Origin of the sequence: Chondromyces crocatus (assembly GCF_001189295.1) — a bacterium.
In the GTDB taxonomy this organism is placed as follows: domain Bacteria; phylum Myxococcota_A; class Polyangia; order Polyangiales; family Polyangiaceae; genus Chondromyces; species Chondromyces crocatus.
Genome location: NZ_CP012159.1, coordinates 807,402 through 1,038,087 on the forward strand (window position 1 = coordinate 807,402; position 230,686 = coordinate 1,038,087).

185 protein-coding genes, 3 tRNA genes and 1 pseudogene (2 of these 189 only partly in view) are annotated in these 230,686 nt (G+C 65.9%); 102 read left to right on the top strand and 87 right to left on the bottom strand.

Annotated elements, in window-relative coordinates; genetic code table 11:
- Window positions 1–486, bottom strand: partial view of a universal stress protein gene (locus CMC5_RS03065; RefSeq protein ID WP_245678260.1) — the 5' portion only. The gene continues 33 nt to the left of window position 1, outside the view; 486 of the gene's 519 nt are visible here — the first part of the coding sequence; it begins with the start codon at window positions 484–486; its stop codon lies off the left edge, out of view.
- A 214-nt stretch (window positions 487–700) separates the two neighbouring features.
- Here CMC5_RS03065 and purB point away from each other — a divergent pair, with 214 nt between their 5' ends.
- On the top strand, window positions 701–1,999 hold the full coding sequence (purB, locus tag CMC5_RS03070; RefSeq protein ID WP_050429004.1) for an adenylosuccinate lyase: 1,299 nt from the start codon (window positions 701–703) through the stop codon (window positions 1,997–1,999).
- 83 nt (window positions 2,000–2,082) lie between these two features.
- On the opposite strand, the gene CMC5_RS03075 is transcribed toward purB, so the two are convergent.
- The 11 genes from CMC5_RS03075 to CMC5_RS43930 all read right to left on the bottom strand — a co-directional run bounded on the left by CMC5_RS03075 (window position 2,083) and on the right by CMC5_RS43930 (window position 18,816).
- Complete coding sequence (locus CMC5_RS03075) at window positions 2,083–2,967, bottom strand: 5'-3' exonuclease (protein ID WP_050429005.1); 885 nt, start codon at window positions 2,965–2,967, stop codon at window positions 2,083–2,085.
- A 2-nt stretch (window positions 2,968–2,969) separates the two neighbouring features.
- On the bottom strand, window positions 2,970–6,338 hold the full coding sequence (locus CMC5_RS03080; RefSeq protein WP_169796440.1) for a M36 family metallopeptidase: 3,369 nt from the start codon (window positions 6,336–6,338) through the stop codon (window positions 2,970–2,972).
- 421 nt (window positions 6,339–6,759) lie between these two features.
- Window positions 6,760–8,028, bottom strand: coding sequence for an aKG-HExxH-type peptide beta-hydroxylase (locus tag CMC5_RS03085; protein WP_050429007.1), 1,269 nt, complete (start codon window positions 8,026–8,028; stop codon window positions 6,760–6,762).
- 12 nt (window positions 8,029–8,040) lie between these two features.
- The gene (gene larAH / locus CMC5_RS03090; RefSeq protein ID WP_050429008.1) at window positions 8,041–9,657 is read right to left on the bottom strand and encodes an NPN-dependent hydroxyacid isomerase, LarAH14/15/16 family; all 1,617 of its coding nucleotides are present in this window, start codon (window positions 9,655–9,657) and stop codon (window positions 8,041–8,043) included.
- 18 nt (window positions 9,658–9,675) lie between these two features.
- Window positions 9,676–10,338 carry an HAD family hydrolase gene (locus tag CMC5_RS03095; RefSeq protein WP_050429009.1) on the bottom strand — a complete coding sequence of 221 codons (663 nt, stop codon included), beginning with the start codon at window positions 10,336–10,338 and terminating at the stop codon, window positions 9,676–9,678.
- 184 nt (window positions 10,339–10,522) lie between these two features.
- Window positions 10,523–11,230, bottom strand: a complete 708-nt coding sequence (locus tag CMC5_RS03100) for a hypothetical protein (RefSeq protein WP_179955508.1) — start codon at window positions 11,228–11,230, stop codon at window positions 10,523–10,525.
- Window positions 11,231–11,239: 9 nt separating this feature from the next.
- Entirely contained in the window at window positions 11,240–12,076 is an 837-nt protein-coding gene (locus CMC5_RS03105; protein ID WP_082362196.1) for a crotonase/enoyl-CoA hydratase family protein, read from the bottom strand.
- Window positions 12,076–14,313 (bottom strand): hybrid sensor histidine kinase/response regulator, encoded by a 2,238-nt coding sequence (locus CMC5_RS03110; RefSeq protein WP_082362197.1) that lies wholly within the window; start codon window positions 14,311–14,313, stop codon window positions 12,076–12,078. Before CMC5_RS03110 ends, CMC5_RS03105 begins: the two co-directional genes overlap by 1 nt.
- Before the next feature lie 17 nt (window positions 14,314–14,330).
- Window positions 14,331–15,560, bottom strand: coding sequence for a Glu/Leu/Phe/Val dehydrogenase dimerization domain-containing protein (locus CMC5_RS03115; protein WP_050429012.1), 1,230 nt, complete (start codon window positions 15,558–15,560; stop codon window positions 14,331–14,333).
- Between the two features lie 1,062 nt (window positions 15,561–16,622).
- The gene (locus tag CMC5_RS03125) at window positions 16,623–17,768 is read right to left on the bottom strand and encodes a pyridoxal phosphate-dependent aminotransferase (protein ID WP_063796200.1); all 1,146 of its coding nucleotides are present in this window, start codon (window positions 17,766–17,768) and stop codon (window positions 16,623–16,625) included.
- A gap of 754 nt (window positions 17,769–18,522) precedes the next feature.
- A complete protein-coding gene (locus CMC5_RS43930) occupies window positions 18,523–18,816 on the bottom strand; it encodes a hypothetical protein (RefSeq protein ID WP_156338101.1) in 294 nt (97 codons plus the stop codon).
- Between the two features lie 52 nt (window positions 18,817–18,868).
- Here CMC5_RS43930 and CMC5_RS43935 point away from each other — a divergent pair, with 52 nt between their 5' ends.
- The 5 genes from CMC5_RS43935 to CMC5_RS03155 all read left to right on the top strand — a co-directional run bounded on the left by CMC5_RS43935 (window position 18,869) and on the right by CMC5_RS03155 (window position 23,844).
- On the top strand, window positions 18,869–19,318 hold the full coding sequence (locus tag CMC5_RS43935) for a hypothetical protein (protein ID WP_156338104.1): 450 nt from the start codon (window positions 18,869–18,871) through the stop codon (window positions 19,316–19,318).
- Between the two features lie 78 nt (window positions 19,319–19,396).
- Window positions 19,397–20,851, top strand: coding sequence for an MATE family efflux transporter (locus tag CMC5_RS03135; RefSeq protein ID WP_050429016.1), 1,455 nt, complete (start codon window positions 19,397–19,399; stop codon window positions 20,849–20,851).
- A 23-nt stretch (window positions 20,852–20,874) separates the two neighbouring features.
- Window positions 20,875–22,512: a thiamine pyrophosphate-binding protein gene (locus CMC5_RS03140; protein ID WP_050429017.1), complete on the top strand. Its 1,638-nt coding sequence runs from the start codon at window positions 20,875–20,877 to the stop codon at window positions 22,510–22,512.
- A 6-nt stretch (window positions 22,513–22,518) separates the two neighbouring features.
- The gene (locus tag CMC5_RS03145) at window positions 22,519–23,043 is read left to right on the top strand and encodes a M17 family peptidase N-terminal domain-containing protein (RefSeq protein WP_050429018.1); all 525 of its coding nucleotides are present in this window, start codon (window positions 22,519–22,521) and stop codon (window positions 23,041–23,043) included.
- Window positions 23,044–23,067: 24 nt separating this feature from the next.
- Complete coding sequence (locus CMC5_RS03155) at window positions 23,068–23,844, top strand: hypothetical protein (RefSeq protein ID WP_156338109.1); 777 nt, start codon at window positions 23,068–23,070, stop codon at window positions 23,842–23,844.
- Between the two features lies 1 nt (window position 23,845).
- Here the strand turns inward: CMC5_RS03155 and CMC5_RS03160 are convergent, their stop codons facing one another.
- The 21 genes from CMC5_RS03160 to CMC5_RS03260 form a co-directional block, all read right to left on the bottom strand.
- Window positions 23,846–25,663 (bottom strand): FHA domain-containing protein, encoded by a 1,818-nt coding sequence (locus CMC5_RS03160; RefSeq protein ID WP_156338111.1) that lies wholly within the window; start codon window positions 25,661–25,663, stop codon window positions 23,846–23,848.
- Between the two features lie 63 nt (window positions 25,664–25,726).
- Entirely contained in the window at window positions 25,727–26,557 is an 831-nt protein-coding gene (locus tag CMC5_RS03165; protein WP_050429022.1) for a tetratricopeptide repeat protein, read from the bottom strand.
- Window positions 26,557–28,134 carry a protein kinase domain-containing protein gene (locus CMC5_RS03170; RefSeq protein ID WP_169796443.1) on the bottom strand — a complete coding sequence of 526 codons (1,578 nt, stop codon included), beginning with the start codon at window positions 28,132–28,134 and terminating at the stop codon, window positions 26,557–26,559. Before CMC5_RS03170 ends, CMC5_RS03165 begins: the two co-directional genes overlap by 1 nt.
- Window positions 28,135–28,274: 140 nt before the next feature.
- On the bottom strand, window positions 28,275–29,408 hold the full coding sequence (locus tag CMC5_RS03175) for a TadA family conjugal transfer-associated ATPase (protein WP_050429024.1): 1,134 nt from the start codon (window positions 29,406–29,408) through the stop codon (window positions 28,275–28,277).
- 13 nt (window positions 29,409–29,421) lie between these two features.
- A complete protein-coding gene (locus CMC5_RS03180) occupies window positions 29,422–30,327 on the bottom strand; it encodes an FHA domain-containing protein (protein WP_050429025.1) in 906 nt (301 codons plus the stop codon).
- A 13-nt stretch (window positions 30,328–30,340) separates the two neighbouring features.
- Window positions 30,341–31,243, bottom strand: a complete 903-nt coding sequence (locus CMC5_RS03185; protein WP_050429026.1) for a type II secretion system F family protein — start codon at window positions 31,241–31,243, stop codon at window positions 30,341–30,343.
- Window positions 31,240–32,115, bottom strand: coding sequence for a type II secretion system F family protein (locus CMC5_RS03190; RefSeq protein ID WP_050429027.1), 876 nt, complete (start codon window positions 32,113–32,115; stop codon window positions 31,240–31,242). Before CMC5_RS03190 ends, CMC5_RS03185 begins: the two co-directional genes overlap by 4 nt.
- A gap of 22 nt (window positions 32,116–32,137) precedes the next feature.
- Window positions 32,138–34,567, bottom strand: a complete 2,430-nt coding sequence (locus tag CMC5_RS03195; protein WP_050429028.1) for a TadA family conjugal transfer-associated ATPase — start codon at window positions 34,565–34,567, stop codon at window positions 32,138–32,140.
- 6 nt (window positions 34,568–34,573) lie between these two features.
- The gene (locus tag CMC5_RS03200; protein WP_050429029.1) at window positions 34,574–35,989 is read right to left on the bottom strand and encodes a type II and III secretion system protein family protein; all 1,416 of its coding nucleotides are present in this window, start codon (window positions 35,987–35,989) and stop codon (window positions 34,574–34,576) included.
- Between the two features lie 2 nt (window positions 35,990–35,991).
- The gene (gene cpaB / locus CMC5_RS03205; RefSeq protein ID WP_050429030.1) at window positions 35,992–36,789 is read right to left on the bottom strand and encodes a Flp pilus assembly protein CpaB; all 798 of its coding nucleotides are present in this window, start codon (window positions 36,787–36,789) and stop codon (window positions 35,992–35,994) included.
- 116 nt (window positions 36,790–36,905) lie between these two features.
- Window positions 36,906–37,826 (bottom strand): hypothetical protein, encoded by a 921-nt coding sequence (locus tag CMC5_RS03210; protein WP_050429032.1) that lies wholly within the window; start codon window positions 37,824–37,826, stop codon window positions 36,906–36,908.
- Window positions 37,826–38,332: a hypothetical protein gene (locus tag CMC5_RS03215; protein WP_050429033.1), complete on the bottom strand. Its 507-nt coding sequence runs from the start codon at window positions 38,330–38,332 to the stop codon at window positions 37,826–37,828. Before CMC5_RS03215 ends, CMC5_RS03210 begins: the two co-directional genes overlap by 1 nt.
- Before the next feature lie 18 nt (window positions 38,333–38,350).
- Window positions 38,351–39,979 (bottom strand): TadE/TadG family type IV pilus assembly protein, encoded by a 1,629-nt coding sequence (locus CMC5_RS46360; RefSeq protein ID WP_050429034.1) that lies wholly within the window; start codon window positions 39,977–39,979, stop codon window positions 38,351–38,353.
- An 18-nt stretch (window positions 39,980–39,997) separates the two neighbouring features.
- Window positions 39,998–40,570, bottom strand: coding sequence for a TadE/TadG family type IV pilus assembly protein (locus CMC5_RS03225; RefSeq protein WP_050429035.1), 573 nt, complete (start codon window positions 40,568–40,570; stop codon window positions 39,998–40,000).
- Window positions 40,571–41,131 carry a prepilin peptidase gene (locus CMC5_RS03230; RefSeq protein ID WP_050429036.1) on the bottom strand — a complete coding sequence of 187 codons (561 nt, stop codon included), beginning with the start codon at window positions 41,129–41,131 and terminating at the stop codon, window positions 40,571–40,573.
- Between the two features lie 111 nt (window positions 41,132–41,242).
- Window positions 41,243–41,437: a Flp family type IVb pilin gene (locus CMC5_RS03235; RefSeq protein WP_050429037.1), complete on the bottom strand. Its 195-nt coding sequence runs from the start codon at window positions 41,435–41,437 to the stop codon at window positions 41,243–41,245.
- 87 nt (window positions 41,438–41,524) lie between these two features.
- On the bottom strand, window positions 41,525–41,719 hold the full coding sequence (locus CMC5_RS03240) for a hypothetical protein (RefSeq protein ID WP_050429038.1): 195 nt from the start codon (window positions 41,717–41,719) through the stop codon (window positions 41,525–41,527).
- A 188-nt stretch (window positions 41,720–41,907) separates the two neighbouring features.
- Entirely contained in the window at window positions 41,908–42,570 is a 663-nt protein-coding gene (locus CMC5_RS03245; RefSeq protein WP_050429039.1) for a hypothetical protein, read from the bottom strand.
- A gap of 65 nt (window positions 42,571–42,635) precedes the next feature.
- On the bottom strand, window positions 42,636–43,670 hold the full coding sequence (locus CMC5_RS03250; RefSeq protein ID WP_050429040.1) for a hypothetical protein: 1,035 nt from the start codon (window positions 43,668–43,670) through the stop codon (window positions 42,636–42,638).
- 187 nt (window positions 43,671–43,857) lie between these two features.
- Window positions 43,858–46,770, bottom strand: a complete 2,913-nt coding sequence (locus CMC5_RS03255; protein WP_169796444.1) for an ATP-binding protein — start codon at window positions 46,768–46,770, stop codon at window positions 43,858–43,860.
- A 353-nt stretch (window positions 46,771–47,123) separates the two neighbouring features.
- Window positions 47,124–47,534: a response regulator gene (locus CMC5_RS03260; protein WP_050429041.1), complete on the bottom strand. Its 411-nt coding sequence runs from the start codon at window positions 47,532–47,534 to the stop codon at window positions 47,124–47,126.
- Window positions 47,535–47,783: 249 nt separating this feature from the next.
- Between CMC5_RS03260 and CMC5_RS03265 the strand changes: the two genes are divergently transcribed.
- Window positions 47,784–48,446 (top strand): response regulator, encoded by a 663-nt coding sequence (locus CMC5_RS03265; protein WP_245678261.1) that lies wholly within the window; start codon window positions 47,784–47,786, stop codon window positions 48,444–48,446.
- A gap of 159 nt (window positions 48,447–48,605) precedes the next feature.
- Here the strand turns inward: CMC5_RS03265 and CMC5_RS03270 are convergent, their stop codons facing one another.
- A complete protein-coding gene (locus tag CMC5_RS03270; protein ID WP_050429043.1) occupies window positions 48,606–49,136 on the bottom strand; it encodes a pentapeptide repeat-containing protein in 531 nt (176 codons plus the stop codon).
- A 37-nt stretch (window positions 49,137–49,173) separates the two neighbouring features.
- On the opposite strand from CMC5_RS03270, the gene CMC5_RS03275 reads away from it, so the two are divergent.
- The 3 genes from CMC5_RS03275 to CMC5_RS03285 are packed head-to-tail and all read left to right on the top strand — an operon-like array spanning window position 49,174 to window position 51,319.
- Window positions 49,174–50,013 (top strand): alpha/beta fold hydrolase, encoded by an 840-nt coding sequence (locus CMC5_RS03275; protein ID WP_050429044.1) that lies wholly within the window; start codon window positions 49,174–49,176, stop codon window positions 50,011–50,013.
- 46 nt (window positions 50,014–50,059) lie between these two features.
- Window positions 50,060–50,848: an exodeoxyribonuclease III gene (gene xth / locus CMC5_RS03280; RefSeq protein ID WP_050429045.1), complete on the top strand. Its 789-nt coding sequence runs from the start codon at window positions 50,060–50,062 to the stop codon at window positions 50,846–50,848.
- A gap of 27 nt (window positions 50,849–50,875) precedes the next feature.
- Window positions 50,876–51,319: a hypothetical protein gene (locus CMC5_RS03285; protein ID WP_050429046.1), complete on the top strand. Its 444-nt coding sequence runs from the start codon at window positions 50,876–50,878 to the stop codon at window positions 51,317–51,319.
- 618 nt (window positions 51,320–51,937) lie between these two features.
- Here the strand turns inward: CMC5_RS03285 and CMC5_RS03290 are convergent.
- Together CMC5_RS03290 and CMC5_RS03295 are read right to left on the bottom strand one after the other, a co-directional pair.
- On the bottom strand, window positions 51,938–52,906 hold the full coding sequence (locus CMC5_RS03290; RefSeq protein ID WP_050429047.1) for a penicillin-insensitive murein endopeptidase: 969 nt from the start codon (window positions 52,904–52,906) through the stop codon (window positions 51,938–51,940).
- A 128-nt stretch (window positions 52,907–53,034) separates the two neighbouring features.
- On the bottom strand, window positions 53,035–53,643 hold the full coding sequence (locus CMC5_RS03295; RefSeq protein WP_156338116.1) for a hypothetical protein: 609 nt from the start codon (window positions 53,641–53,643) through the stop codon (window positions 53,035–53,037).
- Window positions 53,644–53,741: 98 nt separating this feature from the next.
- Here CMC5_RS03295 and CMC5_RS03300 point away from each other — a divergent pair.
- Together CMC5_RS03300 and CMC5_RS03305 are read left to right on the top strand one after the other, a co-directional pair.
- A tRNA-Arg gene (locus CMC5_RS03300) sits at window positions 53,742–53,815 on the top strand.
- A 65-nt stretch (window positions 53,816–53,880) separates the two neighbouring features.
- Window positions 53,881–53,953, top strand: a tRNA-Lys gene (locus CMC5_RS03305).
- A 255-nt stretch (window positions 53,954–54,208) separates the two neighbouring features.
- On the opposite strand, the gene CMC5_RS03310 is transcribed toward CMC5_RS03305, so the two are convergent.
- Window positions 54,209–54,658 (bottom strand): EF-hand domain-containing protein, encoded by a 450-nt coding sequence (locus CMC5_RS03310; RefSeq protein ID WP_342673929.1) that lies wholly within the window; start codon window positions 54,656–54,658, stop codon window positions 54,209–54,211.
- Between CMC5_RS03310 and CMC5_RS47200 the strand changes: the two genes are divergently transcribed.
- Entirely contained in the window at window positions 54,638–54,778 is a 141-nt protein-coding gene (locus tag CMC5_RS47200; RefSeq protein ID WP_245678634.1) for a hypothetical protein, read from the top strand. The genes CMC5_RS03310 and CMC5_RS47200 overlap by 21 nt on opposite strands.
- Window positions 54,779–55,037: 259 nt before the next feature.
- Here the strand turns inward: CMC5_RS47200 and CMC5_RS03315 are convergent, their stop codons facing one another.
- On the bottom strand, window positions 55,038–55,988 hold the full coding sequence (locus CMC5_RS03315; protein ID WP_156338119.1) for a hypothetical protein: 951 nt from the start codon (window positions 55,986–55,988) through the stop codon (window positions 55,038–55,040).
- Window positions 55,989–56,738: 750 nt separating this feature from the next.
- On the opposite strand from CMC5_RS03315, the gene CMC5_RS03325 reads away from it, so the two are divergent.
- The 3 genes from CMC5_RS03325 (at window position 56,739) to CMC5_RS43940 (ending at window position 60,440) form a co-directional block, all read left to right on the top strand.
- The gene (locus CMC5_RS03325) at window positions 56,739–58,091 is read left to right on the top strand and encodes a serine/threonine-protein kinase (protein ID WP_050429052.1); all 1,353 of its coding nucleotides are present in this window, start codon (window positions 56,739–56,741) and stop codon (window positions 58,089–58,091) included.
- A 67-nt stretch (window positions 58,092–58,158) separates the two neighbouring features.
- Window positions 58,159–59,235, top strand: coding sequence for a hypothetical protein (locus CMC5_RS03330; protein WP_050429053.1), 1,077 nt, complete (start codon window positions 58,159–58,161; stop codon window positions 59,233–59,235).
- A complete protein-coding gene (locus tag CMC5_RS43940; RefSeq protein WP_169796402.1) occupies window positions 59,235–60,440 on the top strand; it encodes a hypothetical protein in 1,206 nt (401 codons plus the stop codon). The genes CMC5_RS03330 and CMC5_RS43940 overlap by 1 nt, the downstream gene beginning before the upstream one ends.
- A 79-nt stretch (window positions 60,441–60,519) precedes the next feature.
- Here the strand turns inward: CMC5_RS43940 and CMC5_RS03335 are convergent, their stop codons facing one another.
- Entirely contained in the window at window positions 60,520–62,058 is a 1,539-nt protein-coding gene (locus CMC5_RS03335; protein ID WP_050429054.1) for an acyl-CoA synthetase, read from the bottom strand.
- A gap of 129 nt (window positions 62,059–62,187) precedes the next feature.
- On the opposite strand from CMC5_RS03335, the gene CMC5_RS03340 reads away from it, so the two are divergent.
- The 7 genes from CMC5_RS03340 (at window position 62,188) to CMC5_RS03370 (ending at window position 70,791) form a co-directional block, all read left to right on the top strand.
- Entirely contained in the window at window positions 62,188–62,895 is a 708-nt protein-coding gene (locus CMC5_RS03340; protein ID WP_082362199.1) for a helix-turn-helix domain-containing protein, read from the top strand.
- A gap of 215 nt (window positions 62,896–63,110) precedes the next feature.
- Entirely contained in the window at window positions 63,111–63,485 is a 375-nt protein-coding gene (locus CMC5_RS03345; protein WP_245678262.1) for a DUF2325 domain-containing protein, read from the top strand.
- Between the two features lie 140 nt (window positions 63,486–63,625).
- Window positions 63,626–64,348, top strand: a complete 723-nt coding sequence (locus CMC5_RS03350; protein ID WP_169796445.1) for a zf-TFIIB domain-containing protein — start codon at window positions 63,626–63,628, stop codon at window positions 64,346–64,348.
- A gap of 45 nt (window positions 64,349–64,393) precedes the next feature.
- Window positions 64,394–65,446, top strand: a complete 1,053-nt coding sequence (locus CMC5_RS03355) for an asparaginase (protein ID WP_156338125.1) — start codon at window positions 64,394–64,396, stop codon at window positions 65,444–65,446.
- Window positions 65,447–65,677: 231 nt separating this feature from the next.
- Window positions 65,678–67,405 carry a serine/threonine-protein kinase gene (locus CMC5_RS03360; RefSeq protein ID WP_050429058.1) on the top strand — a complete coding sequence of 576 codons (1,728 nt, stop codon included), beginning with the start codon at window positions 65,678–65,680 and terminating at the stop codon, window positions 67,403–67,405.
- 367 nt (window positions 67,406–67,772) lie between these two features.
- A complete protein-coding gene (locus CMC5_RS03365) occupies window positions 67,773–69,509 on the top strand; it encodes an OmpA family protein (protein WP_245678263.1) in 1,737 nt (578 codons plus the stop codon).
- Window positions 69,510–69,528: 19 nt separating this feature from the next.
- On the top strand, window positions 69,529–70,791 hold the full coding sequence (locus CMC5_RS03370) for a hypothetical protein (RefSeq protein WP_050429060.1): 1,263 nt from the start codon (window positions 69,529–69,531) through the stop codon (window positions 70,789–70,791).
- A 159-nt stretch (window positions 70,792–70,950) separates the two neighbouring features.
- On the opposite strand, the gene CMC5_RS03375 is transcribed toward CMC5_RS03370, so the two are convergent.
- Entirely contained in the window at window positions 70,951–72,636 is a 1,686-nt protein-coding gene (locus tag CMC5_RS03375) for a zinc-ribbon domain-containing protein (RefSeq protein WP_050429061.1), read from the bottom strand.
- Between the two features lie 174 nt (window positions 72,637–72,810).
- Complete coding sequence (locus CMC5_RS43945; RefSeq protein ID WP_156338128.1) at window positions 72,811–74,235, bottom strand: hypothetical protein; 1,425 nt, start codon at window positions 74,233–74,235, stop codon at window positions 72,811–72,813.
- A gap of 211 nt (window positions 74,236–74,446) precedes the next feature.
- Here CMC5_RS43945 and CMC5_RS41950 point away from each other — a divergent pair.
- A pseudogene (locus tag CMC5_RS41950) lies at window positions 74,447–75,201 on the top strand (IS5 family transposase).
- A 9-nt stretch (window positions 75,202–75,210) separates the two neighbouring features.
- Here CMC5_RS41950 and CMC5_RS03400 read toward each other — a convergent pair.
- From CMC5_RS03400 to CMC5_RS03410, 3 genes are all read right to left on the bottom strand, one after another.
- On the bottom strand, window positions 75,211–76,305 hold the full coding sequence (locus CMC5_RS03400; protein ID WP_063796471.1) for an AI-2E family transporter: 1,095 nt from the start codon (window positions 76,303–76,305) through the stop codon (window positions 75,211–75,213).
- 150 nt (window positions 76,306–76,455) lie between these two features.
- Window positions 76,456–77,835, bottom strand: a complete 1,380-nt coding sequence (locus CMC5_RS03405; protein ID WP_050429067.1) for a sigma-54-dependent transcriptional regulator — start codon at window positions 77,833–77,835, stop codon at window positions 76,456–76,458.
- A 10-nt stretch (window positions 77,836–77,845) separates the two neighbouring features.
- Complete coding sequence (locus CMC5_RS03410; RefSeq protein ID WP_050429068.1) at window positions 77,846–79,312, bottom strand: sensor histidine kinase; 1,467 nt, start codon at window positions 79,310–79,312, stop codon at window positions 77,846–77,848.
- A 269-nt stretch (window positions 79,313–79,581) separates the two neighbouring features.
- Between CMC5_RS03410 and CMC5_RS03415 the strand changes: the two genes are divergently transcribed.
- Both CMC5_RS03415 and CMC5_RS03420 read left to right on the top strand, forming a co-directional pair.
- Entirely contained in the window at window positions 79,582–80,037 is a 456-nt protein-coding gene (locus tag CMC5_RS03415) for a response regulator (protein ID WP_050429069.1), read from the top strand.
- Window positions 80,038–80,164: 127 nt separating this feature from the next.
- Complete coding sequence (locus tag CMC5_RS03420; protein WP_050429070.1) at window positions 80,165–80,857, top strand: PEGA domain-containing protein; 693 nt, start codon at window positions 80,165–80,167, stop codon at window positions 80,855–80,857.
- A gap of 90 nt (window positions 80,858–80,947) precedes the next feature.
- Here the strand turns inward: CMC5_RS03420 and CMC5_RS03425 are convergent, their stop codons facing one another.
- Window positions 80,948–82,003, bottom strand: a complete 1,056-nt coding sequence (locus tag CMC5_RS03425) for a tetratricopeptide repeat protein (RefSeq protein WP_156338134.1) — start codon at window positions 82,001–82,003, stop codon at window positions 80,948–80,950.
- Between the two features lie 364 nt (window positions 82,004–82,367).
- On the opposite strand from CMC5_RS03425, the gene CMC5_RS03430 reads away from it, so the two are divergent.
- The gene (locus CMC5_RS03430) at window positions 82,368–83,294 is read left to right on the top strand and encodes a DNA/RNA non-specific endonuclease (protein ID WP_050429072.1); all 927 of its coding nucleotides are present in this window, start codon (window positions 82,368–82,370) and stop codon (window positions 83,292–83,294) included.
- A 4-nt stretch (window positions 83,295–83,298) separates the two neighbouring features.
- Here CMC5_RS03430 and CMC5_RS03435 read toward each other — a convergent pair whose 3' ends face one another.
- The 3 genes from CMC5_RS03435 to CMC5_RS03445 form a co-directional block, all read right to left on the bottom strand.
- Window positions 83,299–83,691 (bottom strand): nuclease A inhibitor family protein, encoded by a 393-nt coding sequence (locus CMC5_RS03435; RefSeq protein WP_050429073.1) that lies wholly within the window; start codon window positions 83,689–83,691, stop codon window positions 83,299–83,301.
- A gap of 27 nt (window positions 83,692–83,718) precedes the next feature.
- The gene (locus CMC5_RS03440; RefSeq protein ID WP_050429074.1) at window positions 83,719–84,042 is read right to left on the bottom strand and encodes a hypothetical protein; all 324 of its coding nucleotides are present in this window, start codon (window positions 84,040–84,042) and stop codon (window positions 83,719–83,721) included.
- 71 nt (window positions 84,043–84,113) lie between these two features.
- Entirely contained in the window at window positions 84,114–85,733 is a 1,620-nt protein-coding gene (locus CMC5_RS03445; protein ID WP_050429075.1) for an AgmX/PglI C-terminal domain-containing protein, read from the bottom strand.
- Window positions 85,734–86,192: 459 nt separating this feature from the next.
- On the opposite strand from CMC5_RS03445, the gene CMC5_RS03450 reads away from it, so the two are divergent.
- The 3 genes from CMC5_RS03450 to CMC5_RS03460 all read left to right on the top strand — a co-directional run bounded on the left by CMC5_RS03450 (window position 86,193) and on the right by CMC5_RS03460 (window position 87,964).
- Window positions 86,193–86,738: a pyridoxamine 5'-phosphate oxidase family protein gene (locus CMC5_RS03450; RefSeq protein WP_082362202.1), complete on the top strand. Its 546-nt coding sequence runs from the start codon at window positions 86,193–86,195 to the stop codon at window positions 86,736–86,738.
- Between the two features lie 71 nt (window positions 86,739–86,809).
- Window positions 86,810–87,361: a thioredoxin domain-containing protein gene (locus tag CMC5_RS03455; protein ID WP_050429076.1), complete on the top strand. Its 552-nt coding sequence runs from the start codon at window positions 86,810–86,812 to the stop codon at window positions 87,359–87,361.
- Window positions 87,362–87,463: 102 nt separating this feature from the next.
- Complete coding sequence (locus CMC5_RS03460) at window positions 87,464–87,964, top strand: DUF6184 family natural product biosynthesis lipoprotein (RefSeq protein ID WP_156338137.1); 501 nt, start codon at window positions 87,464–87,466, stop codon at window positions 87,962–87,964.
- Window positions 87,965–88,068: 104 nt separating this feature from the next.
- On the opposite strand, the gene CMC5_RS03465 is transcribed toward CMC5_RS03460, so the two are convergent.
- The gene (locus CMC5_RS03465; RefSeq protein ID WP_050429078.1) at window positions 88,069–90,783 is read right to left on the bottom strand and encodes a phosphoenolpyruvate carboxylase; all 2,715 of its coding nucleotides are present in this window, start codon (window positions 90,781–90,783) and stop codon (window positions 88,069–88,071) included.
- A 93-nt stretch (window positions 90,784–90,876) separates the two neighbouring features.
- On the opposite strand from CMC5_RS03465, the gene CMC5_RS03470 reads away from it, so the two are divergent.
- Window positions 90,877–91,530, top strand: a complete 654-nt coding sequence (locus CMC5_RS03470) for an AMIN-like domain-containing (lipo)protein (RefSeq protein WP_050429079.1) — start codon at window positions 90,877–90,879, stop codon at window positions 91,528–91,530.
- 843 nt (window positions 91,531–92,373) lie between these two features.
- Here CMC5_RS03470 and CMC5_RS03480 read toward each other — a convergent pair.
- A complete protein-coding gene (locus CMC5_RS03480) occupies window positions 92,374–93,570 on the bottom strand; it encodes a LysM peptidoglycan-binding domain-containing protein (RefSeq protein WP_245678264.1) in 1,197 nt (398 codons plus the stop codon).
- Between the two features lie 877 nt (window positions 93,571–94,447).
- Here CMC5_RS03480 and recD2 point away from each other — a divergent pair.
- From recD2 to CMC5_RS03515, 7 genes are all read left to right on the top strand, one after another.
- Window positions 94,448–96,730: an SF1B family DNA helicase RecD2 gene (gene recD2, locus CMC5_RS03485; protein WP_245678265.1), complete on the top strand. Its 2,283-nt coding sequence runs from the start codon at window positions 94,448–94,450 to the stop codon at window positions 96,728–96,730.
- Window positions 96,731–97,083: 353 nt separating this feature from the next.
- Window positions 97,084–98,211 (top strand): tetratricopeptide repeat protein, encoded by a 1,128-nt coding sequence (locus CMC5_RS03490; RefSeq protein ID WP_050429082.1) that lies wholly within the window; start codon window positions 97,084–97,086, stop codon window positions 98,209–98,211.
- A gap of 63 nt (window positions 98,212–98,274) precedes the next feature.
- The gene (locus CMC5_RS03495) at window positions 98,275–99,603 is read left to right on the top strand and encodes a serine/threonine-protein kinase (RefSeq protein WP_156338140.1); all 1,329 of its coding nucleotides are present in this window, start codon (window positions 98,275–98,277) and stop codon (window positions 99,601–99,603) included.
- A gap of 3 nt (window positions 99,604–99,606) precedes the next feature.
- Window positions 99,607–100,362: a hydroxyacylglutathione hydrolase gene (gene gloB / locus CMC5_RS03500; protein WP_050429084.1), complete on the top strand. Its 756-nt coding sequence runs from the start codon at window positions 99,607–99,609 to the stop codon at window positions 100,360–100,362.
- Window positions 100,363–100,562: 200 nt separating this feature from the next.
- Window positions 100,563–102,305: a 1-acyl-sn-glycerol-3-phosphate acyltransferase gene (locus tag CMC5_RS03505; protein ID WP_050429085.1), complete on the top strand. Its 1,743-nt coding sequence runs from the start codon at window positions 100,563–100,565 to the stop codon at window positions 102,303–102,305.
- Window positions 102,302–103,249 carry an NAD(P)-binding domain-containing protein gene (locus CMC5_RS03510; protein ID WP_050429086.1) on the top strand — a complete coding sequence of 316 codons (948 nt, stop codon included), beginning with the start codon at window positions 102,302–102,304 and terminating at the stop codon, window positions 103,247–103,249. The genes CMC5_RS03505 and CMC5_RS03510 overlap by 4 nt, the downstream gene beginning before the upstream one ends.
- A gap of 83 nt (window positions 103,250–103,332) precedes the next feature.
- Window positions 103,333–103,992, top strand: coding sequence for an HAD family hydrolase (locus CMC5_RS03515; protein ID WP_050429087.1), 660 nt, complete (start codon window positions 103,333–103,335; stop codon window positions 103,990–103,992).
- Window positions 103,993–104,022: 30 nt separating this feature from the next.
- Here the strand turns inward: CMC5_RS03515 and CMC5_RS03520 are convergent, their stop codons facing one another.
- A complete protein-coding gene (locus CMC5_RS03520) occupies window positions 104,023–105,819 on the bottom strand; it encodes a right-handed parallel beta-helix repeat-containing protein (protein ID WP_050429088.1) in 1,797 nt (598 codons plus the stop codon).
- Window positions 105,820–105,864: 45 nt separating this feature from the next.
- Window positions 105,865–107,889: a TonB-dependent receptor domain-containing protein gene (locus tag CMC5_RS03525; protein WP_218920224.1), complete on the bottom strand. Its 2,025-nt coding sequence runs from the start codon at window positions 107,887–107,889 to the stop codon at window positions 105,865–105,867.
- Between the two features lie 118 nt (window positions 107,890–108,007).
- On the opposite strand from CMC5_RS03525, the gene CMC5_RS03530 reads away from it, so the two are divergent.
- From CMC5_RS03530 to CMC5_RS03550, 5 genes are all read left to right on the top strand, one after another.
- Window positions 108,008–108,571 (top strand): hypothetical protein, encoded by a 564-nt coding sequence (locus CMC5_RS03530; RefSeq protein ID WP_050429090.1) that lies wholly within the window; start codon window positions 108,008–108,010, stop codon window positions 108,569–108,571.
- A gap of 224 nt (window positions 108,572–108,795) precedes the next feature.
- Window positions 108,796–109,923, top strand: a complete 1,128-nt coding sequence (locus CMC5_RS03535; RefSeq protein WP_050429091.1) for a M50 family metallopeptidase — start codon at window positions 108,796–108,798, stop codon at window positions 109,921–109,923.
- A gap of 8 nt (window positions 109,924–109,931) precedes the next feature.
- Window positions 109,932–110,891 carry a hypothetical protein gene (locus tag CMC5_RS03540; RefSeq protein WP_245678266.1) on the top strand — a complete coding sequence of 320 codons (960 nt, stop codon included), beginning with the start codon at window positions 109,932–109,934 and terminating at the stop codon, window positions 110,889–110,891.
- A gap of 71 nt (window positions 110,892–110,962) precedes the next feature.
- Entirely contained in the window at window positions 110,963–112,033 is a 1,071-nt protein-coding gene (locus CMC5_RS03545) for a Leu/Phe/Val dehydrogenase (RefSeq protein ID WP_082362203.1), read from the top strand.
- Window positions 112,034–112,294: 261 nt separating this feature from the next.
- Window positions 112,295–112,948 (top strand): hypothetical protein, encoded by a 654-nt coding sequence (locus CMC5_RS03550; RefSeq protein WP_245678267.1) that lies wholly within the window; start codon window positions 112,295–112,297, stop codon window positions 112,946–112,948.
- Window positions 112,949–113,019: 71 nt separating this feature from the next.
- Here the strand turns inward: CMC5_RS03550 and CMC5_RS03555 are convergent, their stop codons facing one another.
- Complete coding sequence (locus tag CMC5_RS03555; RefSeq protein WP_050429095.1) at window positions 113,020–113,964, bottom strand: cyclic nucleotide-binding domain-containing protein; 945 nt, start codon at window positions 113,962–113,964, stop codon at window positions 113,020–113,022.
- Window positions 113,965–114,160: 196 nt separating this feature from the next.
- On the opposite strand from CMC5_RS03555, the gene CMC5_RS45635 reads away from it, so the two are divergent.
- On the top strand, window positions 114,161–114,628 hold the full coding sequence (locus CMC5_RS45635) for a hypothetical protein (RefSeq protein WP_169796447.1): 468 nt from the start codon (window positions 114,161–114,163) through the stop codon (window positions 114,626–114,628).
- Between the two features lie 1,486 nt (window positions 114,629–116,114).
- On the opposite strand, the gene CMC5_RS03565 is transcribed toward CMC5_RS45635, so the two are convergent.
- Entirely contained in the window at window positions 116,115–116,345 is a 231-nt protein-coding gene (locus CMC5_RS03565) for a hypothetical protein (protein ID WP_050429097.1), read from the bottom strand.
- 210 nt (window positions 116,346–116,555) lie between these two features.
- Entirely contained in the window at window positions 116,556–120,002 is a 3,447-nt protein-coding gene (locus tag CMC5_RS03570) for an FtsK/SpoIIIE family DNA translocase (protein ID WP_050429098.1), read from the bottom strand.
- Window positions 120,003–120,413: 411 nt separating this feature from the next.
- On the opposite strand from CMC5_RS03570, the gene CMC5_RS03575 reads away from it, so the two are divergent.
- Window positions 120,414–121,934: a hypothetical protein gene (locus CMC5_RS03575; protein ID WP_245678268.1), complete on the top strand. Its 1,521-nt coding sequence runs from the start codon at window positions 120,414–120,416 to the stop codon at window positions 121,932–121,934.
- A 275-nt stretch (window positions 121,935–122,209) separates the two neighbouring features.
- On the opposite strand, the gene CMC5_RS48315 is transcribed toward CMC5_RS03575, so the two are convergent.
- Window positions 122,210–122,872, bottom strand: coding sequence for a hypothetical protein (locus CMC5_RS48315; RefSeq protein WP_050429100.1), 663 nt, complete (start codon window positions 122,870–122,872; stop codon window positions 122,210–122,212).
- A gap of 38 nt (window positions 122,873–122,910) precedes the next feature.
- Here CMC5_RS48315 and CMC5_RS03585 point away from each other — a divergent pair, with 38 nt between their 5' ends.
- Genes CMC5_RS03585 through CMC5_RS03595 form a run of 3 tightly spaced genes read left to right on the top strand, consistent with a single transcriptional unit; the run spans window position 122,911 to window position 126,608 of the window.
- Window positions 122,911–123,321 carry an FHA domain-containing protein gene (locus CMC5_RS03585; RefSeq protein WP_156338148.1) on the top strand — a complete coding sequence of 137 codons (411 nt, stop codon included), beginning with the start codon at window positions 122,911–122,913 and terminating at the stop codon, window positions 123,319–123,321.
- Between the two features lie 13 nt (window positions 123,322–123,334).
- Window positions 123,335–124,765, top strand: a complete 1,431-nt coding sequence (locus CMC5_RS03590) for a L,D-transpeptidase (RefSeq protein WP_245678269.1) — start codon at window positions 123,335–123,337, stop codon at window positions 124,763–124,765.
- 4 nt (window positions 124,766–124,769) lie between these two features.
- The gene (locus tag CMC5_RS03595) at window positions 124,770–126,608 is read left to right on the top strand and encodes an ABC1 kinase family protein (RefSeq protein WP_050429103.1); all 1,839 of its coding nucleotides are present in this window, start codon (window positions 124,770–124,772) and stop codon (window positions 126,606–126,608) included.
- A gap of 74 nt (window positions 126,609–126,682) precedes the next feature.
- Here the strand turns inward: CMC5_RS03595 and CMC5_RS03600 are convergent, their stop codons facing one another.
- From CMC5_RS03600 to CMC5_RS03640, 9 genes are all read right to left on the bottom strand, one after another.
- Window positions 126,683–127,015, bottom strand: coding sequence for an ATP synthase F0 subunit C (locus tag CMC5_RS03600; protein ID WP_050429104.1), 333 nt, complete (start codon window positions 127,013–127,015; stop codon window positions 126,683–126,685).
- A gap of 157 nt (window positions 127,016–127,172) precedes the next feature.
- Window positions 127,173–127,943, bottom strand: coding sequence for a F0F1 ATP synthase subunit A (gene atpB, locus CMC5_RS03605; protein WP_050429105.1), 771 nt, complete (start codon window positions 127,941–127,943; stop codon window positions 127,173–127,175).
- A 276-nt stretch (window positions 127,944–128,219) separates the two neighbouring features.
- Entirely contained in the window at window positions 128,220–128,588 is a 369-nt protein-coding gene (locus tag CMC5_RS03610) for an ATP synthase subunit I (protein WP_169796448.1), read from the bottom strand.
- A gap of 89 nt (window positions 128,589–128,677) precedes the next feature.
- A complete protein-coding gene (locus tag CMC5_RS41955; RefSeq protein WP_082362207.1) occupies window positions 128,678–129,061 on the bottom strand; it encodes an AtpZ/AtpI family protein in 384 nt (127 codons plus the stop codon).
- A 78-nt stretch (window positions 129,062–129,139) separates the two neighbouring features.
- Window positions 129,140–129,784, bottom strand: a complete 645-nt coding sequence (gene rdgB / locus CMC5_RS03615; protein WP_050429107.1) for an RdgB/HAM1 family non-canonical purine NTP pyrophosphatase — start codon at window positions 129,782–129,784, stop codon at window positions 129,140–129,142.
- Complete coding sequence (gene rph / locus CMC5_RS03620) at window positions 129,781–130,554, bottom strand: ribonuclease PH (RefSeq protein WP_050429108.1); 774 nt, start codon at window positions 130,552–130,554, stop codon at window positions 129,781–129,783. Before rph ends, rdgB begins: the two co-directional genes overlap by 4 nt.
- 756 nt (window positions 130,555–131,310) lie before the next feature.
- Window positions 131,311–132,288: a murein hydrolase activator EnvC family protein gene (locus tag CMC5_RS03630; RefSeq protein WP_050429110.1), complete on the bottom strand. Its 978-nt coding sequence runs from the start codon at window positions 132,286–132,288 to the stop codon at window positions 131,311–131,313.
- Window positions 132,285–133,067 carry a cell division protein FtsX gene (locus CMC5_RS03635; protein ID WP_245678270.1) on the bottom strand — a complete coding sequence of 261 codons (783 nt, stop codon included), beginning with the start codon at window positions 133,065–133,067 and terminating at the stop codon, window positions 132,285–132,287. The genes CMC5_RS03630 and CMC5_RS03635 overlap by 4 nt, the downstream gene beginning before the upstream one ends.
- 125 nt (window positions 133,068–133,192) lie before the next feature.
- Window positions 133,193–133,945 (bottom strand): cell division ATP-binding protein FtsE, encoded by a 753-nt coding sequence (locus CMC5_RS03640; RefSeq protein ID WP_082363379.1) that lies wholly within the window; start codon window positions 133,943–133,945, stop codon window positions 133,193–133,195.
- 56 nt (window positions 133,946–134,001) lie between these two features.
- Between CMC5_RS03640 and CMC5_RS03645 the strand changes: the two genes are divergently transcribed.
- The 3 genes from CMC5_RS03645 (at window position 134,002) to CMC5_RS03655 (ending at window position 139,364) form a co-directional block, all read left to right on the top strand.
- Window positions 134,002–135,033 (top strand): methionyl-tRNA formyltransferase, encoded by a 1,032-nt coding sequence (locus tag CMC5_RS03645; protein WP_050429111.1) that lies wholly within the window; start codon window positions 134,002–134,004, stop codon window positions 135,031–135,033.
- Between the two features lie 66 nt (window positions 135,034–135,099).
- The gene (locus CMC5_RS03650) at window positions 135,100–136,338 is read left to right on the top strand and encodes a PilZ domain-containing protein (protein ID WP_082362208.1); all 1,239 of its coding nucleotides are present in this window, start codon (window positions 135,100–135,102) and stop codon (window positions 136,336–136,338) included.
- A gap of 266 nt (window positions 136,339–136,604) precedes the next feature.
- Window positions 136,605–139,364, top strand: coding sequence for a BamA/TamA family outer membrane protein (locus CMC5_RS03655; RefSeq protein ID WP_245678271.1), 2,760 nt, complete (start codon window positions 136,605–136,607; stop codon window positions 139,362–139,364).
- 3,014 nt (window positions 139,365–142,378) lie between these two features.
- Here the strand turns inward: CMC5_RS03655 and CMC5_RS49085 are convergent.
- Complete coding sequence (locus tag CMC5_RS49085) at window positions 142,379–142,507, bottom strand: transposase (protein WP_082362210.1); 129 nt, start codon at window positions 142,505–142,507, stop codon at window positions 142,379–142,381.
- A gap of 1,039 nt (window positions 142,508–143,546) precedes the next feature.
- Here CMC5_RS49085 and CMC5_RS41965 point away from each other — a divergent pair.
- Window positions 143,547–144,134, top strand: a complete 588-nt coding sequence (locus CMC5_RS41965) for a hypothetical protein (protein ID WP_082362211.1) — start codon at window positions 143,547–143,549, stop codon at window positions 144,132–144,134.
- 1,335 nt (window positions 144,135–145,469) lie between these two features.
- Here the strand turns inward: CMC5_RS41965 and CMC5_RS03665 are convergent.
- Complete coding sequence (locus CMC5_RS03665; protein WP_245678272.1) at window positions 145,470–146,570, bottom strand: PhoH family protein; 1,101 nt, start codon at window positions 146,568–146,570, stop codon at window positions 145,470–145,472.
- A gap of 461 nt (window positions 146,571–147,031) precedes the next feature.
- Here CMC5_RS03665 and CMC5_RS03670 point away from each other — a divergent pair, with 461 nt between their 5' ends.
- Window positions 147,032–148,456, top strand: a complete 1,425-nt coding sequence (locus CMC5_RS03670) for a porin (protein ID WP_050429116.1) — start codon at window positions 147,032–147,034, stop codon at window positions 148,454–148,456.
- Between the two features lie 51 nt (window positions 148,457–148,507).
- Window positions 148,508–149,779 (top strand): penicillin-binding transpeptidase domain-containing protein, encoded by a 1,272-nt coding sequence (locus CMC5_RS03675; RefSeq protein ID WP_050429117.1) that lies wholly within the window; start codon window positions 148,508–148,510, stop codon window positions 149,777–149,779.
- A 6-nt stretch (window positions 149,780–149,785) separates the two neighbouring features.
- Here CMC5_RS03675 and CMC5_RS03680 read toward each other — a convergent pair whose 3' ends face one another.
- On the bottom strand, window positions 149,786–150,313 hold the full coding sequence (locus CMC5_RS03680) for a thymidine kinase (RefSeq protein ID WP_050429118.1): 528 nt from the start codon (window positions 150,311–150,313) through the stop codon (window positions 149,786–149,788).
- A 418-nt stretch (window positions 150,314–150,731) separates the two neighbouring features.
- On the opposite strand from CMC5_RS03680, the gene CMC5_RS43950 reads away from it, so the two are divergent.
- Window positions 150,732–150,983, top strand: a complete 252-nt coding sequence (locus tag CMC5_RS43950) for a hypothetical protein (protein ID WP_156338151.1) — start codon at window positions 150,732–150,734, stop codon at window positions 150,981–150,983.
- 1,005 nt (window positions 150,984–151,988) lie between these two features.
- On the opposite strand, the gene CMC5_RS03685 is transcribed toward CMC5_RS43950, so the two are convergent.
- Both CMC5_RS03685 and CMC5_RS45640 read right to left on the bottom strand, forming a co-directional pair.
- Window positions 151,989–152,408, bottom strand: coding sequence for a hypothetical protein (locus CMC5_RS03685; RefSeq protein ID WP_050429119.1), 420 nt, complete (start codon window positions 152,406–152,408; stop codon window positions 151,989–151,991).
- A complete protein-coding gene (locus CMC5_RS45640; protein ID WP_169796403.1) occupies window positions 152,405–152,542 on the bottom strand; it encodes a hypothetical protein in 138 nt (45 codons plus the stop codon). Before CMC5_RS45640 ends, CMC5_RS03685 begins: the two co-directional genes overlap by 4 nt.
- A gap of 791 nt (window positions 152,543–153,333) precedes the next feature.
- On the opposite strand from CMC5_RS45640, the gene rplV reads away from it, so the two are divergent.
- The 23 genes from rplV to rplQ all read left to right on the top strand — a co-directional run bounded on the left by rplV (window position 153,334) and on the right by rplQ (window position 165,129).
- Window positions 153,334–153,672, top strand: coding sequence for a 50S ribosomal protein L22 (rplV, locus tag CMC5_RS03690; protein WP_050429120.1), 339 nt, complete (start codon window positions 153,334–153,336; stop codon window positions 153,670–153,672).
- Between the two features lie 14 nt (window positions 153,673–153,686).
- Window positions 153,687–154,379 carry a 30S ribosomal protein S3 gene (rpsC, locus tag CMC5_RS03695; RefSeq protein WP_050429121.1) on the top strand — a complete coding sequence of 231 codons (693 nt, stop codon included), beginning with the start codon at window positions 153,687–153,689 and terminating at the stop codon, window positions 154,377–154,379.
- A gap of 12 nt (window positions 154,380–154,391) precedes the next feature.
- Window positions 154,392–154,805, top strand: coding sequence for a 50S ribosomal protein L16 (gene rplP, locus CMC5_RS03700; RefSeq protein ID WP_050429122.1), 414 nt, complete (start codon window positions 154,392–154,394; stop codon window positions 154,803–154,805).
- A gap of 8 nt (window positions 154,806–154,813) precedes the next feature.
- The gene (gene rpmC / locus CMC5_RS03705; protein ID WP_050429123.1) at window positions 154,814–155,041 is read left to right on the top strand and encodes a 50S ribosomal protein L29; all 228 of its coding nucleotides are present in this window, start codon (window positions 154,814–154,816) and stop codon (window positions 155,039–155,041) included.
- Window positions 155,042–155,043: 2 nt separating this feature from the next.
- On the top strand, window positions 155,044–155,439 hold the full coding sequence (gene rpsQ / locus CMC5_RS49090; protein WP_082362214.1) for a 30S ribosomal protein S17: 396 nt from the start codon (window positions 155,044–155,046) through the stop codon (window positions 155,437–155,439).
- Between the two features lie 5 nt (window positions 155,440–155,444).
- Window positions 155,445–155,813 (top strand): 50S ribosomal protein L14, encoded by a 369-nt coding sequence (rplN, locus tag CMC5_RS03715; RefSeq protein WP_050429124.1) that lies wholly within the window; start codon window positions 155,445–155,447, stop codon window positions 155,811–155,813.
- Window positions 155,813–156,130: a 50S ribosomal protein L24 gene (rplX, locus tag CMC5_RS03720; RefSeq protein WP_050429125.1), complete on the top strand. Its 318-nt coding sequence runs from the start codon at window positions 155,813–155,815 to the stop codon at window positions 156,128–156,130. Before rplN ends, rplX begins: the two co-directional genes overlap by 1 nt.
- Before the next feature lie 177 nt (window positions 156,131–156,307).
- Window positions 156,308–156,862, top strand: coding sequence for a 50S ribosomal protein L5 (gene rplE / locus CMC5_RS03725; RefSeq protein WP_050435693.1), 555 nt, complete (start codon window positions 156,308–156,310; stop codon window positions 156,860–156,862).
- A 15-nt stretch (window positions 156,863–156,877) separates the two neighbouring features.
- Window positions 156,878–157,063 (top strand): type Z 30S ribosomal protein S14, encoded by a 186-nt coding sequence (locus tag CMC5_RS41980; RefSeq protein WP_082362215.1) that lies wholly within the window; start codon window positions 156,878–156,880, stop codon window positions 157,061–157,063.
- Window positions 157,064–157,067: 4 nt separating this feature from the next.
- The gene (gene rpsH / locus CMC5_RS03730) at window positions 157,068–157,463 is read left to right on the top strand and encodes a 30S ribosomal protein S8 (protein ID WP_050429126.1); all 396 of its coding nucleotides are present in this window, start codon (window positions 157,068–157,070) and stop codon (window positions 157,461–157,463) included.
- Window positions 157,463–158,071, top strand: coding sequence for a 50S ribosomal protein L6 (gene rplF / locus CMC5_RS03735; protein WP_050429127.1), 609 nt, complete (start codon window positions 157,463–157,465; stop codon window positions 158,069–158,071). The genes rpsH and rplF overlap by 1 nt, the downstream gene beginning before the upstream one ends.
- A 2-nt stretch (window positions 158,072–158,073) precedes the next feature.
- Window positions 158,074–158,436, top strand: coding sequence for a 50S ribosomal protein L18 (rplR, locus tag CMC5_RS03740; RefSeq protein ID WP_050429128.1), 363 nt, complete (start codon window positions 158,074–158,076; stop codon window positions 158,434–158,436).
- Between the two features lie 50 nt (window positions 158,437–158,486).
- Complete coding sequence (gene rpsE, locus CMC5_RS03745; RefSeq protein WP_050429129.1) at window positions 158,487–159,083, top strand: 30S ribosomal protein S5; 597 nt, start codon at window positions 158,487–158,489, stop codon at window positions 159,081–159,083.
- Window positions 159,080–159,277: a 50S ribosomal protein L30 gene (gene rpmD, locus CMC5_RS41985; protein ID WP_082362216.1), complete on the top strand. Its 198-nt coding sequence runs from the start codon at window positions 159,080–159,082 to the stop codon at window positions 159,275–159,277. The genes rpsE and rpmD overlap by 4 nt, the downstream gene beginning before the upstream one ends.
- 57 nt (window positions 159,278–159,334) lie before the next feature.
- Window positions 159,335–159,829, top strand: coding sequence for a 50S ribosomal protein L15 (gene rplO / locus CMC5_RS03750; RefSeq protein WP_050429130.1), 495 nt, complete (start codon window positions 159,335–159,337; stop codon window positions 159,827–159,829).
- A 46-nt stretch (window positions 159,830–159,875) separates the two neighbouring features.
- On the top strand, window positions 159,876–161,201 hold the full coding sequence (secY, locus tag CMC5_RS03755) for a preprotein translocase subunit SecY (protein WP_050429131.1): 1,326 nt from the start codon (window positions 159,876–159,878) through the stop codon (window positions 161,199–161,201).
- Between the two features lie 14 nt (window positions 161,202–161,215).
- Entirely contained in the window at window positions 161,216–161,881 is a 666-nt protein-coding gene (locus tag CMC5_RS41990; RefSeq protein ID WP_082363380.1) for an adenylate kinase, read from the top strand.
- Window positions 161,878–162,129 carry a translation initiation factor IF-1 gene (gene infA / locus CMC5_RS41995; RefSeq protein ID WP_081864786.1) on the top strand — a complete coding sequence of 84 codons (252 nt, stop codon included), beginning with the start codon at window positions 161,878–161,880 and terminating at the stop codon, window positions 162,127–162,129. The genes CMC5_RS41990 and infA overlap by 4 nt, the downstream gene beginning before the upstream one ends.
- Before the next feature lie 34 nt (window positions 162,130–162,163).
- Window positions 162,164–162,280 carry a 50S ribosomal protein L36 gene (gene rpmJ, locus CMC5_RS42000; RefSeq protein WP_012240549.1) on the top strand — a complete coding sequence of 39 codons (117 nt, stop codon included), beginning with the start codon at window positions 162,164–162,166 and terminating at the stop codon, window positions 162,278–162,280.
- 44 nt (window positions 162,281–162,324) lie between these two features.
- Window positions 162,325–162,693, top strand: coding sequence for a 30S ribosomal protein S13 (gene rpsM / locus CMC5_RS03765; protein ID WP_050429133.1), 369 nt, complete (start codon window positions 162,325–162,327; stop codon window positions 162,691–162,693).
- Between the two features lie 17 nt (window positions 162,694–162,710).
- The gene (rpsK, locus tag CMC5_RS03770) at window positions 162,711–163,112 is read left to right on the top strand and encodes a 30S ribosomal protein S11 (protein WP_050429134.1); all 402 of its coding nucleotides are present in this window, start codon (window positions 162,711–162,713) and stop codon (window positions 163,110–163,112) included.
- 443 nt (window positions 163,113–163,555) lie between these two features.
- Window positions 163,556–164,590: a DNA-directed RNA polymerase subunit alpha gene (locus CMC5_RS03775; RefSeq protein ID WP_156338155.1), complete on the top strand. Its 1,035-nt coding sequence runs from the start codon at window positions 163,556–163,558 to the stop codon at window positions 164,588–164,590.
- Between the two features lie 20 nt (window positions 164,591–164,610).
- Window positions 164,611–165,129: a 50S ribosomal protein L17 gene (rplQ, locus tag CMC5_RS42005; RefSeq protein WP_082362217.1), complete on the top strand. Its 519-nt coding sequence runs from the start codon at window positions 164,611–164,613 to the stop codon at window positions 165,127–165,129.
- A gap of 60 nt (window positions 165,130–165,189) precedes the next feature.
- On the opposite strand, the gene CMC5_RS43955 is transcribed toward rplQ, so the two are convergent.
- Both CMC5_RS43955 and CMC5_RS42010 read right to left on the bottom strand, forming a co-directional pair.
- Window positions 165,190–166,767: a HEAT repeat domain-containing protein gene (locus CMC5_RS43955; protein WP_156338157.1), complete on the bottom strand. Its 1,578-nt coding sequence runs from the start codon at window positions 166,765–166,767 to the stop codon at window positions 165,190–165,192.
- A gap of 142 nt (window positions 166,768–166,909) precedes the next feature.
- Window positions 166,910–167,188, bottom strand: a complete 279-nt coding sequence (locus CMC5_RS42010; protein WP_082362218.1) for an acylphosphatase — start codon at window positions 167,186–167,188, stop codon at window positions 166,910–166,912.
- 379 nt (window positions 167,189–167,567) lie between these two features.
- Here CMC5_RS42010 and rho point away from each other — a divergent pair, with 379 nt between their 5' ends.
- From rho to CMC5_RS03805, 6 genes are all read left to right on the top strand, one after another.
- A complete protein-coding gene (rho, locus tag CMC5_RS03780) occupies window positions 167,568–168,815 on the top strand; it encodes a transcription termination factor Rho (RefSeq protein ID WP_050429136.1) in 1,248 nt (415 codons plus the stop codon).
- Between the two features lie 154 nt (window positions 168,816–168,969).
- A complete protein-coding gene (locus CMC5_RS03785; protein ID WP_050429137.1) occupies window positions 168,970–171,003 on the top strand; it encodes a GAF domain-containing protein in 2,034 nt (677 codons plus the stop codon).
- Window positions 171,004–171,064: 61 nt separating this feature from the next.
- Complete coding sequence (locus CMC5_RS03790) at window positions 171,065–172,231, top strand: (Fe-S)-binding protein (protein ID WP_050429138.1); 1,167 nt, start codon at window positions 171,065–171,067, stop codon at window positions 172,229–172,231.
- Window positions 172,228–173,775, top strand: coding sequence for a sensor histidine kinase (locus CMC5_RS03795; RefSeq protein WP_050429139.1), 1,548 nt, complete (start codon window positions 172,228–172,230; stop codon window positions 173,773–173,775). The genes CMC5_RS03790 and CMC5_RS03795 overlap by 4 nt, the downstream gene beginning before the upstream one ends.
- 158 nt (window positions 173,776–173,933) lie before the next feature.
- Window positions 173,934–175,895 (top strand): acetate--CoA ligase, encoded by a 1,962-nt coding sequence (gene acs / locus CMC5_RS03800; protein WP_156338159.1) that lies wholly within the window; start codon window positions 173,934–173,936, stop codon window positions 175,893–175,895.
- Between the two features lie 73 nt (window positions 175,896–175,968).
- Window positions 175,969–177,657 (top strand): serine/threonine protein kinase, encoded by a 1,689-nt coding sequence (locus CMC5_RS03805; protein ID WP_050429141.1) that lies wholly within the window; start codon window positions 175,969–175,971, stop codon window positions 177,655–177,657.
- A gap of 125 nt (window positions 177,658–177,782) precedes the next feature.
- Here CMC5_RS03805 and CMC5_RS03810 read toward each other — a convergent pair whose 3' ends face one another.
- The 5 genes from CMC5_RS03810 to mutT all read right to left on the bottom strand — a co-directional run bounded on the left by CMC5_RS03810 (window position 177,783) and on the right by mutT (window position 184,089).
- Window positions 177,783–178,700, bottom strand: coding sequence for a hypothetical protein (locus tag CMC5_RS03810; protein ID WP_050429142.1), 918 nt, complete (start codon window positions 178,698–178,700; stop codon window positions 177,783–177,785).
- Window positions 178,697–179,770 carry a PEGA domain-containing protein gene (locus tag CMC5_RS03815; RefSeq protein ID WP_050429143.1) on the bottom strand — a complete coding sequence of 358 codons (1,074 nt, stop codon included), beginning with the start codon at window positions 179,768–179,770 and terminating at the stop codon, window positions 178,697–178,699. The genes CMC5_RS03810 and CMC5_RS03815 overlap by 4 nt, the downstream gene beginning before the upstream one ends.
- Before the next feature lie 2 nt (window positions 179,771–179,772).
- Window positions 179,773–181,488: a serine/threonine-protein kinase gene (locus tag CMC5_RS03820; RefSeq protein ID WP_050429144.1), complete on the bottom strand. Its 1,716-nt coding sequence runs from the start codon at window positions 181,486–181,488 to the stop codon at window positions 179,773–179,775.
- A gap of 213 nt (window positions 181,489–181,701) precedes the next feature.
- Window positions 181,702–183,552: a fatty acyl-AMP ligase gene (locus tag CMC5_RS03825; RefSeq protein WP_050429145.1), complete on the bottom strand. Its 1,851-nt coding sequence runs from the start codon at window positions 183,550–183,552 to the stop codon at window positions 181,702–181,704.
- Between the two features lie 84 nt (window positions 183,553–183,636).
- Window positions 183,637–184,089, bottom strand: a complete 453-nt coding sequence (gene mutT, locus CMC5_RS03830; RefSeq protein ID WP_050429146.1) for an 8-oxo-dGTP diphosphatase MutT — start codon at window positions 184,087–184,089, stop codon at window positions 183,637–183,639.
- Between the two features lie 58 nt (window positions 184,090–184,147).
- On the opposite strand from mutT, the gene CMC5_RS48320 reads away from it, so the two are divergent.
- Together CMC5_RS48320 and purM are read left to right on the top strand one after the other, a co-directional pair.
- A complete protein-coding gene (locus CMC5_RS48320; protein WP_281180824.1) occupies window positions 184,148–184,273 on the top strand; it encodes a hypothetical protein in 126 nt (41 codons plus the stop codon).
- A gap of 142 nt (window positions 184,274–184,415) precedes the next feature.
- Window positions 184,416–185,465 (top strand): phosphoribosylformylglycinamidine cyclo-ligase, encoded by a 1,050-nt coding sequence (gene purM, locus CMC5_RS03835; RefSeq protein ID WP_082363381.1) that lies wholly within the window; start codon window positions 184,416–184,418, stop codon window positions 185,463–185,465.
- Window positions 185,466–186,442: 977 nt separating this feature from the next.
- On the opposite strand, the gene CMC5_RS03845 is transcribed toward purM, so the two are convergent.
- Together CMC5_RS03845 and CMC5_RS03850 are read right to left on the bottom strand one after the other, a co-directional pair.
- On the bottom strand, window positions 186,443–188,293 hold the full coding sequence (locus CMC5_RS03845; RefSeq protein WP_218920225.1) for a tetratricopeptide repeat protein: 1,851 nt from the start codon (window positions 188,291–188,293) through the stop codon (window positions 186,443–186,445).
- Between the two features lie 269 nt (window positions 188,294–188,562).
- Window positions 188,563–189,486 carry a PhzF family phenazine biosynthesis protein gene (locus tag CMC5_RS03850; RefSeq protein WP_050429150.1) on the bottom strand — a complete coding sequence of 308 codons (924 nt, stop codon included), beginning with the start codon at window positions 189,484–189,486 and terminating at the stop codon, window positions 188,563–188,565.
- 399 nt (window positions 189,487–189,885) lie between these two features.
- Between CMC5_RS03850 and CMC5_RS03855 the strand changes: the two genes are divergently transcribed.
- On the top strand, window positions 189,886–191,949 hold the full coding sequence (locus tag CMC5_RS03855) for an FG-GAP repeat protein (RefSeq protein ID WP_050429151.1): 2,064 nt from the start codon (window positions 189,886–189,888) through the stop codon (window positions 191,947–191,949).
- A gap of 56 nt (window positions 191,950–192,005) precedes the next feature.
- Here CMC5_RS03855 and CMC5_RS03860 read toward each other — a convergent pair whose 3' ends face one another.
- The gene (locus tag CMC5_RS03860; protein WP_050429152.1) at window positions 192,006–195,380 is read right to left on the bottom strand and encodes a hypothetical protein; all 3,375 of its coding nucleotides are present in this window, start codon (window positions 195,378–195,380) and stop codon (window positions 192,006–192,008) included.
- Between the two features lie 177 nt (window positions 195,381–195,557).
- On the opposite strand from CMC5_RS03860, the gene CMC5_RS03865 reads away from it, so the two are divergent.
- Window positions 195,558–195,743: a hypothetical protein gene (locus CMC5_RS03865; protein ID WP_050429153.1), complete on the top strand. Its 186-nt coding sequence runs from the start codon at window positions 195,558–195,560 to the stop codon at window positions 195,741–195,743.
- Between the two features lie 15 nt (window positions 195,744–195,758).
- On the opposite strand, the gene CMC5_RS03870 is transcribed toward CMC5_RS03865, so the two are convergent.
- Window positions 195,759–196,895, bottom strand: a complete 1,137-nt coding sequence (locus tag CMC5_RS03870; RefSeq protein ID WP_050429155.1) for a hypothetical protein — start codon at window positions 196,893–196,895, stop codon at window positions 195,759–195,761.
- Window positions 196,896–197,048: 153 nt separating this feature from the next.
- Here CMC5_RS03870 and CMC5_RS03875 point away from each other — a divergent pair, with 153 nt between their 5' ends.
- Together CMC5_RS03875 and CMC5_RS03880 are read left to right on the top strand one after the other, a co-directional pair.
- Window positions 197,049–198,824 (top strand): AMP-dependent synthetase/ligase, encoded by a 1,776-nt coding sequence (locus CMC5_RS03875; RefSeq protein ID WP_050429156.1) that lies wholly within the window; start codon window positions 197,049–197,051, stop codon window positions 198,822–198,824.
- Between the two features lie 4 nt (window positions 198,825–198,828).
- Window positions 198,829–199,602: an HAD family hydrolase gene (locus CMC5_RS03880; protein ID WP_245678274.1), complete on the top strand. Its 774-nt coding sequence runs from the start codon at window positions 198,829–198,831 to the stop codon at window positions 199,600–199,602.
- Between the two features lie 55 nt (window positions 199,603–199,657).
- Here CMC5_RS03880 and CMC5_RS42015 read toward each other — a convergent pair whose 3' ends face one another.
- On the bottom strand, window positions 199,658–199,993 hold the full coding sequence (locus CMC5_RS42015) for a hypothetical protein (RefSeq protein ID WP_082362223.1): 336 nt from the start codon (window positions 199,991–199,993) through the stop codon (window positions 199,658–199,660).
- Window positions 199,994–200,158: 165 nt separating this feature from the next.
- On the opposite strand from CMC5_RS42015, the gene CMC5_RS03885 reads away from it, so the two are divergent.
- From CMC5_RS03885 to CMC5_RS03890, 3 genes are all read left to right on the top strand, one after another.
- On the top strand, window positions 200,159–202,117 hold the full coding sequence (locus tag CMC5_RS03885; protein ID WP_050429158.1) for a serine/threonine protein kinase: 1,959 nt from the start codon (window positions 200,159–200,161) through the stop codon (window positions 202,115–202,117).
- A gap of 377 nt (window positions 202,118–202,494) precedes the next feature.
- Window positions 202,495–202,635 carry a hypothetical protein gene (locus CMC5_RS43960; RefSeq protein WP_156338162.1) on the top strand — a complete coding sequence of 47 codons (141 nt, stop codon included), beginning with the start codon at window positions 202,495–202,497 and terminating at the stop codon, window positions 202,633–202,635.
- Window positions 202,636–202,649: 14 nt separating this feature from the next.
- Window positions 202,650–202,988, top strand: a complete 339-nt coding sequence (locus tag CMC5_RS03890; RefSeq protein ID WP_050429159.1) for a hypothetical protein — start codon at window positions 202,650–202,652, stop codon at window positions 202,986–202,988.
- 250 nt (window positions 202,989–203,238) lie between these two features.
- Here CMC5_RS03890 and CMC5_RS03895 read toward each other — a convergent pair whose 3' ends face one another.
- The 3 genes from CMC5_RS03895 to CMC5_RS03905 form a co-directional block, all read right to left on the bottom strand.
- Entirely contained in the window at window positions 203,239–203,649 is a 411-nt protein-coding gene (locus tag CMC5_RS03895; RefSeq protein WP_245678275.1) for a hypothetical protein, read from the bottom strand.
- Window positions 203,650–203,883: 234 nt separating this feature from the next.
- A complete protein-coding gene (locus CMC5_RS03900) occupies window positions 203,884–204,186 on the bottom strand; it encodes a YtxH domain-containing protein (protein WP_050429161.1) in 303 nt (100 codons plus the stop codon).
- A 180-nt stretch (window positions 204,187–204,366) separates the two neighbouring features.
- A complete protein-coding gene (locus tag CMC5_RS03905) occupies window positions 204,367–205,491 on the bottom strand; it encodes a hypothetical protein (protein ID WP_050435694.1) in 1,125 nt (374 codons plus the stop codon).
- A gap of 435 nt (window positions 205,492–205,926) precedes the next feature.
- On the opposite strand from CMC5_RS03905, the gene CMC5_RS03910 reads away from it, so the two are divergent.
- The 7 genes from CMC5_RS03910 to CMC5_RS03935 all read left to right on the top strand — a co-directional run bounded on the left by CMC5_RS03910 (window position 205,927) and on the right by CMC5_RS03935 (window position 222,107).
- Window positions 205,927–207,990 (top strand): zinc-ribbon domain-containing protein, encoded by a 2,064-nt coding sequence (locus CMC5_RS03910; protein WP_050429162.1) that lies wholly within the window; start codon window positions 205,927–205,929, stop codon window positions 207,988–207,990.
- 340 nt (window positions 207,991–208,330) lie between these two features.
- Complete coding sequence (locus CMC5_RS03915; protein WP_245678276.1) at window positions 208,331–209,908, top strand: S49 family peptidase; 1,578 nt, start codon at window positions 208,331–208,333, stop codon at window positions 209,906–209,908.
- A 1,686-nt stretch (window positions 209,909–211,594) separates the two neighbouring features.
- Window positions 211,595–218,086 (top strand): tetratricopeptide repeat protein, encoded by a 6,492-nt coding sequence (locus tag CMC5_RS03920; protein WP_218920226.1) that lies wholly within the window; start codon window positions 211,595–211,597, stop codon window positions 218,084–218,086.
- A gap of 120 nt (window positions 218,087–218,206) precedes the next feature.
- Window positions 218,207–218,935, top strand: a complete 729-nt coding sequence (locus tag CMC5_RS43965; protein ID WP_156338165.1) for a hypothetical protein — start codon at window positions 218,207–218,209, stop codon at window positions 218,933–218,935.
- Window positions 218,932–220,704, top strand: coding sequence for a carboxypeptidase-like regulatory domain-containing protein (locus CMC5_RS03925; RefSeq protein ID WP_156338166.1), 1,773 nt, complete (start codon window positions 218,932–218,934; stop codon window positions 220,702–220,704). The genes CMC5_RS43965 and CMC5_RS03925 overlap by 4 nt, the downstream gene beginning before the upstream one ends.
- 58 nt (window positions 220,705–220,762) lie before the next feature.
- Window positions 220,763–221,956, top strand: a complete 1,194-nt coding sequence (locus tag CMC5_RS03930; protein WP_169796450.1) for a sensor histidine kinase — start codon at window positions 220,763–220,765, stop codon at window positions 221,954–221,956.
- A gap of 67 nt (window positions 221,957–222,023) precedes the next feature.
- Window positions 222,024–222,107 (top strand) — tRNA-Leu (locus CMC5_RS03935).
- Here the strand turns inward: CMC5_RS03935 and CMC5_RS42020 are convergent.
- Window positions 222,089–223,600, bottom strand: a complete 1,512-nt coding sequence (locus CMC5_RS42020) for a helix-turn-helix domain-containing protein (RefSeq protein WP_082362227.1) — start codon at window positions 223,598–223,600, stop codon at window positions 222,089–222,091. The genes CMC5_RS03935 and CMC5_RS42020 overlap by 19 nt on opposite strands.
- 258 nt (window positions 223,601–223,858) lie before the next feature.
- On the opposite strand from CMC5_RS42020, the gene aceB reads away from it, so the two are divergent.
- Window positions 223,859–225,478, top strand: a complete 1,620-nt coding sequence (aceB, locus tag CMC5_RS03940) for a malate synthase A (RefSeq protein WP_050429167.1) — start codon at window positions 223,859–223,861, stop codon at window positions 225,476–225,478.
- Window positions 225,479–225,553: 75 nt separating this feature from the next.
- A complete protein-coding gene (aceA, locus tag CMC5_RS03945) occupies window positions 225,554–226,879 on the top strand; it encodes an isocitrate lyase (protein ID WP_082363383.1) in 1,326 nt (441 codons plus the stop codon).
- Here aceA and CMC5_RS03950 read toward each other — a convergent pair.
- Window positions 226,848–230,686 carry the 3' portion of a protein kinase domain-containing protein gene (locus CMC5_RS03950; protein WP_050429168.1) on the bottom strand. It continues 415 nt past the right edge of the window, so only the last 3,839 of its 4,254 coding nucleotides appear in the window; its start codon lies beyond the right edge, outside the window; it ends in the stop codon at window positions 226,848–226,850. The genes aceA and CMC5_RS03950 overlap by 32 nt on opposite strands.

A 230,686-nucleotide genomic window follows, 5' to 3' on the forward strand; every position in this document is an offset into this window, starting at 1 on the left:
CGTCTCCGCTTCCCAGGTGGCAGAGGGCGCCTCCTCCCCATCATGACGCTTCGGTCGAACCACCACGACCGGACAGGGCGCATTTCGCGCGATGCGCTCCGCCGTGCAGCCCCCGAGCAAACGCTGGAGGAGACTGGTCGGGTGCGTGCCGATCACGATCAGATCCGCGTCCAGCTCCTCGGCGAGCCCGACGATCGCACGGTCGGCCGGTCCCACGCGGAAGTGCATGGCCATCAACCGGGCTTGTCCGTTGGCCGACTGGTGCTGGAGCACGCGGAGGCTCGGCGTGGACAGGGGCGCGGTGGAGACGCTGTGCGTCGCAACGTCCCGTACGGCAGGCGCGACCCGTCGAGGGCCCACCACCACCGCGTGGATCTCGGTCTCACCCCGCATGTCGGCCAGATCGAAGGCGAAACGCCAGGCTCTGCCGCCGGGCTCCGACAGGTCCATGGCGACCACCACGATGTAGGGTCTGACACAGCGCACGCGCCGTCCGCTCGGCAAGGGCACGGAGTCGGCGCACAACCTGGAAGGTGGCGACGTCGAACTTGCTTCGTCCCGCATCGTTGTCTCAATTTTCTTGCGAGAGGGGCCAGCCGCAAGCCCACCCCGTTCGCACTCGGGTCGATCCCTGGACCGCGAGCGCTCTCACGAGGTCCTCGCTTGACAGGCCTGCCGCGTCCCCGCAGCGTCCCACGGCATGCTTTCGCGCTACACACCGCCCGAATTCGCGACCCTCTGGTCCAGCACGACGCGCTACACGACGTGGCTCGCCGTCGAGCTCGCCGCCTGCGAAGCCATGGAAGAGGCGGACCTCGTCCCGGGCGGCACGGCCAGCGCGATCCGTGCCCAGCAGCTCACGTTGCAGCCAGTGCGGATCGAGGAGATCGAGAAGACGGTCAAGCACGACGTCATCGCCTTCCTCACCCATGTCGAAGAGCTCGCCGGCCCTCAGGCGCGCTGGCTCCACCGGGGGATGACGTCGAGTGACGTCCTCGACACCAGCCTCGCCGTGCTGCTCGTCGAGGCTTCCAGGCTGCTCGAGGTCCGGCTCGAAGCGCTCTGCCAGGCGCTCTCGCGGCGCGCCGATGAACATCGCCACACGCCCATGCTCGGCCGCAGCCACGGAATCGCCGCCGAGCCGCTGACGTTCGGCATCGTCCTCGCCGGTCACCTGGCGGAGATGCGACGGTGCCTCGCGCGCCTGCGCGCAGCACGCGACGAGATCGCGGTCGGAAAGATCGCAGGGGCCGTGGGGACCTACGCGCATCTCGATCCGAGCATCGAGGAACGCGCGCTCGCGGCGCTGGGCCTCCGCCCCGAGACCGTCTCCACGCAGGTGGTGGCGCGTGATCGCCATGCCGCCTTCTTCTCGACGCTGGCGATCGTCGCTGCGGGGGTCGAGAGGTTCGCCACGAACGTCCGTCACTGGCAGCGGTCCGAGGTGGGAGAGGCCGAGGAGCGGTTCACGGTGGGGCAGAAGGGATCGAGTGCGATGCCACACAAGCGCAATCCCATCCTCAGCGAGAATCTGTGCGGTCTCTCCCGGCTCGTTCGCGCCGCCGTCGTCCCTGCGCTCGAGGACGTCGCGCTCTGGCACGAGCGGGACATCTCCCATTCCTCGGTCGAGCGCGCGATCGCGCCCGACGCCACCTCGCTGCTGGGGTTCATGCTTGAGCGGGCCACGAGCATCGTCGAAGGCCTGGTCGTCTACCCCGAGGCGATGCAGCGCAACCTGGACCGCGTGGGAGAGCTGTTCTTCAGCGAGGCCGTCATGCTGGCCCTGGTGAGCACCGGCCTGCCTCGACAGAGCGCCTACGAGCTGGTGCAGCGATCGGCCATGCGCGCCATCCATGGAGAGGGGCGCTTCCGTGATCTGCTCGGGGCCGATCCGGACGTGAGCCGCAGGCTGTCCAGCGATGCGCTGGGGCGCTGCTTCGATCTAGCGCACGCGCTCGCTCACGCGGACGCGATCATCGATCGGGCGCTGAAGACCTGAGCTGCGTTCTCCGCGCGGCTTGGTGGGCGGTGAACCGTCCAGGGGAAGGGGGAGGGCGGCCGCGTGTCACTCGGCTGGCTTCTTCAGTCGCCTTCGGCCCAGCGTGTGGGGCGCGTCCTCAACGTTCGAACCCCGAGCTCGTCGCACCACGCTTCGAACCGATGACGGGGCACGCCGCGGTGTCGCAGCGCATCGAGTTCCTCGCGGAGAGGAACATCGGTGACGAGGGTGGCCAGCCGACGGTAGAGCAGCGCGGCGTCGCGCTGCTCGGCGAGCGTCTTCGCAAGCCTCTCGGCGCCGCGCACGGAAGCAGGCCACTCCTTTGGGGAGGCGGGGATCCCTTCGAGATGGCCGAACGCCGACAGCAGCGCCGCCGCAGTCTTTTCTCCGATCCCGGGCACGCCCGGGATCCCATCCGCTTCGTCGCCGGTCAGGGCGAGGAAATCCGCGACCTGATCCGGCCTCACGCCGCGTGTCTGGCGCAGGGTGGACTCGTCGATCTCACGCTTCCGAGTGCGGTCGACCTGGACCACCCGGTGACCTTCGAGGCACTGCCCCAGGTCCTTGTCTGGCGTCAGGATCCTCACCTGCGTCACCGCCTCGCGGAACCGAGTCGCGGCCGTGGCGAGCGCGTCGTCCGCTTCGAAGCGGTCCATCGACCAGACGACGATACCGAGCGCGCGGACCGCGGATTCCACCTGATCGAACTGCGCGAGGAGCGCCGGGTCGACACCGTCGTCCGTCTTGTACCCCTGGAAGAGATCGTTGCGGAACGATCGGATGGGGTTGTCGAAGGCGACGGCGAGGTGCGTCACCGCCTCGGCTTCTTCGTGCAGGAGGGCGAGCAACGACGAGGCGACGCCCACCGTGGCCTTCACGTCCTGTCCATCCGGGGAACGGAGCGGCGGGCGCTTGGAGTAATGCGCTCGAAACAGCTCGTACGTGCCATCGATGAGGTGCAGGCGCATGGCTAGCTCCGTCGTTGCCTTCGCGTGCGGAGTGCGAGGCCGAGCGCGGCTGCGAGCGAGAGCAAGTAGGGCTTCGGATCGGAGCCCGTGTCACTCCCGATCACGCTGCAGCCGCAGCCGTCGGGGTTGACCACCAGGGGGTCTCCCGGGCCGCTGCCACCCGTCCCGGGCTCGCCGCTGGGGCCGCAGCTCCCGCCATCCTCCACGATCGTCGGGAAGGGGCTGTTGGTGATGCCAGAGAACGCGATGTCGTCGATCTGCCAGCCCTCATCACCCACGGCCTGGTCTGTGCCGATGCGGAAGCGAACCTGGACCGTCCGGCCAGCGAGCGTCGTCCCCAGATCGAACCGCATGTCGTTGTATTGAGGCCATGCAGGGCTCTCGTCGACGAACCCACGGCGGTTCGCGAGGGGGTTCCCGGACAGGTCCGTGATCCGGCCCGGGTAGCCTGGATCCGTGTACTGACCGAGGTCGCTCCAGGTCGCACCGCCGTCGGTGCTGAGTTCGATCACGGCGCCGTCCCACGCCGTCGACTCGCTGAACTCGAATTTGAACGCGTGCTTGAACGCGATCACGAAGGGCTGATCGGAGCTCACGATCAGGTCAGGTGACACGAGGCTGGTGTCCGAGATGGCACCGAAGTCGATGCCACGCCAGTGGTGGTTGCTGGCGCCTTCCTGCCGCTCGCGATACCAGACAGCGTCGACCGAGCCTTCTGGCGTCCAGGAGACGTCCTCGCTCTCGACGTCGTCGGTGCGGCTGCTGTTGGCAACCACGTCGTAGTGGACCTTGCGGAGCAGTGACTGCGAGCGCTGGGGGGCGCAGGTCTCGGCGCTCGTGAGCGTCACGTCCAGCAGCACGTCCTCGGGCGCCACGACGGTGCTGTCGAGCGCGATCTCGACAGTCGCCACGGCCGAGGAGAAGGGGGGAACGGTCGCGAACTGGGCGGTGGATCCGCTGGGGAAGCGGACGCCAGGGTGGATCGTCGAGAGGTCGACGCGCGCATCGGTGAGTTCGGCCACCCCCGTGTTCAGGATCTCGACGGTGACCCGCCCCGTCTCGTTCCGGTCGAGGATGCCGTCGTTGTCGCAGGACTCGATGCCGTCATCGAGGGTGATGGCATGAATGCTGAAATTCGGCCGGATGTCATAATCCTCCACCACGCCGTTGAGGTTGGAGGAGCCCTTCGAGGGAGAGACTGCGCACGTCCCGGCGCCGCGGCGGGCAAAGCCTCGGGCAAGGGCGACGAGGTCCGTCGTGTCGTTCGCTGCGGCAGCCGCGAGGATGGCGTCGCGCTGCTCCGTGAACGTCGGCTCCACGGGAGCCAGCTTCATCCCGGCGACGATGTAGTCGCCCATCCGTCGCTTGGCTTCGGCGAAGGGGTGGGCCTGCAGCAGGCCGACGTAGGCGTCGAACAGCATCGACGTCCAGACCTCTCCTGCGTTGTGGACCGAGGCGTTGCTCCCGAAGTTGAGGATCGGATGATTGCTCGGCAGTGGCTCCCCGTTGGCGATGTGGCGGAACGTGAGCCCGTTGAATCCGAAGTTGTGCGAGTACGGCGCGCGGCGAATCCCGAAGTAAGCGTCCTCGAGGGCAGCGGTCGCGTAGACCGCGAGAGGGAAGGCGCCGGAGACGTCGTGCTGCTCATCGAGAAGCATGTGGAGCGCCACGAAATCACCCCAGCCTTCGCTCTGGGCACCGCACTGCGTCGCTCCGCAGGCAACGAGCCGGTGATGGAGGTAGTGACCCCACTCGTGCGCGACGATGCTGTTGTCGATGGTGCCGTCCCGGGTCGGGGAGCCTTGCCGCGACAGGTTGACCGTCACCTGGCCAGCTTGCAGCGCCGACTTCAAGGCCGCGCCGTTCGCTTGCGAGACGCTGACCACCGGGATGTTCACGCTGGCGTCCCCGGACATAGCCATCGGCGGCCCGCCCTGCTCGTTGTTGGCGATGAGCACGGCCACCGCCCCGGCGTTCCGTGCGGCGATCGCCTTGCTCGTGAACGTACAGTTGCCCCGATCGATGAGCGCCACATTCCCTGCCACCTGAGCGGCGTTCACCAGCGCCGTGCAGGCGTCGGTCAGGGTGCCTGCCCCGTCATTCACCAGGACGAGGGGAGCGTTGATGTCGAAGGTCGACAGGCTGAACTCGGCCACCTCGTTGGGCAGGCTGGCGTTCAGGGGTTGAACCGACAGAGAGGCGGATCCCCCCGACGATCGCCACACATACATCTGCATGATGGGGCTGTCCCCTTCCGCAAAGGTCTGCATGTTGGCGTTGTCGGTGCCGCTGTAGTCCTGCGCTTCCGCGAGCAGGGCGTCACCTCCCAGGCCTCCGCGGCCATAGTTGTCGTTCTGCGCGTTCCCGGACGCCTCGTCGAACCCCGAGTCGTAGTACCAGTCGTGAAGGAAGTTGTTCACGAAGAAGAGCTGCGTGACCGAGGCCATGATCTGGTCCTGGTTCACACGTGGGTCCGCGTTCACGTCGTAGGTGCGGTCGAAGGTCCGAGGGGATGTGATCGTCGCCCGGACGTCGCCGGCGCTGTAGCCGTCAGGGCTGTTCAGATCAGCGTAGGCGTCGACGTTGTTTCCCGAGGTCGTGGTCGCGGTGAGCGAGAGCCAGGGATCGAAGGTACCGTCCGGGTTGGTGTTGAAGCCATTGGTGTTGATCAGGACGGGGGCGGTGAAGCTGGGCGTGGAGCCATCGGGTGAGCCGGTCGGATGCGGCATGAAGTCCGCATGAGGGCCGGCCAGCGGGGTGGGCTCGCTACTCTCCTTAGCCCAGACCCGATAATCGAAGGCCTTGAGCGTCAGGTTCTGTCGGTAGAGCAGCCGCCCATCGCCGGCGGCGATGACATAGGCGTAGGCGGCTGGCTCGCTGCCGCTGCCAGCATCGCCGACGACCTCCAGGAAGTAAGCCGCTTGCAAGCGATCCGGGAGAGGGAAATAGACCTCCTTCACGCGAGCCGGCCGCGACAGGCGCAAGCCCGTCGTGGAGACGGCGGCCTCGCTGAGGTCGAAGTAGCGGTAGTCGCCCTTGGTCCTCTTCGTGTCGACGACCTGCCCTTCCGCAATCCTGGCACCGAAGAGATCATGGAGCGCCACCGCGATGGCCTGCTCTGGCGAGAGCTTGGCGCTGGCGTCTCGGCTGTAGCCGCTGACGGCCGACGGGTGCAGGTTGCCAGAGATCGCCACGAGCGACAGATCCCGCTTGAGCAGCACGTCGAGTTCGTTCCGGTGGACCTCGATGCCGTCCACACGCTGACGGAACGTCACGATGATGCCGCCACGTCCGGTGTCATGAACGCGCTCCACCTGCACCGTGGCCAGGGCCGCGGGAGAGAGCCGGTAGAGGTCCGCGTGGCGTTTCAAGTGCGCGCGAGCCGCTCTGGCGGGGGGACCAGCTTGCGGTGTTCGCACTGTCGAGGTCTCTGCTGCTCCCCAGACGAAGGTGGGCAGGCCATTGCGAGGGTCTGTCGCCGTCACGATGGCGCGAACCGTCGGATCGTTCGGTGCACCTGCTCGGACCATCGATGCCTCGACGGGTCGCTGAAAGGAAGCATCGAAGTTGGGCTGGGGAACGGCGTGAGCCTGGGACGCGGCCAGCAGGGGGGCCGTGAGGGCCGCGAGGCGGAGGGATCGTCGCATCGGTGACTCCAGTCGGACAGACAAGAACCCTGGGCCCAGTGTTCGGGCGGAGTTGCGAGGATTGGGGGCGTCGCACGCTCCAGGGCAAGGAGAGACTAATCTTGCGCCATGGCCGAGGGAAGAAGGCCCTCGGCCATGCGCTGCGTCACGAATGTGCTGCCGCACGCCGTCCGAAATGTTCGTCCCAACGCTCGAGCTCTGCCAGCACGCCACGGCCTGTGATCGTGGGGCGGGCGTTGTCGAGCAGCACCTTCGTTCCTTCGCGGTTGATCGTCCGGATCTGCTCGTAGCGCGCCTCGAAAGCCTCCGGCCGAGCCAGGGGATCGCGCGACTGGATCATCTGCTCGTAGAGACGAGCGACCGGCACGAAGGCATGCACGGCGAGGAGCACGCCGTGGAGCGGGCGAGGATCAGGGCGAACCGGCGAGGTGTAGAGTGGGGAAAAGGCGTTCTCCAGCACCGCGTCCAGCTCGAAGAGCGCGTTGATCTTGTTGTGGGAGAATTCGTGGATCAGGGCCTCGGTGAGGGTCATCACGCTGGGGTGGAGCGACATGTAGATGGTCCCCAGCGACTCCTGAAACGAAGCAGACATGTGCCTCTCCTCGTCGTATCCGACGGGCACGATCTGGTGCAGGAAGAGCTCCATCTCCCGACGTAGCTCCGGCATGTACCGATCGATGATGTCGAGCGCCGCTCGCAAGCGCTCGCGCCAGCTCTGGATGGGTCGTCCTCCGAGGGACACGGCATTCCCTTCCTTGTCGGGGTGCGCCTCGTCCATGGCGACAGGGTTGTTGTCGGCCAGGGCGAGGACCAGCCCGCGCTCGAGGGGATGGTACGGCGCGGTGACGCGGACGCCCTTTGCGCTCAGCGCCTCGACCGAACCGCGAGCCCAGCCATCGAGGGGCAGGGAGAGCGGTTCGTGGGCGCCGAAGCCGACCTTCATCCTCCCGTTCTGGAAGAGCAGCTCCGTCGTGTCGGCAGGGAGTTCGACCGAGGCCTGCGCGAGCAAGGAGACGAGTTGTCGCGGTGGGTGCTGCATCCGCGCGCTTCGAGGCATGGCCTCTTGCGCTGCCAGCTCGAGGTACAGGAGGCCGAGCAGCTCCGACAAGGCGGCCTCCGCGCGCGCGGCCGGAAGGCGACCAGGCCGGAGGCAGCGAATGAGGGCGCCCGCCGTGGGTCGGCGGACTGCGCTCGCGACAGCGCCCGGATGCTGCGCCAGCGCCAGCCGAATCCACGGCTGAAAAGAGGAGAGATCGGCGCGAACCCCTGGTGAAAGAGAGAGGCCGCGCCCCACCTGAGGCAACTCGCCGAGGGAGCGTCGGATGGCGCGGGACAGGATGTCGCGCGCCGTGTGCGAGCCCGGCTCGGGAATCGTGAGATCTCGAGGCGGAGCGAGGGGGGGCGGCGGCGACATGCTGGGTGCGTTCTAGCCGCCGCTCGCCTCCGCGAGCGCCGGACGGCGCCCCAGGGACATCTCGGCCATCATGATCGGAGGCGCGTGCAAGCACATGATCTCCGGCTCTGCGGGAGCCGTCTGCTTCGCCATGCGCAGGGCCTCATCCATGGTTCGCGCCGTCTCCCATCCCAGCAGCTGCGGGATGTACTCGTTGTCGGCCCCCACCACGATGGTGCGTCCGAGGTGCTGTCGGCCGGCTTCGCCCCAGTACCACATGAAGAAGGGATGGGTCGGATGGTAGGCGTGACCGAACCGATACATCTCGAGGTAAGCGGGGTTCTGAGCGAACTTCTTCTCGTAGCGCTGGTGCAGTTCCATCGCGTCGCGCGTCTCGGGGAGCAGGCGGTGCACGAACTCGATGTAGGGCGCGTGGTGCTCGTTGTCGAAGAGGTCCGTGCAGGGGTGGAGGATGATCATCGTCCCCCCCTTTCTCACCATGGGGACGTTGCGGTAGAGATTGAAGAGATAGCCGCTGGCCATTACCTGGACGAGCAGCGGATTGAGGAATGAATTCACGTTGTACGGGCTGATGTACGGAATGCCCGTGACGAGGATGTCCGCCTGGCCGACGACGGGCACGCAGTACTGATCGAAGCTGCGCCGCAGCGTGTGCTCGTGGGCAGCCTCCGTCTCTCCAGCGAACACACCCGTCACACCATAGGGGGACGGCACGCGCTGGAAGATGGCCTGGCGCGCCGGCTGAGGAACCTTCGACAGCGTGAAGCGCAGGGCCCTCAAGGCGCTCCGCTCGTTGGGGGTGAGGTCGTCCTCGTTCTTGGCCAGGAACTCGAGGGGCCGATCGAACATCCGGTTGTTGATCGTCGTCTCGATGGTGAAGACGTTGACCTTCTTGTTGAGCAGCCTGCCCATGCGCACGACACTGGTATTCAATGCCGACGTCTTGGGATCCATGTAGGAGTGGCAATCGCGCATGACGCGGGGATTGTGGTGTGCGCGGAGGCTGCGGTATCCGCACAGACCCACGGCGACCGATTTGTGGCCGCCGTCCATGGGCACGAGGTTGAGATTCACATAGATGATGAGATCGCTCTCGGCGGCTCGCCGGTTGATCTCCACCTCCTCGCCTTCATCGGTGGTCCCGATGTACTTCATGTTGGCGAGGTTCTCGGCGTCGTGGTTGTAGAGCTTCTTCGGCCAGAAGGCGTTGAAGATCTTGTCGCCGACGATGTGCCGGACCTCCCAGTCCTTCATGCGGCGATGCACGCTCGTGGCGATGATGATCTCCACGTCGTCGACGCCGTAGTCGTTCAGGAGATCGAGCACGATGGTGATGACGCGCTCGCGGATGTCGGGGCGCTTCATCGGAGGCAGTGGCAGGGAGATGTCGTCGACCGCGATGGTCACCTTCATCCCTGGGCGGAGCTTCGCGTAGAGCGGCTCGGAGTTGTAGGGATGGTTGATCGCGTAGCGGATCGCCGCGTCCACGTTCTTGAGCGCCTCGAGGGGCGGCTTCGGATAGATGACGCGGGTGCCGGTCGGCAGGTCGACCTCGACGAGCTGATCGCCGGAGAAGAGCGTGCGCGGGGCGCTGCGGCTATCGAGGGTGACGACGCAAGGATGACTCATGGGATGAATGGCTCCGAATCAGGCGGCGAGATCGAGAATGGGCCAGTGGTAGGCTTGAGCCAGGAGCTTCAAGCGGCGGTCGGGGTTGACCGCTGCCGGGTAGCCGACGACAGACAGCATCGGGACGTCGGAGTAGCTGTCCGAGTAGGCGAAGCACTCGTCCAGGTTGTGTCCCTTGGCCCGCGCGTGCTCGCGGACGAGCCGAGCCTTCTCGGGGCCGGCGACCACAGGCCGGAGCAGCTTGCCGGTGGCGAAGAAGTCTTTGATCTCCAGCCGGTTGGCGATCACGTCGGTCGCGCCGAGGTGATCTCGGAGCCGGTTGGCGAGGAAATCCAGTGCGCCGGTGATGAGGACGACGTCGTGCCCCTTGTCGAGGCTGCATCGGACCAGGTCACGCGCTTTGGGGAGGATGGCTGGCTTCATCACCTTGTCGAAGGTCTCCTCCGCCAGGCACACCAACCTGTCCTCCGAGACGCCCTCGAACGACGTGAAAAGCATCTCATTGAACAGGCGTCGATCACGGGTCTCGGCCAGTACCATCCAGGGCGCCTTCACGATCGCTCGCCCGAGCTTCGCGACGCTGTGCAGCGGCGTTGGCTGGTTGAGCATGTAAAATAGCGTCGGGTGCACCAGGTTCGTCGTGATCAATGTGCCGTCCACATCGAAGTAGCTCGCCGGCATGGCAGGGAGATCCCCTTGGAGGCCGGTCGAGTCAAGGGTAAGGCGACGCGAATAGCTCTACGCGGTGTCTCCGCGCCCGTGATCCAGGGGCAGACGGCAGCGTCATCCGCTCAGCCGCTTCGTGCGTCTCGACGACATAGGACCGGCGCCCGCCTCAAGAGATCCAGCGACACCGGCGTCATGGTCATCTGGCTCGCAACAGGCTCACGACCACGCGCGCACGCGCATTCTGGAAGTAGGTGTCCAGCGCTTGGGCCAGCCGCTGGCTCACATACCAGCGCTTGAGCAGAGGCAAGACGTCACTGAACCGCTGATCTTTGAACGGCGTCGAGCCCGAGCGCAGCGCGGCTCGCAGCTCGTACTCGCTCGGTTCCAGCATGGGTGTGACCATTCGATCGAGGTAGAGGCTCGCACGCGCTTGCCGACGGAGGAAGGTGTCGAGCTCGTCCGAAGCGAACCCCTCTGCGCGCATCGCCGCCAGCAGTCGTTCTTTGCCTCGAACACGCTGAATGAGCGCCTCCCGGGCGGCCTCGGCGCGTGCCGCGATCTCTTCGGGCCGGGGGGAAGGATCCGTCGTCAAGCTCGCCAGCATCGTCTCGGCGATGTGCCGATCCATCGCAGCGCGGACGTGACGGTCCAGGAACGACGCTGCCTCCTGATCTGGATCCGCCAGCGCCTCGAGGCGAGCTTCGAAGGCCAGCTCGCGCGCGAAAATGAACTGTGGCCGGTCTTCGCCTCCCGTTTCAGGTGAATGCCAGCGAACCACCACCCGATCGACCATCACCGCTTTCGGGGCAGGCTTCGCGACCGGCTGCGCGAGCGAGGGCGTCGTCACCGCGGCGAACGTCATGCAGAGCCAGAGCAGCGCGGCCGCCCGTTTCCTTGCGCCCATGGGCCGAGGTTAGCCCACCGTCTCCCTGGGAGCACGAGGCGCGCGCTCGGGTCCGTCGAGCCATTGCGATACGGCTTTACGCCGCGGGGCTGCGCCGTGTCTCCCTTCCCCGGCACCGAAGGCGGACAACCCTTCGCGGAACTCTGGTTCGGCCAGGCTGGCGATGCCGTGCTGCAGCTCGTTTTCCAGTGCGTCCTCCAGCGTCATCCCCGCCTGTTCGTACGCGCTCAGCCGGTCCTCTCGTAGACATTGCTGCGGGAGCGCTGCGAGCTGTGTCGCGAGGTCCATTGCGGCGTTCAGCGCTTCGCCCCGCGGGACGACGCGGTTCACGAGCCCCATGCGAATCGCCTCCTCCGAGCCCACGGCGCGGCCCGTCAGAATCAGGTCGAGCGCGTGGCTCAGCCCGATGAGACGAGGCAATCGGACCGTCCCGCCGTCGATGAGTGGAACCCCGAACCGGCGACAGAACACGCCGAGGACGGCGTCCTCGGCGGCGACTCGCAGGTCACACCAGAGCGCGAGCTCCAGCCCGCCAGCCACTGCGTACCCTTCGATCGCGGCAATGACGGGTTTCGACAGCAGCATCCGTGTGGGCCCCAGCGGGCCGTCTCCTTCCGGCTCCACCCGGTTCCCGTGACCGGAAGCCAGCGCCTTCAGGTCAGCGCCTGCGCAAAACGTGTCGCCAGCGCCCGTGAAGACCGCGACCTTGGCCGCCGGGTCGGCGTCGAAGCGTCGGAAAGCGTCAGCGAGGGCGGCGGCGGTCGGGCCATCCACGGCATTGCGGACCTCCGGCCTGTCCAGTGTGACCAGGGCAATGGTGTCGGTGACGCGGTAATGAACGGTCATCAAGCAGATTCCTCGCTTGCTGTGCGCTCGTCGATGTCGTTGGCCTGGACTCGGCCAGGTTGCCTTCGGGCCGTGACGCTCGCGAGCGCCTCGAGCGCCTCTCGGATGCTGAATGGTTTGAGGAGGCAGCGGTGCGCCGTGAGTGCGAGGAAGCGGCGGGATTCTGCTGTGTAGGCACCCCCGGTCATGAAGACGAAGCGATTACAAAGCTCGGGCCGGATCGAGGTGAGCGCTTCGACGAGATCCATCCCCGTCATTCCAGTCATCATCAGGTCGCAGAGGATGGCGTCGAATGAATATCCCTCTCTCGCGATTTCCAAGGCGACGCGGCTGCTCGTCGCCGTCGTCACGTCATAGTAATCGCTGAGGGCCGTGTCGAGGGAGCGCACCAGGGCCGGTTCGTCATCCACGATCAGCAGGCGGGGACGTGCGATGCTGAGCAATGGTGTTGCAGGCGCTACGCGGAGGCTGGGCTCGCATGCGTTCGCGTCCCCGAGCGTCGGGGCATGTGATTCGACAGCGGCAGGCAAAACCACGCGGAAGGTGGAGCCTTCGCCTTCGATGGAGCGGGCGGTGAGCTCTCCACCGAGTTCACTCACGATGTGGCGGCAGATGGCGAGCCCCAGGCCGGTACCACGACCTGGTGGCTTGGTGGTGAAGAAGGGCTCGAAGATACGAGGTAGCGTGGCTTCGGGGATGCCACTGCCCGTATCGCTCACCTCGATGATGACCTTCCTGGCACCGTCCATCGACGTGCGGATCCGGATCTCATTGTGCTCGGGATCGCCTTCTTCGATCGCGTCGATGGCGTTGAGCAAGAGGTTGAGGAAGACCTGTCCGAGCCGGCTTTTGTTGCCCAGAACGAGCTGCGTGGAGCCATAGACACGCGTCAGATGAGCGCGTCTGCGCAGGTCGCTGGCGGCGAGCGCGGCTGCAGAGTCGACGATCTCGCGAACATCGACGGGTGAGGGATCGTTGCGCGTTCGCGCGAACATCTTGAGATCGCCGACGATGGCGCGCACCCTCGAGGAGCCTTCGATGGCATCGGTGATCGAGTTCTCGGCCTTGGTCAGTCGTCGATCGTTGATCTGAGACAGCTCACGCGCTGCGACTTCCAGGTTGAGCGCCATGTAGGCGAGCGGATTGTTGATCTCGTGTGCCACGCCGGCGGCGAGCGTCCCGAGGGATGCCATGCGCTCGGTGACGAGAAGCTGCTCTTGCATCCGGCGGCGCTCGCTGACGTCGCGGGCGACGACGAGGCGTGCAGGCGCGCCCTCGAAGAGGATCTCGCGCGCGGGGGCCGCCTCGATCGTCACGATCTCCCCGTCTCTTCTCAGGAAGCGCAGCTCGTCATGGGCGGCGAGCGCAGGAGAGTCGATCGGTCTGTGTGAGCGTGCGAGCATGCGCTCGCGATCGTCGGGATGCACGAAGTCGAGGCCGCTCTGACCGACCAGCTCGTCGACCTGCTCCGCGCCGAAGCACCTCGCCGCCGCCTGGTTGGCCCAGACCACGAGCCCGTCGCGATGAATGAGGACGAGGTCGGGGATGCTTTCGAGGACGCCCTGGAGATCCTGCTTGCTGCGAAGCAGCGCCACATGGGCCTCCTGAAGCTCCGCGCGCATGCGGGCCATCTCTTCCGTGAGGGCTCGAAGGCCGAGCAAGGCCCGCGAGCCGCGTCGGGCGCGCTCGAGCAGCGGCATCGGAGGAGGAGGCGTGATGGTGTACGTGGCGCGGTGGTCCTCGATGTGGGCCTCGACAGGAGCCCAGGGGAGGCCGAGCAGCGTGGGTGTGGCTGCCATGGCGCCGCGGCAGATGCGGAAGAAGCTACGGCCCGAGCGAAAACATGAGGGAAACTCCATCGCCAGGAGGAGCCGCCCGTCGGGCTCTCGGCAGAGCGTGGTCTGCATGTGAAGGAACGCGAGCGGCACGATCCAGCGGGCCGCGAGGTCGTAGACGTCGCGAGCGTCTGCGAGGAGGCCGGCCAGACGGCGTACGACATCGTGAGGAGGAGCCGTCAAAAGCCCGGCGCCGATACGGGCGGCTTGCTCGGGGCTCTGACAGATGGCCTCGAGTCGATCGCAGAGTGTCGCGAACGTATCCCAGTCGACGCGGCTCTTCGGATCGCTGAGCCTCTCCAGCGAGAAGCGTCGTCCGTGAAATAGTTGTTCTGAAGAGAACCCCTCCACGCGCGCCGCATCGAGCAACGCGCGTGTGACCTGACAAGACACTTCGTTCATTTCCCCCCCCTGTCACGCTAAGCGCCGCGCAGCTCTGTGGCTCGAGCGACTCGGTCGATCGCAACGATGAACGCCGCGGTCCGCATGTCGACCGAGTGCGCCTGGGCTACCTCCGCGAGCTTTGCGTAGGCGGGGCGCATGATCGTCTCGAGCTCTCGCCGTACACGCGCTTCATCCCAAGCAAACTGCTGAATGTTCTGGACCCACTCGAAGTAGCTCACGGTCACGCCCCCCGCGTTGGCATATATATCAGGAATGACGGTGATCCCTCGCCGATGAAGAATTTCGTCGGCATCCGGCGTGGTGGGGCCGTTGGCTCCCTCGACGATGAGTGAACACTGAACTTCACGAGCGACGACGGGGGTGATCACTCCGCCGAGCGCCGCGGGAATCAGCACATCACCGCGCTGAAGGACGAGCGCTTCCCGCTGCACGCTGGGGGCCTTCCAGCCCGCGAGCGAGCGATGAGTCGCCTGCCAGGCGAGCGCACCTGAAATGTCGAGTCCTGCCGGGTCGTAGTACGAGCCAGTGTGATCCCCGATACCCAATATTTTTCCGCCGGCGCCTGCGATGAGCCGGGCCGCGTTGTTGCCCACATTGCCGAAACCCTGAATGATGTAAGTCGCATCAGCGAGGGTTTTGCCTTGTGACTTGAGGTGCTCCTCTGTGGCGATCATGACACCGCGGCCGGTCGCCTCTTCACGTCCCACCGAGCCGAAAAGATCGACCGGCTTGCCCGTCACCACGCCGGGCCGGAAACCATGGAACTTGGAATACTCATCCATGATCCATGCCATCACCTGAGCGTTGGTGTTCACGTCGGGAGCCGGAATGTCGACCGTATCGCCGATGAGTTCGTGAATGCCGGCCGTGAATTTCCGGGTGAGCCGCTCGAGCTCCCCCCGAGAGAGGGTGGCCGGATCGACGGTGATTCCCCCCTTGGCCCCTCCGTAGGGGATGCCGACGACCGCCGTTTTCCAGGTCATGAGCGACGCGAGCGCCCGGACTTCGTCGATCTCCACTTCCGGATGGAAGCGAAGCCCGCCCTTGAAGGGGCCGCGTGCATTGTCATGCTGGACGCGGAATCCGGTAAACGTTCCGATCGTGCCATCATCCATGCGGATGTTGCACTCCACCCGGATCTCGCGGTGCGGCGTCTCGAGCTGCTTCTTCACCGCCTCCGAGAGCCCCAGGATTGAGGCTGCGCGCTCGAAGTAACGGTTCACATCGGCGAACGAGTTGGACATGCTCCCTCCGTTCCGAATCGTCCCGGAAGTGCGGTGGGTTCTGCTCCCTCCTTCCGATGCTTCCGGGACAGGGTCTGCGCAGGGTCGCATGCACCCCGCGGGAGCGAAAGCCCGACTCGGTCGAGGTCAGGCGCTTTCGGACCAGCGAGAGCGCCCAGGCGAGCGTCCTTGTGACGTAGCGCTCGAAATCTGTGGCGGAGGGCTCGGACGTGGGGGATCGCGCGGCGCTAGCGTCGAGCGTTCGCGTGGGGATGAGGAGCGTGTCGGGATGAAGCACGCACTCGAACAGGATGGGTCAGGCCGTTCTCGACGCGCGTCGACACCAGCTCACCGTTCCGACGAGCGCACTGACAGCGCCGAGCGTTGGCGTTGATTCTCATGAGGGATCTCCCCTCGCGCCCAGCAGGCACACTGCGGTCCCCGAGGAGAGTCCCGCAGGGCATGAGCACTCGTGTTGCCTGCTAAGCACGCGCTTGGGCCGCATCGCACAGCGCGGAGGAGAGGTGTCCCGCAAGCTCCTCCAGAGGCAGCTGTTCGGACTCGAGCACGACGAGGCGCGCACCTGCCTCATTGGCAAGCAGGATGAATCGATCCGGTTCGCGATCGTGCAGATGACTGGGTACGACGATCACTTGTGGTCTCAATGCAATGGCCGTCTTCCACGCGGATGCTGACTCGCAGGTGCGGACGAGGAGCCGTCTCCTCATGGCGACCTTGCGGCAGCGGCTCAGTAACAATGGAGAACAATCGAGTGCCATCACAATAGGGATCCGAAATACCCTATTGTAATCACTTTGTTTCGACATGGCGGCTACCCACTCCCATCTGGCGCGCCAGCGCCACCAATCTCCGGGATAACTGAAGCCGCGCTCCTGTGAAAGAGAAAATCCCGCAGCAGGATCGGTGTAAGCCGTGATGCGAATGTCACTCGACGTTGCACCTTGTGCGGCGACTTTCTCGACGACCTCACTTTGTATCGTTCCTGGCCCGCGAAAAGCGCGACGCAGGAGAGGCGTGGGTGGGGCAATGTGACCGCGAGACGGTGGTGGAGCGCAATTCCCCCTAGAGTGCGCGCAACCTCCGCGCTGCCTCTTCGAGAACGTGATCTTCCTTGGCGAAGCAGAACCTCACCAGGGTCTCTCCCACGGGATCTGCGAAGAACGACGTGCCTGGGACGGAGGCCACACCCGTGCGTTCGAGGAGCAAAAGGGCGGCGGACTTGGCATTGGGTGCGGCCAGCCGGCGGATGTCTGCGAGCACATAGTAGGCTCCTTTGGGCACATAAGGAGTGAGGCCAGATGCTTGCAAGGCATCGCACAGGATCGACCTCTTCCGCGCATAAGAGGTCGAAAGTTCGGTGTAATACCCATCCTGCATTCCCAGCCCCGCAATCAACCCATACTGAAGAGGCGTGGGGGCGCAGACGTACAGCAGGTCGTGGATAACTGTGATTCGCTGCGAAAGTTCCCGCGGCGCGCTGAGATAACCGAGTCTCCAGCCCGTGATGGCAAACGTTTTGGAGAAGCCCGATATCGTGACCGTGCGCTCTCGCGCGGTCCGACGGGTCGCGAGCGGGATGTGCTTCGCCTCATCGAAGATGATGTGCTCGTAGATCTCGTCCGTGATCGCGATGAGATCATGCGCCTCACAAAATTCAGCGATGGCATCCAGCTCTGCCGTCGACCACACCTTTCCACTCGGGTTCGATGGCGTGCAGACCACGATGCCCCGCGTTCGGGAGGTGATGGCCTGCTCGAGATCGGAGCGCTCGAAGGTCCAGTTCGGTGGTCGGGTCGGGACAAGGACAGGGGTCAGCCCAAACGCGATGACGGTATTGAGGTGGTAGCCATAATAGGGCTCGAAGAGGATGATTTCGTCTCCTGGGTCGAAGAGCGCGAGGAGCGTGGCGGCGAATGCTCCCGTTGCTCCGGACGTGACCACGACCTCGCTGGTGGGGTCGTAACTCAGGCCGTAGCACCGCTGTATTTTTGCGGCGATCTCGGCCCGCAGGGGGGCGATGCCCTCAGGGGCGGTGTAGATCACCTTGTTGTCCTGGATGGCGGCACGCGCCGCATCCGCAACGGGGGGCGGGGTGGGGAGATCGCAGATTCCCTGGCCGAGGTTGATGCCGGAGACCGCCTCGCAGGCCCGACTCATGGCGCGGATGTCCGAAATGACGAGGTTTGCCAAGCGTTTTCCGAGGCGCATGAACACTCCAGGGGGATGGTTGAGGACGACGCGCGGGACGAGTCCCGTTGATGCGTGAGCCGCCGCACCGGGCGAGTGAAAGGTGACGAGAGGTTGGTCACCTCAGGTTACCGCGATTGTGCGTCCGCCCCGGAAGGCGTAGTAACCTTCGGGTCGTGGGGACCGGATCGAGACAAGACCCGAGTTCGGCCGGAGCTGGAAGCGCGGGCGGTGTGCCCGAAGCCAGCAGACCGACACCGCTGCGGCCGCCGCCGCCCCAGGCCGACGACGAGCCGACACGGGCCATGGGGACCGACGAGCTCGATGCCCTCCTCGAGAGTGTGGGGCCCGGGGTAGCCGGTGCGACCGCTTCGCTCTCTGCGAAGGACATCAGCCGGTTGCTGGCGGCGAGGGCGGCAGGCTTCGGCAAGGGAGCGAAGGTGCCTCCACGGGAGGAACCTGGTCTCGCCTCCAACGAGGCGCCGACGAAGCCGCCGCCTCCAGGCGACGCAGCGCCGGTAGACCCTCTCGTCGAAGGGCTCGGAAACCCTCGGGTGCCAGCGGCACCTCCCGAGGCCACCCCGGAGAGCTTCGAGCAGGACTTTGCGCCAACGCCGATTCTCTCCTCGAGTGATCGTGACTCGCTGCCCACCTCGGTCATGCTGGTGCCGAGCCGAGCGCCCAGCGCTGGTCGCGTGGAGACCTTGGCTCCTGAAGCGCTGATCGAGGACGGCGATGCTGGACCCGAACCCCCTGCGCAGAGGGAGCAACGGGCTCACCTCGTCAGTCCGACGCCTGCGCCGCCCGCAGAGGTCCCCTTCAACACCTCCTCGGCGGTTCCGAGTTCCCCGAGCACGCCAGCTCCGTGGACGATTGCGGCGGCGGACAGCTCACCTTCGAACCCACGGCCCACGTCAAGCCCTCCCCTCGTTCCGCACGTCGCAAATGTTCTCCCAGACGAGGTGCCTCCTCCGTCGTCTCCGACGGCGCATGGATCCCAGACAGGCCTCATCGTTGCCATCGTGATGAGCATCATCACCATCATCGCGATCACGGCTTTCTTGCTCACCCGATCCTCCGAAGAGCGGAGTCCAGGGAGCGCCCCGGTTCCTCATGAATCCGTGGAAACACCCTCTCCACGCCAGGGGGATGTCGACGAGTCACCCCCCTCGACCTCCGAAGCGGCCGCTCGCGCGGCACTCTGGCAATTTGCCGAAGGCGTCCGAGGCTGTGCGCGCACGGTGATCGGTGAGCTCCCTGGGACGGCGCCTGCCATCCCGCCCAGCTTTTCTCAGCTCAAGGGAAGTGCGTATACGAGTGGGCCGAACGACTATCGGTCGCCGGTCTATGGCTGCACGAGTTTTCGTCAGAGCGAGCCTCAAGCCTTCCAGATCCAGTGGCAGGCGTTCAAAGGGGGCACCGAGGGGATGACGATTGCGTGGTTGGACACCAATGGCGATGGGGCCGCGGATCGATCGCTCGGTCTGAGTGTGAAGCTCATCAAGAAGGGCGAGATCGCTCTCGGTGAAGCGATTGAGGTGCTGGATCCGATCCCGCCCGTGGCTCGCTGAAGCGAGCTGCGGCGCCACGAGTCGCTACATTCTCTGACGATCATGGAACGCTCGTCGCTGCGGCAGCGTTCTCGAAGCATGAGCACGTCAGGAGCACCGACCCTGGATCGGCCGCTGGCGCGAGAGGAGAAAGCGGAGCAAGTGGGCCGACTTTTCGTGCCTGGGCGTCCCGGACCGGGCTCGGCGCGTCTGGAGGTCGCTCGACAGGTGTGGGCGCTGGCCTGGCCTGCCATCACCCACATGTTTCTGCTGACGCTGGTGTTCCTGGTGAACCGAGCCATGGTGGGTCGGCACTCCACCACGGCGCTTGCGGCGACCCAGATCTGCACGACCCTCACGTGGTCGATCATCTCCATGTGCAGCGCCACCTCGGCTGGGACCCTCGCGGTCGTCGCCAGGTCCATCGGGGCGCGCGATCGCGCCGGAGCCGTGGCGGCAGTGCGAGCCTCTCTCGTGTTTGCTGCCGCGCTCGGAGTCCTCGTGGCCGGGCCGCTGCTGTGGACGAAGGGAGCGATGCTGAGGCTGCTCTTTCCACAGGCCGACGCGGAGGTGATCGCTCAAGCGGATGATTACCTGCAGATCGTGCTCCCGGTGCTGCCGTTGGCATTCCTGGAGGCGGTCGCCGCGTCGGCGTTGCAGGGGGCAGGAGATACGAGAACGCCGCTGCTCGCGGCTTCTGCTGGGAACGTCGTCAACGTCATCCTGAGCGCGCTGCTTATCTTCGGCTGGTTCGGGTTGCCCGAGATGGGACTGCGTGGCGCTGCCGTCGGTACGGCGGCCACGATGGCGATCGAGGGGCTCCTGCTGATTGCCGTGCTCTCAGCAAGAGGCAGTCCGCTCCCGCTCTTCCGGCGTGAAGGGGTCGAGCACCGTCAGCGAGCCTTCAGGGATGCGTTGAACCGTGTCCTGCGGGTGTCCCTCCCCGCGTTCGCAGAGCGCGCGACCTACCAGGCCGGCTACACGGGATTCGTGGTGATGATCGGGCTGCTTGGCGCGGCCGCGATGGCTGCGAACCAGGCGCTGGTCAGCATCGAGTCGGTGTGCTTTCTGTCCGCCGAGGGGTTCGGGATCGCTGCAGGGGCCCTCGTCGCGCAGAAGCTCGGGGAGGGAAATCCGCGTGAGGCGGCCTCTGCGGGTCGCACCTCCGCAGGCCTCGCCATCGTGCTCCTCTCTGCGTTCGGCCTGGTCTTCGCCCTCGTCCCCAGGGCCCTCATCCAGCCGTTCACCCAGGATGAGGGGATCGTCGCGCTCGGGGCATCGTCGCTCTACATCGCTGCGGTGGCCCAGCCCTTCATGGCCTTCGCCATGGTGATCGGTACAGCACTTCGCGCTGCGGGGGCGACGAGAGCTGTCTTCGTCGTGACGCTCGTCTCCTCCCTGGTCGTACGCCTCGTGGTGACGTGGCTGCTCGCGATCAAGCTCGGATACGGTCTCGTCGGCGTCTGGGTGGGCAGTACGGCGGACTGGATGGTGCGGAGCGCGATGCTCGGAGCCATCTGGGCGCGCGGGCGGTGGCGAGAGATCTCCGTGTAGCTCGCTCCGTGGTATAGGAGGCCATGGCTCAGGTCCACGGCGGAAGGCTCGTTTCCAAGGCGCTCGCCCGGCACGGGGTGACGCACCTGTTCACCCTGTGCGGCGGTCACATCCAGGCCATCTATGATGGCTGCCTCGATGATGGCATCCGTGTCGTGGATGTCAGGCACGAGCAGACGGCTGGCCATGCAGCGGATGGCTACGCCCGAGCGACAGGCCGCCCTGGCGTCTGCGCCGTGACTGCAGGACCCGGGGTGACGGACGTCGTGACGGCCGTGGCCAACGCGCAGCGCGCTGGCATCCCGCTCGTGGTCATCGGTGGTGCTGGACCGAGACTGCTCGCCGACATGGGCTCGCTCCAGGACATGAACCACGTGGAGCTGATGCGCCCCATCACCAAGTGGAGCACGTCGGTCCCCTCGACGGATCGTATCCAGGAGTACGTGGACTCGGCGTTCCGTATTGCTCAGTCCAACGTCCCGGGCCCGGTGTTCCTCGAGATCCCGCTCGACCTGCTGATGAACTTTGCGGACGACGCCGCTCCGCCCACGGCTCCCACGGCCGAGGGGGGCATCTCGCCTGCGCGGCCTGGTGGTGACCCGGCCTCGATCCGGCGCGCAGCTGGTCTGCTGCGGGAGGCAGAGCGTCCGATGTTCATCGTGGGGACGCAGCTGCGCTGGTCGCCGAATCGCGACATCCTCGCGCGCTTCGCGGATGCCATCGAGGCGCCCTACTACCTCAATGGAATGGCGCGTGGCGCGCTCCCCTACGAGCACCCGCGGCTGATGACCCGCTCCCGACGCTTCGCCCTCTCGCAGGCCGATCTCTGTGTGGTTCTGGGGACGCCTTTCGATTTTCGTCTCGAGTACGGCCGCGCCATCAACCCGGGCGCCAAGGTGGTGCAGGTGGACCTCGACGGGAGCGAGGCTGGAAGGAACAGGCGCGTCGATGTCGCCATTCATGGCGACAGCGGCGTCGTGCTCGAGCAGCTCCTCGGCGAGCTGCCGGAGAAGCGCGCGGAGTCCTGGCTGGCTGCCGTCCGTGCCTCCGAAGACAAGTCTCGCGCCAAGATGCTCGCGGAGATCGAGAGCGCCGACAGCCCACCGAACCCCCTCCGTGTCTGCGCCGAGGTCGGGAAGAGGTTGAAGCGAGACGACATCGTGATCGGTGATGGTGGCGACTTCGTGGCCACTGCCGCGTACGTGCTGAAGCTCGAATGGCCGCAGATCTGGATGGACCCGGGTCCGCTGGGGACGCTCGGTGTGGGTCCTGGATATGCCATGGCGGCCAAGCTCGCTCGCCCCGACGCGAACGTGGTCATCATGTATGGCGATGGCTCGTTCGGCCTCCATGCGCTCGAATTCGAGGCGATGGTGAGGCAGAACATCCCGGTGATCGCCGTGATTGGAAACGACGCGGCCTGGATGCAGATCCGACGAGGGCAGGTGGATCTGTACGGTGAGACGCGAGCTCCTGCGACCAGCCTGGCCTACACGCGCTACGAGAAGGTCGTGGAAGCGGTCGGAGGGTTCGGCGCCTGGGTGGAACGGATCGAGGATCTCGGGCCAGCCCTCGACGAGGCGTTTCGGTGTGGCAAGCCCGCCTGCGTCAACGTGAAGATCGCGCGCAGCGATTTCCGCAAGGGCGCGATCAGCGTCTGAACCAGCGTGGAGCTCAGGTTCGTTTCCCCCGATCTCGCCAGCCTCGACATGCTCGACGCCGAGGTGCTGGCCTGCCCCGTCTGGGCAGACATCCGGCCTGCGCATGGAGTGGCCGGCCTCTGCGACTGGCGGCTCGGTGGTCGTATCTCGGAGCTCCAGCGGCGTGGGTTGGTGACGGGTGAGCTGGGTGAAGTCGTGATGCTTCCGGGCAAGCCGCGCATGAGCCTGGACAAGTTGATCCTGTTCGGCGCGGGGACGCGGGCTGCGTTCGACGAATCTGTCTTCGTGGCCATCGTCAACCGGATGCTCAGCACCCTGCGTTGCCTGGGGGCTCGCGTCGCGGTGGTGGAGCTGCCGGGGCGGCAAGACCGTCTGATTCGAGCCGAAGCAGCGACCGATGCGCTCCTCGACTGCGCCGAGCGAGAGCGGGAAGGTGAAGATCTCTGGATGCTGGTGGAGGGCGCAGAAGGAAAGCAGCAGATCGCGCAACACATGATCGAGCAACGCCGCCGCCTTCGACGGGCGCTCTAGTCTGCTCGCCTGACAGGTCCCGTCATGCACCGCTCCCCTTCAGGCTCGTTCTCCACCCCTCTCCCTTCGTCCTTCGTGCTGGGCTGCGCGGGGTTGATCGCTGCGAGCTTGTTGATCTTCGGCGCCGTGGGGATCCGCGCGCTCGCCTCATCCGAACCCGAGGCGGAAGCCGTCTCGGAGCCGAGCGAGACACCGGCGCTGACGACGAGCACGACGAGTGCGCCGCAGGTTGCCCCTTCTCCACCATCCGAAAGGAGCGCGGTGAGGGAAGTGAGAGCGAAGCTCCAGCGCGATCTGGAGACCGGGAAGTTCCCGGCCTTCGTTGCCGACGTCGAGGAGCTCCTCCAGCTCGACCCGGATGCTGGTGCGGATCGCAAGCTTCGGAGTGCCATCATCGATGTCCTGATGGTCATCACGGCAGGCCGGGGCGAACATGCCGATAGGCTCTTCGATCTCATCGAGAATCGAATGGGGACCCACGGGATCGATCTCCTGTACCAGCTCGTGATCGCCCATGGAGGTTCCCGCGCTTCGGTGCGAGCGGCGGCGCTCCTCGCCGATCCCGCGATCCGCGCGCGTGGAACGCCCGCCATGCGCGTCGCCTACGATCTACGCATGGCGTCTTGCGCGCAGAAGAGCCAGCATTTCTCGCGCGTTCGAGAGGACGGGGACACCCGAAGCTTGCAACAGCTGGAGCTGCTCAAAAACCCTTGTAGCCGCCGGAACACCTGCTGTTTGCATGCAAAGGACCCCGAGCTCCTGAGCGCGATCGACGCTCTGCGGACTCGAGCCCAGAACTGAGCTACCTCAGACCAGCCTTCACGCGCATGATCTCTGCGGCTTCGGCATACGCAGGCTTGTTCGGGTGCTCTTTCGCAAGCTTCTGGTAAAGCTCCGCCGCCCGACCATAAGCGCCTCCCGCGACGGCATCGGCCGCCAACCGCTGGAGTGTCTTGCTGGCTTCGGTTTTGGACGAAGAGTCTGCGGGCGCTGCGGTCGGTGACAGGAGCTTGGACGAGCCGGCGTTGCGTGCGACGGGGGTGTCCGTGTCAGGGCCCGACGATGGCGATGGTCCGGCTGCAGTGGGCGCCGGCGACGGAGGCTCTGCATCCACGACGGCGCTCGGCTGGGGCGCGTCTCCAGGTGGAGCCGCGTTCGTCGTCTTCGGCGCTCCGCCCGTCTGCGCTGCCGCTTGAGGTGATCTGGGTGGAGGCTGAAGGCCCAGCTCGTCGCCCAGGAACAGCACCACGGCTGCCGCCACGATGAGCGGCGACAGGAAGACCAGCGCTTTCTTGGGACCCGACAAGGCTTGCCAGGCGGACTTCTGGGCTGCCCGTTCTGCATCGCCAGCGGTGGTGCTCTGCTCCAAGCGTGCGCTCTGGGTGAGCATCGGCGAGGCGACCTGCTGGTAGGTCCCCGTCTGTCGCATCGCAGCGCCTTCCATCGCAGAAGGCGCGGTGCTCGGAGGCGCACCGAAAGAGCGAAGCGAAGGAGGCGCACCGAAGGAAGGCATGGGCGAGCTGCCAAGGACCTCGGTCCGCACCAGCCCACCAGAAAGGCTCATGGCGGCAGGCCCTCCTCCTTGCCCGAACATCCCTTGAGGAGGGTTGCTTTGGGACGAGATCAAAGAGGCGGCTCCAGACAGATGCGCAGCGCTGGGATAGTTGCTGCCTGAGGTCGTGAGTGGAGCTGCACCCGACAGGTGAGCGACGCTCGGATAGCCGTTTCCGGCGAAGCCGAGCGGAGCCGCGCCGGACATGTGCGCGGCGCTCGGGTAGTTGCTGCCCGAGGTAGTGAGCGGAGCCGCGCCGGACATGTGCGCGGCGCTCGGGTAGTTGCTGCCCGGGGTGGCGAGCGGAGCCGCGCCGGACATGTGCGCGGCGTTCGGGTAGTTGCTGCCCGAGGTGGTGAGCGGAGCCGCGCCGGACATGTACGCCGCGTTCGGGTAGTTGCTGCCCGACATCGACGGGTCGCCGAAGCGGCGACCTGCCATCGAGACTTCACGTCGCCGCTCGACGTTCTCGACAGGCTCGATCTTGGTCATCCCCGAGTCGTCGGTGCGCTTGGTGGTCGAGGGGCCGCCGTGCTCCTCGTGCGGTGGCGCCGCGCTCGGCTCAGCTGCTGGCCAGAAGGCCGGAGAGGGGGGAGGCAGAGGTGCAATCGCTGGCTCAGGCGCTCGCGAGCGCGAGATTTCCATCCCGCGCCGGACCATCTCGCTCACATCACCCCAGGCATTCTCCTGCGCTTGATCAGCGACCCGAGTCGCCACGTTGTCGTCGTCCTCGAGCAGCTGTGCGTGGTTCATGGATGCATAGCCCCCCGCTGACGGATCTGGTCCGAACCACAACCTGGCGCCTCCGAGCAGGACTTCGCTCGATGGGTCCAGGGGGGTCCAGACGCCGAGCACGGCCTGACCATTCACCATGGTCGGAGCGACCATGTCGACACTGCGCAGAAAGAGCTGAGCGCCATCGAAGTAGAACTCCGCGTGCTCGGCTGCGACCCCCGGGGCTGAAAGCATCCAGGCGCCGCTGGTGCCGACCAGCAGGGGGCCCATCGGTTCGCCTGGGATGATCCGCTGGCATTGCGGCTCTCCGGAGCCGATGCGGATCTCGATCATGTGTGCGCGGGACAGCTCCGCCATAGATGGGCGCGATCTCGCCGCAAATCTAGTGACGATCCATCACTGCGGCGGGGGACCGAGTGTATCGCGCACGCCATCTCCTTGCACCGGATTCAGCGGCGGTGGCTCGACACGCACCGGGCGACCCTCCTGTGCGGCTCCTCCTTCGCCGCCAAGAGGTGGTGCGGCGCCCAACGAGGAGGGCTGTTCTCGCAGCGTACGCATCGGGGAACCGGCGGAGATCCCTCGCTCATCACCACCCGAGCCCCCCGACCCGTCTTGACGGCCCTGACTGCCAGGCTGGAACGGCGTGATCACCTTCAGCAAGCCTCCTCGTGCCTCCTCCGCATGGGGGCCTCGTGGGTCGAGCCGCAGGTACTCCCGGAACTGTTCGTCTGCGCGCCCAGGATCCTGGAGCTCATCCCGGAACAGCACCCCCATCGCATAGCGGACCTCTGCGTAATCCGGCCGAGAGCGGGTGATCTGCTCCAGATGTTCGAGCGCCGCCACGGTGTCCCCCACACTGGCGTGCAGCGAGGCCACCACGAACCGAAGGTGGTGATCCTGGGGCGTCTTCGTCAGGTGAGGTTCGGCGTAGGTGAGCGCTGCGCGGAAGCGGTTCTCCGCAACGCACGCACGGATCAGGGCTGGCAAGACCCGATCGGCCGGAGCACCTGCCGTGAGGGCAGCGGACAGGTACTGCTCGGCGCGCGTGTAGTCTTGCGCATTTGCAAACGCGAGCCCTCGCTCGAGGAGCCGCTCCGGCTTCCCCGCCGCGTTGGCCTGTTTCACGTCTTCCGGCACCCGAGCGCCCTCGCCGGGAGTGGCCGCGCAGCCCAGCGCCGCGCTCATCGTGACGAACACGGCGATGGCCGTCGCGGCGAGACGCATCAGCGTGCAGAGGTGGTCGCGGTCGGTCCGATGGCAGCTGCCGGCGCCCAGCCGGACAGCATGGTGCCCTTGCTCGAATGCATGACCAGCGACCATCCACCTTCCTCTTTCAGCACCCGCACGATGCTCCCCTTGGCCACCTTGCCGACCGTGAACCCGTCCTTGTCTTTCAAGGTGAGGAGGGTCTTCGCAACCCCCCACCCCTCTCGGATGATCTCGGATGGCTTCGTCGTGGGCGCCGCCGCGACCTCGGATGGCTCCGCGGGCTTGGAAGTCACCATGGCGGCCGGTGGGGAGGCGAAGTTGTGATCGATGATCGGGTCCGACGTCGGTGGGGTCACTGCCTCGACGACATTCGACGAGGCGCTCCGAGCCGTCGGCTGGACCTGAACGACCGCCTCCACCGCGCCGTTCGTCTCCGGAGCGCCCTTGTGCTCTCGGCGTGCCGTGTGGATTCCCCAGGCGGCCAGGCCGACCACCGCCACCGCGCCGACCGCCTGGAGGAAGATCATCTGCGGATTTCGCTGGGGCGGAGGTGCAGTCCAGGCGCTGCGCGTCATCAACGTGGCTGCGCGCGGCTCCGTCGTCGCATGGGACAGAAGCGAAGGCGTGCTCTGCACCTCGCTCCCTTCCACCACCGTGGACACGGACGTCGGCAGCAACGTCATCGCGCCCGAGGGGACGCCAGCTGAAAATGTGGAGACTGCGCCTCCGGCGAAGGGCCGGAGCGCCGCCATCAGCGTCGGTACGTCCGGGAGCCGCCGCTCCCGATCCTTTTCCAGGCAGCGCGCCACGACCTCCTGGAGCGGGAGCGGGATGCTGGGGCGGAGCGTGGTGATCGGTGCTGGCGTGTGCATCGCGATCGCCATGCACAGCTCGGTCATCGAGTCCCCTTCGAAGGGACGCCGCCCGGTGAGCATGTAATAGAGGATCACGCCGAGCGACCAGATGTCGGTCCGCGTGTCCACGTTCTTCGAGCTCCGGAGCTGCTCCGGCGACGCATACTGTGGTGACCCCATCACCATGTTGGTCGCCGTCAGGGTGTGTTCGACATCGCTGCCCCCCTCGGTGTTCACCACCTTGGAGATGCCGAAATCGAGCACCTTGAGCAGGGGCGTCCCATTGGGGCGCTTGACGATGAACATGTTCCCCGGCTTCAGATCCCGATGGATGATACCGAGCTTGTGGGCCTCACCGATGGCGTCGCAGGCTTGCAGGAGGAACTCGACGGCCTCCTCGATGGGCAGCGGCGCCCGTGTCCTGATCACCCGGGAAAGCGGCGAGCCATCCAGGAACTCCATCACCATGTAGGGATCGCCCGAAGGCAGAGCCCCTACGTCGAGCACGCGCGCCACGTGCTCACTGCGCAGCGCCGCAGCCGCGCGTGCCTCGCGCAGGAACCGCTGCACGGGATCACTGCGCATCGCCGCGTTCGGATGCAAGAATTTCACCGCGACCGGCTGATTCAGGAGGAGGTGGCGTGCGATGACGACCACCCCCATCCCTCCAGCGCCGATGATCTTCTCGATCTGGTACTTGCCTGCGATGACCTCGCCTGCGCGCGGAAGCCCCTCCATCTCCACGAGATCGTCAGGTTTGGATTGAGGGCCGGCCATTCAGGCGCCAGTCTATCGAGTGACCCGCGTGGCGACAACCTGCCGACCCTTCAGGATATCGGCGGCATCGGGCTACCAGCGAAGGTCGATCGTCTCCGGACTCACCCAGCACCCTGGCTGCTGCCGTGCTGCTCGGCGGCTTTGTACACCCCTGGTGGAAGATCGGTGCCATGTGCCTGGAGCTGCGGCAAACAACGGGGCAAAGTCCCCGTGGGAACGAGCTGACTGAGCACCTCTCCCCTCGGCCCGATCCCTTGGTACGTGCGTACGAAGAGGTCCTGGGTGACGTAGCTCGAGCTGTCCAGATCGAAGCCCAGCACCTCGGTGATGTGCGTGATCTTGCGTGTGCCGTCCTGCAGCCTGGAGATCTGCGTCAAGATGTTCACACCGGACGCGAGCTGAAGGCGCAGCGCGACGAGAGGCATGTCGACATCGCTCATCATCGCCATCGTCTCCAGGCGGGTGAGGGTGTCGCGCGGGTAGGTCGCGTGGACCGTGGTCAGGCAGCCGCCGTGGCCGCTGGTCATGGCCTGGATCAAATCCAGTGCTTCTCCGCTACGGATCTCGCCGACCACGATCCGGTCCGGCCGGAGACGAAGGGTCGCCTTGAAGAGATCGCGAATCGACACCGCTCCCCGTCCCCTGGGATCGGGCGGGCGCGCTTCCAGCTGGACCACGTGTTCCCGTTGCAAGCTCAGCTCGCGGGAGTCTTCGATCACCACCACCCGCTCTCCCTCGGGGACGAACGAAGAGAGCGCATTGAGCATGCTGGTCTTGCCGCTGCCCGTGCCGCCAGCCACCACGATGTTGAGCTTGCTGGCGACGAGCGCCCGCAAGGTCAGCGCCGCTTCGGGCGTCATCGCGTCGAACTGGACGAGGCGCTCCACGGTCAGCTTCTCCTTCGAGAAGCGGCGGATGGAGACCGACGGACCATCGGGCGCTGCGGGTGGCAGCACGGCCTCGATACGAGAGCCGTCGGGGAGGCGCCCCTCCAGGATGGGGTGGAACTCGTCGATGTGCTTGCCCACGAACTGAGCCGCGTTCCGGAGGGCGGCCATCAGAGCTTCCTGGCTCTCGAACCGGGCTTCCGTCAGAAAGAGCAAGCCACGTCGCTCGACGTAGATCTGGCCTGGGCCATTGATCATGATGTCGCTGACCGACGGATCTTCGAGAAAGGGCCGGATCGGAGCAAAGAAGTGGAGGAGCGTCTCTTCGAAGACCTCGCGCGGGATCATGCAGGTACTCCGGCTAGCTCTTCTGGGGCGTGCCGCTGAGCCTGAGCTTGAGGCGACGATCCATGTTCGACAGCCAGACCACGTAGGGATCGTTCTTTCCCTGGAGCATCGCGAGCAGCACCTTCACCTCCCGCTGGGCGGTGCGCAGGTCCTTGACGTCGAGCGAGTGGACCAGGCGCATCTGGTGCGCCCGGTAGTCTTCATCGAGCTGCTTGCGGAGCTTGTCGGCTGCGGTCTGCATCTCGGCCGCCGCTCCGGCTTCCCCGGAGGTGCGGTAGCAGGCGGCAGCCTGCTGGAAGAGTGACACGGCGGCGACCCCGTCGCGCACATCGAAGGGGCTCCGCTCCCGCTTTCCTTGCGCCACGATGCGCCGGTTCTGCGCCATCCCGAGTGCTTGGTCCTTCTCCGTCTGCGGGCAGGCCGAACCGGCCTCCTCCCAGAGCGGCGGCGTCTTGTCGGGGCGGGCATCCATCACATCGTCCTTCGGGTCGTCGAGCAACACGAAGAGCGCGAGCGGGATGAGGAGCACCGCGAGCACGTACGTGAAGGGGCTGACGGGCTCGCTCTGCTTCTTCGTGACGCCGATCTGGTCCGCGATCTCGACGATGGAGACGGTGATCTCGCTCTGACCGATCTGGAGGAGCGCGTTCTGCTGGAGTGGCGCCTCGGTGAATGGCGCTCCGTTCAGCAGGGGAGGTGGCTGGAGCGAGCGCGCCTGCGCGTACACGTTGCCACCCAGGAAGGTGATGAGAACGTGCTCGCTCGCGGCGGTATCACCGGGGAGCCGGATCTCACAGTGCGCTCCGCTCCCGATGAGCACGCGATCCGAGTCGACGAGCAGCTGCTGAGGGCCACCGTCCGGGAGTTGTACCCGGAAGCTCAAGCCGGTGAGGGTCTGTGTTTGCTGGGTCTGAGTCATGGCGACACCCCGCTCACTGCTCCATGAGGGTCAGCACCATCGGACCCATGACGAGCATCATGATACACGCGAACAGCAGGAACAGCGGACCGATCATCTTCACCGCCGCCTTGGCTGCAGCCTCCTCGGCCCTGACCGAGCGCCTGAGACGCGACACGCCGGCCTGGATCTGCAGGACCTCCGCGACCGGATTGCCTCGCTCCTCGGCCTGGATCAGCGCTGCAACGAACTCGGTGACGGGACCCGTGGGCGCGCGGCTGCAGAAATCGCTCAGCACCTGCTTCCTGGTCCGGCCGAGCTGCATCTCCTGGAGGATACGCTTGAACTCGATGATGAGCGGGTCTTCCGGGTTCGACGACTTCTCGACGACCTGACGGATCGCACCTGGAAAATCCAGGCCAGCGCTCATCGCCAGCGCCATCAGATCGATCACGTACGGCAGCCCCTCGTTGATGAGCCGCAGCCGCCGCGCCGCTTCGCCAGACGTCTGAAAGTAGGGCAGCATCGCGCCGACCATGAAGCCCAGGAGTGCGGCCGCACCGATGCTGCCCTCCATCAGGATCCCCATGGCCACGCCGAACAGCGAGCCCAGGACGCCGCTGAGGAGGCTGAGCGAGAAGAACTCGTCCGGGGTGAGGCCGAGGTAATCGCCGGCAAGCGCGATCATCGCGTCGACACGAGTGCGCGTGGAGTCGCCCACCATGCCACTCACCCGGACGCCCAGCCAGCGCACCACGGGCTCGAGCGACGCCCAGCCCGGGTTCGAGTCGATCGCCCAGCGCCGCTTGAGACCGCGCATCCCGAGTCGAGAGGCGACCCGCGTGGGCGCGCTCGCGACCGCATACACCGCGACCGCCACCGCGACGGCGACGCAGAGCAGGAACAGGTAGCGAAAGACGATGTAGTTGAGGATCATACGTCGACGTTGACGACCTTGCGGGCGATGACCAGCGAGGCGAGCCAGCAGGCGCCCGCCGCCAGGATCACCAGGTATCCGACGATCGAGTTCGTCAGCGGAGCGAAGTAGTTCTGCTTCACGGCATCGAAGACCAGCACCAGCACGATGGGGAACACGGCCAGCAACGCGAGCTGCGCCTTCCCTTCCGCCGTCTTGGTGCGCACCACGGCCTCGAGCCGCGACATCTCGCGGAGCGCGGCGGCCGTCCCGTCCAGGATCTTCGGTAGGTTGCCACCGACCTGACGCCCGATGAGGAGCGCCGAGATGGCGGAGTCCACCGGGCGACTCCCGATGCGGCTCGCCATCAGCATCAGCGCCTGATCCAGTGTGCTGCCGACGCGCATCTCCTTCACCGCAAGCTCGACCTCTTGCTGGAGCGGAGGCCGGATGAGCTGCTGCACGGAGATGAACGCGTCGCCAAGGCTCGGCGTGGCCTTGAGTGCGTTGGCGATGGCGAGGATGAAGCCATCGAGCTGCTTCTCGATCTCCGCGACCCTCTGCCGTCGCAGCAGCTCGATGTACAGCGGCGGAACGACCGCCACGGACACCGGCAACCACCACAGCGGCAAGTCGACCAGGATCGCGAGCACGACCGACAAGAAGACGCCGACGCCTTGGCCGGCGGCGATGCGATCTCCGGGCGTGAAGATGAAGAGCACCTTCATCCTCCGCTCGAGGTACGCCACGTACCGTCTCCACAGCCGCCGAGGCAGCCCGTCGTCGTCGCTCACGAGCGCGTGGATCAGGATGAAGAGGCCCAGGAAGACCAGGCCGATCCCGGCCCACTTGAAGCCCGGGTGCGAGACCACCTCTTGGATCAGTGCGTCCATCCGCCCTCCTCGTGGGGACCGATCACAGGTACGGCTCCCCAGGTTTCACCAGACCGGCGACGATGAAGTCCTCCAGGAACGACGGCAGATACCCCGTCGCGCGATGCTCGCCGATGACCTTTCCGCCTGGCCCCGTCCCCGTCCTGACGAACTGGAAGATCGGCCGGATACCAATCGTCCCGTCGTCCTCGATCCCGGACACCTCCGAGATGTCGGCGATCTTGCGGCTTCCATCGGAGAAGCGGGTCTGCTGCACCACGAGGTGGATGCTTCCCGCGATCTGCTCCCGGATCGCGCGCGAGGGCAGGTCCAGACCGCCCATGAGGGCCAGCGTCTCGATGCGCGCCACCGCTTCCGGGGGCGAGTTGGAGTGGGTCGTGGTCAGCGACCCGTCGTGGCCCGTATTCATGGCCTGGAGCATGTCCAGCGCTTCGCCGCCACGGCACTCGCCGACCACGATCCGATCGGGCCGCATGCGCAGCGCGTTCCTGACCAGATCGCGGATCGTGTACTCACCGCGCCCTTCCATGTTCGCGGGCCGCGACTCCATCCCCACCACGTGAGGCTGCCCGAGCTGCAGCTCCGCGGCGTCCTCGATGGTCACGATCCGCTCGTCCGACGGGATTGCGCTGGAGAGCACATTGAGCAACGTCGTCTTGCCGCTGCCCGTACCTCCCGAGATGATCACGTTCTTTTTGACGACGACGCTCCGCTCCAAGAAGCGGGCCATCCGCTGTGTGAGCGCACCGAAGCCCACCAGCTTCTCCATCGTCAGCGGCACCTTCGAGAAGCGGCGGATGGTGATGCACGAGCCGCGGAGCGCCAGCGGTTTGATCACCGCGTTGACGCGCGACCCGTCTTTCAGGCGAGCATCCACGAGGGGTGACGACTCGTCGATGCGGCGCCCGAGGGGCGTCACGATGCGCTCGATCACCGCCCGCACCCGCTCGTCGTCCGTGAAGCGCGCGCCGGTGTGGACGATCTTGCCGCCCTGCTCCACGTAGATCGTCTGTGGATCGACCACCATGATCTCGCTGATGGTCGGATCCGACAGAAACCGCTCCAGCGGCCCGAGGCCGAGCGCCTCGTCGGCCAGCTCGCCCACGAGGGAATCCCGGTCGATGCTCGGATCGAGACGCGAAGACATCTGTCCCACGATGCGTCGGAGCGCCACGAGCACGCGGGGCCTCATCGATGGATCGTCGAGCTTTGCGGCGTCGAGCTTCGCCAGATCGAGGTTCTCCAGAAGCTTCGCGTGGATCTCTCGCCGGAGCGCCGCGTACTCGTCTGTCGGCCTCGCCCCCATCGGCGCGTGCGCCGGCGCGGACACGGTCTCCCCGGCGGGACCCGGGTGAGGTGGTCCTCCCGGCGCAGCGCCATGCGGCGCCGGTCCCTGCATCGCGTGCAGGGGCAGCCCCAGGTTCGACGGTGGTGCTGGGGGCGGTCCCGCGGGGTGCCCCATCGACGAGGAGGGCGCGGGCGGTGCGCCGTGTGGCGGCCCGTGCGGATGCATCGCCATCGGAGGCGGCGTTGGCGGCGCGCCATGAGGCGGTGGTGGCCCGTGCGGATGTGCGCCGAGCGGCGCTGGGCCTGGTGGCAGCCCGTGCTGTGCGGGCATGCCCATCGACGAGGGGGCGGGAGGCGGCCCGTGCGAGGGCATGCCCATCGACGAGGGCGCAGGAGGCGGCCCGTACGGTGGCAACCCCAGGTTCGATGGTGGAGGAGGAGGAGGGCCAAAGGGCGGCGCCGTCACCGGGCCGACATTGCCGGGCGACGGAACGCCCGCCGAGAACATCGGTGGCACCGGCGGCGGCGGCTCCGGGGGAGGGCCAAGCCCGGCCCCCAGGATCACGCGCTCTGCTGGAAACTGAGGGGGAGCGCTCGGCTTGACGACGCCGGCCTCATGGACACGCGCCGGTGGCGGAGGAGGCGGTCGAGGCGCCGGTACCGAGTGCAGCGCGGCCGGCTGCGCCGCTGGCCCTGCTGCATCCCCCAGCTCCATTTGCGTTGCGTCCCCCGTCGTCGAGTCCCCCTCGGCATCGGTTCGCTGAGGGAACGCTGCTGCCATGATGGGGTTGGCGGTGCTCGTCTCGAGTAGGTGCCCAGGCATCGGCGGTGGGCGCGGTACCGGCAGCGGCCCTGGCGCCCCGGCCGGAGAGGTGGGCCGGAAGAGAATCGTGTGCGTGCCGATGATCACCGGCGTCCAGTAAGGCGCTTCGGTTGCCTCCTTGCGGATCAGGCGCTCCCCGACGATCGTCCCGTTGCTCGATCGGTCTTCCAGCCAGAACCCTTCGGGGCGCAGCTCGACCACCGCGTGCACGCGCGAGACCCGATCGCCATCGAGGTAGAGCGTGCACTGCGAGTGCCGGCCGATGGCGATCTGGCCGTTCGTCGTCAGCAGCTCGCTGCGCTGCGCCCCCTCTTCCGTCTCGATGTACAGCTCGAGATCCATCGACTGCTACTTCTTTGCGGGAGCCGGCGGGCCGCTGCTCCCGTAAGCGGGCGGCGTCTTCGAGAAGGAGTTCACCGTAGCGATCCCACCCGAGTATTCCTCGTACTGATCCATCGCCGCCTTGACCATGTCGTACGACGCCCGCGGCACCGACTCGACCACGCTCGGGATGATGAACAGCGCCCCCTCCACCTCTTCCTGGTTGTCGGAGTGGCTGCCGAACAGCACGCCGAGCACAGGGATGCGGCTGAGGTACGGCATGCCGTTGATCTGGTGGCGCTGACCGGACGTGCGGATCCCCGAGACGACCAGCGACTCGCCGATCTTCAAGAACACCAGCGTGGACAGCTTCGACGTGTTCCTGCCCGGCAACGTGGTCCCGGCCGAGGGGATCAGATCCGACACCTCGGCCGCCAGCTTCACTTCGATCTTGCCCGAGCGCGGGTCGTAGCGGGGCTGTACGGTCACGTTCGTCCCGTACTTGATCTGCTGGATGTTGACCGCGAGCCCCGTCGCGATCTCCACGTTGACCTCACCACCGCTCTCGAACGTGGCCTCGTTCCCATTGGTGGTGATCACCGCCGACTGCTTGAGGACCTTGGCCCACCCACGGCTCGCGGCGAAGTCCAGCGCCGGCAGCGGATGGTTGATCACCCGCGCGTTCGCGACCGGCGCGCGCGTGACGAAGTCGAAGGAGAACGTCGACTGGATGGGCGTGCCACCGAAGCGGCTCGGCCAGTCGATGCCCACGCCGTAGGCGGAGGTCTGGTTGTACTGAACGAAGAAGAAGTCGACCCGGATGTTGAGGTTCCGATCGACTGCGCCTGTCCCCACCGTGACCAGCGACTCGACCTGACCCGGATACAGATCGGCGATCTGCTTGATGCGGTCCATGTCGGCCTGGTTCTGGACGCCGCCTTCGATGAACAGCCGCGTCCCGATCCGCCGCACCCGGATGCCGGTGTAGCCCTGGAGCAGCTGCTCCAGCTCGCTCTCCACCTCGTTCGGCGCCTGCGAGTAAACGCGGATCGTCCAGTTCGTCTGGCTCCCATCGTTCTTGATGAGCAGCAGCGACGTCGTGCCCGCCTTCTGCCCGGAGATGATGAACTTCTTGCCGTCGGGCGTGGTCTTGATCTCCGCGATCCCGCCCGTGCCTTCCGAGTACTGCTTCACGTCGGAGGCGGGCAGCGTCTTGCTCTCCCCGACACCGAGGCTGATGCTCTTCTCCTCGGCTCGCCCCTCACCGGGCCGTGCGCCGGCAGGGGCGCGCTGGGCCAGCGCTTCGGCCGGAAACGTGGCGAGCGCCATCGTCGCGGCCAGCGTCACCGACGCACAGAAACCAGCACCCAGCGTGGACCATCGCAGCATTGCCGAACTCCGTCCGACCCCCACACCAACGCCCAGCCGCTCTCGCGCGCTCATGATTATCTCTCCGCCTCGATCTTCACTGGCCCGACGGGAGCCGCCTTGCGCACACCCTGCGCCTGACCGCGTGCCTGGACATCGGCGAGCGCCGACGAGCTCATGTCGGAAATTCCTTCGGTCACCCGCACGTCGTCTGGATTGCGGAGCGCGACGCTGAGCTTGCCCTTCTCCGTGGCCAGCGACAGCAGCTGCGCTTCCTGCACCGTGAGACTCAAGCTCAAGAGCAACTCGCTCTTGTCCTTGCTGTTGGCTCGCTCCACCTGATCGATGGTCGTGTCGGTCCCCACCGCGAGGACCAGCACGTTCTGCAGCAGCACCACCGACGACGTCTGCTCCTTGTTCACTCCGGAGGGCACCGTTGCCACCACGTCGATGCGATCACCGGGCTGGATCAGCGCATAGCTCTTGTCGGCGCGGCTGCTCGCGCTCACCGTCACGGCGCGCATCCCGGGCTGCACCAGCGAGCTCAGGTTCCGCCGCTCCTCCATGGCGATTGCCAGGTCGGTCCACATGAGCGTCTGCTGCGCTTGCACGGTCTGCCCCATGCGCAGGCCCACGATCTTCTCGCGGTCTTTTGCGAGAATGGCGCGGTCCTCCACGTAGGCGCGTGGAACCGAGCGCGTCGCCAGCATGTCGTCCGTGATGAGCGAGCCTGCGGGGACGGGCTTGAGCGCGGTCAGGAGCTGTATCGATTCGCCCCCGCGCGCCTCGAGCTCGAATCGATGCAGGTACGCGGCCAAGATCAGCGCGCCCATGGCGGCGACGATCAGCGCGATGAGGAGTGCGCGTCGGTTCATCGGGGCGGCAGCGTACCTGATCCCGCTCGAAAATAGGCATGCCCTGGACGGCTTGCGCGCGGGCGCCGCTCGCCTCCTGCGCAGCGCGGCATGCCCTCAGGCGGACACCCGGCGCTTCAGCTGCCAGGCATCTGGATCAGCGAGACCATGGTGCGGTTGTTGTTCTCGCGCGGCAGCACATAGAGGTGCGTGCCCTTCCGCCCATAGACGCGCTGACCCGTCGCCATCTTGGCGGCCAGGATCTCCCAGCCGTCCTCGATCAGGTCACGATCGTACTGCGCCACGATGGCCTCTGCGGGGGCCGCAGCGTCGTAGATCCGTACGCTGTAGGCGACCCCCTCCGCTGTCGCGGTGAGCACCCTCACGGAGCGCATCGGCCGAGGAACGCCTGGCAGGTCACTCCCGGGCGTGTCGGCGCCTTCAGGCACCATGTCGAAGAGGTTGAACTTTCCATCGGTCCACGCCGTCACGACGTGGGTTCCCCCCTCCTCGGTCCGTTCGGCGAACACATAGCGGAGGTTGCCAAACGCGCTCAGATCTCCCGAGGCGACGAAGGCGTTCAGCGCCGACACCCGCGCACCCATGCCCGTGGAGCCCTCGGGCCGCATGAAGCAGGCGACCATTCCTCGCTTGCCATTGCTGTGCCTGATGACTCCGACGCTCGCGCGTGCACGCTGCAGCTCCGTGAGCTCCTTGCGCGTCTCCTCGGGCAACCCGGGCAACGCCTCAGCAAGCTCGAGGGGTGTCTCATCGCAGCGCGCCGCCACGCGATCGAGCACGTCCTCGTGGTCCACGGGCTGCACCGTGCTCGACACGAAGATCCGCTGGCCGTTGAGGAGCAACGGCGTGTGGTGTCCGACGTCTCCGAGCCGCCCCAGCTCGGAGCCGATCTCCAGGAACGACTCCTTCACGCTCCCGTAGGCCGAGCGCAGCGCCAGCCCTCCCGCGAGCGCGGTGACGCAGGAGCAGTAGACACCCAGCCTGACGAGCTTCTTGAGCCGCGGCTCTCGGCGCGGCGACTTGAGATCTCGGTTCATCACAGGGTGGCCTTCATCCCATCGGGGGCATAGAGGTTCCAGAGAAACTCCGCTGCTCCGTCGAAGTCTCCGGTGACGGGCTTCTCGTTGCAGATCAGCGTCGTCGTCGTCGTCGTCGTCGCGTTGCCGGAGCTCAGGAGCGCGGGTCGGTTCACGCCCCCCACCACCGTCTCCGTGAGGAACCCGAACCCATCTTCGCAGAGCGCGGCGCCAGGCGCGCCCGCAGCCTGCTTCAGATCGATGCCCTCGCTGAGCGGCATCTGGCGTCCCGTCCCCGCCTCATCACAGCCGATGAGCGAGTCTGCCCAGATGCGCTCCATGGAGAGCCGGTGCGTGGTGAGCTTGCTCCGGTACAGATCGCCGATGAACACCATCGAGACGAAGATGAGGATGAAGAAGGGGATGACCACCACCCCCTCGACCATGGCCGCGCCGCGCTGGCGCCGTCGCCGCGCTGCCAGCTGGATCGCCCCGGCTCTCGCCCGAACTCGCGTCTCGTTCGCCATGGGAAACCCTCTTGTCCTTCAGTTGCCGAAGTCGAACCCAGCGAGGTCCAGCCGCCACTTCAACACCTTTCCGAAGAGCCCTTGGTTGATGGGCTCCTGGTAAGCGTTCAGCGTCTCCGTGGGCACGTAGGTCCCGTTCTCGCCTGCCGGGAAGTCCGCACCGAGGATGTCGACGTCGACGACGCCTTTGTCGGGCTGCCGGATGTACCGAAGCCGAGCGCGCCAGCGCATGTTCCAGAGCACGTTGTGCTTGTACTCGTTCCAGGTCATGCCGCAGGCCGCGCCGCCGGGAGCCCAGCAACGATCTTGCACGCGCGCATCTTCCGTCTGGTCGTAATAGAACTCGGCCTGCGAGATGCCCCAGCCCTCGAACTCCGCGGCGGGCAGCGTCTCTTGCGGCGTGCCAGCGGCGATGAGCACACCCCTGTCGGTCTTGTGCAGCATCGACGTGTCGGCCGAGACCATGGCGTAGACCTGGAAGAAGTCGTTGCCGTTGACCCCTTGCGGCGTCATCTGCTTCGCGCTCTTCAGCTCGGGCTCGGGATCTTTGTCGAGGTGCTCCTCGGGTTTGACGTCGTCGATCTTCTCCTGGTTCTTCTTGTCCTTGATCTGCTGTTCGGTCAGGCCCTGCTCTTCGAGGCACGCCTCCATGTCGAAGGTCTCCGCCTCACCGCCGCTGCCACCGCTGCCACCGCTGCCACCACCACCGCCGCTGCCGTAACCCCGGCGTCCGCGTCGGCCTCCGCCGCGGCCTCCGCTGCCACCGCTGCCCCCCGAGCCTCCCCTGCCTTCGTCGAATTTCTTCTGCTCCTCGTCGCAGATGTTCTTCTCGTTGAACACCTTGAGGCTGTTGCCGGTGTACGTCGTGTCGCCACAGAACTCCGTGGGGAAGTCCTTGATGAGCGCATGCACCGACTTCCCGGCCTTCTTCAAGATGGGCAGGTACTCCGGCGGGATGAGCTGCATGACCATCTCCGGTCCGATGGCTGCACCGCGCGAGCACGTGTTCTCGTAGGGCTCGTCCATGATGGGCAAACCGAGCCGCGGCATCGTCGGCGCCATCGAAGCGCTCAGCGCGATGCCGGTCGTCATCGGCTTGTAACCAGTGGCCACGGTGGTGCTCTCGGTGGCGGCGACCCACGGCGTGAGCTGTGCAATGTCACGCTGGGCTCGGCTGAGACCGGCGAGGAGCTCGTCCCCCTTCTCGCCCTCCAGCTCCTCCAGAATGTAGACGAGGCGCTTGTACTGGTTGGCCGCGTCTTTGGCGATGTTGCAGCTGTTCTCCGGCAAGTCGGTGGCTGGCGACGCGCACATCCAGCTCGCAGCGTGATAGACCATGCCGATGATGTAGTTCAGCGTCTTCGCCACCACGATCAGCGCCACGGAGGCCGCGATGATCAGGTTCAGCATGGCGATCATGTTCATGCCGCGCGCGTGGAACACCGCCGCCGTATAGGCCACGGCGTCGGCGCCCGCGTTCACCCGCGAGCGGTAGACGGCCGCGTCCCCGATCCCGATGAGGTACCAGAGGCACCCCACCAGGAAGATCGACATGAACAGCCCCATGACGACCACCGCGCCGCGGCGGTCACCGGGAAGATCCGAGAGGCGCCGCGGCGCTGGTTCGAGGGAGCGATGGTGGAGCATGACGCGTTCTCCTCGGCCTCAATAAATGAAGTCGGCGCCCTGGTTGGGCATGCTGGCCTCGGCTTCGAGGGTCCGTTGCCCGTCAAAGCCGCACGCAATGGTCCGACCCACGGGGACCTTGCATCCGTAGGGGTACTGCACCCTCAGCCGGACCATGTCGTCGCGGCCGTAGTTGTTCTTGTCGAACGTGACGTTCGTCTGGTTGGCGTTGCCGAGTGACTTGAGCGGGCCACGCGCGTCGTCCAGCACCATCTCGCGCTTCTGCGCCGTGACCGTCCCCTGCAGCGCACCCCCGTAGTGTGCGGGATTGTCGTGCAGGATGACCGCCGCCGTGCGCGACGCTCGGATCGCGGAATGCTGAACGATGATGCTCGCCGTCTGGATGAACCCGAACTGCACGAGCGCGAGGAACATCGTGAACAGTGGAAAGAAGGCACCGAGAAACTCGACGTAGACCGCGCCGCGCCGGTCCTCGACGAGCGAGGGTTTCTTTTCGGACGTCGTCGCCTCCGGCCGAGGGGCCGTCGAAGTGAGGTGCGTCGAGGCGAGGTGTGTCGAGCGCTGCCACGGAGCGCGGAGCCAGCGAGCCATCTAGGGTGCCCTCCAGTTCATGAGCACGGCGCAGCAGGTGCCGAGGAAGATGGCTGGCCCGAAGCGCGTCAACGTCATCATCTCGGGAGACACCTCCCGACGAAGGTGGCGGGGGAGGATCGGGTTCAGCGCGAGCGCTGCCGTGTTCTTCAGCGTACGCAGCAGCTTGCCCTCGTAGGCGAGGTAGCCCAGCCCGATCAGCAGGCCGGCGAAGATGGCGTAGTACTCCGCCTCGATCCCCACGAGCGGACGGAGGATGGCGCCGACCGCGGCCAGGAGCTTCACGTCACCCCCGCCGAAGGCGCGCCCCTCGCTCACCCGGTAGAGGAGCACAGGGACCAGAGCACACAGCACGGCGCCGAGGATCGACGACCCTGCGCCCTCCATGGCCGCCTGGAAATCTCGACCGGCGAGCAGCGGCGCGATGAAGTGCAGACAAGGCGCCACGGCGAGCGGCCCGAGGGTCACCCAGTTCGGGATCTCCCCTGTGCGCCAGTCGTACCAGGCGGCGATCGCGGTGATCACGATCGCGGACGCCAGGAAGTGGTGCTGCCCGAGCATCCCTCGCCATCCCTCGCCAGCGCGCGTCGTCAGACCATGAAAAACCAGCAGGCCGGCCCACGAGGCCGGCCTGGTAGACAGCAGCGACCACCGAGATCGCCGCGCCGTTTCCTACATGCCCTGGCCGTTGATGGCGCCCACGGAGTTCGCCTGCTCGTTGATCTTGTCGGTCACCCGGTTGCCGAAGATCTTGTAACCAGCGAGCGCGATGAGGGCGACGACGCCGACGAGGACGATGTACTCGACCAGGTTCGCACCACGGGTGTCTTTGAGGAAGTTCCGGTTCACCAGCGTCATCTTGTCCATGATCAGTCTCCTCGATATTGCCAGGGGGGGCGCTGCGCCCGTTCTCCGAACACGTGCGCGAACGCGCGCACTCTCCTCACGCGCGACTCATGGAGCTGCGACCAAGCGACGCGTTACTTCGTAGCTTGCGACCAGACCCGGCCCCAGGGCGAACAGGGCGAACGCCATCCCGAGCCCTACGGTCCCGACCAGGACCAGGTACTCGGTGGAGACGGCGCCACGAACGTCCTTGCTGAGGCTCCGTAGCGTTGCCTTGTCGGCCTTCTTCGTGGGAGCGCTCATCTTACCTACGACCCAGGGTACGCCTTCGTGCGACGCCACCGCAATGCGTACCCTGGCCGCCTCTCAAAAATTCACCTTGGGAATCGCAAAGATCGACTCTGGTGGCACGGCCAACTGCGGTGCGGGGGCATTCCTGGAGTTTTGCTGCAATCATGCACTCGAGTCCGGATGCTCCATGGCTCGGTGCGTCAGTTGATCTTGACGGGCCCCACCGGCTTGCTGGGCGCGTAGCGCACCGCCTTGGGAGCGACCACGCGCTCGAACTTCTGATCGAACGTGAAGACATCGTTGCGCTGGCCGACCGCGAACGTTCGCGCAGGGCTCTGGGGCATCAGCTCCGTGCCTTGCTGCTTCGTGTCGATGGTGAGATCGAACTGCTCCCCTGGCTGGAGCTTGAGCAGCACGTGCGCCGCTCCGCTCTCGTCGGTGCGTGCCACCTCGCGCCCGAGAAAGGTGATGGGCGTGTTCGGTGCGCCGTCGGCCCGAACGGCCACCACCACGCTGCGCGTCGTCGGCGGACACGACGCGAAGTACTCGGGGTTCTTCGTCGGATCGGCCAGACGCCGGAGCATCACCTGGGTGGGCCGCTCGGGTGAGGTGTAGCCCTCGGGGCAGGCCACGATGATGTCGAACAGCTCCCCGTCCCGACCCCCCAGACGCAGCTTGCCGACCCCGTTCGTGTCGGTCTGCGCCACCTTCTGGCCATTGTAGATGAGGTCCGCCCCCGTGAGCGGTCGGCCCGGATCGCTTTCCACCCGGATCGCGATCACCTGAGGCGGTGGCGGCGGCGGATCCAGGGCCTTGCACGCGAGAGGGCTCAGGGCGAGCGCGAGCAGCACGAGGCGGCGCATCACCTCAGTATACCCGCCCCGCCACCGACCAGGGGGCTCTGCGAAGCAAGCCCCTTACCACCGTCTCAGCCCTCGACCGGGCGCGCTCCGCCTCGTTCCTCGGTCGTCACGCCGCAGAGCGTCGCCAGGAGCGCCACGGCCGGGCCTCTCGCCGGCAGCCACCGGCGCAGCTCGTGCGGTCCAGCCTCGTCGAGCACCCGCTCGAGCTCGGCTCGCGCTGCCGCCTCCTCACCGAGCGCCACCAGCGCATGCGCCCGTGTCACCCGGTAGCGTTGTCGGACCTGCGGAGGCTCCCCGCGCTCCCGGTCCTGCCGGCCCACGATGTCCAGCGCCCCTGCCGCATCCCCCGAGCGTACCAGCACCGCCGCCCGCGCCGCCCGCAGCGCTGGTCGAACGGCCTCCGGCACCTCCCCGTCCTGCGCCTCCTCCAGCGCCATCGCCGCGGCGGTGACATCGCCTGCGCAGAGCCACCAGAACGACAGGTTGCCGAGCATCAACGCCCGCATCGGCACTGGCATCCACGCCCGCGGTACGGCCGAAAGCGTCCGCGCCGCCTCCTCGAAGCGCTCCTCATGAGCCAGCGCGTACCCCACCACCTGGGCGGCATACGCGTGGAGCGCGCGCGGATCCCCGGGGTGTGCCGGCCCCTGGGTCGCCGTCGCGTCGAGCGTCCGCGCGCCCTCCCGCGTCTCGTCCAGGATCTCCGCGGCCCGCCGCAGCGCCTTCGGTCGTGTTGCCGCCTCGTCCGCCTCGTTCTCCAGCCGCTCCAGCTCGAACGCGAGCCGCTCCCGGCCGACCCCGCCCACGAACAGCAGCAACGCTGGCAGCCACGCGCCCAGATACCCGAGCACCCACGGGTGGACGCCCGCCGCCGCGGCGAGCCCCGCGAACCAGCCGAGGAACGCCGCGCCGAACGCGATCGCCAGCCGATCCCGACGGCGCAGCTCCCGCAACACCGCGCTCGTCGTCAGCAGCACCACCGCCGCCCCGATGCCTGCGGGCGCCACGCGGGAGGGAGGCCACTGCGACGCGAAGAGCGCCATCACGCCCGCGCCCACCAGCGCCACGACCACCGCCACCTGCAGGGGGCGTCCCTTCATGCAGCCTGTCCCGCCATGCTCGGCATGCCGGGCCGCAGCGTACCTCCACGCGCCGCCGGGGCGTCGAGGAATCCTGGCGTCTGGGCCGTCTGGGCCAACCGCGGGCCCAGCGCGTCGGCCCGAGCGCACCCCCGCTTCGCTCACCGCACTGGCGACGAGGGCCCGTGCGGACCCTCGCGCGCCGGCTTCAGCGACCGCGCAGCTCCATCATCGTGCGGTGGAACTGATCCAGCCGCTGATCCACGGCGTGGAACACCGTTCCGGCCGGGTAGAAGCCCTCGGCGTCGTGCTCGCCCGCGGGGGTGCCGGTGATCAGCGCCACGCCGTCCTCCACCGTGGCCACCTCGTACAGGTGGAACTTGCCTGCCTCGATGGCGGCGACGATGTCCTGTCGCAGCATCACCGCATCGCGGTTCGTCCTCGGGATCAAGGCCCCCTGGGTGCCGGTCAGGCCCTTGGCGGCGCACAGGTCGAAGAAGGCCTCGACCTTGTCGTTGATCCCACCCACCGGCTGGATGATCCCCTGCTGATCGATGCTGCCCGTGACCGCCAGCTCTTGCCGGATGGGGACGCCCGACAGCGCGGAGAGCAGCGCGAACAGCTCGCTCAGCGAGGCGCTATCACCCTCGATCGGCTCGTAAGTCTGCTCGAAGACGAGCGACGCGCCGAAGGACAGCGGGCGCCGGTGCGCGAAGCGCAGCGCGAGGTAGCCGGTGAGCACCAGGACGCCCTTGCTGTGGATGGGCCCGGACATCTCCACCTCGCGCGCGATGTTCACCGGTCCCTCGCGGCCCGGGTACACCACGGCGGTCACCCGGCAAGGCCGCCCGAAGGTCTGCGGCCCGTCCGAGAGGACCGAGATGGCGTTGACCTGGCCGACCTTGGTGCCCGTCGTGTCGATGCGGATCGTGCCGTCGGAGAGCAGCTTGTGCATCTGGTCGCGGAAGTGACCGCCGCGCCGCTGCGCCGCCTCCAGCGCCTCGTTCACCATCGCGCCATCGATGACCGCGAGCTGCCGCTGCTGCGCGCGGTAGGCGGCCTCGAGCGCTACCTCCGCGATGAGACCGATCTGCGCGCTGACGCGGGTCTGACTCTCGGCGAGCCGCCCTGCGTGGAAGAGCAAGCCAGAGACCGCGTCGGCCGTGAGGGGCGGCAGCCCCCGATCCCGCGCGAGGTCGGCGAGGAACGCGGGGTACGACTGGAGGGCCAGCTCGATGGGCAGCGTCGACTCGAAGCGCGCCTCCACCTTGAAGAGCTGGGAGAACTCGGGGTCGGCCTCGTGGAGCTCGTGGTAGAGGATGGGGCTCGTCACGAGGACGACCTTCAGATCGAGGGGAATCTGAGGGAGGAGAAGCTCCTCGGCCGTCCCGCGGAAGTACGAGGGGTTGTGCTCGGGGACGATGAACTTGCCCGCGAGCAAGCACGCCTTGAGCTGCTCGTAGAGGGCCTCGTTCTTGAGCAAGGCGCCCGCGGGCAAGACGAGGTAGCCGCCGTTGGCCTGGTGCAAGGCGCCCGCCACGGCGAAGCCGGGCTCCGGGGGGAAGCCCTCGTCGGGGGGGACGTGGGTGCGGCCGAAGAGGGCGGTGAGCGTGGGGTAGGGGACCTCGATGACCGGCGCGCCGCTGCCCGGCTTGTGCTCGGTGAGCTGGGTGGGCACGACGATGCCGCGCGCGAGCGAGGCGCCCTCGTCGTTGCGGCTCTCGTCGACGAGCAGGCGCAGCTCCTTGGACACCACGGTCTCGACGTCGGCGAGGAACGCGATGATGTCGGCGCGCCCCTGGAACCTGTCGTGTACGGGCTGAAAACAGCCCTTCACCCCCTCGGCGATGAGGTGCTTGATCACGCCGCGGAGTTCGACCTCGGCGTCGTCTTGCACCGCCGCGAGGCGCGCCTCGAAGTCCTCGACGAGGACGGCCACCTCATGAAGGGGCTCCCCGGCGTCGTCGCCACGGAGCGAGGGCGTGGGGCCGTCATCGTTCGCGTCGCCGCCCGGGCCTTCGTCGTCGGAGAGCCGCTCGTCCGGTCGCGAGTTCGTCGCCGATCTGGTGGGCAGCGGCGTGCGCGACGACGTGGGCCCATGGTCGAGGGCGGCGTCTTGCCCACCGTCAGGGGACCGCAAGGCGTCCAGGCCAGAGGGCGTCGAAGCCGAAGCGCTCGGCGCCAAAGGCGGGGCAGACGAAGCGCTCGAAGCCGAGAGAGGCGATGTGGACGACGAGTCTCCCTGGGGGGCGCGCGTGCTCGCTGGCGGGGGTGGCGGAGAGGATGATGCGTGGGTCGAGGCCACCGCGCCGTGAGGCGCAGACGGTGCGGCGTCGGGCGAGGTGAGGACCGTGGCGCCCGCGGAAGGCCCCTGGGGAGCTGCGGGTAGCGCGCTGCTCGAGGCAACGTGGCCGCCGGCTTCCGGCGCCTCGACGCGGCCGTCGCTCTCCTGGGCTTTGGCCCGAGGCGCGTCGAGGTTGGCGCTGGCGGCGAGGGCGGCGCTCAGCGTCGCGGATGCCGCGGCATCGAGGTGGCGATTGCTGCGGGGCCTTGCGGTCTCCGGCTCGCGCTCGAGCGGGGAGAGCTGCACTTCATCGCCGTTGCGCACCAGGTCGAAGCCGAGTGCGCGGGCCGAGCTCCTGAGCTGCTCCTCGAGCTTGCGCTCCTCGGCGCGCACCCGCCGCTGGATCTTGGCGCGCGCCTGCTTGAAGCGCTCCCCTTCGGTGGAGCCGCGCAACGCGTCGACGAGCTTGGCGTGGAGCTCTTCCATGGCCTCGACGAACGGCCGCCCCTCGCCCGGCGGGAGCGAGAGCACGGTGGGCTCGCTCGGGCGGTGGGGGTTGGGTAGCAGCAGGAGATCGTCGGGCGTGGGCCGGGTGCAGGCGATGCGCTTGGCGACGGCGCGGGCGCAGAAGGTCCGGCCCGTACCCGGAGCGCCGACGACGACGACATGAAAGCGCGGCTGACGGATGTCGAGCCCGAAGGCCAGGGCGGTGAGGGCGCGCTCCTGTGAAGGCATGCCCGCGGGAAGGGGGGTGACGTCCTCGGTGGTCTTGAAGGGGAACTGGGTGGGGTCCAGGATCTTGCGGCACTCGCTGGCGGGCAGCTCGCGGGCGGACATAGGGGGCGCACCATAGCGCCTTCCATGCCAAGCGCGCATCCCTGGACGAGTACAGACGATTCTCTGGATGAGGGCATCCGGTGGACCCTTCCGCGAGGGGGCTCTCCGGGCCGTGTCGGAGCGCACCAGGACGTGCCCGGGCCACGATGAGAGGAGGGTGACCGCGCCGTCATGTCGAGGACGCGGTGGCGGGTCATGAGGTGCGCGGCGAGGTGTGCAGCGCGGGGGCGTGGGGGCTCGTGCTCGGTTCCCCCAGGTTCGTCCCGGGTCCTTGGGCAAGCGGTCGGCGAGGAAAGCAGGGGAAGCGGCCATCGAGAGGGGGCCGAAAGGCCCCTGCTCCCGGGGACGCCGTCTCAGGGCGCGGGTCGCGCGAGCACGCTCTGCAGCGTGGAAAGCAAGCCGTCGAGGCTGCACGGCTTCGGGAGGACGGCGGCCGCCCGGGCGGCGGCTTGCCCGGGTTCGCGCACGCCCGAGAGCAGGACGACGGGCACGTCCAGGCCGGTGGCCTCGAGCGCGTCCAGCACCTCGTCACCGTTCATCTCGGGCATCACCATGTCGAGGAGCAACACGGACGGGCGTGCACCACTTCGCAACCGAGCCAGCGCCGCGAGCGGGTCGGTGAACGCTTCGACCTGGTAGCCTTCGAACGTCAGGACATCCAGGATCGACTCCACGACGGCCGTGTCGTCGTCGATGACGTAGACCAGCGGAGCGGGTTCGGCGCGTGCCTCATGGTGCGGGTTGGGCGACCCCTCGATCGTCATGGCGCCCGAAGCGTACAGGGATGCACGACGCTGCGCACGATGCGGCGCGACGTCGAACGATTGTCCAGAGAGCTGGAAAACCTCGTAGGAACCTGTCCAGCCACCGGTCCGCAGGTTTCTCTTGCGGGTCCTTGCCGGCCTGATACCCCTGTAGGGTCTCTCCCGTGATGGCCGCAGTCGCTTGACTTGCCCGCTGTCCGGGTATCGAATTGTGGCCGGAAGGACCTTCCGCCCTTCTCCCTGGTAAGTATGCCGGACACCTCCACCAGCAAGATCAACGTCTACCTGATCGACGATCACCCTGTCGTTCGAGAGGGATTTGCCCGAGCACTCGCCGACGAGCCGGACATGGCCGTCGTGGGGCAGTCGGGAACCGCGGCCGATGCGCTGCGTGAAACGGCGCAGTGCAGGCCTGATGTCGTGCTTGTGGATCTGAACATTCCGGATCGGGATGGAATCGAACTCCTCGGCGCGCTGCGGGCGCAGCTGCCGCAGGCGAAGCTCCTGGTGCTGAGCGGCTACGACGACGAGTTCCGGGTGGCGGAAGCCCTGCGGGCAGGAGCCCAGGGGTACCTGGTCAAGACGTCGAAGCTCGAAGAAGTGATCGAGGGGATTCGTCGCATCGCGACCGGAGGCGCCCCCCTCTCCCCCCGCATCGCAGGCGCCGTGGTGCGCGCCATGCGGAAGCCGGCCAGCGAGGGGACGGGCGGACTCGATGCGTTGACGCCGCGTGAGCGACAGGTGCTGCGGCTGCTCGCTGCAGGGGTGTCCACCCGCGAGACGGCGGCGCGCCTGACCATCAGCCCGAAGACGGTGGAAACGCACCGCGTCCGCATCTACGCGAAGCTCGGCTGCAAGAGCGCCGTCGAGCTGACCCGCATCGCGGTCCGGACGGGCCTCATCGAGGCCTGAGCCGCCCGAGCGCGCCGCGCTTCTCGTTCTCGCCCTTTCCCTTCTCACATCCACCCCACCTGGCGCGGCTGCGGAGCTCTCCGCAGCGCGGCGGTGGTGCGTTCGCCCGAGCGGTGGTGCGTTTGCCCGAGCGGTGGCTCTCCCAGGCGGCGACGGACGCTACTGCCGGCGCGCCTTCTCTGCCTTGAGGAGTTCGTCGACGCGAATCCCGTCGATGGTGAGCCCGTCCAGCGCGCACCCCGAGATCTGCACGCCACGGAGGTCTGAGTTCTCGATGCGCGCGTCGCTCAGGTTCACGTCGACCCAGCGGCTGCGTGAAGCGTCGACGTCGTTCAGTCGGCCCTCGGTGAGCCGGGCATCGTCGAGGACGGCCCCCGCCAGATCCAGATCGTGCAGCGTCGCTCCAGCGAAGGAGGCATCCTCGATGCGGGCGCTGGCGAAGTTCGCGTTCTTCAGCGTGGCCTTCTCGAACGTGACGTCGTCGAGCCGAGCTTCCGCGAAGCTCACATTGTGAATGCTGGCGTGCTCGAGCGTGACGTCGTCCAGCGCGGCGTGGGCCAGGCTGACGTTGTGCAGACGGGCTCGTTGCAGGTCGACGTCATCGAACTCGGCGCCGGTCAGCGTCGCGTCCACGAAGCGCTTGGGCTTGTCCTTGGCTGCCTTGTGCTGATCGTCCTGCTTCTTCGCCATGCGGTCATGCTACCCGTAGCGGGCCTCTGGAGGTTCCATGTCGACCACACCCGCCCCCCTTCATCACGCCCTGGTCACCGCGCCTTCCACTGAGCCGGACCAGTGGATGCTCGTCCTGCACGGCATCCTGGGGTCTGGCGCGAACTGGCGGACCTTCGCCCGGCGCGTCGTCGAGGAGCGCCCACACTGGGGGCTGATCCTGGTCGATCTGAGGGCCCACGGTCTGTCGCAAGATCCCGCGCCGCCGCACACTCTGGACGCTGCTGCCGCCGATCTGGACCACCTGGTGCATTCCCTGGGGCGCGACGTGCGCGGCGTGATGGGCCACTCGTTCGGCGGCAAGGTGGCGCTCGCCTACGTGGCGCGGCGGGCCCGGGCCGGGTCGACGCTGGAGCGCGCGTTCGTGCTCGATTCCGACCCTGGCGCGCGGGCGGTGGGCCAGCGGGACGCGAGCTCGCGGGAGGTGCTCGACGTGCTCATGGCGCTCCCTCAGCCGATCGCTTCGCGCGAAGCCTTTCTGGAGCAGGTTCAGGCAAAGGGGTTGAGCCGGGGGGTGGCCGACTGGCTGGCGATGAACGTGCGGCGTGCCGAGGACGGCTTCCGGCTGCGGCTCGATCTGCAGGTGATCGAGGCGCTGCTCGAGGACTACTTCACCCGGGACCTCTGGCCTGCGCTCGAGGACCCAGCGGGCGCCCGCGCGGTGCGTGTGGTGCTGGGGGGCCGCTCGACCTCGGTGCCCGTGGAGACCCGCGCGCGGCTCGAAGCGCTGGCCGCCCAGTCGCCGCGGGTGAGCGTGCGGGTGCTGCCCGAGGCGGGGCACTGGGTGCATGTCGACGACCCCGAGGGCCTGCTCACTGCGGTGTCCGAGCTGCTCTAGGAAAACCCTGGTTCCCTCGGAGGGGCTCGGCTAACGCCAGGGATCGATGCGTATCGCCTCCTGGAACGTGAACTCGGTGCGGAGCCGGCTGGATCAACTGCTGGGCTGGCTGGCGCGCGCGGCGCCCGATGTGGTCTGCCTGCAAGAGACGAAGTGCGAGGACGCGCAGTTCCCCGAGGCCGCGCTGGCCGAAGCGGGTTACCGGACGGCGATCTTCGGCCAGAAGACCTACAACGGCGTGGCGATCGTCGCGCGCTTCGGCCTGTCGATCGACGACGTGAAGCGGAACCTCGACGGCGACGCGGACGACGCGCAACGACGCCTGATCGCGGCGACCGTGGAGGGCGTGCGGATCATCAACGTCTACGTGCCCAACGGCCAGTCGGTGGGGACCCCCGCGTTCGCCTACAAGCTCGACTGGCTGGAGCGGCTGCGCAAGGAGGTGGCCGAGCGTCACGATCCTGGGCAAGATCTCCTGATCTGCGGCGACTTCAACGTGGCGCCCGAGCCGCTCGACGTGCACGACCCGAAGCGCTGGGAGGGCAAGGTCTTGTTCCACCCGGACGAGCGCGCCGCGCTGAAGCGGCTGATGGACTGGGGCCTCGCAGACGCGTTCCGGGAGAAGCACCCGGATCAGAAGCTCTTCAGCTGGTGGGACTACCGGATGGGGGGCTACCGGAAGAACCACGGCCTGCGCATCGATCTCGCGCTGCTGTCTCGCTCGCTGATGGACCGCTGCGTGGACGTCTCGATCGACACCCGCCCGCGAGAGCTGGAGCGGCCGTCGGATCACACGCCGGTGGTGGTCGAGCTGAAGGACGAGGGCGGGACCTGAGCGGTCTCGTGCGCGCGGAGTCCGCGAATGGCCAGAGTCGCGTACGAAGGGTTCACGATCGCGCTGCCGCCCGGCTGGGGTGAGATGGTGGAAGACGCGACGTTCGCCGACACCGCGGAGCTCCCGCCGGTCGCGTTCGGCGCTGAAGACGGTGTGGGGACGTTCCACGTGATGGTCCCGCTGCTCGAGGAGGAGGATGTGCCGCCTCCCGAGCCCGCAGCCCTCGAAGCGCTGGTGCGCGAATGGGGGGAGCGGCGCGGGATCGTCACGCCGCTGTCGACGCACGCGGGGCCCCATCCTCAAGGCGCGATCGCCGAGGGGTCGTTCCGGGTGGGGAACGAGCTGGTGGCCGTGTGGTTCGTCTCCGATGGCAGCTCGGTGGTGTGCGCGAGCTACGTCTGCGGGTGGGACGACCGTGAGGTGGAGCGGGTGGAGCGCTCCCAGGCGGCCGCGTCGTTGCGGTTGGACTGACGGAGCACACTCGGGGCGAGAGACAGCGGGTGGGGGGCTCCGTCGATGTGTCGCTCGGCGGGGAGCGGTCGGCGCTTCGGTTTCCCAGGGGGAACGACCAGCGGGACGAGTCAGTGCGCCGCGTTCCTGGGGTGAATGACCACCGGGGAAGGGCGGCGTGTCGCGTTCCTGCGGTGAATGAGGGGTGTGAACGGTCGGAGCGTCGGTTTCCTGGAGTGAACGACTGCGGGGAATGGCCCGAGTGTCGGTTTCCTGCGGTGAACGACCATGGGGAACGGTCGGAGCGTCGGTTTCCTGCGGTGAACGACCATGGGGAACGGTCGGACCGTCGATTTCCTGCGGTGAACGACTGCGGGGAACGGCCCGAGCGTCGGTTCCCTGTGGTGAACGACCATGGGGAACGGTCGGAGCGTCGGTTCCCTGCGGTGAACGACTGCGGGGAATGGTCGGACCGTCGATTTCCTGCGCTGGACGAGTACGAGGACGGATCGGAGCGTCGGTCTCCTGCACTCGGAGGCGACCACCGACGCGCAGGTTCCTCGTTGTGTAGGGCTTGCGTGCGATACGACGGGTCGCAGGCCTCGATGGCCCACCACGACCGACGCCGCGATGGATCTGTCAGTCGTAGACTTCGCTCGCAGCGGCTGACTCAGGGGAGCCTGGAGCCCCAGCCGCCGGAGAGCCCGCGCTCCGGACGAACGACTCCTCGATGCACGTGCCTCGCATCGTCTCCGGGCAGCCGATCCGGATGTGGAAGTGATCGTCGTGAGAGCTGTCCTTGGGGCTGATGAGCGTGGCGAGGGCACGGTCGAGCAGCTCCTTCGGAACCTTCTTGCGCGCGGCGTGCGCGAGGAGGCGGGTGCGGAGGCCGGACGAGACGATGAGATAGCGGATGTTGACGTTGCGGTCTTCGAGCAGCGCCTGGACGAGGGCCCAGTTGCGCGCATCGTCGAAGCGCGCCCAGCTCGGCGTCCCTCGTGACTCGCCAGCGCCGTCGAAGGCGACGAAGCGCTTGAGCTGGATGGGTTTGCCCCGGGAGTTGGTGGCATAGAAGCCGAGATCGGCGTCACGCCCCGTCTGGTGAGAGCGGTGCCCGTCGAGCTCCCCACCGCCTTGCTTGGAGAGGTCACCGACGAGGAGCACAGAGTGGCCGAACTTCTTGTTGACGCTGGTGGCCGCGCGCTGGAGCGCTTGCACGAGCTGAGGGACGCCCCACGTGCGGGCGCCCGGGCGGACCTCGAGGTGGCGCGTGGAGCGCAGGCGCTGACCTCCTTGAAGCTGGCCGCGGTTGGGCGCGCCGAGGGACATGGAGCCCTTCGGCTTCTTGTCGATGATCGTGCCCGTCTTGGCGCCTCTGCTGGACGCTTCGCCCTTGGCCTTCTGTTGCTGAGGAGGGCCGACCTTCTTTCCCGTCGAAGAAGACTCCGGCGCGGGTCGTCGCGGCGGCGTTCGCTGTTGCTCCTGGCTCTTCGCGTGAGGGCTCTGCGAGGGCGGAGCTGCGCTCGCTGCCGTGGTGGCGAGAAGCAAAAGCGTCGAGAGGGCCGGCGCGAGCGCGCGGGGAGGCCAAAGAGAGAGGCGCCGGAGCATGCGCGCTGGACGCTACCGCGAGCGGCGGTGGACCGATAGACGGTGCCGCGCGAGACATGGTTCGAGCCGAGCGCAGCCGATGCGAGGCGCGCTCGGCCCACTCGGCATGCGACCGATGGCGCAGCGGGTCAGATGGCGCGGCTGAGGGAGAAGTACGCCCCCTGGTCCACGCCCTTCTTGAACGCCTTGCCGACCACCACGCCCTTGGCGACGCGGCGCATGTAGTCCTTCATGTTCCCGTAGACCGCGGTGGAGAGGCCCGAGGTGTTCGGTTTGTAGGCCGGCCATCCGGCGGGCTCGCCAGGAGGGGGCTCGGTGTAGTCGAAGTACAGCTCATCCGGCGCAGGTGCCTCACCGCTGGGCGGCTGGACGATGAAGTACCCAGGCCCCGTCACGAAGGACATGGTCTGGTGGTTGTACCCGACCACCGCATTCCCCATCCGGGTGAACCGCTTCTGGAAGCGGGAGAACAGGGGCAAGGAGTTGCGCCCCTCGTAGATGACGACCCCGGTCTCCGAGGGCGGCACGAGGTCGTCGATGGAGCTGAGCGGGGAGCCTTCCATCGCATCGTAGAGGCGCCCGACCCACTTTCCGGTGACGGTGAGCGCCTCCTCCACGCGGGCCTGCGGAGAGAGCGCATCGAGAAAGCGGGTGATCTCTGCCGCGGAAGCCCGGTCGGCGAGAAGCTGTCGGAGAGAGGCCGTTCCGACGGCCGAAGTGGTGGCGGTGGCAGACATGAGCACGATCATACCGCATTTCGCTCCACGTCGTCTTGACAGGGCGGGGTCAGGCAGGTAGAAGCGTCCCCGCTCGCCCCCACTGGGGGTTGGCAGGAGCGCCCGTAGCTCAGCTGGATAGAGCGTCGGACTTCGAATCCGAATGTCGCCTGTTCGAATCAGGCCGGGCGTGCCGGGCTCGACGGACGGCAGAAAATCTGCGAGAGCTCCGGAAGCTGCTTTGACAACCTGAATTCTGGGCCATTAGCTCAATCGGTAGAGCAGTGGACTCTTAATCCATTGGCTGAAGGTTCAAGTCCTTCATGGCCCACCCAGATTGATTCGTGAAATCGACCGATCCGTGAGATTGGTCAGCTCCGCGCGAGAGCGTGACTGGAGCAAGCAACCAGAAGCCCGACGACCTCGAAATCGTCGGGCTTTCGGCTTTTTTTTGCTTCTGAAAGAGGGTCGTTCCCGGCCGCGGAGGATGAGCGTTCCTCTGGCCACCACTGCCGCTCGTGGCCAGGGCTCCTGGCTGCCGGCGCCTCGCTCGGACTTCCTGCGGAAGGAAGCCCGAGCGCCGAGGTCACGTGTCCAGCGATCCCAGCAGCCAGTGGGCGGGGGAGTCGGGCGACTCGTCGAAGTAGTAACCGCGGATGCTCTCGACCAGCTCGCTGGCGGTGATGAGCCCGTCTTTGTCCTTGTCGATGCGGTGGAACGCCGCCCGAGAGACATCCTCCGGCACGTTCATCAAGGAGCTCATCCAGCGGATCTCTTCCGAGGCGGTGAGCTTCCCATCGCCGTCCTGGTCCGCGATGGCCACGACCGCGTCGATGTAGGGGACATAGCCCTGATCGAACGACTCGGGGGTCTCGAGCAGGCCCGCGGCGAACGCGGCCTTGTACTCCTCCAGGCTGATGCTCTCGTCCGCGTCGCGATCCGCGACCTTCTTCAGGTGCTCCCACAGGCCCAGGCTGATCTCGATCAGCTTCTGGCGGGCGGGAGACTCCGGTCCGTGACCGAACTCCTCGGCCATGCGGGTGGCCGACGCCTCGAAGTCATGTCGTTGCAGGAAGCCATTGCCATCATGGTCGTGCGCGCGAAAGCGGCGCTCGAGCCGGCGTTCAAGGAAATTGGTGGTTTTGGTCACGTTTGAGCGATATCAGGGCTTCGAGGGAGGTGTCAATTGTCGAGCCTGCGCGACGACCGCCAGCGATGAGAGCGGTTTGGATGCTGGCATGATGCGCGATGGCGCCCACATGACGCAGCGCCGTGCGTGAATGCTGGCGCGATCGGAAGGCGCATACCGATGTGCCGGGGTGAAGTTCGCGAGCTGGAATCGCTCAAGCTGTTTCGACGGGACGAGTGGAGTGATGTCGGCCGTCTTCTTGCGGCGATGACGAAAGGTCTCGGCCCTATCTCCTGTAAACCGTTGCCGTCGTGGAGCCCGAGCCGTTGTCATTCCAACTGCTCGCGTTGCTCACTGAATAGGCACACATCCCGACGGTAAAAGACCCTTGATCGGAGATCTCGGCGCTCAGTGTCTGGATGATTCGTGAACCCGTCGGTACGCGTATCCCGTTGACGCCGACGGGTTCGATGGTGCTGATGTTACCGCCGCTGGTGGGCTGGTAACACATATTGAGATTCAATCCGAGTCCGCCATTGGCCTGTGAGCTTCCAAAGGCTTTGCTGGAGATGACGAGGGCCGACTGGCCCTGGCCGATGTTGACGGTGACCGTCGGTCCCACGAAGTTGGTTGTCGCGGTGGGATTGAGGCCGACGCCCCATGCTTTGGTCACGGCCACCACTCCGGAAGGTCCGGTGGGCCCAGCTGCCCCCGCGCTGCCGGTCGGTCCCGCGGGGCCGGTTCCCCCGGCCGGCCCCGTCGGCCCTGCGGGGCCGGCGCCGCCCGGGGGCCCTGCGGGACCTGCGCCACCTGCGCCACCCGTCGGTCCGGCGGGGCCTATACCTCCCGCCGGTCCCATGGGACCTGTGGCACCCGCGGGACCCTCCAGGCCTGCCCGATTGCCGACCCAGTTGCCATTTTGATCGATGACTTGGGTGGAACCGACGGTCACCGACGTGGGATGGATGTCACCAATGGCGTCATTGCAGACGAGCGCGTAGGGAATGCTGTTGATTTTCGCTCGTGGCGATAGCACCTCGCCGTCGATCGTGATCTGCAGGTAAAGCGCCTTGTCCGGGCCGGCATGATTGCGAAACAGGTCCTCGGACAGCGCGATGCTGTCCCCAAGGGCGACCGCATAGTAGCCATCATCGAAGGTGACGGACTGGGTCTCCGCCCAGACGGGAGGGGCCTGATCGTCCCCCGGTGACATCTGCGTGAAGAGCTCGAACTTCATGGGCAGGGGCTTGGGCCCCTCGGCGCCGATCGGGACCCCGTTCACATCGTAGAGGCGACCCTGGTGACCGATCGTGTGAGGGACGAGAGGCGCTGCAGATGCCACCCAGGCAACGCCCACCGCGCTGCTCATCAGAACCAGTGCTGCAACGCGAGGTAGGTTGGCTCTTTTCATCGGTGGTCCTCGTTCGCTCCGATCACGCCGCCATTCAGGCGAAACCTGTTGGAAGTCATCTGATTTTGGTTCTGGGTCGACTGGCCGACCGTGAAGATCAGTCGATAGCTGCTGCTCGTCGCGACCCCTGCGGCGGAAACCACCTCCGTGCCTGGAGGCCCGAAGCTCTGTGGCGGGCCCCCCGCCCCGCCGCCACCCGTACCACCCTCGCCGCCGCCGCCGCCGTTCCCGGCAGTGGTCGTGCTCGACGTCGAGGTGGGATCACTCCCGCACCCGAGCCATCCGGCTGATCCCGCGAGGAAGAGAAACGCGGAGACGCGTGCTAGCCGTCCCAACCGCTGACTCAAGTCAACCTCCAGCTCGTCGAAAAGAGCTTCCAGGCTACCCAGATTCAGCCGGGCCTCAACCTCGAAAACCCGGCGCTGCCTTGCCGTTGCCGGGTCGGGTCGCTTTCCCGACGGCAAGGTGAGCGCCGATCGCTTGGAAGCTTCGTGCTGAACCATGCTGATGGCGGTGGGTTGGACCGTTACTTTGGCAGGACGGATTTTGGAGTATGCTTCTCGACGGAGCCTCTGGATGTCTCTAGCCCTCGCAGACGGAACAATTTTCGCCGGGCGGTATCAGATCGTCCGGTGCATCGCCTCGGGTGCGATGGGCGCAGTCTACGAGGCCGCGCATCTTGAGACGGGGCGCCGCGTCGCCATCAAGGCGATGCTCCACCACATCGTCCAGAGTCAGGAGCTGCGGGAGCGCTTCAAGCTCGAGACCCGGGTCGCAGCGCAGATCGAGAGCGAGTTCATCGTCGACGTGTTCGATGCCGGCGTCGATGAACGAACGGGGCTCCCGTTCCTGGTGATGGAGTTGCTCCGAGGGGAGGAGCTGGGGCAGCGGCTCGCTCGAGCGACGCGCTTCACGCCTGCAGAGACGGTGACGTACCTCCACCAGACGGCGCTCGCGCTGGACCGCACACACCAGGCGGGCATCGTTCACCGTGATCTGAAGCCTGCGAACTTGTTCCTGACGCAGCGAGACGATGGGTCTCCCCGGATCAAGGTGCTCGACTTTGGCGTGGCGAAGGTGGTCGCCGACGGCGCTGCGCAGGCCGCGATGACCCGCAACCTGGGCACGCCCTTCTACATGTCCCCCGAGCAGTTCATGGGTGAGGCGCGCATCGGACCCGCATCGGACACCTATGCGCTCGGCATGATGGCGTACACCTTCCTCACGGGAGAACCCTACTGGGCGCCTGAACTCCGCAAGGATTCTAACATGTTCGCGTTCGTGAACATTGCGGTGCTCGGACCCAGAGAGCCTGCCAGTGTTCGCGCGCAGCGGCTGGGTGTCGCGTTGCCTGCAGGGTTCGACGCATGGTTCATGAAGGTCTGCGCGCCCAGCCCTCCGGATCGGTTCCCTGCGGCGACTGCCGCCACGGCGGCGCTGGCGCATCTCTGCGGCGTTCCGGCGCTGGGCAACGCCACGGGGGTGCTGGCGAACCTGTCACCCCAGGGACTGACGAACACGGCGGCCGAGATCGATGCGCCGTTCGCTCCACGCAAGGGGCCCCGCATCGCCGTAGCCTCCTTGGCGATCGGTGTCGTGGGGATCGTGGGCACCATCGTCTACACCCTTGCCGTCAAACGACCCGAATCCGACCCGATGCCAGCTCAAAGCACGGTTGGAGCGCTCCTGGAGCCAGGGGCGATGGACAGCGCTTCGGCGCCGGTGGCAAGCGCGCCACCCTCGCCGAGTGAGAGCCCGTCGGCTGAACCAGCCGACCCGCCCATCGATCTGGATGCGCCGGCATCTTCCGCTGCGGCCTCAGCGAGCGGGAGGTCGAAGCCTGCCGTCGTGACGCAACAACCGCCTTCAGGCCAGCCTCAGGTACCGTCGACCACAGGATCGAAGCCTTCCCTCTACGGTCAAGACTGAACAGCGCCGTCGTTCCTCGGCTTCGTGGTTCTCACCTGGCAACGACGACGGTAACCTGACGCCACGTATGGTGGCTTCTCGTTCTCTGACCGCGGCCTGGGTCGTCGGAGCGCTCTTGTTCGCTTCGCCAGCTCTTGCTGAAGATGTCGCTGCCGCAAAGGCGCTGTTCACCGAAGGGCTGGAGCAGATGCAAGCGGGTCTTTACGAGAAGGGCTGCCCTGCCCTCCGGGAGAGCTACCGGCTCGATCCTCGTATCGGGACGCTGTTCACCCTGGCGGAGTGCGAGGCCAAGTGGGGCCGCATCGCCACGGCTGTTGCTCATTACAGCAACTATCTCAACCAGGTCGCTGCCATGCCAGCGGGGCAGCGGCTCAAGCAACAGGCGCGTGAGAAGGTGGCGAAGCAGCAAAAAGATGCGCTGTCGCCCCAGGTGCCGGAGCTGACGCTGACGCTACCGTCCACGGCACCCGAAGGGACGGTCGTGAAGCGCAATGGTGTGATCATGGCCGCACCATCGCTCGGGGTCGCGCTGCCGGTCGATCCTGGTGAGCACGTCATCGAGACGCAAGCGCCGGGCGGAGAGGTCACCGAGAAGAAGATCTCGATCGAGCGCGGGAAGCAGATGACGGTGGACCTCGAGGTCGCGGAGCCCATGACTCAGCCCGAGCCAGGCGCGACGCAAGGGGCAGAGGGGCAGGGGGCGTCGAAGGGAGGGTTGTCAGGGGGGACCGAACCCTCCACACCACGTGGGCAGGGGCAACGGATCGCAGGCTATGTGGTCGGGGGGGTCGGGGTCGCTGCGCTGACTGTCGGGGGAATCATGGGAGGGCTGGCGCTGTCGAAGCGCGGGACCCTGAGCAGCGACTTTCGTTGCTTCAATAATCCCGAGAATCGTTGCGAGAACGGTGCGCAGGACACTCTCGACCAGGCGAAAGCATTCGGCTGGATCAGCACCGTCGGCTTCGGTGTCGGCTTGCTGGGGCTTGGTGTCGGAACCGTTCTGATTTTGACGGCGCCGTCGTCCGACGATGCCAGGAAATCGTCAGGCAAGGCCGAGCCCACGAGCAACAGCAAGTGGATGAAAGCGGGCGTTCTTTCTGCTGGGCCCAGTGGTGCCCTGTTCGGCGTGCAGGGAGGTTTTTGATGCTTGGCCATAATCGCGTGTCGTTGCTCATCGGTGCAACCTTTGCGGTCAGTACGGGCTGCACTTACCTGCTCGGCCTGGAGGACTTGAGCGTGGCCGGCACGGGTGGCGGGAGCAGTACGACGACGACCACGGGGACTGATCCGACGTCGGTCGGTGGAAACGGGGGCGGTGCCGGGGCGGGTGGAGATGTCTCGGTTGATTGTCCCGAGTGCAACGAATTCGTCTCGGTGCCCAATGGAGCGAGCAAGCTACTGGTTGCTGGAGACTTCCTCTACTGGTCGACGACGGATGGGAGCCTGCATGCGCAGAGAAAACGTCTCAGCGATACGCAACCGAATGAGCTGCAGGATATTCCTTGGTCGACAGAGTCTGGGGATCCGAACTTTGAACCGACTGAAGTAACAAGTGCTGGATTGGTGGTGACACAGCACCATCTATGGTGGGCTAGCCACGATCGCCTAGGTCGCGCGCTTCTGGACGATCAAGAAATGGAGATCGCGACTTTTAGAACAGCGAATATCGAGACGCCATCGCCGGAAGCGGATCCAGAGCGGAATAAGATTGCTGGCCAGGGTAACGATGTTTATTGGACTCAGGGGGCGAGTGCTATCTGGTCTATCAAAATGATTGCCGATCTCGGTGGAGGGGGAGTGAATGAAAGCGATGTCGTGGTTGATATCCAAAGCGAGGTCAGTGGATTGGCGCGTGCCGATTCGAAAACATTTTGGGCCGAGTACGCCAGTTGGTTCATCTATGCTGCGGACGAATTCCCGCCACCCGATCTATATGCCAATGTTGGCGGCGTAATGAAGCTGCTGACATCCCATGGTAATAGGATCTCTTGGATGAGTGTTGATGACAAGAAGATATGTGTGAGTGATCCGGGCGCCGCTTCGCCGACGGAGCGCTGTGATGGGGTGAATGCTAACGATATTATAAACCGAGTGGGAGATCTGGCGTCAGATGGGACATGTATCTACTGGACCATTCCTGACCTCGGAATGGTTTATTATGCTTTCGAAGACGACGGGAATGGGACATGGACTTCGATGAACTGGTCTGTTGGTTCTAGTGAAAGTGAAGAGCCAACCGCAAAACCAGAATCGCTAGCCGTGAGTGACACGCATGTGTTCTGGGTGCGTGAAGCCGCTGGCAAGGATCCGTCGATCAGGTCCAAAGCAAGGCCCGAAGAGTGCAAATAGTTGTAGCCGGAGAGTTGCTGAACGTCGGATCGGGCCATGAGCGCCGAATGTTTGATGCGCGGGCTCTGGATTTGTGCGTTCAGCGATACATCGTGTGCTCGAGTTGAAGCTGACGCCGATCTAGCTTACCTGCTGCCGTTCGAGGCAATTGGTTCTGAAACGTGACGAGTCGCGGGGTTTTATATTTTGCGAGTCGCTCTCGTGCGAATGAGAGGAGTGCTTCGGCTGTGATGGCGCCTCTCGGAACGACGACGGCATGACATGCCTCCCCCCAGTAGGGATCAGGGACGCCAATGACGGCGGCCTCAGAGACGGCTGGATGAGCGGCGAGAACGCTCTCCACCTCCGCAGGGTAGATGTTCTCCCCACCTGAGATGATCACGTCCTTGGCGCGTCCAACGATGCGTACGGCGCCCGTCCCATCGATCGTGGCGAGATCCCCCGTATGCAACCAGCCTTCGCGGATGGCATCAGCCGTTGCGCTTGCGTCGTCCCAGTAACCCGCGCAGACGTGAGGGCCTCGGACAAGTAGATCGCCGACACGAGCTGGGCCGCAGTCCTGACCCTCCTCGTCGATGATCCGGATGTCGATGCCTAGGAGTGGATACCCCACGGCACCCGGCTTCCGCTGGACCTCCTCGTCGGGAAGCCAGAAGGTGTTCGGTCCGGCTTCGGTCAAGCCATAGCCTGTCTTAAAGGACGGCACGCCACGGGCCCAGAACCGCTCGAAGACGGGAAGCGGGCACGGGGCGCCCCCACTGATGACGAGCTTCAAGCGCTCCAGGGGAGCGTCGCGCCAGCGCGGGTGCTCCTGCATGGCGAGGAACATCGTGGGGACGCCGAAGAACAAGGAGACGGGGTGGCGCGTGATCAGGTCGTAAACCTGGTCGACGTTGAACTCACGGCAGACGATCGAGGCGCCGCCCAGGTACACGAGCGGCGCGGTGAAGACATTGAGCCCGCCCGTGTGAAACAGCGGCGCGTTGAGGATTGCCAGGTCGTCGGGCGTCAGCCCCCAGCCCGTGATCGTGTTGAGGGCGTTCCAGGTGATGTTGCCGTGGGTGAGCACCGCGGCCTTGGGCAACCCGGTCGTTCCGCCGGTGGTGCAGAGCACCCAGGGATCCTCCGGGCCGAGGTCGACGGCGGGGGGAGGGGCTTCGGGACAGCGCTCTCGCTCGGCGAAGAGGAGATCCTCTGGCGCGCCACGCTGGGCCTCGGACAGAGCAACCCAGCGACGGATCGACGCGCTCTCCGCGCGATCCCGCAGCGCCTCGAGGAGCGGTAGCTCGTCCGGGCCGTAGGCCAGCAGCACGGGGCGGGTGCGCGCGACGAGGCCGGCCAGCTCGCTCGCGGTGAGCCGCCAGTTGAGGGGCTGGAAGATGGCGCCCAGCTTTCCGCAGGCGAACCACAGGTCCAGGATCTCGACGCAGTTCTTCGAGAGCACAGCGACGCGGTCGCCGCGGGTCACGCCCTCCTGGCGGAGCAGATGTGCGGTGCGATTCACTTGCCGGTTCCAGTCCCGGTAGGTGAGCCGCGCTTCGCCTCGGAGGGTGTCGACGAGCGCCAGGCGATTGGGAGAGAGTTGCGCGCGACGGCCGAGCCAGTCTCCGAAAATCATGCGCTGATGATAGCTTCTCCCCTCGTGAGAGACGTCGGGTCTGCGGATCTGCGGATCGATGACGTTGGGAGGGTGCGGTGGTCTTGACGCGCCCTTCGCCAGGACAGATCCGGGACAGATGGTGATCGGATGGTGAAGGACAGCAACAAGAAGCGCGGCGCCAAAGCGTCAGCGACTGCAGCACCACCCGTGCGGCTGGTGACGTCGCAGGGGGAAGCGGCGTCGGAAGAGGAGGCTCCTCGGCCGACGGAAGCGGCGCTCCCGAGCGAGCCGGGGCTGGATCTCACGCCGACGGTGGCGGCGAATCTGAAGCGGTTCCGGCAGGAGCGGGGGCTGTCGCTCGAGCGCCTGTCGCGCGCTTCGGGCGTGAGTCGGGCGATGCTCGGGCAGATCGAGCTGGGGCAGAGCACGCCGACGATCAATGTGCTCTGGAAGATTGCGCGGGCGCTCGGGGTGCCGTTCTCGGGGCTGATCAGCGAAGCGGCGACGCCGGGCACGGTCGTGATGCCGTCGTCGCGAGCGCGGGTGCTGCGCTCCCATGATGGCGGTTTCTCCTCACGGGCGCTGTTTCCGATGGATCGGCCGCGCAGCGTCGAGTTCTACGAGCTCCATCTGGCCCGTGGCGCGATCGAACTCGCCGATCCGCATCCGACGGGGACCACGGAGAACCTCGTCGTCCACGTGGGGACCGTGGAGATCGTGGTGGGCGCAGAGCGCAGGACGCTGGCCGCTGGCGACGCCATCCTGTTCGAGGCCGACGTGCCGCACAGCTACCGGAACGCGGGGGATGGGGAGGCGGTGATGTACCTGGTCATGACGTACGGCCCGCGGGCGTGACGGCCGGCTCGCCCCCGGGCATGCGCGGGGGCGCGCTGCTGGGCGCCGTGAGGAGCACGCTCAGGAGGCCGGGATGGGGACCTTCCGTCAGCCCTTCCGGGCGATGCGATGGTGAGGTGCAATCCGCTATCGTAGAGGCGCGTCCGACATTTTGTCGGAGTCACCTTGCGGCCGTCCGTTATAGTGGATATTAGATCTGCTGTGACACCTCCTGCATGAGGCTCTGGCCGACGATCCGGCCGGAAGGTGAGGGAGCTATGCGGATCGCATGGATCGGCGGGCTTGATCGCAATGAAGCACAGCTCAAGCGGATGGCGGCGCAGGCTGGTCATCGGCTGGATTTTCACAAGGGCGACACCAAGGGGCGTGGGGCGGATGACCTCCGCTCGATCGTCGAGCGTGCTGACCTGGTGATCGTGCTGACGGACGTCAACAGCCATGGCGGCGTGCAGCTCGCCCGACGGATCTGTCAGCGGCTGGGGCGAGCGGCGTTGATCGTCCGGCGCTGCGGCGCCGCCCAGTTCCAGAACCTGCTCGATGCGCTCGCTGCGCGTGAGCACCGTGATCTCGCAGCAGCTCTGGCGAGCTGACGTACTCCGCGCCGCGAGCGGGGCCGAGACGGACGCCGCTGCGAGCCTGGGGTGAGGGGAGCGCGGGCGAGGCGTCGAGGGTCGTCCCTTGGGCTTCCATGAGATCTGCGGTTCGCAGGTCCGGGGGTAGCATGGGGGCGATGGCTGCGGACTCCTTCTCCTGCCCACGCTGTGGGGCGCCCGTCGATGCGTCGGCGCGGCACTGCTCCTACTGCGCGGCGCCGATCGCTGTCGTGCGCTGTGCCGGCTGTTTCCATCTGAGCTCGATCCAGGCGGTCCACTGCGCTGGGTGCGGGCTCGAGCTGGGGCTGGAGCCGATCGCGCGCGCGGGGCAGCTGCCCTGTCCTGACTGCCAGCAGCCGCTCTCGGTGATCGAAGAAAACGTCGGGACGTTGCACGACTGCTCGCTGTGCGGGGGGCAGTTCGTGGAGCACGCGTTGCTGCGGGAACTGATCCAGCGGCGCGAGCTGTCCCACGTGCCGGGGGGGACGCCGTCGCTGCGGCGGTCGAGCTTGGAGCCGGTGCGATACCGTCCCTGTCCCGCCTGCGCCCAGCTGATGAACCGGAAGAACTTCGGCGAGTCGAGCGGGGTGATCGTGGACACCTGTCGAACGCACGGGACCTGGTTCGATCAAGGGGAGCTCCCGCGTGTCCTCGGGTTCATTGCCGCCGGGGGCTTGGCGCGGGCGAGGCAGAGACAGGCCGAGGAGCGAGCGCGGGCGCTGAAGGCGGAGATCTCCCTTCGCGTGGGCTCTCTCCGGGCGCTGAACAGCGATGCGAGCAGGCTGGCACCTCGCGTCGATCTGCCCCTGTTCGACGACATCCTCTCGTACTTCCTGGACTTGTTGCCCAGGTCGCGGTGAGCCACACGTGCCTGCCGTCGGGCCGGCGTACTATCCTCGCGCCCCGTGAGGCTGCTTCTTCTACATACCGGTGGCACGCTCATGATGCGCGGCGGCGACGGGGCCCCTTCGCGGCGAGCGGCATCGCTGGACGGCTCGGTCGAGGCGCACGAGGTCGGGCCGCTCGAACCCGATGTCTACACGCAGGATCTGCTCGCGGAGCTCCCCGTGCTTCGCAAGATCGCGGAGATCGAGGCGAGGATCCTGTTCAACCTGGACTCGGCCGACATGCAGCCGCGTCACTGGGTGGAGATCGGGCGAGCGGTGCACGCGGCGCTGCCTCGGTACGATGGGGTGGTCATCGTGCATGGGACCGACACGATGGGGTACACGGCGAGCGCGCTGGCCTTCTTGCTGCCAGGGCTCGATCGACCCGTGGTGCTGACCGGCTCGCAGCGGCCTCTGACGGATGTGCGCACCGACGCCCGCACGAACCTGGTCGACGCTTGTCTGATGGCGACGTCGGGGATCCCGGAGGTGGGGGTCGCCTTCGGGTCGAAGCTCCTTCGAGGATGCAGGGCGACCAAGGTGGATGCGTGGGGGATGAGCGCGTTCGGGTCGCCGAGCTGCGCGCCACTCGCCGAGCTGGGCGTCGGGGTGAACCTGGCGCCTCACACGCTGCCGTCACGCCCTCTGCAGGCGTTCGATGATCGGATCGAGCCGAGGGTGCTCGCTTTCCGGACGTTCCCTGGACTGGATCCACGGCTGGTGATGGGCGCGCTCGGGGCGGGGGTGAAAGGGCTCGTGGTCGAGGCGTTCGGGACAGGGAATCTGCCGATCAAGGAAAGCTCGCTCATTCCGGTCCTGGAGGCGGCGAGAGCGATCGATGTGCCGGTGGTGATCGTGAGTCAGTCTCCGCGCGGCGCGGTCGATCTCCACAGATATGCTGGAGGCGCTGCCGCTGCACGTGCGGGCGCGATCGGAGCGGGTGACATGACGCCCGAGGCCGCGCTGGCCAAGCTGATGATCACCCTGGGTCGTGTGGGGCAGGAGGGAGCCGTGCGCGCTGCGCGGGAGGCATTCTCCAGATCCTGGGCGGGGGAAGTGAGCGAGGTCTGACGATGGGAGCCGGTGAGATGGGCAGGCCGGGAGGGGCCCTGGGTCTGGTTCAGTCCAGGCGGTGAAACGCGGAAGGATGCTGTAATCTGGCCGTCAGCCTTCACTTGGCTGGAGCGGGCATCCGAGTAGTCCATAGGAACCGCACATCCGCTCAGCAGGAAGGCCGCAGAGTTGGTGCGGGCATACCGATCGAGTTAGGCCCTCGACGGCGCTCCTGTATCATGCGCCATCATGGAGCTCACCCCAGGCACAGTCATCGCCGGGCGCTACCGCATCGAGAACCGCGTCGGCGCTGGCGGCATGGGCGAGGTCTGGTCCGGCGAGCACATGTCGGTAGGGTCGCGGGTGGCCCTGAAGACGCTCCTTCCAGCGGCTGCGTGCAATCACGAGGTGGTCGCTCGATTTCGACGAGAGGCTTATTTCCTCGGGAGGATCCGCAGCGACCACGTGGCGCGTGTCGTCGACTTCGTCGCGGACGACGCCGTGGGCCTCGTGCTGGTGATGGAGTACATCGAGGGGGAGCCGCTCTCGAAGATCCTCCAGCAGAAGGCGCTCACCGTCGAGGAAGCGGTGGAGCTCGGCGTCGATATCGTGACGGCCCTGCGCGACCTGCACCAAGCGAAGGTCATTCACCGTGATCTGAAGCCCGGCAACATCATCATTCAGCGCCGCTACGATGGGCGTCCTCGGGCCGTGATCGTCGACTTCGGGGTGAGCCGAATCGTGAAGGGCAGTTCCGAAGACGAGGAGATGACCGGGATCACACGCGCCGACATGGCGGTGGGGACCATTGAGTACATGGCGCCCGAGCAGATCCTGAATTCGCGTGATGTGACGCCGGCGAGCGATCTGTATGCGGTCGGCGCGCTGCTGTTCCGGGCCGTCGCGGGTCATCACGTCTTTGGCGACCTGTACGACGTCGAGCTCGCGAAGACGAAGCTCACCAAGGACCCTCTGCCCCTCCAGACGGGGCGAGGTGACCAGGTGGCGAAGGGGCTGGAAGAGGTGGTCGGCAAGGCGCTCAAGCGCAAGCCGAAGGAGCGCTACGACAGCGCAGACCGGCTTCTCGGGGATATCCTCGCGATCCGTGACATGTCCCGCGTCGGTGTGCGGTCACCGAGCGAGCTCGATCTCGAGGCGACGACACACAGCGTGAAGGGGGCGATCGCGCCCTTCACCGACGTGACGGCGAGCCCCAGCATGACGAGGCCGCGCATGTCCTCGCCAGGGCTGCCGCCACCCTCCTCGCCGCCCTCGTCTCCGGGCCGAACGTCGTCTCCTGGTCGGGCTTCCTCTCCTTCGCTCGTGCCGAGCGAGCCGAGCGTCGCCATGCGCTCCACGCACCCGCCCAGTCGGGGGAGCCTGACCGGCGCGGTCGCTTCACCCGTCGAGCCGAGACGGAAAGGGATCCCCGTGGTCGCCACGGTGGCGCTCGTCCTGGTTGCTCTGGCGGGCGGGGCAGGTCTTGCGTTTGCGGTGCTGCAAGGGAAGGTGCCTGGCCTCCTTGGCCCTCGGGTCGAGGAGACCCGCTCAGTGACAGCGGCCTCGCCGGAAGCCGTCGAGCCTTCACCGACGCACCAAGACTTGCCGACACCACCTCCCGTTGCGACGGCCGCGCCGGCTCCGGAGGGGCAGGACATCGACCTCGATGCGCCTCCCGCTGCAGAATCTGCCGCGCAGGTTGCCCTCCCGGCTGCACCGAAGGCCATCGCGCAACCGAAGCCGAGCCCAAGCGCTGCGCCGGTGGACACCGCTGCTGCTCCGCTCAAGTCGAACGCGTCGCCCGCACCGTTCTCCGGTCTCGGGAAGGCGGCTTCGACGGCTCCGGCAGCGACGCCGCTGGAGGCTCCCGCGTCACCTCCGCTGAAGGTACCTGCTCCCGCAGCGTCGAGCCCGACTTCGGCGCCGGCGCCCTCCACGTCGGTGACCAGTCCTCCGATGTCGACGCCGACGTTCTGATGGCTGTCTCCACGTCGGTGACCAGTCCTCCGATGTCGACGCCGACGTTCTGATGGCTGTGGGTCAGCCCGACCGAGGGCTGCGTCGCTCGCAACGTCCTCGAAAGGTCAGGCGAATCTGACGTCGACGCTGGCGTCCCGAGGCGCGCCGTCGGGATGCTCGGCGTCGTGAGCGCGCGGCGTCCTCGTCCTGCGCGCTGAGTCGATGGCAGGTCCTGGCGACGAGCCAAAAAGAGGATGCCCGGTCGCAACCCTCTTCACGGGCGAACCGGGCCGAAGATACCTTGACAGGTGCCATGATTTTCCCGCGTAAGCAGGGAACTACTCGTTCCTGGTGTGCATTTTCCTTCCTCCTGGCGACCCTCGCGGTGAGCCCTCAAGTGCTTGCACAGCAAGCGAATGAAGGCTCGGCGCTCAGTCGCTTCGAACCGGCGCCTGCGGGCGACCGGATGTTCGGCGTCGCCTCGCCTTACACGGCCGGGGAGCTCACGCCGCATGTGATGGTCCTGGCAGACTACGCGCACAACCCGCTCGTTCTTCGGCGAGAGGCCGACGATGAAGTGGCCGGCGCGGTGATCGGGGATCAGCTCATCCTTCACCTCAACGCGTCGCTCGCGCTCTGGCGCCGTGTCACCGTGGACCTCAACGTGCCGCTGGCGGTGCTCCAGTCGGGGGACAACCCTTCGGCCGGTGGCATGGGCGCGGCCTCGCCGACCGGCGCCGCGCTCGGCGACCTTCGGCTCGGCGCACGTGTCGCGCTCCTGGGGGAGTATCATGATGCCTTCCAGCTCGCCGTTGGGGGACGTGTCTGGCTGCCGACAGGCTCACGCGATGCGTACCTCAGCGATGGGGCGATACGCGCAGCTCCTCAGTTGATCGTCGGCGGGCGCATCGACGCACTCGTCTGGTCTTTCGCAGCGAGCCCTCAGTTTCGGCCGACGCGGGTGGTGCCGGGTGGAGAGCAAGGCACCACGCTGCAGTGGGGAGGTGGCATCGGGTTTCTTCTGGCGGAGGGACGCCTCCAGGTCGGTCCGGAGCTGAGCATGGAGCTGGGGTTGGTCGAGCCGAGTGTTCGCTCCTTCAACAGCGAGCTTCTCCTCGGCGCGCGGTATCGGATCCTGCCAGATATCGAGGCAGGGCTCGGTGCAGGTCCGGGTCTGACGGGCGCTGCGGGTACGCCGGACTTCCGCGGCGTGGCCATGCTCGCCTGGACCTCGGAGCAACGAGGGCCACGTGATGGTGATGGGGATGGCGTCGCCGATGAGCGAGACGCATGCCCTGACGTGCCCGGTGTGCAGAGCGAGGACGCCTCGAAGAACGGGTGCCCTGCGCTGAAAGATCGCGATGGCGATGGCATCGGCGATGCGCAGGACGCCTGTCCCGACTTCCCGGGGGTGCAGAGCGAAGACGCCGCAAAGAACGGCTGCCCCAGCGACAAGGACGGTGATGGCATCGCCGACGAGCGGGACGCTTGTCCCGACGTGCCTGGCGTTCAGAGCGCGGATGCTGCGAAAAACGGGTGCCCGGGCGACAAGGACGGCGATGGCATTCCGGACGCCAAGGATGCCTGCCCAGAGATCCCAGGCCCGCCGGACGAAGATCCGCGAATGAATGGTTGTCCCAAGGATGATCGCGATAAGGACGGAATTCCGGACGCCATTGATATGTGCCCCAATGAGAAGGGGCTCCCGAGTGCCAACCTCGACGAGCATGGGTGCCCGAAGACGGTCCGGGTGACGACCGAGGAAGTGCGCCTCCTGCAGCAAATTCAGTTCGACTTCGATAGTGCAAGGATCAAGCCGATCAGCGATCCCATCCTCGATGACATCACCCAGGCGCTGAAGGACCATCCCGAAATTCTGCACGTCGAGGTGCAAGGACATACGGACGAGAGCGGCACGAAGGCGTACAATCGGTCCCTCTCCCAACGTCGGGCCGAAGCGGTGCGACAGGCCCTCATCAAGAGAAGCATCGACCCCGATCGGCTATCTGCAAAGGGGTATGGGCGGGACGTCCCGCTCAACAACAACGAGACGGAGGAGGGGCGGCAAACCAACCGCCGCGTTCAGTTCAAGATCGTCCAGACGACCACGAGGAAACCGTAGGTCGAGGAGGGCTCCCGAAATGAAGCGCTTCACTCTTGTTGGCATCCTGGGCACGGGTCTGCTGTGCGCTGCAGCGGGGGATGCTGCTGCTGCACCGAGCCTGCGCGTGATGGTCGATCAGGAAGGCGACTTCGCGCTGATCGGCAACACGCTGGGGCAGGACTGTCGAAGGAGCGTTCCGAAACCCGTGGTCGGAACGGTGGGCTCTTGCGGCGACGAGCAGGCGGTCCTCGACTCGGCGCCTGACGTGCTGTGGCGGGCCGATTCACCCGACCTGGGTCAGGCAGAGGCCAACGCCGAGATTTCCAGTGAGCAGGCCCGCACGGCAGCCATGCTGGTGTTGCCGGACGGCGCCGTCGTCACGCACGCGCTGCTTTACTGGAGCGCGCAGATCGAAGCGGGGGTCGACACCACCGCCATCTTCGATCGTGAAGATGCGTTTCACGAAGAGGTGACGGCGCTCGATAGCTGGGAGGTCACGATCAACCGTGACAAACCGGACGAGGCCCACATGTACCAGTCGGTCGCGGATGTGACCGCGCTGGTCAAGGCGCATGGTGCCGGTGCGTTCAGGGTGGGCGGGATCGACGTCATCGACATCCGCGGCCTCGACGATACGCGCACCTACGCCGGCTGGTGGATGGTGGTGCTCTACGAGGCGCCGGGGATGCCGCGGCGGAACCTCGCCGTGTTCGATGGCCTGGAGCGCGTGTCTCGGACCCACAACCAGACGTTCTCACTCGAGGGGCTGCGAATCCCGGAAGGGGGACTCGAAGCCAAGCTGGGGATCGTGGGGTACGAGGGCGACTACAACATCGGTGGAGACCGGCTGTACATCAACCCGTCGAGCGTCACACCCAATCCGAAGGAAGCGCTGGGCGACGAGATGAACCCAGCAGACAATTTTTTCAACGGCTCTCGAGGGTGGCTGGGTATGCCCGTCTCCGTGGAAGGAGATCTCCCGCAGCTCACGGGTGAGCCTCAGAGCATGCCCGGTGTGGACATCGATGTGGTGGACATCTCGTCTCGGGTCAAAGGTGGCGATACCGCGATCCGTGTGCTGGCGACCGCCGACGAGATCGATGGAGATGCAGAGCTCTACTTCATCGGCGGCCTCGTGACGTCGATCGCGCCAGGACCCGGGGGCTACCTCTCCGGTAGTGGGATGTTCGGCCCTTGTGCCGTGCGTGGCGTGGCGGGAGATGGCTGGGGAGGTGGGTGGCTCTTCGGCGTCGCCCTGGCAGGCCTCGTCTCCTGGCGCCGAACAGGTCGACGTCGATAGCGCATCCTCGCGCATGCCCTTCAGGCAGGGAGCGCAGCTGGATGAGATCCTGAGCCAGTCGCTCCGCCCAGCCTCCTTTCGCGGGGAGCATGAGCGGAGCGGAGGTTGAGCCCGCGCTCTTCAGCGCAGCCCAGCTTCCGCCCCGTGGTGTTGCGAAGGTCAGTTGATCGTGAACGACTTGGTCACGCTGACCGGAGCGCCGCTGAACGGGGGGACACGCGCGGCGCGGAAGGTCGCAGCCACACAGCCGCCGACCGGAGTTCCCGCATAAGGCGCCCCCTGCACCTGCGCTGAGGTCACGTTCCCGCTGGGCGCGAAGGTGACCTTCACCTTGCCCGTACCGGTTGGGCCGTCCGGCTTCTTGCACGACTTCGCCGCACCCGCCGCGCTGCCGAGCGCCGAGGTGGCGGCGCCGCGATTGAACTCGGCTCCATCTGCGGCGGCTGCCGGCGCCGCCGTCTTCTCGGGGGCCGCCTCGACCTTCTTCTCTTCCTTCTTCTCTTCCTTCTCAGGCGTCTTGCTCGTGGTCGCGGCGCTGCCCTGCGTCCCTCGCACCGTCCCGGCCTGGTTGCCCGCCGCGACGGCCGCAGGCTCTCCTGCTTTGTGGTCGTCGGTCGGTGCTGGTTCCGCCGTCTTGACCTCGGCGGGCGTCGGTTCCGCCGTCTTGGCCTCGGTGGGGGGTGGCTCTGCGGGCTTCGTGTCTGCCTGGGCCGACGGCTGCGGCGCATCGTTCGTCGCCACGGGTTGCGGAGGTGATGAGAACACGCCGAGTGCTGCTGCGGCGACGCCTCCAACCACCACCAGCGCCCCGACGGCGCCGACGATCAGGCCAACGGGCTTCTTCTTCTGCGGCATGTCGGGGATGCCGTAGGGTGAAACCCCTGGCGCCATTCCCATCGGCGGGGCGACGGAAGGGATGTGCTGTGGTGGCGGAGGCGGGGCCTCCACCACGGGCGCGAGGACGGGCGGAGGCGCGAGCATCGGGGAGCCGATGCCACCCCCGCCGAGGTTCATGATGTCGTCCAGTCCAGCGCGGGCGCCACCATTGCGAGCTGGCGGGGGACGGCTTCCCCCGACGGCCATGGGGCCAGGGCGCATGTCGAGCACCCCCTTCTCTTCCTGCGCCTTCACGGCCGTCTCGGCTGCCGTCAACGCGGAGAGCGAAAACAGCACCGAGTTTTCGTTCCGCGCGCCCGTCATCCGGTCCCCCCCAGGGGGAGGTGCCGAAGGAGCGACCTGGCCTCGGGTCTCCGCCTGCTCGCGTGCGCCGAACACGTCGACGCCGCCGCGAGCACCCGCTCTGCGGGCAGCGGCAGGAGCGGCAGCCCCAGCACCTGAAGGAGGCGCTGCCGCAGCCTGGGCTCCGAGCCCTGCGCTCGCCTGGGAGGCGCTGTCCATGACGACCGTACCCATCAAACCCAAGGGATCCTGGGCAGGTGCCGGCGCTTCGGACACCACCGCCCGCATCAGGTCGGGGACGCTCGAGAGTGGAATCCACTCCGTCATCCCGTCCTTCCACACGTACGTCTCGTGGTTGATGGTCCCTCGCGCGTACTCGGCGACGATCTGGTCCACGTTCAGAGAACGCTCGTCACCCTCGGCCACGTTCACCAGCCACTCGCCTGCGCTGGTCGGTGCCGCCGCGTGCGCGTGATTTTCGGCGAAGACCCGGGTCTCTGCACCGTCATCGCCATCGAGGGGCGGGAGCGCTGCGGGGTGCACAGCATCGCCTTGAACGACGATCGCCGAGCCGCACTTCTTGCACTTGATCTTGACCGTCTTGCCGACGACCTTGTCGTCGGCGATCGTGTACTTGGCCTGGCACGACTCACACGTGATCTTCATTTCGACGATGGCCCTTCCCGTTCGGGGGTGCGGGCATGGGTCCGACTACCACGCACGCGCTGCATTCTCGCGGTTTGGCTCTCGAAGAGAGAATAGCGGCTTCGAGCAAGAGCAATCAAGGCAGCCTTCTCTTGCGTCGCAAGAGCGCGCGTCCTCCGCTCCAGCCCGTACCGTTCAGTTGAGCGGCGCGAGCTGCGCCCCATCCTTCCCACAGAACATGGCTTCTCCTGGGTAGCGCTCGCCGCATATCGGGCAAACTTTCCCGCGCCGCCGCACGCTCGGCCCTGAGGGGATGCCATGCGGTCGGACGGCGGTCCGGGAGGGGTTCGAGGCGTCCGGCGCTGGAGAAGGAGGGGCGTTCGGCGCGAGCCCGTCGTCCTGGGTCGGCTCGTCGTCGGCCTCCACCGTCTCACGGTCCAGCTCGCCCTCGGTGTGGAGCGTCGATCGTCTCCTGCCGCGCCGGAGTACGATCAGGCCGGCGAAGCCGAGGCACGCGGCAATGGCGACCACGATGGCGATGAAGGCGCGCTTGCGTTCTCGCACCGAGCTGTCGCCTACCGCCGCGTTTCCGCCCAGGGTTCCGGTGGCGATCACGGCGACCGCGGGTTGCTCACTCTCTCCCGAGGGACCCAGGCCGCGGGTGGCGAGGAGGGCGTCGTAGTGCTCGGGGCGAACGACCTCGACGCGCACCGAGACCTCACGCCCAGCCACCACGGCGGACACCAAAAGCTCACCCTCCGGAGCGCCGATGGGGACCGTGAGCCTGCCCCCCGCATCCACGGTGCTGAACGCGGCCAGAGGCCCGGCGATGATCGACCAGCTTGGCTTCGCGTCGACGGCGCATCCCTTGCCGTCCATCACCGTGGCGCGGAACTGAAACCTCTCCCCCGGCCGCAACAGCTTGCGCGATGGGGTGACCTCGAGACGGGCTGGTTCCCCAGGATCGGTGCAGTCGTGTGGGCTTGCAGGAGCGGCGACACTTGACGCTGTGGCACCTGGAGCTGGTGCGGGGGGCGAGGCTGGAGAAGCCGTCGCGGCGCTGCTCGGTGGGGGGCTCGCGTCGACCGATGCTGATGCTGGTGGGCTGCTCTGCTCGCGGCGGAGCAACGAGTAGGAGCGAGAGCGTGTGACCGAGGCGGTGCACGTCGTGCTTTGCTGGTCGGCCTCGTACTGGGCCGTCTCGCTCATGCTGATCGAGGTGTCCGTTGCCTGGGTGGTGGTGACCACGGTGATGCGGCGCGGAGCGCCTGGCGCCGTCGTGCAGCGTGTGCGCCATGCTCGCCCGGCGCCCGAAGCGGAGTGGCTCGACCGAGAGAGCCGTGGTGTCTGCTCCCAGCAAGAGGTGGTGCTCCAGGACCTCCCCGCCCCCGAGATCAGAAGCTCGGCGCCCTGTTGCTGGATCTGGACCGTGCCTCCCGGTGCTCCATGGGAGGCCGGCTTCGGCCCGCAGTCCTCGCCCCATGACGAGGCGGCCCATTGCTCCGAAACGGCGCTCGCCGTCCACGTCCCGCTCAGAGACTGTGCCTCTTGCGAGAGCGCGGCCCTCGATGGCGAGACGATGAGCAGCAGGGTCATGCCGCCAAGCAGGTGTCGTCCCACGCCGTCAACGTAGCAACGACCAGGGCTCACGCGAAGCCGTGGCCTCCGTCGGTCTTCTCCGAGGAGGCCTCCCCGAGCATCGAGGTGCCCTGGCCGATCGGACTTCGGCCAGGAAGCCGCACTCGGCGCGTCGGGCTAGGGCCTGTCCCTAAATTTCCCCATCGTCAAAAACTTGGCCCACCTGCCCTGAGTGTGCTGAGGCAAGGCCACGATGGCAGTTCGACGGCAACTCAACGATCAGCAGTGGTTACGCATCGAGAGCTTCTTGGCGAGTGAGCGGGGTAGAGGGCGACCCGCACTCGACGACCGTCTCTTCGTGGATGCCGTTCTTTGGATCCTCCGCACGGGGGCCCCGTGGCGGGACCTGCCAACGGAATTCGGTCCCTGGCAAACCGTGTTCAACCGCTTCGACCGCTGGTCCAAAACCGGCAAGTGGCAACGGTTGTTCAAGGTGCTGCAGACAGACATCGACGACGAGTGGATCAGCATCGACTCGACGATCGTTCGCGCCCATCAGCACGCGGCGGGGGCAAAAGGGGGAGCCAGGGTCAGTGCATTGGGCGCTCTCGCGGAGGTCTGTCAACGAAGGTGCATTTGACCGTCGATGCCTTGGGTCTACCGCTGGACTTCATCATTACCGAAGGTCAACGTCACGACATCATCGCGGCTCCTGAACTCATCGCGCGCAGTGCGCCCCGCTGTCTCCTCGCGGACAAGGCCTACGACACCAACGACATTCGAGCCCAGCTGGACGCCCTGGGGGCCATCGCGGTCATCCCATCCAAGGTCAACCGCAAGCCACAGATCCCCCACGATCAGCACCTCTACAAGGAGCGTGCTGCCGTCGAGTGTACGTTCAACCTACTCAAGGGGGCGCGCCGACTCGCAACAAGGTACGAGAAGACGGTTCGCAACTACGCCGCGATAGTGACGCTGGCCTGCGTTCTCTGCTGGCTGCGAATTTAGGGACACGCCCTAGTCGAGCGGGCGTGTCGGTAGCACGGGCGCTCCGGGGATCGATCGGCGCGAGAGCGGCTCCGGCGGAACGGCGTCGTCCATCAGGGCAGCGATCCAGTGCCATTCGTGGCTGTTCTCGAGGACGATCTTCAAGATCATCGTGAGAGGGACCGAGAGCAGCATCCCCATGCCCCCCCACAACCATCCCCAGACCAGCAACGACAGGAACACGACCAGGGTGGACAGCCCGAGGCGTCGGCCCATCACCCGTGGCTCCACGATGTTCCCGAAGATCATGCAGATCACGGTGAAGCCGACCAGCACCACCATCGCGCGCCCCAGCCCGTACTGGATCAGCGCCAGGAGCACGGGGGGGACGCCCGCCACGATGGCCCCGATGTTCGGGATGAAGTGGAGCAAGAACGTGATCAGCCCCCACAGCAGCGCAAAGTCGACCCCGAGCATCCACAGCATCAACCAGACGAGAACACCCGCGGCCAGGCTGATGTAGGTCTTGATGACCACGTACTGATGGATCTCGGTGATGATCTTCGAGTAGCGACCGAGATCGGAGCTCGCCTCGCCGAGCGCCGCGCGGAGCTTTGCGGGGAGCACGACGCCCTCGAAGAGGAGGAACACCACCGTCAAGAAGACCAGGAACGTGTCCGAGAGCACGGAGGCGAGCTGCGCCACGGTACCCCCGACGAAGCCGATCGTCGCCGAGAGATCCATCAAACCGCGCACGCGGGACGCCGAGACCTCCACGCCGCGGTCTTCCAGGACGCTCGTCACCGACGTGACGAGCGCGTTGAAGCGCTCCTGGTAGCGAGGCATCTCCGCGACGAGGCTGTTCAGCGACCCGCCGACCACCCCTGCGAGCCCCGACAGGAACATCAGCACCAGCAGCATGACCAGGCCCACGGCCAGCACGTCCGGTACCCGTCGCCGCCGCAGCCAGTTCACCAGGGGCGTGGCCAGAATGGCGAGGAAGGCCGAGAAGGCGATGAGCACCAGCAGGCTCGAGGCCGCCTTCAGTCCGGCGAGGATCACCACCAGACATGCACCGCCGATGAGTAGTCTCAGCGGCGCGTGCCCCGCGTTCTCGCTACCCATGGAGGGAATGAGCATAGAGGCGCCGCAAGTATCACATCAAGATGCTCACCGCCCTGACGTTGCCATACGACGCAATGCAGCAGCCCGGGCGCCGGTGGCCTGCAAGCGGTGGCTTGCGGTTCGCCCCCCCCCCCGGGTGGGGCCCTTCGGTCAGCTGGGCTTCGGGTCTCCGGCGTGAGCCTCCCACCGGTCGAGCTTTCGGTGGAGCGTCTTCCGGTCCAGCCCCAGGATCCTCGCCGCCAGGGTCTTGTTTCCGCCGGCCGCCTCCAGCACGCGGAGAATGTAGCGACGCTCGACTTCTTCGAGGGGGACCAGCTCCGAGGGGTCGTCGCCGGCCACGATCACGTGGGAGGTCCGATGCTCACGCACCTTTTCCGGCAGATCTTCCACGGTGATCTCGCTGTAGCGCGTCAGTGCCACGGCGCGCTCGATGCAGTTCTGGATCTCGCGGACGTTGCCTGGCCAGGAGTAGGCGAGTAGCTTCTCGGCGGCGGCCTGCGACACGCCGGTGACCTCTTTGCCCGAGCGCGTTGCGAAGTCCTCGACGAAGCGTTGCGCGAGCAGCAGCACATCGCTGCCGCGCGCCCGAACAGGCGGAAGGGCCACGACGATCACGTTGATTCGATAGTAGAGATCTTCCCTGAAGCGACGCTCCTCGACGGCCGTATCGAGATCACGGTTCGTCGCGGTGATGAGCCGGACGTCGAACGAGATCTCTGCGCTCCCTCCGACGGGTCGCACCCGGCGCTCCTGGAGCGCTCGCAGCAGCTTGGGCTGAACGGAGAGCGGCATCTCACCGATCTCGTCCAGGAACAGCGTCCCACCGTTCGCCTCGGCAAACAGGCCAGGACGTGACGCGCGCGCGTCCGTGAAGGCGCCCTTCACGTGCCCGAAGAGCTCACTCTCCAGGAGGGCCTCCGGCACGGCAGCGCAGTTGATCGCGACGAAGGGACCGTCGGAGCGGCGACTGCGCGCGTGCAGCGCGCGCGCGACCACTTCCTTCCCCGTCCCGCTCTCGCCCGTGATCAGCACGGTCGCCTCCGAGTCCGAGATGCGGTCCAGGAGATCGTAGACGCGCTTCATCGCATCACTGCGGCCGATCAGCTCGCCGAACTGCTCGGAGCCGGCCACCGCGCGTCGAAGCCGCCGCACCTCCTCTTTCAGCGCGTGGTGACCGATGGCCCGCTCGAGCGTGAGCGCCAGCGCCTCGATCTCGACGGGCTTCGTGATGTAGTCGTAGGCCCCTGCGCGGATGGCCTCGACGGCCGTCTCGATGCTCCCGAACGCCGTGAGCAGGACGACGGGCACGTCAGGACGGGATTCGGCGGCTCGCTTGCACAGCGTGATCCCGTCCATTCCCCGCATGCTCAGATCGGTGAGGACGACATCGAAGTCCTCGGTCGAGAGCAGCTCGAGCGCCTCGACGGGAGAGCTGCGGCTGACGACCTCGATCCCGCGCGAGCGGAGGTCAGCCTCCAGCCATGCGCACATGGCCGCATCATCATCGACGATCAGCGCTCGTCTCGCCATGCCACCCTCGCTAGCGCGTCGGCTCTCCCGGCGCCAGGAACACCGTGAACGTGGACCCGCTGCCCACCTCGCTCTGCACGTCGATCCAGCCTCCGTGCTCCTGAACGATCCCGTAGGTCACGCTCAGACCGAGCCCGGTCCCCTCACCGATGTCCTTGGTGGTGAAGAACGGCTCGAAGATGCGTGGAAGGTTCTCCGTCGTGATGCCCTCGCCGGCATCCAACACCCGGACGGCGATGTACTCCCCAGCCGCCCCGCCGTGGTCGACTGGCGGTGTGGTCCTCGTGCGTTCGACCCGAACCGTCACCTCACCACCGCCCTTCATCGCCTGGATCCCGTTCACAATCAAGTTGGTCAACACCTGCTGGGTCTGACCCGGATCCACCTCGGCGCGGATTTCCTGGTCCCCACCGTCGAGACGCACGGTGATTTGCCGCTTGCGCGCGAGCGGCTCCAGAAGCGAGACCGTCTGCCGCGCGAGCTGCACCAGATCCACGGGCGCTTTCTGAGCGCCGCGGCGGCGCGCGAAGTCGAGCAGCTGACGGATGATCCTCGTCATCCTGTCGGACTGCTCGGCGATGATCCGCGCATTCTCCGCGGCCTCGTCCGGCGACATCCCTCGCGCGATCATCTTCGCCCTGCCACCCACCACGTTCAGAGGGGTGCCGAGCTCGTGGGCGATGCCCGAGGCGAGCTTGCCGACCGTGTTCAGCCGGTCTGCGTGCCTGAGCTGCTCCATGGCCGCGATGCGTGCCGACGTCTCCCGCTCGACCCGCGCCTGCGCCTCCGCCAGGTGCATGCACATCGCGTTGATCTCGTGCGCGATCTCTCCCAGCTCGTCCCGCTGCGACAGCAGGAGTGGACTGCCCAGATCGCCTGCGCCAATCCTTCGTGTCTTGTCCACCAGCCGTCTCGTGGGCCTGCCCACCAGCACACCGCCCAGCAGCATCGCCAGCATGCCGCTGAGAAGGGCGAGCGCCAGGATGGTCACCACCGTGTTCTCGACGCTCGCGCCGACATAGCGCTCTTCTTCTTCGAGCGACTCCGAGATCTCGATCGCCCCGATCTTCCCGAGCGGCGTGCTCACGGGGATGTACGTGTAAAACCGGCCTCCCTTGCCTCCTTCCCGCTTGAGGCGCACGACCTCGCTCCCCTCGATCAGGTCGGCGAGCTGCGCCTTTGGCAGAGAGGGGCTGTAGCGGCTGCCCTCCGGCTCTTCCGGCCAGACCCACCGGAACGTCAGACCGTCGTTGCGTGCGCTCGCTTCATCGAGGATGGCGAGCGCCTTGCTCTGACCATCTTGCTGCCAGACGCCGATGACCGCGGCTCGGAGAGCCAGGCCCATCATGTGTTCGTCTCTACGGATATCGGCTTCGAAGAGCGCTCGCTCCCGGCGCACGGAGAGATAGCCATACAGGCTGAGCACGGCGCACATGACCGCGACGAGAGCCAGGGTGAGCTTGATGGCGAGACGCATGTGAGCCCCGAAGATGCACCGTTCGTGCGAGCGAGACGGAACGGGAGGGCCATCCCGCGAGCGGCAGAACGCCCCGAAAAGCCGAAAGAGGGACAAAATGCCGCAGGGAGCCTATGGTGCCTCGCGACATTCACGCACTGTAGCTGAGCGCAGATCCACGGGCTCCGTGGGCACGCTCTCTGCAGTCTGGTTTATAGCAACCCCGCTCAAGCAAGCACGAGAACATCTGCCGCTGGTCACGAGGAGACCAGGCGGCGATCCTGGTCCTCATGAACAACAGCTCGAACCCCGTTCACCGCCCCCCAGCGCTACCTGCCGAGCCCTACGGGGCTGGGCGTCGCATCCTCGTCGCCGAGGACGACCACGAGATGCGCAGTCTTCTCGCGTTGACCCTGCGGAGTGACGGGTTCGAGGTCATCGAAGCAAGAAACGGTCTGGAGTTCATGGATCAGCTCACCCCCTGGATCGGGGGGGATCTGCAAAAAGCGCCGGTCGACGTCATCGTGTCGGACATCCAGATGCCGTGCCTGACGGGCCTCGACGTGCTGGCGGGTCTCTCGGCCATCCGGCACTGTCCCCCGGTGGTGCTCATGACGGCGTTTGGTGACGCTTCCACCCACAGCTCTGCGGCTTCCCTCGGAGCCGTCGCGGTGCTCGACAAGCCGTTCGAGCTGGACGAGCTGCGCGCCCTTCTCTACCGCGTCCTCAAGACGCAAGCGCATTGAGCCGCTGAATCCAGCGTGGCTACTCCGCGGCGAGCGGCTCGGCGTGCGGTCTCCGAAACCATCCGCAGACGCAGGCGTCTGCGCGGCGTACCATCGCTCCTCACGTCGGCTCGTCGTGAGGTCCGCCATGAGAGTCCGCGCTGCAATCTTCGCTACAGGCTACTGGTTCTTCGTGGCGCTCGCGTCCTCGCCTGCCTTGGCGGAAGAGCCGGCGCCAGCTGCCCCTCTCGTCGCTTCGACGACGGGCGAGCTTCGCGTCCAGGTCAACGCCTTGATCGCCGAGGTGTGGCTCGACGGGGAGCGGGCTGGTTACGCTGCGGCCACGACCCTCGTCATCCCGGTCTCGCCGGGGCCGCATGTGATCGAGGTGCGCGCGGCTGGATACGAGGCTGAGCGCCGTGAGATCACCATCGAGTCCGGTTCGGCGGTGGACCTCGACGTGAGCTTGACCCGGGCAGCGCCGCGCGCCCCCCTCACCCAGGAGCCTCCGTCCTCTGGGCCGACCCTGCCTGCGAGCCCCTCGCCGCGCGCGCAGCTCGCTGGCCGGGGCGTCACCCAGATCGCCATCCACGAGCCCGCGGCGCGTCAGGAGCCTCGCGGCAAGAGCGTCTCCTTCATCCTCGGAGGGCTCACCACGGCCACGATGCTTTCGGTCCTCGGCGCCATCTTCGTTCACATCCCCGACAGCCCGCCGCATCAGGCCATCGGGGCGGGAATGCTCATCGGTGGTGGAGCGCTCGCCGTCGGATCGACCCTGTATGCCGTCTGGCCGCAGGCGAGTCCCACCTCCGCGAGCCTCACCTGGAGGGGAGCTTTCTGAGCCTGAGCCGCGCGGCGTCCTCTCCAGATCCCTGCGCGCGTCCTCGCCGGCGCCGCGCTGCTCGATGAAGCGGGGCTCCCCATGGGCCGATCAAGGCGCCCCCTCGTCCGCATCCCACGCGTTCCCGGCCTGCGCCTGAGCCCAGCATCGCCGCGCTTGCTGCTCGTCGGCGGGGTTGAGCTGCAGCAGCCGTTCGAACACGCGCGCCGCCTCCGGGATTCTGCCAAGCCGCCATAGCGAGAGCCCCCACCCGTGGAGACAGCGCAAGAACGGCCGGTTCCCTTCGAGAGACCAGGGGAGCAGACCGGCGAAGTCCGGACCGAGGGCGAAGTCTCCGATCGCGACCCCGATCTCGTAGTGCAGCAGCGCGTGCTCCGGATAGCTCTGGAAGACGAGGTTCCCCAGGTGCGCGTGCGCGTCGAGGCACCTCAGATCGTGGGCCACCAGCGCCATCAGCGCGCGCAGCGCGCCCGTGAAGTCACCGCGCTGCTTGCGCTCGAGCGACTCCAGCACGAGGTCGCTCGCGTCGTCGCTCGCCTCGATCCTGGGAGGCACCTCTTGCATCTCCCAGGCAGTTCGAGGGGCCACCTCCAGCGCGTGGGTCGCTCGTGGCTTCTCCGACGCGGGTGACGACCGCTCCTCCGTCGCCAGCGGCCCGTGCGCCTGGAGGCCGAGTGGCGGGACCCCCAGCGCGGGCACGTCCACGCGTGCGCCCTGCACCTCGCCGGCTCCGTACACATGGCCGCGCTGCCGCCACTGCCGCACCAAGCTCAGCGTGACGACGTGGCCAGGCATCACATGCCAGAGCTCTCGCGCCCGAACGGTCAGCTCCTCACCCGTCGAGAGTACGCGGACGCGCATCGAGCGCGCCCCGCGCCGCAGCACCGCGGCCTCCAGGACGACGGCGGACCGCGGCTGTGCGCCCCGCGTCGGGCCTGAGGCGTCGGACATCACCGCAGTCGCTGCGGTCGCCTCGAGCTGTGGCTCGGCAGAAGGCTCCGGTCCGGCCGCTGCGGGGGGGGCCGGGGTGGCCCCTTGCGACTCGCGACGTGCCCGCAGGACGTGCTGACGCGCCTTGGTGAACGGCTCTCCTGTCCTCGCCATGCGCGCGCGGATGATCCGCTTCAGGTCGCGCTTCACGGTCATGGCCAGCTCCCATGCCGTGTGGCAGCAAGCCCTCACCTTGCTGCCACACGGCCGGAACGTGGTCAGACCGTATGGACCGGAGGAGACGCTCCCCTTCGCCCAGATGAGGACCTCGCGAGGGGAGGTCGAGCAGGGCATGGGCGACGGTATTCGCCGCGGCCGAAGCTGCTTCGGCACCACATCTCTTGTCAAGGTGAGGCATGCGAAAAACACCTCGGGTGCAGCCCCCCACGCATCTGATGAGGGAAGCTGAGGGCATTGCGTCGGTGCCTCGATTTTTTCCTGATGCGTCGGGCGCTCTGTCGCTCGGCGCTTGTGTGTCGCGCGATGCTTGATAGAGATCCCTGAGAGGCAACGACGCACGATGGCCCGGCGATCCAGGCGGCAACGGCCTAGAAAGGCGGGTGGCGGGAAGGTCAAAGCGCTGCTCGCGCTGATCCTCACGGCGCTCGGTGGCGCCGCCGTCACCTGCCATCCCGAGCTGTGGTCAGAGACGACCTCGGGATCGACGAGCGAGACGGCGGCGCCCGGGTCGACGGCCACGTCCACGCCTCGAGGGCCCCACCTGTCGCTCGGCGTGCCTGTTCTCGTCGCCCCTGGCAAGCGCGGCGGCGGTGACGACCACCTGATGACCAAGCCGCAGTACGCCCTCGCCTACAGCCGCACGCGGGGTGGACCGAGCTGGGTGAGCTGGCGCCTCGACGCGAGCTGGTTCGGAGAGGCGCCTCGGCACAAGGGGCGCTTCATGGTGGACGAGGGCCTCCCTGCCGGCTGGGAGCGCATCACGCACGACGACTACACCAACTCGGGCTTCGACCGGGGTCACATGGTCCGCTCCGAGGAGCGCACCCGCACGGTCGAGGACAACAAAGCGACGTTCCTGCTCACCAACATCCTGCCACAGCGCCATGAACTCAACGCAGGGCCGTGGCTGCGCTTCGAAGAGCGGTGCCAGGAGCTCGCACAGAAGGAAGGCCGGGCTGTCCATCTGGTCGCGGGAGGTCTGTACGCCGACCGTCCGGAGCTCCTGGGGAAGGGGGTGGCCGTCCCGAGCGCCTTCTACAAGATCGCGGTGGTTCTCGACAAAAACCAGTCGGCGAGCGATGTCGGACAGGCGACACGCGTCATCGCCGTCATCATGCCCAACAGCGCCACCATCCAGGGCGAGTCTTGGACGCGTTACCGGGTGACCGTCGATGAGATCGAGCGCCGCTCGGGCTACGACTTTCTCACCGCCGTCCGCGTCGAGCTTCAGGACCTCCTGGAGGCCCGCGTCGACACCGGCTCCTGACGGTTCAGGTCTCGACGAGCTTCGTCTGCAGCCCCAACCACGCGCCGTCGGCGTGTCGACCGAGCACCAGCACATCGATGTCCGTCGCGCCCACGCGGTACACCTTGCTCCCCTCCAGCTCATGCTGGAGCAGTCGCAGGAGCAGCTCGTAGGCGGGGCGCTGCTTCGCAGACGCACCCCCCTCTTCGGGCGTCACCAGCAGCGGCTCGAAGAAGGCCTCGACGCTCTCCACGGCGACGGGTGCGTCCGCGGGCGCCTCGACGAGCGTGTGGATCGACGCCGCGGAGGGCTCGGTGACGTCGAAGCGCCGCGCTACCAGCGGATGATCTTGCTCACTCGGGATCAGCAACCCTTCGGCGCCCTTCCGCAGGCACTCCAGCAGCTCTTCCGACGTCATGGATCGATCTTCCCCTGCTGGCGTGGCTCAGTTCAACATCTCGGCGCTCAGCCGGAACCAGAGTTCCCGTCGCCCGCCACAGGCGACGCACATCATCCGCGCCACGCGGAGTCGAGCGCCACGGATCGACTCCGCCGCGTGCTCTTCGAGCCGCAGCTCCCCTCGACACAGAGGACAGGGCTTTCCTCGTGCCGTCACCTCCACCTGAGAGGCCGACTCCAGCGGCAAGGGGCGCTCCGGTGATCCGCCGGGCTCCAGCCGCGCGAGCTTGTCCAGATCTTGCGTCAGCTTCACGGCTGCTCGCTCTCCAGCGCGGCGTGCCGAGCGCGTCGAGAGCTTCTTCTTGGCCATAGGTCGGCTCAGCATACCTCCGGTGAGTGGGCCGGACCCGACGGAACGCCGAGTCCGGCCCAGGCTGCGCGTCAGGTGCCCGGGCTGAATGCGATGGGGTAGGTCACCGTCACGATGCCGTTCTCGGGGCTGGGGAACGAGAGCCCATAGAAGGACCGCATCACGCAGGACACCACGCTCGCATCGGCGAGATCCGAGCCGGCGTTCTGCACGCTCGAGACGGCGCCGTCGCGGCCGATCACGAAGGCCACCGAGACGCGCCCCGCGAGGTTGGGGCTGGCCCGCAGCCCCGCCTCGTAGCAGTAGCGGAACCGACCGAAGTTCTGGCGCACCGTCCGCTGAATGACCTCGGCCGGCAGCCGCCCCGACACCGATGCCGTGCTGACCCGCACCACAGGCGAGGTCGCCTTGTGACCACCCGGAAGGCGCCCACCCGAGCGACCCCCGGGACCGAACGCCTGTCCGTCGCCGAGCCCGTTGCCGTTGCCGATCGTGCCCAGACGCCCGAGCCCGACGCCCAGACCAGACCCACCTCCCATCTCGCCGAGGCCCGTCAGACCGAGCCCGCCCATCCCCGCCGACTCGTGCAGGTTGGCACCCCACATGTTGCCCGAGGCGCTGAGCGCATCACGCCCCGAAGCCTCCAGCGCGCCCCAGGATGCGCTCACCCCGTTGGGATCCGACACCCCGCCTTGCAGCAACCCGATCATGCCGAAGGTCGACGCGCTCTCCAGCATCTGCGACCGCGAGATCATCGGCTCCGGGTTGTCCTTGGGCCCCGCCTGCCCGTACCGACCGTTCTTCGCGCTCGAGGTCTCGCTGCCCATCTTGCCGCTCTCCCCGGCGGCGGCGGTGCCCGTCCCGCCCTGCGTCTCGGTGGACGGGTCGGCGGTCTCCTTCGTCTGCTCCGACTCACGCTCGGCCATGGCGGTGATGGCCTGCTGCATGAGGTAGCGCTGGTCCTCTGACACCTCGCTCTCGCCAGCGAGCGCAAGGGGCGGCATGAACGCGGCCATCGCGCCGAGGAGCCCGAGGTGCGCGGTCAGCGACAGCGCCGCGAACGGCAAGCTGCGCTTGTCGAGCCGGATGCGCCCCGCCACGGTCTTGCCAGCGCGCCCCGTCGAGACCTCGATGGTCAGGTCACCCAGCTCCAGGCGCGCCTGCGCGCCGAGAGGCAGAGGGACGAGGTACGCTCCAGCGATCGCGGACGACGCGTTCGCTTGCCCTGACGCGATCACCTCGGCGACGTTCCGCCGGTCGCCCCCGACATGGACCGTCCCACCCGCGCCCGGGAGCAGCACCGCGAACACGGTGCCGCCCTCGACGACGACGACGGGAGCGCGCGTCGCACCGCCGAGTCGCTCGGGCGGCAACGAGAAATCCGTGCGCTGCCGCTCGTCGCCTTCACCGACGTAGAACGAGCGTGGCGGTGACAGGTGCGCCACGTGGAGCACGCTCTCTCCCCAGCGGATGGTGACCTCGACGGCCACGGCCGCGACCTCGACCTCATCGGCCGGGACCTCCGGTGCGCTCTTGACGAGCGCGTAGGTGTACGAGCCCTCGGGTGCATTGTCGGGCACCTCGGTCGAGGCTTCGACCGGCGTCGCGAAGGGGGAGCCACCGAACGGCGAACCCGAGAGGAAAGGGTTGGAGAAAGCCATGCCTTGAGCCAGCTTCGACGAGGTGTTCATGATCGTGACTCCTGCGGTAGTTGGACGGCGCGCACCGGCGATGTCTCGCTGATGTGCCCTCGGCTGCCCGGCGCTGCGTCTTCAGCGAAGCGCGCCCTCTCGGGGCGCCTGCGCTGGGTTCGCGGCCGTGCCGGGTGCCGCGTCCATGTCAGGGCTGACAGCGACACCAAGGCCGAGGTTCCAGAAAAATGATCAAGCATGTGCGGGGAGTCGACGATGCGGGGAATACCCTTCCCTGGAGGGATCCCGGGGAGCCGGTCGCTGGCAGCGGTGCGTCCCTGGGTGCCGGGACGGTTCCGCTCCCGTGGTGCGGGCGAACATGACCCGGGCCGTCCACGGCCAGTCGCCCCGATCGCGTCCAGCAGGGCATCGACCCGCCAGGATCAGGCCGGACCTCACCCCCTGCTCCGGCATTCCCGGTGCTCCCGTTTCCTGGTGGACATCCCCAGGTTGAGCCGCATGCACGACGCGAACGAGACCAAACGACCGCAGCATCCCCAGGACACCACCCAGGGGGGGACCCGGGGTTCCCTTCAGGAGCTCTATGAGCTGTTGAAGGAGTTCGACGTGGCCCTCCTTATCACCCAGACGCCGCAGGGCTTCCTGCGCGCGCGTCCCATGGCCATGCAGAACCCGGACGAGGTTCCGGATTGCGATCTCTGGTTCGTCACGAGCGACGAGACGCCGAAGGTGGGAGAGATCGAAAAGGAGCATCAGGTCGCCATCGCCTGCTACCGACCGCGCGATCGCGCCTACCTTTCCATCTCGGCCGTCGCGCGCGTCGAGCGGGACAACGAGACCATCAAGCGCCTGTGGAAGCCCGACTGGCAGGCCTGGTTGCCTCATGGCGCCGAGCAGACGGCGCTCCTCAAGCTCACGCTCGAGCGCGCCGAGTACTGGGAGCCCAAGGGCGGGGTCCTGCGGGTGCTCTACGAGCAGGCCAAGGCCGTGCTCACGGGCGAGTCGGCGGGGAAGGGGCTGGAGCCCGTCAAGCACGTCGCCTGAGCTCCCTTGAGCCGCCTGCGCGTCGCTCGCGGGTGGGCGAACCGCCGCGTCGGCGGTACTAGAGTGGCTCCATGAAGCCGCGCTGCCTGGCCCTTCGCTCCTTGCAACGACGCTGCGCCTCTGTCGTGTTCGTATCGCTCCTCGTCCTCGGCGCCTGTGACAGAGACCAGCCTGCGCCCTCGACGCCACCTGCCTCGCCACCGACGACGGCGCCGACCCCCACCAAGCCAGAGATCGTGCTCGCCTCGGATCGGGGCGGCAGCGTGATGGACGTGGTCCAGACCGAGCTGGAGCGAGCCAGGCGGGAAGGGCGGGAGCTCGTCGTCTACGTGGGAGCGCCTTGGTGCGAGCCGTGTACACGATTCCACCAGGCCATCGAGGCGGGCGAGCTCGATGCCGTGTTCCCCACCCTGCGGCTGCTCGAGTTCGATCTCGAGCGCGACGAAGCGCGGCTGAAGCAGGCTGGATACCGCTCCAGGATGATCCCACTCTTCGCCATTCCGACGCCGACGGGAGAGGCCTCCTCACTGCGCATCGAGGGGTCGATCAAGGGGGAAGGCGCCGTCCTCGACATTGCCCCCAGACTGCGCACGTTGATGGCGCAAGCCCAGGCAGAACGCTGATTTTTCGGCAGTTCGCCGAGTGCGCGTGCGGGCGTAGGCTGCGCAGAACGTCCTCCACGGGTCGGCTTCCTCTTTGCAGAGGGCCAGCGCGGAGGAATTCACATGAAACTGACTCGTCTAGGAGGGATCTCGACGATCGTGGTGATGGGCGTCCTCGCGCTCGGCTGTCGCTCACGTGAGGAACAAGCCCTCGGGACGGAGCGCGAGCGCCCCGTCCAGGCGCCGCCGGCCACGCCCAACGTGCCCCCCGTGGTACCGCACGCCGAGCAGCCCCATACCCAGCAGCCCAGCACGGGGATGCAGCATGGTGCGGGCATGCAAGCAGGCCTCCGACCGGCCAACCAGATCGCGCAGGCGCGCTGCGAGCAGATGCAGCGGTGCGGCAACATCGCCCAGGGGAAGAAGTACGCGAACATGGACGCCTGCCTGAGCGAGGTCCGTCGGGACTGGCAGGAGGAGCTCAACGCCTATGAGTGTCCAGGCGGGTACGATCAGAAAGAGCTCAGCGAGTGCCTCTCCGAGCTGCGGAACGAGACGTGCAACAGCCCCTTGTCGCGTCTCAGCTCCGTCGTGGCCTGTCGGTCATCCGATATCTGCGAATGAAGCCGAGAGGTGGATGAGCATGACGACCTGACACCAGCGAGCCGTGGCAGGGCGCCCCGCAATCGCATGGACGCCCTGCCCCGGCTCAGCTTCCTCGTCCCGTCTCAGCCGGTGTTCCTCATCCCCGCCGCAATGCCGTTCAGCGTGAGCAGCAGCTCGCGATCCCGGACGTCGGCACCCGCGCGCTCGCTGCGGAGCAGCTCGATCTGCAGGTAGGAGAGAGGATCGACGTAGGGGTTCCTCAGTGCAATCGAGCGCTTCAGCGTGGGGTTCCCGTCCAGCAGCTTGCTCACGTCGAGTATCCGCTTGATCCACCGGCGCGTGAGCGCGTGCTCCTCGAGGATGCGCGGCGCGATCGCGTCACGGACGTCGGCGGGGGCGAGTTCGGCATAGCGTGCGAAGATGGAGATCTCCGACTTCGCGAGCACCATCTCCACACTGCTGAGCAGCGCGCTGAAAAAGGGCCAGGACGCCGCCATCTCGCGGAGCTGTGCGACGCCCCCCGGCTTTTTACCGAAAGAGGCCAGGCCGCTCCCCACGCCATACCACGCCGGCAGGATGGCGCGGTTCTGCGTCCAGGAGAACACCCAGGGGATGGCGCGCAACGACTCCATCCCTCCCGAGGCACGCTTGCTCGGACGAGAGCCGATGTTGAGCCGCGTGATCGCGTCGAGGGGCGTCGCCGTCGCGAAGAAACGCTCGAAGCGTGGATCCTCCCAGACGAGGGCGCGGTACGCGCGACGTCCACCCTCGGCCATCTCATCGAAGGCTGCCGCGTAGCGAGCATGCTGGGCGTCACCGGGTCGCGGCTGGACGTCGAGGGTGTGGAGCAGCGCGCCGCCGAGCACCAGCTCCAGCGTGCGCAGCGCAAGCTGGGGCCGCGCGTACTTGTGATCGAGGGCCTCCCCTTGCTCGGTGGCCTTGTAGCGACCTGCCACGGCGCCCGGCGGCAAGGCCAGGATCGCCTGCTGTGCCGGACCTCCGCCGCGCGCCACGCTCTCGCCGCGCCCGTGGAAGATGCGCAGCGCGATCCCTGCCTCTCGCGCGATTTCCGGCAGGGCCTCCTGCGTCCGCCGGAGGGCGGCGGCGGCGGCCAAGAGGCCGACCTCTTTGCTCGAGTCGCTGTACCCGATCATCACCTCCTGCGCGCCGCGGGCCTTCACGTGCTCGCGGTACTCGGGGTGGTCGAGGAGGGCGCGGACGATGTCCGCGCTGGCATTCAGCGCGTCGTGGGATTCGAAGAGGGGGACGATGTCGATGTGAGCCCCCGCCGTCCCCTTGATCCCCAGCCCGACCGCACGCGCGCACGCCAGCGCCGCGAGCACGTCGTCCGGGCCCTGGGTCATGGACAAGATCAAGGTCCTGCACGCTCTCTCCCCACCCTCCCGCTGTGCGCGGGCGATGGCGTCGAGGGCGCCGAGCAGCCGCGCGGCCCCCGAGGTCACCTCCACCGTCGTGGAAGACGAGAGTGTCCGCGCGGCAGCGCGGGCGTCCTCCGCGGGGGCGCGCGCTTCCAGCTCGGCGATGGAGAAGCCGAAGACCCGCACCCGGGCGAGCAGCGCGCGGACCTCCTCTGCGCCGGAGCGGGCACACCCCGCGGCCACGAGCGTGTCCGCCACCAGCGCGAGGTCCTTGGTGAGTTCCTCCGGCGCGCTGTACGCCGCCTCGTTGCCGGTCGGCGTCGCCGCGGGAGACTCGCTTCCGTGGCCGTCCATGCGCCGGCGCAGGAAAGCGCGCCGTGCCTCACCGAGCGCGAGCGTCGCCTCGAGCCGCGCCTGCACGAACCGGAGCTTGCGGCGCCACGGCTCCCCCTCGGTCCGTGGCGCCCAGGTAGCGGCCACGTCGGGCAGCCGCCGCGCGTCCTCGTCGAGGGACGCCAGCAAGGAAGGCGGAGGCGTCACGTGCCGGCTCGACTGCGATAGCGCATCCCCGAGCCGTGCCGCCGCCCGCACCAGCAGCCGGAGGCCGCGCACCCGGTACGCGAGGATGGCGTCTTCCAGGACCTCGGGCGTCACCCGAGGGTTCCCGTCCATGTCCCCGCCCACCCAGGAGTGGATCCGGACCGGGTTCGGCAGCGCGCCCAGCGGCTCGTTGTAGGCATGAGCGAAGGCGCGCTCGAGCTGATCCGAGACGTCGGGCAAGAGGTCCCAGAGGATCTCCTCGATGTACCAGGCGACGTTCTTCACCTCGTCCCCCACCGAGGGCCGCTCGTGTCGGATCTCGTCCGTCTGCCAGAGCGCGGTGATCTCTTCACGGGCCGCCGCGAGCGCGCGCTCCTGCTCGACCGGCGTGAGGGCGCAGCGGTCGCGCTGCTCCAGGTACTCCGCCAGCCGGAAGAGCTTCGCGAGCACGGTGCGCCGTGAGGCCTCGGTCGGGTGTGCCGTCACGGTGAGGGTGACCTCCAGCGACTGCGCCGCCTCGCGCGCCCGCTGCGCCGAGACGCCCGCGCGCCGGAGGGCGAGGAACGTCGCCTCCAGCGAGCCGCGCTGGGGCTCGGCGTCGGTTGCATGTGCGCGCGCTCGCCGGATGCGGTGGTGCTGCTCGGCCAGGTTGACCAGCCGGAAGTAGACGGTGAAGGCGCGGATGATCGGCTCCACCTGCTCGGCGGGGAGGGTCGCGAGCGCCTCGGCCAGCTCGGCGGCGGCCTGGGCTCGACCCTCGTGAGGGCCGCGTCGGCGGCGGATGGACAGGAGGCGGATGCGCTCTTCCTGGTCGAAGAGCGCCTGCCCTTCCTGCTCCCGGAGGACTTCACCGAGGAGGTGACCGAGCATGCGAACATCCCGGCGGAGCGGGCGGTCTATCTCGCGACGTCGTTGCATGGTCGCGGAGCATACCGCGTCGACGCGCCGCGTCGCCCCGCGCTAGGATGCGGCGGTCGTCCGCGAGCGTTAGATGGGAAACGAGGAGGCACGGTGAAAGAACGGTGGGTGACGGCGACGATGATGGCCTGTGTCCTGGCCGGCTGTTCGAACAACGCAGGGAACGGCTCGGCTCCAGTGCCCGACGTGACGCCGATCGATACGCGGCCCGTCGAGGCCACGCCGACGGCCGACGCGGTGCCTCCTGTGCCGCAGCCTTCGCCCAAGGCGCGCCCCGCGGCGGAGGAGACGACCGATGAGGCCCCGGCCTTCGAAGGGACGACGGCGCCCAGTGAGAAGCTGCGCACCGGCATCAAGGCGACCCCGGTCGTGAAGGATGTCCGCGCCGCGGCCAATGAAGGCTTCGATCGGGTGGTGCTCGATCTCGAGGGGCAGGCAGTGACCGGCTGGAAGGCCCGCTATCTCACGGGGCCTGCCGTGCGCTGTGGCTCGGGGGATCCCATCAAGTCCGACGCCAAGGCGCTCCTGGAGATCACCTTGCTGCCGGCGCAGGCCCACGACGACAAGGGCAACGCCACAGTGAAGGACCGCGAGCGCAAGCCAGGCCTCAAGGTGCTGAAGGAGCTGACGCAGGTGTGCGATTTCGAGGGTCAGGTGAGCTGGGTCCTCGGGCTCTCGGAGAAGGCGCCTTACCGCGTGCTGGAGCTGTCGAGCCCGTCGCGCATCGTCGTCGACGTCCGACGCTGAGCTGAACCGTCCCCCGAGGGCCGTGGTGAACCCGTCCGCTCCGGACGAAGTTCGGCGGCTCCCCTCCTCCTTTCGCTCCTCACAACAGACAGCGCCCCGCTCTTCGACCCCGCCCGCGGGGGCCGCGATGAGCCGATCCGTGGTGGACGCATCAACCCGTGGTGGAGGGGGATCTGGGGTCGCTTCGCTGCAAATTCCCTCAAAAATCCCGCTCGCCCGCGTCCAGAACGCCGGAGTGCCCTGTGAGAAAAAGTGAGGTGATTCACCTGCCCCTCCCAGGAAACGGCGCGGAGGTTGGCGGAACAGGTCGCGTCAGCGGCCGACGTGACCATGTCACGGCCGCGACCTGCCCCCGTCAGTCGCTGACGCGACCATGTCACGGTCGGGACCGGGGCCCATCAGCGGCCGACGCGACCATGGCACGAAATCCGATCCGGGGATGCGTTCGACGGTGCCTGGGTGAGCGCGCATCCAGAGCGCGTCACCCGTCGACCGCCTGTGGTGTTCCCGATGAACCCTCACGCCACGGCGGACGCTGACATCGAGGCAGGGGTGGACCGGGGCCTAGCCCCCCGATGGGTCGATCGGTCCCGCGCGCCAAGGGGTCGTCGGCACCTCCCGCCGGCAGGAGCCCGGGTGGACCTGTCCGCATCGCGCAGGGGACCGGCCAGCGCACGGGCGTGACCCGACGAAAAAACGAGCGCTGTGACCTGGTCCGGCGCAGAGGCCACGAGGTGGTCATCGTGGACGGATCAGAGGTCCTCGTTCTCCGCTGAACCAGGCACACGGAGCCCGTGCGGCGGGACCGCGCGCCGTCCCCACGGGGCTCTGGCGCCGCGTGGGTCAGCCGCCAGCGCTGGGCCGCCGCGCTGGCGCGCTCGACGCCGACTGCTCTGGCGGGAGACGACGCGCAGGGATCACGGGAGGCCGGAGCGCTGGAGGCTCCGCCGCGGCGCCCGGGCGGGGGATGTTCAGGATGCGCTTCGCCTTGATGAACGTCCCCTTCAGGTTGTTGGCGCGCTGGATAGCTTCCACCGTGACGCCATACCGCTTGGCGAGGATGCCCAGGGTCTGGCCGTTCTTCACGACGTGACGGATGTATTTCACCGCCGGTTGCACGACGCCTTGCTTCGCCAGAAAGCGGTGCGCGCGCGCGGCCGACGCCTGGGCGATGGGGCTGAAGAAGCGGATGTGCAGGTGGTTCGCGTGCCCTCGTGCATGACGGATGATCGGCCGCGGGCTGCGGGAGCCGTACTGGAAGACCTGATCGATCCAGGCGGGGTCTTCGCCGCTCGCCAGCGCGTACTCCCTAAGCAGGCGCTGCACGCCGGAGTCGATCAGGATCATCTCCACGTCGGTCTCGGTGATCAGGGCGCGGACGAACGCCCAGGAGCGCTCTCGGTCCAGGTTCTGCGCCGTCGCGCGGTGGAATCCGGGCTTCTGTGGCGTGAGGTAGTAGCTGATGTCGACGTCACGCCCGGCTTGGTGGCTGACGTGTGGAGAGAGCGGACCACCGTGCTTGGCGCTGATGTGGCCGAGGTACAGCGGGGGGCTGTCGGGGTGCTTCCGTCGCGTTGCCCGGATGGCGCGGACGAGGTAGTCGACGGTCTCCTGGGTGCCCCACGCGAAGGCGGGCGAGATGTGCGACCAGCCCTCGCCCTCGGGCATCTGCACGCCATTGAAGAGGCGTCCCGCGTTGGTGGCGCCGAGCGAGAGCGAGCCCAGCGAGGCCGGATCCTCGCGCACCATGCGCTCGATGTCGGCGTCGGTCAGCGCGGCGAGGGGGGAGACGGGCGGTTGAGCCCGCGCGCCTCCGGCCGACGCCTGCTCGCTGGTGTCGTCGACCTCGTCGTCCGGATCGTCCTCGCCCTCGTGGTCGCAAGCTTCGAGGTCGTCCGTCTGGCCATCCGCCGTGGCGTGGAGGGACGTGTCGGCTGATTCGGCTGCGCGCGACGAGGTGTCAGGACCCCCTGGCGGGTGCCCCGCGCCGTGTCGTGCCGTGCGCGCGGGGCTCGTCGCACACGCGCCCAGGAGCAGCACGATCCCGAGTGACCATCGCGGCATGGGGCGGCATGTTACCCGATCACCGCGCGGAGGGAACCCGCGGGCCGTCAGCGCATCCGTCCCCGTGACGCTTGGCACATCGCGTACGCGCCGTGTGTGCTTGGCGCGCTCCGTCGCGCTCGATCGCCGGAGAGCGCGTGTCGGTGTCACGCCGACGGACACGCACGCGGGAGTCCGCGTGGATGTGCCGTCAGTGTCCTCGATACCACGCGCACGGAGCGCTTCGCGTGCGCGGGTTCGCGCACGGTGTCGAGGTGGACGGCTCACGAGAGGTGCGTCGACGCACGCGGTGTGCGTCGACGCATGCAGTGTGCGCCGACGCGAGATGCACGCAGCGGCGCGCGATGCTCATTGCGGCGCAAGATGCGCCTCGCGACGCATGATGGGCGCCTCGCCGGATGGACAGCGCGCATCGCGATGCCCGTCGCCGTCCTGGCTTGCAGGAGGGACTCGTGACGTGACGAACAGACGAGCGTGCGCGCCTCGACGACATCGCGTGCGCACCTCGACGCCCCACCATGGGCTCACGACGACGCGACGAGCCACGGGCCATGCGCACCTCCGTGGGTTGTCCTGCGCTCCACGGTGGGGTCCTCGCCTCAGCCGCTTCACGGTGGCCCCCTTGCCCCCGGGCGCCGCCTGGTCTCATGCTGCCGCCGTGTCTCCGCGTCCTCCGAGCGGCCGCGCCGGACGGGCCGGCGGTGAGCATCCCGCGCCCCGGCCTTCGCGCACGTCACGCGCGGTGAAGGCCGCTTCTCCGCGGGCGAGCGCCCCGACCGCTCTCCAGACCGCGCGTCGACAGGCGCCGGCGTCGGCCCTCTCCAGGCCTGCGGCGCCCGGGCGAAAAGATCCGATGTCGAACACGCTCGGACGTGGCGGCGCGCCCGAGCGTCCTCAGGGACCACGACAGCCCGCCCTCTTCACCCAGCGCGTCGTCGCCGGCGATGGCCCGATCACCCTGGAGGGAGAGGTCGTTCGCGTCACCTTCGAGAACGAGGAAACGGGCTTTCGGGTCATCCGTGTCGGCGTCGACCCGGGCCAGCCGCCGGAGGTGTGGGTCGGCGTCATGCCGCCGGCGCCTCCGGGGACGCGCGTGCGCGCCACGGGCAAGTACGAGCGCGACTCGAAGCACGGCGAGCAGCTCCGCGTCGAGACCCTGCTCCCCATCGCCCCGAGCACCCTGCAGGGCCTCGAGCGCTACCTCGGCTCGGGCATGGTGCCCGGCATCGGTCCGGCCTTCGCCCAGCGCATCGTCGCCACCTTCGGCACCGAGACGCTCGAGGTCCTCGACCGCTCGCCCGAGCGGCTCTCGGAGGTGCCAGGCATCGGCGTCAAGCGCATCCAGGCGGTGGCCAAGGCGTGGGCCGAGCACCGCGCCATCGGCGCGATCATGATCTTCCTCCAGTCACACGGGGCGTCGCCGTCGCTCGCGTCCCGCATCTACAAACGCTTCGGACCCAAGGCGATCGAGGTGGTGTCCCGCGCGCCGTACCGGCTCGCCCTCGACGTGTGGGGTGTGGGCTTCAAGACGGCGGACAAACTGGCCCGCTCGATCGGGTTCCGCGAAGACTCCCCCGAGCGCGTGCAAGCCGGCGTGCTCCAGACGCTGAACGATCTGTCCACGCGCGGGCACGTCTACGCGGAGCGAGCCGAGCTGGCCGCGCTCGCCGCCGGGATGCTGGAGCGGCAGCCCTCGGAGGCCGAGACGGCGATCGACGCGCTCGCGCAGAGCCGACACGTGCGGATCGAGCAGCTCCACACGGGCGAGGCCGCGGTCTACCCGCGCGAGCTCCACGAGGCGGAGGTGCGGCTCGCGCACCGCCTGCACGCGCTCCTGCGCACGGAGGTGAGCGGGGGCGATCGGCTGGCCGCCGCCGCGAGCGATGCCATCGCCGCGTTCGAGGCGCAGGCCAAGGTGCAGCTCGCGGAGGCCCAGCGCGAGGCGATCGCGCTGGCAGCACGGAGCAAGGTGATGGTGATCACGGGAGGGCCTGGCGTCGGCAAGACGACCATCGTGCGGGCCGTGCTCTCCTGCCTCGACCGAGCCGGTGTGCGCACACGGCTCGCGGCCCCGACCGGGCGCGCCGCCAAGCGGATGAGCGAGTCGACGGGCAAGGAGGCGGTGACGCTCCACCGCCTGCTGGAGTTCGATCCGAAGCAGCGAAAGTTCAACCGCAACAAGGAGCGGCCGATCGACGCCGGTGCGCTCGTCGTCGACGAGGCGTCGATGCTCGATCTGACGCTCGCCGACGCCTTGCTGCAGGCCACCCCGAAAGGGTCACGGCTGATCCTGGTGGGCGACGTGGATCAGCTCCCCTCGGTCGGCGCCGGGGCGGTCCTCCGGGACGTGATCCGCTCGGGCGAGGTGCCGACGGCGCGGCTGACGCAGATCTTCCGTCAGGCCGAGGGCAGCATGATCGTGCAGAACGCGCATCGCATCCACGACGGCGAGAGGCCCGAGAGCGCGGAGGGCGCCGGGGGCGAGTTCTACGTCATCGAGCGCCGGGACGCGCCCGCGGCCGCCGAGACCATCCTCGACCTGGTGACCCGGCGCATCCCCCGAAGCTTCGGACTGGATCCACGCCGCGACGTGCAGATCCTCACGCCGATGCACAAGGGCGAGGCGGGGGCGATGGCGCTGAACGTGGCGCTCCAGGCCGCGCTGAACCCGACGGGGCCAACGGTGACGCGAGGGCAGAAGACGCTGCGGCTCGGTGACAAGGTGATGCAGCTCCGCAACGACTACGACCGCGAGGTGTACAACGGCGACGTGGGGTTCATCGTCGATGTGGACGCCGAGGAGCGGACGCTCCGGGTGCGCTTCGACGAGCGGGAGGTCGACTACGAGGAGGGGGATCTCGACGAGCTGACCCTCGCGTACGCGACGAGCATCCACAAGAGCCAGGGCAGCGAGTACCCGGCGGTGATCGTGCCGGTGCTGACGCAGCACTTCGTGATGCTGTCGAGGAACCTGATCTACACGGCGGTGACCCGAGGCAAGCGGCTGGTGGTGCTGGTGGCCGACCCGCGCGCCGTGTCGCTCGCCCTCGGGGAGACGAGGCGCGAGGAGCGGCGCACCCACCTCGCCGAGCGGCTGCGTGGCGCCGCTGAAACGCCGGACGAAGTGGGGGGATGATCCGCGCGGAGCGGAGGCGCTTCGCGCCAGGCCGAGGTCGAGATGCCAGCCGGACCAGGCTGTACTAGACTCTGGCGTGGGGGGATCGACGGCGGACCAGGGCGCACGCGTGGGCAGCCCAGGGGACGTCGCGACCAGCCCGCCACCACGTCGAACAGAGCCCGCGAGAAGATCGCAAAAAGGTCGAGATGACGACGAAAGCTCCCCCGTTGCCCGGCTGGTCCCTCCCTGCTAGCGTTCGCGCCCCTTCCACCCCGCGGATCGTCCGAGCCACCCGGGCTCAGGCTCTCAAGCGGGGTTGGGCTATCCCCACGGTGCGGCGCGCCTGGGCGGGAAACACCGGAGCAGCGACCATGGCAACGGGCAACGATCAGCAACAGCAAGCGGCAGGCCTTCAGATCTCGGGCGGTGCGGCCATCGTGGCGCCGGTCAGCGCGTTCCCGAGCGGTGTGCCCAACAACGCCATGGTGGTCATTCCCCTGAACAAGCCCACCGACGAGCTGAAGGAGATGCTCGAGAAGGGGCCCACGGCGCTCGCGGTCGACGACATGTGGAAGCTGCTCGGCTTCAACGGTCCGGCGGTGCAGGTGCAGGACGAACAGGGGCGCCCGATCGCCATCGGCCTGGAGGACCTCCTCGCCGGCCTGGAGAAGCACTGGGTCGAGAGCCAGGACGACCTGAACCGCGGCCGTATCTACGCGCAGGAGCTGCTCAAGTACAACCGCCTCGCGCGGGCCGAGCAGGTGCTCACCAAGATCGTCGCCAAGGGCGGCAACGGTGAGGACTGGCTGGCCCTCGGCATCGCCCAGCTCTCGCAGGAGAAGCTCGACAAGGCCGAAGGGACGCTCAAGGGGGCGCAGAACCTGCTCAAGACCAACCCCTACCCGTCGCTCCACCTCGCCAAGCTCTTCCAGCAGAAGAAGGAGACGGACAAGGAGCGCGAGTTCGTCGACAAGGCCATCCAGATCGACCACGGGTGCATCGACGCCTGGGCGTACCTCTTCCAGCACATCGCTCAGCAGAGCAACGAGGAGGAGGCCGCGAAGGAGCTCGAGAAGCTCGCGCCCGAGAAGAATCCGGCGCCGTTCATCGCGATCCAGGGCTTCTACGCCTCCAAGGAAGAGACGCGGGACAAGGCCATCGAGTACGCGAAGAAGGCCGTCGACAAGAACCCGGACGAGCCGCTCGCGCTGCTCTGCCTCTCCGCGCTCTACGGTCAGAAGGGCGATCTGGAGGCCGTGATGCGCCTGCTCCAGCCGCACGAGTCGAAGATGAGCCGCGACGTCCGGCTGGCGAACAACTACTTCGAGGCGCTCTTCCAGTCGCGCCAGATCGAGCGCGTCACCAAGCTCCTGAACGCGCTGGCCGGCTCGCCGACCAAGGAAGTGAAGCAGTTCGCCATCGAGCGCTCCAAGCTCGTCGCGCAGTTCCTGCAGCAGCAGCAGCAGCAGCTCGCCGCGGCGCAGCAGCGCAAGAACTGAGTGAACTGAGTGTCCGAGGGCGTCCCCCGCGCGGGGCGCCCTCTGCTTCGGGGGGCGCGCCACGTGAGAATAGGCGACCTCATCTCCGGCAAATACAGGCTGCTCCGGCCTCTCGGTGCTGGTGGCATGGGGACGGTGTGGGCGGCGCGCAACGAGCTCACGCACCGCGATTTCGCCATCAAGGTCCTCTTGCCCGAGCTGGCGCAGAACCGGGAGGCGCTGCAGCGCTTCTTCCAGGAAGCGCGGGTCTGCGGGCAGATCCGGCACCCGGCGGTGGTCGACGTGTTCGACGTGGGGCAGGCCGAGGATGGCGCGCCTTACATCGTGATGGAGCTGCTCGAAGGCGAGGGGCTGGATACGCGCCTCAAGTCGGCGGGGGCGCTCCCGCCTCACGAGGCCGCGGCGTGGATCGCCTTCGTGGCGCGCGGCCTGGAAGAGGCGCATGTCCGCGGCGTGGTCCACCGCGATCTGAAGCCCGCGAACGTGTTCCTCGCCGAGCAGCCCACGGGCGAGATCGTACCGAAGATCCTGGACTTCGGCGTCTCCAAGGCGAACGGCGTGCGAGGCGTGGACCACATCCGGACGCTGACGGGCGCGGTGCTGGGATCGCCGGCCTACATGAGCCCCGAGCAGGCCAGCGGGGAAGAGGAGATCGATGGCCGGAGCGATCTCTGGTCCCTCGGCGTGATGCTCTACGAGGCGCTCACCGCGCGGCATCCCTTCGAGGCACCGAACTACAACGCGCTGATGGTGGCGATCCTGAGCAAGCCCCACGAGCCGGTGCGCTCGCTCGCGCCGGCGGTGTCACCTGAGCTCGCGGCCGTGGTGGATCGCGCCCTGATCAAGGACCGTGATCAACGGATCGGGCAGGCGCGGGAGCTTGCGGAGCGGCTGGAGGCTGCGCTCGCGGCGATGCCGTCGAGCTTGCGTCAAGGTCCGGGAGGGTCGGGCCGCGGTGCGAGCGGGGCGCCTGTGTCGACACCAGCATCAGGGCGGCTCTTCGGCCGCGGGAGCGGTGGGCTCGCGGGCGAGGTGAGACGATGGCCCTCTCGTGCTCGTGGGCTCGCGCCGCTCGCGGCTGCGCTCGGAGCGCTGCTCCTCGCGGTGGGCGCCGTGCTCATGGCCACACAGCTGCGGCCAATCGCGCCCGTGGTCGCGCAAGCCACGGGCTCGCTTGCAGGACGGCTCGCGCCGATCAACGAGCGCCTGAGCGCATTGAAGACCGAGCTGAGGAGCCAGGAGAAGGTCCACGGTGAGGGGTCTGCGCGCGGTGAGACCGAGGAGCAACATCGGACGGAGCGAGCCGTCGAGACGACGAAGACACGAGTTTCCAAACCAACGCCAGCGCCGCGTCGCGTCCTGCGTGGCGGCGTGGAGAATCCGGGGTTCTGAGCCATGCGCGTCCTGCCCGTGCCGTGCCTGAGCGACAACTATGCGTACCTCGTGCACGCGGACGGCGCGCGCGAGGCCCTGGTCATCGATCCGTCAGAGGCCGCGCCCGTCATCGAAGCGCTCGACCGGGAAGGCCTGCACCTCGTCGCCATCGTCAACACCCACCATCACCATGACCATGTGGGGGGCAACGAGGCGCTGCGCGCAAAGTACGGAGAGCTGCCCGTCTATGCGCACGCCAGCGATGCAGGACGGGTGCCCGCGCAGACCGAGCGCGTGGAGGAGGGTGGATGGGTGCGTGCTGCTGGGCTCGAGCTGCGCCCGTTGCACGTGCCCGGTCACACCATGGGGGCGGTATCGTATCACGTCGAAGACGCGGTGTTCACGGGCGACACCCTGTTCATTGCGGGGTGTGGGCGCTTGTTCGAGGGCACGCCGGAGGACATGGTGACGTCGCTCGACAAGCTGGCGGCGCTTCCGCCGACGACGCGCGTGTACTGCGGGCATGAGTACACGGTCGGCAATTTGCGGTTTGCCCAGTCGATGGAGCCCGAGAGCGAGGCCATCGGGCGCAAGCTGACCGAAGCGAAGGCAGCCCGTGAGCGTGGAGAACCCACGGTCGGCTCGACCCTGGCGGAGGAGCTGGGGACCAACCCGTTCCTGCGTTGCGACGTGCCTGCGATGCGCTCACGCTTTCCTGGCAAGAGCCGCACCGAGGTGTTCGCTGCCGTCCGGCAGGCGAAGGACTCGTTCCGGTAAGCGCGAGACGCGGCGCAGGGCGCGGCATCGACCCCGCATGCCGACCTGTGCTCACCCGGCTCGTCCGGGATCCTCGGCGAGGCGCTCTGCAAAACATCCGTGGGGTGCGACCCTCGGGAGCGCAGGTGCCGATAGGTCCCGAGCCCGGGTACGCAGCACTAGGCCTCGCGCAGCCGGGCCGGATTCTGTACCAATGGGGCATGCACCGCCACGCCCCCATCTTCGGCTTCAACGACGCCAGAGGGTCGATCGTTCACGAGGTGGTTCACCGGGTGCTGAGTTCCACCCGGGAGCCTTTGCTCACGCTGAACGACGCTGCGTACCACGAGGTCAAGCGGTTGGAGGGGGTGAAGGGGCCCGAGGGCGCGCGCGAGCTCGGGGAGTGGCAACGCGTCGCCCGCACGATCAGCCGTATGTCGGAGGGGGAGCGGCAGCGCTTGCTCCGTGATCATGCCGAGCGCATTGCGTGGGATGTCGCGGGGAACTTCGACGAGCGGGTCTACGATGTGTCGACCCGCCTGGTGCCGCCGCTGGTGACCGCGCTGCTGGCACCGCGCAAGCTCGCGACCCTGGCGCGCGATCCGAAGGCGCTGGTCAGCCTGGACGCGCTGGCGGACAAGGTGGTGGTCGAGGGGCCGCTCGAGGAGCTGCGAGCGCTGATCCACCAGGGGACGGTCGTCTACGTGCCGACGCACCTCTCGAACATGGACTCGATCGTCTTCGGCTACGCGCTGGAGCGCGCGGGGTTGCCACCCGCAACCTACGGTGCAGGCAAGAACCTGTTCACGAACCCGATCCTTTCCTTCTTCATGCACAACCTCGGCGCGTACCGGGTCGATCGGCGGATCCGGCACGGGTTGTACAAGGATGTCCTGAAGACCTACTCCTGCGTGCTGCTGGAGCGCGGCTACCACTCGCTCTTCTTTCCAGGTGGCACGCGCTCGCGCTCGGGAGGCGTGGAGCGTCGGCTGAAGCTGGGGCTCGTGGGTAGCGCGTTCGAGGCGTACACGCGCACCTTGCTCGCCGGTGCAGAGCGCCGGATCTTCTTCGTGCCTGCGACGATCAACTACCTGATCACCCTGGAGGCGGAGACGCTGATCGCGGACTTCCTGTCCGAAGCTGGCAAGGGGCGGTTCATCATCGAGGATGACGAGTCGACCCGGGTGGGTCGGGTGGCCGCGTTCATGCGCAAGCTGCTCGGGATGGATGGCGCGGTCGTCATCCGGTTCTCGAGCCCGCTGGATCCCTTTGGCAACCGCGTCGATCCACGAGGGCGCTCGTACGACCTGCGGGGACGTGAGGTCGACCCGGCGAGCTACGTGCGCGACCTGCGGGGCGACGTCGTGCTCGATCCTCCGCGGGATGCACAGTATGCGCGGGATCTGGGAGAGGAGATCTGCCGCGCGTACGCGAGGGACACGGTGGTGATGGCGACCCACCTGGTCGCGACGGCGGTGATGCAGCGGCTGAAGCGGCAGACGCGAGGCGCGGACCTTTTCCAGGTGCTCCGCCTGCGCGAGACGGTGATCCCGCGCGACGATCTCGCCGCGGAGGTCGTCGCGCTGCGCGATCGGTTGCGCGGGCTGGAGGCACAGGGGTGTGTGAGGCTCGGGCAGGACACGCGGCACGGCACGGGCGGGGAGCTGGTGGAGCGGGCGCTGCGTGCCTTCGCCGGCTACCATGCGGCGCCCGTGCTCAAATCTCAGCCCGACGGGATCGCCGTCTGTGACACCAACTTGCTGTTCTACTACCAGAACCGCCTCGCGGCGCACGGCGTGGCGTGGGACGTACTCGCGCCGCCTGGTGTCCCCGCGGGTCTCGGGGTGCGGCCGCCGCCTCCCCCGCTCCGCGTCACGGCTACTGGATCGACGTCGACCGAGAGTGTGTCGGCGAGCCAGGATGTCGCGGCCGCTCACGGGGCGGCTGCCGGGGGGATGACATGAGCCACGAGCCGCGGATCAAGGTGGGTGTCATCGGCGGTGGCACCTGGGGGGTGGCACTGGCGCGGGCCGCTCGGAGGGCGGGAGCGGAGGTGATCCTGTTCTCGCGGCGCGAGCAGCCCGAACTGCGTGAGGGGAGCGGCGAGGGGCGGCCCGAGCTGACCCGGGAGTACGCTCGGGTTTCGCAGGCACGCCTGCTCATCGTGGCGGTCCCTTCGAGCTCGGCGCAGGTCGCGCTGCGCGCCCTCGGCGATCACCTCGACGGTGGTCACGCGGTGGTGCACGGGGTGCGTGGGCTGACGGGCGACGAGTTGCAGACGATGTCGGACCTGATCCGGGACGAGACTCCGGTGAGGCGGGTGGGGGCGCTCGGAGGACCGGTGCAGGCCGACGAGCTGCTGCGCGGTTTGCCGTCGGCGATGTTGTGCGGCTCTCCTTTCCCCGAGGTGCTCGCGACCGTGAACCGCGCCTTCCAGTCGAGCGGCTTGCGGGTGTACGGCACGTCGGATCTGCGCGGGCTCGAGTGGGCTTCGGCGCTGGTCGGCTGTCTGGCCGTGGGCGTCGGCTTCGCTCAAGAGGCGGGCGCCGGACCGGGGCTGCAGGCCGCGTTGATTTCTCGAGGGGTCGAGGAGGCCGCGCGGATCGCCGCAGCGGCCGGCGCGGAAGAGCGCACGATGCTGGGCCTCGGCGGCTACGGGGATCTGCTCGCCTCGATCGGGCTGGAGGGGCGTCCAGAGGTCGTGCTGGGTCGCGCACTGGCGCGCGGGCGCTCCATCGAGGAAGCAGTCCTGGAGGCGCGCTTGCGGGTGGAGGCCATCCCGCTGATCCCCCGGGTGGTGCAGTTCGCGCGGTCGCGCGGGGTGCAAGCCGGGACCTTCGAGGCGCTCGAGCGCGTGCTGGAAGGCGATCGACCCGTCGCGCTCGTGGAGCGGTTGTTCGCTGCGTGAGGCGGGGTCGTCGGCCACCCTCTGAAGGTTCACGGCGGCGCTTCCCCGGCGCAGCGCCGGGGCCGATGCGCTAGAGAGGCGGCATGACGACGCGTCGTGCCGAAGCCCTCCTCCTCGACATGGACGGGCTGCTCGTGGACTCGGAGCCCTTGTGGTTCACGATCGAACAGGCGTTCTGCCGTGCGCGGGGGTTCGAGTGGACCGAAGCGGACGCCGTGACCTGCCTCGGTCGCGGGCTGCGGGCAACGATTGCCGAGATGGGGGAGCGGTTCGGGTTCCCGCTGGATCTCGATCGCGACACCGCGTGGGTCATGGATCGGTTCATCGAGCAGGTGGGTGAGCTGGTGCTCAAGCCGGGCGCGGAGGCGCTCCTCGATGCGGCGGAGGAGCAGCAGGTGGGGCTTTCGCTCGCATCTTCGTCCCATCGACGGCTCGTGGGCGCGGTGGTGGAGCGCTTCGGGCTGCGCGCGCGGCTCGGGTCGATCGTGACGGGGGAAGACGTGCAGCACCTCAAGCCTGCGCCCGACATTTTCTTGCGGGCGGCGGCGGAGCTGGGGGTACCGGCCGCGCGGTGCGCGGTCCTCGAAGACTCGCTGGCAGGAGCGACCGCGGGTCGAGCGGCGGGGGCGATCGTGATCGCTGTCCCGGAAGGCGCTGCTGCGGGGCGTGGGTTCGAGGACGTGGCGGACGTTTGCGTCGAGGATCTGTTCGCAGCGGGGCGCTGGCTCGGGCTCCTGCGCTGAAGCAGAGCAGCTCGAGGCGTGAGCTGATGGTCACTCCGCTGCAGGAGTCAGCGCGCCGAGGTCGGGCCTCACCCGCTTCACGCCCATCAGATCGCGTATGGGCAGCTCCTGGGCGTCACCCTGGGCGGTGAAGAGCGACGAGCGTTGCTTGGGACGGAAGTCCGGTCGAGCAGGGTTCAGCTTCCACCAGCTCCCATCGAGGAGCACCCACGGCTCATCGCCGTTGCGCACGAACTCGGCGGCCACGCGCGCGCGCGTGACGCCGAGCGTCGCATTCTTCTCGGGGAGGGAGATCGCCAGGCTTTTGAAGGCGGGCGCGGTGCCGTCGTACACCACCTGATTGAGGACGTTGTGGCTCGCGTCGAACTTGTAGACGGCGGTGGGGGCGATCTCCAGGGAGTTCGTCCCGTCGTTGATGAGGATGTTGTTGCGGACGCGGCAGCCAAAGCTGCCCGGACCGCACTGGATGGCGGCGCGGCTCGACCGGCTCATGATGACCGTGTTGTTGCGGAGGACCACGTGCTGGCAGCCCCAGAGCGGGAGGGTCTCGGGGCCACTCACCTCCGCGGCCGTGCGCGGGCCGGGCTTCACCAAGGGCTCGTCCCACAGGTTGTCGTCGTTCCAGAGCGCGATGCCTGCGGACTGGTTTCCGTAGATCAGGTTGTTCTGGATCAGCGACTCCGACAGGCCGGCGGCGTTGATGGCGGCGCCGCCAGCCTGACCGTTCCCGTTGAGCACGTTCTCCTCGATGATGAAGTTGACGCCTCTGCCGTCGGGGAAGCCGTGTTCTCCGAAGCGCTGGGTCGCGGTGCGCAGGAGGTTCTCCGCCCAGGCGCGGGTCGACTCGCGCCCGTACCCGCGGAAGGACGGGTGCGTGAGCAGCTCCTCGATCGAGGACTCGGGATCCAGGTTGGCCTGGAACCCACCCGCGTGGTTGGCGAAGAAGACATTACGGCGAACGACCCAGTTGTCGGAACCATCGGAGGCGTAGGCGCCATGCTCCTCGGCCGAGTGCGAGAAGAGGTTGCCCTGGAGCAGCACGGAGTGCGTGTCGGTACCGTGCAGGCCCCACTTCCGGTGGTGATGCGAGAAATTGTCGAGCACGACCACGTGGTGGGCAAGCTTGCTCGTACGCCCAAAGGAGCCGTCGATCATGATGCCCGCGCGAGGCGCGCGGCCCTGGGCGGCTTGCTGTCCTTGACGGCGAGGCTGGCTGGCGCCAGCGACGTTGAACCCGTCGATGATCACGTGGTGGGCCGCCTGGAGATAGATCATCCAGTTGGGATCCTCGACGCTGGGCCGGTCGATGACGACCTCGCCGGGAGCACCGAGCGCCTTGATGTGGATGTAGCTCCCGTCTTCCGCGCTCGCCTTGTCCCCGAGCACGAAGCCGACGTAGCTCCCGGGCAGCACGGCGATCAGATCTCCGCCCTCCGCCGCGTTCGCAGCGTCCTGGAGGTTGTCGAACGACTGCGACACGGGGTACTCGACGGTCTCCGTCGTCGGCTCGCGGTTGTTGAGCGCGAGTCGCGGGATGCGCACCGAGGGCTGCTCGGGCTTGCCGACGAGGAGCACGCGGCGGTGACGGTCCTGGATCTGGAACGTCTGCGACACCCAGTGATCCGAGTCCTGAGTGCGGATGAAGGCGGTCGGGCCGAGGCCCTGCCTCGGTCCTGTCTTGCCTGGTTCGCCCGTCGAGCCGTCGATGGGTCGCGGCACGGGCGGCGTTCGATCGGGCGGAGGTCCCGGGACGGGGATCTCCCGCGCACACGACGCGACGCCGACGGCGCTCAAGAGCAGGACCGATTTCCACCGCTTGTCACGCATGATTCACCCCGGCCTCCTCGTGGATACCGCGATCATCCGCGCGTGTCATTCGCTGCGGGCATGGCTCCACTGAAGGGTCGCCCACACCGCGCGGCCTGGGAGCGGGAAGCCGAGGAAATCGCTGAGGGGCAGTGCCACGGCGCGCGTCGTGAGCGCCGAGCCCGTGTGGAGCACGCGGAGATCGAACAGGTTGTTCACGTCGATGCTCGCCTGGACACCAGGGAGCCAGGGGACATCGAGCGCCGCGCCGACGCCGTGCAGCACCCGCGGCGGCAACACCACCGTCCCTCCTTCGTCGACGGTGGTCCCCGCGACGGCGTCGAGGTTGTAGCGCAGGACGACGGGGCCGAGACGGTACGCTGCGTCGTAAGCGAGGTCGTGCGCTGGTCGGCCAGGGAGAGGTCGGCCGGTGGTGAGCGGGTCGTCGCCGGTGTTCCGTGCGCTCAGCAGGGTGTAGCTGATGGAAGTGCGGAGGCGTCGCGCGGACAGGGTGACCAGCAGCTCCGCACCGAGAAGCGTCCCCCGGTCGAGGTTTTCTGCCCGGAAGGTGCTCCTGCCGAGCGGGACGAAGGCGATCAGATCGCGTGCAGCCGTCGCGAAGCCGACGGCTTCGTAGGAAAGCCGGACCTGTCCGGTCCCCACCTCCCCTTGCAGTCCGGCGTCCATGGAGAGGGCGCGCTCCGGGCGGAGCGTGGGATCGCCTCGGAGGGTGCCGCGGTTGCCATAGAGTTCGACGAAGCCGGGTGAGCGGCGCAGCGCTCCGGCATGCACCGCGAGCACCGCGGCCGGGGTGAGCGTGAGCATCGCGCCCACGTGGCCGCTCGGGGCCAGCTCCGCGGATGGGTTGCCCTCCGCCTCGTCCCGGCGGGTGTCGACGCGGGCGGTGGCGGTGACCGCCAGCGGGGAGCCCAGCCGCGGTAGATGAGGGCGCCAGACCGCGTCGACCCCAGCGCCCCCTGCCAGGCGCTGCGCCTCGATCTGCGCGAGCGCGCCAGGCGAGAACTTCTCGGCGCGCCCGTCCACCACGACGCCGACGGAGAGGGAGTCGAGCGGGTGACCTCGCCACCCGAGCTGCGCTCCGGCAGCTTCGATGGCTTCCTCGACGTGGGCGCCGGGACGCAGCGGATCGAGTTCACCGAGAGGATCGGAGAACACGCTGCCTTCACGTCGTACCCACACGAGGGCGCGCGCCGCGGACTGCGCGCCGGTACGAGCGATCGCGTCGACGCCGACGGCCACGCGTGTGAGGTCGAGACGAGAGACCGTCGTCGGGCTCTCGGCGGCGCCAGGGAGGCCTTGCCGGCGGACGTCGCCGAACACGAGCGCGCCCACCGAGCCCCAGCCGAGATCCACGGAGACCCGCGCGAGGCCGCTGACCGAGCGGTAACCCGCGTTGCTGCGGGTGAGTGGTCGAGGCGCGCCGGTGATCGGATCGGCCAGCTCGAACGGGAAGGCATTGTCGGCTCTCCCGGCGGAGAGGCCGGCTGCCACCGTCACCGGGCCAGTGCGGCGTGTCTCGCCAACGCGAAGCTTGAGGGCGCCGAAGGAGCCCGCGGCGGTCCACCAGGTGGTCCGCTCACGCGCCGCGGCGGAGGGGGGCTCGATCGCGAGCACGCCACCCAGGTAGCCGGTGGTACCCAGCGCGGCGGGCGCGAAGCCACGGTGCACGCGAAACGACGCGCCAGGCCAGAGAGGGAGGGAGCCGATGTCGAGGGAGGGATCGGCGGCGCTCGTCAGCGGGATGCCTGCGAGGAAGACACCGACCTGAGAAGAGGCGGCGCCGCGCACCGACAGCGTCCCGAAGGAGCCGTCCGCGCCCAGTCGTCGCACATGAACGCTGGGCAGTCCGGCGAGGACCGCCGCGGCGTCGAGGGGGGCGCGTGGGCTCTCGTCGACGGTCGCGCGGGTCGTGTAGCCGCCCGAGGCATCGCCGCGGACGGTGACCTCGAGACCGCTCTCCGAGGGGAGCGATTGTGCACGCGCGTCGTCGCTGATGCCGATCAGGAGAGCCCCGATGAGGAGCACGCCGATCTCTGACCAACGCTTGGACGAGGTGGCGCGCCAGCGCACGTTGGTGTGGTCAGACCCGTTCGCACAGGACGGCGAACGTTCCCCGAGTATCAACCCCTGCGCACCGAGCACCTGCACACGCTTTCCCGAATGGCCGGACCTCTGTTACGACGTAGGCATGAAGGCGCTCAAGCTTTTCACGAGTACCGCGCTTGCAACGGCCACCCTCCTCTCCGTCGCCCCGGAGGCCGCGGCCTCGATCAAGAACCCCAACGATCACCCGCAGTACCGTGCGGAGCTGGAGCCGCACATCAACTCCATCTTCTGGCGCTACAACTACGCTGGCGCTCCGCGTGGTCGGTTTCGTTCCTTTGGTGATCCCGAGTTTGGCGCGGGCTTCCGGGCATCCATCGAGCTCGCCGACCCGGCCTTCATCCCGAAGCTGAACAACACGGTCGCCATCTCGTTCGGCGTCGACTTCACGAACTGCCAGTATTGCCGGGAAGACTTCTGGGTCTGGGTCCCGGTGACGTTGCAATGGAACTTCTTCTTCAACGACAAGTGGAGCGCCTTCGGTGACATCGGGGCTGTCCTTCGAAGTGACGGGTTCTTTGCCGACGTGTACGCCGACCCTGCGTTCATGCTGGGCGGGCGTTACCATTTCAACGATGACATTGCGCTCACGCTCCGAGCGGGTTTGCCGTTCATCACCTTCGGGGTGTCGTTCTTCGTCGGACGCTGAGCGGGGCGCCTCCGGAGGGGGGCGGACCACCCTCTGAAGGGATCGGGCGGCCGGTCTACCACGTCGCAGGGAGTTTCCCTCGAGGGTAGCAGGTGTGCGTCCGGTCCCTTGGAGGTCCACCCGAGGCCCCTCGTCAGGCGCATTTTCTGCGGGGCGGCTGCTCGTCAAGCGGGGGAGTGCTTGCTTCGTGCGGAAGGCCTCGGCCCCAGTTAGACTCCTGGGAGATGGCCGCCTGGTACGTCGTTCTGGGATTCGTCGGGCTCGCCCTGCTCATGGTGGTCCATGAAGCGGGGCATTTCTTGGCTGCGCGCGCCTACGGGATGCGTGTGCTCAAGTTCTCCATCGGCGTGGGGCCTACGTTCTTCAAGATCATCCCGCAGGATGGGTACTTCTGGTTCACGACGGCCGCGGGGAAGGTGCGCTTGCGCCTGGGCCGCCACGATCCGGAGCGCCACGGGCCGACGCACTACCAGTTCGCGATGATCCCCCTGCTCGCCTACGTCCAGATCGCGGGGATGAACCCGCTCGAAGACGTGGATCCCAACGACAAGGGCAGCTACGCGAACGCCAGCTTGATGGGCCGCATCGTGGCGATCTTCGCTGGGCCTGCAGCGAACTACCTGTTCGCGTCCGTCCTCTTTTTCGCGAGCCTGATGATCGGGGGCAAGCTGGTCGTGGTCGATGGAAAGGTCGTCCGCTCCACGGACGTCGACATCGTGCCCGATTCTCCCGCGGCAGCCGCACAGATGCTCGATGGCGACAAGATCGTCGAGGTCGCTGGCACGCCGGTGCAGGACTTCGACAAGATGGCCGAGATCATCTCGAAGAACCCGGACACGCCCTTGGTGCTCGGGATCGAACGGGCAGGGCAGCGGCTGGACATCCCGATCACGCCGCGCAACGACAACGGCAAGGGCCGGATTGGCGTCAGCGCACGCACGATGAAGGAGCCGGTCGGCGCCAAGGAGGCCGCCGTCCTCGCGATCACCATGCCGCCCACGGTGGTGAAAAACTTCATCGTCGGGCTCGGGCAGTGGATCACGGGCAAGGTGCAGGGCGAGCTGGGGGGGCCAAAGCGGGTCATCGAGGAGACGGCCAACGCCGCGAAGCGGGGTCTGTCCGAGTACCTGGAATTCCTCGGAGCCCTCTCGGCCTACCTGGGGGCGTTCAATCTATTGCCATTCCCCGCCCTGGATGGTGGCCGACTGATGTTCCTTCTCTATGAGGCGACGACCCGGCGCCGTCCCAACGCGACGCTCGAGATGTACATCCACTTCGCCGGTTTCGTGATGCTGGTGGCCCTCGTCATCTGGGTGACGATCTTCAACGATTTCGGCGTCGGATCGAAGTAAATCGGCGCGTGCGTTCGCGTCACCTTCCGCGCCTGGCCAGCGCACTCCTGGGACTCGCCGCGGCCCGCTCCGCGGCGGCTCAGGGCACCCCCAGCTCCGTCATGAGCTCGCTGGAGGAAGAGCTGTCCGTCTTCGATCCTCCGGCTCCCCCGACGCTGCCGGGGCTGACCCGTCGCGATCTGACCTTCACCTTCGAGACCACCATCGCCGTCATCGATCCGCAACCGCCGAGCACGGGGGCTGCATACGGCTGGTCGGCCCACGGTGAGATCGAGATGCCGCTGGTGCCACGTCGCTGGTTCGTCGGCGGAGCGCACGAGATGGCTGCGGCGGCGCTGCCAGGGGTGGGGAGCAAGATTCTCCTCGGTAACCCCGAGTTCTGGCTGCGTGGTGTCTGGTCGAGCGTGCGAGGGCTGGCGTCGGGGGGTGGGTTTGGTCTCGTCGTGCCCGCGCCGCGCAACCCGTCGGAGGCGGAGCAATATGTACTCGAGGCAGCGCGGACGGTGCGCCCATGGGATGCCGCCTACTTTGCTGACACGACGCTCGTGGCGCGCCCTTGGTTCGACATCCGCCTCGTCACCGGCCCGTTCATCTTCCAGTTCCGTCAAGGGCTGGACTGGTCGCTGGTGCTGCGCTCGCTGCGGCCCAGGGAGCCGCGTTACGATCTGACGGCGCGTGCCACCTTTTACTTCGGCTATCGCGCCTCGGAGGCCATCGGCTTGGGGCTGGAGGTGTGGGAGGTCTACCAGCTATCGGCTGATCCCAGGGTGAAGGATGACCAGCGGGCGTCGTTCGCGGTCTCGCCCAGCATCCGCTTCATGTTCCCGTGGGTGCAGCCGGCGTTGAGCATGCTTTTCCCGGTGACGACGCCGCTTCGCGGTGACGTGAACGGCTATTACGCGCTGCGCCTCAACGTCGGATTCTCCTTCCCGACGGGTCGACGGAGCGAGCCTGCCCCCGGTTTGTAGCGCGCCGCGTCGTGGACGAGGACCCGCGAGGCCGTGTATACCGCGCGCCTCAAGGTGAAAGGAGTCTGCCTGTGGACGTCTTCGAGCGCATGACGGACTACGACTATGGTGAGGTGCATCTGAAGCGTGATGCCGGCACGGGGCTGCGCGCGATCGTGGCCATCCACGATACGCGGCTCGGACCGGCGCTCGGAGGTTGTCGCTTCCTGAGCTATGCGCGCGAAGAGGACGCGGTCGTCGACGCGCTGCGGCTCGCGCGAGGCATGACCTACAAAGCGGCGCTCGCGGGGATCCCTCATGGCGGCGGGAAATCGGTGCTGATCAAGCCGCCGACGCCCCACTTCGATCGTGCCGCGCTCTTCCTCGCCTTCGGGCGCTTCGTCGAGGATCTCGGCGGGCGGTACATCACAGCCGAGGACTCGGGGACTGGCCTCGAGGACATGGATGTGATCCGCACCGTCACCAAGAACGTGTGCGGTGTCGATCAGCGGAATGGTGGCTCGGGTGATCCTTCTCCGTTCACGGCGCTCGGGGTGCGCCGGGGGATCGAGGCGTGCGTGAAGTTCCGGCTCGGGCGCGGATCGCTCGAAGGCATCCACGTCGCGGTGCAGGGTGTCGGCCACGTGGGCTATCACCTCTGCAAGGAGCTCCACGCGACGGGAGCGCGTATCTCCGTGGCCGACGTCGATCCGCTCAAGGCCGAGCGGGCCAAGCGGGAGTTCGATGCGACGATCGTGAGCCTGGATCAGATCTTCGACGTGGAGTGCGATGTCCTTGCGCCGTGCGCGCTCGGCTCGGCCCTGAACGATCAGACCGTCCCCCGCATCAAGGCTGGGATCATCGCTGGCGCAGCCAACAACCAGCTGGCAACGCCCTCCCACGGGGATGATCTCAACGCCCGCGGCATCCTCTATGCGCCGGACTACGCCATCAACGCTGGGGGTCTGATCAACGTGGCCCTCGAGGTGGAGGGCTACGATGTGGACAAGGCGCGCGAGCGGACGCACAAGATCTACGACACCGTCTACGAGATCGCCGAGCGCAGCAGCAAGACGTTGACCCCCACCTACCGCGTCGCGGATCTGATGGTGGAGGAGAAGCTGGCGCGGCTCGCCAAGCCGAGCTGGCAGCCCCGCAGCTAGTACAGTATCCCCAGGCTCGTCCCGGGTCCTTGGCCAGGCGAACTGCGAAGAATGCCGGGGTGGCGACCATCGGGAGCGTAGGGGGCCGAGAGGCCCCTGATCTAGGGGACGCAGGACGAGTCGAGAGGGGGCTCCCTGCCGAGGGTCCGGTGAGCGAGGTGCCTCACCGGGCTCTCGACCGAGATGCATTCCGAGACCGCGCCGGGTACCTTGGAGAGCGTGACGGATGTGAGCCGATCTGTGCTGGGTTGCTTCCTTGCGGTGTCCCTTCTTCTTGGCGGCTGCTCGACGACGACGGTCAGCCTGCGCGAGGGGCCACGTGAGTACGTCGGTACGGACTACGAGAGCGTGCTCCGCAAGTGGACACGCACCGAGCATTTGATCGCCCTCTCCGAGCTGGAGAACTTTCTCACCGCCACCGCCACCTTCGAGGCCTGGGATTTCCGGTGGGCGTATGCCGTGCGCTACGTGCAGGACTATCGACTCACCCTCGACCAGCGGAAGCAGGTCCTCGAGAAGGCACTTGCCGAGACACAGCAGCGGCATCAGTTCTTCGTGGCCATCCAGGGCGGTGAGCGGCGACATGCGGACCTGACCAAGCCCGAGAGCGCATGGATCGTTCGCCTCATCGACGACACGGGCAACGAGACTGCGCCCGAGGAGATCGTTGCAGTGAGGCGCCCCAACGCGCTGGAGCGCACTTACTATCCGTACAACACCGTCTGGCGTCAGGCGTTCCGCATCCGTTTTCCGCGCTCCAAGGAGGATGGTCGGCCGACGATCTCTCCGCGGGCGAGCTGGGTCGGGTTGCGCTTTGCAGGGGCGCACGGGGCCTCGGAGCTGATCTGGCAGATCGACGGCGATGGCGAGGGGGAAACGAAGCGTGCGGCAGCTGCGCCGCCGACGTCGCGCTGAGCCGCTCAGCGTTCCGCACTGAGCCGCTCAGCGTTCCGCACTGAGCCGCTCAGCGTTCCGCACTGAGCCGCTCAGAGTTCTGCGCTGAGCAGCTGGATCAGCGCGGGGACTTCTTCGAAGAGGCTGCGCAACGTTCGATGTTCCGCGATGAGCAAGAGCGCGCCGCTCGCTGCCGCCCGGGCCGTTGCTGGAGCCTGCTGGCCAGAGAGCAGCGCGCTGGCAAAGAGGATGTCCCCAGGACGTGCCGCCGCGGTGGGGGGCTCGTCGTCTTTCTCGAGCAGCTCGACCGTCCCGGCTCCGATGATGGCCAGCCCTGGTACCGGGTGTCCGCTCAAGAGGAACACCTCCCCTGGCTTCAAGAGCTGCACGCGGAGGCGCTCCAGGACATGACGAAGCTGATCGTCGTCGAGGTCACCGAGCGGACCGATGGTCGCCCCGGCGAAGGCTTGCAGTCGGTCTGCGACCTCTCGGAGGTCGTCGACGACCCACGGGCATGTGCGCAGCGCAATGTCGATGGTGTCCTGATCCCATACGGCGACGCGTGCACCCTCCGCGCCGGCCACGACACGGAGCGGGACGCCTTCGGTCAAGGTTCCACGGGAGGGGACGAGTGTGTGGGGGGTGGCGTGGATCGCAGGAGTGTCCACGATGCTGGTGCACACCGACGCTTCTCCAGCGAGGACCAGCGCAACACCGAATCCGGCAACCTCTTCATCCATCGTCAGTTGCTCGACGCGGGTGGCGCGCGCGAGTTGCTCGTGCATCTCTTCCGGCAGGTCGGCGAAGGCGTCCACGTTCGCCAGGTCCGCTGCCGTGAGCGCGTCTGTCTGCTCCGTGGGGGCGCAGTCGGGCAGCGAGCGCGGCGCACTTCCCGAACTCGAGGTAGGAGAGTCTGTCTTCGGTGGCAGAGGGTCGTGCGTCACCTGTGCAGGAGGCGCCGTTGCCACGGGAGCGTCGATGACGAACGAAGGTTCGGCGTTTGCTTTCTCTTCAGGTCTCTCCGTGGCGCGCCGCATCGGCTCGCTCGTGAGCGGAGCCGAGGGGATGATGGATGCTCTCCGTGGCGCGGAAGGCGCCGGGGGAGGTACCGAGCGGCGAGGGGGTCGAGTCGGGGTGGCTCCGGGAGGCCGTGGTGCGCTCTGCGAGGGGGAGCCGAGAGGCGTTGCGGGGTCGGTAACGGCGGCTGCTGCCTCGGTGGTGACCGGCCCAGGTATGCTTTCCGTCGAGCCAGATGAACTCGAGGTCGCGGCTGGGGCAGTCATTTTCCTGATGGGTGACGGCGCCACGGACGGCGGCGAGGATGTGGACGGTGACGACAGTGACGGCGGCGACATGGTGGACGCTGCCGCGGAGAAGGCCGGAGGAGGGATGGATGCGGTCCGCCGTGCGGGAGCCGCGGGGCGTATGGATGCCGTCGCTCGGGCAGGGGCTGTCGACGGAGCTGGCGCTGTCGGTGTCGCTTGTGCTCCAGGCGAGGTGGGCGACGGTGGCGCAGCCGTCAGCCCTGGTGGTGGGGGCGGCACGGACGCAGTGGGCGGAGGGACCAGGGTCGGACGCTTCGGAAGCTCGGCGAGCTGCGATGGGGTGCCCGCGGCCGAGTCTCCTGGTGTCAGCGGGCCGTTCACCGCTGGGGCAGGGCCTGCCCCTGTCGCAGGAGGCGCGCTCGGGGTGCGGGGGTGAGGCTTTGCATGCTCATTGGCCCCCTCCGGAGGCACGACGAGACCTTGCTTCGGAGGGACAGAGCTGACGGCGGTGGTCAGGCGGCCCGTCGGTGGGGTGCTCACCTTGCGAGCCGATGGCGCCACGGAGGGCTGCGCTTGTGCGGGCTTCCGTTTCAGTGACATCTCGGCGAGGGGAGCTGCCGAGGTCACGACATCGTCCTCGCCCTCCTCCTGCTGGGCGGCTGGCGTCGGACGATGGGCCACCAGGAAGGCGTCCTGCTCGCGGCTGAACACCTCCCCCGCGGAGCGACGCGGAGCAGCGATGGCCTCGTCAGACCATGGATCGAGGATGGGGGCCCGGGGATGCCGTTTCCGCACGGTCTTCGCCACGACGCCTTCGGCTCGACTTGCAGGTGGCAACGAGGGAGGAGCCGGCGCCTCGGAGGGCATGAGGTTGGATTCTCCCTGAGGGAGCTCCAGGGGGCCAGGCGAGGGCGATTCGAGGAGAGCGCCCAGCGGCGAGTTTGCCACCTGAGGTCCGGAGGACTGGAGACGCGGAGGCTGCGACGTCGAGCCAGGGAGCGTGTGCGCACCGGGCGTTGGCAACGTCGACGGTGACGCGGTGAATGGCGTGAGGGTCGGGGGTGAGACGGAGGGAAGGCTGCCCGGGGCTGCGGGGTATGTCGAAGAAGTCGACGTCGCGGTGGTCGGCGTCGGAACAGGCAACGAGGGAAGGTGAGGAACTGGTGGTGGGACCGGGATCGAAAGAGGAACAGGAAGGGGCGTAGCCTGCGCAGGGAAAGGTGGTGCGCCGCTCTGGCCAGCAGGGTACCTGCTCGGATGTATGGAGCCGGTGAGCGCTTGCGCCGTCCCGGCAAGCGTCTGCGCTGGCTCCGAGGATATGAGCGGGACTGGAGGCCCGAACGTGGGCACGGGAGGGTGTGCCGGGATCTCGTAACCGCCGCTCACCCCGACTCCAGGGGGGGATGAGGGCAGGGAAGGCATCCCCGGTGGGAACGACGGCGCGGGTGGAACTCGTGCGAGGGGTGATCCGTGAAGGGATGGAGAAGGCGCTCGCTCGAACTCAATTCCTGCGGTGGGAGATTCCGGAGGAAGCCCTCGCAAGGATTCCTCGAGCGCGCTCACGCACAGACCGATCTCCGAGGCGCGAAATGCCTGACCGGCCGCGCTCGCGGCCTCTGCGGCGCGGCGCAACCAGACGATTGCATCGTTTCGCTCTCCGCGCCCCCACAGCGTTCTCGCCGTAGACAAGCCCCAGACGACGTCTTCATCGTCTTCGGGGTACGGTTCGGGGAGGGCGACCACGTGGTCCGCCATGAGCACCACCTATCATAGGCCCAATCGCGGCCGTTACCTTGAAACTCGCGCATGCCAAGCCACGCTGCCGGCAGCGCCACCACAGAGTGCCCGACCTCGCAGAATGTGCCTACTACACAGCCCTCGCGGGGGCCGTGAAGCGCCCTCTTGACATGCGCACCGCACATTCAGTCCGAGCGCCCATCGCCCAATCCCGACGGCTCCGGGCCGCTGGCCGCGAGCCGGGCGTGCATTTCTTCGACCCCGGCGCGTGAGACATCCTCGCCAGGCATGCGCCGCGCCAGCCACCCGATCAATGTCAGCCCGGCGGCTCGAGCGTCGGGGGGCATCGCGTGCTCAGTTCTGAGGAGGCTCGCGATCTCGGCGATGAGACGGGTGCGCTGCTCTTCCTCCGCCATCCTGCTGCTCCATGAAGCATGAACGGGCGAATGTCAAAGCGCTCGAGTCCATGCATTTTCCGGGCGCAGAGCGCATCACGTCGTGCTCGCGACCCACCATCATCACTACGGCCAGTGCCGGCAACCTCATTACTACGTACCCGTGGCGCGTCTCTACCCGACCCTCCTACCGTGAGTCCTTCATGGTGGAGGGAGAATGGAAAACGTTGCCTACACTGGAGATATGAGGACCTCTCGATCCTTGGCGCCATTGGCGGGGCCCACCAACCCACGCTTTTCCATGGCTTCCACCAGCTTGGCAGCACGGTTGTAGCCGATCCCGAGCTTTCGCTGGATCCATGAGGTGGAGCAGCGGCGCGTGTCGGCGACGATGCGGACGGCTGCGTCGTACATCGCGTCGTTCTCCAGGTCGGTCGCATCAGCCTCGGCGCCATCCTCGTCACGAGGCGCCAGGATCGCCTCGTCGTAGACGGGCTCTCCCTGAGAGCGCAGGAAGTCCGTGATGCGCTGGACCTCCTCCTCGGAGCAAAACGGACATTGCACGCGTCGCGTTTCGTTGGCGCCGTTCATCTTGATCAGCATGTCGCCGCGACCGAGCAGGTGCTCTGCCCCTTGCTCATCGAGGATGGTCCTGCTGTCCACCTTCTGGGCGACGCGGAAGGCGACCCGTGTCGGGAAGTTCGCCTTGATCATCCCGGTGATCACGTCGACGCTCGGACGCTGGGTGGCCAGGATCACGTGCATCCCCGCCGCCCGCGCTTTCTGAGCGAGACGCGCCACGCTCGCTTCGACGTCTTTCCCTTGCTGCATCATCAGATCCGCGAATTCGTCGACGACGATGACGATGAACGGCAGCTTCTCGGGCAGCGTGACATCCGAGCCATCCCTCGCCGCGTCGACCTCCACATCGGTCCCATCCGGGGCTACGGCCGTTACACGGGCTGGCGCTCTGGGAGGCTTGGCTTCACCTCGGCGTACACGCTCGACCCAGCCGTTGTAGGTCGTGATGTTCTTCGTCCCCGCGTTGGCGAAGAGCTGGTAGCGACGTTCCATCTCGTCCACGGCCCACTTGAGGGCGGTGGCCGCCTGCTTCATATCCGTCACCACGGGCAGAAGCATGTGGGGGATCCGATCGAAGGGCGCGAGCTCCACCACCTTGGGATCGATCATCAAGAGGCGCAGGTCCTCGGGTGTCTTGCGAAAGAGCAAGCTCACCAGCATCACGTTGAGGCCCACGCTCTTCCCGGCGCCGGTCGCGCCAGCGACGATCACGTGAGGCATCGACGCGAGATCCGCGAAGTAGGGCGTCCCGATGATGTCCCGCCCGAGGACGCAGGGGAGCGGCGACTTCATCTCCACGAACCGGCGATCCTCCACCAGCTCGCGCAGGTTGACGGGGAGTCGCTGCTCGTTGGGAATCTCGAACCCGATCCGATTCTTCCCTGGAATGGGGGCGACGATACGAACCTTGCGAGACAAGCCGAGGGCGAGATCATCAGCGAGGCCAGCCACCTTGGACACCTTCGTGCCTGGCGCTGGTGACACCTCGAACGTCGTGACGGTGGGCCCAGGATGGATCTCCTCGACCTTGCCGCTCACCCCGTAGTCCGCGAGCGTCTTCTCGAGGAGCTGCGCCATCGCCTTGAGCTGCTCCTCGTCGATCTGCATCCGACCGCCCTGAGCGCTCTCCAGCATGTCGGTGGCCGGGAGGGCGAAGCCCTTTCGCGCAGAAGGGATGACCTTCACCCGCTCTGCTTTTTCGGGCTGAAGTGCCTGGCGGGTGTCGATGATCTGAAGAGCCTCGGGAGTACGGGGGCTCCCGGGAGATCTGACAGCCTGCGGAGCGCTCCCCTCGGCCTCGGTCACCGCGTCGTCGGTCGCCGCGTCTTCGGGACCATGCGATGCGGCCGGGCTGTATCGCTGCGTCCGTTCGACGGAAGCCGCAGACACCTTCTCGACGAGCGGTCGCCGCCCCTTGGGGGCCTCCAAGTCTCGTACTTTCTCTGCCTGAGTGGGGTGCGCTGAGCCTGCAGGGGGCTCTTCTTCGTCGAGCGATGGCTCGTCGCTCCACGCAACACTGCAGGACGCGTCGTCGAGAGACGTGCTGGACGCTGGCGCGTGGTCGGCCAGCGGCAACATCGGGAGAGACTCCTGAGCCCGCGAGGAGGGCGGAGTGTCCTCCGCATCAACGTCGAAGGGGTCTTGCTCCTCGTGCGACGGGTCACCGTTCGCGCTCGCGAGCGGTCGCGTCTTCTCGGAGGGAGTGGTGTCGTGCCGACCGTTCCGAGGGCGTCGTTCCTTGCTCTTCCCTTTCTGGGGCGCGGAAGGGATCAGGTCAGAAGTGCGGACAGCCAGGATCGGTGAGGGGGTAGGGACGTCGTCGTCCTGGGGTGTCATCGGTCGAGGCTGGCTCGCTGCGTCGGCAACATCCTCATCCATTGGGTCGGATGAGGTGAACGGCAGCATGGCGGGGGTCGTGGTGATCTTCGGCCCCGTATCGGCTGGACGACGGTCGCCCTCGTGGATGGCTTTCGCTGAAGGCATCGTCCCGATCGCCGGGGTACTCTCTGGAGGATCGTGACTCTCGAGGCGATCCCCGTCGGGCATGGCGAGGGTCCCGGTGGTGGCGGACGCCGCTTCTTCGGCGGACTCCTGCCCGGAGCCTCGGGTACGCCGGGGGCGCTTGGGCTTGGGGGAGCTGACCTCACTCGGTGCACTGCGCTGCAGGGGGGACTGCTCTGCCCATGAAACCGGAGGCTCCTCTGCGGCGACCGCGATGGGCGTGCTGCTGGAGAGGGAAGGCTCGTCCTCGTCCGAGAGAGCCGCGATGATTGCATCCGGCGTCGAGTGGCGCTCGATCCGAGGCGCCCTCGTGTCTTCATCCGCCTCGCGTCGCTCGATCTCGCGCGCGGCTGTCCATGCACCGAGCAGTGATCGTGCCCAGGTCACGATCTTGGCGACCACGAGCCCCACCAGGTGCTCGATGCGCTGGACCAGCTGGATGAATGAGAAGGTCGCACGACCGATCAGGATCAGGGCGACGACCGTGAGTCCGATGATGTACGACCCCACGCTGGAGAAGAGACCGCGCAGGATTTCGCCGAACAGTTCTCCGACCGCTCCTCCGAGTGGCATCGCGCCGAACACCTGCTTGTCGGGGAAGGCGACGTGCCCGATCGCGGCGAGGACGACGGCCACCACCACGTCGCCACCCAACCGCGAGACGGTTGCGCTGACGGCGCCTTCGTCGGTCCGTCGATGACCATCGAGCCAGCGTCGACCCCCGACCAAGGGGGCAGCGAGCAACGCCAGCTCCAGGGGGAGGAACCACGCGACCGTGCCGAGTGCACCCACGGTCCACCCCGCCAGTGAGGCGCCCACCGGTCCGACCCAGTCCTCACCTGCGATCTCCGGGCGCATCGGGTCCGCACGGAACGACGCGAACGCGAGGACGCAGTAGAGAGCGGAGGTGAGCAGCACCAGGGCGCTCGCCTCCCGAGCGTAGCTGTGACCACGGGAACCCGCAGGGGACGCCGTGGCCGCGCGGCGTGCGACAGCACTCCGGGGGGTCCCAGTGCCGACGGGCGCCGATGCGCCTTTCGCACCGGGCGCGGCAGCGGGCTCGGCCCGCCGCGGAGCGAAGAGAGGAAAGTTCATGCCCACCTGAACCTACCTCACCCCATACCTGTCCCATGGCGGCACTTGCAAGAAAGCAGGTCCACGAGAACTCCGCGGCGGCGAGCTGGCGAGGGAAGCAGTGCTGGCTGAGCTCTGGCGGGGTCGGTAGGGAGAAGCACATCGCCTTGCGACGGGGCCAGTGCGGCGTGGACCTGCTCCCCTGGCTCTGAATCCACCACTGTAGAAGGAGTGTGGCGTCCTGGGAGTGAGGCAGGGCGAGAGGAGCCCGGAAATTCTTTTGATGCAGGTGCCTCGGGCGCTACCATCGCCCTCCTCATTCTCAGGGGACGCATGGCGAGTGGTGGACGAGCAGGGCGGAGCGAGCGCACCGCGAGCTGTTTTCTGTTGTGCGTCCTGGTGAGCGTTGCGTCTCTCGCCAGTGGATGTCGTGTGGATGAAAACGACATTCATCGCTGGGAGACCACGGTGAACGGTCCCGAAAAGCTGAGGGCCGTGTTGACGCACGACAAGTACGAGCCGTCCCTCCAGGTGGAAGCCGCGCTCTCCCTGATTCGGATGAAGCCGCGACAGGGGCGGCATGTCGGGTTCAACATCCTCATCGAAGCGCTCACTCTGGTGCCGGCAGAAGCGAGGCGACCCATCCTGTCCGCCTTGATTCCGACCCTCACCGCCGAGCTGAAGCGACCTCCTCCTTTGGCCGCGCCGCCAGGTCAACCTCCGCCAGAGGATCCGTCCTATCCCTACAAGGATGCGGCGTACGCCTTGCTCTCGGCGGAGCCACCGATCGTCACTGAAGAAGCGCAGCAGCAAAGTCTGAAGACGGCGTTGATCGACTGGTCGCTTGCAGACTTCGAGCGTCGCTTCGACAACCGCCGACAGACCTACGGCATGGAGCAGCTGCTCCGTGTCATGGGAGCCTCAGGTGTCGTAGGACTGCCGAAACTGTTGACCCGTGAAGCGCGGCGGCTGGATCAAATGTCGTCGCTGATCGCAGAGCTCGGGGATGCTGCGACGAAAGCCGAGGCGTCAAGGCAACTCGCCGGACTCGCGCAGTGGATCCTGTCCGAAGACTGGCTGAAGGAGAAAAAGCCAGAGCTTCAGCGAGCCAACGAGGCTTCCAAGCTGGCGCCGACCGCCGAACAGTTTCAAGCGCAGCTCGCGCAGTATCAAGACGAGGAGTTTTTTCGGCTCCTGGGCTCGATGCGAAAGCTAGGCGGTCGACCAGTCGTCGACCTTCTGTTGAGGATCGCTGCCGACAAAACGCAAGGCGAGAAGCGTCGCCAAGCTGCGCTCGCTGCCCTGGAGAAGCAGCTCGACAAGAGCAATCCAGACGACCTTCGCGGCATTTTCGAGATCGTCACATCCGATCCGCCAGATGCGGTGCTCGACCAGGCTTTCCGGCGCATCGGTGAGCTGCCGCGAGCAGAAGTCGCGAACAAGCTCTATGGCCTCTTCAAGACGGACAAGTGGAAGGTCCGTCGTGCTGCAGCGGCAACCCTGCTGAAGCTCTCGAACGTCTCCCATGTGGACGAGTTCATGAGCAAGCTGCCCGGTCCTCGTGGCTTTGCGCTACCAGAGGCGATTACCTACGGCGCCCTGCTCGGAGACCTGAAAGAGGGCTCAGTTCTCGATGCCTTGCGACCACATTTTTCCAGTGGCTCGTCGTCTGCGAGGACGAGTGCCCTTGCTTACTACTTCACGTTTGGAACCTCGGAGGATGCGAGCGCGCTCGCTCCTTTCGGATCGGACCCAACGAGAGCGCCCACGTGTGACGCCGACCCGGACTGTTCGTGGCGTTGTGAGGTCCTGAAGGAGGGTTCCAGCGAGCGGGAACAGAAGGAGATCAACACGGTGGGCGAGTTCGTGCGGTACTGCGTGGAGCCGGCCGTACGAGAGCGCAACCCTGAACCGAAGCAGGGAAAAAACGTCGGGCTCGAGAAGACCGAGTAGTGCGAGGAGAAGCTGTTCGAGGAGAAACGAAGTGGCACGTGGCGGTCTGCTTGTGTCGACCGACCAACCGGACGACCAATGACTAGAGCCTTGCTGGACGAGGGGGTGCTGCGGGGATGCTTCCCAGCGCCTTTCCTTCTCCGCTATCGTCGAGTGGGAAGAGATGAGCTCTGATCCGAATAAAAAGAGCGCACGAACGTTCCAGTGCCGCGACGTCCTCTGGGAGACGTTCGAGCAGATGGCCCGCGAGCTGGAGTGCTCCATCGACTACCTCATCAATGAGTCGATGAAGCAGTACGCTCGGCAGCGGAGCTACAGTCCGCGGGTGCCATCGGCTGCCGGCCGCGCCGATGGTGCGCCTGGCTCTGGCCAGCACGCCTTGAGTGGCGCTGGTGGCTCTCCGCCGCCTCCGGCGCCTCAACCGCCGATGCTGCCGCCGCAGTCGAACTTCTCGCCTGCTCCGCCACCACCCGCTTACAGCTCGGCACCAGCCGCGCCGCCACCGCCTCCCCTGGTGGGGACTCCGGGAGGGCTGCCGCCACCGCCACCACCAAACGCATACGGTGCGCCGCCGGGCTATGCGACGCCTCCACCAGGGCTTGCGACATCTCCACCACCTCCGGCTCGTCCGGGGGCTCCGCCTCCGCCACCGCCTGGCCTCCCGGGTGCGGCAACGAAAAGACCGAGCCTTCCGGCACCTCCCCCACCGGTACCCGGTCGGGTGGGCGCTCCACCGCCACCACCGCCGACAAGTGGCGCACGGATGGGTGGGCCGCCGCCACCGCCGCCTCCTCCTCCGGGCGGAGCGCCGACGATGCGCCCAGGAATGCCTCCCGGAGTGAGTCGTTCGGCTCCTCCTCCGCCACCCCCTGGGCCCCCAGCGCCCCTTGGCGGCGGAGGTTATGGCCCGCCGGGCATGATGTCCCCCGGAATGTCACCCCCAGGGCTCATGTCGCCTCCAGGGTTGCCTCCTGGGATGGGTCCGCCGGCGATGCCGCCCCCGGCTGGATATCCACCCGCGCCAGGGGGCATGACGCCTCCGCCGCTTGGAGGACCTCCTGGTACGAGTCCGCTTCCCGCAGGGCCCGCAGGAGGGGGAGCACTCAGCCCGCCCCTCTACTCGATCTATGGCGGTCAGCGCGCCCTCGTGAACAAGGATCGCTACATCATCGGTCGAGGGAAGCAGAGCAGCGACCTCACGATCAAGGATCCGAACGTGTCACGGCAGCACGCGATGGTGGAGTACCTGAACGGCCAGTACTACATGGTCGACATGGGCTCGACCAACGGCGTCGAGTACAACGGACAGAGGATTTCGCGAAAGCTGATCATGGAAGGGGACCTGTTCCGCATCTGTGATCACGAAGTGCGGTTTTCCTACCGCTGAAGGGAGCCGCCGGGTGGATCTCGTCCATCCGGTAGCCTGGCGTTTGCTTCCCATGGCGTTGCGGCGTCGCTTCACCAACCCGTCTCTTCTGTGGCACGCTCAGCGCTATGTCGCGGTGATGGTAGGCGCCATTGGCGCGGTCCATCTTTCTCTCATCGCGACCTCCGAGGCAGAGCCCTCGCGGAGTGAACGCTCTCCCCCCTGGATTGCACCGGACGTCGAGCCCTTTCCTGCGGGGGTTCGCAGTGTGCGCACCCGCGAAGTCGAGCATCCGATCTTTCACGCTCCTGGCGTGTCGACAGCAAGACGTGGTTCCGCACATATCGGGGCGACACTGCCCGTCTTCGCAGCCCGCAAAGCGGAGGGCTGTGTGGCTCGCTGGATCCAGATTGGTCCGTCAGCCTGGCTCTGTGAAGACACGACGGAGCTGTCGCGTGCCGAGCCCCTGAGTCCTCACATGCGAACCTGGCAGGACTCAGCAGACGGTCTGCCGTTTCAGTATTACTTCGTCGGTCCAGACGGAACGTTCGGATACAAGCGCATCGAACAGGCAGATGTTGGTGAGCCCGATGTGCAGCTGGAGCCAGGCTTCGCTGTGGCCATCGTCGAGGAGCGATTGGTAGGGGGGGGACGCTACGGTCGGACGCACGGTGGTTCATGGCTCCCCATGCGCGATCTCGGGCGCATTCAGAGCTTTGCATTTCAGGGGATCGAGCTTCCGAGCGGGACTACCGACCTGACGTTCGCATGGGTGGTAGCCGATGTCGCGAGAGTCTTCAGACGGATCGGTGAGCAGACCTTCCAGTCGACCACAGAGAGCCGCGCGAGACTGGAGCGGGTGATGGTGCATGATGAGATCGACTCGTTTTCAGGTCGGTTCGTGCGCGTCTCTTTCGGAGCCGAGGAGCCCGGGAGTGCAACATCAGGCAAAGCGGTCGAGCGGTGGATGTCGGCGCGGGATCTGGCACGACCTCGGGTGACACTCCCACCAGCAGAAGTGGATGCTGATGCAGGAGAGCACTGGATTGACGTGGAGCTGTCGTCTCAGACGCTCGTGGCCTACGAAGGAAGGCATCCCGCATTTGCCACGCTCGTCTCGACGGGTAAGGGCAAGAAGGGTTCATCGACCGCGACGCCAACGGGTACGTTCCGGGTCTGGGCGAAGTTGCTCACGTCGAACATGGACAACCTCGAGGATGAAGCGGCTTCACGGTACTACCGGATGGAGGATGTCCCCTACGTGCAGTACTTCCACAAAGGCGTAGGGTTGCATGGAGCATTCTGGCACCGGTCTTTGGGTCGTGTGCGGAGCCATGGGTGCGTGAATCTTTCACCGCTGGATGCTCAACGTCTGTTCTGGTGGACGGCTCCGCGCCTGCCAGCAGGTTGGACGGCGGTCCTCCCTGTCGCGCACGATCGGGGCGCGGTCATTCGCGTCAGGTAATCCGATGGTCTCGATCGTCACGGCGGTCCGCGATCTCAACCGACTTCGTCAGATCTACCTGGTGCTCGTGCGGCACGGGTTTGGCGAGGTCGCCCAGCGTCTTGGTTTTCGTGGTCGCCGTGGCGAAGACGCTCAGCTCAGGGCCATCTCGGCCGGAGCGCTCGGAAAGCCAGATGCCATCGAAGGAGGCGATGCGGGAGACGGTTCCATCGATGTGGTGGTCTCTGAGGAAGAAGAACTCCGAGGAGAGGAAGCGCGCCGCAAGACCTCGCCAGCTGCGCGGGTGCGGATGTGCGCAATGGAGCTCGGCCCATCCTTCGTCAAGCTGGGGCAGATCGCCTCCACACGCACCGATCTTCTCCCGAGGGAGTGGATCGATGAGCTGAAGAAGCTGCAGGACGAAGTCACGCCGCTACCCTTCGAAGAGATCAAGGTCGCCGTCGAGGCGTCACTCGGTGCATCGCTCGGCGAGCTCTACGAGCGATTTGATGAGCGCCCGCTGGCGGCGGCTTCGATCGGTCAGGTACACCGCGCCGTACTTCGCCACAGCGAGGGCCTGAAGGACGTGGTGGTCAAGGTTCAGCGTCCAGGGGTCCGGACGACGGTGGCGCGCGATCTGGAGCTACTGCACGCCTTGGCGATGCTCGTCGAACGTGCCATTCCCGAGTCCAAGCTCTATTCCCCGGTTGAATTGGTGAATCAGTTCGATCGAGCGATCACCTGCGAGTTGGACTTCTCTCTCGAGGCCGACAACGCAGCTCGTTTCAGGCGGAACTTCGCCGGATACAAGACGCCCGAGCCCGAGACGACCTCAACGCGTGGAGATGTCTCCAGCGTCGTGGAGATGCAGCGAGCAAGCGAGTCGACCAACTCCGTCGTGTTTCCCCACGTCTACCGCGAAGTATCGTCGAAGCAGGTGCTCACCCTGGAGTTTCTACCTGGCTTGAAGGTCCACGATGCCATCCAGTCGAGAGGTCACAAGGGGCCCTTGATTGCCAAGGCTGCTGTTGGCGTCGTGATCAAGATGATCTTCGAGGACGGCTTTTTTCATGCCGATCCTCACCCTGGGAACATCTTGATCATGGGTGATCCAGAGCGGCCAGTGTTCGGCCTGATTGATCTGGGAATGGTCGGGAGACTCTCGCCGGAGATGCGAGATCGGACCGTCGATTTGATGATCGCAGCGGTTCGGCAAGATCACATCGGTGTCGCTGACGCGCTCTATGCCATTGGAACGCCGACACGAAAGGTCGAGATGCGCGCGTACCGCGCTCACGTGTCGATCCTGTCTGAAAAATATCTCGGACGTCCGCTCAAGGAGATCGATCTCGCGGCGATGATCAGCGACCTGATCCAGGGAGCGACCAAGTTTGGTATCGAGATCCCTGCCGACTTTCTGCTCGTCGGAAAAGCGTTGATGACGATCGAGGGGGTCGGGAAAGAGATCGACCCTGATCTTGATGTGATGGGAGAGGCCCGTCCGTACTTCCTCGACCTGTTGCGACAGCGATACTCACCCGAACGAATTGGGATGGAGCTGTGGCGCGGGGTGAATCAGCTGTCGACCGCGGCTTATGACCTGCCGCAGCAGACACGCGAAGTGCTGGAGGACTTGAGGCTTGGCCGCCTGACCGTCCAGACGAGTGACTCCTCGCTTCCTGCCACGGTCGACCGCCTGGGACGTCGGCTCTTTGCTGGCTTGGTGGTGAGTGCCTTCGTGCTCTCAGGCACGTGGCTCATCGCCACGGGGACTCAGCTCGTCCTCGGTGGCGTGCTGCTCGGATTCGGGGGAGCTTACCTGCTGTTGCACGTCACGCAGGACATGCTGCGTCGCTGGCACTAGCGGGGCGCTGAAGAATCACGGCGTCCTTCAGCACCCTGCTGGGCCAGGGCACGGAGCCCCAATGGCCAATTCAGTTACTTGATCTGGCCCTGGAGCATGAAGGCGATGACCCAGGCCAGGAGCACGAGCGACTCGATGAGCGCGAGGCCGAGGATCATCGGGGTCTGGATTCGGGCGGCTGCCCCAGGATTGCGGGAGATCCCTTCGAGGGCTGCCGCCGCTGCGCGACCCTGGCCCAGGGTGCCACCGAGGGCTGCGAGGCCGACCGCGAACCCGGCGGCGATCGCCAGCATCGAGTTCGTGTCGAACTGGTTGGACGCTGCATCCTGTGCCATCGCCATTGCGGGGAAGAGGACCACCGCGGTGGCGATCATGACGGACAGGGACAGCTTGCTCTTCAGCGACATCCGATTCTGCTCCTTGTAACCATCAGGCCACGCAGGCCGAGATGGGGTGTTCTTCTGCGTGGGTCAGGGATCCGCGCGCGCGGGTCCTTAGCCCGAAATCAGCGGGTTGGCTAGCCCTTCATGGCGGGTGTTTCGAAGCCATGAGGGCGCCTCATGCTCAGTGGTGATGCTCGTGCTTCTCCGTGGCCAGACCGATGTAGATGCAGCTCAGCAGACAGAAGACCAGGGTCTGCACGAGGATGACGATCACCGCGAGGAACATGATCGGGACCGGCACCAGCACCGCGATGAGACCAAGGAAGATGCTCCCAACGAGGTGATCGACGCCGATATTGACCATGAGACGAACTGCCAGAGTGACTGGCCGAACGCAGGTCGAGATGAGTTCGACAGGGAAGATGAGCGGCGCCAGATACCATTTCGGCCCCGCCAGGTGGGCGATGTATGCCCAGCCATTTTCCTTCAGCCCATAGTAGTTGAACGCCAGGAAGATGAAGAGGGCGCAGCCGACCGTGACGTTCAAGCTGGAGGTCGGAGGATTGAAGCCCGGCAGGAGCGAGGTGGCGTTGGAGAAGAAGATGAATGCTGCCGAGCCGCCAATGATGGGGAAGTAACGTTTGGCGTTGTCTGCCCCCATGATGTCGCGAGCCATGTTGTAGAAGAAGCCGAAGAACGCTTCGAAGAAGGTTCGGAGCGTGAGCTTCTCCTCGGGGATGACGGTCTCATCCAGGCGCTGGAACTTGGCTCGCACCTCAATCGCCAGGAGGATGAAGACGATCATCACGAGCAAGCTCATGAAGATTGGCTCCAGTCCTCGGTAATCGAGCCGGTGGTGTCCCACGAAGCTGTGGCCCAGGTTGCGCGCGTTCTCACGCAGACCGGGGAGCATCGCGAGTAGATAGGTCAGAAATCCTGTGTGCTCGGGCATGGCTTTGGGGGGGCGCGCGTTGCCGAAGGAGGCGTGTTCCCGCTAAGTTTGGGCGTCGCCACTCGGGAGCGAGGCTGTTTCCCTGGAATTACCGGGCTCGCGTCTACCACAGTCGGCTGAGGCGGTCACCTCTCCTGTTCAATCTCGACGCGGACGCTTCAAACTGGCGCGACCCGGCCGTTCCTGGGTGAAGAGACCCTGAAGGCGGCTTTCTGAAGAGGGGGTTCGTCGTTCAGAACGACTCGAACTGGGACTTCTCGTTCGTTTCGTTCTCGCTCAGGGCCTTGACCTCGGCTCGTGATCGTCGGGGGGCTTCGGTCCGAACAGTGAACCGAGCGTGATGCCGACGATGAGAGCGCTGAATCCCACGGTGAGCGACAGCGGAGGGACGACGTTGGTTCGAAGGATCAGCCAGACAGCGCCAATGAGTCCAACCACCTTGATGACGGCGATGACCGCCCAGGGAGCCGCGTTGCCCCGTCGTCCGATGAAGGCGTCGACGATCTTTGCGAAAACATAGAGGTTCAGCACCGCTATGCATCCGCCCAGGCCTACGCCCAGGGCCACGCGCGGACTGTAGGAGAAGAGCGCTCCCAGTGTCAGGACAGCCGTCGTGGCGGCAACTGCCACGAGGGCTGCGCGCATGGAAGCATCGAGGCCATCCTTCGGTCGCGCCGGAGCAAGATCCCCCTCCTGTCGAACGTCGAAGGGAGACTCGTCGTGCTGCTTCCGACTCATCGTTTCGCTCCTTCGCTCTCTTGTCCTGTCCCGCGCTCAGGGTCGGGCGGGGAGGGTGAGTCGAGGTCGTTTGAAGCGTGGGATGCGCTCTCGCCCCTTATCGGGTCAACATCGCTTGGTGAAGGACTCCCGTAGCGTGGCAGAGGATTCCCTTGCTCACGCTCCTCCCGTTCCGTTTCGGCGCGCATGTCTCGCACACTCCGCAAGATTGCTTTGACCGCGGCTCCGACGCCGAAGGCCGACCACAGGAGTGTCATCCATGGAGAGATGCCCAGCTTTCCGTCGAGCCATCGACCGACAAATAGGCCAAGCAGAATCGAGAGAACAATCTCGAGGCCGAGCGTCCCGAAGTTTCCGACGGACTTCCACTCTTGTTTCATCGCTCTCTGTGCAGCCTGCGACAGGATCGAATGACCATCGATCCAGCGACTACGTGGCGTTGACCGGACGGGTGGAGATCATGGCGGGGGGGCCTGGTCGTCGCGTCGTGAGATGAGCGCCTGCAGCGCTGGTTTCAGCGCCAAAACGGCCTGGCTGCGATGACTGATCTCATTTTTCGCGTCTTGACCGAGTTCCGCCAGCGTCTGGTTGAGCCCTTCAACCTGGAAGAGGGGATCGTAGCCGAAGCCGCCCGTGCCACGCGGCTCTTCGTTGATCCAGCCTTCGCAGCGCCCCTCGGCAAGAATCGGGTGATCGGGTCTGCGCGGCTCCAGAAGGACCATGACGCAGCGAAACCGAGCTCGTCGTGCATCCGGCTTCACGCCGTTCAGTGCCGACAGCAGTTTCGCGTTGTTCGCCTGATCTGTGGCCGTCTCGCCTGCATAGCGAGCAGAGCGGACGCCCGGCTGGCCACCGAGAGCGTCGACTTCCAGGCCGGCATCTTCCGCGAGTGTGAGCAGGTTTGCCGCCTTCGCGGCGGCGCGTGCCTTGATGAGTGCGTTCTCCTCGAACGTGAGACCATCTTCCGGCACCGGAGGCTGGTTCGGCAGGACGTCTGCAAGGGAGACGAGCTGAAGGGGAAGGTCTGCAAGCAAAGCGCGCAGTTCGGCCAGTTTTCCGCGGTTGGTGGTCGCGAGCAGCAAGCAGGGCAAATCGGGGTTCACAGGACGACCCAGCGTTCGGGCTGAAACAGCATGGGAAGGTCGACGCCTGCGTGCGCGAGCGCCTCGAGCTGCGTTTTGGCGAGTGCCCGCACGCCGACGAAGCCGAGATCGATCATGCGATCCATCTCGTGACGTGGGATCGCTTCGTCTTCGGCGGTGGCCTGCACCTCGACGATACCGCCACGGGGTGTGGCGACGAGGTTCAGATCCACGCGCGCAGTGCTGTCCTCCGTGTAGACGAGGTCGAGCGCCAGTCCTTCCTCGAGGTGGCCGACGCTGATGGCTGTCACTTGATCACGCAACACCGGCTCGGTCAGGAGACCACTGCCATGGAGCCGGCTGAGGGCGAGCGCGAGTGCGATGAAGCCACCGGTGATCGAGGCTGTCCGTGTTCCCCCATCTGCCTCGAGGACGTCGCAGTCAATCGTGATGGACATCTCTCCCAGGCGCCGAAGATCCAGCGCAGCGCGCAGGGAGCGTCCGATGAGTCGCTGGATTTCCTGAGTACGTCCGCTGGGGGCTTTGCCTCGTCCATCCCGGGATTCGCGCCTGGTCGGGCTGGAGCGCGGGTGCATCTGGTACTCGGCCGTCAGCCATCCACGACCTTTCCCCGCCATCCAGGGGGGAACCGTTGGATCGACAGAGGCCGTACAGAGCACCACGGTCCGGCCAGCTCGGTACAGGACGGAGCCTTCTGCGTTTCGTTGGAAGCCCGTGGTGACTTCGACGGGGCGGGGTTGATCAGCGGCGCGGCCATCCAGGCGATTCACGGCCTCGCCCTTACCACAATCTTCACCAGGTCGTCGCCCAGAGCTCAGCGTAAGTACCGGTTCCACTGCTGCGCCCTGTGTCCGGGAGCTGAACTGCAAGCACCGTCCGCTTCGGGCCTTCGCAGAAATAGGCTCCACCCTGGTGGATCGCGAGAATCTGGCCCCCCTGTGTGCGGACCACGGGGGCGTCCGGCCACTCCTCCCGGCGCTTCAAGTAGTCGAGCGTGGGGCTTGCCCGAGGCGGGATGTCGCCGCGCTCATACGCACGAATGGCACGCTCAGCATTGCCGTAGGCCGCCTCTTCACTCTTGGGTAGCTCGACGAGAGCGAGCCGGATGGGCAGCTGCCCAGGGCCCACATCAGAGAGAGGAACGCTCCGAAGACGCAGTCCGACAAATACTTCTGATGTCTTGTCCGCTTCGACGACGGAGGCGCGGCCGAGCCAACGCCCATCTCCAGATGGGACGCTGGCATTCCATGTCGCGCAGGAAGCCATCTTGGCGAGTACCCGACAAGGACCCGACTTCGCCCCCGGAGCACACCGCAGTGCGGCCTGGAGGTCAGAGATGTTCAGGTCTGCAGGTGGTGGAGGTGGTGGCTCTGCCACGCTTGGCGTGCTGGCGGGGGACGAGCTGCTGGTGGCCGACGGTTCTACGTTTTCTTTGACGGATGTGTCACAGCCGGTCGCCAGCAGGATGACGAGGGCAAGCGTCGAGAGCCTCATGACGAGGGATCTTGGCATGACCCAAGCGTGCTTCAGAGGCCGAACCATGCCCCGGGGTGGATGACCTCTGCCCTGTGGCGCAGTTCGAAGTACAGCTTGCCACCATCCGGATCTCCCTTGACCGTTCCTACCTGTGCTCCTGCAGCGAGCTGTTCGGAGACACGGACATCGGCCGAGCTGAGCCCCGAGTAGAGAGAGTAATGGTGGTCCCCGTGGTCGAGAATCACGGTCAGACCGTAGTCTGCATACATATCCGCGAAGGCCACTCTACCGGCCGCGACGCTGCGAACCTGCCCCGAGGAGGCGGCGGAGAAGGATAGGCCGGGCAGGGAAGAGCCTGGACGGCTGATCTGTCGGACCTCGACACGACCTGTCAGCGGGAGGGGAAGCCTGCCCTTGAGGCTGCGGAAGCCGGCGCGTTCGTCGAGGTCGGTGGGGCCGAGGTCGGCACCGTACACCGCTACGTGGTCAGGCCGAACACTGGTCTCGAATGCCCGGCTGAAGGCGGCACGACGGTCTTCTTCTTGCGCCAAGGCGAACCGCGCGCGGTTCATCGCCTCCCGCTGGACATCGAGGGGGGCCCGTTCGGCACGCAGACGAACGAGTCGCGCCTCGAGCGTGACGCCATGCTGCGTGAGCTCTTGTTCTCGAGCCAAATCCCGCTCGAGGGAACGGCGGAGCCGCTCCAGACGAGCCGCGTGATCGACCAGCGCGTCGAACCCACCGCCGACGGGCAAGAACCCCGCCCGCAAACCCCTGTAATAGGCCCGTCCACGGGCGCTCATGCGGTGCCGAACGACTTCAAGCTGAGGGCCTGTGGCGAGGAGCTCTGCCTTCAGCGCCTTCTCTTCGGCGTCAAATCTGGCGAGGAGTCGATCGAGATCGTTTTCGCCCAGCATCGACGCTTTGGACACACCGTGTGTGGTGCTGGCACCGCTCTGAGCGTCGCTCGCGCTGGTGCCCGTCAGAGCTGCCGCGAGAAAAAGTGCAGCGTGGATGGCCGCTCTCATATGGCCGCCATCCGTCGCAACGTCAGAAGCGCGGTGATCGTCCCCAGGAGCCCGCCCAAGCCCACCATCCCGAGTGCAGCAGGGAGGGAGAGGAATCTGGGGGCAACTCCCAGCAGGCTGATCAGCTCCGTATCGAAGTGACCTCTGACGATCAGAAACAACATGCCCAGCAAGAGGATGGCTCCTGCTGCACCCGCTGCTCCTTGGGTCGCGCCTTCCAGGATGAAAGGACGCTTCACAAACCCATCCGTTGCGCCGACGAGCTTGAGGACCTCGACCTCGATGCGCCTTCTGTGCAAGAGCAAGCGCATCGTCGAGCCAATGACACTGACGACAGCGCAGAGGACGATGAGCGCCAAGCACACGCTCGCAGTCACGCCGCTGTTGAGTAGCGCGGAGAGGCGATCGGTCCAGCGCTGGTACGTCTCGACGAGCTCCACGGCGGGAAGAGCCCGCAGCTTGACCGCGATGGAGGAGAGCTCATCGTCCGAAAGATCATCCTCAAAGCCGAGCTCGAGAGAGGCAGGAAACGCGCTGAGGGGGAGTGAGGCGAGGAGGCTGTCTGTCTCGTCGGTGACAATCTCCCGGCGAGCATCTGCGGCGGTGACCTGTCGCACCTGCCTGATGCCGGGAGTCCCTTCGAGGGCGCTCCGCAGGTCAGCGATCTCCGTGTCCCTCGCCTCATCCCGGAGGTAGACAGTGGCGCGGCCTGCATGCGACCAGCGATCGCGAACCGCCGCGAGGTTGGTGACGACGAGTAGCGCTGCGGCAAGGCACACGAAGGCGACGGAGAGGGAGAAAATGGACAGCGCCTGTACGCGCCAGTCACTGCGGCCTGCTCGCCATGTGCGGAGCCGGAGGCCGTACCCTTCTTGAGCTGCCGTCTGCATTGTCACCATTCCGATCAGGAGGCTTCCTGCTTCATCGAAGGACCACGAACACCGCTGTCCGCGAAGTCGTCATCTGGCTCGTAGGAATCTTGAAAGGCGCTCAGCCCCTGGGGAACATCCGTCGCCTTGCCATCATCGAGGACGACCACGCGCCGCGGTCGTACGTCGAGCAGCGTGCGGTCGTGAGTCGCGAAGAGCACGGTGGTTCCCATCTCGTGGATGTCCTCGAACAGCCCAAGGAGATCGATCGCGAGCTGAGGGTCGAGGTTGCCAGTGGGTTCGTCGGCGAGGATCAGAGCGGGATCTCCGACGATGGCGCGTGCGATCGCGACCCGTTGTTGCTCCCCGCCTGAGAGAACACGCGCGCGGTCCTGGCCACGTCCGGCGAGGCCAACCCGCTCGAGCACCTCGCCAACCCGCGTCCGAATGACACGTGAAGGGAGGCCAAGGACTTCCAGTGCGATGGCAACGTTGTCGAATACCGTCCAACCCGGCACCAGTTTGAAATCCTGAAAGACGAAGCCGATGTTTCGTCGGAGTGCCGGGACCGATGGGTCGGTGAGTCGGGCAATGTCGCGCCCGAGGAAGAGGATCCTGCCTTCATCGACATGTTCGGTGTGATGAACGATCCGCAGGAGGGTGCTCTTTCCAGAGCCACTGGGGCCGGTGATGAAAATGAACTCCCCGCGCTCGATCGTCAGAGAGAGACCACGAAGTACCGGCTGATCGGCACGGTAGGATTTGTAAACGTCCTCGAAAATGAGGATGGGTCGGCGCGCCGCAGATGCGTCGTAGCGATGGCCCGGTCGAAGTGCGGGACGAAATGTGCCTTGCGGAGAAGACGACGACATCGGAGCCTTCTCGTACCAGCCTCCCAGGAGGCGGAAAACTTTTCGACCACGCGGGCTCCGTCACCACCTTGCCTCCTTCCACGACCCCAGACCGGCTACGTCTCGCGTTCTTCGGCTTGCCCCTCGCCGCCCTCCTGCTCGAGCGGGATGGCCACGATGTCGTGCTCTGCTCGGTCAGCAGGACGGATGCTCCCGGGTTGCGACGTGCCCGGAGGCTGTTCGAGGATCGCGTGCTGGTGCGACCTGACGTGCAAGCGTCGACGTTTCGAGAGCGGCTGGAGGCGCTCGAGCCCGATCTCGTGGTCAGCTGGTTCTGGACCACGCGATTGCCCATGAAGCTGGTCGAGATCGCCAGGCTGGGTGGGATCAACGTGCATCCGTCACTGCTGCCGCGGCATCGAGGTCCAGATCCCACGACGTGGGCCATCCTTCTCGGGGATGAAGAGAGCGGCGTGACCGTCCACCGGCTCGCCGAGGAGTACGACAGTGGCAACATTATCGAGCGAGAAAAGATCTCGATTGAGCCAACGTGGAACGCTTGGCAGCTCGCGCGCGCTCTCGATCGCCCCAGCTTGCGCGTCTTGCGACGAACGGTGCAGAACCTGACAACGAACGGACGCCTGCCAGAAATCCCCCAAGATCCAGCCCTGGCGACGGACGCACCCTTCCTCGATGATGAGGCGAGCGCCATCTGCTGGTCCTGGCCGACGCAGCACGTGCTCCGGCACGTGAGGGCACTGGCGCCCGCTCCGGGGGCGTGGACCGAAATGAATGGTTCTGTGGTCACCGTGTTGCGCGCGGCCGTCGCGCCCGTCGTGCCAAAGGTTTTGCGTCCGGGTGAAGCCACCGTGATGGACGACCAGGCGCTGGTCCGGACGGCTGATGGGGCAATTGTGCTCTTGCAAGCCGAGATTGACGGCGAGCCAGCTGCAGCTCCTCGACTCGCCGAGCTCGTGCGCAGCCACGCTCAGTCAGCCTTCGACGTGCAGATCTCTCAGGAGTGACGCCCTGACAGAGGGCGAAATCCTGCGTGTTGCGAAGACAGAAGCGCTTAGGATGCCAGAAGGACCATGTCGGAACCCGCGCAGCTTGCAAGAAGTGCCCGTGAGCAGCTCGCCACAGCGCTCAATGCACTCCAATCGGACGGAGATGTGCCCGCCGAACTCGAAGAATTGGCCGAGCCAATCGCCGAGGCTATGGGCATCTTGCATCGAATCGAGCGATCGAGCGGGATCGAACCTGCCGGACCCGAGGCCGTGCTGGGTCTCGTGCGGCAGGCATTGAACCAGATCCAGACGATCTCATCCGATCATCCCCTCCTCGAGACCGTGATGGACGCGGTGGCGATGTCGTTGAGCAAGGCGCATGCGCTGTCGCGTATGGCGAAGGCTGTCGTGCCGCACCGTCCGGTTCTCGACGTCATCAATTCGCCGACCGCCGCCGAACCTCCAGAGGCAGACTCTGCGTCCGCCCCCCAGTCCACCCCCAGACCAGAGGGAGATGGTTCGCTGAGCGCTGTTCAGGCGGCGACAGCGCCGCGAGACGTTCGTACAGAAGAGCAGTGGACGGAACTGGCCCCCATCCCTGCACAGATCGTGCAGTCGGTCGAGGAGACGTTCGCTCGGTCCTCCTTCAAGGAGGCAGAGAGCTGGCAGGCTGCCCCTGAGCACCAAGCGAAGACTGTCGAATCGAGTTCCTCGGTCCAGGCGCCACCATCGGAAGAACGACGGTTCTCACCACTCGTTCAATCCGCAAGCCCGAGACCAACACCAGAAGGGGCTCTCCGAACAGCTGCCTCGAGCGCCTCGAGCAAGCCCTTCCCGTTTGCCGGAGAAGAGCACGCCAGGCGGATCCCATCCGCAGAACGTCCCGCCCACTTCGGCTCGACTCGGCCTGTCGATTCGTCGGAACCGCCATCGCAGGTCGTGGCCGCTGCGAGTCCTGTCGAGAGTGTCTTGCGGAATGCGCCGCGAGGCAAAATAGCCGAGTTTGACGTGGCACTCGGAACGCAAAGCGCGTCGAACCTGTGGGATGGGATCGATGGCCAAGATGTGATCGAACATGGCGGGATCTTCGTGGCGACGTACAAGGCTCCGAAGATCGGAAGCAGCGTGAGGCTTCACGTGCATCTTCCAGGGGACTGCGAGTTTCAAGCACTTGCGTCGATTGTCTGGACGCGAGAGCCTGGTGGGGCCGGCGATACGGAGCCTGGCTTTGGGGCGCGGTTCACGCAGATTTCTCCGGAGGCTCGGCAACTCGTTCGTCGATTTGCTCGCAACCGGGAACCGCTGTTTTACGATTCTTTGTGAGTGCTTCAATCCGTACGTCGAACAGCGCCAATGGGGCGATCGTTCGGGGGATATCGCTCCTCCTGACCGCGCTACTGATGCTGTGGGCGCGAGCGGCTCATGCAGCAAACGACCCCGATCTCGACTGGTGGACGTATGAGACGGCGCACTTCCGAGTGCACCACCCTCGAGAGCTCGCACCCATCGCGGAGCGTATCGCGCGACTCTCCGAGGGCATCTACTCACGCGTCAGCAGCGCCCTCGGAAACCGTCCTGATCGTGTCGAGATGGTGATCGTCGACAACACCGACGACGCAAATGGTTTTGCGCGGGCCGTTCCCTACAACCAGATCACGCTCTTCGTGACAGCCCCGGACGATCTCTCGACACTGAGTGACTACGATGATTGGTATCTCGGGCTACAGACGCACGAGTTCACGCACGTCGCTCATATCGATAACATCTCCGGGATCCCTGCGATCATCAATGCAATCCTGGGCAAGACCTACTCGCCCAATCAATTGCAGCCTAGATGGATCATCGAGGGGCTGGCCGTGGTTCACGAAAGTCGCCACTCCAGCGGTGGCCGGATGAGGTCGAGTCTCTTCGACATGTTTCTGCGCGCTGACGTCCTCGAGGGGCGCATCGCCAGCCTGGATCAAGTGTCGAGCGTTCCCTTTCGCTGGCCTCAAGGAAACGTCTGGTACCTCTACGGGTCCAGGTTTCTTGGATGGATATCTGATGTGTATGGTCGCGACACGATGCGGGCTGTGTCGGCAGACTATGGTGCAGCGCTACTTCCATGGGGAATCAATCGTGCGATCCGTCGCGCGACAGGAAAGACATACGTCGAACTCTACGATGGCTGGAAGGCTCATCTGCGGCGGCTTTACCAGGAACAGATCACGGAGGTGCAGCGTAGAGGGCTTCGAGAGGGGGTGCGCCTCACGCACCACGGCATGACGGTACATTATCCGCGTTTTGTGCCATCGAGCGCACGTGTCACAGGCGAAGATGAGGTCATCTATTACCGTGCTGACGGCGATGCGCGTAGTGGACTGTATCGATTGTCACTGCCTGCATCCTCGTCACGAGGCGCAACCCACGAAGTGCTCGTTGCGAGGACGAATGGATCGTCGTCGGCAGCATTCTCCCCGGATGGTGACCTGGTTTTCTCCTCGACGGTTCCCTGGAAGACTTTCTATCACCGGAGTGAGCTCATCAGCCTCCCCCGCGACGAGACGGCTCCCACCGGCCTCGAATCGGTCCGGCGCCAGCTCACGCGAGGGCTTCGTGCCGCCTATCCCGACGTGAGTCCCGATGGTCGGTACATCACATACTGCACCAACGATCGAGGAACACGATATCTGCAGCTTGCACGGATAGGACCGGACGGAGAGCTGCTTGATAGGCGAACTCTCGTGTCCAGTGCTCAGTTCGACCAGGCGTATACCCCAAGGTTTTCGCCGGACGGCAAATCGCTAGCTTACAGCGTATGGACTGCCGGAGGGTATCGGGACATCAGGCTCGTGGACGTGATGAGCGGAGAGGTTCATCAGGTGACGCGAGACAGAGCTGTGGACATGACGCCAGTCTGGGCACCTGACGGCAGAACCCTCTACTTTGCCTCTGATCGGACCGGGATCTCCAACATCTACGCCTACGACGTTTCGACGGCCGAGTTGCAGCAAGTGACCAATGTTCGGACCGGAGCTTTCCAACCGGCGGTGAGCCCGGACGGCAAGACACTGGTCTATGTAGGGTACACGTCTGCGGGATACGATCTGTACAGGATGCCTCTCGATGCAGCGCAGTTCTTGCCTGCGCTACGTGCACCTGAGGAGCGCCCTGATCCCTTGCCCGAGCCGGCCTCGGTTGCAATGGTCCGGAAGCGCTATAATCCCCTGACGACCATTGCGCCTCGGGCCTACACGCTGGGTACGCAGCCCGGAAAATTTGGCGGTACAGCGGTTCGGCTCGAAGCAATGGGGTATGATGCCGTTGGAAATCACTCGATTGAGGCGGTGCTCACTGCCGAGACGGCGGCGCCGGCGCCAGATTTTCTGCTGAGCTATACCTATGGCCGACTGCCGGTGGATCTGAGCCTCAGGCTGAGTCAGACGATGTCTCCACGTGGTGATTATCGCATCAGTGGTGAGCAGCGGCCCTACGTCGAGCGAACCAGCGGACTGGGTGCAAGCGTTGGTTTCCCCATCCGGAGTGAGTTCGTGGGCCAGAACATGTCGGTGTCGTTCACTTCAGCGACATCGTCAGCCTCACTGCCCGTCAGAGGCGATCTCGACCCCTACGAGTCGCGTACGATCCTGCCGGACCGGGGGCAGGTCAACGTGCTGCGCCTTGGTTATTCTCTGTCCACCACCGAGGGAGGATATCGCACGGCGGGAGCGACCCGGGGAATCTCGTTCAGCACTGCGCTGGAGTACATCGGCCCTGCAACCGGAACACGGTATGAAACGTATGCGCTGTCGAGTGGTCTCACGGGCTATCTCTCGATGCCTTGGCCCGGGCACCACACCGTCGCGCTCCGGGTCGCCGGCGCCGTGTCGGGAGGCTCCTACCCCAGAGGATCCACCTATGTCGTTGGCGGCTACCAGGCCGAGCAGCTCGCTGTCGACAACCTCTTGTCGAGCATCTTCAACAACACGTTCACGCTTCGAGGTTATGAAGCCGGGGCGTTCGCAGGGCGGGCCTACTTCACACAGACGGTTGAATACCGAGCGCCGCTCATCCAGCCCGATCTGGGGCTATCTACACTGCCGATTTATCTGCGACGCATCGATGCCGCGCTATTCATGGATTATGGTGGCGCCTTCGACAGGTTCGACTTCGACTCTCTTCGACTGTTTCACAAGGGTTCACTCCTTTACTCTCCACAGCTTCATACCTCCGTCGGGGGGGAGCTATGGCTGAATCTGAACCTGGGCTATGTGATCTCGTCACAATTTCGTCTTGGGTACGCTCGAGGCTTCAGCGAGGGAGCCCTGGAAGGAGGACAGTTCTACTTCGTCTCCACGAACGCATTCTGAGGCGCGTCTTGGAACGACCACAGGCGACGTACATTGGATGATCTGTTCGTGGTGGAAGACGTGAAGTGCAGGTGCGTCACTGTCCGACCAGAGGTCCCCGTTCGGTCTCCGCCATGCGGACGGGCCGTGACCCGTGGGCACGGCGAGGCGGGTCCTTGGGCGAGGTGCTGCTCTCGACGCCTCACGATCCTCATGGTCGTCCCGACGAGACGGAGACGACGCGCTATGGCCTGCCTGCCCGTGCTGGCCGGAGAAGAGCACGCGCTGGAAGGCATCTGCACTGGCGTGGGTGCCGTGCACCGGCGCGTCATCGCTACATCACCGCAGGGCATCGCAGAGGATGAGGACGAGAAAAACGTCCCCGTGGGGAGGCTTCGGGTTGTCCTGCCAGCGAATGAACTTCGCTCGCCAGAGAGCTGCGATCGGAGGCCAGCGAATGCGCTTCGCTTGGCGGTGAACGCGCTTCGCTTGGCAGTGAATCACGTTCACGTGACGGGGGCGGCATGCACCCCACCCTCTGCGCTCCCTTGCCTCAGGGAAACCTGGTTCACCGGTCGTCGAACGTGCATCGCGTGGCGGCGAATGAATTTCGCGTGGCAACCGAGGGACTCCACCGAGCAGCGACTCTGGTTCACGTGACGTCGAATGCGCTTCGGAGGGCAGCCAACGCGCTTCACGTAACGGCAGACGAGGGTTGTGTGGCAGTGAATGAACTTCGCGTGGCGGAAGTTGCACCTCCTCCTTCTTCATGCGTGCGCCTGCCTTTCGAGTGTCGGTTCACGTGACGTCGAACCCGCTTCGCGTGGCAGCGAATGAATTTCGTTTGGCGTCGATGGCTCCTACATGTGCAAGAAGACGAACTTCACGCGCCAGCGAACGGATTATTTCGACCAACGAACGCGCTTCCCGTATCAGAGAGCGAACTTCGCCAACCAGGGAGTGCGCTTCACGTGCCAGCAATGCACTTCGAATGCCGTCGAACGCCAGTCCATCGACAGCGGTCCGGAAGCAACGCCACGCACTATCCACCCTCACCCAGAAAGCACTGGCGGCAAGGTGGGAAATGCTGACCGGACGGGAGATGACCGCGACGCTTGACTCTCGCATCTAGAACGTCCACGCGCCCCAGATGTCCTGCGCCCTTCGGCGGCGCCCCCCCTCCGCGCCGATGCCCTCGGTCCCACAGCCTCTCGCCAACTCGTCGACGGCTCCGAACGAGCGCCCTTCAAAGCAGGACGTCCAGTCCGAGCTCCCGCGGCCTTCAGCATGCGCCTGCTCTCTCCGGAGTCACGGTCGCCCATCCCCGACCCCCAAGGTGTCAACCACTGCGGACGCAAAGCCCATCGCGGCTCTGTGCGCCAGTGCCTACACGGGCTTGCGCCAGCCTTCCAGGAAGCGCTGCGCTTCTTCCTAATATAGAGGAGGCGCGAGAGGCCGAAGATGAAGAGGCCGGAAACGTACTCGATGGGCGCGCCCGTTCCACGCTCAGTACATGACATGCGATGTGGACAGCGATGTCCGGGAGCCAACTTCACAGAGTCCATACGACTGCCCAATCAGCTCCATTCCCGAAGCCGACCCCCGCTGACGAGGAAATCCAACATCGATTTCAGGACTGAGCCGAGGGACGAGAAGGGCGAGCCAGCCTGGAAGAAGGCTGACGTAGACAGCCGAGACACCAGCACCTAGTCACCTGGGCGGTGAAGCCCGATCGATTCCTGGGGGCACGTTTCGGTCGCCATCCGGACGGCCTTTGATCCGCGATGACGGCTGACGAACAAGGCACTTCCAAAGGAACATCTCGGCCTCTTTCGTCAGCAGGCAAAGTACCCCTCGTCGTTGCAGAGGTCGACAGGACTCGAGCCGATGTAGGGCTGGACTGCTCGATGTCTGTGCGCATCGGTAGCGCTGGCGACTGCACGGTGTGATGGAGACCATCACGCAACACGACGCCTTCTTTACTCACCAAAGCACGCATGACACCTGATCTGAGCGGAGCTGTAGGGATGGCGGAGGGCTGGAAGACGTTCGAATGGGATGCCGATGCGTATCCTGTGCGCCAGGCAGCCATCATCGACTTCGCGCGCGAAAATTGGCACAGGCGACAGCTTGCCGTGCGTATCGCGGCCATTCGCGCTCAGGAACGCGAGTGTGACAAGCCGCTCTACCTTGGGAAGAGAACGAGGTCATCACGCTGGCGCGCGCGGGCTGCCCTCTGACATACCCGTCTCGAGAGCGGCAGCGTCACCGCCGAAACGCTGTAGACGCGGCGGCAACCACCTCGCGTGGCACGACGAGCAGGGCCGCGCCACACGGTACGCACTGGTAGCGGCGTGCGGTGACCACGAGGCACGTGGTCGGGGGCCTCCGGGCCAAGAACCTGTCGCTCACGGCTTCCATGTCCCTGCAAGTGGACCGCGCCCCACAGGGGGGCTCGCAGCGTCACACCTTTGGCACTGCGCAAAGCGGGATTCTCCGACCGTAGGCAGGCGCTGCTGCCAGCGCTCGATGTTGATGCCACGCTCGACAACACTGAGTGCGGCTCGATTCTCCGACACTGGAACGAGAGCGCGACGAGGAGGCTATCGGTCGAGATCAGGGTTTCTCGTCGTCTCTTTCTGTTCCCGGCTTCATGCCGTGGCTCCGTTCTGCTCTCTCGGCGCCACGCCAGCACGTGCCATCATGCACGCGCACTGGTGGCAATGGCCATCCATGGCCGCACGAGGACCCCGAAGTCTGATGTCCCTCAATGAGGGTGATTGAAAGAGTCAAGAGAGCGACTATCGAGACCGAGCGGCCACACTGGTGAGTCATCAGGACGGCCTGAACCCGGCTGTGGACATGGCAGTCGGCCTTGGACCGAAGGATCTCCTTGTGAAGGTGCTGAAGTTCCCAACCGGAAGCAGTTCTTGGCGTTTCTCTTCTTCCTGCTCATGGACGCAGGTTGAGGCTACGGCCCTCGTCCAGACCCACGCTGCTTGCGCAATCCCTGCGTGCCCAGAAGTGGGAACTTGTCAGGCTTCGTTCCCTCTCACGGACTGCCAGTGAATTCGAATCGCCGATTTCCCTTTCACAGCCCGCACGGTGTTCGTGAGGCTGAACTTCGGCGGAATGCTCAGCAGTAGATGCACGTGATCGGCCATCGCGTATCTTCCACGAGTTCGATCTCGCACTCTACGCACAGCTCCCGCAGGATGCTCCCGATCTGGTGCCCCAGGCTGCCAGAGATTGCCCGCTTCCTGTTTTTCGGGACGGTCAGCGCCTGGGTACCTGCAGTGCCGTCGGACGTGCGCCGCCAGTGTGCCACGCTCGCATGACGGCTTCCTTTCCCGCGACCGGCGAGGTTCCCGCGGCGGAGACCGATGCGTTGTTCACGACGCGACGGCAGAGCCTCCTCGAGTCACACCGCGATAGGCGATGAGTCCCCTTTCGAGTGATCTTCTTACTCCCGAGATCGAAGTGAACCACGGCGCGCTGGACTCAGGGCCCACCCGGGCGACGTCACCCGCCGACTGACACAGGGCGTGTCACCCCTCGGTGCGCCCCCAATGTCGATCCTTGGAAAGGTCGTGCCGTTACAGCGACGGCGATGTTGCCACCCGCGGTAAGATCTGGCTCCAAACCTTGATTGGGATGCCATCCGAACCGCTGACCGAACTGGCGCACGCCGCCTTCTCGGCGCTCATATTCTTCACCATAAGTCGACCGACCTCGATCAGATACCGCTCGCCGACAGCGGCAAGCACTTGCCGTACCACCGAGACACGCTCCGCGCAGTTGCTGGTTTTTTTACTACCACTGCATCGCCATGCTGGTGTCATTGTTGCCGGCCTCTCTCATGACTTGGCCTGCTGCTGCCCTCTCGAGGTGAGTGCAATGGTGTGTGGGCATCAGCGAGAAATGGGCTCCCAGATGAACGTTGCCAGTGTGGTGATCTCGCAACGTTGTGTTCAGGTGCTCTCCACGTCCGAGGAGATCGACCTGCGACCTCAGCCTTTGTGCATCGGCCTATGATGACCTGAAAGCGCGGACGCTTCGACCGGAGCAGCCGCTGCATAGGACTCTGAATGACCACCGACCAATAAAAAGTGCCGGCATCATTATTCTTGGCTTGACCTTGTAAGCGGCAACGGCATAGTCATAACTAGCCGTCGAGCTGGTCTCGGCGACAGGAGTTTCAAGATGGCAGCCGACGCCTTTTCGCGACAGATTGTAGAGCTCGTTCGGAAGATGCCGGACGAGGCGCTTCTCGCGCTTGTGAAGAATCAACTGGGAGCCCTTTCGGGCATGGAGGCAGTTCTACCTGCGCCGATTTCGGGTCGTGGGCGCGTTCGTGGAATGTCCTCGGCGCAGCCAAAGAAGCCAGGAGCGCTCGGGATTGCGAAGCGGGCTCCCGTGGGCGCCAAACGTCGCCCGGGACGTCCTCGCAAGGCCGCTGCGACATCTGCTCAGCGTCAAGAGACGCTCGACAAAGTGGAGCGGATTGTAAAGTCCAGCGCAGGCCTGAGCGCTAGTGAGGTAGCCAAGCAGGCAGGAATTCCGCAGACGCGGGCGGCGGCTGCCCTCAAGGAACTGAAACTGGCCAAGCGCATTTTTCAAGGAGGAGATCGTCGCTTTGCCCGCTATGCGGGGGATGCGAAGACGGCGGACGGCGCGAGCCTCTTGGCGCGTAAAAATGCCGCAGGTCCCTCTCGGAAAGCAGCCTCAAAAGGTGGGCGGAAGCGTGCGCAGGGGCAGGCGGCAGTACAGGCTCAGACCCCGGCGAAGTAGTAAGATCTCAGCTTGGTTCGCTTTCCCCCATGGTCGCACCTCTCGAGTCTCCCGTGCCGGCATGGCGATTCTACGTCCTCTGTACGAGCTGAGGCTTGTGGAGTCGCGCGGCTTCTGCCCTCTGTCCGCAATCTCCATCCGATCCGACAAAGGCGCAGAGCGGTGCAGGCACACTCTTGTTTCGAGAGACCATGTCGGTTGAGAGGGCATTAGTAACTCGAGAAGGCGTCGCTGACGTCCGCAATGGGAGGCGCGGAGTATCGCTTGACATGGGGGGGTCATGACGATCATCGCGACGCAGCACGAGGGGCAGGGAGCGTATTCCGGGGAAGTGACGAGAGCAGGCATTCGAAGAGCGAGCTGAAAGCTTTCCCGGCGGAATGCTGGCCCGAGGCGGACGGGAGCGTGGAGTGCCCGGGAGTGCCCCTCTGGTGCATTTCGTCGACGTCGCTAAAGAACGCCGCGGCAGTCACGAGGCGGAAGCGCGTGCTGCCGTTGCGTCGCGCGGGTGCGTCGTAAACCCAGCGTCGGGCAGGAACTTGTCGAGCCTCGAGCGTGGCCTGCCGCGTTGCAGTTGGGCGACGACATCGGTGTTTCAGACGTGAGGGTTGACCGCTTGCAGGCTGCACAAGCGTGAAGGCGCTGGCGAGAGGTTCGATGTCTTTGTCGGGGTCGGCGAAAGGAAGTGCATGCAACTGGCAGCAGCCTTGCGCAACTGCCGCTCCGCGTCGCCGTCGTCGAGCTCCGAGCGCGCGTCGGGGAAGCATCGCAGCCAGGCGCCCTTCTGACCTTTCGCATGGAAGGTGGCCTCCTACAGACAGCGGCTTCGGCATGAGCGACTGATGGGTCTCACGCACCCATTGGGAGAGCGCATCGACCGCACTGTCCGCAGACGCGTTCCGAGGCCAGAGGCCCAAGGCTCCCGATAGCGCTCGAGGTGTGGTGGCAGCGGCGGGCGCTCTGCGCGATTCGGTGGTTTTGGCGAGTCGGTAGCAGAAGTTGCCTGCTCCCCCCTCTCGGGCGGAGCATCTGGGAGCTGAGGAGCAGGGGCTCGTCCGCGTCCTGCAGGATAGTCAGCCAAAGCGAGAGCTGTTGCGAGCTCACCTTCTGACTCTTGCGACCGTACAAGGCTCACAGGGCGGCCTGGAAGCGCAGCGCGAGAGCATGGTGTGCGTCGCTCAGCTGCGTGAGCCAGCCGAGCATGTGCTCGATGAGCTCCGTGATGCATCCTTGGTCCGGGAGCTGGGTCAGCCGGCGTTGAATTTGAAAGACGTCGACAGGAGCTTACCGCGGAGCATCCCATCTCTCGTCATGTCGACTGGCCGCGGGGCGAAGCTACTGGCGGTCGGAGCTGGGCGAGCCTGCACTCGCCTGGGCATCTATGCTTCTCGGCTCCAGCCGGGAATCTGACGAGCGAGTCCCATCGGACCGTGACTGCGCTTTCTCCGCGTCACGTCGCTCGTAGGCAATGATGATCTTCTGCACCAGAGGGTGGCGAACGACATCCACGTCAGTGAACGAGCAAAGAGCGATTCCCTCGATGCCGCCAAGAAGGTCACGAGCTTCGGCCAAACCGCTCCTGGCACCATGGGGCAGGTCGATCTGCGTGACATCGCCCGTGACGACTGAACGAGAGGCATAGCCGAGGCGGGTCAAGAACATTCTCATCTGATCGCTCGTGGCATTTTGCGCCTCGTCTAGGATCACAAAGCAGTCGTTGAGCGTGCGGCCGCGCATGAAAGCAAGTGGCGCGACCTCTATCTGCCCCCGCGCCACCAGACCCTGAGCTTTGTCCGGATCCATCATGTCATGCAGCGCATCGTAGAGAGGGCGGAGGTACGGGTTCACTTTTTCCGCCAGATCTCCCGGCAAGAATCCCAAGCGTTCACCAGCTTCGACAGCGGGCCGTGTGAGGATGATCCTCTTGACCCTGCGTTCCAGCAAAGCATGTACCGCCATTGCCATGGCCAGGTACGTTTTGCCTGTACCAGCTGGGCCGATGCCAAAGGTGAGATCGTGACTGCGTATGGCTTGGATGTATCGCTTCTGAGCCAATCCCTTGGCTGTGATGGGACGTCGCCGCGGCGTGATGAGAACCACGTCTTCAAAGAGCTCACGAAGAGTGACGCCCGGTTCATCCCGCAAAGCTTGCGCTCCTCGAGCGTAGTCTTGAGCTTCCAAGACGACACCGCTCCGGATGAGCTGTGCCGCCTCTGCGAGACAGCGCTCTCCGAGAGCGACTCTGTCGGCTTCACCTGCGAGGAAGATCGTGTTCCCTCGAATTCCGGACTCGATGCCCAGCACACGCGCGATGAGCCGAATGTGCTCGTTGCTTGGTCCTGCCAGTGTCAGCAAGGTCGAGCGATCGAGCACCTCGACCTCAGCGTTGATGCGTACTCCTTGGCTCGGCGACATCTCCATCTCTTTATCACTCATTGACACACGCTCTCCGTCGACATGTTCCGTCTGTTGCGCGTCCTGCTGGCACTGAGTCATGCCAACTAGCGTCGTCTTGACCGATGAGATCACGCATGCGAGCGTCTGCTTCGTTCCTTTGCAGCTGCTTCATGCGACAGTTGAGAGTGAGACCCTCAGAGAAGCGCTCCACGCAGTTGCTCCGTCATGGCCAGGTTCATCTGCCTCGGATCTGCATCAGGGAGAGATGGCGCATCATGAAGATACCGATTCCGGCGCTCTTGGGCCTTGGGGTCACTTTGTCAAGTCCCGTAACATCTGCTCAGCCCTCGCCCCCGTCAACGGTATCTCTCGAGGCCTCTTCGAGTTCCGCTCCTCCCCCTCCTCCTTCCCCAGGTGCGCCCTCGTTTGACTTGGAAGAGAGTCGCGTCTCGTCCGCTTTTCCGGCGAGCCTCGATGAGCCAGAGGTTCGTGGTGCACCAATGGCAGGCTGGAAGGACGTCTTTTTCATTCGCTCTTCCAACGACCTCTTTCGTCTCTACCCCATGGCGCGCCTTCACCTCGACATGCACAGCTCATTCGGCCCCGGGCTGGGCGAGCGCTCTGGCTTTCGAGATGAAACGGCGCCACAGGTCAGCTTCTTTGCTCGCAGGATCAGGTTGGAGCTAGGTGGCGACCTCCTGAGGCGCCTTTCCTTCATGCTCGGCGTCGACTTCGGAGGACAGCCTCTCCTGAACAACGACGGTTCAATGAGCAGTGGTCTCGCACGACCCGGGGAGGATCCCACCCTGGCTCCGCCTTCATGGGCTCCTTTTCAAGCGACAGGTCCCGTGGCGGTGCTCGCGAACAACTGGATCAACTATCGGGCACTTCCGTTTCTCAACTTCATGGTCGGTCAGTTCATGGCGCCTTACTCGCTCGAGAACATGACCAGCAGCAACGACACGCTCTTCATGGAGCGTGTTCTTCCCATTCGAGCCTTCATTTTTCCTCATCACAGGGAGATCGGTCTCATGGCGTGGGGGGAGCTGCCCAACCGCCTCGCCGTCTATCACGTCGGCATCTTCTCGGGGGATGGCCCGAATCGTCCGGGGGTCGACAGTCTCCCCGCGGTGATCGGGCGCATCTACTGTCGCCCATTCGCGACGACGAGCGAGCACTTGCTGGCACGCGCGCAGATTGGTGTCAGCGCGATGTACGCTGCTCGAGACCAGGCTCGCGTAGGAACGGATTATCCGAGGATATCCACTGGACAGTTCACCACAATCTGGGAACCCCGCTATCAAGATGCGAGTGGGCAGACGATGAGGGTCATCCCTTCCGGTGCCCAGCGTGCGGTCGGTGGCGAGCTATGGCTGCCACTCCGACAGTTCGATTTTCGGTCGGAGGTTCACTATGTCGATAACCACACGCGCGAGGCGACGGAAGGGGCGCAGCTCAGCAACACAGAACGCTTGGGGCAACTGCGGGGAGTGGGATGGTATGCAGCTCTGTCTCTCTGGCTGGGCGATGCGCAGATCAATGGAGAGCCAGGACTCGGGTCTCGGCCCATTCAACTCGCAGCTGACCAGGACGCCTCCCCGCGCACGGCTCTGCAGTTGACAGGGGTCGTAGGCGGCGTGCATGCCACGTATGAAGGGGCCTCGCGGGGAGGCATACCCACCCTTCGCTCCTCCATGCATGGCGATGGGACGCAAGAAGCCATCGATGTGATGCAGTACGGCGTCGCGGCAACGTACTGGCACACCCGTCACCTTCGTCTCATGGCGAACTACAACATCTATCAGTCGCCTCGAGGTGGCACTGTCAGCGCGGTCGACCAAGCCTCGAGCCGTCCACCGTCGAACTCGGAGCAGGGGGCCCATCTAGCGCACGAGCTTGGGGGCCGCGTCGCCGTGCAGTTCTGAGGGCCACTCAGTTATTTGCCCTCCATCGGCTTGCGGAGGTACGCACCTCGCATGCGTCAGTGGATCGCCATCGGAGCTGCGGTAGGCCTCGTGGCCGTGACCCTTCCGCTACTGCGAGGGCAGGATGAGAAACTCTCGGCACTACTCTCCAAAGGGGAAGCGGCTGATGGTCCTCAAATCACTCGACTCGTCACTCCACCACCTTTGACGGCGCTCGACTTGAGTCGCATCGACGATCGGGGGGAGGTGGCCACGGCGCAAGCTCACGGCGGCAGGTCTGCTGAGCTGACTGTCACGCCAAAGTATCAACGAGCAGCGATGGGGTTCATGCGCAGTGGGCGCGTGCCGGAAGGTGCTGTCGTCATGACGGACATCAGGACCGGAGATGTGCTGGCATGGGCAAGCTACGTGGATGAAGGCAAACTCCATGACATCGCCTCGGAAGCCACAGCACCGTCCGCAAGTGTATTCAAGGTCGTCACGGGCGCAGCGCTCATAGAGGCTGGTCTTACTCCAAGCACCAAGCAATGTTACTCGGGCGGGGAGCATTCGATTCGCGCAGCCGACATGGTCGACAACAAGCGGCGCGACAAGTATTGCGCGACACTCACCCAGGCGATGGGGCGTAGCATCAACACGGTGTTTGCTCGCTTGGCTGCGAAGAATCTCGAGCGGAGCAAGCTCATCGACATGGCGGAGCGGCTTGGATGGGGGAAGGACATTCCTTTCGACACGCCGGTAGCGACCAGCCATCTCAACATCCCGGAGGACGAGCTCGGCTTCGCTCGTACGGCAGCAGGCTTCTGGAACACAACCTTGTCGCCCTTTCAGGGAGCCAACCTTGCGACCACGGTCGCCAACGGCGGGGAAATGATTCGACTCCGGGTCGTCAAGAGCGTCAAGGACGAGTCTGGTGAGATCTACCGTGGATCGATGGGACGACAGGTTCTCAACAGGGCGATGAGCGAGGAAACGGCTCAAGCCGTGACGTCGATGATGGAGGACACTGTCGATAACGGGACGAGCTACCGCTCCTTCCATGACAAGAGTGGGCGTCCTTATCTGCCCGGCATTCGTGTTGCCGGCAAGACGGGAACGTTGACGAAGCCGACTCCCGAGGGGCCGTTCTACACTTGGTTTGTGGGTTTTGCCCCGAGCCGAAAGCCGGAAGTGGCCATTTCGGTGCTCGTCGCAAATGGTGCCAAATGGCGCGTCAAGGCAACGAACGTTGCGTGTGACATGCTGCGGGTCTACTTCGCCGACAAGGGAGTCCCCGGTGTGTCCAATCCCAATGAGCGCGTCGGGTCGACCGCGCAGCGCTGACGCTGATCACAGCATCGTTCGTGGGGCATCACGCGGGACGAAACATGCGCGACAACGGGCCTCGTAGGACTCTGTCCCGCCCACGAGGACAGTCGTCGCTTCAGAAATGAGCCGCTGCGAGCGACTGGCAGTTCTCCCGCATACTGCACAAACAGCTCGAACCTTCGTCACCTCTTCCGCTATCGCCATGAGTTCCGGCATTGGCGCAAAAGGGCGTCCCAGATAGTCTTGATCGAGGCCCGCAGCGATGACGCGGAGGCCACGGTTCGCGAGTCGCTCACAGACATCCACGATCCCTACGTCGAAAAACTGAGCCTCGTCGATGGCGACCACTTCGGTATCCGAAACGATACGGTTCTCTAGGCTCTCGCTGGTAGCGACAGCGATCGCGTCGACCGCGGTCGCGCCATGGCTCACGATGCGGGTCACGTCGTAGCGCGTGTCGATGCGCGGCTTGAAGGCTTGCACTCGTTGACGAGCAAGGAGCGCGCGCTTGAGCCGACGAATCAACTCCTCGGTCTTGCCGCTGAACATCGATCCGGTGATCACCTCGACTGAGCCCGCTGGGCGAGACGCTGTTCCCCGCACGCAACTTCCTTTCACGTTTCCATCTCGCCAAGGCAAGGCGAAGTCGCCTCGCGCCCATTGGTGGCCCGCTTGCGTGGTGCATGTGTGAACCAGCTGTCTTGGGGATGGCGCTCCTCTCTCAAGGAGGAGCCACAGCCTGCGGGACGACGGGGGCGCAACGAGGCATAGGTTCCACCACGTCCGCCTTCAACTGGAAGGAATTTCGTGTGGATTCTCGAACAGATAGGAATTGTTAGAGCACTTCCAGGTGCTTTCTGAGCGACATGTAGCCGACCAGGCTCTAAGGGCCAGCCAGATCGACTTCTCCAGCTCACGGCTTGTGCAGCTTGTGCTCGGCCGAGTCTTGCGTGCTACCATCTGAGCTGTGCAGGTTGTGCTCCGCAAGCTCGGCCGTGGATCCCGTGCAGTTGTTGGCCGGCTGGTCCGGGCTCCAAGAAAGGGCTCGGTCATCGTGATCGAGTTTTCTGACGGGATGCACGAGTACGTGACGACCCCGGTGAAGCGAGTGTTGCGCCTTGCAGGCCGAGAGGTCTTCTATATCGAGACGGTGAACTCGCGCTACCGTCTTGAAGTCCGTGGACGTGAAGTCGCTCTGGACGGCGCCATGGGCGGTTGAAACAACGCTCTAGTCTTGCGCACGCCGCAGCGATTGGGCACAGTCCGCTCCCGCTTACCAACCAGATCAGGGAGAGCTGCTGACCATGGCCAACGGTGATCGCCGTAAGTCGTTGAAGATGAGGCGCCGCAAGGCGCAGGCTGCCAAGAAACTACGCGAGAAGCGCGCGAAGTCGTCCAACAAGCCTGCCGAAGAAACGAGCAAGGCCAAGAAGTCGCGAGCTCCCAAGGCATCGGCTTCTACTCCTGCGCCAGGAACAGCGGCTTCCTGAGTCGCTGATCTCACTTTCAAAGCTGTCTCGACGCCTTCGCGCTCTCTCAGGCGAACGGCCCGTAACGCTATTCAGCGGCAGGTTGAGAGCCCGAGGAGCTGGAAGCGTCGCGACAGCATTTGAAAGTCGCAGCTGTCTCCTCAACAAGAGATAGTCGTCGACGAAGCTCCCTGCTGCGCTTGATACCATTCGGCCGGCTAGCCGACGCCGTTCAATGCAGCGGTGGCGCGCCAACTCCACCCGACATACGCTGGTCTCAGGCCCAGAGTGTCATCACCCTGGGGAGCCCGGTGTAGCGATGATGGTTCCCTGCGACTACGAACCCTAAATTCACAATCAGAATGCATGCCAGTGACACCATGCTGGCGTAGTTGCATCCAGTCTCCTCATGGCGAGTGACTCAATGGTGAGCTCGTTGGACCAGGTGGGAGGCGCACTGCCGGCCGCCGGTTGAACAGCACCGGCCGCTCTCTGCCTCGCGACGCTCGTCAAGATACTCTCGACGTATAAGTGCTGTTGGTCGACGAGGAGGAGCCCCGCTGTCCTAATGAGTTGAGCTCAGTAAGGGCGGGCCAGTCAGATCAATTTTCGGATTTCAAGGACGGCTCCCGACCTGCTGAGGACAAACTGAGGCGCAAGGTCTTGCGAGCCTTCGTCAGCCATTGACGGCCGCTCATCGCGCCAACCAGGAACGAGCATGGTTGGCGCAAACCCAGGAAGGTCGAGCCTCTTTATCAGAAGTCTGCCAAGAGATTGTCGACGCAGTCGGAGAATGCCTTTTGGCAGTCGTCTTCCGCGGGAGCATTGTCGATGCAATCTGCTACCTGCTGAACGCCATTGAGGCTCAGTGGTTTCATCCGGAAATTGCAGTCCTGCTGGTCGATATCATTGACGCTCTGTCCACAGCTCGTTGCCATTTGCTCGCAGATGTTCGCAATCTCAGGAGATTCGCAGGTTTCCAAGTAGAGCTCCTCGACGCAGCTCTGGACGGGCTCATAATCACAAGCAAACTGAACGCCAATCCCGGAGAGGCACTGGTAAAACAGTTCGTTTGCTCCTGGGTTCAGCACGTCGACCCCCCAGAAGCAGATTCGGTAGCCGGGACCCTCAAGGTTCGGCTCGCCATCGCAATCAACTGCAACGTTGGGGTTCACGTTGAGCTCGCCGCAGTCTGCATCTGTGACGGCAGGGCCAACGGGATCAGCTCCCACACAAACGCCGCCAGCGCCGCCAGCGCCGCCAGCGCCGCCAGCGCCGCCAGCGCCGCCAGCGCCGCCAGCTCCTCCACTACCTACCGTAGCAGGCCCATTGGAGCTGCTGTTCACGGGGTTGTCCGTGTCTACTCCTTCCACGATGCATCCGGTGAACAGAGCAACCGAGAGGGAGAAGATGGCGATCTTCGAGGCGTATCGGCTTACTGTAAGCATGGTTCGAGCGTCTCCTCTGTGGACTGACACCTTGGACTACTAGCCGATTGCTCGCAACTTCAAGATCCCGTAGTTTCCGTGCTCGGTGGCTTAAGTTCAGGCTCAACCGAGGCGTGGGACGGTCGTAGTTGGACGGATTACGATGTCAGCGAAAACGATCTCTGCGCTCTCGTGGTCCGTCGCGTTGCCGCAACACGGTTGGTGGCGCTCCATATGTGAGGAGGATGGTGTAAGATGGTCTTGAAACACTTCCTCCAAGGTGGAAGCGACGCATCACCGTCAGTGAGACCTCAGCGATCCAACGTCCTCGGCTTTTTCGAGCTCCGATCAAAGACCAGCGAGATCCGCTTGCGTTCTCCGTGGGCCCTTGGTATGTAGCGCGTCCCCTTCCCGGGGAGGCTGCGTAGTAGTAGTCTCCCTTGTGAAAGCCGTAACGGCATCTCGATCTTGTCTCCGCCTTGTTCGGCCGACATGGGAGTCCCCCGGTCGACGCGACAAGGGTAAGCGTCACCTGAGCTCATGTAGCGAGGGGGCGCCGGAACAGGACCGGAGGTGAACGACGGTTGTATCCGATCCCATGGGAAGGCCATGGGATCGACGCCGGTTCGGAGAAAGACTCCGCATTCCCGGCCTCGTCGAGAGGTGTCTCGAAATGGTAAGCAAAGCCAGTGCGAGGTTCTCGCGGATCGCGCCGCGCAAAGCGCGGATGATCGCGGATCTCGTCCGCGGTCGTGATGCGGCCGAAGCCATCCAACTCCTCTCCTTCACTCAGAAGAGTGGCGCTCCGATCTTGCGAAAGATCATCGAGAGCGCAGTCGCAAATGCTCGGCAAGGCGGTGCCGATGTCGATTCGCTCTTTGTCAGCAAAGCTGCGGTTGACAAGGCGCCGAATAAATTCAACCGGCGGTGGCGGCCTCGCGCCATGGGCCGAGCGACACGTGTCACGAAAGGCGTGTCGCACATCGTCATCGAGCTCAGCGAACGAAAGTAGAGGAGTGGCCGCACATGGGACAGAAGACCCACCCGTATGGCTTCCGCGTCGGTGTAATCAAGACGTGGAGTAGCAAGTGGTACGAAGACGGCTCGGCATATACGAAATGGCTTCACCAAGACATTCGTATCAAGCGAGCCATCAAGCACTATCTCTACAACGCCAACATTGCCGGCGTTGAGATTGAGCGCGCGGCCAACAGGGCGAAAGTCGTCGTGTTCACGGCTCGTCCAGGGATGGTGATTGGCAAGGGCGGAAAAGGGATAGAGACGCTGAAGGGCGGCAATATCGGGACCGCCGCCAAAGGCGAGAGCCTATTCCCGGGCGTGACCTCATTCACGGACAACGAGGTCTTCATCGATGTCCAAGAGGTCCGAAAGGCCGAAACGAACGCACAGCTGGTGGCGGAGAACATCGCAACCCAGCTCGAGCGACGGATCGCATTTCGGCGCGCCATGAAGAAGGCCGTTTCCACGGCGATGAAGTTTGGAGCCAAAGGAATCCGCGTCCGCTGCGCAGGCCGTCTAGGCGGCAGCGAGATGAGCCGTGTCGAGACGTACCGCGAAGGGCGAGTTCCTCTTCACACGCTGCGTGCGGACATCGAGTTCGGCCTCGCCGAGGCGAAGACGAAGGTCGGGATCATCGGCGTGAAGGTCTGGATCTTCAAGGGCGAGGTCCTCCAGCGTAAGGCGCGCAGGATTCAGTAGAAAGAACGCGAAATGCTATCTCCCAAGAGAACCAAGTTTCGCAAGATGCAGAAGGGGCGTGTGCGTGGCATCGCCCATGTCGGGAGTGACGTGTCGTTCGGCGATTTTGGGCTCCAGGCCCTCGCGCCGGCGCGCATCACTGCTCGGCAGATTGAGGCGGCACGTATGGCAATCCAGCGCCACGTGAAGCGCGCCGGGAAGCTCTGGATCCGCGTCTTTCCTGATCACCCTGTGACAAAGAAGCCGCTCGAGGTCCGAATGGGTGGGGGAAAGGGTGCGCCCGAGGAATGGTGCGCGCTCATCAAGCCAGGGCGGATCATGTACGAGATCAGTGGCGTTGCCGAGGACGTGGCCAGAGAGGCATTCCGGCTCGCTTCGCACAAGCTCCCGATGGACTGCAAATTTCTAGTCCGCGGCCTCCAGTGAGGTGAGTGATGAAGGCCAAAGATTTGCGTGAGCGCACCACGGAGCATCTGGTCGAGCTGGAAAGAACGCTTGCGGGCGAGGTCTTTCAATCTCGGTTCAAGAATTTCACCAATCGTCTGAACGACACGGCGAGCATTCGAAAGGCTCGCCGCGATCTGGCACGGGTGAAGACGATTCTCACTGAACGCGCTGGCATCAGTGAAGGTCAGACTCAAGCAGCGGAAGATAAGGCGTAGTCATGGCCAAGAAGAGTGAGACCAAGCAAGGATCACCCAAGGCGGAAACGACCGCCGTGGCTGATGGCCAGAAGAATCTCGCGCCTGCTCAGCCCGGAACCACGGAGAATTCTGCCTCCGGGCCGAGCGATGTCGCGAAATCGCACGGTTTCCGACGCAAGCTCATTGGTCGCGTGACCAGCAGCAAGATGCAGAAGACGGTGGTCGTCGAGGTCGTACGAAACGCTCTCGACCCCGTCTACAAGAAGTACGTGCGGCAGCGCGAGCGTTACAAGGCCCATGATGAGCAGGGTCAATACAAGGTAGGAGATCGAGTCGAAATCACAGAGCATCGCCCGATCTCGCGAGAGAAGCGCTGGCTGGTGACGAAGCTGATTGCTCGACCGGTGGAGGAGTAACAGCAATGATTCAGGTCTCTACCCATCTCGAGGTTGCTGATAACTCGGGTGCACGGGTCGTCAAGTGCATCAAGGTCCTCGGTGGCTCTCGACGAAAGTATGCCGCGCTCGGAGACGTGATCGTCGTCTCGATCAAAGAGGCGATGCCAGGAACCAAGGTCAAGAAAGGCGACACTGCGCGTGCAGTGGTCGTCCGTACGGCCCGTGAGTACCTGCGATCAGACGGCAGCTACATCAAGTTCGATACGAACAGCGCCGTACTGATCAACAAAGAAAAAGAGCCGATTGGGACCCGAATCTTCGGGCCAGTTGCTCGTGAACTTCGTGCGAAGAAGTTCATGAAGATCATTTCGCTTGCGCCGGAGGTGCTGTGATGCAGCGACTCAAAGTGGGCGATTTGGTCCAGGTCATCAGTGGTAAGGACCGAGGCAAGCAGGGCAGAATTGTCCGCTTGCTCCTTGATGACAACAAAGCTGTCGTCGAGGGAGTCAACATGGTGACTCGCCATCAGCGTCCCAGCCCTCAGAATCAGGAGGGGGGAAAGGTCACCAAGGAAGCTGCGATCCACGTGTGCAAGCTGATGCCGGTCGATCCTGCCACTGGGAAGCCGACCCGTGTCAAGATCCGTGTGGCTGACGACGGTAAACCCCAAAGAGTCGCGAAGAGCGGCTCCGCAATCACTCAAGGCTGAGCCATGGCTGACAAGAAGGACAAGACGTCGAAGGACGCGAAAGCCAAAGAGAAAGCCAGGGCGCAGACCCAGTCGTCGAAAGGTGCTCAAGCAAAGTCCCAGGCAACTGGGAAGTCGCGCGAGCGGAGCGCAGGCAGCGCGAATGTCGACGTCGCTGGAGCGACTGGAGGGCGGGAGCTGCCGGAAGGATACGTTCCGCGCCTACGGCAGCACTATCGGCAGAGCGTGGTTCCGGCTCTCTCGAAACGATTCGGCTACGCGAACCCGATGATGGTTCCGCGTCTCGAGAAGGTCGTTTTGAACATGGGGTTGGGGTCTGCCGTGCAGAACCCCAAGGTCATTGATTCGGCCGTTGAGGACCTTCGCGCAGTATCCGGCCAGAAGCCGGTTGTGACGAGAGCGCGGAAGTCGATCGCTACATTCAAGTTGAGAGAGAATCTACCGATCGGTGTAATGGTCACTCTCCGTGCCGAACGGATGTGGGAGTTCATTGATCGTCTCATCGCTTTCTCGTTGCCTCGTGTGCGCGACTTCAAGGGCGTGAGCCCGAAGGGGTTTGACGGAAAAGGCAACTTCACGATGGGTTTGCGAGAGCAAATCATTTTTCCGGAGATCGACTACGACAAGATCGATGTCGTGAAGGGAATGAATATTTCCTTTGTCACGACTGCTCGGACCGATGAAGAGGGACGGGCGTTGCTCACCGAACTCGGGATCCCGTTCAGGCACTGACAAGGACTTTCGACGATGGCCCGTGCAAAAGAATTCGCGAAGCTGAACCGTCCGCCGAAGTTCGCGGTCCGGCACCGAAATCGCTGCAAGGTGTGTGGGCGTTCGCGCGCCTACTACCGAGACTTCGAACTTTGTCGTGTTTGCTTGCGGCTCTTCGCGTTGCGCGGGGAGCTCCCGGGCGTAATCAAGGCCAGCTGGTGATCCCATGATGACCGATCCCATCGCCGACATGCTGACCAGAATCCGTAACGCGGCACTCGCACGCCATGACCGTACGGATGTCCCCGCGAGTCGGATGAAGGCAGCAGTGGCAAACATTCTCAAGTCTGAAGGTTTCATCGCAGACGTCCGAGAGACGGAAGGCGACGGCCCGAAGAAGTTGACCATTGTTTTGAAGTATGGCCGCGATCGTCAGTCGGCAATTGATGGCGTCAAGCGGATTTCTCGCCCCGGACGACGGGTTTACGTCCGTCACGACGGCATCCCGCGTGTACGCAGCGGTCTTGGTATCTCCATCCTGAGCACGTCTCACGGCATCATGAGTGACCGCGAGGCGCGTCGGATGAAGATCGGTGGCGAGCTCCTCTGTGAGGTGTGGTGATGAGCGCCCAAGTTTCGGACGGCAACGAGCCGAACAAAGTCGGGGTGAAGACCTCTCGCGTAGGAAAGCGCCCCGTGGAGCTCCCGAAAGGAGTCTCCGCGACCATCTCGGGTCAGAAAATCGAGGTCAAGGGTCCGAAGGGACAGCTGGCCCGACCGATTGCTCCGACGGTCAATATCAAGCTCGAGGCAGGTAAACTGCTCATTGCTTCAGATGCATCGGGACGCGATGCATCTCGGCTGCAGGGACTCATGCGAGCACTGGTGGCTGGCATGGTGAAGGGCGTTGCCGACGGCTACGAACGCATCCTGGAGCTGAAGGGCACCGGGTACCGTGTCGAACAGAAGGGGACGACTCTCACCTTCGCTCTCGGGTACTCCCATCCCGTCGTCTTCGACGTGCCAAAAGGCCTGACGGCGTCGATTCCAGGCGACTCCAAGGGCACGGTCCTCGTCCTTCAAGGGGCGGACAAAGAGCTGATCGGACAAACTGCCGCCAAGATCCGAGGGTTCCGACCCCCGGAGCCCTACGGTGGAAAGGGAGTCCGCTACCGTGGTGAGCGCGTTCGTGAGAAGGCGGGCAAGGCCGGCAAGGGCGGGAAGAAGTAGCCATGGGTATGAGGATTGTCGGTAGAGAGCGCCGCAAGCTCCGGATTCGAAAGCACGTGCGCGGCGTTCCGGAGAGACCGCGCATGAGCGTGTTTCGGAGCGCAAAACACATCTACGCCCAAGTCATCGATGATTCGTCAGGTCGGACGCTTGCCTGCGCTTCGACCCTCTCGAAGGAAGTCGAGGGATCTTCGAACGATGAAGGTGGCAAGGTCGCGGCAGCGAGAAAAGTCGGGGAGCTGATTGCTCGGATCTGCAAAGACCGAGACATCCGTCGCGTCGTCTTCGATCGTAATGGGTACTTGTACCACGGTCGCGTGCGAGCGCTGGCCGAGGCCGCTCGTGAGGCTGGACTCGATTTCTGAGTAACGCTGGCTCCATCGTGCCAGTGACTTGAGAGTTTGCAGAGGGCGTTATGGCGTTCGATCAGGTCGACGAAGAGAAGCTCAAAGAGCGAGTCATCCATATCAACCGTGTCGCTAAAGTGGTGAAGGGTGGCCGCCGCTTCAGCTTTTCGGCTCTGGTGGTCGTGGGCGATGAGGCCGGCCACGTAGGGGTTGGTCTCGGGAAAGCGAACGAGGTGCCCGAAGCCATCCGCAAAGGAAACGATCAGGCCCGCAAGAACCTGTTTCGCGTCCCTCTGGATGGCGCCACGATTCCCCACGAGAGTCAGGGTCACATCGGCGCAGGGCAGGTGCTCCTGAAGCCGGCGAGCCCTGGGACCGGCGTTATCGCAGGTGGAGCTGTGCGAGCGGTGGTTGAATCCGCTGGCATTCACGATGTTCTCTCCAAGTCCCTGGGTTCCACGAACCCTCACAACGTCGTCCACGCAACCGTGGCAGCCTTGAAGGGATTGCGAGCGCCTGAGGTGATCGCGAACCGGCGTTCAATGGCCACCGATGATCTCGGCTGGCAGCGTAAGGGAGGGGGAATTACTGGCCGGAAGCGGCTCAGTTCGGTTCCCAAAGCCCCCGATGGTTCGACAACCGGCACTGAAGGGAGTGGAACATGAGCTCCAAACTTCGGGTTCGTCAGCGTGCTAGTGTCATTGGCCGACCGGAGCCCGTGCGGCGAGTCATCAAGGGATTGGGTCTGCGTGGTCCTGGTTCCTCAGTTGAAGTCGCCAATACCCCCTCATTCAGGGGTATGATCAAAAAAGTACTGCACCTGGTCGTTGTTGAAGAGGTCAACGAGACCGCAAGTTGAACGCTGTAGCGTTGCGACTCGAACGTGGCCTCGTGACGACAGAGTAGAGTAACTACCATGGACATTCTAGCAAAGCTCCAGCCTCCCATTGGTGCAGTCCGAAAGAAGACGCGTGTCGGTCGCGGCCCGGGTTCCGGACTTGGAAAGACGGCCGGCAGAGGGCAAAAGGGCCAGAAGGCTCGCTCGACCGGCAACATCGGAAAGAAGCACTTCCAAGGTGGGCAGACTCCCATTCAGCGACGGTTGCCAAAGCGAGGATTTCGCAATCCTTTCGGCGACATTGTTGCCACGTTGAATGTGGGTGCGCTCGAAGTCTTTAACGATGGCGACCACGTGGACCTGGCCTCGCTGCGCCAGAAGCGACTGATTCGCGGTCGCTTCGATGCCGTCAAAGTCCTTGGAAACGGGGATTTGACCAAGCGGCTCACCGTGAGCGCACATCAATTCTCCCGTAGTGCGCTGTCGAAGATTGAAGCCGCTGGAGGCAAAGCCGTTCCGGTTGCGCGAATCGCTTCGGATGCAGCTTCAACAGAAGCATCCGCATCCGTGTAATTGTCACGTCCAGTAACACCACTTCCCCCCTAGGCCTGCGTCCATCATGGCTAGTCTCTCGGGCATCACCAGTTTTTATAAGGTCCCGGAGCTACGGCGGCGTGTGCTCTTCACGCTGGTGATGCTCGCTGTGTACCGCGTGGGCGTCTTCGTCACCGTTCCGGGCGTGGACCGAACTGCGATGAAGCAGTTTGTGAAGACGCAGGGCGGCGTCGTGGGCTTCTTCAACATGTTCACGGGGGGAGCCCTCGAACAGCTTTCCATTTTTGCGCTGGGCATCATGCCCTACATCTCGGCTTCAATCATTCTGCAGTTGATGGGAATGGTGTACAAGCCGGTCGAGGAGCTTCGTAAGGAAGGCGAACAGGGGCGAAGAAAGCTCGACCAGTACACTCGTTATGGAACGGTCGCATTGTCGATGTTCCAAGCCTTCACCATTGCCACATGGCTGGAGGGAAGCACCACGGGTGATGTTGGTGCAGGAATCGTCAACCACCCGGGATTCGGGTTCAGGTTGATGACGATGGTCACGCTGACGACCGGAACGGCATTTTTGATGTGGATCGGTGAACAGATCACAGAGAGAGGCATCTCGAATGGGATCTCTCTCCTGATCTTCGCCGGTATCATCGCGGATATCCCCTCATCCATCTTCCAGTACTTCGCGTCGAATGCCGGTAACATTCAGCCGCTGACCATCGCTGTCATCGTCGCCTTCGTCATTCTGATCATTGGCACTGTTGCATTCTTCGAGAACGGCCGTCGTCAAATCCCGATCGTATACTCGAGGCGGCAAGTCGGTCGACGAGTATATGGGGGACAAACGGCTCACCTTCCGTTGAAGGTAAACACTGCGGGGACGATTCCTCCGATCTTCGCGTCTTCGCTGCTGATGTTTCCTGCAACCTTGGCGAACATGAATGTTCCGGGAGCAGACAAGCTTCAGGCAATCATCAATAGGGGCGACTGGGTCTTCAATACAGGTTACGCGCTCCTGATCGTCTTCTTTTGCTTCTTTTACACAAATGTCACGTTCCAGCCTGTCGATGTGGCGGAGAATCTGAAGAAGCAGCAAGCGAATATTCCAGGCGTTCGGCCTGGCAAACAGACTGCTGACTACATTCACCGAGTCATTCAGCGCATCACGTTCGGTGGCGCCATGTACGTGGCAGCTGTCTGCGTCCTGCCCGCCATCTTCGGCAGCATGATGCGGATCCAGTTCAGTTTCGGCGGGACTTCGTTGATGATCGTCGTTGGTGTGGCCCTCGATGCGGTCAATCAAATCGAAGCCCACATGCTTACTCGGAGCTACGAGGGCCTCACGGGACCGGGAGCTGGTAGAATTCGGGGTCGCCAGGTTCAGGACGTGTGAGTAGGGAGATTTCCATGATCGTGATCTTGCTCGGCCCGCCTGGCTCGGGAAAAGGCACGCAAGCACGGGTTGTATGCCAGGAGCTCGGCAATGTCCCGCAGCTTGCCACCGGAGACATGCTTCGGGAGGCCAAGCGGGCGGGCACGCTTGAAAGGCATTATCTCGATGTCATGGATGCCGGAGGCTTGCTTCCTGATGAGGCTGTTGTTGGACTGATTGAACGGCGCATCGCAGAGCCTGATTGTTCGCGTGGGTTTCTGTTGGACGGCTTCCCGAGATCAACCGGTCAAGCTCAGGCCTTGGATGAGATGCTCTCCAAGCGGAGCCTCAATATCGACGCTGTCGTACTTTTGGACGTTCCACGTACTCTTCTCGAGGAACGAGTCATCCACCGTCGAATCGATAAAGCCGGTGGACAAATCTATCATCTTCTGTACAATCCACCGCCCCCCAACGTAGAGTTGGAGCATCGTGCGGACGATCGATCTGAGGCGGTAAAAAAACGACTCGACAGCTACGAAGCGATAACAGCGGCGCTCCTGCCATTCTATGAGCAGAGAGGGCTCCTGCGGCAGATCGATGGCGTTGGAACGCCCGAGGATGTCACGCGGAGAATCATGGTCGCAATCACGGACCCGGAGTACTTGGTGCAGGGTGGGAAATACACGGGTCAAGCATGAGGCGCTCCAAGCAAAATAAGCCTCCGAAAGAACCCAAGGGCGACAAGCTCGAGTTTGACGGGGTCGTGCAGGAAGCGCTCCCCAACGCCATGTTCCGTGTCAAGGCGGATAATGGACTTGGTGTATTGGCAACGATAAGTGGACGAATGCGGCAGTACTATATCAAGATTCTGCCGGGTGATCGGGTTACCGTCGAGGTGTCTCCGTACGACCCGAGTCGCGGTCGGATTACTTATCGACACAAGTGACGATACTTGTAGGCATACAGCTGGGAGGCTCACCGTGAAGGTGCGACCGAGCGTCAAGAAGATCTGCGATAAGTGCAAAGTAGTTCGTCGTCGTGGTGTAGTTCGCATCATCTGCGAGAACCCACGCCACAAGCAGCGGCAGGGGAACTAGATCTCAGCGGAACCCCTGTTCCACAAAGCATCTTGGAGTGACTGATGGCTCGCATTGCTGGTGTCGATCTCCCCCGACGGAAGCATCTCGTTTTCGCCCTGCCGTACATCTACGGTATCGGTAACACGCTCGCGAAGCAGATCTGCTCGAAAGCAGGCATCGCAGAGAGTAAGCGAGTGGAGGAGCTCTCGGATGCAGAGATCAAGCTCATCCGCGACCTGCTCGATGCCGACTACAAGGTTGAAGGTGATCTGCGGCGTGAAGTTCAGCTGAACATCAAGCGACTGATGGATCTTGGCTGTTACCGGGGGTTGAGGCACCGTCGCGGTCTGCCCGTGAACGGACAGCGGACCCACACCAATGCCCGCACGCGGAAAGGCCCTCGTAAGGGCATGCTCGCGCGGCGTAAGTAGTAGAGAAAGACGGAGCCATGGCGCAAGCGAAGACCGCGGGAAAAGTCAAACAGAAGAAGAAGGTTAAGAAGAATATTGCGGCTGGGATTGCCCATATTCAGTCTACCTTCAACAACACGGTCGTGACGATCACCGACATCAACGGGAACGCCATCTCTTGGTCCTCGGCAGGTGCACGCGGATTCAAGGGTTCCCGTAAGTCGACGCCTTTTGCGGCACAGCTTGCCGCAGAGGAAGCTGCAAGACGTGCTCAGGAGCACGGAATGCGCTCCGTGGCAGTCTTTGTGAATGGGCCGGGAGCCGGACGTGAGAGTGCTCTTAGAGCGCTTCAGACGGCAGGCTTCAAGGTGACACTCATTCGTGATGTGACTCCGATTCCCCACAATGGTTGCCGCCCGCCCAAGCGACGGCGTGTGTGAGCTTCTCTCTTCTACATTCCCGATGGTCCTTGAATGATCATCGGGTGATGCAGTGAGGGACTGAAGTTTCGGTCCGCTTGAGCCTATCCGCCGCATTAGCGGCGGATTTGACGATGAAGGCTCGCGTTGTCGTGAACGGAATGTCCCCCAAAGAAGCGTGAGATTTTCACCCGTTCAGGATCATGTCGGTTCAACTGTGCCGACTGTGATCTCTATCGCAGCGAGAAACTCGGGTAATAATCGGTTCTGAAATAACCGAAACCCTTTTTCTGCTGCCGTCGGATGTGAGAGTGAGGAGATCAAGACGCTAGGGTCCTGATGAGAGTTTTCTGATTTTCACAACTTGAGTGGTATCTGACGCGGGCAGAGGACGACGTGCCGGGCTGAGTGCAGTCGGCATGTGGGATCTTCGCGCGAATTGTCCGACCTCTGGAGGTGTAACGATGAGCAATTCAAATATGACGATGATTGCACGCAACTGGCGTGATTTGATCCGTCCCAAGGGAATCTCAGTCGATACTGAGACGACGACCGCATTTTACGCCAAGTTCACCTGCGAGCCTCTGGAGCGCGGATTCGGAATAACCATCGGGAACTCTCTCCGGCGCGTTCTTCTCTCCTCGCTACAAGGTGCTGCGGCGACGGCCATTCGTATTGAGGGTGCACTGCACGAGTTTACCTCGGTGCCTGATGTCGTCGAGGACGTGAGCGATATCATTCTCAACGTCAAAGAGATTGTTTTCAAGGCCGCCCAGCCCAAGACCTATAGCGTTCGGATCGACAAGGAAGGTCCCGGGCCTGTATACGCTCGCGACATTCAACTGGTCGATGGTTTGAGCGTCCTCAATCCCGACCATCTCATCGCCGTTCTCGATAAGAAGGGCCCGCTGTCGATGGAACTCACAGTGAATGTGGGCCGCGGCTATGTGCCTGCTGATCGGAACAAGACGCCGACGATGCCGATCGGAACCATTCCGATCGACGCTCTCTTCTCCCCCATCCGCAAGGTCAACTACACCGTCCAGAATGCTCGTGTGGGTCAGGTGACTGATTACGACAAACTGACCCTCGAGGTGTGGACGAATGGTTCCGTTGCTCCGTCCGATGCTGTCGCGTTCGCTGCGAAGATCCTCAAGGAGCAGCTTTCGATCTGGATCAACTTCGAGGAGAGTGAGGAGACGAGCTACCAGTCGACGATGACAGATGAGGAGCCTCTGAACGAGAATCTCTTCCGATCTGTTGAGGAGCTAGAGCTCAGTGTGCGATCTGCAAATTGTTTGCAGAATGCAAACATCACACTCATCGGCGAGCTGGTCCAGCGGACAGAGCAAGACATGCTGAAGACGAAGAACTTTGGCCGCAAGTCCTTGAAAGAAATCAAGGAGATCTTGGCCAATATGGGCTTGTCGCTAGGCATGAAGATCGATAACTGGCCGCAGCTCCTGGAGCGCTGGAAGGCGCAGCAGGCGCAGGCTTGAGGCGTTAGTGAGGGAGCACCATGCGGCATAGAAAATCAGGTAGGCAGTTCGGTAGAGACACGTCGAGCCGGCGAGCGATGCTTCGCAACCTCGCGGCGAACCTCGTCACGCATGAGCGGATTGAGACCACGGAGGCGAAGGCCAAGGAACTCCGTCGTGTCGCAGAGCGTCTGATTACAAAGGCTGTTCGCCTCGGCACCGTCGCTCATACGCCGGCACCATCCCTCAGCCCTGCTGATCGGGCGCGCCGACTTCATGTTGAGCGGCTACTGGGCTCTTACCTCCCTCGGTGGGGGGTGGCGGCTGATGGAACCAAGGTGGACATCATCGCCAAAGTGCTGGTGAATCTTTCGCGTCGTTTCGAGGGTCGTCCCGGTGGATATACCCGGATCATCAAGCTTGGCCCTCGTCGTGGCGATAATGCGCCGATGACGTTGATCGAGTTCATCGACGCAGCAGCTCTCCCCGAAGGGGGCCCGTCCGTCGCTGAGTCTGTTGCTTCACCGGAGCCAGCCAGCCCGGTGGGCACGGCTGGGTAAGACACCCAAGAAGCGACGTTTCGAAGTCAAAGCGATACCCTGAACTGAAGAGGCCATCGGTCAATCGATGGCCTCTTCTTTTTTGATGGCGCCGTTTGCGGATGCATCACGAGGTGTGAGCTTAGTTCTTCTCGGCCAGGCAACATAGGTCATTGCCAGAATCGCCATCAGACCGATCACCGCGGCATACGTGTACCGCTTCTGCTGCAGCTGCGGTTCTACGGGCGAGTCGCTCAGAGATTCTAGCGTTTGCTTGGCTAGCGCGTGAGCTGGGTTCAGCTCGAGTGCTCGTTTGAACGGGAAGCTGTCGGGCGTACCTTCTTGTAGGAGAAGTAGACCTTCCAGATAAGCAGCGTCTGATTCTGAGGCTTTCCGAGCATCCGATGAGGGAGGCAGATGCGCTGAAAGCCTGAGGGATTTGCGCATCAATCTCAGGGCTTCATTCAGTCGTGCTCGGTCGTTTTCGAGAGTTCGCGCGTGCTCAGCGTAGGCATCGCTCATACGGTCACGTCCGTCGAGCAATGGAGCTCTTGTGAGCACCGTGTCGAAAGCTTTGGTTGCCTCTGAGAAATGTCGTCCACTGGCGGAGGTCGTACCCTGGTCTATGAGGGCATTGACCTCGAGAAGCCGACTTCGATCGTGTGCGGCGAACAACTCTCGGGCAATTTGGTCCCAGGACCATTCACGCGGGGGCTTTGTGCCATTCATGTTCAGATAGGCATCTCGCAATTGCCAAAGGGCAGGTTCGCCAATTGCGGCTATCGCCTGGCGTGCGGCTTCACGCAAGCGCTCTCTTTCGCTGTTGCAGAAGCTCAAGATGACTCGAACGGCGTCCACGTCTCGAGTACGTCCGTACGCGCGCATGATGTCCGTCAGAACCTGAACATCGTCAGTCGACACGGCCTCACTCGGAATGGCACGACCCAGCTCATCAAGCTGACGTCGTGCCCAGCGTTGAACGCTCACGGCGTCGTGCTGCCGTGCTTCGAGCAATCCCGGCACTGCTTTGTCGCGCAAACGACCAATGTGTCGCTGCAGATCGAGCCGCAAAAGATCCCCGAAATAGGCATACATGGCGATGAGTTCTCGCGTGGCGGGCGTCGTCCCGATGGTTGCGAGGATGCGGTTCATCCCGAGAAGCTTCACCAGGTCACGCCACGAGGCGACGTCGGGATGGGGGTCGGCGAGAACAAAATCCAACCATTCGCCTGTTACTTCGTCAGCAGCCGGCTCGGAGCCCTTCTTTTGGCGGCTACTGCTCGAACCCTGGTGACGTTTGCGTGCAAGCGAGCGTGCATCACCCAGTATCCTTGCGGCGTCTTTGCGGTCGAGCGATCCGCGAATGTCCTGAACCCGCGCTCGGACGGCTCCGATCATGCCCAATGACGAACTCTCAAGTGATGGCAGTGAGCTCTGCCGCGCTTGAGCGTTTGGAGACGTGAGCTGGTCGAGAATGCGATCGAGCTCGCCGAGTTCATTGGGATCAGCCTCGGGTGGCGGGTCGAAGCGAAGAGCGGGCAGGGCAGGGGTAGAGCGTGAGGGAGCGACTACGCCGCCATTCCCCGCGTCGTTGCCCCACCCTGACTTGGTGAGGACGGATATCGTCAAAAGCGCCGCACAGGCGAGCGTCTGCTTCATGAGTCGCACTCTGTTTGCCCTAAAGGCGGCCCAACCCGATCGTGGCTAGGGTCAGCGGGATGGACTGTACTGCTGAATTGAGCGGGCGATCGCGCTTCCGTTCAGAATCGCGGCGAGGTGTTCCGGCCCATGGGCTGTCGCGTCATTCGACGATGCGAAAATCGAAATAGTCGCCCGAAAAACTGCGCCAGCGAACATCGACTCGCTCGACACGAGCCGCGCTCGGGCCTCGGTGGGCCCAACTTGCGAGCTCCTTCAGTTGATCTTCCTCGCCCTCTGCGAGGATCTCTACACCGCCGTCTGGTCGGTTTCTGACCCACCCACTGAGGCCAAGTCGTCTGCTTTCTCTCTGTGTTGAAGCGCGAAAGAAGACGCCCTGTACCCGACCACGGACGAAAATTTGGACCTGCTTGAGCCCCATGGACGTGATCAGGCTTAGTCCTGGCCCGATGGGGAGGCAACTTCGGAAGCGGAGATTGCCGCGGATTGACAGAGCAGACGTGCTTGGTAGAGTCGCGCGCAGTCGCCTGGCGGGAGCCGGTCGACCACATCACCGGTAAGCAGAACAGATGCTGAGCCTGCGCACATTGTAGGCCGGCTTGACCTGGGTAAGGGGTAGTTCACGCCTCCACCCAAGCTCCGCGGGAAAGCCTAGACGACCTGCCGACCCGCGACCTGCACGCAGAACGGATCCGGAACGTCCGGACATCACGCCCGCAACCCCAATCCCCAACCACCTCCACTGACGAAGCGTACAACTACAGTTTGTACGCAGTCATACCTTGGGAGCCGTCCCACCCATGCACCTCAAGGAACTGAAGCAGAAGTCGATGGCCGATCTGGTGCAGATGGCCAAGTCGCTGAACATCGAAGGCGCTGCCGGTTTGCGCAAGCAGGAGGTGATATTCGCCCTGCTTCAGGCACACGCGGCGAAAGATCAGCCTGTCTATGGTGAAGGTGTTCTGGAGTGCCTTCCAGACGGCTTCGGATTCCTGCGCGCACCTGATTACAACTACCTGCCGGGCCCTGACGACATCTACATCTCGCCATCGCAGATCCGGCGCTTCAATCTCCGCACTGGCGATAGTGTAAGTGGTTCGATCCGGCCACCGAAGGAGAGGGAAGCGTATTTTGCGCTGCTGAAGGTCGACAAGATCAATGGCGAAGCGCCGGAGGTCGCGAGGGACAAGATCCTTTTCGACAACCTGACGCCTCTCTATCCTCAGCAGAAGTTCGAGCTGGAGCACGGGCCGAAGTCGTTCTCCACGCGCATCATCGACATGCTTTGCCCCATCGGCAAAGGACAGCGATGCTTGATCGTCTCTCCCCCGCGAGCAGGCAAGACGGTGCTGCTTCAGCACCTTGCCAATGCAATCTCTTCGAATCATCCGGATACGACGCTCATTGTGTTGCTCATCGACGAGCGCCCGGAAGAAGTCACCGACATGCAGCGTACGGTGAAAGGAGAGGTCATCAGCTCCACCTTCGACGAGCCCCCCACGCGTCACGTCCAGGTGGCGGAGATGGTCATCGAGAAGGCCAAGCGCTTGGTGGAGCACAAGCACGACGTGGTGATCCTGCTCGACTCGATCACCAGGTTGGCCCGCGCCTACAACACGGTGGTCCCCCCGAGCGGCAAGATCCTCTCCGGCGGTGTCGACTCCAATGCCCTCCACAAGCCCAAGCGATTCTTTGGTGCCGCACGGAACGTGGAGGAGGGGGGGTCCCTCACCATTATCGCCACCGCCCTGGTCGACACGGGGTCCCGCATGGACGAGGTGATCTTCGAGGAGTTCAAGGGGACCGGCAACAGCGAGATCCATCTCGACCGTAAGTTGATGGAGAAGAGGATCTTCCCCTGCCTCGACATCAACAAGAGCGCGACCCGCAAGGAAGAGCTCTTGCTGCCCGAGTGGATCCTGCAGCGCGTCTGGCTACTTCGGCAGCTTCTGCACCCCCTCAACGTCATCGACTCCATGGAATTCTTGCTGGACAAGGTCAGCCGCACGGAGACCAATCAAGAGTTCCTCGAGAGCATGAACCAGTAAGACGTGATGCCCGTCAGACCCTCCCTCGCCGTACGAGGCGGGTTCTGGCGAGAGCGCGTCGTTCCTTCTGACGCGCTCCAACTCCTTCCGACGGCTGGTGTGGCATCTTCCCCGGACCTGCCCTGGCGCGACCGTCTCATGTTAGCGTTGAGCGGTGACCGCGAGGGGCAGCCGAAGCCGAGACGATGAGGCCCGGATCAAGCAGCTCGAGGAGCGCTTGGTCCGGGCCGAGAAGACGGCGCGTGCTCTCCAGGAAGTCGGCCTCGCGCTCGGCAGCATCCTCGATCTCGATCAGCTCCTCTCTCTCATCCTCGAAAAAATAGCGGAGCTGCTCGAAGCGGACCGAGCGACGCTCTATCTGCTCGATGAACAGCGAGAGCGTCTCCTATCGCGAATCACCGTCGGCGGTGAGACCCGGTCGATCGAGCTGCCCATAGGCGTCGGCATCGCTGGCCACGTGGCCAAAATAGGGCGGACCGTCAGGGTCAAGGACGCCTATCGTGATCGCCGCTTCGATCGTGGCTGGGACGAGCAGCATGGCTATCGGACCCGGTCGATTCTGGCCGCACCCATGAAGAACCACATCGGGCGCACGATTGGTGTGGTTCAAGTGCTCAACAAACGGGGCGAGCAAGAGTTCTCGCTTCACGATGAAGAGCTGCTCGAAGCGCTCGCCACCCAGGCAGCGATCTCCATCGACAATTCTCGGCTGTTTCTCTCGGTCATCCAGAAAAACATGCAGCTCGTCGAGACGAAGGAGCAGCTCGAGCATCGGGTCGCCGATCTGAAGCTGCTCTTCGACCTCGAGAGCGCCATGGGTCGGGCGGTCACCATGGAGGAGCTGGCGGAGGCCGTGCTGAGTGAGGCCGCGCGGGCGTGTGAAGCCAGAACGGGCGCAATGCTGGTAGACGAGGCCGAGTCGGGCGTCTTCGTCTACGTCCTCGAGCTGGATGGGACCACGTCCGCTGCCGACCCTCAGACGCTCTCGTCCGCTGCGGATCATAAGCCGGTGGTCCGGCGCTCCCCCTTGAAGCGAGGCGAGGGGCTGGTCGGCTGGGTCATGGTGCACGAAGAGTCCGTGATGGTGCAGCGCGGAGAGGGCAGCTCGGCGGCCTCGGCGGCCAACGGGAAAGTACACCTCGACTACTCCGAGCTACGGCACACGCAATCGGCTCCCACCGTGGACTCGGCGATTGCCGTTCCAATGTATGGCGAAGACGAGGTGCCGATTGGTGCCGTTGCCCTCTACAACTCGCGACACCCTGCTGGATTCACTCAAGACGACAGAGCACTCTTGCGGTTGGTGTCAGCCAACGCATCGACGGCGCTGCGGCTCTTTCGCTCTCGCATCGAGCGCGAGAGAACCGAACGCCTCACGTCGATAGGCCGCCTCCTCTCAGGGGTCATGCACGACATGAGGACCCCACTCACCGTGATCAGTGGATACGTGCAGCTGATGGCCACGGCGCCTGATCAGGCAACGCGGGAGGATCACGCGAAGTTGATCCTCAAGCAGTTCGATGCGATCAGCGCCATGCAACGGGAGGTACTCGAGTTCGCTCGTGGAGAGCGCAGCATCCTCCTCAGGAAGGTCTACCTGACGAAGTTCTTCGGCGATCTGGAGAAGCAGCTCGCGTCCGAGATCGAAGGCATGGGGGTGCAGCTGGTCATGGAACTCGAAGACCGAGGCATCGCCAGGTTCGATGAGGCAAAGCTGACGCGCGTCATGCACAACCTGGTCAGAAATGCTGCGGAGGCGATGCAGCCGGATGGCGGTCGGGTGACGATTCGTGCCCTCCGTGACGGCTCGGACCTCGTGGTGAGTGTCGCCGATACCGGGAGAGGTATCCCTCAGGAGATCCAGGCCAGACTCTTCAAGTCATTCACGACGGCAGGAAAGCGTGGTGGGACCGGCTTGGGGCTCGCGATCGTGAAAAAAATCGTGGACGAGCACGCTGGGAACATCGATGTGGAGTCGTCGGACAAGGGCGCGAAGTTCACGTTGAGGCTTCCACAAGAGACACCTCCGGCACGCCAGGCGTCCGCAGCTGGCAAGGCGAACAAGCTGCCCACAGCTGAACCGAGTGAGCGCGGGAAATCGTCTCCTAGCGGGCCAGGGCAGCGGGCGAAGCCGCCGCCGGCGAGACAAAGTGAGCGAGGACGGCGCTCCAGTCGTACCGAATCGTAGTCCGGAGTGTGCGTCAGGTGTTCTGCTTGCGTGCCACGTGCACGGGGAAGAAACTCGAATCATGCGCGAGCTTCGCCTTCCTCTCCTCGAGTCCAGCCAGGCGCAGCTCGAAAAATGCGTCTACTGCCCGAAGCTCTGCCGTGCGACGTGCCCGGTCTCCGAGGTAGAAGCCAGCGAGACGGTCACCCCCTGGGGGAAAATGTCGATGGCCTATTTTGCCGCGCGCGGCGACGTCCCCGTCGACGTCGAGCATGCGGCTCCTGCGTGGGCATGTTCGAACTGCTACGCGTGCACGGTGCGGTGCAACCACCGCAATGACGTCTCCGGAGTCCTCACCGATGCGCGCACCGAGCTGTTCGAGCGTGGGGCCGCGCCCCTGGCGGCTCAGCGGGTTGCGCGAGAATTTGCAGCCCACACGGCCACGCTCTCGCGTGCGGTGGACACGCTCGTGCGTGATACCCCACGCGCCCGAGATTCGGGCGGTGTGCGGACCCGTGACGGCGCGAGGAGCGTCCAGGTCCTGATCGGCTGCGGCTATGTGCGGCACGCTCCCGACGTGGCGCGCGACGCCCTCGACGCCGTCGAGGCGCTGACGGGTGCTCCCACGCGGGCTGTGCGTGCTTGCTGCGGGCTGCCCCTTCTCTACGCAGGGGACCAGCGCGGGTTCGCGGAGGCAGCCCGCCGGCTGGCAGCCGAGGTGCAGACGGTCGATGGCAGCGGCAACCACGACGCCGGCTCGCAACAGGTGCCAGCCCTCGTCGTCGTCGATCCGGGCTGTGCGAGGTCGCTGCTCGTCGAGTACCCACGCCTCGGGGTCAAGCTCCCCGCTCCCGCGCTGTTCGTGGACCTCGTGAGCGGCGCCCTCGACCGCCTCTCCCAGTCCGTCTCGGATCGTCGCCTCCGGTACCATGACCCCTGTCAACTGGGCCGAGGACTCAACCGCTACGACCAGCCACGCGCCATCCTGGCCCGGGTTTCTGGGCGACCCCCTGAAGAGTTCGCCTACCGACGTGAGCGCGCCGAGTGTAGCGGGGCTGGAGGACTTCTTCCGGCGACTCGCCCCGAGACCTCGGCGGGGATCGCCGAGCGTCGCCTCGAAGAGCACCGCTCGCTCGGAGGTGGCCTCCTCGTCACCCACTGCGCCCAGAGCCTCCGTCGTTTCCGCAGCCGAGGCGAGCCTGCCGAGGACCTCATCACCCTCGTCGCCGACGCCATCAAGCCCGCATGACGGGAGAACGCCGTGTCCGTCGCACCGTTGCCGGACGGCTGCTCGCGAGCTTCTTGATCGTCCTCGGGGCCTTCGCGCTGACGGTCGGCTGGAGCGTCCAGGCGCTGAGCGCTGGCTCTCGTGATGCCGAACTCCTCCGCGCAGGGTACGCCCCCTTGCTGCTGCGTGTCGGCGAGGTCCTCGCGGAACAGAACGTCTTCAATGCCCAGCTCAACCACATCACCGCCGCGCGCAACCCCGGCGATGTGCGAGAGTGGATAGAGACCGCCCGCCGGACACGCCCGATCGCCTTCTCGCTGGTGAGAGAAGCTGCAGAGCGGCTCACCGGCTCTGGCGCCGTGAGCGGCACCCAGCCGCTGTCGCCCCCTCCGATGCGTCAGTTCGGACAGGAGATCACGGCGGAAGTGGCGGCGATCGAGCGACTCCTCATCGCCGAACCGGAGCGTTTCGCGCAGCTCTTCCAGGCGCTGGCTGTCGGAGATCAAGACGCTGCCGAGCGCGCCCGTGGCGAACTGGTCAAGCGAGAGGCGGAAGGTGCGCAGCGACTCCGAGCCATCAAGAGTCGCCTGGAGGAGCGCATGGCGAGCCTGACCGCGACGGCCAAGGTCAGAGAAGAGCGCTCGATGCAGCTGCTCCTTGGCCTCGGTGCCCTGACCCTGCTGGTGGGCATCGGGACCTCGCTGCACGCCCGGCGCGTCCTCGCGCCGTTGACCGCGATGACGGAGCGAGCCAAGGCGGTCGCTCGTGGTGATCTCGCCCCCCACACCATCAAGGCCAACGACGACGAGATCGGTGAGCTCGCCACGACCTTCGAGAACATGGTGGCCGCGATCCGGCGCGCCCGTGCCGACCTGGTGCAGGCGGAGCGCCTCACCACCATCGGCAAGATGGCCGCCCACATCACCCACGAGATCCGCAACCCTCTCTCTTCCATCGGGCTCAACCTGGAGCTGCTCGAAGAGGAGATCGCAAAGCTCCAGGAAGGACGCGAGTCCGCGCAGCTCGTCTCCGCCATCCGAGCCGAAGTCGATCGCCTCTCCCGCATCGCGGAGCAGTACCTCAGCGTGGCCCGGCGCCCGCGACCTCAACGTCAACCCGAGCGACTGCAGGACCTGATCGAGGAGCTGACCGCATTCGTGGGCCCGGAGCTCGAGCGCGCCCACGTCGCGCTACGCGTGGAGACCGACGACCGCGAAGTGGACGTGCTGGTCGACGAGGCGCAGCTCCGCCAGGCGCTTCTCAACTTGATCCGCAACGCGCGCGAGGCCATGCCGCAGGGAGGTTCGATCACCATCGCGGTGCATCACCTGGCAAACAGCGCCGAGATCTCCGTCGACGATACCGGCCCGGGGATCCCTGAAGAGCTACGCGCATCCGTCTTCGACCCCTTCTTCACCACAAAGCAGCGGGGGACGGGCCTGGGCCTCGCGGTCACGCGGGAGATCATCGAGTCGCACGAGGGGACCATCGTCTGCGAGGCGCTGACCGCCGGTGGGACCCGCTTCCGCATCACGCTTCCCGCCGAAGAGAGCGACCCGCAGTGAACGACGCGCGTGCCCTCCACGGCGCTCGCGCGCGACCCACACCGCTCACGATGCTCTGGTGACGCAGCGCGGCAGCGCGCTCTTTCGTCCTTGTAGCGGGGCCTTTTGCGCGTCGACTGCGCGCACGTCGGGCTATGCTCGCGCCGCAAGGGGTGACCATGTCGGACGCTATCGAGTCGTTGTTGAAGGAGAACCGTCGCTTCGAACCACCGGCGGAGTTCGCGAAGGAGGCTCGCGTGACTTCCCGGGAAGCGTACGAAGCGCTGTACCGCGAAAGCGTCGATGATCCCGACACCTTCTGGCGACGAGAGAGCGAAGCGCTCGTCTTTCGCACCCCCTGGACGAAGACGCTGGAGTGGAACCTCCCGCATGCCCGCTGGTTCCTCGGCGCCACGTTGAACGTCTCGGAGAGCTGTCTCGACCGGCACCTCTCCACGCCCGTGGCGAACAAGACGGCGCTCCTGTGGGAAGGAGAGAACGGGGACACACGCAAGCTCACGTACGCGGAGCTTCATCGGCAGACGGTCCTGCTGGCCTCGGCGCTGAAGCAGCTCGGCATCGAGAAGGGCGATCGCGTTGCCATCTACATGGGCATGATCCCCGAAGTCGCCGTGGCCATGCTGGCCTGTGCGCGGATCGGCGCCGTTCACACCGTCGTCTTCGGCGGTTTCTCCGCAGACGCTTTGCGTGATCGCATCCAGGACAGTCAGGCCAAGCTCGTCATCACCCAGGATGGTGCCAGCCGGCGCGGCCAGATCGTTCCCCTCAAAAACACGGTGGACCGGGCGCTGGAACAGCCGGAAGCGAAGAGCGCGACGAAGACCATCGTCTTCCGCCACTTCGGCAGCGAGCGCTGCACGGTGGACATGAAAGAGGGACGAGACCTGTGGTGGGACGACGTGCTCGCCTCGGTCACCACCGAGTGCGCGCCCGAGGTCGTCGACGCCGAGCACCCGCTCTTCATCCTCTACACGAGTGGCTCGACGGGCAAACCCAAGGGCGTCCTTCACACCAGCGCCGGCTACCTCGTGGGTGCCCACGTCACCACCAAGTACGTCTTCGATCTGCGCGACAGCGACATCTACTGGTGCACGGCGGACGTCGGCTGGGTGACCGGGCACAGCTACCTCGTGTACGGACCCCTCTCCAACGGGGCCACCTGCTTCATGTACGAGGGCGCGCCGAACTACCCCGACTGGGGGCGGTTCTGGAGCATGGTCGAGCGCCACAAGATCACCATCCTCTACACCGCGCCGACCGCGATTCGCGCCTGCATGCGCCAGGGGGATGCCTGGCCGGCCAAGCACGATCTCTCCAGCCTGCGCCTGCTCGGCACCGTCGGGGAGCCGATCAATCCCGAAGCCTGGATCTGGTATCACCACACCATCGGGCGTGGCCGCTGTCCGATCGTGGACACCTGGTGGCAGACCGAGACGGGCTCGATCATGCTCACCACGCTTCCAGGGGCGGCCGCGAGCAAGCCAGGCTCCACGGGCCTACCCCTCTTCGGCGTCGTCCTCGATGTCGTCACGCCCAAAGGGGAGGCCGTGGGACCCAACGAAGGTGGGCTGCTCGTCCTGAGAAAGCCATGGCCCTCCATGGCGCGCACCCTGTGGGGTGACGACGAGCGCTTCCGCCAGAGCTATTTCAACACCATCGAAGGCTGCTACTTCACGGGGGATGGCGCCCGCCGTGACGAGGATGGCTACATGTGGGTGGTGGGACGGATCGACGACGTGCTCAACGTCGCCGGTCACCGGATCGGCACGGCCGAGCTGGAGAGCGCGCTGGTCTCCCATCCCGCCGTCGCGGAGGCCGCTGCGGTGGGACGCCCGGACGATCTCAAAGGCACGGCGCTCGTGGTGTTCGTCTCCCTTCGTCCCGGATTTTCTGCGGACCAGGCGCTTCGTGACCAGCTCGGGGAGCATGTCGCCAAGGAAATCGGTCGTTTCGCGCGACCCGACGTGATCCGCTTCGCCGATTCGCTCCCCAAGACACGCAGCGGCAAGATCATGCGTCGCTTGCTCAAAGACGTAGCGGCCGGACGCGAGTCCACGGGCGACACCTCGACCCTCGAAGATTTCGGCGTCCTGGCGAAACTGCGTCAGGACGAAGACTGACCTCCCGCCAGATTGGGGAGATTTTCACCCTGCCCGTGGCCTGAGCGGTGGATAATCCCCGGCGAGGCACTGCTTGGACTTCGAGGCGGGAACCATCCTTGCGAACCGCTACCGCATCACCCGACCTCTCGGACGCGGTGGCATGGGCGAGGTGTTTGCTGCGGAGAACATCCGCACCGGCCGCATGGTCGCCGTCAAGCTCCTCCGCGCCGACTCCAAGACCAAGGCCTCCGCCGTCGCGCGCTTTCGCCGTGAAGCGCGCGCAGCAGGATCCATCAACAGCGACCACGTGACCCAGGTCCTCGACGTCGAGGACGACGAAGACCACGGCATCGTCCTCGTCTTCGAACTCCTCGAAGGCGAGTCGTTGATCGACCGGCTCAAGCGCACCGGCCCGATCCGCTACGAGGAACTCCACTCCATCATCGAGCAGGCCTGGATCGGCCTCGCCGACGCCCACCGCGCCGGCATCATCCACCGCGATCTCAAGCCCTCGAACGTCTACCTGGAGAACCGCCCCGACGGCACGGTCCGGGTGAAGCTCCTCGATTTCGGCGTCTCCAAGCTCCCGAAGGAACTCGGAGGCGACACCCTCACGGAGATGGGCCAGAGCCTCGGCACCTTCTCCTTCATGCCGCCGGAGCAGATCAGCAAGGCAAAGACTGTCGACCATCGCGCCGACATCTACGCCTGCACCACCTTGATCTACCAGGCGCTCACCGGCCATCTCCCGTACCAGGCGAGAAACATCCTCGCGATGGTCGAACTCAAGACGAAGACCGAGCCACGCAAGCTCGCGGAGGTCATGGATGGCCCCCCCAACCCTCGGCTCGAGGCCTTCATCGCCCGGGGCCTCGCGCGCGATCCCGACCAGCGCTTCCAGACCGCACTCGAAGCCCTCAACGCCTGGCGCGAGCTGCGCCCGGGTGGCCCGATCAGCCAGCCTGCATCGGGTCGCATCCCTGGCTCGTCGCCTCAGGGGGCGGCTCAGAGCCTGTCCGCGTCGTTCCAGTCGCCTGGCTCCTCCTCCGCGTACCCCTCCATGGCCGCGCCCCTCGCTGCGCATCCTCCGTCGCCTCGCCGGTCTCATGCCGAGCCGTACCCCTATCCCGCGCCGCATGGGTATCCGCCTGCACCGGCCTCCTCTCACCCCGTCCCTCGCGTGCATTCCGAGACGGCGTCCACCCTCACCGGGCGACAACCTCCCGCGCAGCACACCGCGGTGATGTCCCCGGATTACGGCGCGACCATCGCCCTCCCCACACCCTCACCGCTCGCCGAGAACGCGACGAGGCATCACCCTCAGGGAGAACTTTCGCCTCAGCAAGCGCCGGGTTCGCCTCATGCCGTCGAGCGCCGCACGCCCATCTCGGGAGGCCAGAGCCTCGTGCAGACTGGCCTCATGATGGGCCCGTACGGGACCGCGCTGGTGAACCAGTCCGGACAGCCGGTGGCCGGCTTCCCCGTCCAGCCGGTGAGCTCGCACGACGTGCCGAAGATCTACGACGAACACTCGTCCGGCCCCTCGAGCGCCGACCTCAAAACGCAGGTCTACCGCCCGCAGCGGGCGAACGCCGCGTCCTTCCCCCCGGAAGCTCCCGAGCCGGAGCACGAATTCTCGGGGCCCCCGATTCCGCACGCCCACACCGACCTCTCCATCGAAGAGCGCAGCTACCTCCTGCCCGTGGGGATCGCCGTGATTCTGCTCCTCGGCGCCGTCGCCGCCTCGATGGTCCTGGGCATCCTCCCGAAGCCCTGGTGACCGAGAGCGCTGCGCCGTTCAGCCCAGCGTCGGCATGACGGCGCACGAGGGGGCGCTGTGCCGGCACCACGCACCGACGAGCACTCCTCGGCGCAGTGCCCCCTCAGCAACGTCTCAGGGACGTCTCAGCGACCGGCCGCCGACCACGGCCCGCAGGTCGGCAACCCGATGTGCTTCTTCGGGCACCCGTCCCGCACCGGCGCCGTCATCACCGCGTCCACCCGGCCAGGCACGCCATCCTGACGGTACTTGGCGCACACACCCTGGGGAAGCTGCACCTTCCCCTCCTGCAGCGCGTAGCCGGTCGCGACGCCTTCATCCAGCGCCACCACGCAGCCCACGTCCACGCAGAAGCCCTTGCCGTCGGTACCTGCCCCGGTCGGCGCCGTCCGCAGCGCGACGTTCACGTCGCCCTCGACCTCCACGGTGCAGTCCGACGTGTCCACCACGGCCTCGCTCGCCCCCGAGAGGCACGCTTCGACGTCGAAGCACGCTCCACCGCTCTCGCCGTCCCCACCCCCGAAGATCGCCTCGGGCGCGTAGTCGGGCAGCTCGGCCGAGTCCACCGTGCTCGACTGGCAGATCCCTGCCACGCAGGTCTGCCCCGATGGACAGAGCGCATCGACCGCGCTCGTCCCGCTCTGTGTCCCCGACCCTTCGCAGAGGTACTGCAGCGGCACGTGCAGCGCCGCCGCCCGCCCCTCGGGCAAGGTCGTCACGACTTCACGGTAGATCCGCACCTCCCCCAGCTCACCGTTCCTGCGCGCGTAGGCGACGACCCGGATGGGGGTCCCGGGTTCGTCGGCGTAGAGGCCCAGCGTGAGCGGCAGACGAGCGATGGCGTTTTCGTCCCCCAGACCGGGGAACGCGCGAAGGAACCGCGCCTCGTTGGAGCCGCCCTTGTAGACCTCGATGGCGATCGTATCGATGTCCTTGGGCATCGACAGATCGGTCTGCACGACGAGCATCACCTCGTTCGGATCGGAGCACCCGGCGAGCACGCCGAGCGTCACTGCGGCCAGAACACCTCTCCAGTGGCTCACTGGCTACCTCCGAAGCGGAACGTGAAGCCACGGGCACCGCTCACGTCCACGTTGCCCGGAGCGACGTTCCCTTGCGCGGGCTCCTGAGGCTGGAAGAGCAGCACCCCGGCGATGATCCCGCCCGCGAGCACCGCAGCCCCGCCGCCGATCCAGAGCCACGTCGCAAGGTGATCCTTCGGTGCCGGCTTCAGCTGCACGTCGCGCCGGCGCACCTGGTCATCCTGGACGATGATCTCGGACTGATGTGCCTCCATCCCGGGCGCCGTGACGCGCAGGGTGTGCCCGCCGCTCGGCACGACCCCTTCCCAGCGACCGCGACCGACCACCCGCCCGTCGAGCGCGATGACGTCCTCGGGCCCTGCGTTGATGACGAGGCGACCCTGGTGGACCTCCTTCACCAGCTTGACCGAGAGCGACACCTCGCTGCCGCCAGAGACCGTGAGCGACCCCGTGTGGTCCTTGAATCCCTTCTTGCTGACGCGGATCTTGCGCGACCCGACATCGACCAGCACCGGCTTCTCGAGGGGCGTCACGCCGACCTCCACCCCGTCCACCTCGACCCGGGCGCCCGGCTCGTTCACCTCGACCTTCATCGGGCTGACGAAGGCCTGAATGGTCGCGATGAGTTCCTCGGCATCCTTGCGATCCTGATCGGAGAGCTGCGTCCCCGCGTCGCGCTGGAGCTTCTCCACCGTCGCCAGCATGCGCGTGTACCGCTGCAGGTTCTTCTGGCAGAGCGCGATGTTCCAGAGCAGCCGCGGCTCGCGCGAGATCTCGTACGCGCGCTCGTACTTGATGATCGCGTTCGAGAAATCCCCGTCGCGGAACAGGATGCGGCCCGCCTCGTACTCGGCCTTCGCCGTGCCGCTGAGCACCTCGCTGAGCGGAGGTGGTGGTGCGTTCGCGGGGGCGGGAGCGCTCGGAGCGCCCGGAGCGCCCGGAGCGCCCTGCGGCGACGACGACGGCTGCGCCATGGCGCCAGACGACGCGAGCAACGCAACGGCGCAGACGAGCGGAGGGAGCGCGCCTCGCGGTGCACGACCGCTGGCGCCAGGAGAGCGTGACGTCACGGCTAGTCGCCTCTCTGGTTCAGTCTCTCGAAAGCAGTTTGCGGGGCGGGAGAACCCTGGGGTTGCGCGGGCGGCGGGGCGGACGTTGCCGTCGGCGCAGGCGTCTTCGCCGTCGGCGCGGGCGTCTTGGCCTTCTCGGTGCTCGTCGGCGCCTTCGCCGTCGACTCGACCCGCTTCGCCGTCGGCTCCGGCGTCTCGGCGCTCGGCGCGGCGGATGCCTCGGCGCTCGGCGTCGGCTCGGGTGCGCTCGAGGGCGCGGCCGTGGTGACGACGTTGGCGGGGGTCACTGCGGGCTGGGACGAAGCCGGGACGGCCGGCGCCTCGGGCCCTGCCGACTGCTCCGCCTGGCTCGCGGCCGTCGGCTGCTCCGCCGAGCCGCCCATCTTGCTGACGACGAACAGCCCGCCAGCCACCAGGAGCACCGCCGCGGCGGCCACCGCAACCTTGCCGAACGCGCTGGGCCGCGCCGGCCCAGTCCCCTCTGCCGCCGTCCACCCGACGGCCGTGGCCCCATGGGCGGGGGCTTCGCCGAGCGTACCGGCGCCCGTCAGCGCGCCCTGCGCCGTGCGCGCGACGGCGGGTGGAGGCAGCGAGGGCGACGACGTCCCTCCGGGGGCTGGTCTCCCCGACGGTGTGGTGGCCGCGTACGGACCCGCCGCGTACTCTGCCGGCAAGCCTGCGGGCGGCGGCACCGACGGGTTCCCGGAAGCCGCTCCCGCCATCGAGGGGCTCAGCGAGCGATACCCGCCCGACGCCGTGCCGAGCGAGCGCCCGAGCGCCATCTGGCTGGTCACCGACATCCCGAGCGTGCGCAGGATGCGCGGCAGCGAGCGCGTCGTCTCTTCTTCCGGCGCGTAAGGCGCGATCGCCTGCGCCAGCTCGCCCATGTTTCCGAAGCGCTCTTGCGGGTTCCGGCGCAAGCAGCTCAGGATGGCCGCCTCCAGCCCCTCCGGAAGATCGGGCCGGTACGTGCGCGGAGGCGTCGGATCCTGCGTGTTGATCATCAGGATCAGCTCTGCGAGCGACGTCGTGTTGAACGGCACCGTCCCGGTGACCAGCTGATACAGCAGCGCGCCCATCGACCAGATGTCCGCGCGGTGATCGACCGACTTGGCCGAGCGCATCTGCTCCGGCGCCATGTAGAGCGGCGATCCGAGCATCATCTCCGTCTGTGTGAGCGACAGCCCGGGCTCCGTCCCGCCCACCGCGTCGCCACCCTGGCCCGCCTTGGAGATGCCGAAGTCCAGCACCTTCACCGTCTGGCTGCCGTCGGCGCCCGTCGTGAGAAACAGGTTGGCCGGCTTGATGTCACGATGAACGATGCCGATCGAATGGGCCTCGGCGATCGCCTCGCATCCGTGGAGCACGTAGGTCACGGCCTCCTCGATCGGCAGCGCGCCCCGGTGGCGCACGAGCTGCGAGAGGTCGGTACCGTCCAGGTACTCCATGACCATGTACGGCGTTCCGCCCTCCAGCTCGCCGACATCGCTCACCCGGGCGACGTGCTCGCTCTTGAGCCGAACGGCCGCGCGCGCCTCGCGGATGAACCGCTCGGTGGCGTCATGGGTGGCGCCCGGCAGCAGGAACTTGATGGCGACCCGCTGCTGGAGCTGCTGGTGGACGGCGGAGACCACGACCCCCATGCCGCCCTGACCGAGGATCCGCTCGACCCGGTACTTCCCTGCGAGAACCTGTCCTTCGGCAACCGGCGCGCTCACATGGACTCCTCAGCCTGCGCCTGACCGCAGACCGGTCGACCCTAAGGCATTGCCGGGTCGGCGTCCAACTGCACGTGCAGCAGACATCGGGAGCCACCCCGACCCTCTGCAGGGGTTCCAGTGAGATGAAACCAGGGCGCGGGCGCCGCCGGTCGATCCGGCCTCGACCGCGCACGTTGCGGCGTGCGAGGAGCACCCGCGTTCAGCCCGGCGTCAGCGGTGCGCCGCGAGCTGTCGGGCCACCGAGCGCGAGTCGTCGAGGCCGCGATGTCGCCCGCGCCCGGCCGTCGCCACCCGCAACGTCGTCGCGGCGCGGTCCACCTCGCCGGACAGGAAAGCCTGGCGACAGATCTGCCGCCGCACCTTGCCGCTCGTCGTCCTCGGGATCGCACCCACCGCGCCGAGCACCACCGTATCGCAGCGGAGCGCGTGGACCTCGAGCACCCGCGCCCGGAGGGTCCGCACGATCTCCTCCTGCACGACCGGCGGGATCTTCCGATCGCGCACCTCGACCACCACGACGAGCTGTTCCACCCGCGCATCCTCTGGCAGCACCGAGAACGCCACCACGCCGCCGCGCCGGAGGGCGGGGTGGCACTCCCGCACGCTGTCCTCGATGTGCTCCGGGTAGAGCCCGTGACCGCGCAGCACGATCATGTCCCGATAGCGCCCGGTCACGAACAGCTCTCCGGCGTGAAAGAACCCGAGATCCCCGCTGCGCAGGTACTCCGTCTCGTCCTCGCCGCCGGCGAGCCGCGCCTGGAACACCTTGCGCGTCAGTGCGGGCTGCCCGTGATACCCGAGCGCCTTCGTGGCCGAGCTGATCCAGATCTCGCCGATCACCCCCGGCGCGCAAGGCCTCCGCGTCAGCGGGTCGACGATGCGGACCTTCGCGTCCTCCTTCGTCACCGGCCCACACCCCACGTAGACCACCACCGGCTGCGTCGTGTCTTCATCGACCGGCACAACGCGCCCCTCGTACAGGCCCTGCTTGTCGAGCCGAAGCGCTACCTTCCCCCCCATGGCCACGGTCGCCGTGTGCTCCGTCAGCCCGTAGGTCGGGCAGAACGCCTCGGGCCGCAGCCCGCTCACCGAGAACGCCTCGAGAAACCGCTTCACCGTCTCCACCCGGATCGGTTCGGCGGAGGCGAGGATGGAGCGCAGGTGGCTCAGGTCCCAGCGCTTGCGCATCTCGTGCGTCGTCTTGCGCACGGCCAGATCGAAGGCGAAGTCGGGCGCGGCGGTGTGGGTCGCGCGCACCCGCGACATCAGCTCGAACCAGAGCGCGGGCCGTGCGGCGAAGCTGTGCGGCGACATCAGGTACGTGTTCGCCGAGCTGCCGAAGAGCGTGTTCATGATGAAGCCGATGAGGCCCATGTCGTGGTAGTGCGGCAGCCACGAGACCGCGGTCGTTCCCCAGCCGAGGCGCAGGTCCTTCGTGTTGGCGGCGATCTCGTGGTACAGGTTCCCGTGCGTCACCTGCACGCCGCGCGGCAGCCCGGTCGCGCCCGAGGTGTACGTGAGCAGCGCTGGCTCGTCCTGGCTGGCGGGGGTGTACCAGAGGATGGGCTCCGGGCCCGGCGGAAACCGCTGATCCGTCCGGTGAAAGGGGAGGTCCGGCCAGAGCGACGGCACCTTCTTGAACAGACCCGAGACGGGTCTTCGCAAGCGCGCCCTGTCGTAGGCGGCGTTCGTCAGGGCCAGCCGCGCCCCCGCGTCGGCGGCGATGGCCGAGAACAGTGGCATGTCGCGCGCGAGCTGCGTCAGGTCCGGTGGACATACCGGCACAGGGATGATCCCGGCCATCATGCACCCCACCAGCGCGCGCACGAAGTCCAGCGACGGCGGATACACGAGCAGCGCCCGGTCCCCCTTCTGCAGACCCCACTCCGGCAGCATGCGCGCGATCGTGTCGGCCGACTTCACCAGCTGACGCACGTTGAGCGCGTCCACGCGGTGCCCCTTGTCGTCGACGAAGGTGAAAAGCGCCTTCTCCGGCGTTCGCTCGTACATCTCACGCAGAACGGAGAGTGCGGCGCGCGCCGGCTGGATTGCTTTCGGCATGGTCTTCCCCCACCGTCCTCGATGCTTCGCGTGGCGAAGCCCCTTCGAGGACGTCCGGCGCGCCATGTCGGCGTCGCCTGCGCGCTACCGCGCGGCGCTCGCCAGCAACTTGCGAACCTTGCTCAGCACTACGATGTCCGCAGGCGGGAATTCGTCTTCACGAAGCGCCTCGGCTGCTGCCCAGCGCACGTCCGCCACGTCGAGGGCGCGCGGCTCTGGTGAGCCGGTGCACCGCGTCGCTCGGTAGAAGAGAAGCAGCACCGCCTTCATCGGATAGCGATGAAAGGTGACCTCCACGATATCGCCCACGGCGGCGTCGATCCCCACCTCCTCGCGCAGCTCGCGCGCGAGCGCGTCCCTCGGATCTTCGCCCGGCTCCACCTTCCCTCCTGGGAACTCCCAGGCGCCCTCCAAATGCGCGCCGCGCTTGCGCTGCGTGAGCAGCACCCGGCCGTCCTCGATGAGGATCGCGGCCGCGACCAGGACGGTGGTCGCCCCTGCCGGCGTGACGAGTTCGCTCTGCGCTGAAGACGTCACGGCGGATGTCGTCACAACAGATGTCGCTGCGGCGGATGTCGTCGAAGGCGTCCGTGGCGTGGAGGCCGGCATTGCAGAGGGCGGTGAGGCGGAAGCAGGTGACGCGGCCGCCGCGGCCGGATCGGAGGAAACCAAGCTGGAGGAGGCCGAGCTGGACGGGGGGAGCGACATCGGGGGCGCATGATGCGGAGGGCCTCGGCGAACGCAAGCCTTCCCCCGAGCACGACATTTTCTCCGCCTGGCGACCTGGCGTGGCGTGCGCTGGATTCTTTGCGGGCTCGATGCCCAGCTTCCCATGCCTGCCGAGCTGTGACATGCCTCCGTGCATGAGCGTGACCTACCGGGACGCGGGGGTGGACATCGACGCGGGGGACGCGCTGGTCGAGCGCATCAAGCGGCTGGCGGCGCCGACCCGCACGCCGCACGTGCTCGAAGGCATCGGCGGGTTCGCGGGCCTCTGCTCCGTGCCTGGAGGCTTGCAGGACCCGGTGCTCGTGAGCGGCACCGACGGCGTCGGCACCAAGCTCAAGGTTGCCTTTGCCACGGGCGTGCACGACACGGTGGGCATCGATCTCGTCGCCATGTGTGTGAACGACATCATCACCGTCGGCGCTCGCCCGCTCTTCTTCCTGGACTACTTTGCCACCGGCAAGCTCGACGTCGACGTGGGCGAGGCCGTGGTCCGCGGCATCGCCGACGGCTGCAAGCAAGCTGGCTGCGCCCTCCTCGGCGGGGAGACGGCGGAGCTGCCGAGCATGTACGCCGATGGCGAGTACGATCTCGCCGGCTTCGCCGTCGGTGTCGTCGAGCGTGCCAAGCTGCTCGACGGCAAACGCGTCGCGGCGGGCGACGTGGTGATCGGTGTGGCTTCGAGCGGGCTGCACTCCAACGGCTATTCTCTCGCGCGCCGCGTCTTCGAGCGCGAGATGGCGCTGGGGATGGACGCGCGGGTGGCGGAGCTGGGGAGCACGGTGGGCGAGGTGCTCCTGACGCCGACGCGGATCTACGCGCGTGCGGTGGCGGAGCTGCTCGGTGCTTGTGGCGAGGAGGTACGCGCGCTCTCGCACATCACGGGGGGCGGCTTGCCTGGCAACGTGCCTCGCGTGCTGCCCGAGGGCCTGGGGGTCCGTCTCGATGCGACGAGCTGGGAACGGCCCGCCGTGTTCCGGGTGATCGCGGCGGGCGGGCCCGTGGAAGAAGCCGAGATGCGCCGCACGTTCAACCTGGGTGTGGGGCTGATCGCCGTGGTGCACCGTGACGCCGCAGACCGGGCCGTCGAGACCTTGCAGCGCGCGGGGGAGACGGCGTGGGTGGCTGGCGAGGTGCTGCCCGTGGGCGACGTCGCGTTCGAGGAGCGGGTGCGCTTCGCTTCGTAACGCCCCGCCGGTCCCCGATGAAAAGAATCGGGCAAGGACATGGGTGGGCGCTCCTTGCCGTCCCCGCCCTGCAACGGCTCATCTCGGATGGAGGAGACTTCGTTTTTGCCGGAGGACGAGCGTTGGTTGCAGAAGGGCGGTCGTCGATCGGCAAAGAACGATCGTGGGTTGCGGAACGATGATCGTCGATCACGGAACGATGCCCGTCGATCACGAAAGGATGAGCGTTGAATTGGGAAGAACGATCGTCGATCGGTGAAGGACGATCGTCGATCGGGTGAAGGACGATCGTCGATCGGGTGAAGGACGATCGTCGATCGGGTGAAGGACGATCGTCGATCGGTGAAGGACGATCGTTGATCGGTGAAGGACGATCGTCGATCGGTGAAGGACGATCGTCGATCGGTGAAGGACGATCGTCGATCGGTGAAGGACGATCGTTGAATTGGGAAGGACGATCGTCGATCGGGTGAAGGACGATCGTCGATCGGCGAAGGACGATCGTCGATCGGCGAAGGACGATCGTCGATCGGCGAAGGACGATCGTCGGTCGGCGAAGGATGATCGTCGGTCGGGTGAAGGACGATCGTCGATCGGTGAAGGACGATCGTCGATCGGTGAAGGACGACCGACGGACGCCGATGTGTGGCTCATTACCTCCGTTGAACGGCTCAGTGTCGCCGTTCAACGCGAACACCTTCGCTTCCTGTCTCCCTCACGATCTCGTTTGCATGGAGATTCCATCACTTGCTCATTCCGCTTCCCCCCACCCGTTCGCCAGAGGCCCATTTCCCTCCCCGATCCTCCCCACCCGACGACCTCCTCAACGGTACTGGTCAGGCCTCACCCGAATCTGGCCCGGGCATTGCGTTGTTGTCCCGGGACCTCTTCAACCTCTCCACCCCAACGGCACTCCCCCCTCAGCACCCACAGCACATCGCGCAGAGGCTCACGCACCCGCCATCAGGACAGCGACCTCAGGGCGTGGGGCTGCAGAGCTCGTTGATGTCGTCGACGAGCGTGCCTTCGCCAGCGAGGACCTCGATCACGGCCGCAAACCCGCCGAGGCTGCGCTGCGGATCTCCCTCCTCGACCCCGCTGGCGACCTGACGGCTCACGTTCGCGATCGTCCGCGCCATGGTGCGGTAGGCGGCTGCATGCTGGAGCAGCGTCGGGTCCGTCAGGCGAAGCGTGCCGATCTCGCGCTCGCTGTCCTCCATCGCCGAAGCGAGCTGACGCAGGCCTTTCGCATCGCTCGCCTCCTCTGCGCTCGCCGTGGCGCTCGCCTCGATCCGCTCGACGCCCCGGTTGATGCCCTCGACCAGCCAGGCGCACTCCCGCGCACGCTGGAACTTCTTTCGTAGCGCGGGCCGCTGCTCCGGCGTGGCCGCAGCGAGGGTGCAGGCGAGCGGATCCCCCTCGCGGCACGCCCGTTCGAGCCAGGTGGTCGCCTCGCTCCCGCTCTGCGAGGCGCCAGCGCTCATCGAGCGGTGGTAGCCGAGGACCGTGCAGCTGCTGGGTAGCCCGGCGTCGCAGGCCTTGCGGAGCAACGCTTGCGCGCGTGCCGGATCGGCGCTCACGCCTCGGCCCTCCAGGGTGGCCTCGCCCAGCGCCTGGCAGGCGTGCGGCACCCCGGCCTCGCAGTCGATCTGCCACAGGGACGCCGCTCGCCGCGCGTCCCGAGGGACACCTGTTCCCTCGGCGTGGGCCTCACCGAGCTGTGCGCAGGCCCCCACGAGCCCAGCATGACAGGCCGCACCGAGCTGCTGAAAGGCGTGCGCCTCGGCGCGCGGCCCGCTGGACGCACGCAGCGTGTCGAGGGCGAGGCGACCGCAGCCGCGCGTGCTGCCTGCGGCGCAGGCGCGCTCGTGCAGGCGCCTGGCCGTGCTCGGCTCGGCGGTAGAGGCCAGCCCTTCGTCGATGCGCGCGCTCACCGTGTCGCATGCCTCGGCGCTTGCGTCGCAGGCGCGGTGGCAGAGCGCTTCGCCCTGGGCCACGTCACGGCGGGTCCCACTGCCACGGACCAGCGCATCGCCGAGACCCTGACAGCCGAGCGCACTCCCTTCTTCACAGGCCTGTCGGTGGAGCGCGGTGGCCAGTGCCCGATCCGGCGTGGCGACCCGGCCGTGGTACACCCCGAGCCAGTGGCAGCCGTCCGGGTTGCCCTCCTCGCAGGCGCGGCCGAGCAGCGCCGCCGCGCGCACGCCGTCGGGTCGCGTGCCCTCGCCTTCGAGCAGCGCGCGGCCGAGCTGCACGCAAGCGCGCAGGTCGCCGGTGTCGCAGGCCGCGGCGCTCACCGTGACCCCGCGCTGCAGCAGCTTCCTGGCGCGCGCGGCGTCCACCGGGGTCCCCTGGCCGAACGCGACGGCGTGCGCGAGCCGTCGGCACCCTGGCCCATCACCTCCCTCGCAGGCGCGCTCGAGCAGTTCGAGGCCGTTCCACTGCACGGCCGCGCGCGCCGGTGCCGAGAGCGCCATGCGCCCGAGTTCGGCGCAAGCGGCGGCGTCGCCTGCACCACAGGTCCGGTCTTGCAGATCGAATGCCTTGTCGATGTCGCTCTTCAGCGTGCCCGACACCCCACGTTCGAGGAGCCGCCCCAGCTCGCGGCATCCCGGTGTGAACCCGAGGGTGCAAGCTCGGTCATGCATCGTCGCGGCGACCGCGACCCGCTGCGGACCCCGCGCGCGCTCTCGCATCACCAGGTCGGCGGCGCGGCTGCAGCTCGGCGCATCCCCCTCGGCACAGGCTGCCTCGCACACGGCGAGCGGCTTCGTTCCGCACGCGGGTGCCGGCAAGCCGGTGCCCGAGGCGAAGAGGGACGACGACACGGACGGCGACGGTTGTCGCGTCCCACAGCCTGTCGTCATTGCCAGGCTCGATGCGACGAGCGCCACGAAGACCGCACGAAGGCCCATTGGATCATGAGAAGCGACCGCTCGGGGGCCGTCAAGCGCACCGCAGGTCTGCCGCAGCGAAGTGCGACCGCGCGCGACCGCGCGCGACCGTACGCAGCCGTGCGCAACCGCGGGTGACCGTGCGCGACCGTGCGGCTCCAGCAACGCGATGAGACGCATGCAGTGACTGCCAGGGAAGCTCGTCAGATCTCGATCCGGCCGACCATGACCGGGATGCATCGACCGCTGATCGCCACATGGCGCACTGCGCCAGCGGACTTGCGGACGTGCACCTCGATGGTGCTCGGCCGACCCATCTCGACGCCTTGCTCGATGACCAGATGGGTGTCGAGGTCGGGCTCGGGTCGCAGGGATGCGAGGTAGGCTCCCAGTGCCGCCGAAGCGCTTCCCGTCGCTGGATCTTCCTGGATGTCGTCGAGTGGCGCGAACATGCGCGCCCGCACCCGGGGGACACCGTTCGATGACGGGACGCGCGCGTAGAGGAAGAGCGACAGGTGACCCTCGGGTCGCGGCATCCTGGTGTCGGTCTCGACGAACGCGTTGCCGTTCGGGCGAGCGCGCCCGAGGGCCGCGAGGTCGGTGACCTCGGCGAGGACGAAGGGCAACCCCACCGAGGCCATGACGGGCGGGTGGTGGACCGTCGTGATGTGCTCCGCCGAGAGACTGGCGCACGAGGCGACCACCTTCGGTGCGATGCGATCACCCACCTCGAGCGCACCGGGCGCCACGATGCGCGCGCCCACGATGGCGTCGGTCTCGCGAAGGACGGTCACCTCGACGAGGCCCGCGTCTTCTTCGAAGTGCATCACGTCACCGACGGGTCGGTCGAAGAGTACGCCCTGGCGGCCGAGGAGGAACGCCGTGCCGACGTTGGGGTGCCCGGCGAAGGGGATCTCGGCGGTGGGGGTGAAGATCCGGACGCGCGCGGTGTGCGCCGGATCGCGCGGAGGGAGGACGAAGGTGATCTCCGAGTAGTTGAACTCGACGGCGAGGCGCTGCATGAGCGCTGGATCGAGGCCGCGCGCGTCAGGGATGACGGCGAGGGGGTTGCCACCGAAGCGGCTCGACGTGAAGACGTCGACGGTCATGTAGTCGAAGGAAGGCATCGTCGGGGTCGTCCGTGTCGGGGGAGCGCACGTGCGCGGAGGAGTGCGGAGACGCGAAGGGTAATGGCGAAGACGCGTCTCGCGAAGACGTCGCGCCGAGGCTCGCGAAGACGTCGTGAAACGTGCGGCGAATCGAGCGGGTGGCGGAGCGTCGTGCCGAGGGCAGAGGCCCGCGACGAGGGTCCGTGTCGTGAAGGCGGCGGCCCGACGAAGGCGTGTCGTCGTGGTGCGGAGGTCGGGCTTCGTCTGTGCGCGAGGCCACGTTCTCTGCCGCAGGAACGTGCGGGAGATTGTCGCGAAGTGACCTGGCGACTGTGTTAGCCAGTTCAGATGGACGCAGTGCGGCGGCGGTGGCGTGCGACGTGGAAAGGGTGGCATCGAGCAGGTCTCGGGGTCGGATTGCTGGGTGCCCTGTCGTGCAGCTCCGCTCCGTCGACGGAGGCGCTCGCCGAGCCCGAGGGCGTGGACAGCGCCTCCACGGTGCCGACGGAGGGGCTGGGCACGGTGCCGGAAGTGCCGTCGAGGCGCGCGCTGGGGCGTGCTGCAGAAGGCGCAGGATCGTTGCCGCTGGGGCTCCGTGCGGCGTACATCGCCTCCGTGCAGGCGGGCGCGTCGAGCGCGTATGCGGTGAAGCCTGCGGCTGGAGGGCTCCGGGCCGAGAGCCCGGCGCAGCGCCTGGAGACGACGTTGACGGCCGAGGGGGTCCAGCTCGCACCGCGTGGAGGAGAGGCTGCGTGGCGCTTCGGGCTGACGCCGCGCGGGTGGGGCTGCGGCGACCGGTGGGTCTCCGCCGCGCCTGTGGTCCCCGAGGGCGAAGGGAACCGCGTGACGTATGCGCGGGCCGGGCTGACGGAGTGGTACGTGAACGGGCCGCTCGGGCTGGAACAGGGCTTCACCGTGGCGGCGCGGCCTTGTGCCGCTGGTGTTGGCGGGGAGGTCATCGTCGCGCTGGCGCTCACGGGGGACCTGCACGCGGTGCTGGCAGAGGATGGCGGGACCGTCGCGCTGCGGAACGGTTCAGGAGAGGTGGCGTTGCGCTACGGCGAGCTGCACGTCGTCGACGCGACGGGGCGGACGCTCGCGGCGCGGCTCCAGGTGGAGGGAGACGAGATCGCGATCGTCGTCGACGATGCCGGTGCGGTGTATCCGCTGGTCATCGATCCGCTGATCGAGACGGGTCAGACGAAGCTCCTCGCTGCCGACGGAAAAGAGGGACATCACTTCGGGTACTCGGTCGCCGTGGCAGGAGACACGGCGGTCGTCGGTGCGCTGCTCGATGGCGAGCGAGGTGCGGCTGCGGGGGCGGCGTACGTGTTCGTGCGTTCCGAGGAGGGCTGGACGCAGCAAGCGAAGCTCCTCGCCTCTGATGGGGGGATCGACGATCACTTCGGTGCGTCGGTCGCCATGTCGGGCGACACGATCGTGGTCGGTGCGATGGCGACGCCGCAGCGCGCGACGGCAGGGGCGGCGTACGTGTTCGTGCGCTCCGAGGAAGGCTGGACGCAGCAAGCGAAGCTGCGCGCCATGCGGGGTCAGGCGGGAGATCTCTTCGGCGAGGCGGTGGCGATCTCGGGGGAGCTGGTGGTGGTCGGCGCGTCGTCGGACCCGGAGCACGGGCCGTTCTCGGGCGCGGCGCACGTGTTCGTGCGGTCGGAGGGAGAGTGGTACCACCAGGCGAAGCTCACCGGTGCGCAGGAGGTTGCCGACAGGTTCGGGGGCTCGGTGGCCGTCTCCGAGGGGACGGTGGTGGTGGGGTCGAGCGGCGATGACAGCGCGGAGGCGGACGCCGGCGCGGCCTACGTGTTCGGGCTGGTGGAGGGGGCGTGGACGCAGCAAGCCATGCTCGTCGCGCAGGATGCGGTCCTGGGCGACGGGTTCGGGGGCTCGGTGGCGATCTCGCGCGGGACGGTGGTCGTCGGAGCGCGCGGGAGTGACGTCGGTGGCCAGGACGCGGGGGCGGCGTACGTGTTCACGCGCTCGAGGGCGGAGTGGGCCGAGCAGGCGAAGCTCGTCGCCTCGGATGGCGCGGCGGGGAGCGCCTTCGGGCACGTCGCGATCGCCGGTGACACGGTGGTGGTGGGGTCGAGCGGCGACAGCAGCCTCGGCCGAGCGGCTGGCGCCACCTACGTGTTCGGGCGCGCCGGTGGTCGCTGGACCGAGCATGCGAAGCTTCTGGCCAGCGATGGCGCGGCCGACGATCGTTTCGGCGCCCCCGTGGCGATCTCGGGCAACACGGTGCTCGTGGGGGCGTACACGGACGACGACCTGGGTGATGCGTCCGGCTCGGCGTTCGTGTTCTCGCTGGAGAACACGGACGTGGAGGTGGAGAGCGAAGATGATGGGGGATGCGGCTGCGTGGTGGCTGGTGCCTCGGGCTCGGGGGGGCCGAGCGCGGCGTGGCTCCTGGCGGCCTTGCTCGGGCTGAGGGCCTCTTCGTCCCGGCGTTGGCGCGCACGTCGCTGAGCGATCTCGTCGCGCGTCGATCGAGGTCGCGGACGGGGCGCTCCTCGTCGTGTGCGTCAGGGGGGGGCAGCCTCGATGGCGCGTCGATACCGCTCGCGCCGGTGAGGTTCTCGAAGAATGTCGTACGCCTCGTCGAGGACCTCGATGATGAGCTGTACGTCGTCCAGCAGATCGGCCGTGCCGGCGGTCAAGAGTCGAGAGGGCTCGAAGGCGCGGCGCAGGTTGAGGTAGGCGCGCTTGATCTCGTAGCTGGTGGCCTCGCGGGCGATGCCGAGAAGCGAGAAATAGTCGCCGTCCTGTACGACCTGGAGCCGCGCCCGCACGCGCTGGCGGATGGCTTCTTCGTCGAGCGGATCGTGCTCCTGGACCCGGGGGGCCTCGGAGATGCTCGGCGGGATGAGCACGTCGAGGACCTCGAGGCACACGAGCGCGTAGAGGAGGGTGGCCATCTCGGGCTCGGTCGCCTCGATGAGCTCGGCCACGGAGCGGCCGCGGGCGGCGCGGAACAGGTCCTCTTCTTCGGTGTGCAGCGCGCACTCGCCGAGCAAGTTGCGCCGGGCGCCCTCGTCGAGGCGGGCGGCTGGGCCACCGAGGCGACGGAGGGCGACGTCCGCAGGGATGACGCGGCGGATGGTCTCGACGAAGACCTCTGCGCCCGTCGCGCCGCCGAAGACGTTGGGCTCGGCCTTGAGGCGGCCGGGGGCCTCTTCCTCGATCTCGCAGGTGCCGGCGTCGATGTGGACGAGGTGGCCGATGATCCACTCGGCGTGAGCCCGGAGCACGGGCCAGAGATCGTCCTGACCGAGGTAGCCGTGCGCGATGAGGGCCGCTCCGGCGTGGCGCCCCGAGGCCGGGAGGCGGTTGGAAAGGCGTGCGACGAGGTCGCGATCGAGGTCGCCACGGGTGGCGAGGAACGCGAGCAGGGTCTCGTCGGGGACCTCGGAGGCCGCCGTGACGATGTCGCCTTCATGCAAGACGACGCGGCGGGTCCCGGCCTCGGTGGTGAGCGCCATCGAGCCCGATGCGCGGCTCCCGACGGCGCGCGCGAGCGCGCGTGGGGCATCGCCAGGGCCGAGCACGGTGACCGCGGGAGGGGTGTAGCCCGTGGAGGTGCCTTCGAGGGAGAGTCCAGGGGGCGTGGGCGAGGGGGGCTCCTGCGAGGCTGCGTGCGCGTACAGCGGCGGGGCCGCATGCGGCGACGCATGCGGATGCAGCGGTGACGCCGTGTGCAGCGGCGGAGAGGCCTGCAGCGGTGACCCAGCGTGTGTCGAGAGGCCCGCATGTGTCGGCGCACCGGCGTGTGTCGCGAGGCCCGCATGTGTCGGCGCACCGGCGTGTGTCGCGAGGCCTGCGTGCGTGGGGGCGCCGGTGTGTGTCGCGAGGCCTGCGTGCGTGGGGGCGCCGGCGTGCATTGGAGCGCCCGTGGGACGCGGCGGGGGTGCGTGCTGGGGCGAGGCGGCATGCCCGAGGGGAGGGGAGGGCGCCAGCGGCAGGGGAGGCGCGTGCAGTGGCGAGGACGCATGCGGATGCGGCGGCGCATGCATCCGCGGTGGCGCTGGAGGAGGCGGTGGCTCCTGCGGGGAGGACCACGGCGCCGGCCCTGCAGCGAAGGGCGTCGGTGGCGGGTCTGGAATGCGCCGCGGGAGCGTGAAATCCTCGGCGTGGACCGGGAGTGGGACGACGCCGGGGGGCTCGCTGGGGAAAGCGGCGGGGGGCGCGGGAGCGAGCTGGGCGGGCCGAGGGGGGGCCGCAGCAGGGTGGGCTCCGAAGCGCCCCCGGTCGTCGGTCGCGTCGAGGCCGTCATCGATGGGAAAATCGGAGATGGTGGCCGCGCGGGCGTGCGACTCGGCGCTGAGGGGCGAGGCATCGGGCTCGGGGAACCGCGGGCTCGCTTCGGAGAGGCTGCGCACCTGGACCTCCCGTGGTGGGCTGACCAGGGGGGCGATCGAGGCCGCGCGGTGGCTCGAGCCCGGGAAGGTGGGGACCCCGCCTGCCTCGGTGTGCGGGCCGCTGAAGGTGGAGCTCCTGCCGGCCTCGGTGCGCGGTCCGGTGAAGGTGGCGCTGCTTCCCGGCTCCGCACGGTAACCCGAGATGACGGAGCCCGCGGCGGTGTCGGGGGGCTGCGCTGGCGCGGCGGTCCCGAAGGACACCTCGCGCTGGGGTGACGTCCATCGAGGCGAGGCGATGTCCGGCTGCTCCGTCGACGTGGACGTCAGCGAGGGCTCCCAGCCATCGGCCGCCTGGGCGCGCTCGTCCTCTTCGATTTCGATCTGAGCGCGCCGCGCGTCCAGCTCGGCGCGGGTGCCTGCGGCCCATCGCTCTTCGTCGTCGGTCGTCTCGAAGGACCGAGGGGGGATGTCGGCGGGGTCCTCGGAGGCGACGTGATAGGGCGTGTGACGCAGCAGGCCGGTTCCCGCGCGCGGCGTGATGGCAGGTCCCGGGTCGCTCAGCGTCTGTCCTGCGAGCGAGGCGCGGGTGGACGAGGGGAATTCGGCCGTCTCTTTGCGGCCAGGAGAAGACGCGGGGGGAGGGTGCAGGAGGGCGCCACCGAAGGGGGAGCCCGCTGCCCAGGCGCCCGCGCCGCTGCTGGCGCTGAGGCTGAGGGGCAAGCTGGAGGGGCCCGACATGTCGAGGTGGCCATGCTGAGAGGCGTGCCCGTGCATCGGGGTGGCGATGTCGGAGGCCGAGCCGGTGCGAGGGCCGTCGTCCTCCGGATCGAGGGGCTCTTCGAGGACGCCCAGGATGTCTGCGCTCAGGATGAGGTCGGCCTCGTCATCGACGGAGGGGACGCTCGAAGGTCTGGCGCTGCCGGTGACGCGGGCCTCGGCCGCGGCGAGGAGCTGCTCCAGTTCAGGGCTGATGCGGGTCGAGCCGAGGCGAGGGAGGCCGTCGTCGCCAGGGGCGGGGGGAAGCAGCGAGCCGACATCGATGGGTTCGAGCTCCGGCGGATAATCGGAGAGTTCCAGAGGCGGATCACTTTCGAGCTGAGGCGGGCGGCCGCTGGCGAGGCGAGGATACGAAGGCGGCGGGGGAGGGAAAGAGACGACGCGCGGCTCCAGCGCGGCGGTGATCTGGGCGGCGAGTTCCGTCAGCTCGACGGGACGCTCGACACGCGGGGCGCCGTACCGTGACGAAAAGGCCGCGGCACGCGCCGGGTGACCCAGGAGGAGCACCGCCGGTGGGGGAACGAGCGGGGGCTGATGGAGGCGTTCGAGCGCCGCGGCCGCGCCCTCGTGGTCGACGTCGACGATCACCACGGCAGGCCCGGTGGCAAGCTGGGCTTCGAGGTCGTCGAGGTGCGCCCAGGTGACGTCGAAGCCCCACGCGCGGAGCGCCGAGCCCATCGCTTCGCCATCGAGGGCGCCCGCGATGAGGACGCCATGTCCCGAGGGCGGCGGAGGGAGGTGAGCGTGGTCCTGGGGCTGGTCCATGGTGCCGAGCCTTCGGAACGGTCCGAAAGTCGCCGGGGCGAGACTGTCGCGCGCGCTGGTGGCCTGTCAACGCGCTCCAGTCGTCGTGACGTGTCGGGCGGTCATCTGGGGCCGGGCCGGGCGCCGTCCGGAGGTCGTCGGGTGCCGGCGATGACCCGGGCGTGCTAAAGGGTCGAGGTGTTCGCCGGTGCGTCGTTCAACGAGATCGGGCTGGTCGCTTTTCTGGTGGTGTTGATCATGATCGCGCCCAAGGTGAGCCGGCTCGGTGAGATCATCGGGGGACTGTTCGAGCGATCAGGTCCAGAGGCCAGCGCTGGCGAGGAGCGCGGCGGGGGCACGGGCGGCCACGATCCCGAGGGGTGATTTCGGTCCGGAAGATCACGGAGGCGAGGGGGGCTCCCCTCCAGCGGGGCGGATGACCTCTGCGGAGGGCGGCACGGGGAGGGGCGCCGGGGCGCCGTTCTCTGCTGGAGCGCCTCGGCGTGGGGTGGGTTCGAGCAGATCGGGGGCCGCCATGCGCGCGGCGCGGAAGGCGAGGAGGCGCTCCACCAGCGTGGCGGTCTGTTCGGTCGGCAAGCGCAGCCGGAGCTGCAGGGTGTCACCCTGCTGTTCGAGCGAGATGCGTTCGAGCAGCGCCGACATGCCGCTCTGGTGGGCCTCGAGGTTGCGGACTTGCGCGTCCCTTGCCTTGCGCAAGCGTTCGGCCAGTGCGGCACAAGGGGGAGCGCTTTCACAGGTGACCACGGCGTGCAGCGAGACGTCGGTGCCGAGCTCGACACCGATCCCGGCGGAGAGGATCGCTGTCGGGGCGCTCGGCGAGCCTGGGGCCGCGTCGAGCGCGAGTTCTTCCGAGAGAGCGCGGCGATGTTCAGGAGTGAGGACCAAAGAGATGCGCATCGCGTGGCCCGCGGCGGCGCGCACGGCGTCGGCGTGCGCGCTGATGGCGCGGACGCTGGGCGTGCGACGGTCGGCGCTGTCGATCATGGCGCGCAGGTAGCTGCCGCTGCCGAGGAGCACGGGGCCGCCCTCGCGCACGGCGAGCTCCTGGCCCGCGGCGGCGCTGGCGTCACGCACGGTGCGGAAGCTGCCGACGGGGGTCACCACCGGCTGGCCGCCGCGGGCTTCGATGACGCGGGTCGCGCAGGTGACGAAGGCGTCGGCCTGGACCCGTCCCATGGCGGAGAGACCGAGTTCGCTGCCCTCGGACGGCGGTGGGACGGCGAGTGCGATCTCGTCGAGGGCATCGATCGGATCGAAACCGCACAGATCGACGACCTTGCCGGCCCCCTGGATCTGTCGTCCTTCCCGGAAGAAGGGCGCGCCCACGGGTGACGCCTTCAGCGTGCGGAGGTTGGCGGTGCCGACGAGCAGCGCCTCACGCGGGATGGCGTCGAGCGCGCTGGCCGGAGCCTCGGCGTCGGAGGAGGGGCGGCGCTGGACGAGCCAGGCCACGCCGCCGCCGAGCGCGGCGCCGACGGCGAGGAGCGCCAGGGTGTTGCGGATGCGCTGCTGCACGGGGGAGCGTTACCACAGGGCGCTGCCGAGCGCGCGTGCCGCCATGCGTCACGACGGCGCTGCGCGGACTGGGGGGAAGCGTGGATGGATCTGGAGAACGCGGTTGCCCTATGCTGCCTGCCTCGCGTTCGATGCATCCGAGGAGATAGCCCCATGCCGAGCGATACGATTCCGGCGCGTCTGTTCGTCCGGGCCAAGGAACGTCCCGAAGCGCCTGCCTACCTGGTGAAGGAGGGCGGCGCCTGGAAGATGACGACATGGCGGCAGTACGCGAGCGAGGTGAAGGGCGCCGCCAAGTCGCTGCTCGCGCTGGGGCTGGGCGCCTCCTCCACGGTGAGCATCATCGGGTTCAACCGGCCCGAGTGGGTGATCCTCGATGTCGCGGCGATGGCCATCGGCGGCGCGCCGGCGGGGATCTACACCACCTCCTCGGCGGAAGAGGTGCAGTTCATCGTTCACCACGCAGAGTCGAAGGTGCTCCTCGTGGAGAACGAGCGGCAGCTCGAGAAGGTGACGAAGGTCTGGGGGGAGCTGCCGCTGCTCGAGCACGTCGTGGTCATGCGTGGCAGCGGGACGGGTAGCGATCCTCGCGTGCTGTCGTGGGACGACTTTCTGTCGCGCGGGAAGGATGTGACGGACGAGGCCTTCTTCGAGCGGCTCGACGCGCTCGAGCCAGACGGGCTCGCGACGCTGATCTACACCTCCGGGACGACGGGGCCGCCCAAGGGGGTCATGCTCAGCCACCGCAACCTCTCGTGGACGGCGGACGTGGCGAAGAGGATGACGGAGCTGACCCCCTGGGACTGCTCGCTGTCGTACCTGCCGCTGTCGCACATCGCCGAGCAGGTATTCACGATACACGGCCCGATCACGGCGGGGTCGTCGGTCTATTTCGCCGAGTCGATCGAGAAGATGGCCGAGAACCTGCGCGAGGTGCAGCCGACGGTGTTCTTCGGGGTGCCCAGGGTGTGGGAGAAGCTGCACACGGGGGTCGCCGGGAAGCTCGGCGAGGCCAAGGGGCTGAGGAGAGCGATCGCGGAGCAGGCGATGCAGACGGGGCGCGCGCTTCACGAGGTGCTGAACCGCGACGAGGCGCCGAGCTCGGTGGTGAAGCTGAAGCACCGCCTCTTCGAGCGGCTGGTGTATGCGAAGGTGAAGCAGGCGGTGGGCTTCGGGCGCGCACGCGTGTGCGTGAGCGGCGCGGCGCCGATCGGCAAGGAAGTCATCGATTTTTTTGCCGGTCTGGATCTGCCGATCCGCGAGGTCTACGGCCAGTCCGAGGACACGGGGCCGACGAGCTTCAACCTGCCGGGTCGCAGCCGCTTCGGGACGGTGGGGCCGGCGATTCCGGGGGTCGAGGTGCGGATAGCCGAGGACGGGGAGATCCAGGTGAAGGGGCCCAACGTCTTCCTCGGTTACTACAAGGACCCCAAGGCGACCGGCGAGACGCTCGTCGACGGCTGGCTCTGCTCCGGTGATCTCGGCAAGTTCGACCAGGATGGCTTCCTGCACATCACGGGGCGCAAGAAGGACATCATCATCACGGCCGGCGGCAAGAACATCACGCCGCAGAACATCGAGCTCTCGCTGAAGGAGCACCCGCTCGTCGCCGAGGCCGTCGTGATCGGTGATCGGCGCCGGTACCTGACCGCGCTCATCGTGCTGAACGCCGAGGCTGCCGAGCGCTTCGCCGCGGAGCAGACCCTCTCGGGTCCGCTGCACGAGAACGCGCAGATCCGGCTGGAAGTGCAGCAGCGTGTGGACGAGGTGAACGCTCAGCTGGGTCAGGTGGAGACCGTGAAGCGGTTCACCATCGTGAGCCGCGCGTTCGGAATCGATACGGGTGAGCTGACGCCGACGCTCAAGGTGAAGCGTCGCAGCGTGGCAGAGAACTTTGCACGCGAGATCGACGCCATGTACGCGGAGTGATGGGGTGACCTCGATCAGGGCCGTCTCGTTCGATTTCGGTCAGACGCTCGCCGAGCTGGACACCGCGATGCTGTCGCGGCGCCTGCTGGAGCGCGGGGTTCGGGTGCCCGTCGAGCAGCTGGAGGGCGCCGTCCCTTCGGCGTGGGAGGCGTACAACACCGCGATCCATCGTGGTGAGAGCGGTCATCCGTGGAAGACGTTGATGTCGCGGTTGCTCGAGGTGGCGGGCGTCGAGGCCACAGCTGCGTCGTCCGGAGGCGCTGGGAACCTGGAGGCGGCTGGGCGTGCAGGCGATGCCGAAGGGGGCCTCGGGCGGAGCGCGCTGGTGGACTGGCTCTGGGACGAGCAGCCACGCCGAAACCTGTGGCGCCGTCCCATCGCCGGCATGATCGAACTCGTGGAGGAGCTGCAGCGAGCGGGCATTCCAGTGGCCGTGCTGTCGAACTCCGAAGGGCGGCTGGCCGAGCTCGCCGACGAGCTGGGATGGCGCGCACGTTTCGTAGCGATCGCCGATTCTGGCAAGCTCGGCTTCGAGAAGCCCGGGCGGGAGATCTTCGCCTGGACCGCGGCGGCCCTGGGGGTCTCGCTGGAGCATGTCGCGCATGTCGGAGACTCGCTGGCCGCGGATGTCGAAGGCGCGCTCGCGGCGGGCATGCGGGCGGTGTGGTTCGGAGGCGAGTCGCGGCGCATCGCCGGGCTCGGCGAGCGTGTCGCGGTGGCGTCGGACGCGGCAGGGGTCCGGGCGGCACTTCAGGGGTTCGGGTTGTCGTTCCCTTGATGGCGCGACGCCTGCAACTCGTCGTCGGCGACGTGTCCCCTGGGCTGTGCGGGCGTCACTGAGGCTGCGGGAACTGAGGGAGCCCCGAGGGGAGCGGCGGCAGCGACGAGGGGAGGGTGGTGGGAAAGCCCGAGGGGAGGGTGGTGGGGAAGCCGGAGGGGAGCGCCCAGGGTTGGCCAGCGGGGGTAGTCGGGGCTGGCTGAGGCTGCTGGGGATGAGGCTGAGGCTGCGGTTGCTGGGGGTAAGGGTGGGGCTGGGGCTGCTGGGGATGAGGCTGGGGCTGGCCGTAGGGCTGCACCGGGTGCTGCGGACGGGGCGGATCGGATGAGCAGCCGAGCATGACGCAGATGCCGCTGACGGCGAGGGCAAAGGACAAGAGCAGGGTGCGCATGCGTGCATGCTAACGGACCGGGGTGTGGTGAGAAACGGCGTGTCTCGTCCATCGCATCTCGCCGGATCGGCCTTGAACCTGCGCGAACGTGCCTGGCGGTACCCCAGCGCCGCCGAGACGTGCCACAATGCGGTCACTCAAGGGCCTCCCGGCCCGTCAATGGCTATGCGATCCAACGAGATCCATCCGGGCGATTTGATCGCGGGAAAGTACCGGGTACGCGCCATCCTCGGTCGTACTCACGGGCTCCTGCTCGAGGCCTTCCACACCGAGTTCGACCAGCAGGTGATCATCAAGGTCCTGCCGGGCGGCTGGGGCGACGAAAAGGAGATCGAGCGCTTCCGCCGAGAAGCGCGCACGCTGGCGAAGCTCGAGTCAGAGCATGTGGCGCGCATCATCGATGTCGGCAGCCAGGACGATGGCTCGTTCTACCTGGTCCGGCAGTACCTCGACGGCATGGACCTCGGGGCCTTCCTGCGTCAGCGCACGCAGCTCACCCTCGAAGAGGCGGTGCTGCTGGTGCTCCAGGCCGCAGAGGCCGTCGCCGAGACGCACAGCCACTCGATCATCATCCGAGAGCTCCAACCCTCGCATCTGTTCGTGACCCAGCGGGTGGGTGGCGCGCCGCTGCTCAAGATCGTCGACTTCGGCACAGCGAAGCTGATGCGTGATGCGGCAGCGCCCACGGCGGGTGGGGAGCTCACCGCGACGGCGATGTTCGGCCTCTCGCCGTACACCTCTCCGGAGCTGGTGCGCAAAGCCAAGAACGTGGATCAGCGAACGGACGTGTGGTCGCTCGGCGCGATGCTCTACGAGCTGGTCACGGGGCGTCCTCCTTTCAACGGCGACATGGCCGTACTGATGCTGCAGATCGCAAAAGAGGAGCCGGTCCCGGCCACGCAGTACCGGCCTGATCTGCCGGCAGAGATGGACCAGATCCTGGGCTGGGCGCTCGCCAAGGACGTCGATGGCCGTTTCCGCAACGTCCACGCCTTGGCGCACGCGCTGACACCCTTCGCCAACACGGAGGGGCGGCTGCTCATCGAGCGGATCGGCCAGATCACGCATGCGGCCAAGAAGAAGAAGACCGTGTCGATCGCGCCGGCCCCGGCGTCGAGCAGCGGTGGATACCTGCCGCCCCCGACGCCACCCCCCGGGAGGCCTCGGCCTGAAGACTCGGTGACGAGCGTCAAGTCGCAGCAGCAACAGCAGGCTGGCATCGCGACGCAGAACTTGCCGGCGTACAACCCGGCCGGATCTGGCTCCCCCTCCGGGTTCCCTCCGCCGAGTGGGAGTGGGTCGAGATCGTCACGGCCCGGGGCCTCGTCGCGCTCAGGAGCGACCACGCCTCGAAACGAGACGGTCGCGGCGCTGGGTGGACCGTCGACGGTGCAGCCGGCGACGCTGAGGACCGCTTCGGCGCAGCCTCCGCCGAAGAGTCGGAAGGTAATTTACGGGGTGCTCGCGGCCGCGGCCGTCATCGTGCCGATCCTGGTGACCATCATCGTGCTCAGGAAGCCGAGTGGTGGTGCGATCTCCGCCGATCCCGACAAGCCCATCGAGATCCCGGTGGCGACGGCGGCTGTGCCGACGACGGAGCCCGCGGCGCCAGCGCCGACGGCCGAGGCGGTGGCGCCGACGCCAACGAGCGAGCCGGTGGCCTCGGCTGAGCCGGTGGCCTCCGCCGAGCCAGCAGCGTCTGCGGCCAGCTCGGCCGCACCCGTCGCGAGCGCGGCTGCGACGGCGGCGCCAGCCGGCCAGGGGGCCGTGGCTTCTTACGTGCCTTCGACGACGACGAAGAGTTCCGGTTCCTCCGGCAGCAGCGCCAGCAGCAAGCCCAGTGGAAGGGACACCGCCTCATCAGACTCCAGCAGCAGCAGCAGCAGCAGCAGCAGCAGCAGCAGCAGCAGCGAGAAGGGGACCATCGTGGCCGTGGCCTCCGGAGGGAGCTGTTCTTTCACGGTCAACGGGGCGTCCAAGGGGTCCGGGAGCTCGATCCGTGTCTCCGTGTCACCAGGGACCTACTCGGTGAGCTGCAAGCCTTCCGGTAGTGCGGCAAAATCGAAGAGCGTCACCGTGAAGAGCGGGCAGACCGCGTTCGCTGCGTTCCGGCTGGGTAGCTGAGCCGAAGAGCCGACCGGCAGGGCCGCTGCGCTCTGCCCTGTCGGTTGGCCTTCTCGCTTGCGCCACCCATTGGTGTCAGGCCTTGGCGCTTCGGCGCTCGTGACGCCTCACCCATCAATGCTCGAACCGAGCCCGCGGACGGCCGTACCCGTCGGGTACATCATCCGCTCGATCGCCCCGGCGACGGCGGCGCATCGACCCTCGGCGGTGCATGAATCCTTCCGTCGGGTCGGTGTAGCGGAGTGGGATCGTGCATAGCTTGCACGTCCGCTGTGGTGCGCCGGTTGCTGAGGACTGAGCCTACCATGGTAGGTCGAGCAGGTTTTGCAAACGGTTCCGGCAAGGACGTGGGGCACCAGCTTCTGGAGCATGCCCCCGTGGTTCCGCGCGTGATCGAGAAGGCTCGTCGCGCGGATGAAAAGCTGGTCGCGCTCGTGCAAGAGCGGCCGGTGACATCGCTTTGCGTGGCGGCGCTCGCCGGGTACTTGCTCGGTCGGATCGCAACGCGCATCGGTTAGCGCAGGGGGTCGACATGCAAAAGACAGAAGCCAAACAGAAGAGTGTCGAGAGCAGCGACGCCGACGACGATGCGCAGGAGATGCGAGGCGCCCAGGAAGAGGCTCTCCAAGGCGTCGATCCCGGACAGGTACTGGAGACGGTCACGACATTTGCGCGCGAGAACCCCCACACGGCCCTCGCCGTGGCGGCCGGGGTGGGCTTCGTGCTGGGCGGCGGGCTGACGCCTCGACTGCTCGGTGCCATCGGGCTCTTCGTGGCTCGTCAGTACATGCGGGAGACCATGAACGAAGCGCTTCAGGGGTCGCTGATGGACAGGCTCGCTGGAAGCGACGCGGGTAGCGAGCAGAACTGAGCTGGGAGCATCGACCGCGATGGGGTCCAGGCGTCTGGATCCTCTGTGCCCTTGAGAGGCCATGGCTTCTCAGGGGCTTCGGTCATTTTCTCGGAGATGAACGGGCTCCTGTTTCCATGTTCGCGTGACCTGAAGGCGCTGCGGATCCCCGAACTCAAGGCACGGCGAGCGTGAGGCTCACACGAGCTGGCGCGAGCTCAGCGCTTGCCATGGATCAGCGCCATGAAGCGCACGGCGCATGGGCTGCCCATCAGGGTTTGCGGGGTCGTGTCTTCCGGATACGGCACCCGCCACTCTGGCTGAGCGCATCTTCAACGGACTGAGAGACAGAGGCAGGGCACCGGACGGCGAGCAGGGCGCCGCCCGTGTCGACGGCATCCTCGAGGTAGCGCGCTTCATATTCCGGCAGCTGAGCTCCCACCAGGGCACCGAGCAACGTACCAGCTGCGCCCGCAGCTCCTGCGCCCGCGAACCCTGCGACCAGCGGCCCGGCGAAGAAGGCGTCGAGCCCTGGAACGATGAGCGCTCCACCAGCGGCCAGCGCGGTGATCACGCCGCCGAGGATGCCCCCTGCGACCGCGCCGAGGGCTGCGCCTTCGGAGGCTTTGCTGCGGATGGTCAGGCCGATGTCGTCGAGCTGACAAGGAGGCTTGGGGATCATACGGATGTCCTCTGCCGCGACCCCCAGCGAGAGCAGCCGGCCGAGGGCTCCGATCGCCTCGGAGCGTCCCGGAAAGAATGCGGTGAGAACCCGGTAATACATAGGCCGTGGGATATTTTACAAAGCACCGAGCGTGCCGGGTCGAGCTGCGCAGTTGTCGCTCGAAGCGCGAACGCCGCGCCGGGTCTGAGCCGGGCGCGGCGTTCTCGTCCGTCACTGTCTGGAGGCGCGTTCTCAGCTGATGCCGCCAGCATCTCGACCCAGGGCGCCCGCGACATGATTGTTGCTCACGCCCGCTTTCTCCGAGACACGCTGTGCTGCCTGCAGAGCACGCTCTTTCACCTTGGTGGCGCCGTCGGCGAGTTTCTGACGCGTGACGTCTCCTCGGTTGGGCGCAACGAGCACGCCGAGGCCGATCCCTGCGGCCACGCCGAGGCCGAGGCCGATCGAGGCGGGCACGATCCAGTCGATGGAGCTCTTGCGCTGAAAGGGGAAAATGTCCGTCAGGGTATTGAGAAAGTACTTCGTCTTGATCATCGGTACGCTCCGTCGCTGCGGTTCATTCCAACCGGCGCTGCTGCGACGCCCGTGAGCGCCAGCGCCGCCTGAGCGGGTCAGGTGGGGATGACCCAGGCAGCGTGCATGCCAATGACGGATTGGGCAGGAGGGAGTCAGCGGTCGGCGGGCCTGCCGCCGATCGCGCACGTTCCGCTCAGGTCAGTTGCAGAAGCCGTCGATGCAGAGCGATCCTGGCGCGCAGGGCATCGTGGGACCGCACTGATCCCCGAGGTTCACGCTGGAACCACAGACGCTGTACGTCCCGGAGACGGTCGTGACGGACTTGCACTGGTTGAACGCCGGAGGGAGTCCGTTGCAAGCGTTCTGGTTGGGTGCGCTGCAGGCGATGTAGCAGCTGTGATGTAGACAGATGGATCCCTGGGCACACACGTCCTGCTGGCCATCCGCCCCGCAGATGAAGTTCGCCGACTGAGTGGGGATACAGCCGTTCTCGACCCAGACCATGCCATCCGGGCAGGTCGCTCCGTCGCTGCGCGGAACGCAGGCGCCATCGACGCAGACGAGGTCAGGACCTCCGCAGTCGTTGGTGATCACGCAGGGCTGCTGCGGAATGGAGCAGACACCCAGGGTGACGTCGCAGGCGTAGCTGTCAGGACAGTCCGTGTCCGCCGAGCACGAGGTCGTGCATTTACCTTCCACGCACACGTTGCCGCTGGGGCACTGGGTCTGATCGAAGCACTGATCGGCCGGCGCGGTACAGACGCCGCTGACACAGAGGTAGCCGCTGCCCAGGTGGCTGCAATCGGCGTCTTCGCCGCACGCGGCAGGGTTCTCGGGCCGACAGGTGCCGTCGTCGGCGCAGACGTAGCCGTGGATGCATCCGAGCGTCTGGCCATCGACCTCTTGCTGGCATGACCCAGGCTGACAGGTGCCGTCGGGAGCGCAGGTCTCCCCGGTGGCGCAGTCGTCGGGGTTGCCGCAGTAGACGGCACCGCCGCCCCCGTTTCCTCCCGAGCCGCCATGGCCTCCTGTCCCGGAGCCGCCAGGTTGACAGCTCGCGGTGAGATCATCGTCGATGACACACTCATAGCCGCTGCTGCACCCCCAGATGGTGCAGTCGCCGATGTGGCATTGGTGGTCGTCCCCGCAGGTCTCGTTGACCCCGCAGTCCTGTGGTTTCGAGCAGCTGCCGGCGGTGGGGGGGGGGGGACAATTCTGAGAGCTGCAACTCCCGATGGGAGGGGAACTCTCGTCCCAGATCGGACAGCCCGCCAGCACGGACGCCAGAATGCCTGCGAAGCCGAGTAGAGAAAGTCGCGTCATCGCCATCTCCGAAGCATCGGGCCGCCCTTCACCGAGGAGTGCGCCCTCGCGTGCGCGGTCGTGACGAGACCAGGGTAGCAAGCGACATGCCCCCGACAAGTCCTGTCTGGGATCGGGCCGAGTGGCCTCTTTGGGAGACGTAACGTGAAGGACCGTTCACGGCAGCGTGTGGCCAGATGCCGGGGAAAGGGTCGATGTCGTCGATCCGAGCACCGAGAGAATGTCTGAAACGACGCTCCCCGAGGGGGGTGGTCGATTCGCCCTGGTCCCCCTCTCGTGCATGGGGGGTGTCGTCCTGGTGGGGGGGGCGCCTCCGCGGGAGCCTCGCGGGCGCCCGTGCTACCTTCGCTGGCGAGCTCCCGCGGCTCCGGACGCGCCGGTGAATTTTGCTTCGCCGGCCACCGTCCATGATGATGGGGCGAGCTCGACGAGCCGATGGACGTCACCTGCGACCGCTGCCGCACCGAGTACGAGTTCGACGATGCGCTCGTTTCGGGGCGCGGCACCAGCGTCAAGTGCACCAACTGTGGTCATCTGTTCAAGGTGCGGCGCGCTGATGGGGCGCTGCCAGAGCGCTGGCAGGTCCGCACCGCAGATGGTCGTGAGTTCGAGTTCAAGATGCTGCGCGAGCTGCAGGCGGCCATCGGTCGGGCCGAGATTTCCCGGGAAGACGTGCTCTCGCGGGGGAGCGGACCGTCGCGGCGTCTGGGCGAGATCGCGGAGCTCGAGCCGTTCTTCCGCGGCGTCGGCGGGATGATGAGCCCGACCTCGGGCGGAGGGCGTGGTCCGTCGGCGCCCGCGCGCGTCCGGACGACGACCCCCTCGGGTCTCGGCGGCCCTGTGCCGACGGCCGACGAGGACACAGCGGTGCCCTTCGCGCAGCAGGACGCTGGTCAGAGGTCTGGCGCGACGTTGCCGCCGGAGCCTTTCGTGCGAAGCCCCTCCGTGCCGCCGGTATCGGGCGAGCCGACGAGCGCGGAGCCCCTGACGCCGCCGGTCGGGCGGCTTCCCATGATGCCTCCAACGCCGAGCCCTGGCGCCACGCAACCACCGGCGCCCGCGAGGCGGAAATCGCCTCCAGGGGTGATCGTCTCTCCAGAAGACGCGCCTCCTGTGCCTGAACGGCATGGTCCGACGGACTCCCCCAGCGCATCCCAGAGGGGGCAAGGAGAGGGAGGGAGCGCCAGCGGGGGAGGTGGGTCGTCCCAGACCGCGCTTGACCCGCAGCCGATGTCCGGCACGGCGGAAGAGGAGGGGGCAGCGCTTTCTCCGCGCCAGCGCCCGCCGCGGGAGGTGCGGGTACAGTCGGCGCCGCTCACGCCGACGCCTTCGGAGATCCGTTTCTCCATCAGCGAGGATGCCTACGGTGAGCCTCGTTTCACCTCCGTGGTCCCTTCGCGCCGTGCGGGGGCGGCGCGCTGGATGGTGGGTCTCATCGTGGCCGGGTTGGCCGTGCTCGCCGGTGTCATTCTCGTGCCGAAGTACCTGAAGCCCCTCGCGCATACACCCGAACGAGCGAGCGACGAGCGCGCGACCTCGCTGGTCGCGGAGGCCAACCAGGCCTTGCTGGAGGGTGACCTGGAGGGGGCGCGGGACAAGTTGCTGCAAGCGAGCGCGCTCGCCGAGCGTGATCCGAAGATCGCTGTCGACCTGGCCCGGCTCGAGACCGCTGGCGCGGATCTTCGGTGGCTCCGGTTGCGCCTCGTGGAGGGGAAGAGTCCGGACGAGGCGCTCGCTCGGGATGATCTCGAGGTCGCCGTGAACAAGGCTCGGAACGCCGTAGAGCATGCGGAAGCCGTCGCGGCAGGTGATCCGGCAGTCCAGCGTGCGCGCGTGGATCTGGTGCGCTTGCAAGGGGATCTGGGTCGAGCCCGGCTCCTCGTGGGGACGCTGACGGGGGGGGGCGCGCAGGCGGACAATGCGCTGGCCTTGGCCGCCCTCGATGTGGCCGAAGCGCAGCCGAGCTGGCCTGTCGCCATTGGCCGTCTTCGAACGGCTGCGGTGGGCGACCAGGGACTCGGTCGAGCGCGGGGGCTGCTGATCTACGCCCTGGCGCGCTCCGGCGACCTCGCAGCCGCCAGGGCGGAGTACGAGCGACTCGTGGCTTCGGGTCGGCGTAACCCGCTCGCCCCTGCGCTGAAGGCGTTCCTCGACCGGCTGGACTCGTCGCCGGCGCTCCCTGCGACGATGGGTGACGCGGGAGTTCCGGATGCGGCAGAGAGCGGTATGCAAGCTCCAGCAGGGGGGCCGCGAGAGGGGAGGGCGAGCGACGGCGCAGCGGTCGACCCTTCCCCATCGGGTCGTCTCCTGCAGCGTGGAGCATGGAATGACGAGGGGCGGGTCCCCGATGATTATGTGGCGCCCGATCAGGGCGCAGCCGTGGAAGTCTCCGATCTGCCCGGCGTCGCGCCGCCAGCGGCCTCTGCAGGGGCCGCAGCGAACGGTTCTTCACCGGCCGAGATAGACACCTCAGACCTGTCTGGATCCAACTATGAGTGAGCGTCGAGCGGCCATTGTGCCGGCGAGGGAGCGGGACGAGCTTCGAGGGCCGAGAGAGGCAGGTCGTCGTCGCAGGGGCGCGCTGCTGGGGCTCGTATGCACGTCCGCTGTGCTCGTGTCGTGCGTGGGGCGTGAGCGTCGCAACGAATCGAGCCCATCGACGGCCGTCGCTCCGGGACGACCGACCGTGGTGGAGATCGATCTGTCGCGCGGCTTGCCCGAAAGCGCACCCACGTCGTGGCTCGGCACGAGCAAGAGCCGTACGCACGCCGATCTGGTGCGCTCCCTGCGTGGATTCGCGGCGTCCGACACCACGAGAGGAATTCTTGTGCGGCTGGGCATGGCGCGCCTGTCTTTCGCGGGTGTCCAGGAAGTGGGTCGGCTGCTCGGCGCAGTGCGCAAGGCGGGCAAGCCCGTGGTGTGCCATGCGGACGAGTACAACAACGGGACGATGCTTCTCGCCGCCGCGGGGTGCAGCAAGCTGTGGCTCAGTCCCGCGGGGCAGGTGGATACGGTGGGCATTGCGGCACAGCTGCTCTTTGCCAAGGGGCTGCTCGACAAGCTCAACATCAGCGCTGATTACCTGCAGGTAGGGAAGTTCAAGGGCGCGAGCGAGCCATTCACGCGAGAGAGCGCCAGCCCCGAGGCTCGCGCATCCTTGCAAGGTGCCCTCGGGGGGGTTCGGGCCGCGTGGATTGCGACCATCGTCGAAGGGCGACGCTCTGGCGACGACAAGGGCCTCGAAGCTGCCCTGGAGAACGGCCCCTATTCACCCGCGGAAGCGGTGGAGCTGGGTCTGGTCGATGCGATCGGGGATCTGGGCGAGGCCCGCAGTGATGCAGAGGCGCTGGCGGGCGTGGAGCAGACCGTGGCGCGCTTCGGGGGTAGTGGGCGGGATGCAAGCGTTCCGCGGGGGCTCGTGGACATCTACCGCTCGCTCTCGGGAGCCAGCGCCGTCGGTGAGCCGCATGTCACCATCGTGCCTGCCGCGGGAAGCATCGCCATGAGTTCGGGGGCGTCGCCCCTCGGCGGGAGCGATGGCATCGGAGAGCGGGAGCTCGGCCGTGTGATCGCCCGTCTGGCGAATGACAAGTCCACGAAGGCGGTGGTGCTGCGTATCGACTCGCCTGGAGGCTCGGCCCTCGCCTCGGATCTGCTCTGGAAGCGGCTGATGAAGCTACGCGAGGAAAAGCCGCTGGTCGTCTCGATCGGGGGGATGGCTGCGAGTGGTGGGTATTACCTTGCATGTGCGGGCACCAAGATCCTTGCAGAGGAGACGAGCATCATTGGATCCATCGGTGTCGTCGGGGGCAAGCTTGCGGTAGGGCATGCGCTTGCTTCTGTGGGCGTCCATGCGGAGACGGTCGCGGCCAATCCCGATCCTTTGCGTGCGAATCGTGCAGCCTACATGTCCATGCTCACGCCCTGGGACGACGCCACGCGTGCAAGGGTGTTGACGTCGATCCAATCCATCTACGATCTGTTCCTGGAACGTATTGCGGCTGGACGAGGGGTCGCCGTGGAAACCATCTCACCTTCGGCCGAAGGACGGTTGTTCAGCGGCGCGCAAGCCAAGCAGCGTGGCCTCGTCGACGAGATGGGTGGACTCGACGAAGCCGTGCGGGTGGCGCTCGACCTCGCAAAGCTACCGGGTGGGACGCCGGTGGAGATCGAGCGGGACGACATGAGCTTCCTCGACATGCTGGCTGCGAGTGACGTGGACGAGGACGACTCCGGAGACGCTCATCGGGGGGTCGATGCGCTGCAGACCCACGCGCGTCGTGTGGTCGTCGATGCGCTCGCCTCGGCGTGGCTGGTGCCGCTTCCCGAGCTGGGCACGTTCGTCGGCTCGTTCGCTCCCCTCTTGTCGGGAGAACGTGCCCTGGCGGCGCTGCCTTTCGCGGTGGTATTGCGGTGAGGATGCATACGGATCCCCCGTCTCTTGGAGGCCTTCGAGCGCCGCCAAGGTGATGGGATGCTCGAAAGGCGTGAGCACCTGAGCGGAGCCGTGAGCCGGCTTCGGCTCGGGAGGGTGGCGCTCGCAGCACGAAGTTCGCATTGGGGACGCGTGGAGGCGGGTGAGCTGCTTCAACGAGTCCGGTTCGGAGGACGTGGCGTGTCTCATCGAGTCGAGCCGTGGAGGCGATCGCGTCATGAGCGCGCAGCCGCGGAAAGCAGCGTGGTGTGATGAACGAATCCGTGAAACTGGCCTCTCACCACGGTCCATCTGGTAGGCTCGCCCAGCGCGCGATGGCCGCGAAGGTGCCTGATGGTCTCGACGCCGAACAGCGAGAATTCCTCCACTTCGGATGAACCGAATTCTCGCCCTCTCAAGACGCGACAGACCATGCCACCGCCGGAGCTCATGCACCGGATGGCTCCTCTCTCGGCCGGGGAGGTAGTCCTGGAGAATCTTCGCCTGGAAGCGCCTGCATCTCGGCACGCTGGCCCTCGAGCCGAAGCTGCCTACTGGCGGGGGCGTCTCGAAGAGCGTCGTGCGCACGGTGATGCGCTGGGCGAGCGTGAAGCTGCGATCACCCTGGCGAGGCTGCTCGCCTCTCGGGGAATCGAGCTGGAGACGGCGGCCTCCTTGGCCCAACGGGGGCTCGCTCTGGGAGAAGATACAGGCCTTCGGGTCGAACTCGCTGGATGGCTGGCGAGTCTGGGAGAGCCAGCTGCAGCGGCGGCCGCGTTGAAGTCCGTATGCGATGTTCAGCGCCCCAGCGGCGGTGCGAGGACCCTCGTACGCATCGCGGTGCTCCTGGCGCGGGCAGGAAACGCCAGTGGCGCGGTCGATGCGCTGATCCGCGCGGCGAGTCTCGAGCCCACCGATGCGATGGCATCCGAGCTGCTGGGGACAATTTCCGCATGGTCCCCAGAGCTGGTCCCGCCTGAGGCTGCCGCGCGTGCGTACCTCGACGCTGCGGAGCGACGGGAGGCGTTGCGAGAGCGGGATGCGGCGTTCGAAGATCGACTCCGGGCGCTCGAGATTGCTCCTCAGGATGCGCGAGCTGCTGCGGTGATGTCTGCCGCGCTGGCTGCGCGTGGTCGCGTGGGGGCGTCCGACGAGGTGGCGCGGATTCACGCGATGGCGCTGAGTGAGCGTGGAGAGATAGAGCGCGCTCTCGAGGTTCATGTCCGCCGGCTGGAAGCGGCGCTCAGTGATGGGGACGCGGCTCGAGCGGCTGGTTGTGCGCTCGATGCCGAACTCGAAGCGGATCTCGAGTCCGATGACGTGGAGGTCATCGACGAGGTCCTCGGACAGGCAAGCCTCTACGAACTCGTGGCGGTGCGGAAAGAGCTACGGGCGGCTCGCCTTGTGGGGACGGCGCGTGCGGCGATGTTCGAGGCGCTGGCGCGGCTGTATGCCGGTCCGCTGGCCAGTCCGGAGCGATCGCTGGAAGCCTGGATCGAGGCCGCCGTCGCCGATCCGAGTGGCGTTTACGCGTGGGCTGCGCTGCGCGAGCATGCCTCCGCTTCCCAGGACCCTCTGCCGCTGATGGAAGCGCTCATTCGGGTTGCTGACGGTGGAGGAGGCCTCCCGAGCGATCCGCGAGCGAGCATCGATGCGCTCCGGGACCTCGCCGTGCTCGCTGAGACGAGGATGGCGGACGCTGGCCTTGCCTGCTGGGCCTTCGAGCGATTGCTTCGCGCCGAGGTCGACGAGGAGGTTGCGGCTGCTGGCCTGCAGCGCCTCGCCGAGCAAGCGAGGACTCAAGACGAGGCGCTCGGTAGAGCGCAGCAGCTTCTCCAGGAGGCCGCCTCCGCCGAGGAGCGGAGCCGTGCGCTGCGTCAGCTCGTGACGATCTACCGAGGCCGTCCGGACGATCTTTCTGCCTACGAGGAAGCTCTTGCGGCGCTGGCGCAGGAGCTTCCCGCAGATGGTGCGTGCATCATGGCTCTCGAGCGGCTGGCCCGTCGCACGGGGTCGGGGAGTTCGCTCGTCCCCTTGCTCGAGGCGAGCCGCCCGCGAGCTGAGAGCGATGGGAGAGGAGGACAGGTCAGTTCTGGCGGGTCGAAGGGGTCAAAACGTGCAGAGCTGGTAAGGACGAGGCTGCTCCTCGCGACCCTCCATCAACGCGAGGGTGATGAGAGCGCGGCCATTGAAGCCGTCCTGCCTCTGCTCTCCGAGGTGCCAGGACATCGGGGGGCGGCGAGTGCCGTGCTCGTCTTCGCGACCCAGATGGGACGGATCCGAGAGCGCGCCGACGCCTTGGTGCAGCTCGCAGGACCAGTGTGGCCCGCGCTGCGAGCCGTCCTGTTGGCACTCGCCGCGGAGCTGTATGCCGCCGCCGGAGAGCCGACACTGGGGCGAAAGGCGGCCGAACTCGCAAGCGAAGCCGACCCGACCAGCGTGCGCGCCGTCATGACCCTCGCTCACCTGCTGGCGAGTGATGACCTGAAGCCTCGCGTGGAAGGGCTCGCCGCTGTGCGCTCGGAGCGAGGGGCAGCCGCTGCCATCGAGCGGGCCATCACCACCGTGATCCCTCGCGGTATCCTCTGCGACGGCCTGGCCAGGATGCTCGAAGCGCTCGGGGAGCAGGGGCTCGCTCTCGGGTGGACCCAGCGCTGGCTTGCGCTGCACCCCGGCTGTGGGGCAGCGACGGGTCACCTCATTCGCCGTGCTGTCGTCGCGCGCGACGCTGCGCGTCTGTCCGATGCGCTCGCCTGGGTTCTGGCGCAGCCTCGACCACTCGACGACCTGGCGCCGATGCTCGGCACGTCACTCGATGCCTTGTTCGAGCTGGATCCGGCGCGCGCAACTGCGCTCGGGAAGAGAGCTCTCGATGTCCTTGGGCCACGCATGCCGTCGCTTCGGCAACGCCTTCTCGAATTCGCGGAGCGTTCGGGGGATCGGCAGCTTGGTATCGCGGTGCTGGAGCGGTCGCGCGCGGCAGAGCCGGACGTCGTGGCGGCTCGGGAGCTCCTGCTGCTGCTCGCAGAGCGGCGGATGGAGGCGGGGGATCCCAGCGGGGCAGCGCGCGAGCTGGTGCGTGCGGTCGAGCAAGGCGCGGATCCCCAGGGGGTACTTCATCACGTCAGGAGACTCGAGGCCTGGCTGCAAGACTCCACTGTCCAGCTGGGCTCGGATGGTGTCGTGGCCCTGACCGAGGCGCGGGCGCGGGCGCTCACGTCGGCTGGAGCATCTGCCGACGCGGCGGTGGCATGGCGCGAGCTGGGCGGACTGCTCTGGGATCTCGCCGATGACAAGCTGGGCGCAGAGAAGGCATTTCATCGCGCTTGTGAGCTCTTGCCCCATGGTGGTGAAGAGCGCTACGCGCGTGATCTTCGAGAGTTCGCTGGTGTCGACCTTGCCATCGAGATGCTGATCCAGCGAGCGTCGGACTCGGAGGGAAGGGCTGCGCCGAGCGAAATTCAGCCCTCTGCGCCGCAGAGGATGCCGACGGCTCAGCGTCGGCGGCGAGCCAGTCTGCTGATCGAAGCGGCGTCCATGGCGGCCGAACATCGCCTGAATGAACGAGCGCTGGCCATCGCTGTAAGTGCGATTGAGATCGATTCGTCGCGCGCGGACGCTGTCGCCTTGGTGGAGCGTTGCGCGGAGGGGGAGCAAGGGGTTGCGACGCTGCATCGCGTCTACGGTCTGCTCGCAGACGCTGCGATGGGCTGTTATGGCCGACGTGCTGCTCATTATCGAGCGGCCAGGCAGCTCGAGCGCCGAAATGCCATTACTTTGGCCCTTTCACACGCCGCCTCGTCCTTCGAGGCAGTGCCCACGGAAGGGACTTCTTACGTCCTGCTGGCTCGCCTCGCCGAGCGGGCCGAAGAGCCGACGGAGGCTGTTCGTGTCATCGAACGCGTGGCGGCTGGCGCAGAGAACGCTGGTCTACGGACGATGTGGCTCAGGCGTGCAGCGGGGCTGGCGGGGGCGTCCGAGGAGGGGGTGCGAACGCGGGTCGACCTTCTTCTTCGTGCCCTCAATGTGCGCCCCGATGCTGCAACCGTAGAGGACATCGGTCAGGCGATTGGCGAGCTCATCTCCATTACCGGCGAAGTTCTGCCGGAGTCACTGCGCTTCGACAGAGCCATCAAAGCCACACTTCCCAGGCTGGAGGGGCCTGATGGCGCTCGTGCCGCGATCGCCATGGCACGGGTCGCGGTTCGTGTCCTGGGGGCCTCGGCGAGTGCGCTCGCAGCCATCGAGCGTGGCATGAGGATCGACGGCGACGTGGAGGAGTACGAAAGCCTCGTCGATCTGATTCCCGAGCTCGCACGTGAAGCAGAGCGTGCGCAGCATCTGATTGCGGCGATCTATGCGGCCGGGAAGAACCCTCATGCCAATGTCGGTCCGGCACTCCTCCGGTGGGCCAGTCGCCTGGCCGATGTCCTCAAAGTGCCCGATGTCGCCGCTGCTCTTCTGGTCGAGGCAGCACGTCGCGCTCCTGAAAATCCCGAGCTGGCCTTCGAGGCTGATGTCTTCGTTCAGCTCACGGGTGACGATGCTCTTCAGCGCGCCCTCGACGATGCTTTGCCGGTAGCACGTCGCATCGAGGCGCTTCTCCACCTCGCCGATCAGCACGAACGGGAAGGAAAGCTCGATAAGGTCATTCTGGCCCTGCAGCGAGCGCTCGAAACGGGTGAGGTGGGGGAGGAGATACATGAGCAGGTCGTGGGGAGGCTCTGGCGGTTGCTCTCCCTTACCGGGGATTCTTCTGCTCTCGAGGTGCTCCTCCAGCAGGAAGCCGAACGTGATGATTTGCCAGCAGAGCGTCTCCAAACCGTGATCGGAGAGCTTTCATCTCTCCTGTCCGCCCGTGGCGACCTACGTGGCGCTCTGGAAGTCATCGGACGCAAAGCTCACCGTCTCCCCTTGACGAGAGAGCTTCTCGACGAAATTCGACGACTCTCGACATCGACGGGAGCGCGGCGTCTCCAGGTCGACATCCTGACGCGGCTGGCAGGGGTGCTGGAGACGAAAGGGCTGTCGCCGGTCGATCAAGAAGCGCTGGAGAATGCAGAGCACGAGCACACGGCCAGCTACCTGTCCGTACTGCGCGACCTCGCGCCCATAGAGCGAGAGCTGGGTGACGATGCCGTGGCCATCGCGCACTATCACGTGATCGCGCGTCTCGATCCGAAGGACACCGAGGCCCTCGAGGCTCTCGAAGAGGATGCATCGAGGCGCAGGGACCATGAGCGGATTGCCGAGTTGCTCCAGCTGCGTATCGTTGCTACCTCGTCGTTGCAAGAGCGCCGCGTGCTCCAGCTCCGGCGTGCCGCCGTGCTCGAGCAGAGACTCGGTCTACTCACAGAAGCTTGCCTGGAGCTCGAGCAGCTTCTCTCCGAGGCGCCGAACGATGCCGCGGCCTTGCGCTACCTGGGTGATATGTACGAGCGGCTCGGGGCTCCGCTTCGGGCTGCGCCCGGGTGGGCGCAGCTGGGGAGGCTGGCCACGTCACAGGAAGAGCGAGCCGACTACGCTCTGCGGGCCTGCCGTGCATACCTCAAGGGAGGGGAGATCGATGCTGCGTCCCGCAGTCTCGACGAGCAGTGGGAGGCCATTTCGGAACAACAGCTGCTGGAGGTTCGCGTCGAGATCGCACGTCTCCGCGGAGACACGTACGAACTGGCCCGTTCGCTGGATGCCTTCGTGGCCTTCATTCGTCAGGACGGGGGAGTCGAGCCCGGCTGGCATGCCGACATCCTCGTCGAGTCGGCACGTGCCACGTCCGCCACCGGGGACGATGTGGGGGCGCTGGGGCAAATACGGGAGGCGCTGAAGCTCACCCCTGGACATCTATCTGCCCTCCTGGAGGGAAGACGCCTGGAATACAGGCTCTGTGGCACGGGCACGCCACGAGAAGCTCAGGCAGCGATCGACGACCTCCAGCGAGCCGCAGACGCACTCGAGCCGACGCAGGTAGAGCTCTATGCCTTTCTGCTGGCAGAGCATCTGGATGTGATTCAAGGACACGGCGCCGGGATGCGTGAACTCACGCGGCGCCATGCCGAGGTAGGCCCTGCGGCGCTGATTGCGTTGGGTATGGCGGAGCGTCTGGCGCAGAAGCGCAACTTTGCGGCAGCCGTTCCACTGTTCGAGCGCGCGCTCGATGGCCATCTGCAGGGGCTCCGATCACGGGGTCGGGTGGCCCTGGCTGCGGCTCACGCCGCAGAAAGAACGGGTGATGTGAGTGCAGCGTCCCGTCTTCTGGAGCAAGCCTACGCCGAAACGGACACTCGCTCGCTCGCTGCCCGTCGTCGTCTCGAACTGACGGCTGCATACGGAGAGCGGGACGTCGCACAAAGCGCACTTGAGGAGCTTGCGGGGCAAAGCTCTGGAACGGAACGGGCTCACGTTCTCGTCCAGCTTGCCGCATTGCTGCTCGATGTCGAGCCTCAGCGATCGGCGTCGCTCCTCGCCGAAGCTGCGGACCTGGCAAGAGACAACCGTATGGTGGACGCTCGCATCGCCGAGCTGCGAATCAAGATCGAAGCTGTTCGCGAGCAGAAAGCGAAGCTCTCCGAGCAGCCTATCGCCCCAACGTCGCTACCCTCGGCAGGGTCGAGCGAGCGATTCACCGCCGAGACCCTGCCAGATGAGGGAATCGTCTCGAGTGGCAGTCGCTCCGGACGTTCCCGTCATCCAAAATCTCCCGTCATTGATCTGGCGTTTGATTACGCTGAACTGAGGACGCCCCCGTCTCCCTCGGTGTCTCCAGTCGCGACGCCGATGTCGGTGAGCGTATCTCCAACATCGAGCGTGCATCAGGAGAATGCCCAACCAGAGGCAGTCTCGACGAGCGTGATCCAGGAGGGCGGTCAGAGCGACACATTGCTGGGAATGGCCAGTCCGATTTCTGCCCCAGCCTCGCTCGGCGGCCGGGTGTCGTCCTACCCCGTGAGCCTCAATGGGCGCTTCCTCTCCGTCAATCCACCACCGAACGCAAGTGAGGAAGAAGTCAGTCTTCTTCGTGACGTCTCGTCAGGGGATTATGATGCTGGTGAGCGCTTGATGTCCTTGTTTCTCGCCTCCGGCGAGGATCGGACACGGGAAGGGCTTGCAGTGCGTCGAATGCAAGCCGCGCTCAAGCCTGGTGACCGAGACAGCCTCGAGCGCCTCCACGCGGCAGCGCTGGCCGACAGGAATGTCGTGTACGCCAATGCAATTCAACACGTCTTGACGGCGTTTGACTCCACTCGACGAGGGAATGGTTCGGTGGAAGTCGAGCGGGTTCTCCCACCACCTCTCTGGGCGCAACGAGATGCCCCAGAGTTGGTCAATGCGCTGCTCTTTCGTGACGTGAATGCCCCTGTAAATGAAGTACTGGCATTCGTGTGGGACACAGGATTGTTCCGTCGTGACCCTGGACAGTTCGGCATCACCGGCCTGGAACGGATACAGCCAGGCCCAGCAACCGTCCTTGGTGACGTCTATGGTATGATTGCGGAACGCCTCGGGGGCATCCGTACACCGCTTTTTCTGCAGCGGGCCGGAACGCAGGCCGGAGAGCGGAATTCTGGTCTGAATGCGCAAGTTCTGCCTCTAGTCCCTCCTGCTGTCCTGATGCAGGGTGATATTCGAGAAGAAACGGCTGAGTTGCGATATTTGCTTGGCTTGAGCTTGGCCGGTGCAATGCCGGAGCACGTGCTGGTGTGTTCACTGCCTTCCGCAGAACTGGATCTTGTGCTTGCCGCCGTGAAGGCGGCGTTCGGACCGCTCGACACCTCCGTTGGGAGTCGCCGCGACCCGGCAGTGACGCAGCTGGAGCAGAACCTGTGGCAGCTCGTCCCTCCCCGTGTAGAGCGGCGCCTGCGTGAGCTCTGCGTGCAACCGACTCCCATCGAGGCCGAAGCAGCACTCTGGTCAAGCGGCCTCGCAATGCGCAGAGCCGGACTATATGCGACGGGTGACCTCGCCATCGCCGTTCAGTCGACGGTCGACGCGCTCGGAATCTCCCGCGACATCCCGCTGAGAGAGCCTGGTGGTCTGGCCGCAGCATGTGCTGCTCACCCGGAAATTTCGGACTTGGTCCTGACTGCTATCCGGATGGAATATGCAGAGGCGAGGTGGCAGACCGGGCCTCCCTCTCGCACGCGCCGAGTCGATAGCTTGAGACCAAGGTCCAGGGTCGGCTGATGACGAGGGAAGCATCGCATATGGTTGACGTTCGGCCAGGCGGGCTCCAGTTCTGTTGGAATGTTTTGCTTGAGACGAGCGGGCCATCCGATGACCTGCCATCCTCGACGTCAACGAAGCATGAGCAAAGAGCATCGTCGTGAGATCAGGGCGAGCAGAGCCCTGACATCGGTGTCAGAGAGAAGCGGCGATCTGAGGCGAGGATTGGGAGGGGACACGAAAGCTTTCCCAACGGCCGCCGTCGTTCACGCCTTGGCACACTCGTCGCTACTGACTCTACTTGCGATGATGTCCTCTGCCTGCCTGGTGCTTTCGCCACCAGAGTATGATGCGCCGGAGCGGACTCCTCCCATGCTCATGGCTGCAGATGCCTATCCGGATCTTCGGCAGACGATCTACGTCTACGACGACACGTCGCGGGTCGAGTTCGGTGGCTCGGTGATCTCGGAAGATTCACAGCAACCCGTGGAGCTAGCCATCTATCTCGATTACGGGCAGCGGAATGCCGCGGGGCGGCCGTATCGTACAGCGATATACCCCTTCAAGCCGATCCCGCCCGGTACGATGGCTGATGGCGCTCGCAAATTTTCAGGGATGTTCTGGCATCCCAGCGATCATACCGTACCCCTTGGCTGCCATACCGTCACATTGATGGCGAGTCATCGATTCGGTCCTGATGTGTGTCCTCAGGAGCCGACGGATGCGAGCTATCTCGTCTGGCAGGTGATTCGCTGCGCTTCGAGCTCAGATTGCAATGATTTTTGCGAGCCGCCGCCGTGCGATACCGTCCAGGGCTGTGCTTCTTGCCTCACCCCTTCGAACCCAGACGGCTCAGGAGAAGGCCAATGAGCCGTACTCATGTCGCCCTGCTGCACCTGGCGGTTGCTTCCTTCGGATGCAGCATCCCCCTCTTCGAGAATCCTCCTGTCCCGCGAAATGAGTGTGTCACATCGGATGATTGCGCTGGAAATAGCGTGTGCGTGCTGGTGGGTGAGCGCAATGCTTGTGCTGCAATCAACGTGGACCTTCCAGGGTTGCTTCTCGAGATCCGAACACCCGTGAACAGCTCGCTGGGGAGCGTTGCTTTCCTCATCGACGTCGAGAGCCAAGAGCTCGTGCTCCGCGACATCATGAGGGATGGCCAGGTCCGGCCGTTCAACCCCCAGTTGCCTGAGCTGGCACAGTTCAAAGGAACCTTGAGACTGCCGGATGGCGTCGGGCGATGCGGAATCGAAGAGACTCCGGACGGCTCGTTTCCTGCGAGTGCCGTTCTCAGGCGGGTGGACCGGACATCTGGCTTGCCACCAGAAGAATACGCGGCGGGAAGCCACTTCGAGGTTGATGAAGCGGGCGGTCGTAGTTTCGTCTTTCGTGCAGATTTGCCCCGTGGTCTCTATGACGTCTATGTCACCCCACAGCTCCCTGTGGGCTGTGAAGACGGGCCACTCCCTGTCTTCTGGCCAGCGCAAGAGGTCGACTCACGGGCATTGAATTTTGATGTGAGACCGCCAGAGCGTCTCTGGGGCCGGTTCGCTGTCCCGACGACGATGAGCGTGGATGGCTGGTCGCTCGAGCTGGTCGAGCCCGAGCATGGTGACATCATCTCCGAGACGCTGACGCTCGCTCACTCTCCGAGCGTGGACAAGGTTTCGTTCGACATTCACTTCGACTGGACGGCGCGAGGGCGCTTTGATCCCTTGATTCGTCTGCGTCCCCCCGTGTCGGAGGCTCTCCCCACGCTTCATTGGGATCTTTCGGCCGTCGGAATTCTGATAGGCCCCGACGGGCTGGATCTCTCGCTGGCTGAACTGAATGCCGTTCCTCGTCACGTGGAGGGACAGGTCCTAGATGCGCAAGGGAGCCCTGTCGTAGCGGCAGTCCAGATTCAGAGCGCTGAGATTGCGGGAGATGCCAGCTCGGCGGCAAACTATCGCCTCGAGGTCGAGACCGACGTCTCCGGGATCTTCACGGCCGATCTTCCACCAGGGCACTACCGGATCGTCGCTCGCCCTGTGGATCCCGTTCGCATCCACGCGGTGGCGAGCAAGGAAATGGAGATTCCTGCTGGTGATGGCTGCTTTTGTGGGCAGTCCATCACCGTCTCCGAAATGGTGACGATGGAGGGGCATGTTCTGGGCCCTGGCGGCGAGTCGATCGGTGCCGCCTCCGTCGTGGCAGCGCCATCGACCATGGCTTCGCAGCGATACTTCGACAAGGTTCTTGCGTTGCCCACCCTGCGCCCCAGGGAAGCTCCGACTCAGCTGGTTGGGAGTCGTTTTTCCTTGAAAGTGGATCCCGGATCTCTCGACTTCTCGACTCAACCGGTCGACGGCTCGGGGTATCCTTGGTTGGTGCGACCCCGATTGCTGGTGGCGGGGGCGGAGATCGCCGAGACAGTGAGCCTCGGCTCGCTGACGGTTCCCTATCCGGTGTTCCTCCAAGGCGTCATCCGAGACACGCGGGGCGGACGCCTTCCGCACTCCGTTGTGAGGGCGTGGTTGCCGGTAGGCGATCCTCTGGCCAAGGATGGCCCTGCGGGGGTGATCCAGATTGGAGAAACCCTTGCACTGGGAGATGGAACTTACACTCTACCGCTTCCCCCTTCCCTGTCCGACTAGGCCTCCGGGGCACAAACTGCGGTACCCGAGCGGGACAGAGCGAGATAGGCTACGCGGTGTGGCGCATCCGACGCGCGGAGGCAAAACACAGTCCTCGCCTGGGGACAGCGCGTCCTCGGGAACGCCGTCCAGCGGCGTTGGGCCGGTCTTCCCCCTCGAGCATGATCTTGCGGGGACCCTGCACGAGGTCTCCAACGCACTCACCGTGATTCTGGGGTGGGTCGAACGGGCTCGGAGTGCGCGAGGAGAGGAGCTGAGCCGTGCTCTCGACCTCGTTGCCGCTCGTGCCCGCGACGCGCGCCGGATCGTACGTCGCTCGATCGGCGCCGCCGGGTCACCGTATGACACTGCGGAGAGCCCCCTGTCGATTGTCCATGAGCCGTTGCGGCCCCTGCGCATCATCCTCGAAGACGCAGTCACCTCGCTCGATCCGGAAGCATGTCGTGCGGAGACGAAGGTGCTGGTCCGGAGTGATGCCGAGGTCGCTAGCCTCTCCGTGCTTCACGAGAGGCCACTCCTTCAAATTCTGGTGAACCTCCTCCTGAATGCCATCTCGGTGTCTCCTCGGGGAGGGGTGGTGGAGATCACGGCGGAGCGCGACGATACAGACGTCATCTTCAGCGTGATCGACGAAGGTCCGGGGGTCCCGCCGGAGCGTCGCGCCAGCTTGCTGCGGGCAGGCATCACGACGCGGGCAGGAGGCGCGGGGATCGGCTTGCGCTACTCGGCGGCTCTCGCGGAAGCCTCTGGAGGCCGACTCACTCTCGGCTCATCGGAGCGAGGGGCCCGCTTCGATCTTCAATGGCCCATCTTCACGAGCGGTCAGACGGAACCTATTCCGGAGAGTGGTGATGCACCTCTACGAACCCCCCCGCCTGCCAGTGGGGCCCTTCGCCCTGCAGGGAAGGTGCTTGGTGGTGCTCGCATCCTGCTCGTAGAAGATGACGAGGCGGTCGTGGATCTCCTCGACACTGCCCTCTCTGCGCGAGGCGCGAGGATTGTCTGTGTGCGCCGCATGAGCGAGCTGCACGGAGCGTTGGATACAGGGCCCTTCGATGCCGTGTTGCTTGACCTCTCCCCGATCGAGGAGGACGTCCCTGGTGCGATCGCAGCCGTGCAACGCTCCAGTCCAGAAGCTCGTCTGGTTGTGATGTCGGGCACGGGCGGCCTCGTCGACCTGCCGGATGGCTGCTCGGCATGGGTCAGAAAGCCTTTCGAAGTAGGGGAGATCGTAACCGCTTTGGTCACCTGACGGATTGTCGGAGATTCCGTCTTGACATTTTCGGCCAGGGAAGTACCTTCCGTCGCCCTGTCCCTGAGCGAAGGTGGCGGAATTGGCAGACGCACTAGCTTGAGGTGCTAGCGGGGTAACTCCCGTGGGGGTTCAAGTCCCCCCCTTCGCACTGTTCTTGATCTCTGTTTTGGGTGGCGTAAACGTAGGTTTGAAAAGTGGAAGACCTCGTTGCTCTGCAACGGGTGCGTAGAACGAAAGTCCACGTACGTTTTCGTCGATGTGTAGGGGATGTTGTACGGGTGGGAACACCCGTTGCTCACAGTCGAGCCGCTCGCAGAGGCGGCAGGTGACGCCGACTGGGACGGCGGCGTCGAGGGTTTCGAGGTCGAAGCCGTCTGCATAGACGAGCTCTCTGGCGTATTTTACGTCACAGCCCAACCCAATGGACTGAACGGTGTGAGGTGCATGGTACCCACCCCGATCACTACGGACTGTTCGCGCAATGCAGAAGTAAACGGTCCCGTCCGGCATCTTTGAGAGCTGCGTTCGAAGCAAGCCGGGGGTCATGAACGCCGCATGGACATTCCAGCGAGGGCAGGCCCCGCTGAAGCGTGCGAAGCGGATGCCTGAGCCGCTGAAGCGCTTCGAGATGTTGCCGGCAATATCGATGCGCATCAGGTGGAAAGGGACGCCCTCCAGCCCCGCTCGTCGCAGTGTTGTCATGCGATGACATACCTGTTCGAAGCTGGCGCCGAAGCGGTGCGCGAGAAGCTCGACATCGTAGCGCTCTCCGCGTGCGGCTTCGTGAAACGGGCCGTATGGCATCAACAGTGCTGCTGCGAAGTAGTTCGCGAGTGCGACCCGGGCGAGCGTGTGTGACTCGAGGGTTGTCAGTGTCTCGTCGCGCAGGATTTTCTCGAATAGTTCCCCGCAGGTGAGCAGGGCGAGCTGATGCGCGACTTGGAAGCGTCGGCTTCGAGGTGGAAGTACCTCGGAGATGTTGAGTGTCCGGGACTTGAGATCGAACCGGCGCATCGCTCGTCGTTCCTCTGCGACACGAACCAGACGCACTGTGATCCCATGCGCGTCTCGAAGATGACGCACGAGTGATCGAAAAACGTCCTCCTCGTCAAAATGGGCATCCTTCCAGAGCGTCTCAGCTGCGTCCTCGAGCTCGGGGAAATAGTTCAATCGTCGCTGAATGAATTCGCTGACTTCTTCGGAGGGCAATCTGGACGAATCCAGGCCCGTGAAACCATTGACTGCAAGTCGCTCTCCGAGGGCCTCCGCCGATTCACGAGCACGTAGATACTCGCGATAAAGGGTCAGTACTGCGTTTGCCACGCCGGGCGAGCTGATGACGAGATCGCGCAAGTCGTGGTTGGTCAAGGAGTGGCCCTCGAAAAGGGGGTCCCCGAAGGCCTCGAGCAGGTCGGCAGACAGACGAGCGTCCTGCTCTGACGCAGCGAAAGACTGCAGGTCCAGCCGGAACAGCTGTGCGAGCCTGAGCAGGAGAGGGGCTGTAAGAGGGCGTCGATTGTTCTCGATCAGGTTCAGATAGCTTGGAGATATGCCCAGTTGAGCTGCGAGCGCGACCTGCGTCAGCTGCTCTCGACGTCGGAGAGCCCTCACTTTTGCTCCCAGAAGCGGAATCTCATGCATCTGAATCAGCCTCCTCAGCAGTCCGCAGCGGAAAGTGCATTTCGAGCTGGAGTCGCAATGGGTTGTTGAGTGGAGACATCAGCTAGGTGGGCCTCTGCACCCAGCTTAACAGGTGTTTACATGTTGACAATTGGTCAATTATCTTCACGTACAGACTTAACTGTACGTATTTGCACGCGAAGTTGACGAACGGTAGCTCTGTGTAAAAATTGTGACTTGTAACGACGCGGAGCGTTGCGAGTCCTGAGGAGTCTCTCGATGAATCCAGCAAGTCCGACGACCGTCAGCATCCGGGCGCCTCGCATCGCAGGGGACGAAAGGGTACTGACCAAGGAAGCGGTAGAGTTTCTATCCGCGCTGGCTCGCACCTTTACGGCTCGGCTTCGAGAGTTGCTGGAGAACCGTCGGCAGCTTCAGGTGAAGTTCGACACGGGGCATCGGCCGGACTTTCTGCCGCAAACGAAAGGCGTCCGTGAAGGTAGCTGGTCCGTGGCACCCGTTCCTTCCGGCCTGAACGACCGGAGAGTCGAGATCACAGGGCCCGTCGACAGAAAGATGATCATCAATGCGCTCAACTCGGGCGCAAACGTGTTCATGGCGGACTTCGAGGACTCGAACTCCCCCACATGGGAGAACTTGATCTCGGGCCAGATCGCTCTCCAGGAGGCAGTAAGGGGAACGCTTCAGCATCAGGACCAGCTCACTGGCAAGCGTTACGCATTGAACGAGAAGACCGCTGCGTTGATGGTCCGCCCTCGCGGGCTCCACCTTCCAGACGCACACGTGGAGTTCGAGGGGCAACCCATGCCAGCTGCACTGGTCGACTTTGGCCTCTTCTTTTTTCATAACGCGCTCGTACAGACCGCGGGAGGCGCTGGTCCATGGTTCTACCTTCCAAAGCTGGAAAGCCACCAAGAGGCGCGCTTCTGGAACGATGTCTTCCTGTTTGCGCAGCAGGCGGTAGGGTTGCCAGAGGGGACCATCAAAGCCACCGTACTGATAGAAACGTTGCCAGCTGCATTTGAGATGGACGAGATTCTTTACGAACTGCGGCAGCACTCGGCAGGACTCAACTGTGGACGCTGGGATTACATCTTCAGTTTCATCAAGAAACTGCGTAATGACGCGGCGAGCGTTCTGCCTGATCGCGCTCAGGTCACTATGGAGCAGCACTTCTTGCGCTCATACACACAGCTTCTCGTGAAGACCTGTCACCGCAGGAAGGCGCATGCAATGGGCGGAATGGCAGCCTTTATTCCGATAAGGAATGATGCCGAACAAAACAGATTGGCGCTCGAGAAAGTCAGAGCCGACAAACTGCGCGAGGTCATGGATGGCCACGACGGCACATGGGTGGCACATCCAGGGCTGGTACAGCTGGCGGCCGACATCTTTGATTCACATATGCGTGGGCCCAATCAAATCGAGCGGCAGCGAGACGACGTGGTCGTCAGTGCGGAGGACTTGCTCCGAGTTCCAGAGGGCCTTCGCACGGAGAAAGGACTCCGCCATAACATTCGTGTTGGAGTCCAGTACCTCGAAGCGTGGCTGAGAGGGCTCGGCTGCGTTCCTCTCTACAATCTGATGGAAGACGCCGCGACGGCCGAAATTTCGCGTACCCAGGTTTGGCAATGGATACATCATCGGGCCACACTCGAGGATGGGGAAGCGCTGACGCATGAGCGATTCCGTCGCATATTGCGCGAAGAACTCGATGGCCTCAGAGATACGCTGGGTAGAGAGCGATTCGATAGTGGCCGATTCGGCGCTGCGAGCGAGCTCTTTGAACGTCTGTCCACGGGTGAACGGTTCGAAGAGTTTCTCACCATTCCTGCTTACAGTGTGTTGCTCGAAATGACCGAGGGGCAACCCTCGTAGCATTGATTCTCGTTCGTGGTCTCGGATAACAGAACAGTTGTGTCGACACGCGACGCAAATCGCAAGGAGTTCGTCATGTCCGCAGCTTCCCCGCTGAGCATCAATCATTCGGTTTCCCAGCACGGCACGCCGGAGCGACCGGAACAGGACATGTCCTCGTCGAATGGCTCGCTGGCAGGACGTTGGGACGGTATCACTCGACCCTATTCACAAGCTGATGTGGACCGACTGCGCGGAAGCGTGCGGATTCAGCATACGCTGGCAGACATGGGAGCACGGCGCTTGTGGCAGCTCCTGCAGAGTGAATCCTTCGTGCAGGCGCTTGGCGCTTTGAGCGGAAACCAGGCCATGCAGCAGGTCCGCGCGGGTCTCAAAGCCATCTACCTGAGCGGCTGGCAGGTTGCAGCCGACAACAATGAAGCGGGGACGATGTATCCCGACCAGAGCTTGTACCCGGCCAATAGCGTCCCGTCTCTCGTGCGTAGAATCAATCAGGCACTTCTGCGAGCCGATCAGATCGAGCACGCAGAGGGTAAGGATGGACGATACTGGATGGCGCCGATCCTGGCAGATGCGGAAGCAGGATTCGGCGGTCCGCTGAATGCTTTCGAGCTCATGAAAGCCATGATCGAGGCAGGCGCCGCTGGTGTGCATTTCGAAGACCAGCTCGCGTCGGAGAAGAAGTGCGGCCACATGGGTGGCAAGGTTCTGATTCCTACCGGTCAATTCATTCGAACCTTGACGGCGGCTCGACTGGCGGCCGATGTCATGGGGGTTCCTACCCTTGTGGTGGCGCGAACCGACGCAGATAGTGCAAAGCTGCTGACATCGGATATCGATCCTCGAGACCGTCCATTCCTCACGGGCGACCGTACGGCGGAAGGCTTCTTCCGTTTTCAGAGTGGAATCGAGGCAGCCATCGCCCGTGGCTGTGCGTACGCGCCGTATGCCGACATGATCTGGTGTGAGACCTCGACCCCCGATCTGAAAGAAGCACGACAGTTCGCCGAGGGAGTTCACAAGCAGTTTCCAGGGAAACTTCTGGCGTACAACTGCTCACCCTCGTTCAACTGGAAGAAGCACCTCGACGAGGTCACGATCGCCCGCTTTCAGCATGAGCTTGCAGCCATGGGGTATCGTTTCCAGTTCGTGACCCTTGCTGGGTTCCACACGTTGAACTACTCGATGTTCGATCTGGCGCGGCAGTATCTCCGGCGAGGAATGGCGGCCTACTCGGAGCTGCAGCAGGCAGAGTTCGAGGCGGAGAGCGTCGGCTATTCGGCGACGAGGCACCAGCGCGAGGTCGGTACGGGTTACTTCGATGAGGTTGCGCAGGTCATCTCCGGAGGAACGGCGTCGACGGTTGCACTCAAGGAGTCGACGGAAACGGCCCAGTTCTGAAAGCCCGTCGAATCTCGGAGCCATGACGTTGGAGCTGGAGACGCATGGCATTCGGAATGCGTGCAGCCGCCGCGCACGCAATCATATGGGCGTCCAGCGCCAAATCCAGGCGCCCGTGCCGAAGCGCTGCGATGGCGCGAGCTTCGAGAACTTCTACTTGCTCCTGGCCCACCGAAAGGCGCTCCGAGCGCGCATGAAGTTCATCCCATGCTGCGGCGTCGGGGGTGCGGGTCGCCAGATCGATCATGTCCAGCAAGACCTCCTCCGACGGTAGAAGGAGCGCATCCATTCGGCCCAATTCTCGCGCTGCCTCTTGATGTGCGAGAATTTTCTCGAAAATGACTCGCGCTTTGCCTTCATCTCCACCGCCCAGCAACACGCGAGCATCGAGCAGCATCACGATCGGGCGCGCTCTACCTCCTGAGCGTCGGCGCTCTATTTCGGCCGCTCTGGCGACATGCAACGCTGCAGCTTGCATGTCGTCCATCAAGTAGAGACACTCGCCCAGATTGTACTCTCCGACCAGCTCCAGCGCTCCTTGCCCGTATTCACGTGCAATGGACAGGACTCGGGATAGGTCGTGAATCATGCCCTCCTTGTCTCCCCGGCACGCCCGAAGCAGCGCACGGTTGTTGATGGCGGGAGCGAGGTGGAGCATGTCGCGATGAACTTCGCACAGCATGACCGCTCGATCGAGCACCTCCCTCGCATCGTCGAGCCGGGCCAGTCCTTGATAGATGAAGCCCAGCATGAGGAGTGAGACGACGAGGGTTTCGTAGCCCTCCTCTCCCAGGTCAGAGGATTGGGTGACAGCGGCTTCGAGCATCGCGGCTGCTTCCGCTTCACGACTGAAGCGGTGGAATGAGCGCCCGATGCCCAAAAGCAAGCGCGACGCCAATGGGGCGGGCATGGAGGGAAGGGTCTCTCCCCGCCGTCTCGCTTCGTTCACACGAGCCTCGGAGCTACGATACTCCTCCATCCAGTCCAGCGTCGTCGCCTCGTCTAGCAGAATCTCCATCTGTTCGATGGTATCGCCGATGGTTTCCGCAGCTTCGCGTGCAGTGCGTAGGTCCTCGAGGGCATCATGATTTCGCCCTAGCCGACAACGCATGAGGCCACGTCGACGTTGTGCAGCTGCGCGCTCGTTGGCCGCGCCGAACGACTTGTCGGTCGGTGAGCCTCGGACGGAGGATTCGTCGATCTCGCATGGCTCAGTTTGCTCCAGAGACCGAGTGTACAGCGCCTCGGCTTCGACATAGGCGTGCCTGTCCCGCGCCTGATCTGCCAGCCTCATGAAGGCATTGCTCGCAAGTGAGCGCAGTCCTGCTGCCGCCGCATGGTGCGCGCGTGCACGCAAGCTTCTGTCTGCTTCCGGAGCGGTCGCCTGATGATGTGCGAGGGCTGCAAGGTGAATGTGACGCGCCACGGACGGGTCAATCGACTTTGCGATGGCGTCACGCACGAGAGGATGACGAAAGCCGATCCGACCGCTGCGTCGGTCTTGGGCGAGTACTCCCGCGGCCATCAGTCGGCTCGTGGCGACCCTCGGATCGAGGGGAAAGGGCTCCCCCTGTCCGCAACCATCCAACCTCTCGAGCACCCCGACGATGTCGTCGAGCATCATCTCATGTCCGAGCAATGAAATGAGTCGCGCGAATTCCTGTAGAGCTTGAGGCAATGCGTCCAGCTCCGCCCGCGCCAGCCATTCGATGAGGGGCGCGTCGGGCAATCGGTCGAGTTCGTCGGTCGCTACATACCATCCACCCCCACGAGGATGCAGGCGAACGATGCCTTCGCGCTTCAGGCCCAGGACGAGCTCGCTCAATAGCAGCGGTGCGCCTTTCGTCCGGGCAATGAGCAGATCCAGAGCTGGCTCGGGTACATCCTCGACGGGGGCCAGCAAACGTCGACACAGCGCGACTGCACCAGCGCGATCCAACGGGCCGAGCTGGTTGACTTGGCTACAGGCCGCGCCTCGTCCCCAGTTGGGTCTGGCCTGCTCGAAACCAGGTCGTGCGAGGGCGCAGATCCAGAGGGGGGTCTTTGCCGCGGCCTGCGCCGCGTATTCGAGCGCGCTGAGCGCGGCGTCGTCCGCGAGGTGGGCATCGTCGAGGATCACGAACACGGGTCCGCGGGACGTGCGCCGTCGAAGGGCACTTCCTGCGACCATGCTCACGGCAGCGCGTAAGGCGCCTGGGGCGGCCTCCAGAGCCCTCAGCTCCGGGTATGCACCATCGTCATGCGCGCTCCCCATTGTTCCGCTTCCGTCGAGCCACCCGAGTGCACGTGCGACGGCCAGATGTTCGATCGCGTCACCTTCCAGCCGGGCCGAAATCAAGGCGCGCCCACCATCCGAAGGTGCGTGCGCCGGCAGTTCGAGGACGAACTGCAACAGCGCTCGGAGCGTCGGATCGGTGCCCCCTACCAGGGGCTCACGTGCTTGCAGCTCGAGCACCTGAGCGTCGATCATGAGTTGGCTCAGCTGCTGCGCAACGAAAGACGCAAGGTGACTCTTTCCCAGTCCAGCTTCGCCCGTGACTTGAACGATGGTCGGCAGGCCCAACGACGCTGCGGCGCGCGCGCTCTCCAGCAAAGCGCGGACGACGGCTTCTCGACCGAGGAGCGGCTCGTCGAGGAAGTCGCTCGCTTTCTCCTCATCGAGGGGGACAGGGATGGGCTCGGCCCCTCCATCGGAGCACGCTTCGCTGCTCGTCTGATGTGGTCTGATGGAGAGGTGTTTTTCATCATCGTTGACGCCGCCAGCTGGGGTATCGGGTAATGCGGCTGCGGCGTCGGGAGTCACGAACAGAAGGTTTCCTTTACCAGTCGCTCGAGCGATTTCGGGCAGCCGCATGCGTGGGTTCGTGAACAGAGGGCTTATGTAGCGTCTGACTCCTTTTGGACGTCGTTGGACGACGACGGACGCGAGGTCGAGCAGGGCTCGCTGACATACATTGCGCCGTATGAGTTCTCGCGCTGCGCGCAAAGCGCGGCGTGTGGGACTCGAGTTCGGCTCGTGATCGAAGACCGCCACGACATGGCCGCTCGAGGAATGAGCGATGTCTCCCCCTAGAGAGGCCATGCGACGTTGTAAAGACGCGAGGTCGAGCTCCGTCTCCAGAAACAGAACCCCTACCGTCCGACGCTCGAGGCGAGGCGCGCTCGTCGGTCCGCTCGACGGAGCAGCGCTGCGTTCACTCTCAGGGGTCGGAGCGTCTTGCGTCTCCTCGTCCACGCGCAGCGCCCGAGCGAGTGCCATCCGGAATTCGCTGGCGCTGGCGGGGCGCTCCCTGCGGTCCTTGGCCAGTGCCCGCAGCACGACTTCCTCTAGAGCGATGGGAAGCTTCACGCCGGGCCGCAGCCGTGCTGGCCGTCGGCTTCGTTGATCCTCGCGCACCGCAGCGGGAGGACCCCAGAATGGAGGGCGTCCGGCGAGCAGCTCGTAGAAGATCACGCCGACGGCATAGAGGTCGGCGCGACCATCGATGTCTGGACGACCCTCACACTGCTCCGGCGCCATGTACTCAGGTGTTCCCAGCGCAGCGCCCTCGCTCGTCCTTGCGCAGGGCTCTTCGGTCGTGGCGAGCCCGTAATCCACGATGGTTGCACGGAGACGCTCCTGAGACTCGATGATGAAGATGTTTTCTGGCTTCAGATCTCGGTGGACATACCCGCGTGCGTGTACCACCTCGAGGGTCTGTAGCGCCGCATCGACGAGGCACGCCGCCTCCCTGAAGTGGACGGTCCCACCTGCGGCGACCAGACGGTCTGCGAGGGTCGGGCAGCGGATGCTCTCCATCACCACAT

What these genes read in the sequence shown, in the direction of transcription:
- xth (WP_050429045.1), top strand. Translation starts at nt 50,060, where the DNA reads ATGCGTATCGCCTCCTGGAACGTGAACTCGGTGCGGAGCCGGCTGGAT.
- CMC5_RS03270 (WP_050429043.1), bottom strand. Translation starts at nt 49,136, where the DNA reads ATGGCGAAGAAGCAGGACGATCAGCACAAGGCAGCCAAGGACAAGCCC.
- CMC5_RS42015 (WP_082362223.1), bottom strand. Translation starts at nt 199,993, where the DNA reads ATGCGCACCCTGCTCTTGTCCTTTGCCCTCGCCGTCAGCGGCATCTGC.
- CMC5_RS03345 (WP_245678262.1), top strand. Translation starts at nt 63,111, where the DNA reads ATGAGGCTCTGGCCGACGATCCGGCCGGAAGGTGAGGGAGCTATGCGG.
- rplP (WP_050429122.1), top strand. Translation starts at nt 154,392, where the DNA reads ATGCTATCTCCCAAGAGAACCAAGTTTCGCAAGATGCAGAAGGGGCGT.
- CMC5_RS03630 (WP_050429110.1), bottom strand. Translation starts at nt 132,288, where the DNA reads ATGAGAGCGGCCATCCACGCTGCACTTTTTCTCGCGGCAGCTCTGACG.
- CMC5_RS03315 (WP_156338119.1), bottom strand. Translation starts at nt 55,988, where the DNA reads ATGAAGTTCGAGCTCTTCACGCAGATGTCACCGGGGGACGATCAGGCC.
- CMC5_RS03105 (WP_082362196.1), bottom strand. Translation starts at nt 12,076, where the DNA reads ATGACCGTTCATTACCGCGTCACCGACACCATTGCCCTGGTCACACTG.
- CMC5_RS03790 (WP_050429138.1), top strand. Translation starts at nt 171,065, where the DNA reads ATGCGCGAGCTTCGCCTTCCTCTCCTCGAGTCCAGCCAGGCGCAGCTC.
- CMC5_RS03225 (WP_050429035.1), bottom strand. Translation starts at nt 40,570, where the DNA reads ATGGCTCGCTGGCTCCGCGCTCCGTGGCAGCGCTCGACACACCTCGCC.
- acs (WP_156338159.1), top strand. Translation starts at nt 173,934, where the DNA reads ATGTCGGACGCTATCGAGTCGTTGTTGAAGGAGAACCGTCGCTTCGAA.
- rplR (WP_050429128.1), top strand. Translation starts at nt 158,074, where the DNA reads ATGGGTATGAGGATTGTCGGTAGAGAGCGCCGCAAGCTCCGGATTCGA.
- recD2 (WP_245678265.1), top strand. Translation starts at nt 94,448, where the DNA reads ATGTCGAACACGCTCGGACGTGGCGGCGCGCCCGAGCGTCCTCAGGGA.
- CMC5_RS03230 (WP_050429036.1), bottom strand. Translation starts at nt 41,131, where the DNA reads ATGCTCGGGCAGCACCACTTCCTGGCGTCCGCGATCGTGATCACCGCG.
- CMC5_RS03195 (WP_050429028.1), bottom strand. Translation starts at nt 34,567, where the DNA reads ATGGATCTCGAGCTGTACATCGAGACGGAAGAGGGGGCGCAGCGCAGC.
- gloB (WP_050429084.1), top strand. Translation starts at nt 99,607, where the DNA reads ATGCGCGTCCTGCCCGTGCCGTGCCTGAGCGACAACTATGCGTACCTC.
- CMC5_RS03265 (WP_245678261.1), top strand. Translation starts at nt 47,784, where the DNA reads ATGCCGGACACCTCCACCAGCAAGATCAACGTCTACCTGATCGACGAT.
- CMC5_RS49085 (WP_082362210.1), bottom strand. Translation starts at nt 142,507, where the DNA reads ATGGCCGATCACGTGCATCTACTGCTGAGCATTCCGCCGAAGTTCAGC.
- aceB (WP_050429167.1), top strand. Translation starts at nt 223,859, where the DNA reads ATGAATCCAGCAAGTCCGACGACCGTCAGCATCCGGGCGCCTCGCATC.
- CMC5_RS03670 (WP_050429116.1), top strand. Translation starts at nt 147,032, where the DNA reads ATGGCAGGCTGGAAGGACGTCTTTTTCATTCGCTCTTCCAACGACCTC.
- CMC5_RS03310 (WP_342673929.1), bottom strand. Translation starts at nt 54,658, where the DNA reads ATGGCCGAGGAGTTCGGTCACGGACCGGAGTCTCCCGCCCGCCAGAAG.
- CMC5_RS03435 (WP_050429073.1), bottom strand. Translation starts at nt 83,691, where the DNA reads ATGACGTCGGAAGAGCTGCTGGAGTGCCTGCGGAAGGGCGCCGAAGGG.
- CMC5_RS03235 (WP_050429037.1), bottom strand. Translation starts at nt 41,437, where the DNA reads ATGGACAAGATGACGCTGGTGAACCGGAACTTCCTCAAAGACACCCGT.
- CMC5_RS03915 (WP_245678276.1), top strand. Translation starts at nt 208,331, where the DNA reads ATGGCGCGCCTGTCTTTCGCGGGTGTCCAGGAAGTGGGTCGGCTGCTC.
- CMC5_RS03675 (WP_050429117.1), top strand. Translation starts at nt 148,508, where the DNA reads ATGCGTCAGTGGATCGCCATCGGAGCTGCGGTAGGCCTCGTGGCCGTG.
- CMC5_RS03375 (WP_050429061.1), bottom strand. Translation starts at nt 72,636, where the DNA reads ATGAAGATCACGTGTGAGTCGTGCCAGGCCAAGTACACGATCGCCGAC.
- CMC5_RS03860 (WP_050429152.1), bottom strand. Translation starts at nt 195,380, where the DNA reads ATGGACCAGCCCCAGGACCACGCTCACCTCCCTCCGCCGCCCTCGGGA.
- CMC5_RS03795 (WP_050429139.1), top strand. Translation starts at nt 172,228, where the DNA reads ATGACGGGAGAACGCCGTGTCCGTCGCACCGTTGCCGGACGGCTGCTC.
- CMC5_RS03100 (WP_179955508.1), bottom strand. Translation starts at nt 11,230, where the DNA reads ATGGGCGCAAGGAAACGGGCGGCCGCGCTGCTCTGGCTCTGCATGACG.
- CMC5_RS41990 (WP_082363380.1), top strand. Translation starts at nt 161,216, where the DNA reads ATGATCGTGATCTTGCTCGGCCCGCCTGGCTCGGGAAAAGGCACGCAA.
- rpmD (WP_082362216.1), top strand. Translation starts at nt 159,080, where the DNA reads ATGAGCTCCAAACTTCGGGTTCGTCAGCGTGCTAGTGTCATTGGCCGA.
- CMC5_RS03925 (WP_156338166.1), top strand. Translation starts at nt 218,932, where the DNA reads ATGAGCCGTACTCATGTCGCCCTGCTGCACCTGGCGGTTGCTTCCTTC.
- CMC5_RS03110 (WP_082362197.1), bottom strand. Translation starts at nt 14,313, where the DNA reads ATGAACGAAGTGTCTTGTCAGGTCACACGCGCGTTGCTCGATGCGGCG.
- CMC5_RS03455 (WP_050429076.1), top strand. Translation starts at nt 86,810, where the DNA reads ATGAAGCCGCGCTGCCTGGCCCTTCGCTCCTTGCAACGACGCTGCGCC.
- atpB (WP_050429105.1), bottom strand. Translation starts at nt 127,943, where the DNA reads ATGCCCGAGCACACAGGATTTCTGACCTATCTACTCGCGATGCTCCCC.
- CMC5_RS03285 (WP_050429046.1), top strand. Translation starts at nt 50,876, where the DNA reads ATGGCCAGAGTCGCGTACGAAGGGTTCACGATCGCGCTGCCGCCCGGC.
- CMC5_RS03210 (WP_050429032.1), bottom strand. Translation starts at nt 37,826, where the DNA reads ATGAACCGAGATCTCAAGTCGCCGCGCCGAGAGCCGCGGCTCAAGAAG.
- CMC5_RS03085 (WP_050429007.1), bottom strand. Translation starts at nt 8,028, where the DNA reads ATGTCGCCGCCGCCCCCCCTCGCTCCGCCTCGAGATCTCACGATTCCC.
- rplX (WP_050429125.1), top strand. Translation starts at nt 155,813, where the DNA reads ATGCAGCGACTCAAAGTGGGCGATTTGGTCCAGGTCATCAGTGGTAAG.
- CMC5_RS03450 (WP_082362202.1), top strand. Translation starts at nt 86,193, where the DNA reads ATGCACGACGCGAACGAGACCAAACGACCGCAGCATCCCCAGGACACC.
- CMC5_RS03405 (WP_050429067.1), bottom strand. Translation starts at nt 77,835, where the DNA reads ATGGCGAGACGAGCGCTGATCGTCGATGATGATGCGGCCATGTGCGCA.
- CMC5_RS03250 (WP_050429040.1), bottom strand. Translation starts at nt 43,670, where the DNA reads ATGAAGGGACGCCCCCTGCAGGTGGCGGTGGTCGTGGCGCTGGTGGGC.
- CMC5_RS03425 (WP_156338134.1), bottom strand. Translation starts at nt 82,003, where the DNA reads ATGACCGTGAAGCGCGACCTGAAGCGGATCATCCGCGCGCGCATGGCG.
- CMC5_RS03075 (WP_050429005.1), bottom strand. Translation starts at nt 2,967, where the DNA reads ATGCGCCTGCACCTCATCGATGGCACGTACGAGCTGTTTCGAGCGCAT.
- CMC5_RS03570 (WP_050429098.1), bottom strand. Translation starts at nt 120,002, where the DNA reads ATGAACTTTCCTCTCTTCGCTCCGCGGCGGGCCGAGCCCGCTGCCGCG.
- CMC5_RS03655 (WP_245678271.1), top strand. Translation starts at nt 136,605, where the DNA reads ATGGTGATCGTCGACAACACCGACGACGCAAATGGTTTTGCGCGGGCC.
- CMC5_RS03215 (WP_050429033.1), bottom strand. Translation starts at nt 38,332, where the DNA reads ATGGCGAACGAGACGCGAGTTCGGGCGAGAGCCGGGGCGATCCAGCTG.
- purM (WP_082363381.1), top strand. Translation starts at nt 184,416, where the DNA reads ATGAGCGTGACCTACCGGGACGCGGGGGTGGACATCGACGCGGGGGAC.
- CMC5_RS03170 (WP_169796443.1), bottom strand. Translation starts at nt 28,134, where the DNA reads ATGGAGGGGCTTCCGCGCGCAGGCGAGGTCATCGCAGGCAAGTACCAG.
- CMC5_RS03410 (WP_050429068.1), bottom strand. Translation starts at nt 79,312, where the DNA reads ATGCGTCTCGCCATCAAGCTCACCCTGGCTCTCGTCGCGGTCATGTGC.
- CMC5_RS03245 (WP_050429039.1), bottom strand. Translation starts at nt 42,570, where the DNA reads ATGCGCCGCCTCGTGCTGCTCGCGCTCGCCCTGAGCCCTCTCGCGTGC.
- CMC5_RS03515 (WP_050429087.1), top strand. Translation starts at nt 103,333, where the DNA reads ATGACGACGCGTCGTGCCGAAGCCCTCCTCCTCGACATGGACGGGCTG.
- CMC5_RS03850 (WP_050429150.1), bottom strand. Translation starts at nt 189,486, where the DNA reads ATGCCTTCCTTCGACTACATGACCGTCGACGTCTTCACGTCGAGCCGC.
- rplO (WP_050429130.1), top strand. Translation starts at nt 159,335, where the DNA reads ATGGACATTCTAGCAAAGCTCCAGCCTCCCATTGGTGCAGTCCGAAAG.
- CMC5_RS03445 (WP_050429075.1), bottom strand. Translation starts at nt 85,733, where the DNA reads ATGAACACCTCGTCGAAGCTGGCTCAAGGCATGGCTTTCTCCAACCCT.
- CMC5_RS42020 (WP_082362227.1), bottom strand. Translation starts at nt 223,600, where the DNA reads ATGCATGAGATTCCGCTTCTGGGAGCAAAAGTGAGGGCTCTCCGACGT.
- CMC5_RS03175 (WP_050429024.1), bottom strand. Translation starts at nt 29,408, where the DNA reads ATGATCCCGCGCGAGGTCTTCGAAGAGACGCTCCTCCACTTCTTTGCT.
- CMC5_RS03115 (WP_050429012.1), bottom strand. Translation starts at nt 15,560, where the DNA reads ATGTCCAACTCGTTCGCCGATGTGAACCGTTACTTCGAGCGCGCAGCC.
- CMC5_RS03255 (WP_169796444.1), bottom strand. Translation starts at nt 46,770, where the DNA reads ATGTCCGCCCGCGAGCTGCCCGCCAGCGAGTGCCGCAAGATCCTGGAC.
- CMC5_RS03275 (WP_050429044.1), top strand. Translation starts at nt 49,174, where the DNA reads ATGTCGACCACACCCGCCCCCCTTCATCACGCCCTGGTCACCGCGCCT.
- CMC5_RS46360 (WP_050429034.1), bottom strand. Translation starts at nt 39,979, where the DNA reads ATGCTCCACCATCGCTCCCTCGAACCAGCGCCGCGGCGCCTCTCGGAT.
- CMC5_RS03160 (WP_156338111.1), bottom strand. Translation starts at nt 25,663, where the DNA reads ATGATCGAGATCCGCATCGGCTCCGGAGAGCCGCAATGCCAGCGGATC.
- CMC5_RS03370 (WP_050429060.1), top strand. Translation starts at nt 69,529, where the DNA reads ATGAAGCGCTTCACTCTTGTTGGCATCCTGGGCACGGGTCTGCTGTGC.
- CMC5_RS03555 (WP_050429095.1), bottom strand. Translation starts at nt 113,964, where the DNA reads ATGCGGCGCGCCACGGAGAGACCTGAAGAGAAAGCAAACGCCGAACCT.
- CMC5_RS03890 (WP_050429159.1), top strand. Translation starts at nt 202,650, where the DNA reads ATGCAAAAGACAGAAGCCAAACAGAAGAGTGTCGAGAGCAGCGACGCC.
- CMC5_RS41980 (WP_082362215.1), top strand. Translation starts at nt 156,878, where the DNA reads ATGGCCCGTGCAAAAGAATTCGCGAAGCTGAACCGTCCGCCGAAGTTC.
- CMC5_RS03920 (WP_218920226.1), top strand. Translation starts at nt 211,595, where the DNA reads ATGGCGGACGCTGGCCTTGCCTGCTGGGCCTTCGAGCGATTGCTTCGC.
- CMC5_RS03420 (WP_050429070.1), top strand. Translation starts at nt 80,165, where the DNA reads ATGAGAGTCCGCGCTGCAATCTTCGCTACAGGCTACTGGTTCTTCGTG.
- CMC5_RS03680 (WP_050429118.1), bottom strand. Translation starts at nt 150,313, where the DNA reads ATGTTCAGCGGCAAGACCGAGGAGTTGATTCGTCGGCTCAAGCGCGCG.
- CMC5_RS03325 (WP_050429052.1), top strand. Translation starts at nt 56,739, where the DNA reads ATGTCTCTAGCCCTCGCAGACGGAACAATTTTCGCCGGGCGGTATCAG.
- CMC5_RS03330 (WP_050429053.1), top strand. Translation starts at nt 58,159, where the DNA reads ATGGTGGCTTCTCGTTCTCTGACCGCGGCCTGGGTCGTCGGAGCGCTC.
- CMC5_RS03900 (WP_050429161.1), bottom strand. Translation starts at nt 204,186, where the DNA reads ATGATCAAGACGAAGTACTTTCTCAATACCCTGACGGACATTTTCCCC.
- CMC5_RS03910 (WP_050429162.1), top strand. Translation starts at nt 205,927, where the DNA reads ATGGACGTCACCTGCGACCGCTGCCGCACCGAGTACGAGTTCGACGAT.
- CMC5_RS03095 (WP_050429009.1), bottom strand. Translation starts at nt 10,338, where the DNA reads ATGCCGGCGAGCTACTTCGATGTGGACGGCACATTGATCACGACGAAC.
- CMC5_RS03775 (WP_156338155.1), top strand. Translation starts at nt 163,556, where the DNA reads ATGAGCAATTCAAATATGACGATGATTGCACGCAACTGGCGTGATTTG.
- CMC5_RS43940 (WP_169796402.1), top strand. Translation starts at nt 59,235, where the DNA reads ATGCTTGGCCATAATCGCGTGTCGTTGCTCATCGGTGCAACCTTTGCG.
- CMC5_RS03875 (WP_050429156.1), top strand. Translation starts at nt 197,049, where the DNA reads ATGCCGAGCGATACGATTCCGGCGCGTCTGTTCGTCCGGGCCAAGGAA.
- CMC5_RS03350 (WP_169796445.1), top strand. Translation starts at nt 63,626, where the DNA reads ATGGCTGCGGACTCCTTCTCCTGCCCACGCTGTGGGGCGCCCGTCGAT.
- CMC5_RS03595 (WP_050429103.1), top strand. Translation starts at nt 124,770, where the DNA reads ATGGTCTCGATCGTCACGGCGGTCCGCGATCTCAACCGACTTCGTCAG.
- infA (WP_081864786.1), top strand. Translation starts at nt 161,878, where the DNA reads ATGAGGCGCTCCAAGCAAAATAAGCCTCCGAAAGAACCCAAGGGCGAC.
- CMC5_RS43955 (WP_156338157.1), bottom strand. Translation starts at nt 166,767, where the DNA reads ATGAAGCAGACGCTCGCCTGTGCGGCGCTTTTGACGATATCCGTCCTC.
- rpsE (WP_050429129.1), top strand. Translation starts at nt 158,487, where the DNA reads ATGGCGTTCGATCAGGTCGACGAAGAGAAGCTCAAAGAGCGAGTCATC.
- rplV (WP_050429120.1), top strand. Translation starts at nt 153,334, where the DNA reads ATGGTAAGCAAAGCCAGTGCGAGGTTCTCGCGGATCGCGCCGCGCAAA.
- CMC5_RS03155 (WP_156338109.1), top strand. Translation starts at nt 23,068, where the DNA reads ATGCACCGCTCCCCTTCAGGCTCGTTCTCCACCCCTCTCCCTTCGTCC.
- rpsK (WP_050429134.1), top strand. Translation starts at nt 162,711, where the DNA reads ATGGCGCAAGCGAAGACCGCGGGAAAAGTCAAACAGAAGAAGAAGGTT.
- CMC5_RS43965 (WP_156338165.1), top strand. Translation starts at nt 218,207, where the DNA reads ATGAGCAAAGAGCATCGTCGTGAGATCAGGGCGAGCAGAGCCCTGACA.
- CMC5_RS03180 (WP_050429025.1), bottom strand. Translation starts at nt 30,327, where the DNA reads ATGACTCAGACCCAGCAAACACAGACCCTCACCGGCTTGAGCTTCCGG.
- CMC5_RS03165 (WP_050429022.1), bottom strand. Translation starts at nt 26,557, where the DNA reads ATGCGTCTCGCCGCGACGGCCATCGCCGTGTTCGTCACGATGAGCGCG.
- CMC5_RS03505 (WP_050429085.1), top strand. Translation starts at nt 100,563, where the DNA reads ATGCACCGCCACGCCCCCATCTTCGGCTTCAACGACGCCAGAGGGTCG.
- CMC5_RS03360 (WP_050429058.1), top strand. Translation starts at nt 65,678, where the DNA reads ATGGAGCTCACCCCAGGCACAGTCATCGCCGGGCGCTACCGCATCGAG.
- CMC5_RS03585 (WP_156338148.1), top strand. Translation starts at nt 122,911, where the DNA reads ATGGGTCCGCCGGCGATGCCGCCCCCGGCTGGATATCCACCCGCGCCA.
- CMC5_RS03510 (WP_050429086.1), top strand. Translation starts at nt 102,302, where the DNA reads ATGAGCCACGAGCCGCGGATCAAGGTGGGTGTCATCGGCGGTGGCACC.
- CMC5_RS03490 (WP_050429082.1), top strand. Translation starts at nt 97,084, where the DNA reads ATGGCAACGGGCAACGATCAGCAACAGCAAGCGGCAGGCCTTCAGATC.
- rpmC (WP_050429123.1), top strand. Translation starts at nt 154,814, where the DNA reads ATGAAGGCCAAAGATTTGCGTGAGCGCACCACGGAGCATCTGGTCGAG.
- CMC5_RS03125 (WP_063796200.1), bottom strand. Translation starts at nt 17,768, where the DNA reads ATGCGCCTCGGAAAACGCTTGGCAAACCTCGTCATTTCGGACATCCGC.
- CMC5_RS03140 (WP_050429017.1), top strand. Translation starts at nt 20,875, where the DNA reads ATGGCTCAGGTCCACGGCGGAAGGCTCGTTTCCAAGGCGCTCGCCCGG.
- cpaB (WP_050429030.1), bottom strand. Translation starts at nt 36,789, where the DNA reads ATGAACCGACGCGCACTCCTCATCGCGCTGATCGTCGCCGCCATGGGC.
- CMC5_RS41965 (WP_082362211.1), top strand. Translation starts at nt 143,547, where the DNA reads ATGGCAGCCGACGCCTTTTCGCGACAGATTGTAGAGCTCGTTCGGAAG.
- CMC5_RS03340 (WP_082362199.1), top strand. Translation starts at nt 62,188, where the DNA reads ATGGTGAAGGACAGCAACAAGAAGCGCGGCGCCAAAGCGTCAGCGACT.
- CMC5_RS03535 (WP_050429091.1), top strand. Translation starts at nt 108,796, where the DNA reads ATGGCCGCCTGGTACGTCGTTCTGGGATTCGTCGGGCTCGCCCTGCTC.
- larAH (WP_050429008.1), bottom strand. Translation starts at nt 9,657, where the DNA reads ATGAGTCATCCTTGCGTCGTCACCCTCGATAGCCGCAGCGCCCCGCGC.
- aceA (WP_082363383.1), top strand. Translation starts at nt 225,554, where the DNA reads ATGTCCGCAGCTTCCCCGCTGAGCATCAATCATTCGGTTTCCCAGCAC.
- CMC5_RS03200 (WP_050429029.1), bottom strand. Translation starts at nt 35,989, where the DNA reads ATGAGCGCGCGAGAGCGGCTGGGCGTTGGTGTGGGGGTCGGACGGAGT.
- CMC5_RS03260 (WP_050429041.1), bottom strand. Translation starts at nt 47,534, where the DNA reads ATGACGATCGAGGGGTCGCCCAACCCGCACCATGAGGCACGCGCCGAA.
- purB (WP_050429004.1), top strand. Translation starts at nt 701, where the DNA reads ATGCTTTCGCGCTACACACCGCCCGAATTCGCGACCCTCTGGTCCAGC.
- CMC5_RS03335 (WP_050429054.1), bottom strand. Translation starts at nt 62,058, where the DNA reads ATGATTTTCGGAGACTGGCTCGGCCGTCGCGCGCAACTCTCTCCCAAT.
- CMC5_RS03185 (WP_050429026.1), bottom strand. Translation starts at nt 31,243, where the DNA reads ATGATCCTCAACTACATCGTCTTTCGCTACCTGTTCCTGCTCTGCGTC.
- CMC5_RS03565 (WP_050429097.1), bottom strand. Translation starts at nt 116,345, where the DNA reads ATGGCGGAGGAAGAGCAGCGCACCCGTCTCATCGCCGAGATCGCGAGC.
- CMC5_RS03400 (WP_063796471.1), bottom strand. Translation starts at nt 76,305, where the DNA reads ATGGGTAGCGAGAACGCGGGGCACGCGCCGCTGAGACTACTCATCGGC.
- CMC5_RS03600 (WP_050429104.1), bottom strand. Translation starts at nt 127,015, where the DNA reads ATGTCGCTGAAGAGCAAGCTGTCCCTGTCCGTCATGATCGCCACCGCG.
- CMC5_RS03295 (WP_156338116.1), bottom strand. Translation starts at nt 53,643, where the DNA reads ATGTCTGCCACCGCCACCACTTCGGCCGTCGGAACGGCCTCTCTCCGA.
- CMC5_RS03610 (WP_169796448.1), bottom strand. Translation starts at nt 128,588, where the DNA reads ATGCGCGCAGCCCTCGTGGCAGTTGCCGCCACGACGGCTGTCCTGACA.
- CMC5_RS42010 (WP_082362218.1), bottom strand. Translation starts at nt 167,188, where the DNA reads ATGGGGCTCAAGCAGGTCCAAATTTTCGTCCGTGGTCGGGTACAGGGC.
- CMC5_RS03665 (WP_245678272.1), bottom strand. Translation starts at nt 146,570, where the DNA reads ATGAGTGATAAAGAGATGGAGATGTCGCCGAGCCAAGGAGTACGCATC.
- CMC5_RS03520 (WP_050429088.1), bottom strand. Translation starts at nt 105,819, where the DNA reads ATGCGTGACAAGCGGTGGAAATCGGTCCTGCTCTTGAGCGCCGTCGGC.
- CMC5_RS03430 (WP_050429072.1), top strand. Translation starts at nt 82,368, where the DNA reads ATGGCCCGGCGATCCAGGCGGCAACGGCCTAGAAAGGCGGGTGGCGGG.
- rplQ (WP_082362217.1), top strand. Translation starts at nt 164,611, where the DNA reads ATGCGGCATAGAAAATCAGGTAGGCAGTTCGGTAGAGACACGTCGAGC.
- rpsC (WP_050429121.1), top strand. Translation starts at nt 153,687, where the DNA reads ATGGGACAGAAGACCCACCCGTATGGCTTCCGCGTCGGTGTAATCAAG.
- CMC5_RS03440 (WP_050429074.1), bottom strand. Translation starts at nt 84,042, where the DNA reads ATGGCCAAGAAGAAGCTCTCGACGCGCTCGGCACGCCGCGCTGGAGAG.
- CMC5_RS03135 (WP_050429016.1), top strand. Translation starts at nt 19,397, where the DNA reads ATGAGCACGTCAGGAGCACCGACCCTGGATCGGCCGCTGGCGCGAGAG.
- rplN (WP_050429124.1), top strand. Translation starts at nt 155,445, where the DNA reads ATGATTCAGGTCTCTACCCATCTCGAGGTTGCTGATAACTCGGGTGCA.
- CMC5_RS41955 (WP_082362207.1), bottom strand. Translation starts at nt 129,061, where the DNA reads ATGAAACAAGAGTGGAAGTCCGTCGGAAACTTCGGGACGCTCGGCCTC.
- CMC5_RS45635 (WP_169796447.1), top strand. Translation starts at nt 114,161, where the DNA reads ATGCTTTCCGTCGAGCCAGATGAACTCGAGGTCGCGGCTGGGGCAGTC.
- rpsQ (WP_082362214.1), top strand. Translation starts at nt 155,044, where the DNA reads ATGGCCAAGAAGAGTGAGACCAAGCAAGGATCACCCAAGGCGGAAACG.
- CMC5_RS03650 (WP_082362208.1), top strand. Translation starts at nt 135,100, where the DNA reads ATGTCGGAACCCGCGCAGCTTGCAAGAAGTGCCCGTGAGCAGCTCGCC.
- CMC5_RS03645 (WP_050429111.1), top strand. Translation starts at nt 134,002, where the DNA reads ATGTGCCTTGCGGAGAAGACGACGACATCGGAGCCTTCTCGTACCAGC.
- CMC5_RS03415 (WP_050429069.1), top strand. Translation starts at nt 79,582, where the DNA reads ATGAACAACAGCTCGAACCCCGTTCACCGCCCCCCAGCGCTACCTGCC.
- CMC5_RS03290 (WP_050429047.1), bottom strand. Translation starts at nt 52,906, where the DNA reads ATGCTCCGGCGCCTCTCTCTTTGGCCTCCCCGCGCGCTCGCGCCGGCC.
- rpsM (WP_050429133.1), top strand. Translation starts at nt 162,325, where the DNA reads ATGGCTCGCATTGCTGGTGTCGATCTCCCCCGACGGAAGCATCTCGTT.
- rho (WP_050429136.1), top strand. Translation starts at nt 167,568, where the DNA reads ATGCACCTCAAGGAACTGAAGCAGAAGTCGATGGCCGATCTGGTGCAG.
- CMC5_RS03885 (WP_050429158.1), top strand. Translation starts at nt 200,159, where the DNA reads ATGCGATCCAACGAGATCCATCCGGGCGATTTGATCGCGGGAAAGTAC.
- CMC5_RS03240 (WP_050429038.1), bottom strand. Translation starts at nt 41,719, where the DNA reads ATGAGCGCTCCCACGAAGAAGGCCGACAAGGCAACGCTACGGAGCCTC.
- CMC5_RS03465 (WP_050429078.1), bottom strand. Translation starts at nt 90,783, where the DNA reads ATGCAACGACGTCGCGAGATAGACCGCCCGCTCCGCCGGGATGTTCGC.
- rplF (WP_050429127.1), top strand. Translation starts at nt 157,463, where the DNA reads ATGAGCGCCCAAGTTTCGGACGGCAACGAGCCGAACAAAGTCGGGGTG.
- secY (WP_050429131.1), top strand. Translation starts at nt 159,876, where the DNA reads ATGGCTAGTCTCTCGGGCATCACCAGTTTTTATAAGGTCCCGGAGCTA.
- rpsH (WP_050429126.1), top strand. Translation starts at nt 157,068, where the DNA reads ATGATGACCGATCCCATCGCCGACATGCTGACCAGAATCCGTAACGCG.
- CMC5_RS03460 (WP_156338137.1), top strand. Translation starts at nt 87,464, where the DNA reads ATGAAACTGACTCGTCTAGGAGGGATCTCGACGATCGTGGTGATGGGC.
- CMC5_RS03530 (WP_050429090.1), top strand. Translation starts at nt 108,008, where the DNA reads ATGAAGGCGCTCAAGCTTTTCACGAGTACCGCGCTTGCAACGGCCACC.
- CMC5_RS03825 (WP_050429145.1), bottom strand. Translation starts at nt 183,552, where the DNA reads ATGCCGAAAGCAATCCAGCCGGCGCGCGCCGCACTCTCCGTTCTGCGT.
- CMC5_RS03895 (WP_245678275.1), bottom strand. Translation starts at nt 203,649, where the DNA reads ATGATCCCCAAGCCTCCTTGTCAGCTCGACGACATCGGCCTGACCATC.
- CMC5_RS03190 (WP_050429027.1), bottom strand. Translation starts at nt 32,115, where the DNA reads ATGGACGCACTGATCCAAGAGGTGGTCTCGCACCCGGGCTTCAAGTGG.
- CMC5_RS03905 (WP_050435694.1), bottom strand. Translation starts at nt 205,491, where the DNA reads ATGACGCGACTTTCTCTACTCGGCTTCGCAGGCATTCTGGCGTCCGTG.